The organism is Caballeronia sp. ATUFL_F2_KS9A (assembly GCF_023630765.1).
Lineage (GTDB): Bacteria > Pseudomonadota > Gammaproteobacteria > Burkholderiales > Burkholderiaceae > Caballeronia > Caballeronia zhejiangensis.
Genome location: NZ_JALQEK010000029.1, coordinates 1 through 227950 on the forward strand (window position 1 = coordinate 1; position 227950 = coordinate 227950).

At 64.2% G+C, this 227950-nt stretch carries 212 protein-coding genes and 2 pseudogenes (1 of these 214 cut by a window edge); 106 read left to right on the forward strand and 108 right to left on the reverse strand.

What is annotated here, in order from left to right:
• Positions 1 to 135: 135 nt before the first annotated feature.
• From NCS67_RS15680 to cobA, 9 genes are all read right to left on the reverse strand, one after another.
• Complete coding sequence (locus NCS67_RS15680) at positions 136 to 2151, reverse strand: hybrid sensor histidine kinase/response regulator (RefSeq protein ID WP_250435655.1); 2016 nt, start codon at positions 2149 to 2151, stop codon at positions 136 to 138.
• A gap of 250 nt (positions 2152 to 2401) precedes the next feature.
• Positions 2402 to 2560, reverse strand: a complete 159-nt coding sequence (locus NCS67_RS15685; RefSeq protein WP_160172890.1) for a hypothetical protein — start codon at positions 2558 to 2560, stop codon at positions 2402 to 2404.
• A gap of 163 nt (positions 2561 to 2723) precedes the next feature.
• Positions 2724 to 5519 (reverse strand): Hsp70 family protein, encoded by a 2796-nt coding sequence (locus NCS67_RS15690; protein WP_250435656.1) that lies wholly within the window; start codon positions 5517 to 5519, stop codon positions 2724 to 2726.
• Positions 5520 to 7412 carry an Hsp70 family protein gene (locus NCS67_RS15695; protein WP_250435657.1) on the reverse strand — a complete coding sequence of 631 codons (1893 nt, stop codon included), beginning with the start codon at positions 7410 to 7412 and terminating at the stop codon, positions 5520 to 5522.
• Positions 7409 to 8005, reverse strand: coding sequence for a DUF2760 domain-containing protein (locus NCS67_RS15700; RefSeq protein ID WP_250435658.1), 597 nt, complete (start codon positions 8003 to 8005; stop codon positions 7409 to 7411). The genes NCS67_RS15695 and NCS67_RS15700 overlap by 4 nt, the downstream gene beginning before the upstream one ends.
• Positions 8006 to 8284: 279 nt before the next feature.
• Positions 8285 to 8770: an adenosine-specific kinase gene (locus NCS67_RS15705; protein ID WP_008353603.1), complete on the reverse strand. Its 486-nt coding sequence runs from the start codon at positions 8768 to 8770 to the stop codon at positions 8285 to 8287.
• Positions 8771 to 8815: 45 nt separating this feature from the next.
• Complete coding sequence (locus tag NCS67_RS15710) at positions 8816 to 9937, reverse strand: CmpA/NrtA family ABC transporter substrate-binding protein (protein WP_008353602.1); 1122 nt, start codon at positions 9935 to 9937, stop codon at positions 8816 to 8818.
• A gap of 15 nt (positions 9938 to 9952) precedes the next feature.
• Positions 9953 to 10525, reverse strand: a complete 573-nt coding sequence (locus tag NCS67_RS15715; RefSeq protein ID WP_034471835.1) for an ANTAR domain-containing response regulator — start codon at positions 10523 to 10525, stop codon at positions 9953 to 9955.
• 72 nt (positions 10526 to 10597) lie between these two features.
• The gene (gene cobA, locus NCS67_RS15720; RefSeq protein WP_250435659.1) at positions 10598 to 11365 is read right to left on the reverse strand and encodes a uroporphyrinogen-III C-methyltransferase; all 768 of its coding nucleotides are present in this window, start codon (positions 11363 to 11365) and stop codon (positions 10598 to 10600) included.
• A gap of 618 nt (positions 11366 to 11983) precedes the next feature.
• Between cobA and NCS67_RS15725 the strand changes: the two genes are divergently transcribed.
• From NCS67_RS15725 to NCS67_RS15765, 9 genes are all read left to right on the forward strand, one after another.
• The gene (locus tag NCS67_RS15725) at positions 11984 to 13309 is read left to right on the forward strand and encodes an MFS transporter (RefSeq protein WP_008353599.1); all 1326 of its coding nucleotides are present in this window, start codon (positions 11984 to 11986) and stop codon (positions 13307 to 13309) included.
• Positions 13310 to 13321: 12 nt separating this feature from the next.
• A complete protein-coding gene (gene nirB, locus NCS67_RS15730; RefSeq protein WP_250435661.1) occupies positions 13322 to 15844 on the forward strand; it encodes a nitrite reductase large subunit NirB in 2523 nt (840 codons plus the stop codon).
• Between the two features lie 18 nt (positions 15845 to 15862).
• Positions 15863 to 16207, forward strand: a complete 345-nt coding sequence (nirD, locus tag NCS67_RS15735; RefSeq protein ID WP_008353596.1) for a nitrite reductase small subunit NirD — start codon at positions 15863 to 15865, stop codon at positions 16205 to 16207.
• On the forward strand, positions 16204 to 17463 hold the full coding sequence (locus NCS67_RS15740) for an NAD(P)/FAD-dependent oxidoreductase (RefSeq protein ID WP_175979215.1): 1260 nt from the start codon (positions 16204 to 16206) through the stop codon (positions 17461 to 17463). The genes nirD and NCS67_RS15740 overlap by 4 nt, the downstream gene beginning before the upstream one ends.
• A gap of 28 nt (positions 17464 to 17491) precedes the next feature.
• Positions 17492 to 20221, forward strand: coding sequence for a nitrate reductase (locus NCS67_RS15745; protein WP_250435662.1), 2730 nt, complete (start codon positions 17492 to 17494; stop codon positions 20219 to 20221).
• Between the two features lie 603 nt (positions 20222 to 20824).
• Positions 20825 to 21175: a hypothetical protein gene (locus tag NCS67_RS15750; RefSeq protein WP_175979217.1), complete on the forward strand. Its 351-nt coding sequence runs from the start codon at positions 20825 to 20827 to the stop codon at positions 21173 to 21175.
• 123 nt (positions 21176 to 21298) lie between these two features.
• Positions 21299 to 21646: a hypothetical protein gene (locus NCS67_RS15755; RefSeq protein ID WP_175979218.1), complete on the forward strand. Its 348-nt coding sequence runs from the start codon at positions 21299 to 21301 to the stop codon at positions 21644 to 21646.
• A 144-nt stretch (positions 21647 to 21790) separates the two neighbouring features.
• Positions 21791 to 22762, forward strand: coding sequence for a hypothetical protein (locus NCS67_RS15760; protein WP_008353590.1), 972 nt, complete (start codon positions 21791 to 21793; stop codon positions 22760 to 22762).
• 144 nt (positions 22763 to 22906) lie between these two features.
• Positions 22907 to 23533 (forward strand): hypothetical protein, encoded by a 627-nt coding sequence (locus NCS67_RS15765; RefSeq protein WP_175979219.1) that lies wholly within the window; start codon positions 22907 to 22909, stop codon positions 23531 to 23533.
• A gap of 10 nt (positions 23534 to 23543) precedes the next feature.
• Here the strand turns inward: NCS67_RS15765 and NCS67_RS15770 are convergent, their stop codons facing one another.
• From NCS67_RS15770 to NCS67_RS15795, 6 genes are all read right to left on the reverse strand, one after another.
• Positions 23544 to 25040, reverse strand: a complete 1497-nt coding sequence (locus NCS67_RS15770) for a heavy metal sensor histidine kinase (protein ID WP_250435665.1) — start codon at positions 25038 to 25040, stop codon at positions 23544 to 23546.
• Positions 25037 to 25750: a heavy metal response regulator transcription factor gene (locus tag NCS67_RS15775; protein WP_008353587.1), complete on the reverse strand. Its 714-nt coding sequence runs from the start codon at positions 25748 to 25750 to the stop codon at positions 25037 to 25039. Before NCS67_RS15775 ends, NCS67_RS15770 begins: the two co-directional genes overlap by 4 nt.
• Before the next feature lie 92 nt (positions 25751 to 25842).
• Positions 25843 to 27297, reverse strand: coding sequence for an efflux transporter outer membrane subunit (locus tag NCS67_RS15780; RefSeq protein ID WP_250435667.1), 1455 nt, complete (start codon positions 27295 to 27297; stop codon positions 25843 to 25845).
• Positions 27294 to 28535, reverse strand: coding sequence for an efflux RND transporter periplasmic adaptor subunit (locus NCS67_RS15785; RefSeq protein WP_250435668.1), 1242 nt, complete (start codon positions 28533 to 28535; stop codon positions 27294 to 27296). Before NCS67_RS15785 ends, NCS67_RS15780 begins: the two co-directional genes overlap by 4 nt.
• A 21-nt stretch (positions 28536 to 28556) precedes the next feature.
• Positions 28557 to 31742 (reverse strand): efflux RND transporter permease subunit, encoded by a 3186-nt coding sequence (locus NCS67_RS15790; RefSeq protein WP_175979222.1) that lies wholly within the window; start codon positions 31740 to 31742, stop codon positions 28557 to 28559.
• Between the two features lie 320 nt (positions 31743 to 32062).
• Complete coding sequence (locus NCS67_RS15795) at positions 32063 to 32344, reverse strand: DUF4148 domain-containing protein (protein WP_008353580.1); 282 nt, start codon at positions 32342 to 32344, stop codon at positions 32063 to 32065.
• Positions 32345 to 32608: 264 nt separating this feature from the next.
• On the opposite strand from NCS67_RS15795, the gene NCS67_RS15800 reads away from it, so the two are divergent.
• On the forward strand, positions 32609 to 33940 hold the full coding sequence (locus NCS67_RS15800; RefSeq protein ID WP_250435669.1) for an Nramp family divalent metal transporter: 1332 nt from the start codon (positions 32609 to 32611) through the stop codon (positions 33938 to 33940).
• A 60-nt stretch (positions 33941 to 34000) separates the two neighbouring features.
• Here the strand turns inward: NCS67_RS15800 and motB are convergent, their stop codons facing one another.
• Together motB and motA are read right to left on the reverse strand one after the other, a co-directional pair.
• Positions 34001 to 34981, reverse strand: coding sequence for a flagellar motor protein MotB (motB, locus tag NCS67_RS15805; protein ID WP_008353578.1), 981 nt, complete (start codon positions 34979 to 34981; stop codon positions 34001 to 34003).
• A gap of 30 nt (positions 34982 to 35011) precedes the next feature.
• Positions 35012 to 35884, reverse strand: coding sequence for a flagellar motor stator protein MotA (motA, locus tag NCS67_RS15810; protein ID WP_008353577.1), 873 nt, complete (start codon positions 35882 to 35884; stop codon positions 35012 to 35014).
• A gap of 239 nt (positions 35885 to 36123) precedes the next feature.
• On the opposite strand from motA, the gene NCS67_RS15815 reads away from it, so the two are divergent.
• Together NCS67_RS15815 and NCS67_RS15820 are read left to right on the forward strand one after the other, a co-directional pair.
• The gene (locus NCS67_RS15815; RefSeq protein WP_175979224.1) at positions 36124 to 36942 is read left to right on the forward strand and encodes a helix-turn-helix domain-containing protein; all 819 of its coding nucleotides are present in this window, start codon (positions 36124 to 36126) and stop codon (positions 36940 to 36942) included.
• A gap of 131 nt (positions 36943 to 37073) precedes the next feature.
• Positions 37074 to 37346, forward strand: a complete 273-nt coding sequence (locus NCS67_RS15820; protein ID WP_008353575.1) for a hypothetical protein — start codon at positions 37074 to 37076, stop codon at positions 37344 to 37346.
• A gap of 92 nt (positions 37347 to 37438) precedes the next feature.
• Here the strand turns inward: NCS67_RS15820 and NCS67_RS15825 are convergent, their stop codons facing one another.
• The 3 genes from NCS67_RS15825 to NCS67_RS15835 form a co-directional block, all read right to left on the reverse strand.
• A complete protein-coding gene (locus NCS67_RS15825; RefSeq protein WP_008353574.1) occupies positions 37439 to 37606 on the reverse strand; it encodes a hypothetical protein in 168 nt (55 codons plus the stop codon).
• 66 nt (positions 37607 to 37672) lie between these two features.
• Entirely contained in the window at positions 37673 to 39115 is a 1443-nt protein-coding gene (locus NCS67_RS15830) for an MFS transporter (RefSeq protein WP_250435670.1), read from the reverse strand.
• Positions 39116 to 39230: 115 nt separating this feature from the next.
• Positions 39231 to 40523, reverse strand: a complete 1293-nt coding sequence (locus tag NCS67_RS15835; RefSeq protein ID WP_250435671.1) for an MFS transporter — start codon at positions 40521 to 40523, stop codon at positions 39231 to 39233.
• A gap of 527 nt (positions 40524 to 41050) precedes the next feature.
• On the opposite strand from NCS67_RS15835, the gene NCS67_RS15840 reads away from it, so the two are divergent.
• Complete coding sequence (locus NCS67_RS15840) at positions 41051 to 41794, forward strand: response regulator transcription factor (protein WP_008353569.1); 744 nt, start codon at positions 41051 to 41053, stop codon at positions 41792 to 41794.
• A gap of 64 nt (positions 41795 to 41858) precedes the next feature.
• Here the strand turns inward: NCS67_RS15840 and NCS67_RS15845 are convergent, their stop codons facing one another.
• The gene (locus NCS67_RS15845; protein WP_008353567.1) at positions 41859 to 42764 is read right to left on the reverse strand and encodes a dihydrodipicolinate synthase family protein; all 906 of its coding nucleotides are present in this window, start codon (positions 42762 to 42764) and stop codon (positions 41859 to 41861) included.
• Between the two features lie 212 nt (positions 42765 to 42976).
• Here NCS67_RS15845 and NCS67_RS15850 point away from each other — a divergent pair, with 212 nt between their 5' ends.
• The 6 genes from NCS67_RS15850 (at position 42977) to NCS67_RS15875 (ending at position 48194) form a co-directional block, all read left to right on the forward strand.
• On the forward strand, positions 42977 to 43909 hold the full coding sequence (locus NCS67_RS15850) for a 4-hydroxyproline epimerase (protein WP_250435672.1): 933 nt from the start codon (positions 42977 to 42979) through the stop codon (positions 43907 to 43909).
• The gene (locus tag NCS67_RS15855; protein WP_250435673.1) at positions 43906 to 45045 is read left to right on the forward strand and encodes an NAD(P)/FAD-dependent oxidoreductase; all 1140 of its coding nucleotides are present in this window, start codon (positions 43906 to 43908) and stop codon (positions 45043 to 45045) included. The genes NCS67_RS15850 and NCS67_RS15855 overlap by 4 nt, the downstream gene beginning before the upstream one ends.
• Positions 45038 to 45286, forward strand: coding sequence for a 2Fe-2S iron-sulfur cluster-binding protein (locus NCS67_RS15860; RefSeq protein WP_008353563.1), 249 nt, complete (start codon positions 45038 to 45040; stop codon positions 45284 to 45286). Before NCS67_RS15855 ends, NCS67_RS15860 begins: the two co-directional genes overlap by 8 nt.
• Positions 45283 to 46554, forward strand: a complete 1272-nt coding sequence (locus NCS67_RS15865) for an NAD(P)/FAD-dependent oxidoreductase (RefSeq protein ID WP_250435674.1) — start codon at positions 45283 to 45285, stop codon at positions 46552 to 46554. The genes NCS67_RS15860 and NCS67_RS15865 overlap by 4 nt, the downstream gene beginning before the upstream one ends.
• Positions 46555 to 46639: 85 nt before the next feature.
• Positions 46640 to 47434 carry an AraC family transcriptional regulator gene (locus tag NCS67_RS15870; protein WP_008353561.1) on the forward strand — a complete coding sequence of 265 codons (795 nt, stop codon included), beginning with the start codon at positions 46640 to 46642 and terminating at the stop codon, positions 47432 to 47434.
• A 349-nt stretch (positions 47435 to 47783) separates the two neighbouring features.
• Entirely contained in the window at positions 47784 to 48194 is a 411-nt protein-coding gene (locus NCS67_RS15875) for a response regulator (RefSeq protein WP_051079069.1), read from the forward strand.
• Between the two features lie 46 nt (positions 48195 to 48240).
• On the opposite strand, the gene NCS67_RS15880 is transcribed toward NCS67_RS15875, so the two are convergent.
• The gene (locus NCS67_RS15880; protein ID WP_008353559.1) at positions 48241 to 48411 is read right to left on the reverse strand and encodes a hypothetical protein; all 171 of its coding nucleotides are present in this window, start codon (positions 48409 to 48411) and stop codon (positions 48241 to 48243) included.
• Positions 48412 to 48560: 149 nt separating this feature from the next.
• Between NCS67_RS15880 and NCS67_RS15885 the strand changes: the two genes are divergently transcribed.
• The 3 genes from NCS67_RS15885 to NCS67_RS15895 all read left to right on the forward strand — a co-directional run bounded on the left by NCS67_RS15885 (position 48561) and on the right by NCS67_RS15895 (position 52790).
• Positions 48561 to 49232, forward strand: coding sequence for a glutathione S-transferase family protein (locus tag NCS67_RS15885; protein ID WP_250435675.1), 672 nt, complete (start codon positions 48561 to 48563; stop codon positions 49230 to 49232).
• 78 nt (positions 49233 to 49310) lie between these two features.
• Positions 49311 to 50948 carry an ATP-binding domain-containing protein gene (locus tag NCS67_RS15890; protein WP_250435676.1) on the forward strand — a complete coding sequence of 546 codons (1638 nt, stop codon included), beginning with the start codon at positions 49311 to 49313 and terminating at the stop codon, positions 50946 to 50948.
• A gap of 3 nt (positions 50949 to 50951) precedes the next feature.
• Entirely contained in the window at positions 50952 to 52790 is a 1839-nt protein-coding gene (locus NCS67_RS15895; RefSeq protein ID WP_250435678.1) for an ATP-binding response regulator, read from the forward strand.
• Here NCS67_RS15895 and NCS67_RS15900 read toward each other — a convergent pair.
• Entirely contained in the window at positions 52787 to 53641 is an 855-nt protein-coding gene (locus NCS67_RS15900) for a helix-turn-helix domain-containing protein (RefSeq protein WP_250435680.1), read from the reverse strand. The two genes, NCS67_RS15895 and NCS67_RS15900, sit on opposite strands and share 4 nt — an antisense overlap.
• Before the next feature lie 158 nt (positions 53642 to 53799).
• Entirely contained in the window at positions 53800 to 54069 is a 270-nt protein-coding gene (locus tag NCS67_RS15905) for a hypothetical protein (RefSeq protein WP_033536125.1), read from the reverse strand.
• A 196-nt stretch (positions 54070 to 54265) separates the two neighbouring features.
• Here NCS67_RS15905 and NCS67_RS15910 point away from each other — a divergent pair, with 196 nt between their 5' ends.
• Entirely contained in the window at positions 54266 to 54430 is a 165-nt protein-coding gene (locus NCS67_RS15910; protein ID WP_160172889.1) for a hypothetical protein, read from the forward strand.
• Positions 54431 to 54512: 82 nt separating this feature from the next.
• On the opposite strand, the gene NCS67_RS15915 is transcribed toward NCS67_RS15910, so the two are convergent.
• Positions 54513 to 55997: a Fic family protein gene (locus NCS67_RS15915; RefSeq protein ID WP_250435682.1), complete on the reverse strand. Its 1485-nt coding sequence runs from the start codon at positions 55995 to 55997 to the stop codon at positions 54513 to 54515.
• A 217-nt stretch (positions 55998 to 56214) separates the two neighbouring features.
• Here NCS67_RS15915 and NCS67_RS15920 point away from each other — a divergent pair, with 217 nt between their 5' ends.
• The 4 genes from NCS67_RS15920 to lra1 are packed head-to-tail and all read left to right on the forward strand — an operon-like array spanning position 56215 to position 60319.
• The gene (locus NCS67_RS15920) at positions 56215 to 56976 is read left to right on the forward strand and encodes an SDR family oxidoreductase (protein ID WP_250435683.1); all 762 of its coding nucleotides are present in this window, start codon (positions 56215 to 56217) and stop codon (positions 56974 to 56976) included.
• Between the two features lie 22 nt (positions 56977 to 56998).
• Positions 56999 to 58318, forward strand: a complete 1320-nt coding sequence (locus NCS67_RS15925) for an MFS transporter (RefSeq protein ID WP_250435684.1) — start codon at positions 56999 to 57001, stop codon at positions 58316 to 58318.
• Positions 58319 to 58347: 29 nt separating this feature from the next.
• Entirely contained in the window at positions 58348 to 59526 is a 1179-nt protein-coding gene (gene rhmD / locus NCS67_RS15930; protein ID WP_008353545.1) for an L-rhamnonate dehydratase, read from the forward strand.
• Positions 59527 to 59536: 10 nt separating this feature from the next.
• The gene (gene lra1 / locus NCS67_RS15935; protein WP_008353544.1) at positions 59537 to 60319 is read left to right on the forward strand and encodes an L-rhamnose 1-dehydrogenase Lra1; all 783 of its coding nucleotides are present in this window, start codon (positions 59537 to 59539) and stop codon (positions 60317 to 60319) included.
• Here lra1 and NCS67_RS15940 read toward each other — a convergent pair.
• The gene (locus NCS67_RS15940; RefSeq protein ID WP_008353543.1) at positions 60313 to 61281 is read right to left on the reverse strand and encodes a LysR family transcriptional regulator; all 969 of its coding nucleotides are present in this window, start codon (positions 61279 to 61281) and stop codon (positions 60313 to 60315) included. The genes lra1 and NCS67_RS15940 overlap by 7 nt on opposite strands.
• Before the next feature lie 163 nt (positions 61282 to 61444).
• Here NCS67_RS15940 and NCS67_RS15945 point away from each other — a divergent pair, with 163 nt between their 5' ends.
• From NCS67_RS15945 to rhaS, 6 genes are read left to right on the forward strand one after another with little or no spacing between them, the layout of a single operon-like run.
• A complete protein-coding gene (locus NCS67_RS15945; RefSeq protein ID WP_250435685.1) occupies positions 61445 to 61759 on the forward strand; it encodes an L-rhamnose mutarotase in 315 nt (104 codons plus the stop codon).
• A 31-nt stretch (positions 61760 to 61790) separates the two neighbouring features.
• Positions 61791 to 62675, forward strand: coding sequence for an amidohydrolase family protein (locus tag NCS67_RS15950; protein ID WP_250435686.1), 885 nt, complete (start codon positions 61791 to 61793; stop codon positions 62673 to 62675).
• 10 nt (positions 62676 to 62685) lie between these two features.
• On the forward strand, positions 62686 to 64200 hold the full coding sequence (locus NCS67_RS15955; RefSeq protein WP_008353538.1) for a sugar ABC transporter ATP-binding protein: 1515 nt from the start codon (positions 62686 to 62688) through the stop codon (positions 64198 to 64200).
• Positions 64200 to 65240: an ABC transporter permease gene (locus NCS67_RS15960; protein WP_502801861.1), complete on the forward strand. Its 1041-nt coding sequence runs from the start codon at positions 64200 to 64202 to the stop codon at positions 65238 to 65240. Before NCS67_RS15955 ends, NCS67_RS15960 begins: the two co-directional genes overlap by 1 nt.
• A complete protein-coding gene (locus NCS67_RS15965; RefSeq protein WP_175979240.1) occupies positions 65233 to 66237 on the forward strand; it encodes an ABC transporter permease in 1005 nt (334 codons plus the stop codon). The genes NCS67_RS15960 and NCS67_RS15965 overlap by 8 nt, the downstream gene beginning before the upstream one ends.
• A gap of 52 nt (positions 66238 to 66289) precedes the next feature.
• Positions 66290 to 67303: a rhamnose ABC transporter substrate-binding protein gene (gene rhaS / locus NCS67_RS15970; protein ID WP_250435687.1), complete on the forward strand. Its 1014-nt coding sequence runs from the start codon at positions 66290 to 66292 to the stop codon at positions 67301 to 67303.
• A gap of 180 nt (positions 67304 to 67483) precedes the next feature.
• Here the strand turns inward: rhaS and NCS67_RS15975 are convergent, their stop codons facing one another.
• From NCS67_RS15975 to NCS67_RS16005, 7 genes are all read right to left on the reverse strand, one after another.
• A complete protein-coding gene (locus NCS67_RS15975) occupies positions 67484 to 68089 on the reverse strand; it encodes a copper-binding protein (RefSeq protein WP_250435688.1) in 606 nt (201 codons plus the stop codon).
• Positions 68090 to 68138: 49 nt separating this feature from the next.
• On the reverse strand, positions 68139 to 68543 hold the full coding sequence (locus NCS67_RS15980) for a helix-turn-helix domain-containing protein (RefSeq protein WP_008353526.1): 405 nt from the start codon (positions 68541 to 68543) through the stop codon (positions 68139 to 68141).
• A 463-nt stretch (positions 68544 to 69006) separates the two neighbouring features.
• The gene (locus NCS67_RS15985; protein ID WP_008353524.1) at positions 69007 to 69339 is read right to left on the reverse strand and encodes an H-NS family nucleoid-associated regulatory protein; all 333 of its coding nucleotides are present in this window, start codon (positions 69337 to 69339) and stop codon (positions 69007 to 69009) included.
• Positions 69340 to 69703: 364 nt separating this feature from the next.
• Complete coding sequence (locus NCS67_RS15990) at positions 69704 to 69949, reverse strand: hypothetical protein (RefSeq protein ID WP_008353523.1); 246 nt, start codon at positions 69947 to 69949, stop codon at positions 69704 to 69706.
• 241 nt (positions 69950 to 70190) lie between these two features.
• Positions 70191 to 71186, reverse strand: a complete 996-nt coding sequence (locus NCS67_RS15995; RefSeq protein ID WP_008353522.1) for an LLM class flavin-dependent oxidoreductase — start codon at positions 71184 to 71186, stop codon at positions 70191 to 70193.
• 123 nt (positions 71187 to 71309) lie between these two features.
• A complete protein-coding gene (locus NCS67_RS16000) occupies positions 71310 to 72122 on the reverse strand; it encodes a phosphate/phosphite/phosphonate ABC transporter substrate-binding protein (RefSeq protein ID WP_250435691.1) in 813 nt (270 codons plus the stop codon).
• A gap of 25 nt (positions 72123 to 72147) precedes the next feature.
• On the reverse strand, positions 72148 to 73152 hold the full coding sequence (locus NCS67_RS16005) for a fatty acid desaturase (protein ID WP_250435693.1): 1005 nt from the start codon (positions 73150 to 73152) through the stop codon (positions 72148 to 72150).
• Positions 73153 to 73317: 165 nt separating this feature from the next.
• On the opposite strand from NCS67_RS16005, the gene NCS67_RS16010 reads away from it, so the two are divergent.
• Together NCS67_RS16010 and NCS67_RS16015 are read left to right on the forward strand one after the other, a co-directional pair.
• A complete protein-coding gene (locus NCS67_RS16010; protein WP_008353519.1) occupies positions 73318 to 74385 on the forward strand; it encodes a HoxN/HupN/NixA family nickel/cobalt transporter in 1068 nt (355 codons plus the stop codon).
• Positions 74386 to 74467: 82 nt separating this feature from the next.
• On the forward strand, positions 74468 to 75325 hold the full coding sequence (locus tag NCS67_RS16015) for a formate/nitrite transporter family protein (protein WP_008353518.1): 858 nt from the start codon (positions 74468 to 74470) through the stop codon (positions 75323 to 75325).
• Positions 75326 to 75332: 7 nt separating this feature from the next.
• Here NCS67_RS16015 and NCS67_RS16020 read toward each other — a convergent pair whose 3' ends face one another.
• The 6 genes from NCS67_RS16020 to NCS67_RS16045 form a co-directional block, all read right to left on the reverse strand.
• Positions 75333 to 75665: a hypothetical protein gene (locus tag NCS67_RS16020; RefSeq protein ID WP_008353516.1), complete on the reverse strand. Its 333-nt coding sequence runs from the start codon at positions 75663 to 75665 to the stop codon at positions 75333 to 75335.
• Positions 75666 to 75854: 189 nt separating this feature from the next.
• The gene (locus tag NCS67_RS16025; protein ID WP_008353512.1) at positions 75855 to 76160 is read right to left on the reverse strand and encodes a hypothetical protein; all 306 of its coding nucleotides are present in this window, start codon (positions 76158 to 76160) and stop codon (positions 75855 to 75857) included.
• 273 nt (positions 76161 to 76433) lie between these two features.
• A complete protein-coding gene (locus NCS67_RS16030) occupies positions 76434 to 76724 on the reverse strand; it encodes a hypothetical protein (protein ID WP_034471787.1) in 291 nt (96 codons plus the stop codon).
• A gap of 12 nt (positions 76725 to 76736) precedes the next feature.
• Complete coding sequence (locus tag NCS67_RS16035; protein ID WP_008353509.1) at positions 76737 to 77102, reverse strand: hypothetical protein; 366 nt, start codon at positions 77100 to 77102, stop codon at positions 76737 to 76739.
• 104 nt (positions 77103 to 77206) lie between these two features.
• Positions 77207 to 78910 (reverse strand): peptidoglycan D,D-transpeptidase FtsI family protein, encoded by a 1704-nt coding sequence (locus tag NCS67_RS16040; protein ID WP_008353508.1) that lies wholly within the window; start codon positions 78908 to 78910, stop codon positions 77207 to 77209.
• 13 nt (positions 78911 to 78923) lie between these two features.
• Positions 78924 to 79766, reverse strand: a complete 843-nt coding sequence (locus NCS67_RS16045) for an arylamine N-acetyltransferase family protein (protein WP_250435695.1) — start codon at positions 79764 to 79766, stop codon at positions 78924 to 78926.
• 208 nt (positions 79767 to 79974) lie between these two features.
• Between NCS67_RS16045 and zwf the strand changes: the two genes are divergently transcribed.
• Genes zwf through NCS67_RS16060 form a run of 3 tightly spaced genes read left to right on the forward strand, consistent with a single transcriptional unit; the run spans position 79975 to position 83271 of the window.
• Positions 79975 to 81531, forward strand: a complete 1557-nt coding sequence (gene zwf / locus NCS67_RS16050; protein WP_250435697.1) for a glucose-6-phosphate dehydrogenase — start codon at positions 79975 to 79977, stop codon at positions 81529 to 81531.
• Positions 81532 to 81571: 40 nt separating this feature from the next.
• Positions 81572 to 82393 (forward strand): ROK family protein, encoded by an 822-nt coding sequence (locus NCS67_RS16055; protein WP_372492552.1) that lies wholly within the window; start codon positions 81572 to 81574, stop codon positions 82391 to 82393.
• Positions 82393 to 83271: an HAD family hydrolase gene (locus tag NCS67_RS16060; RefSeq protein WP_250435698.1), complete on the forward strand. Its 879-nt coding sequence runs from the start codon at positions 82393 to 82395 to the stop codon at positions 83269 to 83271. Before NCS67_RS16055 ends, NCS67_RS16060 begins: the two co-directional genes overlap by 1 nt.
• 137 nt (positions 83272 to 83408) lie before the next feature.
• Here the strand turns inward: NCS67_RS16060 and infA are convergent, their stop codons facing one another.
• The 6 genes from infA to NCS67_RS16090 all read right to left on the reverse strand — a co-directional run bounded on the left by infA (position 83409) and on the right by NCS67_RS16090 (position 88347).
• Positions 83409 to 83675: a translation initiation factor IF-1 gene (gene infA / locus NCS67_RS16065; protein WP_006999277.1), complete on the reverse strand. Its 267-nt coding sequence runs from the start codon at positions 83673 to 83675 to the stop codon at positions 83409 to 83411.
• 475 nt (positions 83676 to 84150) lie between these two features.
• A complete protein-coding gene (gene corA / locus NCS67_RS16070; RefSeq protein WP_008353501.1) occupies positions 84151 to 85128 on the reverse strand; it encodes a magnesium/cobalt transporter CorA in 978 nt (325 codons plus the stop codon).
• 165 nt (positions 85129 to 85293) lie between these two features.
• Positions 85294 to 85728: a bactofilin family protein gene (locus tag NCS67_RS16075; RefSeq protein ID WP_250435699.1), complete on the reverse strand. Its 435-nt coding sequence runs from the start codon at positions 85726 to 85728 to the stop codon at positions 85294 to 85296.
• A 60-nt stretch (positions 85729 to 85788) separates the two neighbouring features.
• Positions 85789 to 86154 (reverse strand): hypothetical protein, encoded by a 366-nt coding sequence (locus NCS67_RS16080; protein ID WP_175979248.1) that lies wholly within the window; start codon positions 86152 to 86154, stop codon positions 85789 to 85791.
• The gene (locus NCS67_RS16085; protein WP_008353496.1) at positions 86141 to 87091 is read right to left on the reverse strand and encodes a M23 family metallopeptidase; all 951 of its coding nucleotides are present in this window, start codon (positions 87089 to 87091) and stop codon (positions 86141 to 86143) included. Before NCS67_RS16085 ends, NCS67_RS16080 begins: the two co-directional genes overlap by 14 nt.
• Before the next feature lie 290 nt (positions 87092 to 87381).
• Positions 87382 to 88347, reverse strand: coding sequence for a LysR family transcriptional regulator (locus NCS67_RS16090; RefSeq protein WP_239295020.1), 966 nt, complete (start codon positions 88345 to 88347; stop codon positions 87382 to 87384).
• A 205-nt stretch (positions 88348 to 88552) separates the two neighbouring features.
• Between NCS67_RS16090 and NCS67_RS16095 the strand changes: the two genes are divergently transcribed.
• The 3 genes from NCS67_RS16095 to NCS67_RS16105 all read left to right on the forward strand — a co-directional run bounded on the left by NCS67_RS16095 (position 88553) and on the right by NCS67_RS16105 (position 91616).
• Positions 88553 to 90085 (forward strand): CoA-acylating methylmalonate-semialdehyde dehydrogenase, encoded by a 1533-nt coding sequence (locus NCS67_RS16095; RefSeq protein WP_250435700.1) that lies wholly within the window; start codon positions 88553 to 88555, stop codon positions 90083 to 90085.
• A 12-nt stretch (positions 90086 to 90097) separates the two neighbouring features.
• Entirely contained in the window at positions 90098 to 90991 is an 894-nt protein-coding gene (mmsB, locus tag NCS67_RS16100; RefSeq protein WP_250435701.1) for a 3-hydroxyisobutyrate dehydrogenase, read from the forward strand.
• Positions 90992 to 91259: 268 nt separating this feature from the next.
• Entirely contained in the window at positions 91260 to 91616 is a 357-nt protein-coding gene (locus tag NCS67_RS16105) for a hypothetical protein (protein WP_033536128.1), read from the forward strand.
• Between the two features lie 60 nt (positions 91617 to 91676).
• Here the strand turns inward: NCS67_RS16105 and NCS67_RS16110 are convergent, their stop codons facing one another.
• A complete protein-coding gene (locus tag NCS67_RS16110; protein ID WP_250435702.1) occupies positions 91677 to 93113 on the reverse strand; it encodes a dihydrolipoyl dehydrogenase in 1437 nt (478 codons plus the stop codon).
• A 14-nt stretch (positions 93114 to 93127) separates the two neighbouring features.
• Entirely contained in the window at positions 93128 to 93928 is an 801-nt protein-coding gene (locus NCS67_RS16115) for an SDR family oxidoreductase (RefSeq protein ID WP_250435704.1), read from the reverse strand.
• Positions 93929 to 94076: 148 nt separating this feature from the next.
• Between NCS67_RS16115 and NCS67_RS16120 the strand changes: the two genes are divergently transcribed.
• Positions 94077 to 95462, forward strand: coding sequence for a dienelactone hydrolase family protein (locus tag NCS67_RS16120; RefSeq protein WP_250435705.1), 1386 nt, complete (start codon positions 94077 to 94079; stop codon positions 95460 to 95462).
• Here NCS67_RS16120 and glgA read toward each other — a convergent pair.
• Positions 95438 to 96901, reverse strand: coding sequence for a glycogen synthase GlgA (gene glgA / locus NCS67_RS16125; RefSeq protein ID WP_250435706.1), 1464 nt, complete (start codon positions 96899 to 96901; stop codon positions 95438 to 95440). The two genes, NCS67_RS16120 and glgA, sit on opposite strands and share 25 nt — an antisense overlap.
• 43 nt (positions 96902 to 96944) lie before the next feature.
• On the reverse strand, positions 96945 to 98219 hold the full coding sequence (gene glgC, locus NCS67_RS16130; protein ID WP_008353483.1) for a glucose-1-phosphate adenylyltransferase: 1275 nt from the start codon (positions 98217 to 98219) through the stop codon (positions 96945 to 96947).
• A 479-nt stretch (positions 98220 to 98698) separates the two neighbouring features.
• Between glgC and pdxY the strand changes: the two genes are divergently transcribed.
• On the forward strand, positions 98699 to 99580 hold the full coding sequence (gene pdxY / locus NCS67_RS16135) for a pyridoxal kinase PdxY (protein ID WP_033536161.1): 882 nt from the start codon (positions 98699 to 98701) through the stop codon (positions 99578 to 99580).
• Here the strand turns inward: pdxY and NCS67_RS16140 are convergent.
• Positions 99577 to 101186, reverse strand: a pseudogene (locus NCS67_RS16140) (IclR family transcriptional regulator). The gene pdxY and the pseudogene NCS67_RS16140 sit on opposite strands and share 4 nt — an antisense overlap.
• Before the next feature lie 122 nt (positions 101187 to 101308).
• On the opposite strand from NCS67_RS16140, the gene NCS67_RS16145 reads away from it, so the two are divergent.
• On the forward strand, positions 101309 to 102268 hold the full coding sequence (locus NCS67_RS16145; RefSeq protein WP_008353481.1) for an MBL fold metallo-hydrolase: 960 nt from the start codon (positions 101309 to 101311) through the stop codon (positions 102266 to 102268).
• Between the two features lie 102 nt (positions 102269 to 102370).
• Positions 102371 to 103693 carry an MFS transporter gene (locus tag NCS67_RS16150; protein WP_250435707.1) on the forward strand — a complete coding sequence of 441 codons (1323 nt, stop codon included), beginning with the start codon at positions 102371 to 102373 and terminating at the stop codon, positions 103691 to 103693.
• A 3-nt stretch (positions 103694 to 103696) separates the two neighbouring features.
• On the opposite strand, the gene NCS67_RS16155 is transcribed toward NCS67_RS16150, so the two are convergent.
• Both NCS67_RS16155 and NCS67_RS16160 read right to left on the reverse strand, forming a co-directional pair.
• Complete coding sequence (locus tag NCS67_RS16155) at positions 103697 to 104173, reverse strand: hypothetical protein (RefSeq protein ID WP_175979286.1); 477 nt, start codon at positions 104171 to 104173, stop codon at positions 103697 to 103699.
• A gap of 200 nt (positions 104174 to 104373) precedes the next feature.
• Positions 104374 to 105219: an alpha/beta fold hydrolase gene (locus NCS67_RS16160; RefSeq protein WP_250435708.1), complete on the reverse strand. Its 846-nt coding sequence runs from the start codon at positions 105217 to 105219 to the stop codon at positions 104374 to 104376.
• Between the two features lie 382 nt (positions 105220 to 105601).
• Between NCS67_RS16160 and NCS67_RS16165 the strand changes: the two genes are divergently transcribed.
• Positions 105602 to 106951, forward strand: a complete 1350-nt coding sequence (locus NCS67_RS16165; protein ID WP_250435709.1) for a hypothetical protein — start codon at positions 105602 to 105604, stop codon at positions 106949 to 106951.
• Here the strand turns inward: NCS67_RS16165 and NCS67_RS16170 are convergent.
• The 4 genes from NCS67_RS16170 to NCS67_RS16185 form a co-directional block, all read right to left on the reverse strand.
• Entirely contained in the window at positions 106918 to 107382 is a 465-nt protein-coding gene (locus NCS67_RS16170; RefSeq protein WP_175979289.1) for a hypothetical protein, read from the reverse strand. The genes NCS67_RS16165 and NCS67_RS16170 overlap by 34 nt on opposite strands.
• A 254-nt stretch (positions 107383 to 107636) precedes the next feature.
• Positions 107637 to 108464: a shikimate dehydrogenase family protein gene (locus NCS67_RS16175; protein ID WP_008353472.1), complete on the reverse strand. Its 828-nt coding sequence runs from the start codon at positions 108462 to 108464 to the stop codon at positions 107637 to 107639.
• Between the two features lie 174 nt (positions 108465 to 108638).
• Positions 108639 to 110333 (reverse strand): SulP family inorganic anion transporter, encoded by a 1695-nt coding sequence (locus NCS67_RS16180; protein WP_250435710.1) that lies wholly within the window; start codon positions 110331 to 110333, stop codon positions 108639 to 108641.
• Positions 110334 to 110400: 67 nt separating this feature from the next.
• Positions 110401 to 111288: an NAD-dependent epimerase/dehydratase family protein gene (locus NCS67_RS16185; protein WP_250435712.1), complete on the reverse strand. Its 888-nt coding sequence runs from the start codon at positions 111286 to 111288 to the stop codon at positions 110401 to 110403.
• Positions 111289 to 111382: 94 nt separating this feature from the next.
• On the opposite strand from NCS67_RS16185, the gene NCS67_RS16190 reads away from it, so the two are divergent.
• The 6 genes from NCS67_RS16190 to NCS67_RS31895 all read left to right on the forward strand — a co-directional run bounded on the left by NCS67_RS16190 (position 111383) and on the right by NCS67_RS31895 (position 117494).
• Complete coding sequence (locus NCS67_RS16190) at positions 111383 to 113161, forward strand: FAD-dependent oxidoreductase (protein ID WP_250435714.1); 1779 nt, start codon at positions 111383 to 111385, stop codon at positions 113159 to 113161.
• Complete coding sequence (locus tag NCS67_RS16195; RefSeq protein WP_250435716.1) at positions 113158 to 114897, forward strand: FAD-dependent oxidoreductase; 1740 nt, start codon at positions 113158 to 113160, stop codon at positions 114895 to 114897. Before NCS67_RS16190 ends, NCS67_RS16195 begins: the two co-directional genes overlap by 4 nt.
• Positions 114894 to 115505 carry an NIPSNAP family protein gene (locus NCS67_RS16200; RefSeq protein ID WP_250435717.1) on the forward strand — a complete coding sequence of 204 codons (612 nt, stop codon included), beginning with the start codon at positions 114894 to 114896 and terminating at the stop codon, positions 115503 to 115505. The genes NCS67_RS16195 and NCS67_RS16200 overlap by 4 nt, the downstream gene beginning before the upstream one ends.
• Positions 115506 to 115518: 13 nt before the next feature.
• Complete coding sequence (locus NCS67_RS16205) at positions 115519 to 116340, forward strand: sugar phosphate isomerase/epimerase family protein (protein ID WP_008353465.1); 822 nt, start codon at positions 115519 to 115521, stop codon at positions 116338 to 116340.
• 58 nt (positions 116341 to 116398) lie between these two features.
• A complete protein-coding gene (locus NCS67_RS16210; protein WP_175979296.1) occupies positions 116399 to 117220 on the forward strand; it encodes an IclR family transcriptional regulator in 822 nt (273 codons plus the stop codon).
• Between the two features lie 142 nt (positions 117221 to 117362).
• Positions 117363 to 117494 carry a hypothetical protein gene (locus tag NCS67_RS31895; protein WP_284504103.1) on the forward strand — a complete coding sequence of 44 codons (132 nt, stop codon included), beginning with the start codon at positions 117363 to 117365 and terminating at the stop codon, positions 117492 to 117494.
• 5 nt (positions 117495 to 117499) lie between these two features.
• Here the strand turns inward: NCS67_RS31895 and NCS67_RS16215 are convergent, their stop codons facing one another.
• Positions 117500 to 118135: a helix-turn-helix domain-containing protein gene (locus tag NCS67_RS16215; protein ID WP_250435718.1), complete on the reverse strand. Its 636-nt coding sequence runs from the start codon at positions 118133 to 118135 to the stop codon at positions 117500 to 117502.
• A 198-nt stretch (positions 118136 to 118333) separates the two neighbouring features.
• On the opposite strand from NCS67_RS16215, the gene amaB reads away from it, so the two are divergent.
• The 8 genes from amaB (at position 118334) to NCS67_RS16255 (ending at position 126693) form a co-directional block, all read left to right on the forward strand.
• On the forward strand, positions 118334 to 119833 hold the full coding sequence (amaB, locus tag NCS67_RS16220; protein ID WP_033536131.1) for an L-piperidine-6-carboxylate dehydrogenase: 1500 nt from the start codon (positions 118334 to 118336) through the stop codon (positions 119831 to 119833).
• 7 nt (positions 119834 to 119840) lie between these two features.
• Positions 119841 to 121013, forward strand: a complete 1173-nt coding sequence (locus tag NCS67_RS16225; RefSeq protein WP_250435719.1) for an NAD(P)/FAD-dependent oxidoreductase — start codon at positions 119841 to 119843, stop codon at positions 121011 to 121013.
• A gap of 263 nt (positions 121014 to 121276) precedes the next feature.
• Positions 121277 to 121468 carry a hypothetical protein gene (locus tag NCS67_RS16230; protein ID WP_175979298.1) on the forward strand — a complete coding sequence of 64 codons (192 nt, stop codon included), beginning with the start codon at positions 121277 to 121279 and terminating at the stop codon, positions 121466 to 121468.
• Between the two features lie 296 nt (positions 121469 to 121764).
• A complete protein-coding gene (locus NCS67_RS16235) occupies positions 121765 to 122151 on the forward strand; it encodes a PaaI family thioesterase (RefSeq protein ID WP_008353455.1) in 387 nt (128 codons plus the stop codon).
• The gene (locus tag NCS67_RS16240) at positions 122151 to 123068 is read left to right on the forward strand and encodes a LysR family transcriptional regulator (RefSeq protein ID WP_008353454.1); all 918 of its coding nucleotides are present in this window, start codon (positions 122151 to 122153) and stop codon (positions 123066 to 123068) included. The genes NCS67_RS16235 and NCS67_RS16240 overlap by 1 nt, the downstream gene beginning before the upstream one ends.
• Positions 123069 to 123193: 125 nt before the next feature.
• Positions 123194 to 124387: a CaiB/BaiF CoA transferase family protein gene (locus NCS67_RS16245; protein WP_175979299.1), complete on the forward strand. Its 1194-nt coding sequence runs from the start codon at positions 123194 to 123196 to the stop codon at positions 124385 to 124387.
• Entirely contained in the window at positions 124384 to 125322 is a 939-nt protein-coding gene (locus tag NCS67_RS16250; protein ID WP_250435720.1) for a hydroxymethylglutaryl-CoA lyase, read from the forward strand. Before NCS67_RS16245 ends, NCS67_RS16250 begins: the two co-directional genes overlap by 4 nt.
• A 33-nt stretch (positions 125323 to 125355) precedes the next feature.
• Entirely contained in the window at positions 125356 to 126693 is a 1338-nt protein-coding gene (locus NCS67_RS16255) for an MFS transporter (protein WP_250435721.1), read from the forward strand.
• A gap of 129 nt (positions 126694 to 126822) precedes the next feature.
• Here the strand turns inward: NCS67_RS16255 and NCS67_RS16260 are convergent, their stop codons facing one another.
• Positions 126823 to 129222: a phosphoketolase family protein gene (locus tag NCS67_RS16260; protein WP_175979301.1), complete on the reverse strand. Its 2400-nt coding sequence runs from the start codon at positions 129220 to 129222 to the stop codon at positions 126823 to 126825.
• Between the two features lie 175 nt (positions 129223 to 129397).
• Positions 129398 to 130696: a glycosyltransferase family protein gene (locus NCS67_RS16265; RefSeq protein WP_008353448.1), complete on the reverse strand. Its 1299-nt coding sequence runs from the start codon at positions 130694 to 130696 to the stop codon at positions 129398 to 129400.
• Between the two features lie 134 nt (positions 130697 to 130830).
• On the opposite strand from NCS67_RS16265, the gene NCS67_RS16270 reads away from it, so the two are divergent.
• The gene (locus NCS67_RS16270; RefSeq protein ID WP_250435722.1) at positions 130831 to 135198 is read left to right on the forward strand and encodes a DEAD/DEAH box helicase; all 4368 of its coding nucleotides are present in this window, start codon (positions 130831 to 130833) and stop codon (positions 135196 to 135198) included.
• A gap of 36 nt (positions 135199 to 135234) precedes the next feature.
• Here NCS67_RS16270 and NCS67_RS16275 read toward each other — a convergent pair whose 3' ends face one another.
• Positions 135235 to 135456: a hypothetical protein gene (locus NCS67_RS16275; protein WP_250435723.1), complete on the reverse strand. Its 222-nt coding sequence runs from the start codon at positions 135454 to 135456 to the stop codon at positions 135235 to 135237.
• Between the two features lie 441 nt (positions 135457 to 135897).
• On the opposite strand from NCS67_RS16275, the gene NCS67_RS16280 reads away from it, so the two are divergent.
• A complete protein-coding gene (locus NCS67_RS16280; protein ID WP_033536133.1) occupies positions 135898 to 138042 on the forward strand; it encodes a serine/threonine-protein kinase in 2145 nt (714 codons plus the stop codon).
• Positions 138043 to 138049: 7 nt separating this feature from the next.
• On the opposite strand, the gene NCS67_RS16285 is transcribed toward NCS67_RS16280, so the two are convergent.
• Entirely contained in the window at positions 138050 to 138862 is an 813-nt protein-coding gene (locus NCS67_RS16285; RefSeq protein WP_250435724.1) for a class I SAM-dependent methyltransferase, read from the reverse strand.
• A gap of 71 nt (positions 138863 to 138933) precedes the next feature.
• The gene (gene phaP, locus NCS67_RS16290; protein ID WP_008353443.1) at positions 138934 to 139356 is read right to left on the reverse strand and encodes a phasin family protein; all 423 of its coding nucleotides are present in this window, start codon (positions 139354 to 139356) and stop codon (positions 138934 to 138936) included.
• Between the two features lie 297 nt (positions 139357 to 139653).
• Between phaP and NCS67_RS16295 the strand changes: the two genes are divergently transcribed.
• Positions 139654 to 139845, forward strand: coding sequence for a DUF2964 family protein (locus NCS67_RS16295; RefSeq protein ID WP_033536164.1), 192 nt, complete (start codon positions 139654 to 139656; stop codon positions 139843 to 139845).
• 18 nt (positions 139846 to 139863) lie between these two features.
• Here the strand turns inward: NCS67_RS16295 and NCS67_RS16300 are convergent, their stop codons facing one another.
• Complete coding sequence (locus NCS67_RS16300; RefSeq protein ID WP_033536165.1) at positions 139864 to 140238, reverse strand: DUF3564 family protein; 375 nt, start codon at positions 140236 to 140238, stop codon at positions 139864 to 139866.
• 576 nt (positions 140239 to 140814) lie between these two features.
• Between NCS67_RS16300 and NCS67_RS16305 the strand changes: the two genes are divergently transcribed.
• Positions 140815 to 141804 (forward strand): zinc-dependent alcohol dehydrogenase family protein, encoded by a 990-nt coding sequence (locus NCS67_RS16305; RefSeq protein ID WP_250435726.1) that lies wholly within the window; start codon positions 140815 to 140817, stop codon positions 141802 to 141804.
• Position 141805: 1 nt separating this feature from the next.
• Here NCS67_RS16305 and NCS67_RS16310 read toward each other — a convergent pair whose 3' ends face one another.
• A complete protein-coding gene (locus tag NCS67_RS16310) occupies positions 141806 to 142510 on the reverse strand; it encodes a Crp/Fnr family transcriptional regulator (RefSeq protein WP_008353439.1) in 705 nt (234 codons plus the stop codon).
• Positions 142511 to 142585: 75 nt separating this feature from the next.
• Positions 142586 to 143239, reverse strand: coding sequence for a glutathione S-transferase family protein (locus NCS67_RS16315; RefSeq protein WP_250435728.1), 654 nt, complete (start codon positions 143237 to 143239; stop codon positions 142586 to 142588).
• A 174-nt stretch (positions 143240 to 143413) separates the two neighbouring features.
• Between NCS67_RS16315 and NCS67_RS16320 the strand changes: the two genes are divergently transcribed.
• Positions 143414 to 144787, forward strand: a complete 1374-nt coding sequence (locus NCS67_RS16320; protein ID WP_250435729.1) for a polyhydroxyalkanoate depolymerase — start codon at positions 143414 to 143416, stop codon at positions 144785 to 144787.
• A gap of 2 nt (positions 144788 to 144789) precedes the next feature.
• On the opposite strand, the gene NCS67_RS16325 is transcribed toward NCS67_RS16320, so the two are convergent.
• From NCS67_RS16325 to NCS67_RS16335, 3 genes are read right to left on the reverse strand one after another with little or no spacing between them, the layout of a single operon-like run.
• Positions 144790 to 146124 (reverse strand): ATP-binding protein, encoded by a 1335-nt coding sequence (locus NCS67_RS16325; protein WP_250435731.1) that lies wholly within the window; start codon positions 146122 to 146124, stop codon positions 144790 to 144792.
• Positions 146121 to 146834, reverse strand: a complete 714-nt coding sequence (locus NCS67_RS16330; protein ID WP_008353432.1) for a response regulator — start codon at positions 146832 to 146834, stop codon at positions 146121 to 146123. The genes NCS67_RS16325 and NCS67_RS16330 overlap by 4 nt, the downstream gene beginning before the upstream one ends.
• A gap of 12 nt (positions 146835 to 146846) precedes the next feature.
• Entirely contained in the window at positions 146847 to 147149 is a 303-nt protein-coding gene (locus tag NCS67_RS16335) for an EF-hand domain-containing protein (protein ID WP_250435732.1), read from the reverse strand.
• Positions 147150 to 147408: 259 nt separating this feature from the next.
• Between NCS67_RS16335 and NCS67_RS16340 the strand changes: the two genes are divergently transcribed.
• From NCS67_RS16340 to NCS67_RS16385, 10 genes are all read left to right on the forward strand, one after another.
• A complete protein-coding gene (locus tag NCS67_RS16340) occupies positions 147409 to 147759 on the forward strand; it encodes a hypothetical protein (protein WP_250435733.1) in 351 nt (116 codons plus the stop codon).
• Positions 147760 to 147877: 118 nt separating this feature from the next.
• The gene (locus NCS67_RS16345) at positions 147878 to 148159 is read left to right on the forward strand and encodes a DUF3303 domain-containing protein (protein ID WP_250435734.1); all 282 of its coding nucleotides are present in this window, start codon (positions 147878 to 147880) and stop codon (positions 148157 to 148159) included.
• Positions 148160 to 148335: 176 nt separating this feature from the next.
• The gene (locus tag NCS67_RS16350; RefSeq protein WP_008353428.1) at positions 148336 to 149172 is read left to right on the forward strand and encodes a 3-oxoadipate:acetyl-CoA acetyltransferase; all 837 of its coding nucleotides are present in this window, start codon (positions 148336 to 148338) and stop codon (positions 149170 to 149172) included.
• A gap of 229 nt (positions 149173 to 149401) precedes the next feature.
• Positions 149402 to 150094, forward strand: a complete 693-nt coding sequence (locus tag NCS67_RS16355; RefSeq protein ID WP_250435735.1) for a FadR/GntR family transcriptional regulator — start codon at positions 149402 to 149404, stop codon at positions 150092 to 150094.
• Between the two features lie 133 nt (positions 150095 to 150227).
• Positions 150228 to 151178 carry a dihydrodipicolinate synthase family protein gene (locus tag NCS67_RS16360; protein ID WP_250435736.1) on the forward strand — a complete coding sequence of 317 codons (951 nt, stop codon included), beginning with the start codon at positions 150228 to 150230 and terminating at the stop codon, positions 151176 to 151178.
• Positions 151179 to 151491: 313 nt separating this feature from the next.
• A complete protein-coding gene (locus NCS67_RS16365) occupies positions 151492 to 152664 on the forward strand; it encodes an ABC transporter substrate-binding protein (protein ID WP_250435737.1) in 1173 nt (390 codons plus the stop codon).
• An 80-nt stretch (positions 152665 to 152744) separates the two neighbouring features.
• Positions 152745 to 153821 (forward strand): ABC transporter ATP-binding protein, encoded by a 1077-nt coding sequence (locus NCS67_RS16370; protein WP_008353423.1) that lies wholly within the window; start codon positions 152745 to 152747, stop codon positions 153819 to 153821.
• On the forward strand, positions 153818 to 154681 hold the full coding sequence (locus NCS67_RS16375; protein WP_250435738.1) for an ABC transporter permease: 864 nt from the start codon (positions 153818 to 153820) through the stop codon (positions 154679 to 154681). The genes NCS67_RS16370 and NCS67_RS16375 overlap by 4 nt, the downstream gene beginning before the upstream one ends.
• A complete protein-coding gene (locus NCS67_RS16380; RefSeq protein WP_033536134.1) occupies positions 154681 to 155589 on the forward strand; it encodes an ABC transporter permease in 909 nt (302 codons plus the stop codon). Before NCS67_RS16375 ends, NCS67_RS16380 begins: the two co-directional genes overlap by 1 nt.
• Positions 155586 to 156521: an aldose epimerase family protein gene (locus NCS67_RS16385; protein ID WP_250435740.1), complete on the forward strand. Its 936-nt coding sequence runs from the start codon at positions 155586 to 155588 to the stop codon at positions 156519 to 156521. The genes NCS67_RS16380 and NCS67_RS16385 overlap by 4 nt, the downstream gene beginning before the upstream one ends.
• 111 nt (positions 156522 to 156632) lie before the next feature.
• On the opposite strand, the gene NCS67_RS16390 is transcribed toward NCS67_RS16385, so the two are convergent.
• On the reverse strand, positions 156633 to 157085 hold the full coding sequence (locus NCS67_RS16390) for a response regulator (protein ID WP_008353416.1): 453 nt from the start codon (positions 157083 to 157085) through the stop codon (positions 156633 to 156635).
• Positions 157086 to 157280: 195 nt separating this feature from the next.
• Here NCS67_RS16390 and NCS67_RS16395 point away from each other — a divergent pair, with 195 nt between their 5' ends.
• Both NCS67_RS16395 and NCS67_RS16400 read left to right on the forward strand, forming a co-directional pair.
• Positions 157281 to 157976 carry a response regulator transcription factor gene (locus NCS67_RS16395; protein ID WP_033536135.1) on the forward strand — a complete coding sequence of 232 codons (696 nt, stop codon included), beginning with the start codon at positions 157281 to 157283 and terminating at the stop codon, positions 157974 to 157976.
• Between the two features lie 145 nt (positions 157977 to 158121).
• On the forward strand, positions 158122 to 158643 hold the full coding sequence (locus tag NCS67_RS16400; protein WP_008353414.1) for a hypothetical protein: 522 nt from the start codon (positions 158122 to 158124) through the stop codon (positions 158641 to 158643).
• A 16-nt stretch (positions 158644 to 158659) separates the two neighbouring features.
• Here NCS67_RS16400 and NCS67_RS16405 read toward each other — a convergent pair whose 3' ends face one another.
• Positions 158660 to 159016: a hypothetical protein gene (locus NCS67_RS16405; protein ID WP_008353413.1), complete on the reverse strand. Its 357-nt coding sequence runs from the start codon at positions 159014 to 159016 to the stop codon at positions 158660 to 158662.
• A 411-nt stretch (positions 159017 to 159427) separates the two neighbouring features.
• Here NCS67_RS16405 and mprF point away from each other — a divergent pair, with 411 nt between their 5' ends.
• Positions 159428 to 162022 (forward strand): bifunctional lysylphosphatidylglycerol flippase/synthetase MprF, encoded by a 2595-nt coding sequence (mprF, locus tag NCS67_RS16410; RefSeq protein ID WP_250435741.1) that lies wholly within the window; start codon positions 159428 to 159430, stop codon positions 162020 to 162022.
• Positions 162019 to 163314 carry a virulence factor family protein gene (locus NCS67_RS16415; protein WP_250435742.1) on the forward strand — a complete coding sequence of 432 codons (1296 nt, stop codon included), beginning with the start codon at positions 162019 to 162021 and terminating at the stop codon, positions 163312 to 163314. Before mprF ends, NCS67_RS16415 begins: the two co-directional genes overlap by 4 nt.
• An 18-nt stretch (positions 163315 to 163332) precedes the next feature.
• Here the strand turns inward: NCS67_RS16415 and NCS67_RS16420 are convergent, their stop codons facing one another.
• Together NCS67_RS16420 and NCS67_RS16425 are read right to left on the reverse strand one after the other, a co-directional pair.
• Positions 163333 to 163842, reverse strand: a complete 510-nt coding sequence (locus NCS67_RS16420) for a DUF1993 domain-containing protein (RefSeq protein WP_008353409.1) — start codon at positions 163840 to 163842, stop codon at positions 163333 to 163335.
• A gap of 92 nt (positions 163843 to 163934) precedes the next feature.
• Positions 163935 to 164120 carry an oxidoreductase-like domain-containing protein gene (locus NCS67_RS16425; RefSeq protein ID WP_235366212.1) on the reverse strand — a complete coding sequence of 62 codons (186 nt, stop codon included), beginning with the start codon at positions 164118 to 164120 and terminating at the stop codon, positions 163935 to 163937.
• Positions 164121 to 164262: 142 nt separating this feature from the next.
• On the opposite strand from NCS67_RS16425, the gene NCS67_RS16430 reads away from it, so the two are divergent.
• The 3 genes from NCS67_RS16430 to NCS67_RS16440 all read left to right on the forward strand — a co-directional run bounded on the left by NCS67_RS16430 (position 164263) and on the right by NCS67_RS16440 (position 169570).
• Positions 164263 to 166713, forward strand: a complete 2451-nt coding sequence (locus NCS67_RS16430; RefSeq protein WP_250435743.1) for a penicillin acylase family protein — start codon at positions 164263 to 164265, stop codon at positions 166711 to 166713.
• A 98-nt stretch (positions 166714 to 166811) separates the two neighbouring features.
• Positions 166812 to 168281 (forward strand): M20 family metallopeptidase, encoded by a 1470-nt coding sequence (locus tag NCS67_RS16435; protein WP_034471776.1) that lies wholly within the window; start codon positions 166812 to 166814, stop codon positions 168279 to 168281.
• Between the two features lie 179 nt (positions 168282 to 168460).
• Positions 168461 to 169570 (forward strand): malate/lactate/ureidoglycolate dehydrogenase, encoded by a 1110-nt coding sequence (locus tag NCS67_RS16440; RefSeq protein WP_008353401.1) that lies wholly within the window; start codon positions 168461 to 168463, stop codon positions 169568 to 169570.
• Between the two features lie 58 nt (positions 169571 to 169628).
• Here NCS67_RS16440 and NCS67_RS16445 read toward each other — a convergent pair whose 3' ends face one another.
• Entirely contained in the window at positions 169629 to 170525 is an 897-nt protein-coding gene (locus NCS67_RS16445) for an NAD-dependent epimerase/dehydratase family protein (RefSeq protein ID WP_250435744.1), read from the reverse strand.
• Positions 170526 to 170661: 136 nt separating this feature from the next.
• Here NCS67_RS16445 and NCS67_RS16450 point away from each other — a divergent pair, with 136 nt between their 5' ends.
• Positions 170662 to 171054, forward strand: coding sequence for a RidA family protein (locus NCS67_RS16450; protein ID WP_008353398.1), 393 nt, complete (start codon positions 170662 to 170664; stop codon positions 171052 to 171054).
• A gap of 3 nt (positions 171055 to 171057) precedes the next feature.
• Here the strand turns inward: NCS67_RS16450 and NCS67_RS16455 are convergent, their stop codons facing one another.
• From NCS67_RS16455 to NCS67_RS16465, 3 genes are all read right to left on the reverse strand, one after another.
• The gene (locus NCS67_RS16455) at positions 171058 to 172755 is read right to left on the reverse strand and encodes an acid phosphatase (protein WP_008353396.1); all 1698 of its coding nucleotides are present in this window, start codon (positions 172753 to 172755) and stop codon (positions 171058 to 171060) included.
• A 252-nt stretch (positions 172756 to 173007) separates the two neighbouring features.
• Positions 173008 to 173802 carry a sulfite exporter TauE/SafE family protein gene (locus NCS67_RS16460; RefSeq protein WP_175979322.1) on the reverse strand — a complete coding sequence of 265 codons (795 nt, stop codon included), beginning with the start codon at positions 173800 to 173802 and terminating at the stop codon, positions 173008 to 173010.
• Positions 173803 to 174215: 413 nt separating this feature from the next.
• A complete protein-coding gene (locus tag NCS67_RS16465; RefSeq protein ID WP_008353393.1) occupies positions 174216 to 175199 on the reverse strand; it encodes an acyltransferase family protein in 984 nt (327 codons plus the stop codon).
• Positions 175200 to 175441: 242 nt separating this feature from the next.
• Here NCS67_RS16465 and NCS67_RS16470 point away from each other — a divergent pair, with 242 nt between their 5' ends.
• A complete protein-coding gene (locus NCS67_RS16470; RefSeq protein ID WP_235366214.1) occupies positions 175442 to 177649 on the forward strand; it encodes an amylo-alpha-1,6-glucosidase in 2208 nt (735 codons plus the stop codon).
• Positions 177650 to 177697: 48 nt separating this feature from the next.
• Here the strand turns inward: NCS67_RS16470 and NCS67_RS16475 are convergent, their stop codons facing one another.
• Together NCS67_RS16475 and NCS67_RS16480 are read right to left on the reverse strand one after the other, a co-directional pair.
• Positions 177698 to 178879 (reverse strand): 4-hydroxybenzoate 3-monooxygenase, encoded by a 1182-nt coding sequence (locus NCS67_RS16475; protein WP_175979325.1) that lies wholly within the window; start codon positions 178877 to 178879, stop codon positions 177698 to 177700.
• A 186-nt stretch (positions 178880 to 179065) separates the two neighbouring features.
• Positions 179066 to 180118, reverse strand: a complete 1053-nt coding sequence (locus tag NCS67_RS16480; protein WP_250435745.1) for an aldo/keto reductase — start codon at positions 180116 to 180118, stop codon at positions 179066 to 179068.
• 219 nt (positions 180119 to 180337) lie between these two features.
• Between NCS67_RS16480 and NCS67_RS16485 the strand changes: the two genes are divergently transcribed.
• The 5 genes from NCS67_RS16485 to NCS67_RS16505 all read left to right on the forward strand — a co-directional run bounded on the left by NCS67_RS16485 (position 180338) and on the right by NCS67_RS16505 (position 183444).
• Positions 180338 to 181324, forward strand: coding sequence for an AraC family transcriptional regulator (locus NCS67_RS16485; RefSeq protein ID WP_008353388.1), 987 nt, complete (start codon positions 180338 to 180340; stop codon positions 181322 to 181324).
• A 165-nt stretch (positions 181325 to 181489) separates the two neighbouring features.
• Positions 181490 to 181870, forward strand: coding sequence for a COG4315 family predicted lipoprotein (locus tag NCS67_RS16490; protein ID WP_250435746.1), 381 nt, complete (start codon positions 181490 to 181492; stop codon positions 181868 to 181870).
• 74 nt (positions 181871 to 181944) lie between these two features.
• Positions 181945 to 182085 (forward strand): hypothetical protein, encoded by a 141-nt coding sequence (locus NCS67_RS16495; protein ID WP_160172887.1) that lies wholly within the window; start codon positions 181945 to 181947, stop codon positions 182083 to 182085.
• Positions 182086 to 182131: 46 nt separating this feature from the next.
• On the forward strand, positions 182132 to 182656 hold the full coding sequence (locus NCS67_RS16500; RefSeq protein ID WP_008353386.1) for an RNA polymerase sigma factor: 525 nt from the start codon (positions 182132 to 182134) through the stop codon (positions 182654 to 182656).
• Complete coding sequence (locus tag NCS67_RS16505; protein WP_081851847.1) at positions 182653 to 183444, forward strand: anti-sigma factor family protein; 792 nt, start codon at positions 182653 to 182655, stop codon at positions 183442 to 183444. Before NCS67_RS16500 ends, NCS67_RS16505 begins: the two co-directional genes overlap by 4 nt.
• A 67-nt stretch (positions 183445 to 183511) precedes the next feature.
• On the opposite strand, the gene NCS67_RS16510 is transcribed toward NCS67_RS16505, so the two are convergent.
• A complete protein-coding gene (locus NCS67_RS16510; protein WP_008353384.1) occupies positions 183512 to 183736 on the reverse strand; it encodes a hypothetical protein in 225 nt (74 codons plus the stop codon).
• A gap of 399 nt (positions 183737 to 184135) precedes the next feature.
• Between NCS67_RS16510 and NCS67_RS16515 the strand changes: the two genes are divergently transcribed.
• On the forward strand, positions 184136 to 184660 hold the full coding sequence (locus tag NCS67_RS16515) for an RrF2 family transcriptional regulator (protein WP_250435748.1): 525 nt from the start codon (positions 184136 to 184138) through the stop codon (positions 184658 to 184660).
• Positions 184661 to 184666: 6 nt separating this feature from the next.
• Here the strand turns inward: NCS67_RS16515 and NCS67_RS16520 are convergent, their stop codons facing one another.
• Entirely contained in the window at positions 184667 to 185089 is a 423-nt protein-coding gene (locus tag NCS67_RS16520) for a BspC domain-containing protein (protein WP_008353380.1), read from the reverse strand.
• A gap of 236 nt (positions 185090 to 185325) precedes the next feature.
• Between NCS67_RS16520 and NCS67_RS16525 the strand changes: the two genes are divergently transcribed.
• The 8 genes from NCS67_RS16525 to NCS67_RS16560 all read left to right on the forward strand — a co-directional run bounded on the left by NCS67_RS16525 (position 185326) and on the right by NCS67_RS16560 (position 195899).
• Positions 185326 to 185889, forward strand: a complete 564-nt coding sequence (locus NCS67_RS16525; RefSeq protein ID WP_250435749.1) for a putative glycolipid-binding domain-containing protein — start codon at positions 185326 to 185328, stop codon at positions 185887 to 185889.
• A 32-nt stretch (positions 185890 to 185921) separates the two neighbouring features.
• A complete protein-coding gene (gene selD / locus NCS67_RS16530) occupies positions 185922 to 186977 on the forward strand; it encodes a selenide, water dikinase SelD (protein ID WP_250435750.1) in 1056 nt (351 codons plus the stop codon).
• A gap of 15 nt (positions 186978 to 186992) precedes the next feature.
• Positions 186993 to 187919: a cation diffusion facilitator family transporter gene (locus NCS67_RS16535; protein WP_175979332.1), complete on the forward strand. Its 927-nt coding sequence runs from the start codon at positions 186993 to 186995 to the stop codon at positions 187917 to 187919.
• A gap of 145 nt (positions 187920 to 188064) precedes the next feature.
• Positions 188065 to 190620: a mechanosensitive ion channel domain-containing protein gene (locus NCS67_RS16540; protein ID WP_175979333.1), complete on the forward strand. Its 2556-nt coding sequence runs from the start codon at positions 188065 to 188067 to the stop codon at positions 190618 to 190620.
• Between the two features lie 98 nt (positions 190621 to 190718).
• Positions 190719 to 191801 carry a purine-nucleoside phosphorylase gene (locus NCS67_RS16545; protein WP_250435751.1) on the forward strand — a complete coding sequence of 361 codons (1083 nt, stop codon included), beginning with the start codon at positions 190719 to 190721 and terminating at the stop codon, positions 191799 to 191801.
• A gap of 538 nt (positions 191802 to 192339) precedes the next feature.
• The gene (flhD, locus tag NCS67_RS16550; protein ID WP_008353371.1) at positions 192340 to 192657 is read left to right on the forward strand and encodes a flagellar transcriptional regulator FlhD; all 318 of its coding nucleotides are present in this window, start codon (positions 192340 to 192342) and stop codon (positions 192655 to 192657) included.
• A gap of 18 nt (positions 192658 to 192675) precedes the next feature.
• Entirely contained in the window at positions 192676 to 193347 is a 672-nt protein-coding gene (flhC, locus tag NCS67_RS16555; RefSeq protein WP_008353370.1) for a flagellar transcriptional regulator FlhC, read from the forward strand.
• 164 nt (positions 193348 to 193511) lie between these two features.
• A complete protein-coding gene (locus NCS67_RS16560) occupies positions 193512 to 195899 on the forward strand; it encodes a DNA polymerase II (protein ID WP_250435753.1) in 2388 nt (795 codons plus the stop codon).
• Positions 195900 to 195908: 9 nt separating this feature from the next.
• On the opposite strand, the gene NCS67_RS16565 is transcribed toward NCS67_RS16560, so the two are convergent.
• Positions 195909 to 196913 (reverse strand): hypothetical protein, encoded by a 1005-nt coding sequence (locus NCS67_RS16565; RefSeq protein ID WP_250435756.1) that lies wholly within the window; start codon positions 196911 to 196913, stop codon positions 195909 to 195911.
• A gap of 244 nt (positions 196914 to 197157) precedes the next feature.
• Between NCS67_RS16565 and NCS67_RS16570 the strand changes: the two genes are divergently transcribed.
• Positions 197158 to 197397: a hypothetical protein gene (locus NCS67_RS16570; RefSeq protein ID WP_008353367.1), complete on the forward strand. Its 240-nt coding sequence runs from the start codon at positions 197158 to 197160 to the stop codon at positions 197395 to 197397.
• A 9-nt stretch (positions 197398 to 197406) separates the two neighbouring features.
• Here the strand turns inward: NCS67_RS16570 and NCS67_RS16575 are convergent, their stop codons facing one another.
• Positions 197407 to 197688 carry a hypothetical protein gene (locus tag NCS67_RS16575; RefSeq protein WP_250435758.1) on the reverse strand — a complete coding sequence of 94 codons (282 nt, stop codon included), beginning with the start codon at positions 197686 to 197688 and terminating at the stop codon, positions 197407 to 197409.
• Between the two features lie 234 nt (positions 197689 to 197922).
• Here NCS67_RS16575 and NCS67_RS16580 point away from each other — a divergent pair, with 234 nt between their 5' ends.
• Complete coding sequence (locus NCS67_RS16580; protein WP_250435760.1) at positions 197923 to 199308, forward strand: glycosyltransferase family protein; 1386 nt, start codon at positions 197923 to 197925, stop codon at positions 199306 to 199308.
• A gap of 7 nt (positions 199309 to 199315) precedes the next feature.
• Here the strand turns inward: NCS67_RS16580 and NCS67_RS16585 are convergent, their stop codons facing one another.
• Together NCS67_RS16585 and NCS67_RS16590 are read right to left on the reverse strand one after the other, a co-directional pair.
• A complete protein-coding gene (locus NCS67_RS16585; protein ID WP_008353363.1) occupies positions 199316 to 199726 on the reverse strand; it encodes an HPF/RaiA family ribosome-associated protein in 411 nt (136 codons plus the stop codon).
• Positions 199727 to 199820: 94 nt separating this feature from the next.
• Positions 199821 to 200702, reverse strand: coding sequence for a LysR family transcriptional regulator (locus tag NCS67_RS16590; RefSeq protein ID WP_250435762.1), 882 nt, complete (start codon positions 200700 to 200702; stop codon positions 199821 to 199823).
• A gap of 123 nt (positions 200703 to 200825) precedes the next feature.
• Here NCS67_RS16590 and NCS67_RS16595 point away from each other — a divergent pair, with 123 nt between their 5' ends.
• On the forward strand, positions 200826 to 201611 hold the full coding sequence (locus NCS67_RS16595) for a TerC family protein (RefSeq protein WP_008353360.1): 786 nt from the start codon (positions 200826 to 200828) through the stop codon (positions 201609 to 201611).
• A gap of 122 nt (positions 201612 to 201733) precedes the next feature.
• Positions 201734 to 203140, forward strand: coding sequence for a S8/S53 family peptidase (locus NCS67_RS16600; protein WP_250435763.1), 1407 nt, complete (start codon positions 201734 to 201736; stop codon positions 203138 to 203140).
• On the opposite strand, the gene NCS67_RS16605 is transcribed toward NCS67_RS16600, so the two are convergent.
• The gene (locus NCS67_RS16605) at positions 203125 to 204723 is read right to left on the reverse strand and encodes a Na+/H+ antiporter (protein ID WP_175979337.1); all 1599 of its coding nucleotides are present in this window, start codon (positions 204721 to 204723) and stop codon (positions 203125 to 203127) included. The genes NCS67_RS16600 and NCS67_RS16605 overlap by 16 nt on opposite strands.
• 135 nt (positions 204724 to 204858) lie before the next feature.
• Between NCS67_RS16605 and NCS67_RS16610 the strand changes: the two genes are divergently transcribed.
• Together NCS67_RS16610 and NCS67_RS16615 are read left to right on the forward strand one after the other, a co-directional pair.
• Positions 204859 to 205083 (forward strand): hypothetical protein, encoded by a 225-nt coding sequence (locus NCS67_RS16610; protein WP_008353357.1) that lies wholly within the window; start codon positions 204859 to 204861, stop codon positions 205081 to 205083.
• Positions 205084 to 205193: 110 nt separating this feature from the next.
• Positions 205194 to 207032 carry a glycoside hydrolase family 15 protein gene (locus tag NCS67_RS16615; RefSeq protein ID WP_250435764.1) on the forward strand — a complete coding sequence of 613 codons (1839 nt, stop codon included), beginning with the start codon at positions 205194 to 205196 and terminating at the stop codon, positions 207030 to 207032.
• 44 nt (positions 207033 to 207076) lie between these two features.
• Here the strand turns inward: NCS67_RS16615 and NCS67_RS16620 are convergent, their stop codons facing one another.
• The 4 genes from NCS67_RS16620 to NCS67_RS16635 all read right to left on the reverse strand — a co-directional run bounded on the left by NCS67_RS16620 (position 207077) and on the right by NCS67_RS16635 (position 211440).
• Positions 207077 to 208018, reverse strand: coding sequence for an ABC transporter substrate-binding protein (locus NCS67_RS16620; RefSeq protein WP_008353355.1), 942 nt, complete (start codon positions 208016 to 208018; stop codon positions 207077 to 207079).
• Between the two features lie 65 nt (positions 208019 to 208083).
• The gene (locus NCS67_RS16625) at positions 208084 to 209115 is read right to left on the reverse strand and encodes an ABC transporter permease (protein WP_008353353.1); all 1032 of its coding nucleotides are present in this window, start codon (positions 209113 to 209115) and stop codon (positions 208084 to 208086) included.
• Between the two features lie 30 nt (positions 209116 to 209145).
• A complete protein-coding gene (locus tag NCS67_RS16630; RefSeq protein ID WP_008353351.1) occupies positions 209146 to 210657 on the reverse strand; it encodes a sugar ABC transporter ATP-binding protein in 1512 nt (503 codons plus the stop codon).
• A gap of 54 nt (positions 210658 to 210711) precedes the next feature.
• Positions 210712 to 211440 (reverse strand): GntR family transcriptional regulator, encoded by a 729-nt coding sequence (locus NCS67_RS16635; RefSeq protein WP_175979340.1) that lies wholly within the window; start codon positions 211438 to 211440, stop codon positions 210712 to 210714.
• A gap of 159 nt (positions 211441 to 211599) precedes the next feature.
• On the opposite strand from NCS67_RS16635, the gene NCS67_RS16640 reads away from it, so the two are divergent.
• Together NCS67_RS16640 and NCS67_RS16645 are read left to right on the forward strand one after the other, a co-directional pair.
• Positions 211600 to 212913, forward strand: a complete 1314-nt coding sequence (locus NCS67_RS16640; RefSeq protein WP_250435765.1) for an L-fuconate dehydratase — start codon at positions 211600 to 211602, stop codon at positions 212911 to 212913.
• A gap of 272 nt (positions 212914 to 213185) precedes the next feature.
• Positions 213186 to 213449 carry a hypothetical protein gene (locus NCS67_RS16645; RefSeq protein ID WP_250435766.1) on the forward strand — a complete coding sequence of 88 codons (264 nt, stop codon included), beginning with the start codon at positions 213186 to 213188 and terminating at the stop codon, positions 213447 to 213449.
• 989 nt (positions 213450 to 214438) lie between these two features.
• On the opposite strand, the gene NCS67_RS16650 is transcribed toward NCS67_RS16645, so the two are convergent.
• From NCS67_RS16650 to NCS67_RS16740, 19 genes and pseudogenes are all read right to left on the reverse strand, one after another.
• On the reverse strand, positions 214439 to 215494 hold the full coding sequence (locus NCS67_RS16650) for a phage late control D family protein (RefSeq protein ID WP_250435767.1): 1056 nt from the start codon (positions 215492 to 215494) through the stop codon (positions 214439 to 214441).
• A 305-nt stretch (positions 215495 to 215799) separates the two neighbouring features.
• Positions 215800 to 216219 (reverse strand): annotated as a pseudogene (locus NCS67_RS16655) (phage tail protein); the annotation flags it as partial.
• A 12-nt stretch (positions 216220 to 216231) separates the two neighbouring features.
• Positions 216232 to 218808: a phage tail tape measure protein gene (locus tag NCS67_RS16660; RefSeq protein ID WP_250435768.1), complete on the reverse strand. Its 2577-nt coding sequence runs from the start codon at positions 218806 to 218808 to the stop codon at positions 216232 to 216234.
• Positions 218808 to 218924, reverse strand: a complete 117-nt coding sequence (locus NCS67_RS16665) for a GpE family phage tail protein (RefSeq protein WP_250435769.1) — start codon at positions 218922 to 218924, stop codon at positions 218808 to 218810. The genes NCS67_RS16660 and NCS67_RS16665 overlap by 1 nt, the downstream gene beginning before the upstream one ends.
• 8 nt (positions 218925 to 218932) lie before the next feature.
• Complete coding sequence (locus NCS67_RS16670) at positions 218933 to 219289, reverse strand: phage tail assembly protein (RefSeq protein ID WP_250435771.1); 357 nt, start codon at positions 219287 to 219289, stop codon at positions 218933 to 218935.
• A 65-nt stretch (positions 219290 to 219354) separates the two neighbouring features.
• Entirely contained in the window at positions 219355 to 219864 is a 510-nt protein-coding gene (locus NCS67_RS16675) for a phage major tail tube protein (RefSeq protein ID WP_250435772.1), read from the reverse strand.
• Between the two features lie 39 nt (positions 219865 to 219903).
• Complete coding sequence (locus NCS67_RS16680; protein WP_250435773.1) at positions 219904 to 221076, reverse strand: phage tail sheath protein; 1173 nt, start codon at positions 221074 to 221076, stop codon at positions 219904 to 219906.
• Between the two features lie 6 nt (positions 221077 to 221082).
• Positions 221083 to 221373: a hypothetical protein gene (locus NCS67_RS16685; RefSeq protein ID WP_250435774.1), complete on the reverse strand. Its 291-nt coding sequence runs from the start codon at positions 221371 to 221373 to the stop codon at positions 221083 to 221085.
• 2 nt (positions 221374 to 221375) lie between these two features.
• Positions 221376 to 221966: a DUF4376 domain-containing protein gene (locus tag NCS67_RS16690; protein WP_250435775.1), complete on the reverse strand. Its 591-nt coding sequence runs from the start codon at positions 221964 to 221966 to the stop codon at positions 221376 to 221378.
• 6 nt (positions 221967 to 221972) lie between these two features.
• Positions 221973 to 223136, reverse strand: a complete 1164-nt coding sequence (locus tag NCS67_RS16695) for a gp53-like domain-containing protein (RefSeq protein WP_250435776.1) — start codon at positions 223134 to 223136, stop codon at positions 221973 to 221975.
• Positions 223133 to 223699 carry a phage tail protein I gene (locus NCS67_RS16700; RefSeq protein WP_250435777.1) on the reverse strand — a complete coding sequence of 189 codons (567 nt, stop codon included), beginning with the start codon at positions 223697 to 223699 and terminating at the stop codon, positions 223133 to 223135. Before NCS67_RS16700 ends, NCS67_RS16695 begins: the two co-directional genes overlap by 4 nt.
• Positions 223692 to 224603, reverse strand: coding sequence for a baseplate J/gp47 family protein (locus NCS67_RS16705; RefSeq protein ID WP_250435779.1), 912 nt, complete (start codon positions 224601 to 224603; stop codon positions 223692 to 223694). Before NCS67_RS16705 ends, NCS67_RS16700 begins: the two co-directional genes overlap by 8 nt.
• Positions 224600 to 224959: a GPW/gp25 family protein gene (locus NCS67_RS16710; RefSeq protein WP_250435781.1), complete on the reverse strand. Its 360-nt coding sequence runs from the start codon at positions 224957 to 224959 to the stop codon at positions 224600 to 224602. Before NCS67_RS16710 ends, NCS67_RS16705 begins: the two co-directional genes overlap by 4 nt.
• On the reverse strand, positions 224956 to 225639 hold the full coding sequence (locus NCS67_RS16715) for a phage baseplate assembly protein V (protein WP_250435977.1): 684 nt from the start codon (positions 225637 to 225639) through the stop codon (positions 224956 to 224958). Before NCS67_RS16715 ends, NCS67_RS16710 begins: the two co-directional genes overlap by 4 nt.
• A 95-nt stretch (positions 225640 to 225734) precedes the next feature.
• Positions 225735 to 226208: a phage virion morphogenesis protein gene (locus NCS67_RS16720; protein ID WP_250435782.1), complete on the reverse strand. Its 474-nt coding sequence runs from the start codon at positions 226206 to 226208 to the stop codon at positions 225735 to 225737.
• Positions 226193 to 226642 carry a phage tail protein gene (locus NCS67_RS16725; protein WP_250435784.1) on the reverse strand — a complete coding sequence of 150 codons (450 nt, stop codon included), beginning with the start codon at positions 226640 to 226642 and terminating at the stop codon, positions 226193 to 226195. The genes NCS67_RS16720 and NCS67_RS16725 overlap by 16 nt, the downstream gene beginning before the upstream one ends.
• The gene (gene lysC, locus NCS67_RS16730; protein ID WP_250435785.1) at positions 226635 to 226880 is read right to left on the reverse strand and encodes an Rz1-like lysis system protein LysC; all 246 of its coding nucleotides are present in this window, start codon (positions 226878 to 226880) and stop codon (positions 226635 to 226637) included. The genes NCS67_RS16725 and lysC overlap by 8 nt, the downstream gene beginning before the upstream one ends.
• On the reverse strand, positions 226774 to 227208 hold the full coding sequence (gene lysB / locus NCS67_RS16735) for an Rz-like lysis system protein LysB (protein ID WP_250435786.1): 435 nt from the start codon (positions 227206 to 227208) through the stop codon (positions 226774 to 226776). The genes lysC and lysB overlap by 107 nt, the downstream gene beginning before the upstream one ends.
• Positions 227205 to 227950 carry the 3' portion of an N-acetylmuramidase domain-containing protein gene (locus tag NCS67_RS16740; RefSeq protein ID WP_250435787.1) on the reverse strand. It continues 61 nt past the right edge of the window, so the window shows 746 of its 807 coding nt (coding positions 62–807); the start codon falls outside the window, past its right edge; the stop codon is at positions 227205 to 227207. Before NCS67_RS16740 ends, lysB begins: the two co-directional genes overlap by 4 nt.

Consider the following 227950-nt stretch of genomic DNA (forward strand, 5'->3'; position numbering starts at 1 on the left):
CCCCCCCCCCCCCCCCCCCCCCCGCCGCACCGCCCCCGCCCCCCCCCGGGCGCCCCCCCCCCACGCCGCCCCCCCCCGCGCCCCCCCCCCCCCCCCCCCCCCCCCCCCCCCCCCGCCCCCCCCCCAAAAAAAGACTCACGCACCCGAGTCACAAAAACCAGCAATCAAGGCAAGCATCCCACGCCGCAATTCCACAGGACTAACGGGCTTGGAAAGCACGTCCTGCTCACACGCGAGCGGCACGATACACGCGGCCGGTTCACCGGTAACGACGAGACAAGGACAAGGCCGCCCAAGCCGCGTCGCACCGAGCATCGCCACTTCCCGCGCGGTCTTGGCATCACGAAGTCGAAAGTCGGTAATGATGAGATCCGGAAACCGCTCGATATCGCCGAGAATCGTCTCGAACTCCTCGAAGCTCGCCGCCGAGTCATAAAGCACGCCCCATTGCGACAGCAGCGCTTCGGTCGACGCCCGCACGAGCCCATCGTCCTCGACGAGCAACACATAACGCCCCTTGAGCTGCGCCATTTCCGCCGCCTCGGAACGCGCCGGCGCACGCGCCGACGGCGTGTCGGGCGACGGTCCGCACAGCGGCATTTCGAGCGAAAAGCGCGAGCCGCGCCCTTCGGTGGACTTCAGTTCGATGCGATGCTGATCGAGCATCGACATCACCGCATTGACGATCGACAGCCCGAGCCCCAGCCCCTTGTCGCGATCTTGCTCGGGATTGTCGACCTGAAAGAACGGCTGAAAAATCGCATCGAAATAATCGGCCGGAATGCCGATGCCGTTATCCAGCACGTCGATACGCGCGCGCGTCGGCGAACGCACCACGCCGACGATCACGGTCGGCTTCGAAGTCTTGCTCTGATCTGCATACTTGATCCCGTTGGACACCAGATTGGCCACGGCGCGCCCGAGCCAGTGCGCGTCGCTGCGCACGCAGACGACATCGTCCTTCGGCAGCCGCAGGCGCAATTCGACGCCGCGGCTCATCGCGAACGGACGCAACTGCTCGGCGGCTTCCTCGACGATCTGTCGCACGTCGAATACGTGATAGCGCGGCACGACGCGCCCCGATTCCAGCCGCGAGAGATCGAGCACCGCGTTCAGCAGCCGCGCGAGGATCACGGACGAACGCCCGCACTCGTTGATGAGCCGTTCGGCCTGATCGAATTCGCCATTGCGGATGGCCTCGGCCGCCGCCTGCAGGAACAGATTGAGCGCGTGCATCGGCTGACGCAGATCGTGCGTCGCCGCGGCGAGAAAGTTGGATTTCTCGCGGCTCGCGGTCTGCGCGGCGATCATCTGCTGTTCGCGCAGCGCGAGCAGCGCGTTGGTCTTGTTCTCCTGATCCTTCTTGGAGACTTCGAGCTCGCGATTCTTGCGGCCGAGCGAAACATTCGCGGTGCGCAATTCGTCGTTGAGGGAAGCCAGCGCGCGCTCCGAACTATAGCGCTCGCGCGAGACGCGCTCGGCGTGCGTGCAGACGCCGTGCCCCACGACCACGACGTTGAACATATAGAAGAGCCCCGCGAAGAAATCCTCGGGGTTGAGCAGATGAATCGTCACCTGCAGCACCACGATCGACGCCAGCGTGATGATGCCCGCTGTCAGCGCGACGCGAGAGCGCAGATAAAAGAAACTGAACTGGAAGAACAGCGCAAGGCACAGCCCGATGAAATGCTGCGTGTAGTTATAGGGCGCGGGCGTGATCGCGACCATTGCGAGGATCAGGCACAAGAGCCCGTAAATGCCCGTCAGAATGATGCGTTGCGCGGTGGCGTGCGAGCGGAACGACGGCCGCAGCACCAGCACGCCGACAAAAAACAGCAGCGCGATGCCCGCGGAGCGCAGCGCGAGGATGTCGGGCAGGCGCGAATCGAGCGCGCGGTTGCCCCGCGCGAAGCTGAAGTCCCACCAGAGGAAGCACGTCCAGATGGCAAGCGCGAGCAGCGTCGACGCGCGCCGGAATGCGCAGAAGCGCTGGCTGTGGTCTTCGAGAAACTGCGCTTCGAGGACGGGATCGGAAAACGGCGCCGGAATCGAGAGATTGCGCACCAGGCTTGCGCCGGCCTCGCGGGCCGCCGAGAGAAGAATGCCTGGATTGCGCACGCCGGCGGCGCGTTGCGGTACGGCCATCTTCATGCTCGCTCAGGGAATCGGGATATCTACTTTATGCCAACGCGGTCAGACAAATACGCCTTTTTTTAGCAATCGGCCATTATCTCCGGCAATTATTGCGCTTTTTTGGCGAGTTGCGAGGGCACGCGGCGAGACGGAAGGAAGGAGGAAGCGAGCCGATCGGCGGGCGTTTGATCGTTTGCCCGCCGATTCGAAGGACAGCCACAACGAATGCCCCCCGCACGATGACGAGGGCGGTCTCGAGGAGAACCGTTCAGCTTTTCGGTTTGGCCTTGGTGGTGCGCTTCGTGACCTGCGTTTCCTTCGCGCCTGCGGCCTTCGCGGGCGATGCCTTGCTGCCGGCCGTTTTCTTGCGGCTCGACATTTCCGTTTCTGCGGGTTGGCTCGCTTGAGCCTTGCGTGGGGATGGCATGTTGACCTCCTTCAGTATGTGTCCATATCGACACATTGATAACCATAGGATGCGGTCAGCCGGTATTCAAGACTCGGCGGGCTTCTCGCGCGGCGCATCGGCCAAAAAACTTCTGAGAGCGAAGCATTTCGCCCGATGCCCGCAACGAGCGCGACGAGCGCGATCAGTGGATGAGCTTCAGCCCCGCCGGCAGCGTTTCGCCGAACACGCGTCCGACGTCGGCGCGATCGAGCTCGACGGTCTCGCGGACCATCGCGATCCACGCCTGCGCCGCGCCCATCGTTTCGAGACGCTGCACGACAGCCGCGCGCGCATCGTCGGGCAGATCGCGCGAGCGGTCGCCGGTCATGCGCGCGATCTGCGCGGCGGCGAACGCGGCGGGATCGACCTTCTTCCAGTCGAGCGCGAGGATCGCATCGAGCCAGACGACGGCGACCTCGGGCGGCACGACACCGTGCGCGCTGCCGTAAAAGGGCGCGCGGGCGCCGATGCGGCCCAGCGCCCACCAGCTTTGCACGCTCTCCGAAGGCTTTTTCAGGCGCGTGAGCAGCCATTCGCCGACCTCGATCTTGCGCTCGACCGGCACGCGTTCCAGCGACGCCGCGAGCCGCACCATGTCCTCATAGCCCGCGCGCGCAGCGCCCGCCGCCTTGCGATAGCGGCTCGTGCCGGGCGGTTGCAGCACGAAGGCCATGTCGTCGAGCAGCTTGAGTTGCGCCGCTTCGGGCAGGCCACCGGCCGCGCGGCGCCAGAGCGTCCACCATTCGGACCAGATCTGGCTTTCGTTGCTGTACTGAATGCCCTGATCGAAAAGCGTCCAGAGTTGCTCGACACGCCATTCGTCGAGCGGATGCCCGAAGCCCGGACGCATGCAGTAGCCCGCGAGGTTGAGCCACAGACGCTCGTGATCGGCGGTGCGGCGGCGCTTTTTCGCGCGCTCGAACAGCGCGCCGAAGACCTCGCGCAAGAGTGCGATGTCCCAGGTGTCGCGCGGGCCGAGCGTCTGTTCGAGCTGCGCGCGCAGGCGTTTGACTTCCTTCGGCCCGACATCGTGCGACTTCGCGCCGAACGTGCGGTCTATCAGTTCGATGGCTTTCGGCAGCGCCGGATGCGATTCGCTCACGGTCTCGTCGGTCTGCGACGCCTCGCGGCGCAACTGGAATTCGAGCAGCCAGCGTTGCGCGGGATCGTCGACGGCGATGCAGTGCATCTCCAGCGTGCCGACTTCGGTGAGCGAGGTCGTCAGCTGAACCGCCGTTTCGCGCGCTCGGCCCTTGCCGGCGGCATGCGGATCGACGACGGTCGCGATCGGCGGCAGACGGATGAAATCGCCCGATGCGGCCGCGAGGTCTGCGAGCGCGCCCGCTTCGTAAGCCGTCTCCGACACCGACGACGCCAGGTGAAAGCGCACCGGCGCGCCGAGCGTGAGCGCGAAGGTGCGATCGGCGAGATGGATCGCCTGGCCTTCTTCGGTGCCGCGCGGCAGGACGCAGACGCCACGCATCGCGTTGGCATCGTCTTCGAGCAGCAGGAAGAAGCTGCGCGCCGAGCCACCGCCGATCTTCGGCGCATTGCCCGCGCGCGCGAGCGCGTAGGCGACCGCGCCGCGCGCGACCGCGACATCGGGATTGCCGTTCGCGAGCACGTTGACGGCTTCGCCGCGCCAGCCGGAAAGCGTATCGGCGATGCGGCGCGCGAGCGGAGCGGCGCGAAACACGCCGCCGTTCAACAGCAAGGTGTCCGGAATGGCGAGCGTTTCGGCGGGCGCATCGACGAGGCCGAGCGCCTTCTTCGCCTCTCCGGCATGCTGGCCGAGAAACGCCGCGATATGCCGCGTGATGGCCGCGTCGCTCGCATACGGCAGCCCGAATTCGACGATGCCGCCGCGCGAACGGCCGGGGCGATCGCTCGGGGCGACCATCGGAAAGAATCCTTCGACGATGATCCGCTCGATCTCGTCACGCGTGACATCGGCCGAACGCGCGCCGCCGATCAGCTTCGAGCCCGCGCCGAGCAGCGTGATCGACGTGGATGCGGGCGCGTTGTCGCCTAGCAATTGCTCTTTCGCCGCGCGGCAGCGCTCGACGAGTTGCGACAGGCGTCCGGCGGAAAGACGCGCATCGCTGCCCGCGAGACGCTTCTCGACGAGATGCGCGAGCGCGAGATCCATGTTGTCGCCGCCGAGCATCAGATGGTTGCCCACGCCGATGCGCGTCAACACCGGCTCGCCGTTCTCCATCGCGACCTGGATGAGCGTGAGGTCGGTCGTGCCGCCGCCGACGTCGACGATCATCACGAGCCGCGTCGCCTTCAGATCATCCGCGAGCGTCGCGCGATGATGAAACAGCCAGTCGTAAAACGCGGCCTGCGGCTCTTCCAGCAGCCGCAGTTTTTCGAGTCCCGCCATGCGCGCGGCTTCGAGCGTCAGCGCGCGGGCGCCTTCATCGAACGAGGCGGGCACGGTCAGCACGACGTCCTGCGTGTCGAGCGGTGCATCCGGAAAGCGCTCGTTCCACGCCGCGTGGACGTGCGCGAGATAGCTCGCGCTCGCCATCACCGGCGAGATTTTTTCGACGTCGTCGCCCGCGCCCCACGGCAAGATGGCCGCGAGGCGATCGACCGCCGCGTGCGACAGCCAGCTTTTCGCGCTCGACACGAGCCGTCCCGGCACCTGCGCGCCGAGCATCCGAGCGAATCTGCCGATGACGGCGGGCGCTTCCATCTCGCCCCACGGCAATTGCAGATCCTCGGACTTGAGTTCGCCTGGCGCGAAGTGATAGCGCAGCGACGGCAGAAGCGGCAGCGCCGCGACTTCGCCCGCGCCGACGAGCTGGTCGATGTCGAACACGCGGATATCGTTCGAGCCGATTTCCGCGTACGCGACGACCGTATTGCTCGTCCCGAGATCGATGCCGACGCTGTACCGCGCGCCGGACACCTTTTTCTTGCGCCCGGACACTTACAGGCCCATGCCCTGATCCGCGCCCGCGTTCGCGCCGCCGCGCACGTCGAACTCGACCTTCCAGCGCTCGGACGAGCCGCGCGGAATCGCTTCGAGTTCGAGCGTGCCCGCTTCGGTCACGCGTGCGTGCAGCTTGACGGGCACGACCTCGCCCGGCGTGCGGCCTTCGGGCGGCAGCGACGCTTCGATCTCTTCGAGTTCCTGCAATTCGTCCGGTTGCCAGTAATCGAGCAGCGTGCCGACCTGATCCTGACGACGCACCGAGGAGCCGAAGAAGCGGAAATGCACCGGCTCGCCGACGACGAGCCCGAATTCCTGCGCGGGCAATTCGGCGTCCGTGCCTTCCTCCATGCCGAACGGCGCGACGCACAGCGCCTGCACGGGCGGCTCCAGTCCGGGAACGGCCGGCATCGCCGATTCGACCGCGACGTAGTACGCGCGCGCCGTGCCGCCACGGATGCGCACGCCCTTGCCGCGCCGCACATAGCCGTAATAGGCCGCGCCGCGCGCCACCGCGAGATCGAGGTCCGCGCCTTCGAGCAGACGCGCGGCGGGCGCGTTTTCGGAGGCGAGCCATGAATTCAGCGTCGTCATCACGCGCTCGACGAGCAGCGGCGACTTGAACACGCCGCCGTTGAACAGCACGACGGTCGGATGCAGCAGCGTCGCGCCCTGCGGCGCCTGATGCTGCAAGCCTTCGACTTCCGCGAGCGCGTTGACCTGACGGCCGAGGAACGCGGCGAGATGGCGCGTGACGGCGGCGTCCTGCGCGTACGGCAGACCGAGTTGCGTGAGACCGACGCGCGCGCGCGAAACGGGGCGAGCCGCGGCATCGACTTGCGGGAAAAAGCCTTCGAGCAGGATCTGCGTGAGTTCGGCGCGCGTGAGTTCGGTGCGCAGCGACCCGCCGATCAGCTTCGAGCCGCGGCTCGGGACGACGAGCGGCACCGCATCGACGGACGGATCGGAAAGCAGCGTTTCCTTCGCCGAGCGGCACGCGTAGGTGAGGGCGCGCAACTGCCACGGATCGGGCTGCGTGCCCGATTGCGCGAGCTTGCGCGCGACGGTATGCGCGAGCCCGAGGTCCATGTTGTCGCCGCCGAGCAGGATGTGCTCGCCAACGGCCACGCGATGCAGTTCCAGATTGCCTTCGCGCTCGACGACCGCGATCAGCGACAAGTCGGTCGTGCCGCCGCCGACATCGACGACGAGAATCACATCGCCCACTTTGACCTGCTTGCGCCAGCCGCCCGACGATTTTTGAATCCAGCTATAGAGCGCGGCCTGCGGCTCTTCGAGCAGCGTCATGCGCGTGTAGCCGGCTGCGGCGGCGGCTTCGGCGGTGAGTTCGCGCGCGGCGGGATCGAAGGACGCGGGAATCGTCACGGTGACGTCCTGCTGATCGAAAGGCGCATCGGGATGCGCGTGGTTCCACGCTTCGCGCAAATGCATCAGATAGCGCACCGAGCTTTCCAGCGGCGACACGCGCTCGACTTCCTCGGGCGCATCGGACGGCAGGATTGACGCGCGGCGATCGACGCCCGGATGGCACAACCAGCTTTTCGCGCTGGAAACGAGGCGGATCGGCGTGCCCGCGCCCCGGCTGCGCGCGAGTTCGCCGACGATGAACCTGCGCTCCTGCGTCCACGGCAGCGTGAGATCGCCGGGCGCGAGCTCGTTCTCGTGCGGCAGATAGAGAAACGAGGGCAAAAGATCGCGTTCTTCGGCGGCGCCGGGCGCGGTCAGTTGCGAGATGGGCAGCACGCCTTGCGCGGTCTTTTCGCCGTCGCTCGCGCCCATGTCGACGTAGGAGAGCGCGCAATGCGTCGTGCCGAGATCGACGCCGATCGAGTAGCGCGCCGGGTTATCGTTCGCTTGAATGTCGCTCACAGTTCCACCTCCGCGGGCGCGACGATGCTCGCATCATGGGACGGCGCGAGCTTCGGCAGGCGCGTGTCCTCGACCTTCCATCCACGATGGCTGATGCTGCCCGAAAAGGGCGGCTTGCCGACTACGTTGCCCGTCAGCCGGATGGCGGCGGCATCGAAACCCTCCTGCAGCGTGATGCGCGTGCCTTCCGCTTCGGTGCGCACGGGCTTGACCGTGAAATGCTCGCGCAGCACGTTACGGCAGCCGTCGTGCACGAGGCGGGCGGCCGCGCCGATATCGGCGTCGCTGTAATTGACGATGTCTTCTTCCACGAAATCGATGAAACGCGCGTCGCGCTGCAAAAGGCCGAGCAGTTGCAACGCGGCGACCGGGCTCGCCTCCTTCAGCGCGGACGGCGCGGGTTGAACCGGCGCGGCGGCAGGCTTCGGCGCTTCGGCTTTGAAATCGGGCGCGGCTGCGGGGGCTTCAGGCGCTTCGGGCGCTTCGCGCAGGCGCTGCACGCGGCCCGCGAACGATGCATTGCCGAGAATGCCGAAGAAGGCGCCGAAGGCAATGCCTATCCTGCCGAAAAAGCCTGGATTCATGTCGGTCATGTGATGCTCCTGTAGGCCGCGCGAGGACGACCCTATCCTCGGGCGGCGCGGGTGGCCGGTGTTCGGTGCCGTATCGGCGGGGTGATGCCGGGAATGTCTGCCCGTGCGGCTTTTCAGAAAAGGCACGAAAAACGCCAACGGCCTTTATACCGTATCCCGATATTTTCCATGATGTCGCGCCCCGGCCGGGAAAATCGCTCCGGATGGGCGCGCGGCGGCGGGCCTCATTCTCGCGATTTGCGCCGTCAAGTCAAGGCGCGGCAGGCTTCGCGGCGCGCTTCAGGCCTTGTAGCCGATCTTGCGCAGCAGGTCGTGGCGCCACTTCACGTCGTCTTCGCTTTCGACGCCAAGCGGCGGGAACCCGTCCACCACGCCGACGATCCCGCGTCCCTGATCCGTCTGCGCGACAAGCACCTGCGTCGGATTGGCGGTCGCGCAAAAGATACGGCACACCTCCGGCACGGCCTTCACGGTATTGAGCACGTTGACGGGAAAGAAGCCGTCGCCGAGCACGATGATGAAGCTGTGTCCCGCGCCGATGTTCTGCGCGTTGCGCGCGGCCAGCTCGACGCCATGCTCGTCCGTGCCCGACGTGCGTACGAGCCGCTTGCCCGACGCCTCGCAGAACGCGAGTCCGAAGCGGATGCCGGGCACCGCGCCGACGAGCGCCTCGTGCAGATCCTCGACCGTCTTGATGAAATGCGACTGACCGAGGATGAAGTTGGTGTCCTCGGGCTTGTCGATGGCGATGGCGAGCAGTTCCATGGCGGATCTCCGGTGCGCGCTGGAAATTCCATGGTAGGCGCTTTTCTACGCGCGTATTTCGAACCCCGCGAGATACGCAGCCGCATCGCCGCCGTCCCAGACGCGGCCATCGCAGAACGTCGCCGCGCGCCGTTCGCCGGGAATCGCAATGCCCGCCGCCTGCGCCGCCTCGCGATAAAGCGCGGTCTGATTCACGCTCGCCGCGATGGCCGCATCGTCGATATCGGCGCCGAGCATGCCCCAGCGCCGGTATTGCGTAATGAACCAGACGCCGTCCGATACGCGCGGATAGTTCACCGCGCCTTCATCGAAGAAACGCACGGGCAGCGCGCGCGCATCGCCGCCATCGGATGTGGCGAGGCGCGGCTCGATCAGCGCGCGCGGCACGCCGAGCAGCGCGGACGACGACAGCGCCTCGGCGATCTCCTCGCGATGCGCCCGCGTATCGAGCCAGGCGCACGCATCGAGCATCGTGCGAACGAGCGCGCGCGCCGTCGCGGGATAGAGCGCCGCGAAATCGCGCCGGCACGCGAGCACCTTCTCCGGATGATCCGGCCAGATCTCGCTCGTGTACGCGACCGTCCTGCCCGCGTCGCGCGCCTCGGCGACGGCGTGCCACGGCTCGCCCGCGCAGAAGCCGTCGAGCGCGCCCTCGACGAGCGCATCGGCCATGCGCGGCGGCGGAATCACGATGCTCTGCACATCGCGCAACGGATGCACGCCGTGCGCCGCGAGCCAGTAATACAGCCACATCGCGTGCGTGCCGGTCGGAAAAGTCTGCGCGATGACCGGCGGCCGCCCGAGCGAATGCAACGCTTCCTTCACGCTGGCGCCGTTTCGGATCGCATCGGCCAACGGACGCGACAGCGTGATCGCCTGACCGTTGCGATTGAGGACCATCAGCACGGCCATGTCCGCCTGCGGCCCGCCGATACCCAGTTGCACGCCGTACACGAGGCCATAGAGCGCGTGCGCCGCGTCGATCTCGCCGGACAGCAGCTTGTCGCGCACGGCCGCCCACGACGGCTGACGGCACAGCTCGATCGAGATGCCATGACGCGCGCCGAGATCGCGCAACGCGGCGACGGCGAGCGGCGCGGCATCGGAAAGGGCGACGAAGCCGAGCCGCAGATGCGTGCGTTCGGGTTGGGAGGAAGTGATGTTCATGAGATGTCGATAAAGCTAGAGCAGATCGGCCATCGAAAGCAATTGGCGCGCGATCTCGGCGACCTTCACGCCCTGATCCATCGCGCGCTTGCGAAGCGCCGCATAGGCTTCGTTTTCGGACATGCCGCGCCTGTCCATCAGAAGACGTTTCGCGCGGTCGATGACCTTGCGCTGCTCCAGTTCGTCCTCGACCTTCGCGAGCCGCTGACGCAACTGCGCTTCATGCGCGAAACGCGCGAGCGCGACTTCGATGATCGGCGCGAGACGCTCGGGCGCGAGTCCTTCGACGGAATACGCGGTGACGCCCGCGCCCACTGCCGCGCGAATGAACTGCTGATCCGCGTCGTTGCTGAACATCAGCACGGGACGCGGCGCGGCCTTGTTCATCACCGCGAGCTGTTCGAGCGTGTCGCGCGAGGGCGACTCGGTATCGATGATGACGACATCGGGCTTCTGGCTCTCGACGGCCTTGTGCAGCGCCGAAGGCGCGGCCGCTTCGGCGAGCATGTCATAGCCCATGCGCGCGAGTTGCTCGCGCAAATCGCCTATGGGCTTGTCGGTGTCGGTGACGAGAAGAACGCGAAGCATGCGGGAAGCGGAAGCGGTCATGCGAGGGACGCTTGAGACTTTAACGCGCCGTCCGCGCTTTGAGAACCCGCTTTACGCGGCATGAGCGAAGCCTTTGGCGCTCTGCATATGCGCCGCGAATTCCGCCGCTTCGCCGATCGCACCGCCGATCAGAATCACCGCCGGACTGCCGAGGCCGGCAGCGTTGGCATCATCGGCAAGACGATCGAGCGTCGTCACGAGCCGCTTTTCCTGCGACGATCCCGCGTGCTGCACGACGGCCGCAGGGGTGCTCGCGGGCAACGCATCGAGCAACGATGCCGTCAGACTCGCGATGCGGCTCATGCCCATATAGATCGCGAGCGTGGTGCCCGTTGCGGCGAGCGCGGCCCAATCCGGCTGACTGTGATCCTGCATGTGCGCGGTGACGAACGTCACGCCCTGACAATGATCGCGATGCGTGAGCGAGATGCCGAGTCCAGCCGCCGCCGCGAATCCCGATGACACGCCATTGACGATATCGACCCGAATATCCGCCTCGCGCAATGCGGCGATCTCTTCGCCCGCGCGTCCGAAGAGCAACGCGTCGCCGCCTTTCACGCGCACCACATGCAGTCCTTTCTTCGTGTATCGCTGCATGAGGCGCTGAATGAAGGCTTGCGGCGTGGACTTGCATCCGCCGCGCTTGCCGACGCGAATCACGCGCGCGTTCGGCGCAAGCGTGACGATGTCGGCGTTGGCGAGATCGTCGACGAGAAGGACGTCGGCGGCGGCGAGCGCCTTCGCGGCGCGCAAGGTCAGCAAGTCCAGATCGCCGGGGCCCGCGCTCAACAGAGTGACTTTGCCTTTGATGGTGCTCATCGTTGCTTCCTGAGTCTGCGTGCTTCGTGTGTGAGGCATCGGCGCGGCAAACGCAGATAGCGTCCGCTCGTGTCGCTGCACGATGGGGACGCCTTTGTCCTTGCTTTCATGTATCGGGGCGCCGCGAACGCCGTTGCTCGCAGCGCTTTCGACAATGCAATAAGCGGGCCATTGGTCGAATAAGGCTTCGAGCACGTTATCCGCACTGTCGTTGTGCGCGGGCGGCACCGCGAGGGCGCATGGGCGCTTGCTCGATGTGAATGCGTGCGTTAACCGTGCAGTACAAAGTGAGGAGCGTACGAAGCGATCGCTTGCACGTTCGCACGGCATCAGTGCTGCGTCGCACCATCCCTGTGCCCGCCTGCATCGAAACATGACGTGAAGCTGATGCGCGCAGTCCGTGCATATAACGCGCAAAGCCTTGCGCGACAAGCGTCTGAAGTCGATGCGGCCCGCATGGCATAGGCCTTGCCTTATGTCTCGCCATCGGATCAACGGCGATCCGTCCTGAATACAGCGCCCGGCAAGTGAAGAACATGCGGGCATCGGACAACGGCGTCCCCCGCATCGGCTTCCCGGCCCATGCGCGGGACGCCTTTCTTTTTTTGCGGAAAGACGATGGACAAAGCCACCCGGATCGATCTCTTCAGCATGCGCAGCGCGCCGATGCGCGCCTTCCATCTCACGTGGATGGCCTTCTTCGTATGCTTCTTCGCGTGGTTCGCCTGCGCGCCGCTGATGCCGCTCATCAAGCGCGAATACGGACTCACGGCGGATCAAGTTGCGAACATCAATATCGCGGCCGTCGCCGTGACGATTCTGGTGCGCCTCGTCGTCGGACCGATGTGCGATCGCTTCGGCCCGCGCCGCGTGTATGGCGCGCTGCTGCTCGCGGGTTCGGTGCCTGTCATCGGCGCGGCGCTCTCTACGGGCTACGACAGCTTCCTGTGGTGCCGTCTCGCGATCGGCGCGATCGGCGCGAGCTTCGTCATCACGCAGTACCACACGTCGGTGATGTTCGCGCCGAACGTCGTCGGCACCGCGAACGCAACGACTGCCGGCTGGGGCAACGCGGGCGCGGGCGCGGCGCAGGCGATCATTCCGCTTCTCGTCGCGGCAGCGATCGCGCTCGGCGTGGGCGAAGCATCGGCATGGCGGGTCGCTTTGATCGTGCCGGGCATCGCGATGCCGGTGATGGCCTTCTTCTACTGGCGCTATACGCAGGATTGCCCGCAAGGCGACTTCGTCGCGCTGCGCCGTGCCGGCGTCGCGATCGACGGCGGCAAGAAGGGCGGCTGGCAGAGCTTCCTGACCGCGTGCTCGAACTATCGCGTGTGGATGCTCTTCGTCACGTACGGCGCGTGCTTCGGCGTCGAAGTGTTCATCCACAACATGGCGGCGATCTATTACGTCGATCACTTCGGCCTCTCGCTCGCGCAAGCCGGCATGGCGGCGGGCAGCTTCGGTCTGCTCGCGCTCTTCGCCCGCGCGCTCGGCGGCTGGCTCTCCGATAAAGCCGCCGCGAAGAAAGGCCTCGATATCCGCGCGACCTTGTTGTTCGCGCTGATCGCGGGCGAAGGCATCGGCCTCTATGCGTTCGCGCATGCGCCGAGCGTCGTGCTCGCCATCGTCGCGATGCTTGCGTTCGGCCTCTTCACGCACATGGCATGCGGCGCGACTTACGCGCTCGTGCCGTTCATCGATCGCAAGGCGCTCGGCGGCGTGGCTGGCGTGATCGGCGCCGGCGGCAACGTCGGCGCGGTCGCAGCGGGCTTCCTGATGAAAGGCCTCGGCAACGCGCAAGCCACGCTCTCGATGCTCGGCGTGATCGTCGCGACGACGGCGCTCTGCGCGCTCGCCGTGCGCTTCTCCCCCGAACACAAGGCACGCGAAGCGGCACTGCGCGAAAGCGCGCTCGCAGCCAATAACGTCATTGCAAACTGAGAAGGCCCCGTCATGAAAATCGTCGTCATCGGCCACGGCATGGTCGGCCACAAGTTCCTCGAATGTCTCGCCGAGAGCGGCAACGAAGCGCTCGACGTGACGGTCCTGTGCGAAGAACCGCGCGCCGCGTACGACCGCGTGCATCTGACCGAATTCTTCACGGGCAAGAGCGCGGATGATCTCTCGCTCGTCGAAGAGGGCTTCTTCGAACGTTCGGGTTATGCGCTGAAACTGAATGCGCGCGCGGTGTCGATCGATCGCGCGGCGCGCACGGTGACGGCTTCGACGGGCGAAGTGCTCGCGTACGACAAGCTCGTGCTCGCGACCGGCTCCTATCCGTTCGTGCCGCCCATCGAAGGCCGTGATCGCGACGGCTGCTTCGTGTATCGCACGATCGAAGATCTCGAAGCGATGCAGGCATGCGGCGCGCGCTCGAAGACGGGCACGGTCGTCGGCGGCGGTCTGCTCGGTCTCGAAGCAGCGAAGGCGCTGCGCGACATGGGACTCGAAACGCATGTGATCGAATTCGCGCCGCGCCTGATGGCCGTGCAGGTCGATGACGGCGGCGGACGCGTGCTGCGCGCGAAGATCGAGGAGCTCGGCGTCACGGTTCATACGGGTAAGAACACGCTTGCGATCGTCGATGGCGAAGGCGCGGCCAACCGCATGAATTTCGCCGATGAGACGCATCTCGACACCGACATGATCGTGTTCTCGGCAGGCATTCGTCCGCGCGACGACATCGCGCGTGCAGCGGGTCTCGACATCGGCGCGCGCGGCGGCATCGTGATCGACGACGCCTGCCGCACGAGCGACGAAGCGATCTATGCCATCGGCGAATGTGCGTTGTGGAAGGGCCAGTTGTTCGGCCTCGTCGCGCCGGGTTACGACATGGCGCGCATCGTCGCGAAGCAGATCATCGGCGAGGAAGCGGCGTTCGCGGGCGCGGACATGAGCACCAAACTCAAGCTGATGGGCGTCGATGTGGCGAGCATCGGCGATGCACACGGCAAGACGCCCGGCAGCCGGACGTATCAGTACAGCGACGAGCGCAAGCAGGTCTACAAGAAGATCGTCGTGTCCGACTGCGGCAAGTTTCTTCTCGGCGGCGTGATGGTCGGCGATGCAGCGGAATACGGCACGCTGCTGCAGATGATGTTGAACAAGATCGAGTTGCCCGAAGCGCCCGAATTCCTGATCCTGCCGTCGAGCGATGGAAAAGCGAAGCCCGCGCTCGGCGTCGAAGCCTTGCCCGATGCGGCGCAGATCTGTTCGTGCAACAACGTAAGCAAGGCTGAAATCTGCGCGGCTGTCTGCGCGGGCGCAACGAGCATTGGCGCGATCAAGTCGTCGTGCAAGGCGGGCGCATCGTGCGGCGGCTGCGTGCCGCTCGTCACGCAAGTGATGAAGTCGGAGATGAAGCGGCAGGGTCTCGCGGTGAACAATCATCTGTGCGAGCACTTCCCGCATTCGCGTCAGGAGCTTTATCACATCGCGCGCGTGGAAGGACATCGCACGTTCGGCACGCTGCTCGCGAAGCACGGCAAGGGACGCGGCTGCGATATCTGCAAGCCTGCCGTCGCGAGCATTCTTGCTTCGTGCTGGAACGAGTTCGTGCTGAAGAAAGAGCACGCGAGCCTGCAGGATTCGAACGATTACTACCTCGCGAACATCCAGCGCGATGGCACGTACAGCGTCGTGCCGCGCATGCCGGGCGGCGAAGTGACGCCCGATGGCTTGATCGCGGTCGGCCAGGTCGCGAAGAAGTACGGCCTCTATACGAAGATTACGGGCGGCCAGCGTGTCGACATGTTCGGCGCGCGCGTAGAGCAATTGCCGTTCATCTGGGAAGAGCTCATCGCGGCGGGCTTCGAATCGGGTCATGCGTATGGCAAGGCCCTGCGCACCGTGAAGTCGTGCGTCGGCTCGACGTGGTGCCGTTATGGCGTCGGCGATTCGGTCGGACTCGCGATCGAACTGGAGAATCGCTACAAGGGTCTGCGCACGCCGCACAAGATCAAGTTCGGCGTGTCGGGCTGCACGCGCGAGTGCGCCGAAGCGCAAGGCAAGGACGTCGGCGTGATCGCGACGGAGAAGGGCTGGAATCTCTACGTATGCGGCAACGGCGGCATGAAGCCGCGTCACGCCGAGCTTATTGCGTCCGATCTCGATCACGACACGCTCGTGCGGTACATCGACCGCTTCCTGATGTTCTACGTGCGTACGGCGGATCGCCTGCAACGCACGAGCGTATGGCGCGACAACCTCGAAGGCGGACTCGAGTATCTGATCGACGTCGTCATCAACGACAAGCTCGACATCGCCGCCGAGCTCGAAGCGGAGATGCAACTCGTCGTCGATACCTACGAGGACGAATGGAAGAAGGCCGTCACCGATCCGCATACGCGCAAGCGCTTCCGTCACTTCGTCAACAGCGAACAGGGCGATGCGAACGTGACCTTCGTGGAAGAGCGCGGCCAGATTCGCCCCGCCACGCTCGAAGAGCGCAAGTCGAAGCTTGCCGAAACCGTTTAACGCGTGAGGAAAAACATCATGAACGACCGTATCGAACAGGACTGGACCGCCGTTTGTGAACTCGACGACATCGTGCCGGATACGGGCGTGTGCGCGCTCGTGAAGGGCACGCAAGTCGCGGTGTTTCATGTCGCGGGCGAAGAGGCAGCCGTGTACGCGATCGACAACTACGACCCCCATTCGCAAGCCGCGGTGCTCTCGCGCGGCATCGTGGGAAGTCTGGGCGAGCGCATCGTCGTTGCATCGCCGATCTACAAGCAGCACTTCGATCTGCGCACGGGCGAATGCCTGGAAGCGCCGGAGCTTTCGGTGAGCGCGTATCGCGTGAAGGTCGCGGGCGGCAAGGTGTGGGTCGCGGCATGAAGACCGAATATGCGGTTGCGGGCATGGCGGCGTTGAAGCACGCCGCATCGCGCCAGCGGCTCGTGGTGATCGGCAACGGCATGGCCGGTATGCGTACGGTCGAAGAACTGCTGAAGATTGCGCCCGAGCTGTACGACATCACCGTATTCGGCGCCGAGCCGTACGGCAACTACAACCGCATTCTGTTGTCGCCGGTGCTCGCGGGCGAGAAGAGCGTCGACGACATCATTCTCAACACGCGCGAATGGTACGACGCGAACGGCATCACGCTGCATGCGGGCGATGCCGTGATCGAAATCGATCGTGCGCGGCGCGTCGTGCGTTCGGAGAAGGGCGTGGAAGCGCACTACGACCGTCTGCTGATCGCGACCGGCTCGAAGCCATTCATCATTCCGGTGCCGGGTTGCGAGCTTTCCGGTGTGATCGCATTTCGCGACATTCAGGATGTCGAAACGATGATCGAAGCGGCACGCGATCATCGGCACGCGGTGATCATCGGCGGCGGTCTGCTCGGGCTCGAAGCGGCCAACGGCTTGCAGCGGCAGGGCATGTCGGTAACGGTCGTGCATGCGAGCGGCAGCCTGATGGATCGTCAGCTCGATGCCACCGCGTCCGCGTTGCTCAAGCGTTCGCTCGAAGCGAAAGGCCTCAACTTCGCGATGGCCGCGCAGACCACGGAGATCGTCGGCGACGACCGCGTGCGCGCCGTGCGTTTCGCGGACGGCACGCAGATCGACGCTGATCTCGTCGTGATGACGGCGGGCGTGCGGCCCAACATTGCGCTCGCGAAAGAGGCGGGGCTGCACTGCGAGCGCGCCATCGTCGTCGACGACACGCTGCAGACTTTCGATCCGCGCGTGTATGCGGTGGGCGAATGCGTGCAGCATCGCTCGGCGACCTTCGGTCTCGTCGCACCGATCTGGGATCAGGCGCGCGTGGCGGGCGCGCATCTCGCGGGCGCGGGGCATCGCCGTTACGTGCAGCGCGCGACGGCGACGAAGCTCAAGGTGACGGGCGTCGATCTGTATTCGGCGGGCGATTTCATCGGCGGCGAGGACAGCGAGGATCTCGTGCTGCGCGATCCGCGCCGCGGCGTGTACAAGCGTGTCGTGCTGCAGGCGGGACGCGTGATCGGCGCGGTGCTGTACGGCGACGTGAAGGACGGCGGCTGGTATTTCGATCTGATTCAGAGCCGCGCGGACGTATCGCATCTGCGCGGCAAGCTTCTTTTCGGCAAGACGCTTTGTGAAGCCTGAATACGGCCAAGGATAGAGAAACGTGAGCATGTCCATCATCCCCATTCAAACGGCTTCTGTTAAAACGACTTGCCCGTATTGCGGCGTCGGCTGCGGTGTGAACGCATCGCCGAAGAGCGCGACCGAAGTGTCGATCGCCGGCGATGAAACGCATCCATCGAACTTCGGCCGTCTGTGCGTGAAGGGCTCGGCGCTCGGCGAAACGATTGGACTCGAAGGGCGTCTGCTCAATCCGAAACTGCGCGACCGCCGCAGCGGCGCGCTTACCGATGCATCGTGGGCCGATGCCATCGGCACGGTTGCGAGCGGCTTTTCGCGCATCATCGCGGAGCATGGTCCCGACGCGGTCGCGTTCTATGTATCGGGTCAGTTGCTCACCGAGGACTACTACGTCGCCAACAAGCTGATGAAGGGCTACATCGGCAGCGCAAACATCGATACGAACTCGCGGCTGTGCATGTCGTCGTCGGTGGCGGGACACAAGCGCGCGTTCGGCGAAGACCTCGTGCCGATGAGTTATGAGGACCTCGAACTCGCGGACCTCGTCGTGCTCGTGGGATCGAACACGGCATGGTGTCATCCGATTCTCTTTCAGCGCATCGTGAAGATGAAGGAGAAGCGGCCGGAGATGAAGATCGTCGTCATCGATCCGCGCTATACCGCGACTTGCGAAATGGCCGATCTGCATCTGCCGCTCAAGCCTGGCAGCGATGTGGCGCTGTTCAACGGACTGCTCGCGTTCCTCGCGGAGCACGGCGCAATCGATGCGGCTTTCGTCGATGCACATACCAGCGGTTCCGGCGACGCGCTCGCAGCGGCGGGTTCTTCGGATCTCGCGCAAACCGCGAAAGACTGCAAGCTGGATCACCACGATCTGATGGAGTTTTATCGTCTTTTCGCACGCACGGAGCGCGTGGTGACGGTCTATTCGCAAGGCGTGAATCAGTCGAGCGCCGGCACGGACAAGGTCAACTGCATCATCAATTGCCATCTGCTGACGGGGCGAATCGGCAAGCCTGGCATGGGACCGTTCTCGTTCACCGGCCAGCCCAACGCGATGGGCGGACGCGAAGTCGGCGGCCTCGCGAATACGCTTGCCGCGCATCTCGAGTTCGGCGATCCGCTGCATGGCGAGATGGTGCGGACGTTCTGGAATTCGCCTGCGATTGCAGAGCGCGCCGGATTGAAGGCCGTCGAGTTGTTCGATGCAATCGAAGCGGGCCGCGTGAAAGCCGTATGGGTGATGGGCACCAATCCTGTCGTCAGCCTGCCCGATGGCGATCGCGTGAAGCGCGCGCTCGAGAAGTGCGAGCTCGTGGTTGCATCGGACATCATCGAAAAGACGGATACGAACGCGTTCGCCGATGTGCTGCTGCCCGCGCTCGGCTGGGGCGAGAAGGATGGCACCGTGACGAACTCGGAGCGGCGCATCTCGCGTCAACGCGTGTTCATTCCGGCGCCGGGCAAGGCGCGCGCGGACTGGCGCATCATCTGCGATGTCGCGCGGCGCATGGGCTTCGAAGGCTTCGATTTTGCGGGTCCGCATGAGATTTTCGACGAGCACGCACGGTTGAGCGCGTATCGCAACGATGCGTCGGCGGGCGTGCATCGCGCGTTTCATATCGGTGGGCTGGCCGGGCTCGATCGCGCGCAATACGATGCGCTGCAGCCGACACAATGGCCGTTGCGCGAATCGGCAGAGGGAGGAACGGAGCGGCTCTTCGAAGATCACCGCTTCAGTCATGCAGATGGCCGTGCGCGCTTCGTAGCAACCGTTGCACGCGCGCCCGTGAATGCGCCCGATGACGACTATCCGCTCGTGCTCAACACCGGGCGCGTGCGCGACCAATGGCACACGATGACGCGAACGGGCCGCTCCTCGAAACTCGCGGGCCATATCAGCGAATCGTTCATCGACATGCATCCGCAAGACGCGCTCGCATGCGGCGTGCGCGAAGGCGAACTCGCGCGCGTGTCGAGTCGCTGGGGCTCGATGATCGCGCGCGTGCAGCATGGCGGTGGCATGCCGCGCGGCAGCGTGTTCGTGCCGATCCACTGGAACGATCAGACCGCCTCCGACGCGCGCGTCGGTGCGGTGGTGAATCCCGTCGTCGATCCGGTTTCGGGCGAACCGGAGTTCAAGCACACGCCTGTCGCAATCGAGAAGTTTCACGTTACATGGCACGGCTTTTCGCTCTCTCGCGCCGCGCCGGACCTCGACATGGTCACGCACTGGACGCGCGTGCATGGCACGGGCTTCGTCCGCTACGAAATGGCGGGCCGTAATCGTTTCGATGCATCCCATGGCGATCATCACGATTGGGCGCGTGCACTCTTTCATATCGACGATGAGCACGCTGACTGGATCGAATACGAGGACAAAAGCGCGGGCGTGTATCGCGCGGCGCATGTGGTCAATGAGCGTATCGAGAGTTGCGTGTTCATCTCCGAGCGGCCCGATCTGCCCGCGCGTGCGTGGCTCGCGACGCTGTTCGAAAAGGGACGCCTCGACGACGAGGACCGCGCGAGCCTCCTGCTCGGTCAGCCGATAGGCAAGGGCGAGGACACCGGGCCGACCGTGTGCTCGTGCTTCGGCGTCGGACGCAATACGATCTGCAACGCGATCCGCGAGAAGGGATTGAAGACAGCCGCCGAAATCACCTCGTGCGTGAAGGCGGGCGGCAACTGCGGATCGTGCGTGCCGGAGTTGAAGAAGCTCATCGTTGAGACGGAAATGGCGCGTCTCTCCACGGTCTGATTCGTCCGTGGTCTAACGAACGAACGCGGGCGCATGTCGCCCGCGTTTCGCGTTTTCAAGCCTTCCGATTCCTGCGGAGATCTCCGGAAAAACCCTCGAAAACAGGGCGTTTCCGGGCTATTGGTATGCTCGAATGAGCGCTCGCCAACCAAACTCCTTACGATTTATTACGACGTGAAATGGTGTGTTGGATTGCCAACGCATTCGCCGGTTCATCTTCCGTACAGTCACCTCAAAACACAGGCACTAAACAAACGGATGCCTGAAAACAACACCAAAAGGTAATACGGGGATTGCGATGAAGAACGCAAAACTATTCGAACAAGCGGAAGGCCAGCGCGCCACGATCCGCTCATCCCAGGCCAGCATCGACCTGTTGCACGAACGACGACTTCTGATCGACGTGCGAGCCTCATTCCCAGTCTGATTCGTCAAGCCGCCCCAAAGGGGCGTCCTTTCTCAAACGCTCGCTGATCCATCGAAGCCAGATTCGATCAGACGTCGGAGATAGGAATACTAACGAAACGATATTTGCTGTATCCGCTACATACCGGCGTCGATGTAGCTGGAATTGACTGTGCGCCTACACTTGGAGACCTCACCATGCAACGCAAACTGATCGCAGCAGCCGCCGTCCTCTCGCTCGTTTCCGCCGCTGCCTTCGCAACGGGCACGAACTCCAGCTCGAGCTCGACCTCGGGCGGCACGACCAGCGCAGCCGTGTTCGGCTTCGGCTCGTTCACCGCAACCAACGCGGGCGCCGCCAACGGCCACGCTTCGTCGATCGCCGGCCAGGGCTACGGCGTGACGGGCAACGCGACCAACGCGACGACGAGCCACATCAACACGTCGTCGGTGGGCGGCAAGGGTTTTGGCGGCTCGACGGCGACGGGCGTCTCGGGCGCCGACGCTGCCGCGAATGCCTGGAGCAAGCTGGGCGGCGGCTGGCGCTAAGCACACGGCGACGGACGGCGAACTTCGCCGCAACGGGGTTCGCTTTCCCGCAACCGATGTGATCCCGGTTCGAACAACAAAAAACGAAATCCAATCTTACCGATTCGATAAGGAATGCAAATCATGAAACGCACTCTGATCGCTGCTGCACTGCTCTCGTTCGTCTCCGTCGCCGCGATGGCCACGACCACGAACTCCAGCTCGTCCTCGACCTCGGGCGGCACGACGTCCGCTTCGGTCTCGGGCTTCGGCCGCTTCACGGCGACGAACTCGGGCACGGCCAACGGCAATGCGCAATCGATCGCCGGCAACAAGTTCGGCGTGACGGGCAACGCCACCAACGCAACGACGAGCCACACGAATACGTCGACGGTGAGCGGCTTCGGCCACGGCAACGCACAAGCGGGCGGCACCTCGGGCGCGGACGCAGCGGCCAATGCATGGAGCAAGCTGGGCGGCGGCTGGCGCTAAGCTGGTCGGCGACTCAAGGCAGGGGCGGCGTCATGACGAGCGTGCGCTTGCGGGATACCGCCTTTGCCGAACTCATAAAAAAACTCTAAGTCGTCCGGGACCGTCATGCGCTGTGGCGTTCCCCTTTTCTTCCGGAGAACCAAAATGAACAAGACCACTCTGCAATTGGCATGCGCGGTGCTGTTTTGCGCCGCGCAACTCGCCCACGCCGACACCACCGCCAATTCCTCGTCGGGCTCGGTTTCGGGTTCGACGTCGACGGGCATCGGCCAGGGCGGCGGATCGAGCCTCAACAACATCGGCACGTCGGCGAATTCGACGGCCAACACCAGTTCCAATTCGTCGTCGGTCGGCGGCCTCGGCGTCGCGACGGCGAGCGGCGGCCGTTCGACCGCGCAGGGCGGCTCATCGAATGTGAACATCTCGCTGACGATGCCGCAACTGACGACATCCGGCACGGATGCAAGCGGCGCCGATGCGACCGGCAAGGCGGCCACGAGCGGCCCCGGCACGAGCGCCTTCGACACGCGCACGACGGTCGACTACAACCAGAGCTCGTACTCGGTCCGCACGACGCCGTCGATCGCCGCACCCTCGCTCACCACGACGCTCTCCGACACCTGCATGGGCTCGGCCAGCTTCGGCCTGTCGATCACCGGCTTCGGCGCGACCGGCGGCACGACGCTCGTCGATCAGGCTTGCGTACGCCGCCTCGATGCACGCGAATTCCGCGCAATGGGCCTGACCGATGTCGCGCTCGCGCTCCTCTGCCAGAGCGAAGCGAACCGCCGCGCCGTCGAGGCGACGGGTCATCTGTGCCCGGGCACGACCACGCCGCTCGCGAAATCGGGCGAGGACGCGGTGCTGTCGGATGACGAGAAGTATCGCGATCCGCTGGTGCGCGCGCGCCTCGGCCTGCCGGTGACCGCCGCCAACAATCCGGAAGTCAGCATGAAGACGCAGAACGAGGCCAAGCAGGCTCAGCCGGCTCCCGCGAAGCAGGTCGCGCAGCCGACGCCGGTCGCCGCTCGCGTGTACGATCAGGCTGATACGAATGGCGTCGAAGTGGCGAGCACGCCCATCGGCGAAAAGATCGAAGTCTCGCTGGTGAAGTGAGGAAGCAACAGGTCCAATGGCAGGGTGACGCCATGGAGCGAGAGAGACGCGCCTGAGCAATCGGGCCGTCTCTACCTTTGAAGGGTTGGCTTTTGAAAGACTGGTCCCGGAGAGTCAACCCTCGTTTTCCCGCTGAGGCATGCGATGAAGAGTCACAAGAAAATGGCGGCCATCGCGCTCGCGGCGAGTGCGACGGTCTCGATGATGCCGATGAGCGCGCGCGCCGATGCAAGCGCCGGCGTGATCTGGGCCGCGAACCCGGTCGGCGTGCAGTCGATGCCCGATGCGCAGGCGCTCGCGCTCTTGCCTTCGAGCGGCTACGTGCCCTTGCAGACGTCGGGCGGCAAGTGCCTGCTCGTCGCGCGGCGCGGAACGCAGATCGTCGCAGTGGAGTTGTCGCCGCTCGCGATCGGCGCGAAGGTGATCGGCTGGAAGCCGCAGCAGATCGACATGAGCACGGTCACGTCGAAGTGGGGCTACGTGCCGCCGCAATCGTCGATCGATACGAAGAGCTTCGGCAATCCCGTCACGAGCACGATCTCGGAAGCGAACAAGACGGATACGTCGAAAGGCGGATCGTATGCGCGCGCGAGCAGTTGGGGCAATGGCAACGTCGAAGCGCATAGCAGCGCGATCGCGTCGGCAACGGGCGAGACCGAAGCCGCCGAATCGGTGACGGTGAACGGCAAGACGTATCGCAAGTACAGCCACTTCAGGCCGGCGACAGCCGAAGCGCCGATGGCCGCATCGGATGAATACTTCTGTCAGTGATGCACGTGCTTCATGTCGTGGCGGACTTCCGTTCCACGACCGGCGGCACGGGCAAGGCGACGTCTTCGACGGGTCGCGATTCAGTGCCGAAACGCGCGACCGAGAACGAGAACGTGTTGACGCCGTTCTCGCTCGTCGCCGACACGGTGCCGCGATGCATCTCGGCCACCGCCTTCACGATGGCAAGCCCGAGGCCGTGATTCTCGCGGCTATTCGTGCGCGAACTTTCCGCGCGATAGAAGCGGTCGAAGAGATGCGCCATCACATGCGGCTGGATCGATTCGCCGGGATTGGCCACGGCGATGCGAATGCGCCCATGTTCCCGCGTGATGGCCACGGAAATCGTCGCGCCGGGCGCGCAATGCTGAATTGCGTTCATCACGAGATTGGACAGCGCACGGCCGAATAGCGACGTATTGACGAACGCGCGCGCATCGCCGTTCGCGACGGCGCGCACTCGCGCTTCTTCCAGCGGAATCTCGAGAAACTCCAGTGTGCGATTGACCTCCGCCGCGAGCGACACTTCGACGAGTCCCGTCGCGCGTTCGCCCTGATCGGCGCGCGCGAGAAACAGCATGTCGTTGATGATCGCGCGCACGCGTTCGAACTCCTCGAGATTCGATTGCAGCGTGTGACGCAGCTCGTCGATCGAACGATCGCGCGTCAAGGCGACTTCCGTCTGACCGATGAGAATCGTGACCGGCGTGCGCAATTCGTGCGCGACATCGGCGTTGAAGGATTCGAGACGGCCATATGCGTGATCGAGCCGTTCGAGCGCGCCATTGAAGGACTTCGCGAGATCTTCGAGTTCCATCGGCAGCGCGCGCGTGTTCAGGCGTTGCGATCGATTGGTCGGACTCAGCTTCGATGCATCGCGCGTGAGGCGCGTGAGCGGTGCGAGGCCGAGCCGCGCGACCGAATAACTCAGCAGCAGGACCGCGACCGTGGCGAGCGCCATCAGCGCGGCGAGCGCGAGACCGAACGCGCGCATCGTATGAACGTTCGGCGAGCAATCGATCGCGACGAAGAGCTGCAACGGCGGACGATCCCCGTTGGGCGGAATCGTGAGCGTGGTCATCAGCATGTCGTAGGCGCGATCTTCCGGACGGAAGTGAACGTAACCGCCCATCACGCGCTTGACGACGCGGCCCGCGGGCGGCGAGCCGTATTCATAGCGCGGATCGTTGCTGGACACGGCAAAGAGCGTGGAGCCGTCGCGCGGGGTGATGTCGGCGAGCTTCTCCTTCGCGATCTTCCATTTCTCCGGCGTCGATACATGCGTGACGATGAGCCGCGCAATCTCCGCGCGATTGTCGAGCGAGTCGCGCAAATGCTGCTCCAGTTGCACGCGCAGCACGAGAAAGAGTCCCGAGCCGACGAGCGCAAACACGAGCAGCGCGACGAGCGCGAACATGACGGCGAGCCGCCGCGAAATGGAGCGTTGCGTGCGCGGCTCGCGCGCGTCGCGTGCCTCGCGTGGCGTCGACGATATCCACTGCGTGTTCATGATGGTCTCGCGTCTTCCCTTGCTTCGCGCGTGTCGCGAACTTCGCGCACTTCGAGCACATAGCCCATGCCACGCACGGTATGAAGCAGTTTGGTGCGGAACGGTCCGTCCAGTTTCGCGCGCAGCCGCTTGATCGCCGTTTCGACGACGTTCGTGTGACTTTCGAAATCGACTTCCCAGACGAGCTCGGTGATCGCGGTCTTCGAGAGAATGTCGCCGTGACGGCGCGCGAGCACCGAGAGCAACTGAAATTCCTTCGCGGTGAGGTCGAGCCGCACGCCGTCGCGTGTTGCGCGGCGGCCGATCAGATCGACATACAGATCGCCGACCGATATCAATGTCGATTCCTGCGCGCGCGTGCGGCGGGCGAGCGCATGCAGACGCTCGACGAGTTCGAGAAACGAGAATGGCTTCGTGAGGTAATCGTCCGCGCCTTCGCGCAGGCCGCGCACACGATCGTTGATGTGATCGCGCGCGGTCAGCATGATGACCGGCGTCGACTTCTGGAGGCGCAGCGCCTTCAATACCGCGAAGCCGTCGCGTCTTGGCAGCATCACGTCGAGCACGATCACGTCGTAGTCGTATTCGATGGCGAGATGCGTGCCTTCCTCGCCGTCCATCGCGACATCGACGACCCAGCCTTGCTCGGTCAACCCCGAGCGCAGGTAATCCACCACTTTGTGTTCGTCTTCGACTATCAGGACTTTCATGCCTGGCACCTGTGCGCGTTCAGTGTGTGTTTACCGCATTGTTCAACTGCTAACTATACGAGCCTCGCGGACATCGTGCTTACGTTTTCTTTCTACTCGCCCGAAGTAGTTGCGTTCGCAAGCTTCTGATCGTCGTTCGATGCAGTGTCCCATCCGCCGCCCAATGCCTTCACGAGCGTCACCGATACGGTGCGCTGCTGTCCGCGAATCTGCACGTCCTGTCGTTCGCTCGTGAGCAATTGCTGCTGTGCGGTGATGACGTCGAGATAGGCGACGAGCCCGCCCGAATAACGATCGTTCGCGAGCGACAGCAAGCGTTGCGCATCGACGACCGCGGCGTGCGACTGTTTCGCCGCGCCGTCCAGCACCGACAATCCGACGATGCCGTCCTGCACTTGCTGAAACGCGCCGAGCACCGTCTGCCGATAATTCGCGACGGCCGCGACATAGCCTTCGTTCGCGAAATCGACGGCTGCGGAGCGCCGTCCGCCATCGAAGATGACCTGGCTTGCCATCGTCCCGATGGTCCACAAAAGGCTCGGCGCGGAAATCAGACTTGAGAACGCCGTGCTTTCCCAGCCGACCGTGCCGTTCAACGTGAGGCTCGGAAAGAACGCCGCTTTCGCGACGCCGATCTGCGCATTGGCCGCGGCCATCGCACGCTCGGCGGATGCGACATCGGGCCGGCGTTGCAGTACATCGCTCGGCACGCCGAGTGGAATCGGCGGAAGCGGGCGTTCGTTCAATTCAGGCGCGATCGAGAATTGCGGCGCGGGCGTCCCGACGAGCGCGGCGATCGCATGTTCGAATTGCGCGCGCTGATTGAGCAGCAGTTGCGCCTGCACGCGCGTCTGATCGAGTTGCGCTTGCTGCTGCAATACATCGAGGCCTGACACCGCGCCGAGATCGTGTTGCGCCTGCACGTAATCGAGCGCTTTCTTTTGCAGCACGACAGAACGATTCAGCACGTCGATCTCCGCATCGAGCTCGCGCATCGAGAAGTAGTCGCTGGCGAGATCGGTGGTCAGCACGAGACGCGCATTCGCGAGATCGTCGCGCGACTGATCCGCCGATGCATGCGCGGCCTCCTCTTCGCGACGGATGCGGCCGAACAGATCGACGTCGTAGTTGACCGTCGGCGCGAGCTTCAGATCGCTTTGAACGGTAGCGTTGCTCGGCGTCGCGTAGTTGGTGACGGGCCGGTTCTTCGAAATGCGCGAGCGCGACGCGTTTGCACCGAGATCGACTTCAGGCAGCGCCAGCGCGGATGTTTGCGCGAGCGTCGCGCGAGCCTGTGCGTAGTGCGCGCTCGCCGCGGCGAGCGTCTGATTCTGTGCGAGCGCCTGCGTTTCGAGACCGTTCAACGTCACATCGCCGAAGCCTTGCCACCAGTCGAGCGCGAGCGGCGCATGCGACGGCTCGCCCACGCGCCAGTACGAATCCGTCTTCCACGTAGGCGGCGTTGCGGCGACGGGCCGATGATAGTCGGGCCCGACCGTACACGCGGCAAGCAGCGAGACGAGCGTGATGCCAAGCGCGGTCTTCATGATGCGGCCTTGCTGCCCGACGCGGGCTGTCGTTGCGTTTGCTGCGGCGCGATCACGACGTGATCGCCATCGGCGATCGAATCGCTCGGGTTGATGATGAGCTTGTCGGTCGCGTCGATTCCGCTCTCGATTTCGAGCGATTGTCCGAGATCCTGCGCGATCACGATCTTGCGCAAGCTCACATGACCGTTGCCATCGACGACCGCGAGACGTGGACCTTCGGAACGGAAGAGCAGCGCGTTGCCTGGCACGAGCAGACGCGCGTGCGCGGTCGCGGGCACGGCGACCTGCACATACGCGCCGGGCCGTAGCCGCCCATCGGGATTCGGCAGCGTCACTTCGACTTGCAACGAGCGCGTGGGCACGTCGATCGCGCCGGAGATGTGCGTGATCTTGCCGTGGAACTGTTCGCCGGGCAGCTCCGCCTGCGTGACCGTCACGTCCTGTCCGACCGATACGTTCTGCGCGTAAGCCTGCGGCAACTGCACGAACACGCGCAACGGGTCCGACTGGGCGAGCGCGAAGAGCGCGCGGCTCGTGCCGCTGCCCGCATCGATCAGATCGCCGACATCCACATTGCGCTGCGTGACGACGCCCGCAAAAGGCGCGACGATGCGCTTGAACGATTCGAGCTGACGCAGACGCTTCACGTTGGCATCGGCGGCCGCGAGATTCGCGACGTCCTGGTTGTACGTGCTCTGACGCTCGTCGAGTTCCTGTTGCGACACGGCATCGCGCTGACGCAATTGCTGCCAGCGTTCGAGCGAGCTCTTCGCGAGTCCGAGGCTCGATGCAGTCTGATCGCGTTGCGCGACCGCTTGCGCAAGCTCCTGATCGATCTCGGGCGTGTCGAGATCGGCGAGCAACTGGCCTTGCTTCACGCGCGATCCGATATCGACATACCAGTGCAGCAGATAACCCGTCGCACGCGCATAGATCGGCGATTCGACGAAGCCGCGCAAGGTCCCCGGCAACGTCGTTTCGCCGCCGCCATCGGTCTCTTGAGGCATGACGACGTTCACGTATTGCTGCGCGTTCTGCTGCGTGCGCGCGGCGATGGAATGGCTATGCAGCACATCGGTGACGACCGTGCGCGCCGCGCCTATCGCGAGCAACGCGAGCACGATCACGAGCGCGATCTTCGCGCGTTTCCATTCGACGTTGCGCGGCGGCAGCGCGGGCCCTTCGTTCGGGTCGCGAGCGGGAATCGCAAGCGATGCGTGGTTCTTTTCAGTCATGTTCGTCGGGATGCTTTGATGTCAGTGTTGGCCGCTGCCGTCTTCATGTTGCGTGTTACCTCTTCGCGCGGCGCGCCGTGCAAGACGTGCGTGAATGCCTGCGAAGACGAGCGGCACGAAAAAAAGCGTGGAAACCGTTGCGAACAGCAGGCCACCGATCACCGCGCGGCCGAGCGGCGCGTTTTGCTCGGCGCCTTCGCCGAGGCCGAGCGCCATCGGAATCATGCCGATGATCATCGCGAACGCGGTCATCAACACGGGGCGTATGCGGCTCGCGCCCGCCTCGAGCGCGGCGGTGAGCGGCGGCATGCCCGCGTTCAGACGCTGTCGCGCGAACGAGACCATCAGGATGCTGTTCGCGGTGGCGACGCCCATCGTCATGATCGCGCCGGTCAGCGCGGGCACGCTCAGGTGCGTGCCGGTGAGAAAGAGCATCCAGATGATGCCCGCGAGCGCGGCGGGCAATGCGCTTACGATGATGAGCGGATCGATCCACGACTGGAAGTTCACGACGATCAGCAGATACACGAGCACGATCGCCATCGCGACGCCCAGTCCGAGGCCGACGAACGACGTCCGCATCGTCTCGACCTGACCGCGCACGACGATCTGGCTGCCGCGCGGAAGCGTCTTCTGCGCTTCATCGACGAGTTGATTAACCTGGCGCGCGACGCTGCCGAGATCGCGGCCTTCGACGCTCACGAAGAGATCGATCACGGGCCGGATGTTGTAGTGCGTGACCACCGCGAACTGATTCTTCGGCGAGAGGCGCACGAGATTGCCGAGCAGTTGCGTGGGACCGTTGAGCGATGCGGACACGGGCGTTCGCAGCAGTTCGTCGATCGATGAAATCTGATACTGCGGCGTCTGCACCGCGAGGTTGTATTCGACGCCGTTGCGCGGGTTGAACCAGAATCCCGGCGCGGTTTGCGAGCTTCCCGAAAGCGAAACCAGCACGTTCTGCGCGACGTTGCTTGCGGACAGATTGAGTTGCTGCAGGCGCGTGCGATCCATCTGCAAATCGATGGCCGGTTCGTCTAGCTTCTGCTGGATGTGCGTATCGACATTGCCGGGAATCATGCGGATCTGCTTCATCAGCTTGCTCGCGACTTCGAAATTCGCCTGGCCGTTCTGCCCTTGAATCTGCACGTCGATGGCGGCGGGCAAGCCGAAGTTGAGAATCTGCGTGACGATGTCCGCGGGTTGAAAGAAGAATTCGACGCCGGGAAAGCGGCGCGGCAGGAGCGCACGCAATTCGTCGATGTACTTTTGCGTCGGCGAATGATCCGCGTTGAGCGCGACCTGAATTTCGCCGTCGAGCGTGCCGATCGTTCCGGCATTGCTGTACGACAGGTTGATGCCGCTATAAGGCAGACCGAGGTTATCCAGTATCGTCGCGAGTTCGTCTTGCGGCACGATCTGGCGCACGACCTTTTCGACTTCATCCGCGAGTCGCGCGGTCTCCTCGATGCGCGTGCCGGTCGGCGCGCGCATGTGCAGGCGAATATCGCCCGCATCGACGCTCGGGAAGAAGTCTTCGCCGAGCACGAACACGAGGCCCGCCGACAACAGGCAGAAGCCGAGAAAGAGCGTCGCGAACAGACGCCGCTTCACGAGCAGGCTCGACAGAATCACGATATACGCGCCGCGCATGCGCTCGAAGCCGCGATCGAAGCGCTGATGCAGACGCACGAAGAGATTCGGCTTTGCCTTCGCATCGGGTGCGTGCGCGTGGCCCATCAACAGCATCGCGAGCGTCGGCACGAGCGTGCGCGAAAGGATGTACGACGCGAGCATTGCGAACACGACGGCTTCCGCAAGCGGCACGAACAGGAACTTGGCGACGCCGGTGAGAAAGAACATCGGCACGAACACGATGCAGATGCACAGCGTCGAGACGAGCGCGGGCACCGCGATTTCACCTGCGCCTTCGAGGATCGCGTCGTGCAGATTCGTGCCCATGTGCAGATGACGCTCGATGTTCTCGATCGTGACGGTGGCATCGTCGACGAGAATGCCGACTGCGAGCGCGAGGCCGCCGAGCGTCATGATGTTGATCGTCTGCCCGAGCGCATGCAGCACGATCAGCGACGAGAGAATCGAGAGCGGTATCGAGATCGCGATAATGCAGGTGCTGCGCCAGTTGCCGAGAAAGAGCAGGATCATCGCGGCGGTGAGCGCGGCGGCGATGAGCGCTTCGCGCACGACGCCTTGCACGGCGGCCTTCACGAACACCGACTGATCGAAGAGCGCGCTGATCTTCAGATCGGAAGGCAGCGACGCCCGCGCTTGCGGCAAGAGATCATGCAACGTATTGACGATGGACAGCGTCGACGCGTTGCCGTTCTTCAGCACCGAGATCAGCACGCCGCGATGCCCGTCCTGACGCACGATGTTGGTCTGCGGCGAGAAGCCGTCGCGGACGTGCGCGACTTCGCGCAGATAGGTCGTCGCGCCGTTGATCGTGCGAACCGGAATGTCGTTCAGGCCCGCGACGGTCGCGGGCGAACCGTTCATGTCGACCGTATATTCGCGCGGGCCGATCTTTGCGGTGCCGGTCGGAAGGATCAGGTTTTGCGCGTTGACGGCCTGGACGACATCGGTCGGCGTGAGTCCTTTTGCGAGCAGCGCGCGCGTGTCGAGATCGACGGAGATGAGGCGCGTCTTGCCGCCATACGGATAAGGCACGGCCGCGCCCGGAATCGTCACGAGTTGAGGGCGCAAGAAATTGAGCGCGGTATCGTTCAGGTCCTGCTCGGATTGCTTCGGACTCGAAAGCCCGAGCTGAATCACCGGAATGCTCGACGCCGAATAGCTGATGACGAGAGGCGGCGTCGCGCCCGGCGGCATCTGCTTCACTTGCGCCTGTTCGACGGCCACTGTTTGCGCGATCGCGGTCTGGATGTTCGCGGTGGGCTGCAGAAAGAGCTTGATGATCGCGATGCCTTGCAGCGATTGCGACTCGATGTGCTCGATATTGTTCACCGTGGTCGTGAGGCTGCGCTCGTTGACCGACGTGATGCGATTGGCCATGTCCTGCGCGGAAAGGCCTGTGTAGTTCCAGATGATGCTGACAACCGGAATGTCGATTTCGGGAAGCACGTCCACAGGCGTCGTCATGAGGACGAACGGCGTCGCCAGCAGGATCATGATGGCCATCACGATGAACGTGTATGGCCGCTTAAGCGCAACGTTGACTATCCACATTGAGTCGTTCGGAAGAAGCTGGGAGAGGGCGCTGCGAATGAGGCGAATGCAACGCGCGGGACGCAATGACGGAGCGGGGCGTGCGGTTCGCCATCAGTGTCGTTATGGTAGTGGCCGGGTGCCAACGACAATATGACGTGAATATGGCGCCGATGTCAGATAAGGCGGTTTGAAAGCAAGCTTGCGAAAGCCCATGGTAGGGCGGAGCATTCGCATCGGACAGCGGGGAATAGCGAAGCGCGAGCGCGGGTTACGCGCTTCGAAGGGACGCGAGCGAGACGGCGCGGAAGGCCGCGCGTGTCTCGTTCGATGAGCGTGCGTTACTGCGGGGTTTGACCGAGCGGCGTCGTCGACATCGTGCGTCCCGAAGACGACGAACCGTCGCTGGACGAGCCATATGCGCTTTGCGCGCTGACCTTGGCTTCGGCTGCCTGGATGTCGTTCGGATAGAACGCATCGCGCTCGGACGGGTTATAGCCGGCTTGTTCGACGCGTTGCAGATCCGCTTTCACCTGCGCGCGCGTGAGACCTTCGGATTGTGCGAGCGCGGCGAGCGGCGCGGCAGCAAGGGCGATTACAGCGATGCGTGTGACTAGTTTCATGGCGCACTCCTCATGCGGGTAAAAATGAACGGGACGTGCGGTTGCGCGATATGCAGCGTCGGCACGCTCGCTACAGCCACCACTGAATTTTATTTGTCGTACCGTGACGAGATGCTGGCGATGAGATGACGCTTTGGTCAGATTGGGGCTGTCTGTGAATGCGCGCAGCCGGTGATAGACTCGCCCGCGAGACGCGCCTTGTAAGCTACCTGCACAACATCGTTCGCGGATGTTGTCCCCGATATCCCATCAGGACTCGATAAATTGCCGTTCAATCTGCCGACCACGGCCACCGCGCCGTTTTGCCCATCGGAAGTCAAAGGCTCCGTCGCCGTTTCGCCGGGCGCGCCGCTATGGAAGAAGCTCCTGCAATTCGCGGGGCCGGGCCTGCTCATTTCCATCGGCTATATGGACCCGGGCAACTGGGCGACGGATATCGAAGCCGGCTCACGCTATGGCTATAGCCTGCTCTTTGTCGTCGTGTTGTCGAGTCTTGCGGCGATGGTGCTGCAATGTCTTTCGATGCGCCTTGGCATCGTCACGGGAAAGGATCTCGCGCAGCTATCGCGTGAGCGTTACGCGAAACCGGTCGCGAACGTGCAATGGATGCTCGCGGAGTTATCGATCATCGCGTGCGATCTCGCGGAAGTGCTCGGCGGCGCGCTCGCGTTTCATTTGCTGTTCGGCGTTTCGCTGATGTGGGGCGTGGTGCTCACCGCATTCGATACGCTCATCGTGCTGGGCCTGAAAGGCAAGAACTTTCGCGATCTCGAAGCCATCATGCTCGGGCTCATCGCGACGATCGGCGTCGGTTATATCGTCGAGCTCGTGCTCGTCAAACCGCATTGGCCTTCGGTTGCTGCCGGGCTCGTGCCATCGATTCACGCGTTGAGCGATCGCGAGCCGCTTTATCTCGCGATAGGCATTCTCGGCGCGACCGTGATGCCGCATAACCTGTATCTGCATTCCTCGATCGTGCAGACGCGCGTGGTGAATCGCGATGCGAAGAGCCTTGCATCGGCGATCAATCTTTCGCGGCTCGATACGATCGTGTCGCTCGTTCTCGCGCTGCTGATCAATGCGGCGATCCTGATTCTCGCGGCATCGGCATTTCACGCGACGGGACACACGCAAGTGACCGAGATCGAAGATGCGTACAAGCTGCTTGCGCCTATCGTGGGAACCGGGCTTGCGGCGATTCTCTTCGCGGTGACGCTCTTTGCATCGGGCCAGAGTTCGACGTTCACCGGGACCATTGCAGGGCAGGTCATCATGGAAGGGTTCCTGCAACTGAAAATCCCGTGCTATCAGCGCCGATTCATCACGCGGGCGCTTGCGCTCGTGCCAGCGTTGATCGGCGTGTACGTGATGGGCAACGGCGCGGTCGGCAAGCTGCTCGTCGCGAGTCAGGTCGTGCTGAGCCTGCAACTGCCGTTCGCGCTTTATCCGCTGATCCGGATGACGAGCGATCGCGGCCTCATGGGAGCGTTCTCGAACAAACCGTTCATGAAGCTCGTCGCGTGGGCGCTGTTCGTGGTCATCAGCGCGGCGAACGTCTGGCTCGTGGTGCAGACGGTCGCGGAGTGGCCCGGCTGAAATGAAAAGCGCCATGCACGATTCGATGTGCATGGCGCTTCGTCAAGCCGCGAGCGTTGTCTACTTCACCACCGCCGCCGGCGCATCCGACTTGACCGAGACCGGCGCGGGAAGCGCCGCTTCGACAGGCCGCGTTTCATCGACCGTGGTTCTGCCGCCATCGCGGAAGAACGCCTGTTCCGCGGCCTTGTTCAGCACGAGAATACTGATCCGCCGATTCGTCGGCTCGTCGACGACATCCTTGTTGAGCGGCAGCACGTCGGACAGTCCGCGCACTTGCAGCACCTTGCTTTCCTTCATGCCGCCCGCGACGAGCGCGCGCCGCGCGGCATTCGCCCGCTCGCTCGAAAGCTCCCAGTTCGAATAGCCCGCCTGACCGCCGGAATAGGGCACTGCATCCGTATGCCCCGCGATCGACACGCGGTTATCGACATCGTTCAGCGATGCGCCGATGTTCGTCAGAATCGTCGTCACATAGCTTTCGAGTCTCGAACTGCCCGATGCGAACATCGGCCGCTTGAGCGAATCGACGATCTCGATACGCAAGCCTTCACTCGTGATCGCGATGCGAATCTGATCCTTGTACGCGCGCAGCGCAGGCGTCTGCTCGATGAGCGCCATCAGCTTCTGCTTGAGTTGCTGCAGCTTGCGCAAGTCGTCCATCGCAACGGCAGCGCGCGCGATCGATTGCGGCACCGGTTGCGTCTGGGTCTTGTTGCCTTCACCCGGACGCGTGCTCGACAGATCCCTGCCGCCGCCCGCGATGACGCTCGTATGCGCCGACGCGCCGCCATCGTTGCCGAACAATGCGGAAAGCGGCGTATTGAAGTATTGCTCGATGCCTTCCTTGTCGTACTTCGATGTCGATCCGAGCAGCCACATCAACAGAAAGAACGCCATCATCGCGGTGACGAAGTCGGCGTAGGCGATCTTCCATGCGCCGCCATGATGGCCGTGTCCGTGCGCCTTCTTCTTGCGCTTGACGACGACAGTCGGCGCAAGCACGGACTGCAGCGGATCGCGTGACGGTTTCTCAGCCATGTGCGTTGGTCCTTTGCGTACCCGATGTCATCACGAAGCCGCCTTCGGCATCTTGGTGGCACGAACCGCGTCGTCGAGTTCCTTGAAGCTCGGACGATCGGCGGTAAAGAGCACCTTGCGGCCGAACTCGACCGCGATCGTCGGCGCATAACCGTTCATCGATGCGAGCAGCACGGACTTCACGCACTGGAACGGCTTCGCTTCGGCCGCGCCCTTCGCGTTGAGCAGGTCCGCGAGCGGGCCGATGAAGCCGTACGCCAGCAGAATGCCGAGGAACGTGCCGACGAGCGCACCCGCGATCATCTCGCCGAGCACGGCGGGCGCGGCGCCGACCGAGCCCATCGTGTGCACGACGCCCATCACCGCGGCGACGATACCGAATGCAGGCAGGCCATCGGCCATTTTCTGAATGGCGTTCGCGGCGATCGAGCTTTCGGTGTGGTGCGTGTCGAGCTCTTCGTCCATCAGATCCTGCATTTCGAGCGCGTTGACATTGCCCGCCGACATCATGCGCAGATAGTCGACGATGAAGTCGAGCAGATGATGATCGGCCATGACGTGCTCGTACTTCTGAAAGACCGGGCTGGACTCGGGCGCATCGACATCGGCTTCGAGCGCCATCATGCCTTCCTTGCGCGCCTTCTGAAGCAGTTCGTAGAGCAATGCGATCAGCGCGAGATATTTCTCTTTCGTGTAGCCGCCGCCCTTGAACGCCTTCGGAATCGATTGCAACGTTTTCTTGAGCGTCGCGGTCGGATTCGACACGACGAACGCGCCGATCGCCGCGCCGAAAATACACAGCAGCTCGAACGGTTGCACGAGGGCCGCGAGGTGGCCGCCGACGCCGACGAAGCTTCCGATCACCGAGCCGATGACCAACAACCATCCGATGATGACAAACATGATTTCTCCGCAAAAGTCCGGGCGCCGCGGGCCGTGCGTGCTCGGGATTGAGACGCGCACGGCTCGCGACGCATTGTTCGCTTGTTGTTGGACTTATCGGCGCGAAAGTGCCGGAGATTTAGGGTGTCGCGCGCAAGTTTTTCTTCGCAAATGTTTGCGGCGTAAATGTTACGTTCGTTCGCGCCGCTTACTTTGCAGGCAATGGATCGCGTGATCATGTTTCGTCTAACATCGGTTGCATGAACTCGACCCTCGTACATCCGGCCGTTCGATCGGACGTCGGCGCGCTATTGCGCGAATGGCGTCAGCGCAGGCGCATGAGCCAGCTCGATCTCGCAGGCGTTGCGGACGTGTCCACGCGTCACCTGAGCTTCGTCGAATCGGGCCGCTCGCTGCCGAGCCGGGACATGCTGATGCGCCTCGCCGAGCAACTGGACGTGCCGCTGCGCGAGCGCAACACGCTGCTCGTCGCGGCCGGTTATGCGCCGCTTTATCGCGAGCGCGCGCTGGCCGATCCGCAACTTTCCGCTGCCAGGCGTGCTGTCGATCTCGTGCTCAAAGGGCATGAGCCGTATCCCGCGCTCGCGGTCGATCGTCACTGGACGATGATCGCGGCCAACGCGGCTTTCGCGCCGCTCGTCGCATCGGCGGATGCGCAATTGCTCGTGCCGCCCGTCAACGTGCTGCGGCTGTCGATGCATCCGCAAGGTCTCGCCGATGCCATCGACAACTGGCACGAGTGGCGCGCGCATCTGCTCGCGCGCCTGCGCCGGCAAATCGACGTGTCCGGCGATGCGACGCTCGTCGCGCTCTTGGCCGAACTGGAGGCGTATCCCGCGCCGCGTCACGCGACCCACGAGCCGCGCGGCGAGACCGATCCCGTCGTCGTGCCCTTGCGTTTGCGCACGCAGCACGGCGTGCTGTCGTTCTTGAGCACGACGACGGTTTTCGGCACGCCCGTCGACATCACGTTGTCGGAGCTTGCGATCGAAGCCTTCTTTCCCGCCGACGATTCGACCGCCGCCATCCTTCGCGAACTCGCCGACGCAAGACGTTGAGCTTGCGTCGCGCCGCGCATGCTTACAGAATTGAACCTAGTCGACATGCGCGGATCAATGAGAAAGCAGGCTGCGCGTCGCATGGCGCGCGGCCTGTGTCAGCTTTTGTCCAACCAACGCGGAAGGCAGCGATGATTCAAACATTCGAACAAGTGATCGGCGGGCAAACGATGCAGTTTTGCGCCAGCATCGCGGAGGGCGGCGGGCCGCTGCGCGTCATCATCAGCCGTGCGGATTCGGCGGAATCGCTCGTGATCGTCGAAGCGGACGGCATCATCGGCGCGATCAAGGCCGAAGTGGAAGCGCCCGATACGCTCGTCGCCGATGCCGTTCGCAAGGCGCAGCAGGAAGCGCTCATCGAGCGTGCGCTGGAAACCGGCGCGGTGCAGACCACTAGCCTGTAACGCTCTTCGTCCACGAGCATCAGTAAGAATGCCCGCGCCGCTTTCAAGGCCGCGCGGGCATTGCTTTATGCGCGCGATGGCCGCCCGGCGTTCTACATGCGCGGTTCGCCGTTTTTCGGATCGGCGGGCACCATTGGCGTCGCGGAATCCGGGCCGTCAGGCATGTCCGGATCTTCGGGGTTCGGCGCGGCGTCGGGATCGAGCAGCTTGTCCGGGTCCGGTTCGAGCGGCTCCTCGGGGGAGCGGGGCATTGTCGACATGGTGTTGTCCTCAAAAGATTCGCGGCTTTACCTGGGCGTTGCAACGGCCGTTCCCGACGTCCGTCTCTAGGTAACACGTTCTTCGGCGTTCGCGCTCGCCGGATTGTTAACATGACGCGCGATCGACGCGGCGCACAACAGAAGCGCGACGGAGATCGCCGCCGACCAGCGCACCGCATCGACGATCTGGTGCGCGCTCGCCGCGCCGTCGCCATAAGCCGCGAGCGCGCCGAACGCCGCGACGCCGATCGCGCCCGCCGCCTGCCGCGCCGTGTTGAGCACCGCCGACGCCGTGCCCGCACGCGGCTGGCCGACGGTGCCGAGCAGCGCGGTCGTCATCGCCGGGACCGCGAGTCCCATCCCCGATGGAATCAGCAGGAACGGCACGAGCAGCGCGGCCGTGGGCGTCGTCGCATCGACGAAGGCGAGCGCGGCGAAACCGGCGGCGTCGAGCAGCGCGCCGAAGATCATCGGGCCGCGCGAGCCGAAGCGCGCGACGACAGGGCCGCTCGCCAGGTTCGAGATCAGGAATCCGCCCGTCAGCGGCAGGAACGCGAGGCCGGTCTGCAAGGGCGTGTGACCGAGCACGCGCTGCAAATACAGGCTCAGCACGAAGACCATTCCATAGTAGGTGAGATTCACGCCGATACCGAAGGCCACGGCCGCGCTGAACGTGCGCTCGGCGAAGAGCGACAGCGGCAGCATCGGCGTGCGGCTTTCGCGCTCGATCGCGATGAACGCGCCGCCCGCCGCCAGCGCGAGCAGCAAAGCGCCGATGACGAGCGGATGCATCGGTCCGAGCGGGCGCAGTTCGATCACAGCGCCGACGAACGAGGCGAGCGCGACGATCCCCAGCGCCTGGCCGGGCAGGTCGATGCCGCGCGCACGACCGGCATCTTTGGGTCGCGCGTTTTCTATCCACGCTAGCGTCGCGACGATGCCCGCCGCGCAGATCGGCAGATTGACCCAGAAAATGCTGCGCCAGCCGAACGCCGCGATCAGCACGCCGCCGACGATCGGCCCCGCCGCGATCGACACCGCGCCCGCCGCCGTCCACAAGCCGACCGCTCGCGCGCGCAGACGCCGGTCGTGGCCGCACGCCGCATTCAGCAGCGCGAGCGAGTTCGGCAGCATCGCCGCCGCGCCGACGCCCTGCAAGGCCCGCGCGGCGATGAGTTGCGCCGCGTCGCCGGAAAAGGCGCACGCGAGCGACGCCAGCGCGAAAAGCGCGAGTCCGCCGACGAACATGCGCCGCGCGCGGAAGCGGTCGCCGAGCGAACCGGCCGAGAGCATGAGCGCGGCGAAGGCGAGCGCGTAGCTGTCGATGGTCCATTGCAGGCTCGCGACGCTCGCACCCAGATCGTGGCCGATGCGCGCGAGCGCGACATTCACGATCGAGACATCGAGTTGCGAGACGACGAAGCCGACGCTGGTCGCCGTCACGGTGAGCGTCTGCCGTGCGGACAGACGCGTTTCGGATGAAGAAAGATTCGAGTTCATGCCGGCCATCGTAGGCGCGCGGCGCGGCCGATGTTTCGGCATGGGCCGAAACGTGAAAGCGCAATGAAAAATGGCGCACCGCGTGAACGGTGCGCCACTTCGCGTGTGGAACGCTAACGCCGGATCAGCGCGCCTGCTTGATGAACAACGTCGTCAGCGCGCCGACCGCGCACAGTGCGCCGACGTAGATCGCGGGCGCCATCGGGCTCGATTTCATCATCAGCGAGACGACGATCGGCGTGAGTCCGCCGAACACCGCATACGCGACGTTGTACGAAAACGAGATGCCGGAGAAACGCACGGCCGCGGGGAACGACTTGACCATCACGAACGGAATCGCGCCGATCACGCCGACGAAAAAGCCCGCGAGCGCGTACCACGGCAAAAGCGCGGAGGCATCGGCCGCGACCTGCTGGAACATCATCCAGTACGTGACGGCGAGCGCCACGCCGCCGACGAAGATCGTCTTGCCCGCGCCGATGCGGCCCGCGATCGCGCCCGCCAGCACGCAGCCGATCGTGAGACACAGCGTCGCCGCGCAGTTCGCGACGAGCACCGTCGCCGGCGCGATGTGGAACTGCTTCTGCAGCAGCGTCGGCGTCATCAGGATCACGACGACGATCGCGGCGGAAAGCATCCACGTCAGCAGCATCGACACGATGACGGCGCGGCCGTGATCGCGCAGCACGGCCTTGAGCGGAAGTTCCGCGGCGAGCGACTTGCGCTTCTGCAACTCGGCGAACACCGGCGTTTCATGCAGCCAGCGACGCAGATACACCGAGCACAGACCGAAGATGCCGCCGAGCAGGAACGGCAGGCGCCACGCGAAATCGGCGACTTCGGCCGGCGCGAACGCCTTGTTGATGCCCGTGGCGATCAGCGAGCCGAGCAGAATGCCCGCCGTCAGGCCGGCCGTGAGCGTGCCGCACGCATAGCCGATATGACGCCCCGGCACATGCTCCGACACGAACACCCACGCGCCCGGCACTTCGCCGCCGACCGCCGCGCCCTGCATCACGCGGAACACGAGCAGCAGGACGGGCGCCATCAGGCCGATCGACGCGTACGTGGGCAGGAGGCCCATCAGGAGCGTCGGCACGGACATCAGCAGCACGGAAAGCGTGAACATGCGCTTGCGTCCGAGCAGATCGCCGAAGTGCGCCATGATGATCCCGCCGAGCGGGCGCGCGAGATAACCCGCCGCGAAGATGCCGAAAGTCTGCAATTGACGCAGCCAGTCAGGAATCGACGGCGGAAAGAACAATTGGCCGATGACCGGCGCGAAGAACACGAAGATGATGAAGTCGTAGAACTCGAGCGCGCCGCCGAGCGCGGCGAGCGTGAGCGTCTTGTAATCGCCGCGCGTGAGCGCACGGCTGGCCGCGCGCGGGGCGTCGGACAGAGGTGTTGCCTGCATCGGAAAAGAACCCGTAAGTGGAAAAGCCACGCATGACGCGCGGTAGAACGAGGCTTTGCCCTGCGGGAGTGACTAAACGCGCCGGGTGGACGCGAAGCGAAGGCCCGGGCGCGGAACGCGAACGATCCGGGCCGGAAGCCAGCGGGCGCGGATTCGAAAGCCGCTGCCCGTCATCCGCGCTGCGCGATGCGACGGACAGTCGCGGCGCAGCTTGCTACGCGACGTCTCGGTAAAACGGCGGAAGCGGGAACTTTTGAGCCAAACACGGCATGTTACAGGATGAAAGCGCGCGCAAAAGCGAAAAGCCGTTCTAATTTCGAGATGGTTGCGCGCATCAGACGCCGCCCGTTCCGGGCGCTACGCAGTCACATGCGTTGACAATTCGGATGAGTCCGATGGGAAAGGGTCGCATCGCTGCCCAGAATTCGCAGCTTGTAAATCCCCGTCTCATCCCGCGACGAGACGCCCGGCGGGCGCCGCAAAACGGCCTCCGCTTCATGTCCCTTGGACTCATCAGGTAAGACACTATGCGCGTCGCCGTTTTGCAAACCGACCCCAGTTATCGAAATCTCATCAGCGATGTCGTCAAACGACTCGGCCACACTTGCGTGACTTTCGGCGATGGCCTCGTGCTGTCGAAGGCGCTGTCCCGCTCCACGGTCGATCTGCTGATTCTCGACTGGAATTCCACGGGCCTCTGCGGCCTCGATCTGCTGAAATCCGTGCGCTCGAGCTTCGGCGAACGCGTGCCGGTCATGTTCGCGACGCCGGACGGCGCCGAACACAACGTCGTCTGCGCGCTCACCGCCGGCGCGGACGATTTCGTCGTGTATCCGATCCGCCCGGGCGAGTTCGGCGCGCGCGTCGAAGCGCTCTTGCGCCGCGCGTATCCCGCGACGTCGAGCGCATGCCTCGAAGTCGGGCCGTATCGTTTCGACGCACGCCAGCAAACCGTCACCGTGCGCGGCAAGCCGGTGCAGTTGAGCGGCACGCAATTCCGTCTCGCGCAGCTTTTCTTCTCGAACATCGGCCGCGTGCTGTCGCGCGATCATATTTTCGCGATGGTCTGGGGACGCGAGTTCCGCGAAACGACCCGCACGATCGACAGCCACGTTTCGCGCCTGCGTCTCGCGCTGGAAATCGAGCCGGTCAACAACTTCCGCCTGCAGCCGGTGTACAAGAGCGGTTACCGTCTGCTGCATCTCTACGATGAAGGCGCGGATTCGGATGGCGGTCTCACCGATCCCGCGCCTGCGCAGATCGCGGCCTGAAGCCGATCAAAAAGCAAATGCCGCCGGTTGACAAACCGGCGGCATTTTTCATTTCGCGCGCGTCTTAAAGCGCCGGCAATGCGGGGCGCGTCTCGATGCTCCGGCGAATCAGCGTTTCGACTTCCTTGCGCTCATCGCCGGCGAGCGGCAGGCGCGGCGGACGCACCGGCTCCGTGCCCAGACCGACGATCGCCTCGGCGAGCTTGATGTTCTGCACGAGCTTGTGCGACACGTCGAGCGCGAGCAGCGGCGCGAACCAGCGATAGATCGCGCGCGCTTCCTCGACACGCCCCGCGCGAATCAGCTTGCTGATCGCGACCGTTTCGCGCGGGAACGCGCACACGAGACCCGCGACCCAGCCGTGCGCGCCCATCAGCATCGCTTCCATCGCGAGATTGTCGACGCCGCAAAAGATCGCATAGCGGTCGCCCGTTTCGTTGATGAGATCGGTGATGCGGCGCACGTCGCCGCTCGATTCCTTGATCGCCGCGAACTTCTTGTCTTCGGCAAGTTCGGCGAACATCTTCGGCGTGACATCGACGCCATAAGCGAGCGGATTGTTGTAGACCATCAGCGGCAGCGGACTGGCATCGGCGACCATGCGGAAATGATTGAGCGTCTCGCGCCGGTCGGACAGATAACGCAAACCCGGCAGCACCATATAGCCCGCCGCACCGTGGCGCGCGGCGCGCTCGGCCTGGCGGCAGCCGTCGAGCGTGCTGTTCTCGGCGATCGTCAGGAGCACCGGCACGCGGCCGCGTGCGGCGTCCACGGCGATGTCGAGCACGTCGAGCTTTTCGTCCAGCGATAACGTCGATGCTTCGCCGAGCGAGCCGCACACGATGATGCCGTCCACGCCCGCTTCGATCTGCGCGTCGATGTTCTTCGCGGTCCACGCACGGTCTATGCTGAAATCGGCGTTGAACTTGGTGGTCACGGCGGGCATCACGCCTTCCCAGATATGCGTCACGGCGGCTCTCCGAAATTGATTGGACGGTACGCAGTGTAAGCACCGAAAAATCAGGCGTCTTGCGTGATTCGCGCGCGCCGCGTGCCGATTTCGGCATAACCGTTTCGCAGCGCGAAAGGCCCCTCCGGACGACCTTCGATTATGCCGATTTCGTCATCCAAACCGTCCAGCCGCGTCAAGACGCCCGGCGTACGCGTTTCTACGATAGCGGCATGAAAACCATCGACATCATCGACTCGCATACGGGCGGCGAACCGACGCGCCTCGTGATCGCGGGCGGCCCCGATCTGGGCAACGGCACACTCGTGCAACGGCTCGACGCGTTTCGCACGCGCTTCGATGACTGGCGCCGCGCCATCGTCACGGAGCCACGCGGCTCGGACGTGATGGTCGGCGCGTTGCTCTGCGAACCCGACGATCCCGCAGCCGCGGCGGGCGTCATCTTCTTCAACAACGTCGGCTATCTCGGCATGTGCGGGCACGGCACGATCGGGCTCGTCGCGTCGCTCGCCCATGCGGGCAGGATCGCGCCGGGGCGGCATCGGATCGATACGCCCGTCGGGCCCGTCGATGCGACGCTGCACGAGAACGGCAGCGTCAGCGTGCGCAACGTGCCGGCGTATCGGCATCGGCGGGCGGTATCGGTCGATGTGCCCGGCCACGGCACGCTCACCGGCGACGTCGCGTGGGGCGGCAACTGGTTCTTTCTCGTCGCGGATCACGGTCGCGAACTGGTGCCCGCGCGCATCGCCGAGCTGACCGCGTTCACCGAGGCGATCCGCGATGCCTTGCATGCGCAGGGCATCACCGGCGCGGACGGCGCGTTCATCGACCATATCGAACTGTTCGCGGATTCGCCCGTCGCCGGCGTCGACAGCCGCAATTTCGTGCTGTGTCCGGGCAGCGCCTACGACCGTTCGCCGTGCGGCACCGGAACGAGCGCCAAGCTCGCGTGCCTCGCGGCGGACGACGCGCTCGCGCCGGGCGACATCTGGCGCCAGGAGAGCATCATCGGCAGCGTGTTCGAGGGCAGTTACGCGCTCGACGGCGACGCGCTGATCCCGACGATCACCGGTTACGCGCACGTCATGTGCGAAGGACGGCTCGTGTTCGACGCGCGCGATCCGTTCATCAAAGGCATATGACGGCGGACGTGATCGTCGTCGGCGGCGGGATTGTCGGGGCGGCGTGCGCAGCCGAGCTTGCCGCGCGCGGCATGACGGTCGATGTGCTCGACGCGGGCGGCATCGGCGGCGGCGCGACGGCGGCGGGCATGGGCCATATCGTCGTGATGAACGATTCGCCCGCCGAATTCGCGCTGGCGCGGGCTTCGCGCGAACTGTGGCTCGCGCTCGGCCCGCAACTGCGCGAGCGCGATGCGTTCTCGCGCTGCGGCACGCTCTGGATCGCGGAAGACGACGAGGAACTCGACGCCGCGCGCGCGATGCGCGACGCATTCGCCGCGGCGGGCGTGCGCGCGCATATGGTCGACCGCGCCGCGCTGCGCGAATCCGAGCCGTCGGTGAGCCACGCGATGCAAGGCGGCCTGCTCATCGACGACGACGCGATCGTCTACGCGCCCGCCGCCGCGCAATGGCTGCTGGCGAGTTCGACGCGCATTCGCGTATCGACCGGCTGCGCGGTGCATTCCGTCGACGCCGCCGGCGCGCACGCGCGCGTCACGCTCGCGAATGGTGAACGACGAACGGCTGCGCACGTGGTCGTCGCCAACGGGCTCGCCGCGCCGGATCTGATCGCGGGCCTGCCGCTCGAAACGAAGAAGGGGCATCTGCTCATCACCGATCGTTATCCGGGCACGGTTCGTCATCAGGTGCTGGAGCTCGGCTATATCAAGAGCGCGCATCACGCGCGCGGCACGTCGGTCGCGTTCAATGCGCAGCCGCGTCCGACCGGGCAAGTGCTGATCGGGTCGTCGCGTCAATTCGGCACGCTCGATCCCGCCGTCGAAATGAACGTGCTCGCGATGATGCTCGCGCGCGCGACGCGCTATCTGCCGGGAATCGGCGGGCTCGATGCGATTCGCGCGTGGACCGGTTTTCGCGCCGCCACGCCCGACGGCTTGCCGCTGATCGGACCGGCGCGTTTCCCCGGCGACCGGCTGTGGCTCGCGGCGGGTCACGAAGGGCTCGGCGTGACGACGTCGCTCGGCACCGCGAAACTCCTCGTCGCGCAGATGCTCGGCGAGCCGCTTGCATTCGATATGCCCGACACGAACGCTTTCTCCCCGCAACGATTCGCGCCGGAGCACGCCGATGGCTGAGCGCGTGCGCGTCATCATCGACGGCGAATCGCTCGACGTGCCCGCGTTCGCGACCGTCGCGGCCGCGATCGCGATGCGGGGCATTCGTGGCACGCGGCGCTCTGTCACCGGCGAGCCGCGCGCCGCGCTGTGCGGCATGGGCGTGTGTCACGAATGCCGCGTGACGGTCGATGGCCGCGCGCATGTGCTCGGCTGTCAGACGCTTTGCCGCGACGGCCTGTCGATCGAGACGACGCGATGAACATCGAACGAGTGGACATCGCGATCGTCGGCGCGGGACCGGCGGGCTTGAGCGCGGCGCGAATGGCGGCGCGAGCGGGCGGGCGCGTCACGCTCATCGACGACAATCCGCGCGCTGGCGGCCAGATCTGGCGGCAAGGTCCGACGCAAGCGCCCGCCGCGCCATTGCGCCAATGGCTCGACGAAACGCGCTCGCACGCGAAGCTGATCGTGATGAACTCGACGAAGGTCGCGGCAGCGCCCGGCGACAAACGGCTGCTGCTCGAACGCGACGGCGCGCCGCTCGTGCTCGCGTATTCGAAGCTCATCCTCGCGACCGGCGCGCGCGAGCGGCTGCTTCCTTTCGACGGCTGGACCTTGCCCGGCGTGACCGGTGCAGGCGGCTTGCAGGCGCTCGTCAAAGGCGGCATGCCGGTGCGTGGCGAGCGCATCGTCGTGGCGGGCAGCGGGCCGCTGTTGCTCGCCGCCGCCGATACCGCGCGTCGTCACGGTGCGCGCGTCGTCGCGGTCGTCGAACAGGCGCCGTTCGCGCGGGTCGCACGATTCGTCGCGTCGCTGGCGCTGACGCCGGGAAAGCTGGCGCAGGCCGTCGCGCTCGGCGTCGCGTGTTACCGCACGGGCAGCGTCGTCGTGAAGGCGCATGGAAGCGCGCGCGTGGAGGCGGTCACGATCCGCACGCGCGGGCGCGATGAAACGCTCGAAGCGGATCGCATCGCGTGCGGTTTCGGACTCGTGCCGAACACGACGCTCGCGCTTGCACTCGGCTGCTCGACGGACGAACGCGACGGCGCGATCCACGTCGACGGCGCCCAGCGAACCTCTCAGCGAGACGTATTCGCGGCGGGCGAATGCGCGGGCATCGGCGGGATGGAACTCGCGCGCGTCGAAGGCGCGATCGCGGCGCAGGCGGCGCTCGGCGTCGCCATCGATGCGCGTTTGGTGCGCGAACGCGATCGCTGGCGTGCCTTCGCGCGACGCGTCGCACGTACGTTCGAACTCGGCGCCGACGCCCGCGCGATGCCATCGCCGGACACGTTGCTGTGCCGCTGCGAGGATGTTTCAATCGGCGAAGTCGCCGCGCACGCGAGCTGGCGCGATGCCAAATTGCAGACGCGTTGCGGCATGGGGCCGTGTCAGGGGCGCATCTGCGGCGAGGCGGCGTCGCTCCTGTTCGGATGGCCGCGCGCGGTGGCGCGTCCACCGTTCGCGCCGGTTTGCATCGACACGCTGATCGCTGCGGGCGAACTGACCGAAACGCGTCATTTCTAGTGGGGCCAGCGCCAATTTTGTCCGCGTATTGGCGCTCCTATAATCGGTCGCCAGCATCCACCGAGCGCAACCGACACCCGCACGCATGACGATCGCACCACCTCCGGCATCGACGCTCGCCGACATGCTCGCGCATTTCGCGCTGCTCGCGCCGGTTTTCGACGCGATGCCCGACATCGTGTTCTTCGTGAAGGATCGCGAGGCGCGCTACGCGATGGTCAATCGCACGCTCGCGCGCCGCTGCGGTCACAAGGACGACAAATCCGCGCTGCTGGGCAAGACCGCCGAGGACGTATTCCCGCGTCGCTTCGGGCGCATCTACACGGCGCAGGATCAGGCGATCATCGCGCAGGGACATCAGTTGATCGATCAGCTCGAACTGCATCTGTATCCGGGGCGCGAGCCCGGCTGGTGCATGACGTGCAAGCAGCCGCTGCACGATACGCAGGGACATATCGTCGGGCTCGCGGGCATTTCGCGGGATCTGCAAGCGGCCGAAGGCACGCATCCCGCGTACAGCCGGCTCGCGGCGGTCGTGCAGCACATTCAGGAAAATTACGTGCAGCCGCTCAACATGCGGCAGCTCGCGCAGATGGCGAACATGTCCATCGCGCAACTGGAGCGCTACTTTCACAAGGTCTTTCATCTGACGCCGCGCCAGGTGCTGTTGAAAACGCGGCTCGACGCGGCCACTGCGCTCCTCGTCTCGCAGGAGAAAGTCACCGATGTTGCCGCGCTGTGCGGGTACACCGATCACAGCGCCTTCACGCGCCAGTTCAAGGCGACGGTCGGCCTCACGCCGAGCGAATATCGCGCGCTGCTGCAGGCGGGCACGTCGAGCGCCTCGCGCCCCGATTCCATCCGCGAGACAAACGTCTGATGGGAAAACAGGGCACGGCCGATGCCGGAATTACACGATCGTGCGCGTGTGACGAGCGTTTGGGCGAGGCGGATCGGCCGGGAGGCCCGCGCGACGCGGCGCTTGCGGCGAAAGATGCAAACCGGTCCGGTTTTTGCTCCTTTAGGCACGCTGCAACCGGGCGATTTTTCGCGTCGGCGCAGTCACAAACCGCGAGGCGTTCCGCACCGGCGTACGCGCGGCATAAAAAACGGTGCGTTCGGAATTCCCGCCGCGTTCTCGTGTCAATCAGTGCGCGCTACCGCGCGCGCGGCGGAAAGAGCTGGAGACCGACGCGAGAATTCCGTTTTTGGCAGTAGAAAAGAACATCATGAACGAAGTGGCAAGACTGGGGCATATGCGGATCGTCCTCATCGAAGACGATCCCGAGAGCAGAGCGTCGCTGCAGACGTTGCTGGAAGAAGAGGGTGCCGAAGTCATCGCCGTAGCCGACGCCGAAGACGGCGCGCAAGCGGCGATCGAGCATCTTCCGGATGCGGTGATCTGCGATCTCGACCTTCCCGAGATGGACGGTTTCTACCTCGTCCAACGTTTGCGGGATCACGAAATACGCGGAAATCTGCCGCCGTCCGTGGCGATCGCGCTAACGGGGCACGGCGGCGAGGAATACCGATTACGCAGCATCGGCGAAGGCTTTCAGCATTTCATGACGAAGCCGGTGCATCCCGACGAACTCGTCACGCTGATCCAGGACGCGGCTCGGGCCCGTGTGGTGATGTGATGTGATGTGAGTCGCGCGGGCCGCCATCGACGGCGGCCCGGAACGCCTAGGACCGGTCGCGGTTGCGCGCCCGCGTCGCGCCCGTGATGACGGCGATGCCCAGCATGATGACGGCCACGATCATGATCGTGTGCTGCGAGACGTGCATCGCCACGAGCGCCCACGACACGCCGCCAATGAAAATCAGCCAGCCTACGAGATAAATGATCAGCGTCATCGACTTCTCCTTTTTCGTTGTGTGTTAGAAATCGTTGCGCGGCCTTCATCGAAGGGCCGTATGCTTTCGACGCCCGGCCGCGCATCAGTTCGCTGGATGCAAGTGGCGTACCGCGAGCGGCATCGTCGAATATGAAGAAGAGTCCAGGCATGCTGACCGTTCATCATCTCAACAATTCCCGCTCGCAGCGCGTGCTGTGGATGCTCGAAGAACTCGGCGTCGAATACGAGCTGAAGCGCTATCAGCGCGACCCGCGCACGATGCTCGCGCCGGCCGAGTTGCGCGCGGTGCATCCGCTCGGCAAATCGCCCGTCGTGACCGTCGATGGCCTCACGCTCGCCGAGTCGGGCGCGGTCATCGAATATCTCGTCGAACGGTACGGCGAAGGCCGTTTCGCGCCGCCGTCCGGCACGACGCCCGAACGCGTGCGCTACAACTACTGGATGCATTACGCCGAAGGCTCCGCGATGCCGCCGCTCCTGCTCAAGCTCGTCGCGCGGCGGCTGGAGAGCGCGAAAATGCCGTTCTTCGCTAAGCCGATCGCAAGGCGCATCGCGCAGACGATGCAGAGCAGTTTCATCGATCCGCAACTGCGTCTGCATTTCGGCTATATCGATGCCGAACTGGCAAAGTCGCCGTGGTTCGCCGGCGATTCGTTCACCGCCGCCGACGTTCAAATGAGCTTTCCCCTCGAAGCCGGCAGCGCCCGCGCGGGCGCGAAGTCGATGCCGCATATCCGCGCCTTTCTCGAACGCATTCACGCGCGTCCGGCATATCAGCGCGCGCTCGAAAAAGGCGGCCGATACGATTACGCAAGCTAGCCATCCGGCCTATTGCGGGAACCGTAAGCGCGTTGCGTACAATGACTCGGACGCAATCACTCAGCCCAAAGGCGACGCATGGCCCGAATCGTTCCCGACGACTGGAAGAACCTCGAAGCGACCGGCGCGGCGGCGCGCGAACTCGAAACGCTCGCGCGCCTCGAAAAGCTGCCCGACGACTACACGGTCTATCACGGCGTGCACTGGACTCGCGTCAACGAAGGATTTTCGGTCTTCGGCGAAGCGGATTTCGTAGTCGTCGCGCCGTCCGGCCGCGTGCTGATGATCGAGCAGAAGGCCGGTTTTCTGCGCGAGACGGGGCAAGGTCTCGTCAAGGTCTATTTGCAGAAAGAGCGCAACGTCGCCATTCAGCTCGCGCGCACGCTGGAGAACCTGCATCGGCGGTTCACGGCGGCGTTCGGCGCGGGCACGTACCGGATCGAGGAACTGCTTTACTGCCCCGATTACACCGTCAAGAACACGGCGATCGCGGGCGTGTCGCCGGCGCGCATCGTCGATGCGAGCCGCAAGTCGCAGCTTGCGCGCGTCGTGCTCGAAATCCTGCCGCCGGACGAGCCGCGCTTCGAATCGGCGGCGCGCATCCATCATTTTCTCGCCGACGAACTTTCGCTCACGCCCGATACCAACGCGCTCGTCGGTGTGGCGAACACGCTCGTCACGCGTCTGTCGGGCGGGCTCGCGACGTGGGCGCGGCGGCTCGAATTCGAACCGTTCCGTCTGCGCGTGATCGCGACCGCGGGCGCGGGCAAGACGCAACTCGCCGTGCGCGTGATGCGCGACGCGCTCGCGCAGGGCAAGAGCGTGCTCTACGTGTGCTTCAACCGGCCGCTCGCCGACCATATTCGTGCGATCGCACCGAAAGAGGCGAAGATCGCGAATTACCATCAGTTGAGCGCGGCCGTCGCGCGCGATGCGGGCAGTCCGCCGGACTTCAGTCAGCCGAATGTCTTCGCGACGCTCGAAGATCGCTTCGCCGCCGTGCCCGTGCCCGAGCAATGGAAGACAGATGTGCTCATCGTCGATGAAGGCCAGGATTTTCAGGCGGCGTGGGTCGAGGCGCTCGAACGTCTGCTGAATCCTGAAGGCGCGTGGTGGTGGCTCGAAGATCCGATGCAGAACCTTTATTTGCGCGAGCCGGTGCCGCTGCCGGGCTGGACGATCCTGCGCGAAACGACGAACTATCGCAGCCCGCGCGATCTGCTCGGTTTCATCCGCAAGGTCGTCGGGCCAGATGTGCGGCTCGATGCGGGCAGTCCCTTCGACGGCTCCGACGTGAGCGTTTCGACCTACGCCGACGGGCATCCCGAGGAAATCATCGAGGCGACCAAGCGCGCGATCACGCACGCGTTGTCGCTCGGCTTTCGCAAGCAGGACATCGCGGTGCTGTCGTTCCGGGGCCGCGAGGGTTCGGCGCTCACTGCCGTCGATCACCTCGGCCCGCATCGGCTGCGCGCCTTCACCGGAACGTACGATCTGTTCGGCAACCCGGAGTATCGCGAGGGCGACGTGCTGCTCGAATCGATCTATCGCTTCAAGGGGCAATCGGCGCCCTGCGTGATTCTCACCGAAGTCGATTTCGACGCGCTCGACGAGCAGGCCGCGCGCAAGATCTTCGTCGGCGCGACGCGGGCGACGATGAAGCTGATCGTCGTCGCGTCCGAGCGCGCGGCCCGGGCGATCGAAGCCTTGCAATAGCGGATGGCCGTCATCCGCACCGAATCCCCGTTGCGCGCACACGCCGCGCGACCCTGGTTTCGCCGGCTCTGGTATGCGGCGCTGATCGCGCTCGCGGTCGCGCCGCCGATCGGCGCGGTCGGCTACATGCTGTATTCGGGTCTGGTCGCGCGCGAGACGCATCGGCTCGTTCTGCCTTACGACGTGTACTGGGACGCGGCGCAGTTTCAGATCGCGTACGCGCGCTTCGAAAATCACGTTCTGCTGTATCGCAATGGCATCGACGAGGACGCGGGGGGCGTGCGCGCGAGCTATCGGCTGCTGCGGGCGCGGCTCAGGCAGGTGTCGGAATCGGTGGGGGTGTCGGACGATCATCAGGCGCTGCTGAACCGGCAGCGCGAGATTCTGCGTCAGTTGCAAACGGCGCTCGATTCCATTCAAGGCGATATCGACGGATTGCAGAGCGAGCACCAGCGCACCCTGCGCGTGATCGGCGTATTGCGGCAGAACGCGCCCGTCGTCGCGGAACTGGCGGGCGGGCGTCGGCTGATGGATGTCGCGGAGCGCGAGGCGATCGTGCGCGATTTCGAGGCGAAGCGCCGCTATCTGATTTACGGCGGCGTGCTGCTCGGCCTGCTCTCGGCGGCGGCGACGATCCTGCTGCTCTTGAACGGCTATCGGCGCACGCGCCTTATCGAACAGCAGCGCGCGGCGCTGGCGGCGGAGCATCAGGCGACGCGCGCGGCGCGCGAGGCGGGCGTCGCGAAAGACACGTTCCTCGGCATGATCAGCCACGAGCTGCGCACGCCGCTGCATGCGATCGTCTCGTCGGTCGAATTGCTCGGGCTGAACGCGCGCGGCGACGCCGACCGCAAGATCATGCAGCGTCTGGAAGCGGGCGCGCGTCATCTCGAAGCGCAGATGCGCGATCTGACCGATTACGCGCGTCTCGGCGCGGGCAAGCTCGAACTGCGCATGGCCGTGTTCGATCCGGTCGAATTGCTCGAATCCATCGTCGATGCGAACACACCCGCCGCGAGCGCGAAGGGCCTGGCGTTGCGCGGCGATTATGCGGGCGAGCGCGGCCCGATCGAATCCGATCCGCATCGGGTGCGGCAGATCGTGACGAATCTCGTGACCAACGCGATCAAGTACACCGAAGCGGGTTCCATCGACGTGCATTTCGCGCGCACGGAGAAGCGCCTCGACATCTCCGTGATCGATACGGGGCCGGGCATTTCCCGCGAGCAGTTGCCGCTCATCTTCCAGGAATTCACGCAGCTCGATTCATCGAGCACGCGGCGCTTCGACGGCGCGGGAATGGGCCTCGCGGTCGTGCGCGGACTTGTCGAGCTGCTCGGCGGGAAGATCGAGGTTTCGAGCGAAGTCGGGCAGGGCGCGGCGTTTCGCGTGAGCCTGCCGGCGGTCGCGGCGCGTCATGTGCCCCGGCGTGAGCCGGAAGCCGATGCGCCCGAGTTGCGCAAGTCGCGCGTGCTCGTGATCGACGACCACGAGTCGATCCGCGATTCTCTGATCGAAATGCTCACGCATCTCGGCTATTACGCGGTCGCGCTGCCGGATGTCGACAGCGCGCTCGCGTGGCTGCGCGCGAACGACGCCGACGTGATCCTCGCGGACCTGCATATGCCGGGCAAGGACGGCTATTCGTTCGCGAACGAGTATCGTGCGCGCAGTGCGCCGGGCGCGAGCGTGCCGATCATCGCGGTGAGCGCGTACGCGCCCGAACTGGTGGATCCGAGCGCGGCCGTGCTGTTCTTCGACTATCTGCTGAAGCCGGTGCGCTACGAGGTGCTGAAGGGCGCGGTGCATCGCGCGGTGACGGTGCGCCGGCGCGTCAGCTAATTGCGCATCAGCCGCTTGGAGAGATCGGCGACGAGAATGCCGAGCCTCGCGGGCTTCTCGAAACACGTCGCGTTGTAGTCGCGGATGACCTGGCTGATTTCCGATTCGCTCGCCTTGCCCGTGGTGAGCTCGCCCGTCAGCACGAAAACCGGCGCGTCCGGATTGTCCGACTCGCGCACCGCGCGGATCGCATCCGCCGACGTATGCACGCCGAACAGCCAGTCGATCACGACGGCATCGAACACTTGCGTCTGCAGCGCTTCGAGGAACGCGTCGAGGCCGTAGAAGGCCATCGCCGCGAATCCGGTGGCTTCGAGATAGTCGTGCAGATTGTCGGCCGAGGCGTGATCGTCGTCGACCACGGCGATGATGGGTTTGTCGGTATCCGGCCGGCGCGGCTGGATTTCGATCTTGTGGACGTCGCTGGCTTCGTGCAGCAGCACGCCTTCGTGCTTGGTGACGATCCAGCGATTGTTGAGTTTCCGCGCGATGAAATCCGGACGGCTGCCCGCATCGAGCGCGTTGCCGACCCACGCCATGCAGGGAATTTCCACCGAACCGAGCTTGAGCACGGCGTCGTGCGCGGTGCCTTCGGTTTCGTCGGGGCGCGTGTTGATCGAATCGAAGAGCTTGAGCGCGGGTTCGTCGAAGGCATCGGCGACGCGGCGAATCTGCGCGAGCGTCCACGGACTGTTCCCGCGCAGTTTCCGGTGGCCCTGCGAGAAGCTCAGGTCGAGAATGCGGCACAGCTCCGCTGTCTGCTGACGCTTTCCGATGCCGTGACGGCCCATGAGTTCGCGCACGCGTTCAGCGACGGCGAGGGATTCCGATGAAGACGTTTCAGTGACCATACAGCCAGTCGGATGCGTGAGAGTGGGACCGCGAGGGGCGTGAATCGGCGCGGGCCGGGCAGCCCATGCGCGGCCGATCCGACATTGTAAATGGCGCAGGTCCGCGCGCTCAAAATTGTCTCGATGGAACTCATTGATTCTAGTGATGAAACATTCCGCTACGCGAGCGCCGATGCCAGCTCGCGCGTCGGCTTCGACATGGCGGGAATCTCGTCGAGCAAGGTCGAAAGCTGGCTTTCGGCATCGCGTCCGCTGAATTCGCGCAAGGTCGCGAGCAACGTCCGCCACGGCGCGGGCCAGCGGGTTTCGCGCACGCAGCGGCCATTCGCGTCGGTGATCCGCAGCAGCGTGGTGTCGGGGAAGTAGGTCAGCGTGACGGGCATTCCGTCCAGTACGCAGGTAGCGGTGCAGGCTTTCGGTGTGAACATGCTTTTCCAGGTTGATTCGGTGTCGGGATCGACGGCTGGTGCATTTAGCAACGGCCGTGCCTGGCACCACGATCCGGTGCGAATACGCACGCTCATCAAATCAAACAGGGTGAAAGTTCGCGAACATTGAACGGAGTATTGTCGATTTTCACGACAATTGGCGGCTTTACGCGGGATACACTGCGAGCATCATCGAATGGAGGTTGCCGTGCTCGTTGCTGCTTTCGTCATTTGCCCGCTCGGCGTGGCCGCGCTTTTCGGATTCGCGCTTTTTGCCGATAAGCATTTCAAGGATTCGGTCGCCATGCCGCGCGGCCACGTTTCCGGGATGGAAAGGCCCGAGCGCCGGCAAACGCACTGAGGGGCGAGGGAATCGAGATTTCTTCACGCCCAACGAGATATTTTGATTTTTGATGGATTTTTGGCGTTTGACTCGAGAAATCTTAACTTTCCGAGTCTGCCGCCCTGCTTGCGAACGCACCGTGCACCACTTCCTCGATTCGGTCGAGTACGGGGCGAGGAAGGTGCTGATACTGCTTCCTGCGATGCGCCGACAGGACCCCCTTGTTCGACTGAACCATCCGAATGAGCGCTGAAAGATCCTTTCGCGGCAAGTCGAACTCGTCGTTCAGTTGCGCAAAAGCGGCGTCGTAGCCCTGAAGCCACGCGATCTCGCGCGGAATTTCCTCGCGCACGGCCTCCTTGATCATCGCGTGCAGAAACGCGACTTCACGATCCGCGTTGAAGAACCGATACGCGCGGCTCGAAGGCGCACTCAGTACGAGCGGCTCCGTCTCTACGCGACGGTAATTCCACAGTCGCGTGACCGGGCGCGAGAACGCCGTCAGCACGGCGTGGTAAGCCGGAATGTTTCGCTCCATCACAGCCGACACCGGAATCACGGTATCCGCGCCTAGCACGCCCGAGCGCGCAAGCACGTGCTGGATGAGAAATCGATGCAGCCGGCCGTTGCCATCGAAGAACGGATGCAGATAAACGAAGCCGAAGGCCGCGCAGGCGGCCTTCACGAGCACATCGGGGCACCGTTTCCGATCGTTGACGAAGGCTTCCCAATCGGTCATCACGCGTCGAAGATCGTCAACCGGCGCGGGAAAGAAGTCGATCCGGCCCGCAGCGTCCTCCAGCCAGTTTTGTCTCGTCCGATACGACGCTTCCTGGCTATACACGTCCCGCACGATCACGTTTTGCAACTGCACCAGCCATTCTTCGTCGATCTTCGCAGGCTCGCCCGCGCGCTTCAGAAGCTGCACAAAACGCTCTTGCTTGTCGGAGCTGGGGGTTTCGGATTCGATCGCGTAGCTGCCGCGCGTCTCCGATAAATACAGAAAAGCGAGCGCGCGCTTGTACAGATCGGGGTCCTGCATCGCGTCGAGCGCGCTTTGCGCTTCCTGAAGCAGGTCTCTCAAGGGCGGATCGTCCGGAATCGCGGCGCGGTGCACGACCGGACAAAACCACGGCGTGCCCGGCGCGTTATTGCGCACGCGGTAGCGAGGCGAATTCACGGGCTGCGGCGCCGTGTAATAGACATCGGGCGCAAAGAGATCGACGTAACCGCCGCGGACGCTCACGCCCGCATCCAGTGCCTTGCCGGTCAGCCATTCCCACAGGAAACAGGCGCGGCGAATCTGCTCGCCGGAAGGCGTCGCGCGCAGACGGGCGATGAGTTCTTCCGGCTCGATATGCTCGAACGCGGCATCGATAATCTCGAGATTCACGCCTTCGTGGCGTAGCGCGAATTCCAAGTGACCGACGGGCGTATCGTCGAACGCCACGCTGTTTGGAAACAGAATATGGCTCTCGCTGTCGACGCGCCGGTTTACCGACGAACTGGCGTACGCCAGCCTCCGCGGCGGCGTTACGCGCAGTTCGCCGATGGCGATGAGTCGGGAATAACCGATCGGTGTCATCGAGATTTCTTAACGTTTATCGAGAAATTATAACTTTAGGCGCGTTTCCGCGATTTGTATCGAGAAATCTTAACCCCCGCCCGGTTCGACTCCGCCACCGATCCGCTTTTGCTATCGAACGATCGCCCTTTCGAATTGTTGCGCTATTGCCGCCGGACTATAGTGCCTCTCACGGCATGACCATCCAAAGCAACGAACAACGAAAGGAGACACATCCATGAACCGTATCGACCTGGCGAACCGCGTCGTGATCGTCACGGGCGGCGCGCGCGGCATCGGCCTCGCTGTGGCGGAACGCGCGCTGCAGTCCGGCGCCGAGGTATCGCTCTGGGATGTCGACGGCGAGCGCCTCGCCCGCACGAGCGCCGAGCTCGCGGCAAAGTACAGGGAGCGCAAAGTCAGCGACGCGGTCGTCGAACTGACAGAAGAATCCTCCGTCGATGCAGCCGTGAACAAGGCGCTGGCGGCGCACGGCAAGATCGACGTGCTCGTCAACAACGCGGGCATCACCGGTGGCAACGGCACGACCTGGGAACTCGCGCCCGACGTATGGCGGCGCGTGATCGATGTCAATCTGATCGGGCCGTACCTGACGTGCCGCGCCGTCGTGCCTCACATGCTGAAGTCGGGCTACGGGCGCATCGTCAATGTCGCGTCGATCGCGGGCAAGGAGGGCAATCCGAACGCGTCGCACTACAGCGCGTCGAAGGCCGGGTTGATCGGGCTCACGAAATCGCTCGGCAAGGAACTCGCGGGCAAGAACATCCTCGTGAACGCCGTCACGCCCGCCGCTGCCAAGACCGAAATCTTCGATTCGATGTCGCAGCAGCACATCGACTACATGCTCTCCAAAATTCCGATGAACCGCTTCCTGATGCCGGAAGAAGCTGCGTCGCTGATTCTGTGGCTCGCGTCCGAGGACTGCGCGTTCAGCACCGGCGCGGTGTTCGATCTGTCGGGCGGACGCGCGACGTACTGAAACGCATCATCGGGAGACTCACATGAACCATTCCGCACAGGCGGAAGGCGCGGTCACGTCGCGTGTCATGCGCCGGCTGCTGCCGTTTCTGCTGCTCATGTACGTGCTCGCGTTTCTGGACCGCGCGAATATCGGCTTTGCTCAAAAGGCGCTGCAGCAGGACACCGGCCTCACGAACGCCGCGTTCGCCTTCGGCGCGGGCGTGTTTTTCGTCGGCTATGCGATTTTCGAAGTGCCGAGCAATCTGCTGTTGCATCGCGTCGGCGCAAAGCTGTGGATGTGCCGGATCATGGTGACGTGGGGCCTCGTCTCCGCGGCGATGGCCTTCGCGCATAACGCCACGACGTTCTATACCCTGCGCTTCCTGCTCGGCGTGGCGGAGGCGGGCTTCTTTCCCGGCATCGTCTATTACCTCACGCGCTGGTTTCCGCAATCGTCGCGCGCGCGTGCGCTCGGCGTGTTCTATTTCGGCGCGCCGCTCGCGTTCATCTTCGGCGCGCCGCTGTCCGGTCTGCTGCTCGATCTGCACGGCGCGTTCGGCCTGAAAGGGTGGCAATGGCTCTTTCTGGTCGAAGGACTGCTCGCGTCGATCGTCGGCGTGTGGGCGTTCTGGTATCTCGACGACGATCCCGCGAAAGCCCGCTGGCTTACGCCCGATCAGCGCGCGCTGCTCGCCAGCCGCCTCGACGACGATGCGCGCGCGGCGTCGTCGCACGGACCGCGCAGTGTGCTCGCGTCGCTCGTCGATCCGCGCGTGCTCGTACTCTGTTGCGTGTACTTCCTGATTCAGGCGGCGGTGTACGGCGTCGTGTTCTATCTGCCGCAACAGGTGTCGGCGCTGCTCGGCACGAAAGTCGGATTTCGCGTGGGACTGGTGACGGCGCTGCCGTGGATGGCCGCCGTGATCGTGACGTGGATCGTGCCGCGCTACGCCGATCGCACCGGCCGGCATCGCGTGTGCGCGGTCGCGCTACTCGCGATGTCGGGCGTCTCGATCGCCGTGTCGGGCATCGCGGGATCGCCGGTCGTGTCGCTGATCGCGCTGTGCTGCGCGGCGAGCGGCTTCATCGCCGCGCAACCGCTCTTCTGGACCTTTCCGACGCGTTATCTCACGGGCGCGGCCGCCGCGGCGGGCATCGCGCTCATCAATTCGCTGGGCGGACTCGGCGGCTTCTTCGCGCCGATGGCCCGCACCGCCGCCGAAGCCGCGTTCCATTCGGCGAGCGCGGGGCTGATGGTGCTGGCGGGCGCGAGCGTGCTCGCGGCGCTTGTCATCGTCGTGCTGGTGCGCGTGCCCGAACGTCATTCGATTACGCGCGGCGAAACCGCCAGCGCATCCTGAACAGAAAGAACAGAGAAGGAGACGAACACATGTCCATGCCGACGATCAAGCAAGTACGCGCTTTCACCGTTCGCGGCGGCGGCGCCGATTACCACGATCAGGGCGCCGATCACTGGATCGACGATCACATCGCCACGCCGATGGCCCGCTATCCCGAATATCGCGCGAGCCGCCAGTCGTTCGGGCTGAACGTGCTCGGCTCGCTCGTCGTCGAGATCGAAGCGAGCGACGGCACCGTCGGCTTCGCGGTGACGACGGGCGGCGAGATCGGCGCGTTCATCGTCGAGAAGCATCTGGCGCGCTTTCTCGAAGGCCAGCGCGTGACCGACATCGAAAAGATGTGGGATCAGATGTACAACGCGACGCTGTATTACGGGCGCAAGGGCATCGTGCTCAACGCGATTTCGGGCGTCGATCTTGCGCTGTGGGATTTGCTCGCGAAGGTGCGCCGTGAGCCGGTGTTCCATCTGCTCGGCGGACCGGTGCGCGACGAGCTGCAGTTCTATGCGACGGGCGCGCGTCCGGATCTCGCGAAGGAGATGGGTTTCATCGGCGGCAAGATGCCCTTGCAGCACGGCCCGGCGGAAGGCGAGGAAGGGCTGCACAAGAACATTGCGAAGCTCGCGGACATGCGCGCGAAAGTCGGCGACGATTTCTGGCTGATGTTCGATTGCTGGATGAGCCTCGATCTCAACTACGCGAAGCGCCTCGCGAACGCGGCGCGCGAGCACGGCCTGAAGTGGATCGAAGAAGCGCTGCCGCCCGACGACTACTGGGGCTATGCCGAACTGCGCCGTTCCGTGCCGGGCGGCATGATGGTGACGACCGGCGAGCACGAAGCGACGCGCTGGGGCTTTCGCATGCTGTTCGAAATGGGTTGCGCGGATCTCGTGCAGCCGGATGTCGGCTGGTGCGGCGGCATCACGGAGCTCATCAAGATTTCGGCGCTCGCGGACGCGCACAACGTGCTCGTCGTGCCGCACGGTTCGTCGGTGTACAGCTATCACTTCGTCGTGACGCGTCATAACTCGCCGTTCGCCGAGTTTCTGATGATGGCGCCCAAGGCCGATCAGGTCGTGCCGATGTTCACGCCCTTGCTGCTCGACGAACCCGTGCCGGTCAACGGCCGCATGAAGGTGCCGGAGACGCCGGGCTTCGGCGTGCGGCTGAATCCGGAATGCGCGTTGACGCGGCCTTACACACACTGAGGGGCATCGCATGTTGCTGGAGAACAAGGTCGTCGTAGTGACGGGCGGCTCGCGCGGCATCGGCCGTGCGATCGCGCTCGCGAGCGCGCGCGAAGGCGCGGACGTCGCGATCAACTACTGGCGCGACAACGACACGTCTTACGGGAAGGCGTCGGCGGTGGAATCGATCGTCGGCGAGATCGAGGCGCTCGGGCGGCGCGCGATCGCGGTCGAAGGCAACGTCGCCGAGCGCGAAACCGGCATCGAACTGATCCGGCGCACGGTGGAAGCGTTCGGGCGCGTCGATGTGCTGTCGAGCAACGCGGGCATCTGTCCGTTTCACGCGTTCCTCGACATGCCGGCTTCTGTCTATGAAACCACGGTCGCCGTGAATCTGAACGGCGCGTTCTACGTCACCCAGGCCGCCGCGAACCAGATGAAAGCGCAGGGCACGGGCGGTGCGATCGTCGCGACGAGTTCGATCAGCGCGCTCGTCGGCGGCGGCATGCAGACGCATTACACGCCGACCAAGGCGGGCGTGCATTCGCTGATGCAATCCTGCGCGATCGCGTTGGGACCGTACGGCATCCGCTGCAATTCGGTGATGCCCGGCACGATCGCGACGGACCTCAACGCCGACGATCTCTCGAACGAGGACAAGCGCGCCTACATGGAAAAACGCATCCCGCTCGGACGTCTCGGCGCACCGGACGATGTCGCGCAGTGCGTCGTGTTTCTGGCTTCGGATCGGGCGCGCTATGTGACGGGCGCGTCCTTGCTCGTCGATGGCGGGCTGTTCGTGAACCTTCAGTGACGCGACGACGCCGAGTACTTGCGCAACAACGCGATGAAGTACTCGGCCGGTTCGCTCAAGGTTTCGAACTTGCGCCGCAACAAGCCGAATCCGGACAGGCTCTTGCCGATCTCGATCGGCAGTTCGATCAGCAATTGCGCGCGCAGATAGTCGCGCACGACTGATTCCGGCAGCATCGCGACGGCTTCGCTGTTTTGCAGCAGTTGCAGCGTCGCGAAGATCGACGCGCATTCGACGATATCGGCGGGCGTCGTCAGCCCGGCGCGCGCGAGTTCGTCTTCGAAGAGGCCGCGCGCGGGACTCGTGATCGGTTGCAGAATCCAGGGCCAGCCGACGAGCGTTTGCAGCTCAAGCGAAGCCTTGTCCGCCAACGGATGCCCCGCGCGCACGACAAGCCGCATCGCTTCGCGCGCGAGCGGCTCGAAGTCGAAATCGTTGTGCTGCAACGGCGTGGTGAGGCGTCCGAGCGCGAGGTCGACTTCGCGGCGATGCAGCAATTGCACAACCTGATCGCTCGTCTCGCCGAGAATGCGCACGTTCAGTAGCGGACGTTCGGATTTCAATTCGGTGACGGCCATCGCGAGCACGTCGGGCGCTGCGCCCATGATCGCGCCGACCGTCAGTTGACCGTGACCGCCGCGGCGCTTGGCGTCGAGATCGTCGGCGAAGCGCGTCAGGTCCGCGAGCGAGCGGCGCGCGTAAGCGAGCGCGGCGGTGCCGAGCGGCGTCGGCTGCATGCCGCGTGCATTGCGCTCGAAGAGCAGAAAGCCGAATGCTTCCTCGATGTCGGCGAGCATACGGCTCGCGCTCGGCTGCGCGACGTTGATCGCGTCGGCGGCCTGATGCAGATTGCGCGCGTCGTCGAGCGCGACGAGAAGGGCGAGATGCTTGAACTTCAGCCGATTGACGAGCGCGATCGGTGAAAGGCTGGACGACACACTTTGGGACACGTTCTGGTTCATTCGACAGTCCGCTCGGAACCGCGCGATGATACGGCGCAGCGATACGTTTTTGCGATCGGCCAATCCTGCAATCGGATTGTCGTGTTATCGGTCGGCGAATTATAGTCGCAGCACAACGAGTCCCGAACACAGGGATTCACCAAACATAAAAAGGCGGTCCGCCATGGAGACAGTGGCATTTCGCATGACCCTCAAGCCGGGCATGCGCGAGGAATACGAGAAGCGTCATCGCGAGATATGGCCGGAACCGGCCGATGCGTTGCGCGCCGCCGGAATCCGCGATTACCGGATCTTTCTGGACGACTCGAACGGGCATCTCTTCGCCATTTATCAGCGCACCGACACGCACACGACCGATGCGTTGCCGACGCTGCCCATCATGCGCAAGTGGTGGAACCTCATGGCCGAGTTGATGGACACGCACGCGGACAATTCGCCCGTGACGACGCCGCTCGTGCCGGTCTTTCATCTTCCCTGAAACGTTCGCCTCTTTCGCGAGGAACGCCATCATGCAGGTCGTCGATCCGCACATTCATTTGTGGGACTTGAAGACGCATCATTACCCGTGGCTTGCGAATCCGCAGACGTCGTTCGTCGGCGATGCGCGCGACTTGCAGCACGACTATCTGCTCACCGATCTGCTGCGCGATGCCGAAGACATCGAAGTGCTGAAGCTCGTGCACGTCGATGCAAATCACGATCCCGCCGATCCCGTCGAGGAAACGCGCTGGCTTCAATCGATCGCGGATATCGAAGGCATGCCGAACGGCATCGTCGCGGGCGCGGATCTGTCGGCGGATAACGCGCAGCAAGTGCTCGAAGCGCATGCGGCGTTCGCCAATACGCGCGGCATCCGCCAGATTCTCAACGTGCATGACAGCAAGCTCTACGACTACGTCGGGCGTCATTACATGCGCGAGCCGCAATGGCGCAGGCACTTCGGCTCGCTCAAGCGCTTCGGCATGTCGTTCGATCTGCAACTTTATCCATCGCAGATGGAAGAGGCGGCGCAACTCGCGCGCGAGCATGCGGATACGCAATTCATTGTCAATCATGCGGGCATGTTCGTGGATCGCGCATCGACGCAAGGTTATCGCGCGTGGCGCGACGGCATGCGCTTGCTGGCCGCTTGCCCGAACGTCGCGGTGAAGCTGAGCGGCTTTGCGATGTTCGATCACGGCTGGACTATCGAAAGCCTGCGTCCTTACGTGCACGAGACGATCGATACGTTCGGCGTCGAGCGCGCGATGTTCGCATCGAACTTTCCGGTGGATCGGCTGTTCGGCACGTACACGGCGTTGTGGAACGCGTATGCGCGCATCGTCGCCGACGCGAGCGACAGCGAGAAAGCAGCGCTCTTCGTGCGCAACGCGGAACGCATCTACCGCATCTGAGGAAAACGACATGACGACGCCACGTCTTGAACTGAGACACGCCAGCAAATCGTTCGGCCGCGTGCGCGCGCTCGGCGACGGCAGCCTGCAACTCTTTCCCGGCGAAGTGCACGCGCTGCTCGGCGAAAACGGCGCGGGCAAATCGACGCTCGTGAAGTTGCTCGCGGGCGTCTATCAGCCGGATGCGGGTGAGTTGCTCGTCGAAGGCGAGGCGCGCCGCTTCGCGAATCCGGCGCAAGCGCGCGATGCGGGCATCGCCGTGATCTATCAGGAGCCGACGCTTTTCGCCGATCTTTCCATCGCCGAGAACATTTACATGGGCCGCCAGCCGCGCGATCGCTTCGGGCGCATTCGCTACGACGAGATGCATCGCGAAGTCGATGCGTTGCTCGCGTCGCTCGGCGTGAATCTGCGCGCGCAACGGCTCGTGCGCGGATTGTCGATCGCGGATCAGCAAGTCGTGGAAATCGCGAAGGCGCTGTCGCTCGACGCGAACGTGCTCATCATGGACGAGCCGACGGCCGCGCTTTCGCTGCCCGAAGTCGAGCGGCTCTTCGCGATCGTGCGTGCGTTGCGCGAGCGCGATGCCGCGATTCTCTTCATCACGCATCGTCTCGATGAAGTGTTCGCGCTGACGCAGCGCATGACGATCATGCGCGACGGCATGAAGGTCCACGACGCGCTCACCGAGAACATGAACATCGATGCGATCGTGAGCAAAATGGTCGGCCGCGATCTCGACACGTTCTATCCGAAAGCCGATGTCGCGCCCGGCGACGTGCGTCTTTCGGTGCGCAATCTCACGCGCGAAGGCGTGTTCAAGAACGTGTCCTTCGATGTGCGCGCGGGCGAGATCGTCGCGCTCGCGGGACTCGTCGGCGCGGGACGAAGCGAAGTGGCGCGCGCGATCTTCGGCATCGATCCGGTCGATGGCGGCGAGGTGAAGATCGCCGGCAAGAAGCTCGCGCTCGGGCATCCGGCGGCGGCGGTGCGCGCCGGGCTCGCGCTGGTGCCGGAAGATCGTCGCGCGCAAGGGCTCGCGCTGGAGTTGAGCATCGCGCGCAACGCATCGCTGACGGTGCTCGGCCGATTGATGCGCCACGGGCTCATCACGGCGAGAAGCGAATCGACGCTCGCCGCCGACTGGGGCAAGCGCCTGCGTCTGAAGGCCAGCGATCTCGATGCGCCCGTCGGCACGCTGTCGGGCGGCAATCAGCAGAAGGTCGTGCTCGGCAAATGGCTCGCGACGAATCCGAAGGTGCTCATCATCGACGAACCGACGCGTGGCATCGACGTGGGCGCGAAAGCGGAGGTGTATCGCACGCTCGCCGAACTCGTCAGAGAAGGCATGGCCGTGCTGATGATTTCCAGCGAGCTGCCCGAAGTGCTCGGCATGGCCGATCGCGTGCTCGTGATGCACGAAGGCCGCATCAGCGCCGATATCGCGCGCGCCGAGGCGAACGAAGAACGCGTAATGAGCGCTGCGCTGGGCGCATCGCCTGCCGTTTTGGGGCACGCAGCATGATGACTCGACATACATCTTCACTTCCCGCGATGCACGCCGCCGATACGAAGCGCGAAAGCCTCGCGGTCACGATCGCGAAGAGCCGCGAGCTGACGCTCTTCATCGTGCTGCTCGTGCTGATCGGCGCGACCGGCGCGGTGAAGCCCGATTTCCTGAACCTGCAGAACCTGCGCGACGTGCTGCTCAACGTGTCGATCATCGGCCTGCTGACGGCGGGCATGACGATCGTGATGCTGATGCGGCATATCGATCTGTCGGTGGCGTCGGTCGTCGGCGTGAGCGCGTATGGCGTCGGCAGCCTCTTCGTCATGTTCCCGCACATGCCGGTGATCGTGGCGATGTTCGCGGGAATCGGCATCGGCTTCGTGATCGGCGCGGTGAACGGCGCGCTCGTCACGTTCGGGCGCGTGCCGTCGCTCGTCGCGACGCTCTCGACGCTCTATATCGTGCGCGGCGCGGATTACGCGTGGGTCCACGGCGGCCAGATCAACGCGACGAGCCTGCCCGACGCATTCGCGTCCATCGCGACGGGCTCGCTTATCGGCGTGCCGAATCTCGTGCTGATCGCGCTCGTCGTGCTGATCGCGCTGTCGGTGTATCTGAAGCAGTATCGCGGCGGGCGCGAGCATTATGCGATCGGCTCGAATCCCGAGGCCGCGCGTCTTGCGGGCATACGCGTGGATCGCCGCGTGATGATCAGCTTCCTGCTTTCCGGCGCGATCGCGGGGCTCGCGGGCGTGCTGTGGCTCGCGCGTTTCGGCACCGTCGATGCCAGCACGGCGAAGGGCATAGAACTGCAAGTGGTGGCGGCGGCGGTCGTGGGCAGCGTCGCGATCACGGGTGGCGTCGGGACCATCGCCGGCGCGACGCTCGGTGCGCTCGTGCTCGGCGTCATCAACATCGCACTGGTGGTGCTGCGCGTGTCGCCGTTCTGGCAGCAGGCGATTCAAGGCGCGCTGATCGTCGCGGCGATCGCGCTCGATACCTTGCTCGCGCGTTCCGTCGCGCGCCGCATGATGAGGAAACGCGATCATGGCTAAACCGGATTCCGCTCTGTCCACGACGAAACGCCGCCCTCTGCAATGGGAAGCGATGCTCGCGATCGTGCTCGTCGTATCGCTCGTCGCCGGGCGCGTGCTGTCGCCGTTGTTCCTGTCGACGGCGAACATCTCGAACATGCTCGCCGACTTCACCGAGATCGCATTGATCGCGCTGCCAATGACGCTCATCATCGTCGCGGCGGAGATCGATTTGTCGGTGGCGTCGGTGCTCGGCGCATCGAGCGCGCTGATGGGTGTGCTGTGGCACATGGGCTTGCCGATGCCGCTCGTGATCGTCCTCGTGCTCGCGTTCGGCACGCTTGCTGGCCTGCTCAACGGCCTCGTGATCGTGCGCTTCAGTCTGCCATCGCTCGCGGTGACGATCGGCACGCTCGCGCTTTTTCGCGGCCTTGCGTACGTGCTGCTCGGCGATCAGGCGATCGCGGATTTTCCCGCGTCGTACACGGCGTTCGGCATCGATACGGTCGGCGACACCTTCCTGCCGATGCCGTTCGTCCTCGTCATTGCAGGCGCGATCATCTTCACGGTCTTGCTGCAAGCGACGCCTTTCGGCCGCAGCCTCTTCGCGATCGGCGCGAATCCGACGGCCGCGCAATTTTCCGGCATCGATGTGGCGAAGACGAAGCTGAAGCTCTTCATGATGTCGGGCGCGATGGCGGCGCTCGCGGGCATCGTCTACACGCTGCGCTTCACGAGCGCGCGCGGCGACAACGGCGAGGGCTTCGAGCTTTCGGTGATCGCGGCGGTGCTGTTCGGCGGCGTGAGCATCTTCGGCGGACGCGGCTCGATGATCGGCGTTCTGCTGTCGCTCGTCATCATCGGCGTGCTGCGCAATGCGCTGACGCTCGCGGACGTATCGAGCGAAACGCTCACCATCGTGACGGGCGCGCTGCTGCTTTCGTCGGTGCTGATCCCGAATCTCGTCGCGCGCTGGCGGGCCGCGCGCGAGAAGCGTCTGATGGCGCAGGCGCTTTGAACGTCGTAATCAACCAGCGCAGCCAATGCGCAATGACAGGAGACATGCCAACATGAATAAACCTCATCGATTCCTGCGCGGGCCGGCGCTGGCGGCGGCCTTTCTCGCGGCGACCGTGGCGCTTTCGGCGAGCGCCGCCGATATCAAGAGCGGCCTGAAGATCGCTTTCCTGCCGAAGCAGATCAACAACCCGTACGAAGTGATCGCCGACGACGGCGGCATGGCCGCGATCAAGGAGCTCAAGGGCGATGGCAAGGTCGTGGGTCCGTCGGATGCGGGCGCGTCGTCGCAGGTGAGCTACATCAACACGCTCATCACGCAGCGGCAGAACGCGATCGTGATCGCGGCGAACGATGCCAACGCGGTCGTGCCGTATCTCAAGAAGGCGATGTCGCAAGGGATCAAGGTCGTGACCTTCGACTCGGACACGGCGCCCGATGGCCGGCAGATCTTCGTCAATCAGGCCGATTCGGAAGCGATCGGACGCGGACAGATCCAGTTGCTGTCGAAGCTGATCGGCGGCGAGGGCGAATTCGCGATTCTCTCGGCGACGCCCAATGCGACGAATCAGAACACCTGGATCAAGTGGATGCAGGAGGAACTGAAGAAGCCCGAATATTTGAAGATGAAGCTCGTGAAGATCGCGTACGGCAACGACGACGATCAGAAGTCCTTCGTCGAGACGCAGGGCTTGTTGCAGGCTTATCCGAACCTGAAGGGTATCGTCGCGCCGACATCGGTCGGGATCGCGGCGGCGGCGCGTTATATCTCCAGTTCGCCGGCGAAGGGCAAGGTCGTCGTGACGGGCCTCGGCACGCCGAATCAGATGCGCGCGTTCGTGAAGAACGGCACGGTCAAGGCGTTCCAGTTGTGGGATCCGGGTCAACTGGGTTATCTCGCGGCGTTCGCGGCGGCCAATCTCGCATCGGGGACGATCACCGGCAAGGAAGGCGATTCGTTCGAGGCGGGCAAGCTGGGCAAGCGCACGGTGGGCAAGAGCGGGGAAGTGATTCTCGGCCCGCCGACGACCTTCGATGCCGCGAATATCGACAACTTCAATTTCTGACGCGAAGGGCGCGCTTCGAGCCTGAGAGGATGACGAAACGCCCTGCGGGGCGTTTCGTTTTTCAGCGGCTGCCGCGTTGTCGATGCACGAAGGAAAAGCCTTTGCGATCAAAGCGTTGAGGCGATGCTCCCACGGCTATCCACAAGGCTCTCCACAAAAACTGTGGACAACCGCACACATTCATTTGATCCCCTGGCCGCCGCGCATCACCTGCACGGCGGTCGCCGATTCGAACCGCGCGTGCACCATATCCCCGGATTTCAACCCGGCGAGCGGCACATCCGGCGCGGCTTGCAGCGTCACCGTCTTGTTCGGCCCGCGCAGCGTGATGCGCCGGTTCTTCGCATCGACGCGCTCGATCGTCCCGATCACCTCGACGACGCGCGCCTCCGCCGCCACGCCCCCCGACGCGGGAATCAACGCGTCCGTGTCGATGCGCTCGCGGATGCCGTTCGACTTCACCTTCGTCGCGCTCACGAGCACCGCGCTGCGATATTCGATGTTCACGATATCGCCGAGCTGAAGTTTCTTCACATCGCCGACTTCGGGATTCACCGCCACTTCGACGACGCGCCCGCCCGGACCCTGCAGCGACACGCTGTTCGTCGTCGGATCGATGCCGACCACGCGCGCCTGCACCTGCGCGATGGCCGCCGCGCCGCGCGCCGTCGGGGCGGACGCGGCATCGTCGGCGGATGCGCTTCCGATCGCGCCGAAAGCGAGCGCCACGCAGGCGGCGAGAATCCTGACCGAACGATGCGAAGCTTGAGATGACGAGCGGAACATGCCGTGCCTCCTTATGTTCGTGTTGCTTCAGTCAACTTGCGGAACGCGCTCAGCGGCGCGACTTCGACAGCAAATGTCCGAGCCCGAGGTTCGTCGCGATCTGCCAGATATAGACGCGCGAGTAACGCACGCCGTAGCGCCGCTCGATCAGTTCGCGCAGACGCGCATTGGTCCACGTATCGCTCTCGAAACCATGCGCGCGCGCGGGCCCACGCAGCGCGGCGGCGATCCAGTCGAGCGCCTCGCGATCCAGCACCGACGCGCGCCCGCCGACGCCCATCTTGCCGAGCGCGTCGAGGCCGCCTTCGTCGACGATCGCCTTGTAACGCCGCACCGTTTGCAAGGAAAGATGCAGCGCCTCGGCCACCGCCTCGACCGACGCGCCACCGAGCAGCATGCGTCCGGCCGTCATGCGCCGCACGACGCTCGGCAGTGTGTCGGGACGGGAGAGCATGGCGCGCGCCGCTCGATCGTTAGGATTACTTCGGTTGACCGGGACGTCAGGCGCCACTGTGCGAACCCGAGCCGGTGCCTCGCGCGCGTTCCTGTGTCGGTCGATGCCGGCGAGCGGCGGGTGCAACGTTGCGGCGTCCGTATGCGTTCATGCGTGCCCCCTGGTCGAATGGAGACGGCGGGACTTGATCGGGCGTGCTTGACGTCAGGCCGATGCGTGGCTCGAATAGGAGCCGACTTACAGAGAAGTATCAATAAACGTTTTCAGGCTCGATGGGCAACCATCGGCGAAAATTTTTTGGGCTTGATAAATCCCTGTGAATTGCCTATGAACGCTGCCTATGAGCAGCGAAAACGCGACCGGCGAGCGCGCTGGGCGCAATGTACCGGGTCTGCGTTTCAAAGGACGCGCGCGAACCGCCGCGAGCGAGGCGCGGCCTGCCTCGGCAATGTGCCGACGACGCTCAAACGCGATAAAACTCGATGTCCTGCCCGGCGTGCACCGCACGCTTGAGCCACTCGGGCATATCGCCGATGCCGTCCCACGTATCGCCGCTCGCGTTTCGGAATATCGGCGCCCCGGCATCCGACGAATGCGGTATCAGGGGCAATTGCGGCATCGGCCGCTTTGCCTTGGGTGCGCCATGAGTCCCGTTGGTCTTGGTGAAGGAGGGCGGCGGCGGATTCTCCGCCGGCGCTTCGGCCAATGCTTCGGCCAACGCTCTTTCCGAAATGCCGAACTCAGCCATTCGGCTGCGCAAATACGCAATGATGCTGTCTCGCTTTCTTTCGTCCACGGCTTTCCTGATTCAGCTTTTTGATTTTCAGAGGACGAACCGAAACCCCGCGCGGACCGGGGCGGTTCGATGACTTGAATATATGTGTTTTATGAAGCGTGACGCAGTGCATGGCACGCGTCAATTAGTGTATTACCGCACGCCTATTAATTCGCGCGATGACTTTGCCTTTAATGTGTGCATTGCCACCAATGCGAACGTTCGCCCGCCCGAGCATCGCCGTGACGGACGCGCGAACGGGAAGCGCGCGGAACGTCACGTGGGGAGCCACGAACCGATGGCGAAGCCGCTCCGCCAATTCCGCATGGCGGCCGAAACCTCGCTAACTCTATTGTATGCTGCCGATGGCAACTATTAAAACGTTTTAACGACTGTGTTGTTCCCCAGGTAATTCGGCACCGTGCGCGCGAATGGCGGCAATCAGCTCCGCGGGCGTAATCTCATAACGCACTTCGCGGTGAATGCCGGGTTTGCGCTCATCGATTTCAATCAGCAGTACGGCTTTGCCGTCCGCTGCCGGTTCGAGGCGCAGCGAACGCACTTCCTGTCCGCTGGCATCGTCGTATTCCGTCAGGAGCGTCATGGCGCCAGTGGCGGCGCTTCTCGGCATCGACATTCTTCCTCCCGTCTTGCGACGTCGTTGTTGTTGTGTCGCCGCGCCGAACACCGGCGTGCACGAATATCGGGCGCGCCATGCGGAGTTTCAACTTGGCAAGTGAAGCGGACGCGAAGGATGGCGCGGCCCGCGCCGTCCTCCGGTATCTCATTATTGCCTGTCAAAAGCGCGCGCGTAAAGCGGGAGACCCGTCGAAGCCTTGCGACCCCTAATTTTCTCTGCTCAGGCCGATGGTTCAGGCGCTCGCGCCGATCGCGTCGCGCGCCTGGCTCGTGAGCTCGAACGACCGCAGACGCGCCTTGTGATCGAAGATCTGCGCGGTGACGATCAGCTCGTCGGCCTGCGTCTGATCGATGACCGAGCGCAGCCCGGCTTCGACATCGGCGGGCGCGCCGACGACCGAACACGCGAGCGAATGCTCGACGCCCGCGCGCTCGGCGTCGCTCCACGCGATCGACTCGACCGGCGGCGGCAATTGTCCGGGCGTGCCGCGCCGCAGATTGATGAACTGCTGCTGCAGCGACGTGAAGTGAAAGCGTGCTTCATCGGCGGTATCGGCGGCGAACACGTTCACGCCGACCATCGCGTAGGGCTTTTGCAGCGTCGCGGAAGGGCGGAATTGCTTGCGATAGACCTCGAGCGCGGTCAGCAGATAATCCGGCGCGAAATGCGACGCGAACGCGAACGGCAGCCCGAGCGCGGCCGCGAGTTGCGCCGAGAACAGCGACGAGCCGAGCAGCCAGATCGGCACGTTCAGGCCGGCGCCGGGCACCGCGCGCACGCGCTGGCCTTCGACCGGATCGGCGAAGTAGCGCTGCAATTCGACGACGTCATCGGGAAACGATTCGGCGCTGCCGTGCAGGTCGCGGCGCAGCGCTCGCGCCGTGGTCTGGTCGGTGCCGGGTGCGCGTCCGAGTCCGAGATCGATGCGTCCCGGAAACAGCGAAGCCAGCGTGCCGAACTGCTCGGCGATCACGAGCGGCGCGTGATTCGGCAGCATGATGCCGCCCGAGCCGACGCGAATCGTCTTCGTGCCCGCCGCGATATGGCCGATCACGACGGCGGTCGCCGCGCTGGCGATGCCCGTCATGTTGTGGTGCTCGGCGAGCCAGTAGCGCAGATAACCCCAGCGCTCGGCGTGCTGGGCGAGATCGAGCGAATGGGCGAAGGCGTCGGCCGGCGTCGAGCCGAGCGGAACCGGGGAAAGGTCGAGTAGCGAGAAGGGGATCATTGCGGCTTTCCGAAAGCGTGACGGATCGCGATGCATCCGGCATCGCGCTGGTTTCACGCGCTGAAAAGACCGATTGTGCCGAAAGTCCGCGGAATCTGCCGGAATGCACCGTGGGGCGAAGTGTCAGGCGAGGCGAGGATAGCCGCGCTCGATGGCCTCGCGCTCGTAGTCGAGAATGGCCGCGTAGTCCGTCTGTGTGCGTCTGACGATGCCTTTGAGCCTCAGCCGTGCGGCGAGCGCGGGGTCGTCCGCGAGTGCACCGGCGAGGGCGTCGAGGATTGCGTCGATGGAATCCGGCGGCACGCGCAGCGACGCGATGAACGGCAGCGCGCTCGCGCCGGCGGTCACGTCGAGCACGCGCACGCCCGCCGTCAATTCGGGCAGATGCGCCTGCGCGAACGCGAACGTGACGCAGTCGATCGCGGCGATGTCAGCGCGCGCTTCGGCGATTGCGGCGAGCGACGCGAGATGCGCGCCGGTTTTCGTCACCGACGCGAAAAAGCGCCCGTCGTGCGCGTAAGGAGCGACGGCGTGTCGGAAAAGGTTCATGCCGCTGTTGGAATCGTCGTCGTTGTAGGCTGCGCGCAGGTTCCGGCAGTCTTCGACCGATTGCGCGCCGACACGCGCCCCGACGACGATCACGCTGCGATAAGCGCCGGTTTCGCAGCCGGGCGCGTTGAAATCGGGCGCGCCTACGACTTGCACGCGATTCGCGAGCGCATGCACGAGCGGATAGCCGCAGGTTTGCGACAACAACACGTCGTCGCGCAGCCAGAACGCGGTGAGATCCGCACCGGGATGGACGATCTCGAGCGTATCGCCGCGTGCGCGTAGCCAGTCCGCGAGCTGCTCGCGGACACGTTCGAGCAGCGTGCGCCAATCCGCGGCGAGCGCGGGCGCGACGTTGTACATCGGCAGGGCGGCGATCCAGTGCATGACGCGAATCGTACCGTGGGAGGCGTCAGCTCGCGAGACGCGCGGGTTCGCGGCGCGCGTCGCGGCGTCGATCGGCAGATGCGTCCGGCGCGGCGAACGGATGCACCGGTTCAGCAGCCTGCGCGAACGCGTGACGGCTCGCCCATTCGCCGTATCCGCGCACGACGAAACCGCCGTTGCTCGCGCGATAGGCATCGCGCCGCCGCGCATAGATCCGCCCGAGCGCGAACCACGGCACGCCCGGCAGATCGTGATGCACGGCGTGAAAGTTATTGTTGAGAAAGAGCAGTCGCCACGGCCACGCAGCCTCGTTGACGACCGTGCGTTCGCTATGGCTCTCCGCCGCGCGATGCTCCTGAAACGAGCGAATCGACGCCAGCGCGAGCGACGCATAGCCGACACCGAACACGAAGGCGCGCCACGGAATGCCGCATCGCGTGTCGAGCCAGCTCGCGAGCAGCACGAGCGACGCGAGATGCACGATCCAGCTCGCGACGATTTTCCAGCGCCGCTCGACGACGGCCTGCGCCGCCTCGCGCCACGATGCCGCGATCGAGAACCACGGCCCGACGAGCATCCGGCCCGCGAAGGTATTGCGCGCGGCGAGCGCGGCGCGCAGGACGGGGCCCGCGCTCGCCCACTGTTCGGGCGTCACGTAATAGCTCTCGGGATCGCGTCCCGGCTCGGTCAGATGCGCGTCGTCGTGATGCCGCAGATGCGACTCGCGATACACCTCATACGGAAACCACACCGCGAGCGGGGCGATGCCGATGAGCATGTTGACGAGCGGCCAGCGCGTCGGATGACCGTGCATCAGCTCGTGCTGCAGGGACATATACCAGCACGACAGCACCGCGAGCAGCGCGACGGCCGGAACCAGCCCGATCGCGCGCGCGTTGAGCGCGACGCCGAACCATCCGCCGTAGATCGCGACGGCGACCGCCCACGTCGGCCATTCGCTGCGCCAGCGCCAGGTTTCGCGCTGGCGTTGGAGTTCCTGGCGTTGGGCGTCGTCGAGATAGCGGGGCATGGCGGACGTCGAAAATGGCGAAGGGCCATGGTAGCGGCGCGTCGCACGCCTCCCAACCAAGGAATCCGGCTAAGGATTTCGCATTCGACGCAATATGCATCCGATTTTTGACCATGCATCGGCGCACGTTATGCTTTGTCCCTTCATCCTCGCAAGCGCGCGCATATGTCCGAACCGATCGAGCCCGCTTCCGCGCCGCATCAGGCGCATCGCAATCTGCCGCGCAAATCCGCGCGGCTCATCGGCGGGCTGATCGCGTTCAACGTGCTCGCATGGCTCTGGGCGTTGGTCGCGTTCCGTCACTATCCGCTGCTGCTCGGCACGTCGTTGCTCGCGTATTCGCTCGGGCTGCGCCATGCGGTCGATGCCGACCATATCGCCGCCATCGACAACGTCACGCGCAAGCTGATGCACGAAGGCAAGCGGCCGCACTTCGCCGGCTTCTTCTTTTCGCTCGGACATTCGACGATCGTCATCGCCGCCACCGCGCTCATCGCCGCGACGGCGATGGCCGTGCACGGCCGGTTCGCCGAGTACCGCGAGATCGGCGGAATCATCGGCACGTCGGTGTCGTCGCTCTTTTTGTTCGCGATCGCGGCGATGAACCTGTTCGTGCTGCGCGGCGTATGGCGCGCGTTCCGTCGCGTGCGGCGCGGCGAAACCTGCCGCGACGACGACATAGACATGCTCACGGTCGGCGGCGGTCCGCTCGCGCGCATCGCCCGTCCGCTTTTCAGGCTGATCGGCAAGAGCTGGCACATGTATCCGCTCGGCTTTCTGTTCGGCCTCGGCTTCGACACGGCGACCGAAATCGGGCTGATGGGCATCGCGGCGGCCGAAGCGGCGCGCGGCATGCCGGTGTGGTCGATTCTCGTGTTCCCGATGCTGTTCACGGCGGGCATGTCGCTCATCGACACCGCCGACAGCCTGCTGATGACCGGGGCCTACGGCTGGGCCTTCATGAAGCCGATCCGCAAGCTCTACTACAACCTCACCGTGACGCTCGTCTCGGTGCTGATTGCCGTGCTGATCGGCGGCATCGAGGCGCTCGGGCTGATCGCGGACCGGCTGCGGCTGAAGGGCGGACTGTGGGACGTGGCAGCGTCGCTCTCCGAGCACTTCGGGATGCTCGGCTACGGCATCGTCGCGCTGTTCGCGGCGTGCTGGATCGTCTCCGCGCTCATCTACAAGTGGCGCGGTTACGAATCGCTCGACGGCGGGGTCGCCAGATAATCAACGGGCATTCTTCCTGCTTCGTGGATGCGCCAGCCGCTCATCCACATTTCGCATCGAGCGGCGTTCAGGGAGAAAGAACATGAACGACCCGCAAGCGGGGGCCGACTCGCCGCATCTCGACAGCGCCGAGCAGGAGCAAGCCGCCGAGCATTCCGCACCGCATCCGCTCGTCATCCACGAGATCGTGCGCGAGGAAGGCGAAGTCGCGATGGAGCGCACCTTCGCCGCGCTGATGTGGTCGGCGCTCGCCGCCGGCCTGTCGATGGGATTCTCCTTTCTCGTCCAGTCGATTCTCGAAAGCGCGCTGCCGGAGGCCCGCTGGACGGGACTCGTATCGAGCTTCGGCTACACGATCGGCTTCGTCTTCGTGATCCTCGGACGTCAGCAGCTCTTCACCGAAAGCACGCTGACGGCGGTGCTGCCGGTCCTTACGCGGCGCGATTTGTCGACGTTGTTCAAGGCGCTGCGCCTTTGGGCGATCGTGCTTTTCTTCAACCTGGTCGGCACGACGATCTTCGCCGCGATCCTGCAGATTCGCGGCGTCTTTTCGCCGGAAGTGAGCGAGGCGCTCGCCAAGGTCGCGATGACGCCGCTTTCCGCCGATTTCGGCGTGACCGTCGTTCGCGGCGTGTTTTCCGGCTGGTTGATCGCGCTGATGGTATGGCTGCTGCCGAGCGCGCGCTCGGGGCGGCTCCTCACGATCCTGCTCGTGACCTACACCGTCGCTGTGAGCAAGCTCACGCACGTCATCGCCGGATCGGTCGAAGCGGCCTACGCGGTGATGATCGGCGCGGCGGACATCTCCGACTACTTCTTCGTGTTCCTCGTGCCGACGTTCATCGGCAATGTGATTGGCGGCGTGTCGCTCGTCGCGATCGTCAATCACGCGGCGATCGCGCCGGAGATCACGAGCGCGCCGCAGCGGCATCGCGACTAAGCGCGCATCATTTGTTGTTGCCCGCGCCCGTGCCGTAAAGGCCGTTGTTGAAGCCGGTGCTGCCCTCGGCCTTGTGCTTCTTGTCGGCGGTCGCGGCGCGGCCCTGCGCGGCATCCTTCGATTGCGGTTTCTGCGATTCGACCAGCGGCGAGCCCGATGGATTCGCGCGCGAGCTCGAATCCGACTGACGGCTTTCCTGTCGCTCCGAGCCGCCGCCGTTCGTGATCTGCGCGACGCCGACCGTGCTGAACGTCGCGATGAGACTGGCGACGATCGCGTTCGCGAGCATCGGCGAGGGCCGGCGCGATGCGCCCGCGCGGTCGTGAAAGAAAGTGGACATGGCGATTCCCGGCATGATCGAAAGACTAGCTTTCGAGCATGAACGGTGCCTGACGCGGCAAAGCGGCGCGTTGAAACGCACGTGCCGTGAATCGTCGGAAGTTCAAAGGACCGTTGCACGCCCGCTTCGTCGCGAGACGCGGGCGCGAACGAGGGATTCGCGCCGCAGCGCGAGCGGCGAAAGCGGTTCTTAGGCCGCTTTCGCCCAAAGCCTGTTGGTCGATCTTTTACGGCTGCCGGAGCCGTCGCGCGGACCGCTGTCGACTGTGTCGAGCGCGACGCGCAACGCTTCGATGCGTTGCTTCTGCGCCGGCACGAGCGCGTAACCCTTGACCACGGCGGCGAGCCGCTCCCGCCAGTATTCGACGTTGAGCGTGCCGGAAGACTGCTTGTGCATCGTGCGAAGTTGCGCGAGTGCGCGCTCGATGTGCTGAAGCTCGACGTCAGCCAACGCCGAGGGCAAGAGACTGCCCTTGGTCTCGTTTTTCTTCTTCATTATTTGGTCTTCCTCTCGGCCATACGACGGCTTGTCCCGACATCGGACACGCGCGCCGTTGAGGCACCCCGTTCACCCGCGCATATTTTTGTGGCTAAGCGGGTGGCCCTTGCTCTTTTCTTCGGATGACCGATCGTTGCCTGTCTCGGCGATTTCGATCGTTAACAAAAATGTACGCAACGCGGACCTGATGGCTCCGTCTGTCATCGCACATTGGTGTGAGAGCAACGCGGGGATTTCGATGTTGCGTCGCGCAAGGGCGACGCAGGCCGATCATTCGTCGTTCGCGGACGGCGTTTTTGCCGTGCGTTTGCCGCTGCGGCCGATCTGTTCTTCCATCGCGAGATCGAGCTTGCTGGCCTTGCGCGGCTTGGCCGGATCGCGGGCGTTGACGAACGCGACGAAGTCGTCCATCGGCATCGGCTCGGAGATTTTCTTCGTGCCTTCGGGCGCGCGCTCGGCGAGATAGAAGTAGCCGCCCGGCATCGAGATGGCCGCGTAATTCGCGTTGCCGCTGCGCGTCTTGAGCCGTTCGACGGCGCTGATGGCTTTGGTCGAGCGCATGGTCCTGTCTGCTTATTTCTGAGGTTCGTCGTGAGCGGTGGCGTCCGCCGGCGCGCATTTCTTGCCCGCGCCTTCGATCCACATGTTCGACGGATGACGCTGCCCCGGATAGTACCGGTACGTGGTCTCGCCGTTGTCGTAGCGGACCTTGATGACGTTGGAGTCGCCGAATTCGAGCATCACGCCTTGCGGGATGGACGTCTGCTTGTATTGGGCGTCGTGCTTTTTCGCTTCGGCGGCGATGCATTGCACGATGCCGTTCACCTTGTTTTCCGTCGACGATTTCTCGACTTCGGGTTGTCCTGCATCTTCGTTATGAAACTGGGCGCAGGCGGCGAAAAGCACAGGCAACGCGAGCGCCGCGGCGAGTTTTTTCATGGTCTTTCCCGTTTGATCTTCTGGTGCCGAACACGACATTAGAGCACAAGCCCTTGACAGTCCGGTCACGCTGCAGCAAGGCCCGCGCCCGCGTGCGCCGCGCTTCATGCGTCGGGCGGCACGCCGAGCAGCGGCAGCGTCGCGCCGACGATGCCCGAGAACACCGGCCCCGCGACCGTTCCGCCGTAATAGGTGCCCCCCGTGGGCTCGTCGATCATCACGGCGACGATCACGCGCGGATCGCTCATCGGCGCGATGCCGACGAACGACGCGCGGTACTTGTTCGCCGCATACGAGCGTCCGACCTGCTTGCGCGCCGTGCCCGTCTTGCCGCCGACGCGATAGCCTTCCACCGCCGCCGCGCGGCCCGTGCCGTGGTCGCCGGTCGCGTTTTCGAGCATGTTGCGCACGGCCTTCGCGGTCGCGGGCTTCGTCACCTGCACGGCGTCGCGGCGCGTTTCGCCGTGAATCAGCGTGGCGGGATAAAAGCGTCCGTCGCCGGCGTACGCCGTGTAGATCTGTGCGATCTGCACGAGCGACAGCGATAAACCGTAGCCATACGCCATCGTCGCCTGTTCGATCGGCTTCCAGCGCTCGGGCGCGCGCAGGCGGCCGGTCGCGGCGCCCGGAAACGTCAGCTCGGGCGCGCGGCCGATGCCGTATTCGCGGTACTTGTCCCAGATCGTCTGCGCGGGAATCTGCAGCGCGAGCTTCGTGAGCGCGACGTTGCTCGACATCTGCACCGCCTCGGACACGGTGATGACGCCGTGATTCGACGTGTCGTGAATCACGTTCGGGCCGAGCTTGAACGTGCCCGGCGATGTGTCGATGCGCGTTTCGGGCCGCACGCGGCCGAGATCGATCGATAGCGCGGCGACGAGCGGCTTGATGGTCGAGCCGGGCTCGAAGGTGTCCGTGAGCGCGCGGTTGCGCAACTGCTCGCCGGTGAGGCGCGAGCGATCGTTCGGATCGAAGCTCGGATAGTTGGCGAGCGCGAGCACTTCGCCGTTCTTCGCATCCAGCACGACGACGCTGCCCGCGCGCGCCTTGTGCTTCGCGATCGCCGCCTTGAGTTGCGAATGCGCGAGTTGCTGGATGCGCCGGTCGATCGTCAACTGAATGGTTTCGCCGTTCTGCGGCATGGCCGGCTCGCCGATCTGCGAGACCACGCGCCCGAGCCGGTCGCGGATCACTTCGCGCTGGCCGGCCGCGCCCGTCAGACGCGCGTCGGCGGCCAGCTCGACGCCTTCCTGCCCGTGATCCTCGTTATTCGTGAAGCCGACGACGTGCGCCGCCGATTCGCCTTCGGGATAGAAGCGCTTGGTGTCCGGCACGAGCGTGATGCCCGCGCGCCCGATCGTCGCGATGCGCTCGGCGGTTTCCGCTTCCACCTGACGTTTGAGCAGGACGAACGCGCGAGTCCCGTCGATGCGGCGCTGCAGATCCTTCGGCGGCATGTCGAGCAGGCGCGCGATCTCGCCACCGTGATCGCCGTCGAAGAGCTTGGGCGTCGCCCAGACTTCGTAGGTCGCGAGGCTGACGGCGAGCATCGCGCCATTGCGATCGACGATGCGTCCGCGCGTCGCCGAGAGCGCCAGCGTGCGCTGATAGCGCTTCTGGCCTTCGCCGATATAGAACTTGTGGTCGATGACCTGGACCCACAGCGCGCGTCCGGCTAGCGTCAAAAACGCCGCCGTCACCCCGATGACGACGAGCCGCGAGCGCCAGGCCGGCAGCCGGTTTGCGAGCACCGCGCTGCGGTGATGCGTCTGGAAATCGCTGCCGCCGCGCGTCTTCTTCTTGAACATCGTGGTCTTCTGATTAAGCTTGGTTGGGCAGACGGGCGAGGGCGGCGTCGAGTTCGGCGCCATCCGGCAGACGAATGCCGAGTTCGCCTTCGAGCACGCGGCGCAGACTGGCCGTGCCGTCGAGTTCGCGATGATCGCTGCCTTCGCGTTCGTCGTGGATCGAGAAACGCCGGTTGAACAGGGCGAGGCGCTTGCCCGGCGCGAGACGCGCGGCGAGCAGGTTGTGCAGGAAGATCGACTGCGGATACATCGACACGAAATGATTGGCCATCTCGTAGTCGGCGTCATACTGCGGATCGAGGTCGAAGCGATAGACGTTCGTCCACGCGCCGTTCACGAGCGCCTGCAGGACGTAGCCGGGCGCTTCGCCGGCCCCTTCGAGGCGGAAAGCGCCGTGCGGCGTGATCTGTTCGAGGCCCGTCTGGAGCGCGAGCGGCGCGGAAAGCGTCATGCCGCCGAAGCCGACGTCGGCGAGGAACGCGCCTTCGTCGAGATCGACGAGCAGCAGCATATGCGTGCGCGCAGGCATGTCAGACCGCTCGCGGCCCCACAGGACGCGTCCTGCGAAGCTGCGCACGCGAAAACCGAGCGTCTGAAGTACGCTGCGAAACAGCAGGTTGTGCTCGTAGCAGTAGCCGCCGCGCCGTCCGGCGACGAGCTTGCGCTGGATCGATTCGAGATCGAGCCGGATCGGGCGGCCGATCAGCACGTCGAGATTTTCGAAGGGAATGGCCTGAGGATGCAGCAGATGCAGCGCGCGCAGTGTGTCGAGCGTCGGCGCGGGCCGCACGGATTCCGCGTACCCGATGCGCTCGAAGTAGGCGGCGAGGTCGATGGAAGTGTCATGTGCGTTCATATGGAGTTCAGGCTTCGTCAAGCTTCGATGTCGCAATGTCCGCGAGTGCTGTCGTCAGGCGCGCATATTTTACGACACGAAAGGTTAAAAATTACAAAATGCATACGTTATTCGTCGCGCGAGCTTGCAACGCGTCGTTCGAATGAACTGTGCCGCATCGATGCAGGTCTTTCCAGGTTCCAGCGCAACTGACAAGGGGCGATACGCCATGCCGAAAGAATCGAACGAAGCGAATCAATCGAAGGAAAACAACCCGGCCAGCGCGACGTGCGCCGGCAAGCATCCCGCGCCGCCATGCACGCTCGTGATTTTCGGAGCGGGCGGCGATCTCACCAAGCGCTTGCTGATGCCGTCGCTCTACAACCTGTCCGCCGACAAGCTGCTCGACGACGGCATGGAGATCATCGGCGTGAATCACGGCGAGCGCGAGACGTCCGAATGGCGCGACGAGCTCACGCAATCGCTGCGCACGTTCGCCGCCGACAAGGCCGCGACGTTTCACACGTCGCAGTTGAACGAGGACGCGTGGAACTGGGTCGTCGGGCGGCTCGAATATTTCCCCGGTGAATTCGAAGAGGACGAAACCTTTGCCCGGCTCAAGGCGCGGCTCGCGCAGGCGAAGTCGGACAACGTCGTGTTCTATCTCGCGGTGGGCGCGCGGTTCTTTCAGCCGATCATCGAGCATCTCGGCGCGGCGGGCATGCTCGAAGAGAAGGACGGCAATTTCAGACGGCTTGTCATCGAGAAGCCGTTCGGCAGCGATCTGGCGTCGGCGCAGGAACTGAACCGCTGCATCCTCAAGTATGCGGACGAGTCGCAGGTGTACCGCATAGACCATTTTCTCGGCAAGGACACGGTGCAGAGCATTCTCGCCGTGCGCTTCGCCAACGCGATGTTCGAACCGATCTGGCGGCGCGAGTACATCGACAACGTGCAGATCACGGCGGCGGAGACGATCGGCGTGGAAGGGCGCGGCAAGTTCTACGAGCAGACGGGCGCGTTTCGCGACATGCTGCCGAACCATCTGTTCCAGTTGCTCGGCATGGTCGCGATGGAGCCGCCGAATTCCTTCGATGCCGAATCCGTGCGCGACAGAAAAGCCGAAGTCTTCGATGCGATCCGTCCGCTCACCGCCGACGACGTCGTGCTCGGCCAGTACGAAGCCGGACCCGCCGGGCCGGGCTACAAGGAAGAACCGGGCGTGGCCAAAGATAGCCGGACCGAAACCTACGCGGCGGCGCGCGTGTACGTGGAGAACTGGCGCTGGGCCGGCGTGCCGTTTTATCTGCGCACGGGCAAGCGGCTCACCGAGCGTCGCACGGAGATCGCGGTGCAACTGAAGGCGGTGCCGTTTTTGCTGTTTCGCGATACGCCCGTCGATGCGCTGACGCCGAATGTGTTCACGCTGCGCATCGATCCGGCGCACGGCACGAGCTTCGATTTCAACGTGAAAGTGCCGGGACCGGTAATGCAGATCGGCAAGGTGCGTTCGAGGTTCGACTATGCCGACTTCTTCGCGGAGCGCGCGAACGTCGGCTATGAGACGCTGCTCTACGACTGCATGCTCGGCGACGCGACGCTCTTTCAGCGCGCGGACAGCATCGAGACGGCTTGGGCGGCGGTGGATCGCGTGCTGCATCGGGACAGTCCGCTGCCCGTGCGCGGTTACGCGGCGGGCAGCGCGGGGCCGGCCGAAGCGGACGAGCTGCTTGCCGACGACGGCCGCGCGTGGCGACCGCTGACCGACGCGCACAGGAAGAACTGAACTCATCTCATCGCAACGCAAACTCAAAAGGACAACGAGCGTGAGCACAGAATCAAGAGCCAAGCAGAAGACCCACGTCACGGCGGACAAACTCGCGATCAAGGCGGAACGCATTCTCGCGATCGATATCGGCGGGACCGGGTTGAAGGCGGCCATCATCTCGGAGGACGGCGAGATGAAGAGCGACCGCGTGCGCGTGGCGACGCCGCATCCGGCGAAGCCCGACGTGGTCGTGGAGACGCTCATCGAACTGATCGCGCCGATCGTCGCCGAGCCGCCGACGCACATTTCCATCGGCTTTCCGGGCGTCGTGCGCGATAACGTCGTGCTGACCGCGCCGAATCTCGGCACGCCCGCCTGGCGCGGCGTGCCGCTCGCGCAACTGATCGCCGAGCGCCTCGGCAACGTGCCCGCGCGCATGATCAACGACGCCGAGATGCAAGGGCTCGCGGCGATCGAAGGGCGCGGCATCGAAATGGTGCTGACGCTCGGTACGGGCGCGGGCACCGCGCTCTTTCGCGACGGCGAACTGATGCCGCATCTGGAGCTCGCGCATCATCCGGTCGCGAAGGACAAGACTTACGACGAGTACATCGGCAACGCGGCGCGCGAGAAGGCGGGCAAGAAGCGCTGGAGCCGGCGCGTGGAGAAGATCATCGGCATCCTGGCGACGCTGACGAACTACGACAAGCTGTGGATCGGCGGCGGCAACGCGGCGCATATCAAGTTCAAGCTGCCGGATAACGTCGCGGTCGTGTCGAATGCGGCGGGCATCGAAGGCGGCGCGCGGCTGTGGCATCCGCGCTCGGTGCGCGAGACGCGCCAGTTGCCGCATTTCAATCAGCGTGAAGGGGCGCACTGATGAACGCCAACAGCAAATACGGACTTCACAGCGTGAACGGCGACGCCGATGCGGCGTTCGCCGCGCTCGCCAAAGCGGAACTCGTCGTCACCGATTGCGACGGCACGCTGCTCTATACCGACAAGGCATTGGGCCAACCGGCGATCGACGCCGTGCGCCGCCTGAAGGAAGCGGGCGTGCGCTTTACCGTGGCGAGCAGCCGGCCGGGCAAGGGCATGCGGCATATCGTTGAGGCGCTCGACGTCGACATGCCTTACGCGTCGTACAACGGCGGCAGTCTCGTCAGACCGGGCACGTGGGATTTGCTGTCGTCGCACAAGCTGCCGCGCGATGTCGTGCAGACATCGCTCGAAGCGCTCGCGTCGGCGAACGTCGACGCGTGGGTGTTCATCGACGACGCCTGGTATCTGACGAATCCCGAAGGCACCTACGTGCCGCTCGAGACGCGCACGGTCGGCTACGAAGGCGTGCTCGTCACGCGTTTCGACGATGTCGATCTCGGCGAGGTCGACAAGATCGTCGGCTCGACCGCCGATACGGCGCTGCTCGCGCGCGTCGAAAGCAGCGTGCAAAAGCAACTGGAAGGCCGCGGACACGCCGCGCGCTCGCAGACCTATTACCTCGATATCACGAGCCTGGAAGCGAACAAGGGCACTGCGGTACGCGAACTGGCGCAACTCGCGAACGTGCCGCTCGAACGCGTGGCCGTGCTCGGCGACATGGGCAACGATGTGGCGATGTTCGAGATCGCGGGCGTATCGATCGCGATGGGGCAGGCATCCGACAGCGTGCAGCGTCGCGCGAGCCTGGTCTCGAAGAGCAACGACGAGGACGGCTTCGCGGTCGGCATCGACGCGCTCTTGGCGGCGCGCGGCTGAAGGAAGAAGGGACATCGACGCGCTGCGCAGCCTTGACGGATGAGCGGCCGCGTCGAAGTTCAGAATGATCCGCGTGTTTGGTTCAAAAGCGCGCGCTGCGGATCAGGCTCACGCTCGTTACGGATGATGCAGGGAAATCAACGACGGCGCATCGGTGCGCGCGGGGCACCGCCACCGGCACGCTCGTCCTTGTGACGGAAGTTGATGCGGCCCTTCGTCAGGTCGTACACCGACAGTTCCAGCGTTACGCGGTCGCCGGCCAGAATACGGATGTGATTCTTGCGCATGCGGCCCGAGGCGTAAGCGCCCACGACGACGCCGTTGTCCAGCGTCACGCGATAGCGGCTGTCGGGAAGCACTTCGTCAACGATACCGTCGAGTTCGATGAGTTCTTCTTTCGCCATATGGGGGCTCCTGTAATGAGTTGTAGTGGGTGCTGCCGCGCATCGCGCGAAAAACGCGCATTCGACGCCAACGAACCGTTCTGCGCCGCTGCCCGAAAGCGTCGTCGCTACGAATCGTAAGTGGCGATGCAAAGCGTGGCCTGGCGCGTCCATGCACGATAAACGTGCATGCGGGGCGCGCCGCGTCTCTATCTCAGGCTCGTCGTGAGCTTGACGGCATAGGCCGGACGACAGGGCGAACCGCGGATGCGGCGCGCCGTGGCCGGCATGACCGGGACGGCGACATCGGCAAAGCAGAGCCGATGTGCGGTTGAAACGGAAAAGCAACGTGTGCTGCGGAAGTGAGCGCTTCTGCCGTGCGCTTACGTCATGTGCGGTCGATAGGCCGATTTTGCAAGGCCAGATGACATTCTCTCGCAAATCGCTTGATTAGACAACGAATTTCGCCCGAAGGTTCCGAAAAGGAACATTCTTGCTACAGCCAGCCGGCCTTCTTGAAGCGCCAGTAGAGCACGACATCGACCACCAGCATGACCGCGAGACACGTCGGGTAGCCGTAGACCCAGTCCAGTTCGGGAATCGACTTGAAGTTCATGCCGTAGATGCCGGCGATCATCGTCGGCACGGCGAAGAGCGCGGCGAACGAGCCGAGGCGCTTGGTCACTTCGCTTTCCGCGAGCGCGATCAGACCGAGATTCACCTGGATCGCCGTGACGATCATTTCGCGCCGTCCTTCGATGGTCTTCACGATGCGCAGCAGGTGATCGTACACGTCGCGGAAATATTCCTGCATGCCGGAGCACACGCCGGGCGAGCGCCCGCCATACAGCTTGCTGACGGCTTCGAGCAGCGGCGCGGTGTGATGCTGCAGGATCGTCATGCGCCGCTTGAGCGAGTACAGATCCTCGATGATCTCGCGCGATTCCACCGAGCCTTTTTGCTCGAAGATGCGCTCTTCCACTTCGTCGACTTCCGCGCCGAGCGTCTCGAGCACGGGAAAGTATCGATCGACGACCGCATCGAGCAGCGCGTACATCACGAACGCGGGGCCGTGCTTGAGCAGATGCGGCTCGCGCTCGCAGCGCTTGCGCACTTCCTGAAAACCTTGCGTCGTGCGGTTGCGGACCGAAAGCACGTAGTTCGTGCCGACGAACACGTTCATTTCGCCGACGAGCACTTCGCCTTCTTCGTCGAATTCGACCGTATGAAAGACCGCGAACAGCGAGTCGCCGTATTCCTCGATCTTCGGCCGCTGATGACCGTGCTGCGCGTCTTCGACCGCCAGCTCGTGCAAGCCGAACTGCTGCGTCATGTGCGCGAGTTCGCCAGGACCGGGCTCTTTCAATGCAACCCAAATGAAAGAGTCGGGCAGATCGCGATAGGCGTTGATGTCGTCGATCTCGACGTCCGCGAGCTTTCGGCCATTCTGATAAGCCGCGCAATTGACCAGCATGGGACGCCCTTTATCGTTATCTGGATATAACCGGCCACGTGTCGATGGACGCTCGAAGTCGCGTGATTTCGCCAGGGGCGCGCGTGGCCTTGATCCATCGAATCTTAGCCGGACACGCGCCCGGCTGCCAGCACGCGCGGATTCTCCGGCGCTCGTTGTCTGCCGTCAGTTCGAGATGAGGTCGATGTTGTATTCGGGCGGCGCCGGCAGACTCGGGACGTGCGCCGCCTGCGAATCGAACTTGGTGAGCTTGCCTTCGACCGTCGCGCCGATATCCATGCGCAACTGCTGATAGTAGATGTTGCCCAGCACGCGCGCGTTCGACTGAAGTTCGACGAAATGCGCGACGGTGACATCGCCCGTCACGCAGCCGTTGATGATGACGTTATAAGCGCTCACGTTGCCGCGAATCGCGCCCTGATCGCTCACGACGAGCAGCGTTTCTTCGCCCGGACGGCCGGCCACGTTGCCCGTGACCTGGCCGTCCATGCGCAGGCCTTCGCTGAACTCGAGATCGCCCGAGATATGCACGTTATGCGCGACGAGCGTCGCGAGCTTGGCCATCTTGATGCCGTTGGAATCCTTCTTCGATGAAAACATGTCGAGTCCTTGCGATGCGGTAAAGGGTTGCTGCACGAAGCCCGCGCTGACGCGTGCCGCTCAATTGGGTTTTTGTTGCTTCCTGAGGAAAGCGAGATCGGTCTGCAGACGCTGGATTTCGGCCGCGCTGTCCTTTGCGCGTTCTTCCAGCGAGGTACGGCTCGCCATCTCCTGTTCGAGCGCGAGCTGCGCATGCGCGAGCTGCTCGCGCAGCTTCTGCTCGGAGACGGGCGGCGCGCAGAGCGTGTCGAGCTTGCGCACGTCTTCATGCGAGCGTTTGAGTGCGAAGCCTGCGGCGGCGAGCGCCGCGATCGCACACACGGCCGCGATCAGTCCGAGCCAGATGCCCGCGCCGCGCCTCGGCGTCAGCGAATAGGACTGGCGGGAGAGTTGCAGCGACAGCCGCTTCGAATCAACTTTGCGCATGCGACAAACGCCTGAAGAGCGCGAGATAGGGAGAAGGATTGATCTGAGCGCCGTCGACGATCACTTCGAAATGCAGATGCGGCCCCGTCGAGCGGCCGGTCGAGCCGACTTCCGCGATCACCTGTCCCGGCATCACGAATTCGCCGGTTTTCACGAAGATGCGCGACGCGTGTCCATAGCGCGTCACCATGCCGTCGCTGTGGCGGATGTCGACCGAAATGCCGTAGCCGTTGCGCTCGCCCGCCGCGATGACGCGTCCGCCCGCGCTGGCGAGAATCGGCGTGCCCGCCGGTCCGGCGAAGTCGATGCCGGGATGAAAGCTCAGACGCCCCGTGAACGGGTCCAGACGGTTGCCGTAAGGCGAGCCGCTGCGCAGGCCGGGTGCCGGATTGCGGCCGGGAAAGGCCATGTACGCGGCGTAGTGGGCGAGCGTTTGCGTCTGCAATTGCGAGACTTCGTCGTTCAGGCAATCGATGATCCGATGCGCGCTCTTCAAACGCTGCCGCGGCGCGCCCGCCGCCGCGCGGCCGATATCGCACAGGCGCGGCGGCAAGGCGGGGCCGCCCGCGCCGTCGAGCGACGTGGCTGGCTCTTCGCTGTCGGGCAGCGGCGGCACGTCATGCACGCCGGACGTGCCGCCCGCGCCGTGCGCGGCCTTCAGATGCGTGTCGAATTCGTGCAGCTCGCTGACTTGCGCGGACAGGCCTTCGACGCGCGGCGTCAGCTCGATCAGCGCGGCATTGATGCGGCCGAGCTCTTCGATCTCGTACGAGCGGCGCGACATCAGCGTCTGCTCCTCGCCGAGATGGCTGCGCGCGAACATGGTGCCGATCGCGATGCCGAGCGCGAGCGCGGCCACGAGAAGCGTAATGGCGCCGATGACCGCGATGGCGCGCGCCGTGCGGGCCTCGACGAAACGGATGCGCTGGCGGGACATGGACCGCCGTGACCAGATGACGAAAGCCATTAGCGCACGGCGCGGCCCGTCGGGGCAGCGGGAAAGAAACTAGAGGAAATCACGGGAATGGAGCGCCGCGCTCTCCACGGCAATGCAATGAAACTGGCCGGCAATTATGCCCGAGCTCGCGTGGGCGAGTGACGTTTCGGCAGGACATCGAAGCAAAATTCCACGAATTTATCGAGTCAAATTTTGTGATGTTCGTGGTGGCGTCACGCCTACCACGTTCGGTCTCGAGTCGCTGTCAAAAAGCGTGTCGCCGGTCAGGATCACTTGACATCGACCCAGGCCATCTGCGCGCCGTCTCCCATCAGGAAGCCGCGGTTCGCTTCGGCCGCCGCGCGCAGGTAGTCCCATACAGCCGTGATGCGCTTCAGCTTGCGCAAATCCTCGCGGCAGGACAGATAGAAGGCGCGCGTCACGACGATATCGTCGGGCAAGACCGGCACGAAGCGCGGATCGGGCGAAGTCATGAAGCACGGCAGGATCGCGAGCGCGCGGCCCTGCAGCGCGGCGAAGTACTGCGCAATCGCGCTCGTACTGCGCCAGCGCGACACCGCGCCCGGCACCGCGCGTTCGAGATACAGCAATTCGTAGCTGAACGCGAGATCGTCGATATAGCTTGCGAAACGATGATGACGCAGATCGTCGCTCGTGCGGATCGGTTCGTGCGCGTCGAGATAGTCGGCGGTCGCGTAGAGCTTGAGCCGGTAATCGCACAGCTTCGTATAAACGTATTGGCCCTGCTCGGGTCGTTCGAGCGTGACGGCGATATCCGCCTCGCGCTTCGACAGACTCACGAAATGCGGTACCGGCAGCAGATCGATGGAGATGTTCGGATGCGCGTCCTGAAAGCGCGCGAGTTGCGGCGCGAGAAAGAAGCAGCCGAAGCCTTCCGTCGAACCGACGCGAACGTGTCCGGACAGCGCGTGCCCCGTATTGGCGATCTGCTCGGTCGCGGACTGCACCGTCGTCTCGATCGAATCGACGTAACCGAGCAGGCGCTGGCCTTCGGCCGTCAGAATGAATCCGCCGCTGCGCGATTTGTCGAACAGAAGCGTGCCGAGCGCGTCCTCCAGCGCGCGAACGCGCCGCGCGACCGTCGTGTAATCGACGCCCAGACGCTTCGCCGCGCCGCTCGCGCGCTGCGTGCGCGCGACTTCCAGGAAGAAGCGCAGGTCGTCCCAGTTGAGGCGCCCGATATCGAGCTTGGCGCTTGGAATAACGTTTGGCATGGCGTTTTTTTGCATATCGATCGGGTGTTTTTCTAGTGCCATGATGGACTTTTGCATAACTATACTCAAGGAAACGAGCGTGCTGCACTGCGCGCCGATTTCTTATAAACGGAGACGACATGCCTTTTCCCTTCGGCGCCGCACCGGCGCTCCGTCCGCGCGTCTTCGTTCCCCTTCGTGACAACTCATCCAAAAGGAGTGACTCGTGAATATCGCTGCTGAACATCCGGCGCAGAGCGCGTCCGTCCGTACGGCCAAACTGCTGATCGACGGCCAGTTCGTCGATTCGAAGACGACGGATTGGCGCGACATCGTCAATCCTGCGACGCAGGAAGTCGTCGGTCGCGTGCCGTTTGCGACGGTCGATGAAGTCAACGCCGCCGTTGCCGCCGCGCACAAGGCGTTTCAGACGTGGCGCACGACGCCGCTCGGCACGCGCATGCGTCTGATGCTCAAGTTTCAGGACCTCGTGCGCCAGAACCAGAAGCGCATCGCGCGGACGCTGACGGCGGAGCAGGGCAAGACGCTCGCCGATGCCGAAGGCGACATCTTTCGCGGTCTCGAAGTGGTCGAGCACGCGTGTTCGATTTCGACGCTGCAGCAGGGCGAATTCTCCGAAAACGTCGCGGGCGGCGTCGACACGTACACGCTACGGCAGCCGCTCGGCGTGTGCGCCGGCATCACGCCGTTCAATTTCCCCGCCATGATCCCGCTGTGGATGTTCCCGATGGCGATCGTCTGCGGTAACACGTTCGTACTGAAGCCGTCCGAACAGGATCCGCTCTCAACGATGGAACTCGTCGAACTCGCGCTCGAAGCGGGCGTGCCGGCGGGCGTGCTGAACGTCGTGCATGGCGGCAAGGAAGTCGTCGATGCGATCTGCACGCATCCCGATATCAAGGCGATTTCGTTCGTCGGGTCGACGGCCGTCGGCACGCACGTCTACAACCTCGCGAGCCAGCACGGCAAGCGCGTGCAGTCGATGATGGGCGCGAAGAATCACGCCGTCGTCCTGCCCGACGCCAACAAGGAGCAGACGCTCAACGCGCTCGCGGGCGCGGGCTTCGGCGCGGCGGGTCAGCGTTGCATGGCGACGTCGGTGGCCGTGTTCGTCGGGGCGTCGAAGGACTGGGTGCCGGAACTCGTCGAGAAGGCCAGGACGCTCAAAGTCAACGGCGGCACGGAGCCGAATACGGACGTCGGCCCGGTCGTGTCGAAAGCGGCAAAGGAGCGCATTCTGGGGCTCATCAGCAAGGGCGTGGAAGAGGGCGCGACGCTCGCGCTCGATGGCCGCGATATCGACGTGAAGGGCTACGAGAAGGGCAACTTCATCGGACCGACGATCTTCACGAACGTCGATACCGACATGTCGATCTACAAGACGGAAATCTTCGGCCCGGTGCTGTGCGTGCTGGAAGCCGATACGCTCGACGACGCCATCGCGCTCGTCAATCGCAATCCGATGGGCAACGGCGTCGGTCTCTTCACGCAAAGCGGCGCGGCGGCGCGCAAGTTCCAGAGCGAGATCGATATCGGTCAGGTCGGCATCAACATTCCGATTCCGGTGCCGGTGCCCGCGTTCAGCTTCACTGGCTCGCGCGGCTCGAAGCTCGGCGACCTCGGCCCGTACGGCAAGCAGGTCGTGCAGTTCTACACGCAGACGAAAACCGTCACCGCGCGCTGGTTCGACGACGCCACCGTGAACGACGGCGTCAACACGACCATCGCGCTTCGCTAAAGGGAGATGTCCATGCGAATCGGCTTCATTGGTTTGGGTCACATGGGCGGTCCGATGGCCGCCAATCTCCTGAAGGCCGGCCACGCGGTGACGGCGTTCGATCTCGTCTCCGCCGCGCTCGATGCGGCGAAGGCGGCGGGCGCGACGCTCGCCGCATCGCCGCGCGCGGCGGCGCAAGGCGCGGAAGTCGTCATCACGATGCTGCCCGCCGCGCAGCATGTGAAGAAGGTCTATCTGGGCGACGACGGCGTGCTCGCGGGCGTTGCGAAAGGCGTGCCGCTCGTCGACAGCAGCACGATCGATCCGGCGACCGCGAAGCTCATCGGCGAGGCGGCGGCGAAGCAGGGCAACCCGTTCGCCGATGCCCCCGTTTCCGGCGGCGTCGTCGGCGCGCAGGCGGGTACGCTGACGTTCATGGTCGGCGCCGATGAAACGCTCTTCGAAACATTGCGTCCCGTCTTGTCCGGCATGGGCAAAAACATGGTGCGATGCGGCGAAACCGGCACGGGCCAGATCGCGAAGATCTGCAATAACTTGCTGCTAGGGATTTCCATGATCGGCGTCGCCGAAGCGATGAAACTCGGCGAAACGCTCGGCATCGATCCGACGAAACTCGCGAGTATCGTCAATACATCGACTGGGCGTTGCTGGAGCTCGGATACGTGTAATCCCTATCCGGGCATCATCGAAACGGCGCCGGCGTCGCGTGGTTATTCGGGCGGATTTGGCGCTGATTTAATGCTCAAGGATCTCGGACTTGCCGTCGATGCAGCGCGCGCTGCGAAGCAGCCGGTATTCATGGGTGCGCTGGCACAACAGTTGTATCAGTCGATGAGCCAGCAAGGATTCGGCGGGCTCGATTTTTCGGGCATTATCAAGTTGTACGCGAAGAACTCTGGCGTTTAATACGGCTCGAACACTTTAGAAAATCGGCACGTACGCGCCTGCCGAATTTAGGGCCGGGAAATAACTGCTTTATTCAGCTGCACTGCACAACGAAGCGCGTAAAGCCTTATTGGATACGATCATCGGGAATACGATGATTCGCTTTCCAAAAAATTGTCCTATTCTGAAAGCACGACGCCCGTCTGCCGTTCGATCAGAACGCTCCGGTTTGCGCCACGGTGCAGGTAGAACGCCCGTCGTTTTCGGGCAATCAGATGAGGAGTACGCGATGCAAGTAACACGTCACTTAAATATGGAACTGCGGCACGCCACGGTGCCGACTTATGTAGCCAGCTATTTCTTCCCGTTGCTGCTATTGGCATACGAAGCTTGGCGAGTGGGGTCTTGGGTGGCGGTGAACGGCTTTAACTTCCTGAACTTCAACTCGATGGGTTACGAGTTCGCGCTGATGATTGCCGTGTTTTGCATGCAGGTCATCGTGGAAATCGCGTTCCTCGCGGGCGCCGTGCTGACGAAGCACAAGGACGTCGGACATAGACTGGCGAATTTGTCCTTGGGGCTTTTCTGTTCGCTCGTCGTGCTCGGGTTCGATCTCGCACTGCAATATGGTTTGAGCGGAAGCTGATCCTTGCTCTTTCCGACGATAAACGCCGGTTGCGTGCAACCGGCGTTCGTTTTTTTTGGATCAGCAACCCGCGGCGCTTGGTAATGCCGGCGGTGTTTCCGATCTTTCCTCGTAGCATTTTCTATCTGCATCTTTTAGCGCGGTGCGCAAGCCTTCTTCCACGACCGGATGATAGAAAGGCAGTTTGAGCGCTTCATCGAGCGTCAATTCCAGTTGCAGCGCCCACGCCAGCAGATGCCCGAGATGCTCCATCGCCGGGCCGCAGCCTTGCGCGCCGCGCAGCTTGCCGGTTTTCGCGTCGGCATAGACGTGCAGCAGGCCGCGATTCTGACGCATGACGCGGCTTCGTCCCTGATTCTCGAACGATGCTTCTCCTGTGACCGTCATCGGCTTGTCGAGATCGTCATACGATGCGCCGACGATCGCCACCTGCGGCTCGCAGAACACGATCGAGAACGGCACCTTGCGCTCGATCCGCTGCACGTCCGGAAAGCGCGCGGCGTTGTCGCCGGCGAGCTTGCCTTCGTCGGCGGCGTCGTGGAGCCACGGGCGCGCGCCGTCGCAATCGCCTGCGATGAAAATCGCGCTGTCGCCGCATTGCATCGTTGTTTCGTCGAAAAGCGGCGCGCCTTTTTCGTTCAGTTCGATGCCCGCGTTTTCCAGCGCGAGCGGCTTCAGATTCGGCGCGCGTCCGGTCGCGGCGAGCACGAGATCGAAGCGTTCGACGCGCGCCTCGCCGTCCGGCGACGTGAAGCGCAGCGTCGGCTGGCCGCCCTCTAGCGACATGCCGTCGATTTTCGCGTCGGGATCGAAATAGAACTCGTCGGCGAGCGCGGCGATAAGCGCATCGCGCACCGGTTTGTCCGTAATCGCTCCCGCGCTGCCGCCTTTGCCGAACATGAAAATTTCGATGCCGAGCCGCGCGAGCGCTTGCCCCAGCTCGAGCGCGATCGGTCCCGCGCCGAACACGGCGATGCGCTTCGGCAACGTGCGCAGTTCGAAGAGATCGTCGCTCGTGATGAGTTTGTCGCCGAACACCCTCAGCTCGTCGGGCACGCTCGGCGCGGCGCCCGTCGCGATGACGACGCTTTTGGCCTCGACGCGCGTGTCGTCGCCCATCCGCAATCGCGTCGGCGCTTCGAAGCGCGCCTTGCCGCGCAGCAGCATGCCATCCGGCAGCGCTTTGATCTCGTCGAGTACGCCCTTGACGAAATGATCGCGTTCGCGCCGCACGTAATCGAGCACGCGCGCGCGATCGGCTTCGAGCGCGTGCGTGCCTTCGATGCCGCGCGCGGCGAGCGAATGCGCGTCGTGCAAGCCGTTGGCCGCCGCGAGCAGCAGCTTCGACGGCATGCAGCCGACGCGCGCGCAGGTCGTGCCCGGTTCGCCGCCCTCGATCAGCACCGCGTTCGCGCCCGCGAGCCGCGCCGCGCGAAACGCGGCCATGCCGGCCGTGCCCGCGCCGATCACGGCGACGTCCACCTTGATTGGGTTCATTCCGTTGTCCGCCATCAGCCGTTATCCGCGAATCCCGGATAGAGCGTCATGCCGCCATCGACGAAAAGCGTCGTGCCGACGACGTAATCGCTATCGTCAGACGCAAGCCACACCGCCGCGCGCCCGATATCCTCGACCTCGCCGACGCGCCCGTACGGAATCAGCGTCAGCAACTTGTCGAGCTTGTCCTGCGTATCCCAAGCGTCCTTGTTGATCGGGGTGCGGATTGCGCCGGGCGCGATGCCGTTCACGCGAATGCGCTGCGGCGCGACTTCCTGCGCGATCGTTTTCATCATCATTTGAATGCCGCCCTTGGACGCAGCGTAGTTCACGTGTCCCGCCCACGGAATGACCTCGTGCACGGAACTCATGCAGATGATCTTCCCGAGCGCCTTCGACACGTCGCGCATGCCGCGCCGCTCGAATTCGCGCACGGCGCGCTGCGCGGTGAGGAACTGGCCGGTGAGATTCGTTTCGATGACCGTCTTCCAGTCGTCGAGCGTGAGCGCGGTGAACTTCGCGTCCTTCTGCAAGCCCGAATTCGCGACGACGATATCGACCGTGCCGTAGCGCTTCACGACGGCATCGAACATCGCGTCGATCTGGGTTTCGTCGGAGACGTCCGCGCCGACCGCGAACGCTTCGCCGCCTTTCGCCGTGATCGCGGCGGCGAGCTTTTCGGCGGGTTCCGCGTGCGAGTGATAGTTGATGGCGACGTGCGCGCCCGCATCGGCGAGCGCGGTCGCGACGCCCGCGCCGATGCCCGAACTCGCGCCCGTCACGAGCGCAATCTGGCCTGCGAGGGGTTTATGCATATGCGCTCCTGCATTTGTATTAATTTGTGCCTTACGCAAATTGCGCGCCCGCCGGCGCAAGGTCGCGAACAGGAAACGCCGATAATGCGGCCTTTAGGCTACGCGCGCGGGAACCATGTTTCGACTGCAGCTATTTTTCGTCTTTCTGATGGCATTCCATCTATCGGACAGTCATGCAACCAGCGCCTACGACGCGTTGCGTGCGCCGGTTCCCGCATTGCCCGGCGAACGCGTCGTGCAAGTGCCGGTCGGCGAGCGCGGCGATACCGCGCAATTGCAGGTGACGATCGCGATGCCGGAGGGCGCGGGACCGTTTCCGCTCGCCGTCATCAATCATGGCGGTTACGGCAAGAAAACGAAGGCGACGATGCCACGCTTTCATCTCACCTATCTGGCGAACTACTTCATGTCGCGCGGCTACGCGGTTGCGCTGCCGATGATGCGCGGCTACGCGGGATCGACGGGCGAACTGCGCGCGCACGGGTGCGATCTGGCGGGGCTCGGGAACAAGGCGGCGGACGATATCGGCAAGGTCATCGCGTACATGCGTCAGCAGCCTTACGTCGACGGTTCGCGCGTCGTTGTCGCAGGAGAGAGCGCGGGCGGTTGGTACAGCCTCGCGTTCGGGGCGCGAAACGCGCCGGAAGTGAAGGGCGTCGTGAACTTCTACGGCGGCGTGCGCGTCGACGTATGCGCGTCGGACGACGCTGCGCTCATCCGCGACAGCGCGGCGCTCGGCGCGCGTGCGCACGTTCCGTCGCTGTGGCTGTACGGCGAGAACGATTCGTTCTTTCCGGCCGGCACCTGGCGGGACATGTTCGCGCGCTACACGTCGGCGGGCGCGAACGCGGAACTGGCGAACTACGGCGCCTTCATGACCGATTCCCACAAGCTGCTGGGTTCATGGGAAGGCTTGCGCGTGTGGACGCCGAAACTCGATGCGTTCCTGAAGAAAATCGGCATGCCGTTCGCGTCGATTTACCCGGAGAACATGCCGATGGCGACGCCGCCCTCGAGCGGATACGCCGCCGTCGACGACATCGCCGCCGTGCCGTATCTCGGCAGCGAGGGCATGCGCGCGCTGTATCGGAAGTTCCTCTCGAAGCCGATTCCGCGCGCGTTTGCAATCGGACCGAACGGCGGCGCGGCGGCGCACGGCGGCTTCGATCCGTTGACGCAGGCCCTGCGCGACTGTGCGGCGCTCACGGCCGATTGCCGTCTCTATGCGTACGACGACCAGGTGGTCTGGACGCGCTCGGGCCCGCCCGCGACCGGTTTCGCCGCGCTTGCCGATGCGAGCGCCGTGCCGTTCATCGACGCCGCCGGTCGCAAGGGCTACGACGCGTTTCTGAAGTTGCCGCGTCCGCGCGCTTTCGTGATCGCGTCGGATGGCGCGTGGTCGATCGCGGCACTCGGGCCGGACCCGATCGCATCGGCGATGGCGCATTGCAGTCGCAAGCATCGCGGCTGCGCGCCCTACGCGGTGGATGGCGACGTCGTCTGGACGGCTCAGCCGCCCGTCAAATCCCGATAAACCTCCGCGTACTTGAGCGCGGCGTCTTCCCAGCCGAAGCTCTGGCCCATCGCGCGCTTGACGACGGCCTTCCACTCCGTGCGACGCGCCTTGAGCGCGAACGCGCGCCGGATCGCGCCGACGATGCCCGCGCGATCGAAAGTATCGAAGACGAAGCCGGTCGCGAGATCCTCGGCGAGATTTTCGAGCGATGAATCGACGACGGTATCCGCGAGCCCGCCCACGCGATGCACGAGCGGCAGCGAGCCGTACGCGAGCGCGTAGAGCTGCGTGAGCCCGCACGGCTCGAAGCGCGACGGCACCATCACGACGTCGCTGCCCGCGATGATCGAATGCGAAAGCGTCTCGTCGAAGCCGAGTTCGACCGCGACCGCGCCCGGATGCGCCGCCGCCGCGTTCTTCATGCCGGTTTCGAGCGCCGGGTCGCCGGTGCCGAGCACGACGAGCTGGCCGCCGCGCTGGACGATATCGGGCACGGCCGAAAGCAGCAGGTCGAGTCCTTTCTGCTCCGTCAGACGGCTGACGACGCCGAAGAGCAGGGCGTCGTCGTCCTTCGCGAGACCCATGCGCTCCTGCAGCGCCGTCTTGCATTTCGACTTGCCGCCGATCTTCGCCTGCGTGTATTTCGACGCGATGGATTCATCGGCGGTCGGGCTCCAGATCGAATAATCGACGCCGTTCAGAATCCCGGTGATGTCGTGCGTGCGCGTCTGCAGGAGACCGTGCAGTCCGGCGCCTTGCGCCTGCGTCTGGATTTCGCGCGCGTAGGTCGGGCTGACGGTAGTGATGCGATCGGCGAAATAAAGCCCCGCCTTGAGAAACGAGACGTGGCCGTAGAATTCGACGCCTTCCACCGCGTAGAAATCGCCGGGCAATTGCAGCGCGCCGAATTCCGAAGCCGGAAACGTGCCTTGATACGCCAGGTTGTGCACCGTCATCACAGTGCCGACCCGCGCCGCGCCGCCGCGCTCGAACGCGCGCAGATACGCCGGCGCAAGTCCCGCATGCCAGTCGTGGGCGTGGACGATATGCGGCTTCCATGCCGGGTCCACGCCCGTCGCGATGCGCGCCGCCGCCCAGCCGAGCAGCGCGAAGCGGCGATCGTTATCGGCATAGGGACGATTCGTCGCATCCATATACGGATTGCCCGGACGATCGTAGAACTGATCCGCGCGCACCACATACACGACGATGCCGTGCGGCTGCAGCACGCCGCGCTCGAGGCGGATATTGCCCGCGCCGAACGCGCTGCCGAGATCGGCCACGGGCTGAAGATCGTCGAGACCCGCGAGCACGGCGGGAAAGCCCGGCAGCACGACGCGCGCGTTCGTGCCCAGTTGCGATTGCGCGGGCGGCAACGCGCCGACCACATCGGCGAGGCCGCCGGTTTTCAACAGCGGAAACATTTCTGCTGCGGCATGCAGCACGCATACGGTCATCGGCACTCCCGTCGATTGGTTTTTATTGGCCGGCGCGCGGCGTCTAACGCTGTCCGAGCCGCGCCAGCGCGTCGCGTGTAATGAGCGTGACGCCGGACTCCGTGCGGAAGAAACGCGCGGCATCGTCGTCCGGATCCTCGCCGACCACGAGACCTTCGGGCACCGTGCAGCCGCGGTCGATCACGACCTTCTGCAAACGGCAACTCGGCCCGATGGTCACTTGCGGCAACAAGACTGCCTCATTGATGTTACAGAACGAGTGGACCCGCACCGCCGACGAAAACACCGACTTCGACACCTGCGATCCCGAGATCACGCAGCCGCCGCACACGAGCAGATTGGTGATCGCGCCTTGCTGCCCGTTCAGGTCGCGTACGAACTTGCCGGGCGGCAACTGCTCCTGATTCGTCCAGATCGGCCATTTGCGGTCGTACAAATCGAGCTCCGGAATCGTCGATGCGAGATCGAGATTCGCGGACCAGTACGCATCGACGGTGCCGACATCGCGCCAGTACGCGGGCGCTTCCGGATCGCTGCTCGACGTCACGCACGACATGCTGAACGGATGCGCGATCGCCTTGCCGGTCGTCACGACGCGCGGAATGATGTCCTTGCCGAAATCGTGATCCGTGTTCGACGTCTCGATGTTTTCCTGCAGCAGGTCATACAAATACTTCGCGCTGAACACGTAGATGCCCATGCTCGCGAGCGCGATGTCGGGCTTGCCGGGCATCGCGGGCGGATCGGCGGGCTTTTCCAGGAAATCGGTGACGCGGCGGTTTTCATCGACGTGCATCACGCCGAACGCGACCGCATCCATGCGCGGCACCTCGATGCAGCCGACCGTGCAGTCCGCGCCGCTTTCCACATGGTCGAGCACCATGCGCGTGTAATCCATCTTGTAGATGTGATCGCCCGCCAGCACGATGACGAACTCCGGCCCGATCGAGCGGACGATATCGAGGTTCTGATAGACCGCGTCGGCGGTGCCGCGATACCAGCTCGAATCCACGCGCTGCTGCGCCGGCCAGATATCGATGAACTCGTTGAACTCGCCGCGCAGGAAACCCCAGCCGCGCTGCAGATGGCGGATGAGCGAATGCGCCTTGTATTGCGTGACGACCGCGATGCGGCGGATGCCGGAATTGAGGCAGTTGGACAGCGCGAAGTCGATGATGCGGTACTTGCCGCCGAAGTGGACGGCCGGCTTCACGCGCTTGTCGGTGAGCGGACCGAGCCGGGTGCCGCGCCCGCCGGCGAGGACGATTGCGAGGGTCGACTTCTGCAAATCGGTGCGATTCTTAGCCAGCATCTCCATGTCAGCCTCCTGATTTGACCTGCGACGATTGATGTTCGATGTCTTGCCGTGTGTGCGTCCTCGTATGCTTTTGTTGGTATCTGTCGATGGAGCATTATCCGGCGCGCATTCGAATTCGTGTGCTGAAGTCGCCCGTTTTTTTCGCCGGGCGATGCGGACCGTTTCGCCGTCCGCATCGAGCAATGCGTGTGCCGAACGCGCACGAGCGTGCTGCGGTGTTGCAGACGCGCGACCTTTGGACTTCCTGTCGATCGCATCGCTCGACAAAACGCGTCCGCGCAATTTATAACGGGCACGCCATGCCGCAGTGCGTCGAGGCACGGCACAATATGAAGGTTGCACTGCCCGCGCACGGCGTCCGCGGGCGTGCTTTCCGAAACCATCGTCGCGTTGCGTTGCGTTGCGCTGCACGGCGCTGGCGCGCGACGAGCGTTTCGACGTTTCATCCGACCGGACACGATCAATCGGGAAAGCAGAACATGAACAACGTCCTGAGCATTCAATCGCATGTGGTGTTCGGCCATGCGGGCAACAGCGCGGCGGTTTTTCCCATGCGGCGACTCGGCGTGAACGTCTGGCCGCTCAACACCGTGCAGTTTTCCAATCACACGCAGTACGGCCGCTGGACAGGCAGCGCCTTCGATGCCGACGAATTGCAGAACGTCATCGAAGGCATCGGCGCGATCGGTGTGCTCGGGCGCTGCAACGCGGTGCTCTCCGGTTATCTCGGCGCGCCGGAGCAGGGCCGCGCGGTCGTCGAAATCGTGAAGATGGTGAAGGCGGTGAATCCGCGCGCGCTTTATTTTTGCGATCCGGTCATGGGTCAGACGGGCGGCTGCACGGTCGCGGCCGGCATCGAGGATTTCCTCGTTACGACGATGCCCGGAATCGCCGATGCGATCATGCCCAATCACGTCGAGCTGGAAAAGCTCGTCGGGCGTCCGATCGAGACGGTCGAGGAAGCCGTCGACGCATGCCGCGAAGTGATCGCGCGCGGGCCGCGCATCGTGCTGGTGAAGCATCTGCTCGATCGCAACAGCCGCGCCGACACCTTCAATATGCTCGCCGTCACGCCCGGCGAGGCGTGGTTCGCGCAGCGCCCGCTGTATCCGTTCGCGCGCCAGCCGGTGGGCGTCGGCGATCTGACGAGCGCGGTCTTCGTCGCGCGCACCTTGCAGGGCGACTCGCTGCGCACCGCGCTCGAGCACACGCTCGCGGCGGTCAATGCCGTCGTCAAGGCAACGTACGATGCCGGGCGTTACGAACTGGAGATCGTCGCATCGCAGGACGAGATCGCGAAGCCGACCGACCGTTTCCCCGCGATCCGCGTGACCGGCACGGAGATGGTCAAGGGCGGCTAGCTCGCGTCCATCAGACCGAAACGCCACGAAAGGCGCCGCGTCGCGGAAAGCAGCGCGCGGGCGAGCGGGCCGTCCGCGGCGCTGTCGAAGCCCCCCGACGAACCGATCAACGCGATCACGAGGCACACGCTGCCGGTGTGATCGAACACGGGCGCGGCCAGCGTATGGATGCCGGGCACCGGCGCGCCGAGCGCCGTATCGAGGCCGCGTTCGCGGATGTCGTCGAGCCGTGCGCGATACGCGGCGTCGCTTCCCGCAGCCGCTTGCGCGCCCGCGAGGCGGATGGCGTCCTGCGTCATCAGGCTCGCGAGCATGTCGGCGGGAAGGTGCGCGGCGTACACCCGCCCGATCGCGGTGTTGACGAGCGACATCACCGTGCCGACGCGCAAGCTCACATGCTGCGGCCGCGCCGATTCCTCCAGCCGGATCACGGTCGGGCCGAGCGGTCCGAGCGCGGCGGCGGCGACCGTCATCGACGTGCTCGCGGCGAGCGCGACGATCTCGGCTTCGGCATCGCGGATCGGCGAAAGGCGCTGCAGCGCGATCAGCCCGAGCTCGCGGCTCAGCGGGCCGGCGTGGAATAACCCGGCGTCGTCGCGCGCGAGCAGGCCGACCTTCACCAGACTCACCAGATGCGCGAACGCCTTCGCGGGCGGCATGCCGGCCGCGGCCGCGAGGTCGCGCAGCGTGAGCGGCTCGCCGGCGGCGACCAGCGCGCGCAGCAGATCGCCGGTCGCGTCGAGCGCGTTGATGCCGCGCTGCGGCTTCGTGTCCTCGTCGAAGATCGTCATGAAAGCAGTCCGGAAATGTCGCGCGCGGCATCCTTCAGCGCGTGCGCGAGCGGGCCGTCCCACGCGACGTCGACGAGGCCGGTCGGTCCGATCGCCGTCAGTGCGAGCTGCATCCGATGCGCGCCGTCGAACACCGGCACGCTCATGCTGCTCACGCCGGGACTCGGCGCATCGACGCTGCGTTCGATGCCGCGCGCGCGAATCGCTTCGATGCACGCGGCCATCTCCGGCGCATCGGCTTCGCCCTGATGCGCGAGCATCGCGGCGACGCGGGTGTCGTCGTCGAACGCGCGGAACACGCGGCCCGTGGACGTCGCCGAGAGCGACATCACCGTGCCCACGTGCAGATTCACATGCAGCGGATAGCCGCCGCGCTCATAGCGCACGATCGTCGGCCCTTGCGGCCCGGCGACGCTCACCGCGACGCTCATGCCGGTCGCGAGCGCCAGCGCCGACACGCGCGGCGCGGCGGCCCGATACGCCGGCTGATGCTCGAGATTCAACAGGCCGAGCCTGAGCGAGAGCGGCCCCGGCTCGTAATTGCCGGTGAGCGCGTCGCGCTTGACGAGGCCGAGCCGCGTCAAGCTCACGAGGTACGTGTGGGCCTGCGCGGTCGACAGTTCGGCCGCTTCGGCCAGCGCGCTCAACGCAAGCGGCTCGCGGCGCGCGGCGAGCGCATCGAGCAGACGCGCGCCGACTTCGACGCTCTGGATGCCGCGCTGTTTCTTTTCTTCGCCGATTTCGGAACGAGCCAAAAGCACTCCGCGATCTATAAAGGATGAACGAACCGCAGATGTTAGCCGAGCAGGAATCATCCGATGAAGCGATTCGGTACTTACCCGTAATTTGCAAATAGCAAGTATGCTTGCTGTTGACAAACAACGGCATCACGCCGATCATCCACCCATCCCCACGAGAATGGAAGCGAGACACGACCATGGCAAAAGCATTCGCATCGCAGGCCGATCTGGAAGAGAAGAAGATCACGTTCACGCAACTCTCCGAGAACGCGTACGCGTACACGGCGGAAGGCGATCCCAACTCGGGCGTGATCATCGGCGACGACGGCGTGCTCATCGTCGATACGACCGCCACGCCCGCAATGGCGCAGGATCTCATCGCGAAAATCCGCAGCGTCACCGACAAGCCGATCAAGTACATCGTGCTGTCGCACTATCACGCGGTGCGCGTGCTCGGCGCGTCGGCGTATTTCGCGGAAGGCGCGCAGCAGGTCATCGCGAGCCGCGGCACGTATGAAATGATCGTCGAGCGCGGCGAGCAGGACATGAAATCGGAGATCGAGCGCTTTCCGCGCCTTTTCGCCGGTGTCGAGACGGTGCCGGGCCTGACGTGGCCGACGCTCGTCTTCGAGAAGGAAATCACGCTGTATCTCGGCAAGCTCGAAGTGAAGATCGCGCATCTCGGCGCGGGTCACACGAAGGGCGATACGGTCGTCTGGCTGCCGTCGCAGAAAGTGCTGTTTTCGGGCGATCTCGTCGAGTACGACGCCGCCTGCTATTGCGGCGATGCCCAACTCGAAGAATGGCCCGCGACGCTCGAAGCGCTGCGCGCGCTGAAGGCCGACAAACTCGTGCCGGGACGCGGCCCGGCGCTGCTCTCGCCGGCGGAAGTCGACAAGGGCCTCGATTACACGAAGGACTTCGTCACGACGCTCTTGCAGGCGGGCCGCGAGGCCGTCGCCGAGAAACTCGACCTGAAGGGATCGATGGCGCTGACGCGCAAGGCGATGGATCCGAAATTCGGTCACGTCTTCATCTACGAGCACTGCCTGCCGTTCGACGTCTCGCGCGCTTACGACGAAGCGAGCGGCATCAAGCATCCGCGTATCTGGACGGCCCAGCGCGACCAGGAAATGTGGGCCGCATTGCAGGACTGACCGCCGTTTCTTGCGGCGCGCACTGACGCGCCGCTTCTCCCTCTCTCAAGGCAAAAGGCGCGCGCAAGACGCCGGCCTCATTACGCCCATCTGGAGCGAGACATGTCGAAGTCGATCAGCACGGCGGCGCTTGAGCCCAGCGCCGTCGCGGATGCGCACGCCCAATCGGACGACGCGCTGTTCCGCAAAATCGCGTGGCGCATCATTCCGTTTCTGTTCCTGTGCTACGTCGTGTCGTTTCTGGACCGCATCAACATCGGCTTCGCGCAATTGCAGATGAAGCACGATCTCGGCTTCTCCGATGCAATGTACGGCCTCGGCGCCGCCGTGTTTTATGTCGGCTACGTGCTTTTCGAAGTGCCGAGCAATCTGCTGCTCGCGAAGTTCGGCGCGCGCCGCACGTTCACGCGGATCATGCTGCTGTGGGGCGCGGCGTCGGTCGGAATGATGTTCGTATCGACGCCCGGCCATTTCTATCTGCTGCGCTTTCTGCTCGGCGTGTTCGAAGCGGGTTTCTTTCCGGGCATCGTGCTTTATCTGACGTACTGGTTTCCGGCGAAACGGCGGGCGGGCGTGATGTCGGTGTTCTTCGCGGGCGTGGCCGTCGCGGGCGTGTTCGGCGGACTCGTGTCCGGCTGGATCATGCGCGACATGGCCGGCGTGATGGGCCTGCACGGCTGGCAGTGGATGTTCGCGATCGAGGGCGCGCCCGCGGTGCTGCTCGGTCTTGTCGCGTTGCGCCTGCTGGTGGACACGCCGCGCGATGCGCAATGGCTCACGCAAACGGAGCAGGATCGGCTCACGGCACTCTGCGCGACCGGCCATCACGAGAAGCACGATAACAGCGGCATGCTCGATGCGCTGCGCAATCCGCGCGTCTATCTCTTCGCGTTCATCTATTTCTCGCTGACGTGCGCGTCGCTGACGCTGAGCTTCTGGATGCCGCTGATGATCCGCGACTTCGGCATCACCGATGTCATGTCGGTCAGCCTCTACACCGTCGTGCCGAACGCGATCGGCGCGGTGGGTCTGATTCTGATCGCGCGCCATTCGGATCGCGTCGCCGAGCGGCGCAAGCACTTCGCGTGCTGCACGATCGGCGGCGGCATCGCGCTCGCGGCCCTCACGCTGCATTTTCCGAGCTTCCCGCTGATGCTCGCGATTCTCTCGCTCGCCGCGACGCTGATTTTCGCCGCGCTGCCGATCTTCTGGGCCGTGCCCGCCAGCCATCTGCCGGGCAGGAGCGCGGCGGCGGGCATCGCTTTCATCAGCAGTATCGGCATCACGAGCGGGATCGTGAGTCCGTGGGTGATCGGCCAGATCCGCACCTCGACGGGCAGCATGGATCTCGCCGTGCATCTGCTTTCGTTGCTGCTCTTCGCGAGCGGCGCCGCGCTGTTTTTCGGGCTGCGGCGCGGCAATTGAGCGTCAGGCCGCAGCCGCGGCCATCGCCTTGAAGTTTTCCGGCGTCGCGAAGGCGAGATATTCGGCCTGCATGTCGGGTGTGAGGAATTCGAGCATCGTCGAGTTCTCGATCCAGAATTCGATGACGTGGAAGAAGTTGTCGCCGCGCGTGCAGCGCACCGCACGCCAGCCTTCGCGTTCGCCGATCGCGATGACTTCCTCTGCGTTCAGCTTCGTCGCGATGGCCATGTGGAACGCGCTGTACTGCGGGCGCTTCACCGTGTCCGCGCCATAGCTGACGCTTTCCTCGTGACCGCCGCCCGGCGTGATGACCTGATCGCTCGGATAGACCTCGATGATGCTGCCGCGATCGTCGCCGGCGACCGCCATCCACGCGCCGGGAAAGGGCGAGAAGGGCGCGGCGAAGCCATCCCACAGTTCGGCGAGCACTTGCGCGACGTGTTTCGGATCGTGGGCGGGAATGGAGGCGTGGAAGATCATTGCGATGGACTCCGGTGGACGTGGGGCGGATTGCGCGGCGATTGCAGAGCCGCGCGGTGGAATGTCGGTTCGCAGTGCTATGGTGTGCCGGGATTCTTCCAGAGTCTATTGTTATGAGTGTTTTCAAACGCGTCAGGACTCAGCGCTTATCCGACAAACGCCGAGCCTGTTATTAAGCCGCCGCAACAGAGCGGCAATCGCTACGCCGACGCAAACGCGCCGATATCCGCCGTCAGCCGCGCCGCGTCGCTCAGAAAGATGCCGTGCGGCGCGCCTTCATAGACGACGAGCCGCGCGTTCGGAATCAGGCGCGCCGTGCGCTGCGAAGTCAGTTCGAGCGGATTCGATTCGTCGCGATCGCCTTGCACGATGAGCGTCGGGACGTCGATGTCGCGCAACTCGTTGCGGAAATCGCCGCGATTGACGGTTTCGTTGCACGCGAAAAGCGCCTGATGCGACGTGCGCAATGCCATTTCCCGAATCCAGTCGATCATGGCCTGGGACGCGCCCGGCCCGGCGAAGGGACGCGCGTTGTCGGCCAGCCATTGCGGATAGTCCGTCGTCAAGTCGTGCAGGAAGGCATCGTTGTAGTCGCGGTCGATGCCGTCGGGATTGTCCGGCGTCTTCGCGAGCATCGGCAAGGTCGAAGCGATCAACGCGAGGCGCGCAACGCGCGTGCTGCCGTGACGCGTCAGATAGCGCACGGCTTCGGCGCCGCCCATCGAATAGCCGACGAGCGTCACGTCCGACAGATCGAGCGCATCGATGAGTGCGGCGAGATCGTCCGCAAGCGTGTCGTAGTCGTAGCCGCCGCCCGGATCGCTCGATCGTCCGTGGCCGCGCCGGTCGTAGGTGACGCAGCGAAAGCCCTGTCGCGTGAGCGACAGCATTTGATAGGCCCACATGTCGCCTGGCAGCGAATAGCTCGGAACGAAGACGATCGTCCTGCCGTTGCCCGGCGTGCCTTGCGGATGCCAGTCGCGATAGAACAATTCGACGCCGTCTGCGGTCGCGATGAAACCTGGGCGTGAGTGCTTTGCAGGCATTTCCGTCTCCTCGTCGATGAACAGTGTGAGTGCATCGTCGCAGGAGAAAGTGAGCCGGACAATTACGCCAGAGGTAATAGGCCGCATGCAAAAAAACGCCGCCCGGGGAGGCGGCGAGAGCGTCCGCTTGTGGGCTCGTTAGTCGAGTGCGGACGCTTGAGGAGACAGGGCGAATGAACTCAGTATGGCAAAGCGCCGCGCCGCACACAATCGCCGATTCGAATCACTGCATTTCAGCATGACCTGAAGATAGTTCGATATGCAGATTAAACGATCCGGCATTGCTATTTTCGGATTTATCTCGTGCTTTTCGGTATTCCTATGAACCTCGATTCATATAAACTCAGCACGCGTTTCAAACACCGTTCTATTGCAGTCATTCATGTATTCCGATTCATTCGCACCTCCGCTCTCTTTGTCCGATGCGGCCCACGCGCTGGCCGTCGCGCTCGACATCCGCCGCTCGGGCGACTGGCTCGCGCTCGAACGTTTCTGCGTCGAAGCACTGGAACGATTCCCGAGAGACTACGAGCTTCGCTGGCAACTGAGTCATTGCTATTGGCTGCGTCACGACAGCGTATCGGCGGAAGCGATCATGCGCGAGGCCGCGCGGCATCATCCGGACAATGGTCACGTGACCGGCGCAATCGCCATGTACCTCAACGAGCAGTCGCGCTACGGCGAAGCGGAAGCGATGTACCGTCTGGCGCTCTCGCAGACGCCCGATGCGGCCTGGCTCGCCGTCGATCTCGCCGACCTCGAATTGCGGCGCGGCGCGTGGCGCAGCGGCTGGATGCGCTTCGATCGCCGCACATCGGAACAGGGCGACAACGGCGTCGTCGCGCGCATGGAGCGGCTCGCGCCGGGCTGGCGCGGGCAGCCGCTCGACGGCAAGCGCGTCGTGGTTTACAGCGAACTCGGCCTGGGCGACGACATTCAATTCGTGCGGTACTTTCCGCAATTCGCGGAGGGCGTGCGAAGAAACGGCGGCGCGGCGCTATTGGCGGTGCGTTCGGCGCTGTATCCGCTGGTGCGGCGGTTCGTGCCGGACTGCGTGCAGATCGAAGCGCACGACTTCGGCACGGTCGATTACACCGTCGGCATGATGAGCCTGCCTGTCTGGATCGGTCTGTTGCCGCATCACGTCGAGGGCCGCGCGTATCTTCACGCCGCGCCTGAGCGCATCGACGCGTGGCGGCGCGAACTCGCATCGGACGGCACCCATGCGTTGCGCGTCGGTCTCGTGTGGGCGGGCAGCCCGACGCATCGTCGCGACGCCCAGCGCAGCATTCCCGTCGAAGCGCTCGCGCCGCTCTGGAGCCTGCCGAACGTCACGTTCCATCCCGTTGCGCCGGGCCGCGAAGACGATATTGCCGCAATGCGTTCGGCGGGCGCGCGTATCGCCGGCGTGCCCGACTATCGCGAGCAGTTTCATGATTCCGCCGCGTTCGTCAGCGCGCTGGATGTGCTCGTGACCATCGACAGTTCGCCGCTGCATCTCGCCGGCGCGCTCGGCAAGCCGGTGCTGGCGATGATCGATCGCGCGTCGCATTGGTGTTGGGGTGAAGACGAGACGCAGCCGTGGTACGACTCGGTGCGGCTCATTCGTCAGCGCGAACCGGGCGATTGGGCCCCGGTTATCAGGCGCGTCGCCGCGGCGGTGTCGGGGCGGCTCATCGGACGAGCGGCGCCGGAAGATCAGCAGGCGTCCGCGCCCGTCAGTCTCGGGTAGCCGGGCTGGCTGGAGTCGATCGTCGTCACGCAGGCACCCTCGTTGAGATCGAGCGGGCTGTCGATATCGCGCTTCGAGCCGTCCTTCATCTGCACACTGTAGCGGTAGATTTTCGCGGTCTGTTCCGGGGCCTTCTGGAACAGGTTCGTCAGGTCGAAGCTCAGGCCTGCGCCGCCGCCCACGCCGTTCCATCCATTGCCGCCGATGCCGCCGCCGCCCACGCCGACGGTCGGTCCGGAAGAAGAAGCCGTGTTCGTCGACACAGTCGTCAAATACTGTTTGCCGACAATGCGGCCGGTCGCGAGCGTGCCGTCAGCCGGCAGCGGCGCCGATGCGCCCGGTCCCGATGCGCACGCCGCGAGAACGGCACATGCGATGGCCGCGAAGCCAGCTCGCGCAACGCGTTGAATTGTTTTTCGATCCGAGTTCATTCCAGCCTCTTGCTTCCATTGCCCTCGATGCGAGCGCACGAGTCTTGTGGAATCGGCCGCTAGCGCCGGCGTGGCGGGAACGTGGCGCAGAAAAACGCCGCCTTCTAAAGGGCGGCGCTCGCCGATTCGTTCCGGAGCTTGCAAGCCGGCGCGCTTCGCGAGGGACGCGAATGCGCGGCGGGAATGTTGACTGATCGTGTTTCGCGATTGAACCAGATTGCTCCGATTCCTCGCACGGCAAACGGTCCCGCGATTCACCCCTTCAATAGATACGCGACGATCGCATCGCACACGCGCCCGAACATCTGCGTGCCGGTGACGGTCGTGCAGCCTCGCGCGCGGGCGGCCTCGATGAAAGGCGTGACCGGCGGCTTGGTCACGACATCGCCGACGAAGGTCGTCGGTGGCAGGCGCGAGACGTCGATCGGCAGCGGGTCGCCCGGACGCATGCCCGCCGGCGACGCATTCACGATGAGATCGTAGGTTTCGGCAGCCGAATCGTCGGCGACGCTCACCGCGCCGCGCCCCAGCGCAGCGAGGCGCGAGGCGAGGGCGCCGGTGCGCGCGGCGTCGAAATCGCGGATCGCGAGCGAGGCCACGCCCGCATCGACGAGCGCGTGGCCGATCGCCGAACCCGCGCCGCCCGCACCGATCAGCAGCGCGCGTTTGCCCTTCGGGTCGCAGCCCGCATCTCTCAACGCCGCCACCATGCCGATGCCGTCCGACGCGCCGCCGTGCCAGGTGCCGTCGGCATTGCGCTTCAGCATGTTGACCGCGCCGAGGAACGCGCCTTCATCGGTCAGCGAACGGCAGTATTCGGTCGCGCTGAACTTGTGCGGGACGGTGACGATCACGCCGTCGCAATTGCGCAGCGGCGCGATGCCCGCGAAAAACGCGCCGAGATCTTCGGGCGCGACGTGCGCCGGAATCACGATTGCATCGCGTCCCGCCGCACGCAGCGCCGCTGTTACGCCGGAAGGCGAGCGTACCTGCGCGATCGGATCGCCGACGATGAAATAGACGCGCGTCGCGCCGCTCAAGCCCGCATCGAGCGATGCGGAAAAAGAAGTGTCCTGCGCCATGCCTCGATTGCCTCCTGATCCGTGATCGGAAAATAGTGTGACCGCACTCGCTGAATGCTAGTTGAAAATGGAATGCTATTCAACAAAATTGCTACTTGAAGGAAGGCAACTAACGGTCTTCCCGAGTCGCGACCACCAAAAAACGCCGGCAGACAGACGGATGCCAACGCGCATTCAGAGAACGTTCGGCTCGTGCGCGCCCGGACTTGCGCCAGCCGCTGCCAGCGCTTCGTGAAGTGTGTCGTACACGTTCGATGCGCCGAGCGCGGGCGTCAGTCCGTGCCGGTCCATGTCGCTGCGCAGGAAGCGGTTCACGCGTCCGAATATCACGACGACGCCGCGTGCGCGCAGCGTTTCGACCAGTTCGCCGATGGTGCGGGCCGCCGAATAATCGAGGTCCGTGATCGCGCCGGCATCGACGACAAAATGGCGCAACTCGTCCGGCGCCGTATCGACGAGATTCGTCACTTCGGACGCGAAGAAGTGATCGTTCGCATAGAACAGATCTGCGCCGAAGCGATAGACGATCAGGTGCGGCGCGGTCATCGCGGCGGGCTTCGTCGGCTCGTACTGCCACGGTTTGCCGGGCGCGACGGGCGTGAGCACCATCGTGTGCGGATGATAGCTGTGGCGCACGTGCCGCAGCAGCGATAACGCCACCGCGAGCAGAATGCCGTGCTCGACGCCCACCATGACCACCGCAGCCGCCGTGATGAGCGCGAGCGCGAACTCGCCGGGGCTTTCCGCGCGAATGTCCTTCAGGCTTTGCACGTTGATGAGCCCGATCGCGATCGTGAACACGATGCCCGCCAGCACGCAATGCGGCAGATAGCGCAGATAGCCGCTCAAGAAGAGCAGCACGACGGCGACGACTGCCGCGAACACGAGCTGTCCGAACTGGCTGCGCGTGCCGGCGCGGTCGGCCATTGCGGTCTGTGTCGGACTGCCGTTGACGACGAACGTGCCGCTCACGGCCGCCGCCGCGTTCGCCGCGGCCAGACCGAGGATGTCGCTGTTGGTATCGACGTCCTCGCGATACTGCTGCGCGAAGACCCGCGCCGCGGCGGCGCTCTGCGCGATGATCATCACGAAGCACGACAGCGCGACCGGCACGAGGTCGAGCGATTGCTGCCAGGTGATGTCGGGAAAACGGATCGCGGGCAGGCCGCCATCGACCGGACCGAGCACCGAGATGCCGTGCGCGGCGAAATCGAACGCCTTGCTCGCGGCGATGCTGCCGATTACCGCGATGAGCGGCATCGGCAGGCGCGGCGCGAAACGCTTGCAGCCGAGAATCGCGACGACCACGGCCAGCGCGAGCACGAGCGTCGGTCCGTGCGCGTGCACGAGATGACCGAGCACGTAAGCAAGCTGGGCGAGACTGCGCGAGGACGGATACGGCACCGTCATGCCGAAGAGATCGCCGAGCATCGCGATCGACACCTGTACGCCGACGCCCGCGAGAAAACCGGTGAGCACCGTGCGCGACAGGAAATCGGCGAGAAAGCCGAGTTTGAAAAGCCGCGCGACGAGGAGCAGCGCGGCCGTCTGCAACGCGACCATGCCCGCCAGCGCGACGTATTGCGGGCTGCCCATCGCGGCCATCGACGAAACCTTGCTCGCGAAGATCGTCGCGGTCGCCGAATCGGCCGCGACGACCAGATGCCGCGACGCCCCGAACAGCGCAAACGCGATGAGCGGCAGGAACGCGGTGTAGAGGCCCGTCACCGCGGGCATGCCGGCGATGCGCGCATAGCCGAGCACTTGCGGAATGTCCATCGATGCGAGCGAGATGCCCGCGAGCGCGTCGCGCCACGCGGCGGCGCGGCTGATCGGCAGGATGCCTTTGAGCAGTGTCGTTTTTTGCATGCTGGCACCGTGTTCCTGAAGAGGCGATCGTGCCCCAAGGAACAGGCGGTGCCAAGACCCGCTTCATCTATCGATAGAACGCCACGGTTTGCCGCAATCCGTCGATCAGCGGCGTTTTCGGAAGGCCGGGCAGCGATCGGGAGAGCGCGGGATCGTCGGGAAAGGATGTCGCGATGGGCAACGGCGCGCCTTCTGCGTCGATGCGCGCGCCGGGCGCGATGCGCTCGAGCGTCGAGATCACGCTTTGCATCGGCGTGATGTCGCCTGCGAGCGTGAACGCGTGCGCGCCGTCGAACGCGGTCACGAGCGCGAGTTCGTAGGCGGCGGCGACGTCATCGGCGTAGACGAGGCCGGTCGCGCCCGTGAAGGGAATCGTGTACGGCTCGCCGCGCGCGGCCGCACGGCACGCGAGACTCGGACCCGCGCTCGAACCGGTCTCGCGTCCGGCGCCGTACACGACGAGCGGCCGGAATCCGATGCTCGCGATTCCATGATCGTGCCAGTACGCCCGCGCCGAGCCTTCGCACGCGAGTTTGAACGCGCCGTAGTGCGTCAGCGGAAAGGGCGTCGCGCCATCGTCGGGGCCGAAGACGCCCGCGCTGCTCGCGTAAAGCACCGAGCGCAAATTGCACGCGATGGCCGCATCGAACACGTTCAGCGTGCCGATCAGATCGATGCGCGCGCCGCGCACAGGATCGGCGGCGCACGCGGGCGTAAGCACGCCCGCGAGATGTACGACGGCATCGCAGCCGTCGAGCGCGTTCGCCACATCGCGCGCCTCGCCGATATCCCCGATCCGCCATTGCACGTCACCGGCGCGTTCGGGCGCGAGCGCGTACAGAAGGCGCGCGTCCTCGCGGACATCGAATGCGCGCACATCCATGCCGCGCGCGAGCAGCCGCCGCATGACCCACGCTGCCAGAAAGCCGCTTCCGCCTGTAACCAGCACTCGCATACCGTTTCTCCATCGTCTCAAAAAGAACTTGGCTTACGTCGCGTTTGTGGAATAGTATTCCAATATCAAAGAGAGTTCTACAGGAAGCGCGCACATGGCGGAGACACTGGACAAACTGGAACAGAACGAGACCTTCGATGTAATCGTGGTCGGCGCGGGCGGCGCGGGCATGTCGGCGGCGCTGGTGGCGGCGGTCGATGGCGCGCGGGTGCTGCTCGTCGAGAGCACCGAATACGTCGGCGGAACGACCGCGTACTCGGCGGGCACGACGTGGATTCCCGCGTCGAAGCACGCGGCGAGCGTCAATCGCGACGATTCGTCCGCGAATGCCGAAGGCTTTCTGAATCGCGCGGTCGGCGAGCGCAGCAGCGCCGCGATGCGCCGCGCGTTCCTCGACGCCGGCCCGAAGGCCGTCGCGCACATCGAAGCGAACTCCGATGTCAAATATCGCGCGCGGCCGTTCCATCCGGACTATCTGTCGGAAATCGAAGGCTCGACCTTGCGAGGCCGCGCGCTGGAGCCGCTGCCGTTCGACGGCCGCAAGCTCGGCCGCGCGTTCTCGCTGATTCGTCCGCCGATTCCCGAATTCACCGTGCTCGGCGGCATGATGGTCGACCGCGACGACGTCGGGCATCTTTTGAACATGACGAAGTCGTTGGCATCGTTCAGGCACGCGGCGAAACTGCTCGCGCGTCATGCACGCGACCGCATGAGCTCGCCGCGCGGCACGCGTCTCGTGATGGGCAACGCGCTGATCGGGCGTCTGCTTTACTCGCTGCTTCAGCGCGGCGTGACCGTGCTGACGAGCACGAAGGTGGAGGCTTTGCACGCGGGCGCGAATGGCATCGAAGCCGTGACGCTGAGCCAGATCAACGAGCGTCGGCGCGTCAACGTGAAGGGCGGCGTGATTCTCGCGAGCGGCGGATTCAATCGTCATCCGATGCGGCGCGCCGAGATGCTGCCGGGCGCCGATGCGGCGTGGTGTCCCGGCGCGCCCGGCCACAGCGGGAACGCGCAGGATCTCGCGCTCGCGGCGGGCGCGCGCTTCGGCGTTGGCGCGCTGTCGAACGCGTTCTGGGCGCCGGTCTCCGTGCGCAAGCGCGCCGACGGTACGACCGCCGTGTTTCCGCACTTCATCATGGATCGCGGCAAGCCCGGCATGATGACCGTCGACAAGTCCGGCAGGCGGTTTCTCAACGAAAACACGTCGTATCACCTGTTCGGGATTGCGATGCAGACGGCGAACAAGACGACGCCCGCCGTGCCCGCCTATCTCGTCACGGACTCCGAAGGATTGCGCAAGTACGGCCTTGGCATGGTGCGTCCGGGCGGCAAGGGACTCGCGCCGTTTCTCGCCGATGGCTATCTCGTCGAAGGCAAGACGCTCGACGAACTGGCGGACAAGCTCGATATCGACAAGGCCGGTCTCGCCGATAGCGTCGCGCGCATGAATCGCTACGCGCAAACCGGCGTCGACGCGGATTTCCAGCGCGGCACGACCGATTATCAGAACGCCAACGGCGACGCCAACTGGACCGGCCCGAACAAGTGCCTCGGTCCGATCGGCCAGGCGCCGTTCTATGCGGTGCGGCTCTATCCGGGCGATATCGGCGCGGCGACCGGCCTCGTTATCGATACCGACGCGCGCGTGCTCGACCGCGACGACCGGCCGATCGTCGGCCTCTATGCCTGCGGCAACGATGCGCAATCGGTGATGGGCGGCGTGTATCCCGGCCCCGGCATCACGCTCGGACCCGGTCTCGCGTTCGGCTATCTCGCGGCGCGCCACGCGACGTCGCGCGCGAAGCAACCGAAGCAGGACGAAGCGCTCGATTTTCCGGTCGATCTTTCAATGCACGCGCACGCCAAATGAAGCTCGAACCGATTCTCGAATGCGACGTCCTCGTGCTCGGCTCCGGCGCGGGCGGCTTGTCGACCGCGGTCACGGCGGCCACGCGCGGCCAGTCCGTGCTCGTCTGCGAGAAGGAAGACGTGTTCGGCGGCACGACCGCGTGGTCGGGCGGCTGGATGTGGATTCCGCGCAATCCGCTCGCGACGCGCGCGGGCATCGTCGAGGATGAAAGCGCGCCGCGCACGTATCTGAAGAGCGAACTCGGCGCGCATTTCGATGCCGCGAAAGCCGATGCGCTCATCGAGCACGGTCCGCGCATGATCGAATTCTTCGAGCGCAATACGTCGATGCGTTTCATCGACGGCAACCGCATCCCCGATTTCCACACGACGCAAGGCGCGGCGACGGGCGGCCGCTCGGTCTGCGCGATGCCGTTCGACGGACGCGAGCTCGGCCCGCTCATCGACAAGCTGCGTCCGCCGCTCGCCGAAGTAACGATCAAGGGCATGGCGATCGCGTCGGGACAAGACCTCGCGCACTTCCTGAACGCGACGCGCAGCGCGAAGTCGGCGTGGCACGTCGCGAAGCGTTTCGCCGCGTTTGCGTGGCACATGCTGCGTTATCGGCGCTCGATGCATCTGGTGAACGGCAATGCGCTCGTCGCGCGGCTGCTCAAGTCGGCGGCGGATCGCGGCGTCGATCTGCGCACGCGGGCGAAGGCGGTATCGCTGACGCGCGAGGCGAATCGCGTGACGGGGGCGCGCGTCGAGATCGATGGCGTCATGCACGACGTGCGCGCGCGGCGCGGCGTCGTGCTCGCGTGCGGCGGTTATCCGCACGACGCGAAGCGGCAGACCGAAACGTTTCCCGTGATGCCGCACTGGTCCGCCGCGCCCAAGAGCAATACCGGCGATGGCATTCGCCTGGGCGAAGCGGCGGGCGCGCATTTCGACGCGTCGCTCGAAGCGCCCGCCGCGTGGGCGCCGGTGTCGCTCGTGCCGAAATCCACGGGACGCGAAGTCGCGTTTCCGCATCTGATCGAGCGCGCGAAGCCGGGTCTGATCGCCGTCACGCGCGCGGGCAGGCGCTTCACGAACGAGGCGTCGTCGTATTACGACTTCATCTCCGCGCTCATCGGCACGACGTCGCCGGGCGAAGAGACGTGCGCGTGGCTCGTCTGCGATCACCGGTTTCAGCGCCGATACGGCCTCGGTTTCGCGAAGCCGTTTCCGTTTCCGCTGCGGCCTTACGAACGCTCGGGATATCTCAAGTCCGCGCCGACGCTCGAAGCGCTGGCGCAGCAATGCGGCATCGATGCGCGCGGCCTCGCCGATACCGTGGCCACGTACAACGGCTACGCGAAAGACGGCTTCGATCCGCAGTTCCACAAAGGCTCGACGCCGTATAACCGCGTTCAGGGCGATGCATCGCACAAGCCGAATCCGTGTCTCGCGCCGATCGTCGATGGGCCTTTTCACGCGGTGAAGATCGTGCCGGGCAGCCTCGGCACGTTCGCGGGTTTATCGACGGATGCGCGCTCGCGTGTTCTCGACGACATGCGCGCGCCGATTCCCGGCCTCTACGCGGTCGGCAACGACGCCGCGAGCATGATGGGCGGCCACTATCCCGCAGGCGGCATCACGCTCGGCCCAGCGATGACCTTCGGCTATCTCGCGGGCCTCGAACTGGCCGAACCGGCGCGCGAGGACAGCATCACGAATCTCTCCAACTTCCATCAGGCAAGGACTCTGCAATGACTCTGTACGACACGGTCACGTTGACGGTGAAGATCGGCGCGAACGCGCAGGTCTTCGAAAACATCAAGGCAAGCGGCGATGCGTCCGGCTCGAAGCTGCTCGGCTGCTGGTATTCGGATATCGGCGCGCTCGGCAAGGTCATGGTGCTGCGCGGCTTCGAATCCGAAGCGGCGCTGATCGGGGAACGCCGGCGCTTGCTGCTCGAAGGCAATCCGTTCGGCTGCGGCGAGTTCATCACCGATGTCGAAGTGAACAGCTACGCGCTCTTTCCCTTCCTGCCGCCGATCGAGCCGGCCGTGCACGGCGGCATCTACGAGATGCGCGTCTACGGCACGAAGCTCGCGAGCCTGCAACACACGATCGACGCATGGCAGAACGCCGTGCCTGAGCGCACGAAACGCTCGCCGCTCATCGGCGCGATGTACGCGCTCGACGGCACCGTGCCGCGCTTTCTCAACATCTGGCCGTACAAGAGCGTGGACGAGCGCTCGCGGATTCGCGCGGAAGCCGTGAAGGACGGCATCTGGCCGCCGAAGGGCGGACCGGCGCATCTGACGACGATGGAATCGACCATCTACGTGCCCGCGCCGTTCTCGCCGCTGCGCTAACCGGAGATTGTCGATGTCACGACGCAAGCTATCTCTGTCCGCGCTGACGATCCTCGAACTGACGCCGCCGCAGATGGTCGAGTGCGCCGCGCAGGCGGGCTACGACTTCGTCGGCCTGCGCCTCGTGCCCGCGACCGATACGGAAGTGCGCCACGAGATCGTCGGCGCGACGCCGCTGAAACGCGAGACGCTCGCGGCTTTGCGCGATACCGGCATCGGCGTGCTGGATGCCGAAATCCTGCGCCTCAAGCCCGACACGAACGTCGCCGATTACGAACCGATGCTCGCAACCGCCGCCGAGCTGGGCGCGCGCTACGTGCTCGTCGCGGGCAACGATCCCGACGAGGCCCGCACGGCCGAGCGGCTCGCCGCGCTGTGCGATCTCGCGAAGCCGTATGGCCTGTCGCCGTCGCTCGAACCGATGCCCTGGACCGACGCGAAAGACATCGTGCAGGGCGCGCGCATTGTGAAAGCGGCGCAGCGCGCGAATACGGGCCTCATCGTGGATCCGATCCATTTCGACCGCACGGGATCGTCGACGCGAACGCTGCGCGAATTGCCGCGCGAATGGTTCGGTTACGTGCAGTTCTGCGACGCGCCCGCCGAGCGCCCGAGCGATCTCGAAACGTTGCTGTATCAGGCGCGCGCCGAGCGGATGATTCCGGGCGAGGGCGGCCTCGATCTCGCGGGCATTCTGCGCGCGTTGCCCGACGATCTTCCGCTCTCGCTCGAAGTGCCGATGAACGAATGGGCGAAATCGGCGAGCGCGCTCACGCGTGCAAAACGTCTGCGCGAGGCGACGATTGCATGGCTGGAGGAAACATACGCCGGTTGAATTCCGAGGTGGAATCGTGTTCTCATTCCGAATCATCGGAACTTCGAGAGACTGAAAGATGGCGGGAAATCTGGAGCGGGCGTTGTCGATCATCGAATTGCTGGCGAAAAACGGCGGGCGGATGCAACTCGCCGCCATCGCCGACACGCTCAATATTCCTCGCAGCGGCACGCATCGCCTGCTCGCGATGCTGATCGACGAAGGGTACGTGCGGCAGGACGAGGATCACGGCGAATACATGCTCGCGCTCAAGCTCGTGTCGCTCGCGCTCATCTATCTGTCGACGGGCGGCGTACTCGACGTGTCGCAGCCCGTGCTCGACCGGCTCGCGGCGCAATCCGGCGAACTGGCGCGGCTGGGCGTCGTCGAGGACGATCACATTACGTTCGTCGGCAAGGCGCAGGGCGCGAAGTCGGGGCTGCGCTACGACCCGGACATGGGCAGCCAGCCGCCCTTGCATTGCACGGCGAGCGGACAGGCGTGGCTGTCGTCGCTTTCCGATGAGGAGGCGCTCGAACTCGTGTCGAAGCAGGGCGGGCTCGGCAAGCCCGGCTCGGGCGGACCGAAGGCGCCGAAGACGATCCAGCAGTTTCTCGCCGATCTGCAGGCGGCGCGCAAACGCGGCTACGGCATCGCGAGCGAGACGTACGAGGCCGGCATGACGTCGATGGCCGCGCCGATTCATCATCCGGTGACGGGCGTCGTCGTGGGCGTCGTGAGCCTCGCCGGGCCGACGAGCCGTTTGCCGGAGGCGCGTCTGAAGGAGCTCGCGCCCGCGCTGCTGGAAGCGGCGTCGGACATGGGCGCGGCGACGTTGAGTTCGCCCTATTTCAAGCGGTCGGCGGCGAAGGTGGAGGGGAAGGCTGTCAGTGCAGGCTGATGCTGGATTAGCCCGAATGGACGAGGGGACGCGGGGAAAACGCCTGCATTATCATCGTTTTCATCATGAAACGAGAATTTGAAATGCCTACTCCACTCGATCCGATCGTGTCCGAATTTGCCACTGTCTGGCGGCGGTGGAAATGCGTCTCGTCGTGTCGATGCTGACGGCGAACTTCACCGCGCAACTCGTGACGAATCCCGCCGATATCCACGAGGTCTGCACCTTCACCGTCGGCCCGAACGAAATGCCGATGCCTCTTTTCCTGCGATGAACGCGTCAGCCAGCGTCCACGGCATCGCGCGCGGATGAGGGCGCCGGCACGCCGCCTGTGGCCATCCACAGCACTTCGGCGTCTTCGTCGCTCGTCGAAATCGCCGCGTGGCCGGTGCGGCTGTCGAAGTAGATGCTGTCGCCGGCATGCAGATGCGTCGGCGCGTAGAGTTCGGAATAGAGGCACACGCTGCCGCTGATCACGTAAAGAAACTCCTCGCCTTCGTGACGGCCCCAGTCGTCGAACGCATCGAGCGTGTGCGCCGAAATGCGGATGCGAAACGGCAGCATCGCCTTGTGCGCGAGTTCGGTGGCGAGCAATTCCATCTGATAGCCGCGATACGCGTGGCGCTGTCCTTCGTTGCGGCGCGTGAGCGCGCGCCGGCCGCTCGCATTCGACGCGGGCGCGGTGCCGAAGAGTTCGGCGAGATCGATCTGCAGGCCGCGCACGATTTTCTGAAGCACGTCGAAGGTCGGCGACATCAGCCCGTTCTCGATTTTCGACAGCGCCGAGCGCGACACGCCGCACATGCGGCTTGCGGTTTCGAGCGTCAGGTCGTGCGCGAGCCGCGCGCGTTTCACGCGGGCACCGAGATCGGACGCGGATTGTTCGGGCGAATTCTTGGTGCCGGGGCTGGACATGGGAACGTGTGGGAGCGCTTTGTTTCCGATAATAACATCGCGCAAAACGGCGGCGAACGGCCCGCATCTGGTGACAACCCTAATATTGACGGCTGTTGTGAGCGCCATCGGCAGCGCGTATAGTCTCCTGACTTCCGAAAGTTTCTTATCAGAAACTTTTGCTCCGACGAACGAACCCGCTTCGCAAGGACTTTCATCGTGAATGCACAATCGATTCTTTCCGACCTCGGCATCGCGAGCCTCGTCACCGATGGCGATATCGCCGTCACTTCCCCGATCACGGGCGAAGTCATCGGCCGCGTGAAGCAGAACACCACCGCCGACGTCGACGCCGCGCTCGCCGCCGCCCGCACCGCGTTCGCCTCGTGGCGCAACGTGCCCGCGCCGCGCCGCGGCGAACTCGTGCGCCTGCTCGGCAATCGGCTGCGCGAGAAGAAGGAGGCGCTCGGCCGGCTCGTGTCGCTCGAAGCGGGCAAGATTCTCCAGGAAGGCTTGGGCGAAGTTCAGGAAATGATCGACATCTGCGATTTCGCCGTCGGTCTCTCGCGCCAGTTGTACGGCCTGACGATCGCGTCGGAGCGGCCGGGTCATCGCATGGCGGAGACGTGGCATCCGTTCGGCGTGTGCACGATCATCTCGGCGTTCAATTTCCCGGTCGCGGTGTGGTCGTGGAACGCGGCGCTCGCCCTCGTGTGCGGCAACGCGGTCGTGTGGAAGCCATCGGAGAAAACGCCGCTCACCGCGCTCGCCGTCGACCGCATCCTGCGCGATGCCATCGATGAATTCGGCGCGGCGCCTGCGGGCCTCGCGTCGGTCGTCATCGGCGGGCGCGAGGTCGGCGCGGCGCTCGTCGCGGACAAGCGCTCGGACATCGTCAGCGCGACGGGCAGCACGGAAATGGGCCGCAAGGTCGGCGTCGCGGTCGCGGAACGCTTCGGCCGCTCGATCCTCGAACTCGGCGGCAATAACGCGGGCATCGTGTCGCAGACGGCCAATCGCGATCTCGCGCTGCGCGGCATCCTGTTCTCGGCGGTCGGCACGGCAGGGCAGCGCTGTACGTCGCTGCGGCGTCTTTTCGTGCACGAAAGCATTTACGACGAAACCGTCGCGCGTCTGAAAGATCTCTACGCCAAAGTGCCCGTCGGCAATCCGTTGGAGCAGGGCGTGCTGATGGGCCCGCTCATCGACGTGCAGGCGTTCGCGCGCATGCAGGACGCGCTCGAACAGGCGAAGGGCGAAGGCGGCAAGGTGACGGGCGGCGAGCGCGTGACCGTGAAGGGCCACGAAAACGGCTACTACGTGCGCCCGGCGCTGGTCGAAATGCCGTCGCAGACGGAGGTCGTGCTGAAGGAGACCTTCGCGCCGATTCTCTACGTGATGCGCTACACGGATTTCGACGAAGCCATCGCCGCGAACAACGCCGCCGCGCACGGATTGTCGTCGTGCGCGTTCACCACCGATCTGCGCGAGGCCGAGCGCTTTCTGTCCGCATCGGGCAGCGACTGCGGCATCGCGAACGTGAACATCGGGCCGAGCGGCGCGGAAATCGGCGGTGCATTCGGCGGCGAGAAGGAAACCGGCGGCGGCCGCGAATCGGGCTCGGATGCTTGGAAAGCCTACATGCGCCGCGCGACCAACACGATCAACTACTCGTCGGAATTGCCGCTCGCGCAGGGCATCGACTTCAATCTGAGCTGAGGCCAACGTGAGTTCGAGCGTTGTCATCGTAGGTGGCGGCGTGATCGGCAGCTCGGTCGCGTACTTTCTGCGCGCATCGGACCCGACCGTGCACGTCACCGTGATCGAGCGCGACCCGACTTACGCGCGTTCGTCGTCGGCGCTGTCGGCGGCCTCGATCCGGCAGCAGTTCTCGACGCCGCTTTCGGTACGCATGTCGCTCTTCGGCATCGACTTCCTGCGTTCGATCGGCGAGCGGCTCGAAGTGAACGGCGAGCGCCCGTCGATCGATCTGCACGAAGGCGGTTATCTCTTTCTGGCGACGGCGGCGGGCGCGTCGACGCTGCGCCAAAACCACGCGTTGCAGCGAGCGCTCGGCGCGGACATCAGCCTGCTCGACGCCGCGCAACTGCGCGCGCGTTTTCCGTGGCTCAACACGGACGATCTCGCGGCGGGCGCGTTCGGCGAGAGCGGCGAAGGCTGGTTCGACGGCTACGGTCTCGTGCAGGCGCTGCGTCGCAAGGCGCAGGCGCTCGGCGCGCGTTACGTGACCACGGAAGTCGTCGGCATCGAACGCGAAGGACGGCGTGCGAACGCCGTGCGCGCGGCCAACGGCGAAACGTATCCATGCGATGTCGTCGTGAACGCGGCGGGTGCGTGGTCGCGTCCGGTCGCGGCGATGCTCGGCATCGACATTCCGGTGTTCGCGCGTCGGCGCAGCATCTTCAATGTGTCGTCGCCGGCGACGCTCGAACGCGCGCCGTTGCTGATCGATCCCACGGGCGTCTATTTCCGTCCTGAAGGGCGCACGTATATTTGCGGCACGTCGCCCTCGGCGGACAACGATCCCGACGACCTGCCGCTCGACGAAGTCGATCACGCGCTCTTCGACGACGTGATCTGGCCGACGCTCGCGCATCGCGTGCCGGCGTTCGAGGCGCTGCGCGTCGAGCGTTGCTGGTCCGGCTATTACGAATACAACGTGCTCGATCAGAACGCGATCATCGGCCATCATCCGGATGTCGATAATTGCATCTTCGCGAACGGGTTCAGCGGACACGGCCTGCAACAAGGCCCGGCAACAGGGCGCGGCGTCAGCGAACTGATTTTGCGCGGGCGTTACGAAACGCTCGATTTATCGCCGCTCGACTGGACTCGCGTGCTGGAAGGCCGGCCGATCGTCGAAAAGAATGTCGTATAACTGATAGAAGACTGCCAACGCCGCTTTCCATAATCGATGATTCAAGTCTGCCCGGTCATGCACCGGGCATTTTTTTCGCTACGAAACAGACAGGCGGATTGGAACCGGTTCGGATTTGCGTTGCGAACGGGCATTCTTATCATCATCGTCAGGCTGGCGGGCTTCGTCCATTAATGAAATCCACTAGGGCCAGCCGCTTTCGATGAGTGCATTCTGAATCTGTCAAAACGCTTTTTTCGCGCTTCATAGATAGGAGACAAAACATGGAAGCCAATACGAGCGCGCATTTCTACGCCTGGATCGACGACGGCGAGCTGCCGCACGACACGAGCGTTCCGGTGTCGCATCGTTCGAGTCAGGTATCGGCGGAACCCGAATATATCGCAGAGATTTGCGGACGTTTCGGCAAGACCGATGAGGAAAAAAACTCCTGCGTCATTCGCGGATATAACTGACGCCCTTTAATGCAGTGTGTTGCGTTCGTGAGACGCTTTGTCACGACGCATATTTACGCGCACAAAGATGCGCCATGCGATTCATGACGGAACCTCATGAAACGCATATAGCGAATTTTTGTGTGCGTTGCCAAACAGAACGCGGTCCGGTCGGTTTGTAAATCGGAACTGCGTAAATCGAACCCGCCGCGTGCGGGTTTTTCCATTCTGGATGTCCGGAAAACAGGTTCGTGCCGCCCGGCAGCGCCTGGCCGCCGATGGCACAATCGCCGCAACGCAGGCAATCAGGAGCAAAGGTGGCGAACCTGGATCTGGACAATCCGTTTCTCGAAGCGCTCGGCGCGACGCTCACGGAATGGCGCGCGGGCTACGCCGAATTCACGATGCCGATACACGCCGGGCATCTGAACCGGCAGCGCATCCTGCAAGGCGGCGCGATCGCCACGCTGCTCGACGCCGCTTGCGGCTACGCCGGTCTCTTTCCGACCGGCGCCGCGCCTGTGCACGGCTTCACTCTTTCGCTGACCGTGAACTATCTCGATCGCGGCATCGGCGACAAGGTCGTCGCAAAAGGCTTTCTCGAACGTCAGGGACGCTCCGTCTATTTTGCACGCGGCGAAGCGTGGGTCGACGATCGCGTGATGATCGCGAGCGCGCAAGGCACCTTCAAATACGCGCGCTGATGGCTACCCGCAATCTCCTTCGGCGTCTCGATCTCACGACGCTGCAACTCTTTCTCGCGGTGTTCGAGGAAGGCACGCTCACGCGCGCGGCGGAACGCGAGGCGATCGCGGTGTCGGCGGCGAGCAAGCGTCTGCTCGAACTGGAGCAGGCCGTCGGCGCCGCGCTGTTCGAACGCAAGGCGCGCGGCATGGCGCTGACGCCGGCGGGCGAAACGCTGCTTCATCACGCGCGGCGCGTGCTGCGCGATGTCGAGAACATCGGCATCGAACTCGCGGAACATGCGAGCGGCGTCCGCGGCTACGTGCGGATGATGGCGAATCTCTCGGCGATCGTCGAATTCCTGCCGGAAGACTTGCGCGCGTTTTCGTCCGTGCACGAGCAGATCAAGATCGATCTCGAGGAGCGCCCGAGCGGCGGCATCGTGGAAGGCGTCGCGGACAGTCTCGTCGACCTGGGCATCTGTTCCGGCGACGCCGACACGCGCGGCCTCGAAACCGCGCATTACCGGCACGACCGGCTCGCGCTCGTCATGCCCGGCGATCATCCGCTGGCGAAGCGCGCGAGCATCGCATTCGCGCAGACGCTCGACTTCGATCACATCGGGCTGCATTCGGCGAGTTCGATCAACCAGCGCACGCATCTCGCGGCGCGTCAGGCGGGGCGCGCACTGCGGTTGCGCATCCACGTTCCCGGTTTCGACGCCGTGTGCCGCATGGTGCAGGCGGGCATGGGCGTCGGCGTGCTGCCGATGCAGGTCTTCGAAGCGATGGGTCGTCAGCTCGGACTCGCGGCCGTCGCGCTCGACGACGACTGGGCAGCGCGCAGCCTCGTGATCGTCGTGCGCGATTCGGATGCGCTATCGCCCGTGAGCCGGCTGCTGTTCGATCATCTGCGGACCGTCGAAGCAGGCATTTAGCATTCAAAAAACCGGCGAGCGTTCGCGTTTGACGAACGATGCTTGCCGAAATGCGGTTGGACGCCCCCGAGCGTTCGCCAATAAGCTTGTCTCCATCGAAAAGCACATCATCAGGAGACAGCGGCATGAGCGGACCTCTTCAGGGCATTCGCGTCATCGAAATCGGCACGCTGATCGCCGCGCCGTTCGCGGCGCGCATGCTGGCCGAATTCGGCGCGGAAGTCATCAAGATCGAAGCGCCGAATACCGGCGATCCCCTGCGCAAATGGCGCAAGCTGCACGAGGGCACTTCGCTCTGGTGGTATCTGCAATCGCGCAACAAGAAGTCGGTGTGCGTGAATCTCAAGTCGCCCGAAGGCGCGGACGTGATCAAGCGTCTCGCCGCCGATGCCGACATCGTCATCGAAAACATGCGGCCCGGCGCGCTCGAAAAACTCGGTCTCGGCTGGGACGTTTTGCATGCAATAAACCCGAAGCTCACGATGGTCCGCATCTCCGGCTACGGCCAGACGGGTCCGTACCGCGACCGGCCGGGCTTCGGCGCGATCGGCGAGGCGATGGGCGGCATCCGTTACACGACGGGCGACGCAGAAGGGCTGCCGGCGCGCGTCGGCGTGAGTCTCGGCGATTCGCTCGCTTCGCTGCACGGCGTGATCGGCGCGCTGATGTCGGTGCTGCGCGTGAAGACCGGCAAGGGCGACGGCCAGGTGGTCGATGTCTCGCTCGTCGAAAGCGTGTTCAATCTGATGGAAAGCCTCGTGCCCGAATACGATCTGCTCGGCCATGTGCGCGAGCGCAGCGGCGGGGCGCTGCCGGGCATTGCGCCGTCGAACACGTATCGCACGGAGGATGGCGGCTTCGTTGTGATCGCGGGCAACAGCGACCCGATCTACAGGCGGCTCATGAACGTGATCGGCCGTCCCGATCTCGCGGACGATCCCGCGCTTGCCCGCAACGACGGCCGCGTGCGTCACAGCGCAATGCTCGACGAAGCGATCACCGCGTGGACCTCGCATCACTCGATGGACGATGTCCTGGCGACGCTCGAACGCGAGGAAGTGCCGTCGGGTCGCATCTACTCCGTCGCGGACATCGTCAACGACGCGCATTACCAAGCGCGCGACATGCTGCTGAAGGCAGAACTGCCGGGCGGCGCATCGGTGAAGATGCCGGGCATCGTGCCGAAGCTCTCCGATACGCCGGGCGAAGTGCACTGGCAAGGCCCGGCGCTCGGCGAGCATACGCAATCGGTGCTCGAATCGCTCGGCTTCGCCGCGGATGAAGTGGAACGGCTGCGTGCCGAAGGAGCGGTGCAATGAATTACGAATACAAAGAACCGTTGGTCGTGCAGGAGGTCGCGCCGCGCGACGGTCTGCAGATCGAAAAGCAGTGGGTCGGGACCGAAGACAAGATCGCGCTGATCGACGCATTGTCGGCGTGCGGCTTCACGCGCATCGAGGCGGGCTCGTTCGTGTCGCCGAAAGCGATTCCCGCGCTGCGCGATGGCGACGCGGTCTTCAACGGCATCCGGCGCGGGCGAGGCGTGATCTACGTCGCGCTCGTGCCGAACGTGAAGGGCGCCGAGCGCGCGCTCGCCGCGGGCGCCGATGAACTGAACCTCGTGATGTCCGCGAGCGAGACGCACAATCGCGCGAACATGCGTATGAGTTGCGAGTCGTCGCTGGCCGGTTTCGGCGATGTCGTTCGGCTCGCCTCCGGCAAGGCTTCGCTGAACGCGACCGTCGCGACCGCGTTCGGCTGCCCGTTCGAGGGGCGCATCGACGAAGAGCGCGTCGTGTCGATCGCGCGGACGTATCGCGAAATGGGCATCGACGGCATCACGCTCGCGGATACCACCGGCATGGCGAATCCGCGTCAGGTCGCGCGGCTGGTCGCACGCGTGCTCGAACACGTCCCCGCCGCCGATCTGACGCTGCACTTTCACAATACGCGCGGCCTCGGCCTCGCCAACGTCCTCGCTGCCTACGACACCGGCGCGCGCCGTTTCGACGCCGCGCTCGGCGGTCTCGGCGGCTGTCCGTTCGCGCCGGGCGCTTCGGGAAACATCTGCACCGAAGACCTCGTGAACATGTGCGATGAGATGAGCATTCCGACGGGCATCGATCTGCCAAGGCTGATTGCGCTGTCGCGCACGTTGCCCGCGCTCGTCGGACACGAAGTGTCGGGACAAGTCGCGAAGGCGGGACGCAATTGCGATCGGCATCCGGCGCCCGATTACGTGCAAGCGATCTAATTCAAAAGACCAAAACAACACTGGAGACAAAACATGAGCGATCTAAGCGTCCACGCGGCCGATGAGCCGCACATTGTCGGCAACACCTCGCACATCATCCGCAAGGTGGCATTGCGGCTCATGCCGCTCATCATGCTGTGCTATTTCTTCGCGTTTTTCGACCGCATCAATATCAGCTTCGCGAAGTTTCAGATGCAGAGTTCGCTCGGCCTGTCGGACACCGCATACGGTCTCGGCGCGAGTCTTTTCGTGATCGGCTATGTGCTCTTCGAAGTGCCGAGCAACATGCTGCTCTACAAGGTCGGCGCGCGCCGCTGGATCGCGCGCATCATGATTTCGTGGGGCATCGCGACCGCGCTCATGGTCTTCGTGCAGACGGAATGGCAGTTCTACGGACTGCGCTTCATCATCGGCGCGATGGAAGCGGGCTTCGCGCCGGGCGTGCTGTATTACCTGACGCTGTGGTTTCCGGCGAGCTATCGCGGGCGCATCACGTCGATGCTGTTTCTCGCGTCGGCCTTCTCGGGGCTTTTCGGTGCGCCGCTGTCGGGGCTCGTGCTCGGGCATCTGAATGGCGTCGCGGGCATCGCGGGATGGCACTGGCTGTTCCTGCTCGGCGGCCTGCCGTGCGTGCTGCTCGGCATTCTCGTGCTGAAGGTGCTGAAAGATCGCGTCGATGACGCCGCGTGGCTCACGAGCGACGAGAAGACGTATCTGAAGAGCCAGATCTCGACGCAAAGTCAGCATACCGACACCGGCCATTCGCTGTTCGGCGCGATCAGGACGCCCGGCTTCCTGATGCTCGGCCTGATCTACTTCCTGATTCAGATCGCGTCGTACGGTCTCAACTTCTGGGCGCCGCATCTGATCCGCGCGGCGGGCACGCAGAATCCGACGATCATCGGCTTGCTCACGGCCGTGCCCTATATCTGCGGCGCGATCTGCATGGTCGTGGTCGGCCGCATGTCGGACCGGTCGGGCGAGCGCCGCAAGTTCGTCGCGACGCTGCTCGTGATGGCGGCTGCCGGCTTCTTCGCGGCGGGCATCTTCGACAAGCAGACGACGCTGCTCATCGCCGCGCTCGGCGTGATGGGCGCGGGTGTGATCGCCTCGATTCCGGCGTTCTGGGCGCTGCCGCCGAAGCTCTTGACCGGCGCTGGCGCGGCGGGCGGGATTGCGCTGATCAACACGCTGGGGCAACTGGGCGGCATCGTGAGCCCGGTGATGGTCGGCCGCATCCGCGACACGATGGGCAGCACGACGCCCGCGCTGTATGCGATCGGCGCGATGAGCGTGCTGTGCGCGCTGTTGCTGCTCTTCGGCTTGCCGCAGACGCTCAGGCAGAAGGATCATTCGGAGGGCAAAGCCTGACGCCAAGGCTTCTCCGAACGGGAAAGCGCCCGGCGGACTGAATGTCCCCGGGCGCTTTTTGCATTTTGCATCTGGCGTTTTGCATTCATCAGGCCAGATGGCATCTTGCATGCCGCATTCAGTCTCGCATCAATCCTTCCACGTCCACTCGCGGATCTCGTCGCGATCGATGCCTTCCTCATGCGCGTACCGCACGCTCTCGATGATCTGGTTCTTGAGCCATTCCTTCGTATGCGCGCTGCTGCCCGCGATGCGCGGCACGCGGTCGATCACGTCGATCGCGAGCGTATAGCGATCCACGCCGTTGATGATCGCGAGTTCGAACGGCGTGTTGATGTTGCCGCGCTCGCGATAGCCGTGAACGTGCATGTTCGCGTGATTCGTGCGGTTGTACGTGAGCTTGTGCACGAGCGACGCGTACGAGTGGAAGTTGAAGATCACGGGTTTGTCGCGCGTGAAGATCGAATCGAAATCGCGATGCGACAAGCCGTGCGGATGCTCGGTGTCCGGCAGCAGCCTGAAGAGATCGACGACGTTGACGAAGCGAATCTTCAGATCGGTGCAATGCGCCTTCAGGATTTCGACGGCGGCGAGCGCTTCCATCGTCGCGATATCGCCCGCGCACGCGATCACGACATCCGGCTCCGCGCCCTGATCCGTCGACGCCCAGTCCCAGATGCCGATGCCCTTCGCGCAATGCACGATGGCGTCCTGCATGTTCAGATATTGCAGATGCGGCTGCTTGTCCGCGACGATCACATTCACGTAGTCGTGCGTGCGCAGACAGTGATCCGCGACGCTCAACAGGCAGTTCGCATCGGGCGGCAGATAGATACGCACGACGTTCGGGCTCTTGTTCGTGACGACATCGAGAAAGCCGGGATCCTGATGCGTGAAGCCGTTGTGATCCTGCCGCCACACGAGCGACGTGATGAGCAGGTTGATCGACGGCACCGGCGCGCGCCAGCCGACTTCGGTTTTTGCTTTTTCGAGCCACTTCGCGTGTTGGTTGAACATCGAATCGATGACGTGCACGAACGCTTCGTAGGTCGCGAAAAGACCGTGACGCCCGGTGAGCACGTAACCTTCGAACCAGCCTTCGAGCGTGTGCTCCGACAGCATCTCCATGACGCGTCCGTCGACGGACAGCGCGCCGCCGTCTTCGTCTTCGGGCAGCGTCTGTGCGATCCAGCGCTTGCCCGATACTTCGTACACGCCGTCGAGCTTGTTGCTCGCGGTCTCGTCCGGGCCAAAGAGACGGAAGCTCGTCATGTTGCGGCGGATCACTTCGCGCAGGAACGTGGCGAGCACGGCCGTCGGCGACGTGTAGACGCTTGCGGCGCGTTTGAACTCGAACGCGTAGTCGCGGATATCGGGCATGTCGAGCGATTGCCGCAGCGCGCCGCCGTTCGCGTGCGGATTCGCGCTGATGCGGCGCGTGCCTTCGGGCGCGAGCGCGCGCAGCGGTTCGATCAGACGGCCGTCTTCATCGAACAGTTCCTCGGGCTTGTAGCTGCGCAGCCACGCTTCCAGTTGCGCGAGACTGCGGGGATTGCTTACGGCATCCGCGATCGGCACCTGATGCGAGCGCCAGTAATCCTCGACCTTCCGGCCGTCGACTTCCTTCGGTCCGGTCCAGCCTTTGGGCGTGCGCAACACGATCATCGGCCAGCGCGGGCGCGTCACGTTCTCAGGATTGGCGCGCGCGTTCGCCTGAATCGCGCGGATATCGGCGATGCAGCGTTCCAAGGTCGCGGCCATGCGCTGATGCATCGTTTCCGGATCGTCGCCTTCGACGAAATGCGGCGCGTAGCCGTAGCCCCTGAACAGGTCTTCGAGCTCGTCGTGCGGAATGCGCGCGAGGATCGTCGGATTGGCGATCTTGTAGCCGTTCAGGTGGAGAATCGGCAGCACGGCGCCGTCGGTCGCGGGATTGAGAAACTTGTTCGAATGCCACGATGTGGCGAGCGGGCCGGTTTCCGCTTCGCCGTCGCCCACGACCGCCGCGACGATCAGATCGGGATTGTCGAACGCCGCGCCGAACGAATGCGACAGGCTGTAACCGAGCTCGCCGCCTTCGTGAATCGATCCCGGCGTTTCCGGCGTGCAATGCGAGCCGATGCCGCCCGGCGAGGAAAACGCGCGAAAGAGCTTGAGCATGCCGCGCTCGTCGAAACTGCGATCGGGGTAAATCTCCGAGTAATGGCCTTCGAGCCACGAGTTCGCGAGCGTCGCGGGCGCGCCATGGCCGGGACCGGAGACGAACAGGACGTTCAGATCATCGCGCTTGATGAGCCGGTTCAGATGCACCCAGACGAACGACTGGCCGGGATCGGAGCCCCAGTGTCCGAGCAGACGCCGCTTGATGTGTTCGCGCTCGAGCGGCTCGCGCAGCAGCGGATTCGCGCGCAGGTAAATCATGCCGACCGAAAGATAATTGCAGGCCCGCCAGTAGGCGTCGATCTTCGCGAGAAGATCGGGATCGAGAGGCGTCTCGAGGGCGGTCGTGCCAGTGACGTCGTCGTTCAATTGGTTCTCCTGATGAGTGAGAGGATTGGTCGAGCGTCGTGCGTGCGGCTTGCGCAGATCGAATCCTGCGCGCTGGTTAATGATCGGCTGTGATTGTGGCGGTTTGGTTGCAGGGCACGCGCGGCGCCGTCCGGTACATCTTACCGGCGGCGCGGCAACGATGGTGGCGAGCGCGTCATTCCATCGCGGCGTGGCGGAGGTCGTAGTCCATGATAAGCGCGCGGTTATCTTCCCACATGCCGATGTAATGAACCATGAAGCTGTCCGGGCGGCGATAGACCCAGGGCGTGTTCAGTTCGATGAAATCGTAAATGCGCGTCGCATCGAAGTCCGGCAGCGAGTGGAAGACATCGATGAAGTAATACTGATCGCCCTGGTTCGCATAGATGTGGGATCTGTCGTCCAGGTTCCGGCACCTTTCGATCACGCGCGCGAGAGCGTCGTAGTTCTGCTGATTGCGCTGAAAGCCCATGATGCCGGAGTTGAACGCCCACGTTCCGATATCGCGTGCCAACACGGTGTCGCGTTCGCGCGTGAGCGGTTCGAGACGGCGGTTCATGTCGTTGATGAGCACATCGGCATCGAGCCAGAACACCCATTGATGATGCGGCAAGTACGCGTGCAGCAACGCGGCCTTGTGCCAGTTCGCCGACGTCTTTCCGTCGTTCAATCGCGGCGGAACATCGCGATGCACGTAAAGCGTGTAACCGTGGCGTTTGCAATATTGCCTGATGTTGGCCTCGGCGATGCGCCCGTACTGCGCGATATTCGGCGTATAGAGCATGACGATCGCGATCGCGTGGTTCGGTTGATAGACGCTTTGCGTTTCGGTTTCATGCACGCCCGGATTGGCGAGCGAGAGAAACGGCGTTGCGCGCGTCCTGCATTCGTTGATGTGTTCAAACGCTGCCGCACGAAGCCGCCGATGATGTTTCTCGTCGCGAAAGCAGGTGGAGAAGCTGTTCCACGTCGCCCAGACGCATTCGAGATTGACCGCGGCCGGAAGCACAACGTACACGTCGCCGACACGGAACTGTTGCGGGCAAATCGTGAAGTCATGCAGCATTTCGCCTTCGTTTTCCGGCAACGCGACGCCGAGCCGGCAGCGGCCGACGAGATCCGCGAGCTTGCGGCGCACCGGTTCTGTATTGCGGAAGATGAGGATATCCGTCTGCGGGATATGGCCTTCGGCGCAAGTCAGGAGCCAGTCGCGCCCGGCCATGAGATCGGGCAATGCGACGGGCCGCAGTATCGCGGCGTTCTCGCTCAGCAGCATGAGGATTTCGTTCGGCGCGGCGCGGCTCAAATGACGCAGCAACGCTTCGTACTTGTAGACCCATTGCAGGTGCTTGTTGCTTCCCGACAAATCGGACAAGTCGATCTCGATGTGGCGATAGCCGAATTCCCGTGCGTAGTGGCGATGGTTGGCGAGCGCGCCGGGCGCGTGGTCGGACAGAAGGCTTAGGACGATCATGAGAGGCGGAAAGCGTTTGAACGGATTGCTTGGGCGAACCGCCTAGCATCGCTGTAAAGCGTTCCGGGTCGCATGGGAACTGTCCGAAAAGCGCCAGTAATACGCCGTTTCTCAAGCGCCCATAGAATGTCCGAATGATCCGAAAATCCGCTTCCATCGCCGACGCGCTGCACGGCTTTCATCCCGCCGTCGCCGCGTGGTTCGGCGCCCGCTTTCCCGCGCCGACCGCGGCGCAGGCGCGCGCGTGGCCGCTCGTCCACGCGCGCCGCTCGACGCTCGTCGCCGCGCCGACCGGCTCCGGCAAGACGCTTACCGCGTTTCTCGCCGCCATCGACGAACTGGTGCGTGACGGCGTCGCGCGCGGCGGGACGCTGCCGGACGAGACGCGCGTCGTATACGTGTCGCCGCTGAAGGCGCTGTCGAACGACATCCACGTCAATCTGGAGGAGCCGCTCGCGGGCATCGCCCAGACCTTGCGCGAATCCGGCGTGGCGGCGCCCGAGATTCGCGCGGCCGTCCGTACCGGCGACACGACGCAGCAAGAGCGCAACGCCGTCAGGAAGCGCCCGCCGCATATCCTCGTTACGACGCCGGAATCGCTCTACGTGCTGCTGTCGTCCGATTCCGGCCGCGCGATGCTTTCGACCACGCGCACGGTGATCGTCGATGAGATTCATGCGGTCGCGGGCAGCAAGCGCGGTTCGCACCTGAGCCTGTCGCTCGCGCGCCTCGACGCGCTGTGCGAGGAAGCGGGCGGGCAGCGGCCCGTGCGCGTCGGCTTGTCGGCGACGCAAAAGCCGATCGAACTCGTCGCGAAGTTTCTCGTCGGTGATAACCAGCCCTGCGAGATCGTCGATGCCGGACATGTTCGAGCGCGCGATCTCGCGCTCGACCTCCCGCCGATGCCGCTCGAAGCGATCATGTCCAACGACATGTGGGAGCGCGTCTACGACCGACTCGCGGAGCTTGCCGGGCTGCATCGGACGACGCTCGTCTTCGTCAACACGCGGCGCATGGCCGAGCGCGCGGCACGGCATCTGACCGAGCGCCTCGGCAAGGAAGCCGTCGCCGCACATCACGGCAGTCTTGCGCGCGAGCATCGGCTGGACGCGGAGCAGCGTCTGAAGCGCGGCGAACTGCGCGTGCTGATCGCGACGGCGTCGTTGGAACTGGGCATCGATATCGGCGATGTCGATCTCGTCTGCCAGATCGGCTCGCCCGGCTCGATCGGCGCATTCTTGCAGCGTGTCGGGCGCTCCGGGCATCACGTCGGCGGCGTGCCGAAAGGACGGCTTTTCCCGATCTCGCGCGACGATCTGATCGAATGCGCGGCGCTCCTCGATTGCGTGCGGCGCGGCGAACTCGATGCCCTGACGATCCCGCACGCGCCGCTCGACGTGCTCGCGCAGCAGATCACCGCCGAAGTCGCGTGCCGCGAGTGGGGCGAGGACGCACTGTTCGAGCGCATCACGCGCGCGTATCCGTACGCGACGCTCGATCGCGCGCATTACGAGGCCGTGCTGCGCACGCTCGCGGAAGGCTATACCGGACGGCAGGGCGTGCGCGCGGCGTACGTGCATCGCGATGCGGTCTCGCGCACGCTGCGCGGCCGTCGCGGCGGCAAGCTGACCGCCGTGACCTCGGGCGGCGCGATACCGGACAACGCCGATTTCGCCGTGATCCTCGAACCGCAAGGCTTGCAGATCGGCACGGTGAACGAGGATTTCGCCGTCGAGAGTCTCGCGGGCGACATCTTTCAGCTCGGCAATACGTCGTACCGGATCGTGCGCGTGGAAGGCGGGCGCGTGCGCGTCGAAAACGCGAACGGCCAGCCGCCGAACATCCCGTTTTGGCTCGGCGAAGCGCCGGGCCGCAGCGACGAGCTTTCTCATGCGATTTCGCGTCTGCGCGCCGATGTCGACGCATGGCTCGATGGCGGCGTCGAAGCGACGGTCGCGCGGCTTGCACAAGAAAGTGGCATCGACATCGAAGCCGCGCGGCAGATCGTCGATTATCTGGCGCGTTCGCGCGCCGCGCTGACCGTGCTGCCGACGCAGGACACGCTCGTCATGGAGCGCTTCTTCGACGAATCCGGCGGCACGCAGCTCGTCATCCACGCGCCGTTCGGCAGCCGCGTGAATCGTGCGTGGGGACTCGCGCTGAGAAAGCGCTTCTGCCGCACGTTCAACTTCGAGCTGCAGGCGGCCGCGACCGAGGACGCGATCGTGCTGTCGCTGACGGGCAGCCACAGCTTTGCGCTCGATGACGTCTGGCGCTATCTGAAATCGGCGACTGCGGAGCACGTGCTGATCCAGGCGCTGCTCGACGCGCCGCTCTTTGGCGTGCGCTGGCGCTGGAACGCGACCAACTCGCTTGCGCTGCCGCGCTATACCGGCGGGCGCAAGGTCGCGCCGCAGTTGCAGCGCATGAAAAGCGAGGATCTGCTCGCGGCGGTGTTCCCGGATCAGGTCGCGTGCGCGGAAAACATCTCGGGCGAGCGCGACGTGCCGACGCATCCGCTCGTCGAGCAGACGATCGACGATTGCCTCCACGACGCGATGGATGCCGACGCGTGGCTCGCGCTCCTGCGGCGCATCGAAGCAGGCGATGTGCGGCTCGTCACGCGCGAATTGCCCGCGCCGTCGCCGCTCGCGGCCGAGATTCTGTCGGCGCGGCCGTATGCGTTTCTCGACGATGCGCCGCTCGAGGAACGCCGCACGCAGGCCGTGCTCGCGCGCCGATGGAGCGATCCGCAATCGGCGGACGATCTCGGCGCGCTCGATCCCGACGCCATCGCGAGCGTGCGCGACGAAGCCTGGCCCGAAGTCACGAGCGCCGATGAAATGCACGAGGCGCTTTCGACGCTCGCCTGCATCGCCGAATCCGAAGCGCAACGCGACCCGCAATGGATCGCGTGGCTGGATGCGCTCGCGCGCTCCGGCCGAGCGACGCGTCTGCAGATCGCGGAGCACGACGCGCTGTGGACGCCCGTCGAACGTCTCGCGTGTGTGCGCGCCGTCTACGAGCATGCGCCGATGCATCCGTCGCTGCAGCCGCCGCCCGGTTTCGACGATGCGTGGACAACCGACGACGCGCTCGTCGAAATCGTGCGCGCGCGTCTGTCGGGATTCGGGCCGCTGACGGTGCCGGAGATCGCGCGTCCGCTCGCGCTGCCCGCGTCGGCGATCGCGCTCGCCCTGACGCGGCTCGAAGCGCAGGGCTACGTGATGCGCGGACGGTTCGCGCCGGGCGCGCAGGTCGAAGAGTGGTGCGAGCGGCATTTGCTCGCGCGGATTCATCGCTATACGGTGCGGCGGCTGCGTCGCGAAATCGAGCCGGTCGAGCGGCAGGATTTCATGCGCTTTCTGCTCGAATGGCAGCGCGTCGCGCCCGATTCGCGCGGCGAGGGCCGCGACGCGCTCGGCGCCGTGCTCGAACAGCTCGAAGGTTTCGAGGCGCCCGCCGTCGCGTGGGAGGAAGAAATACTGCCGGCGCGCATCGCCGATTATTCGGGCATGTGGCTCGACGATCTGTGCCGCGCGGGCAAACTCGTGTGGACGCGTCCGGCAGGACGCTCGCGCGCATCGGGCGGTCCGGTGCGCGGCACGCCGATCGTGCTGCTGCCGCGCCGTCACCTCGATGCATGGAACGCGCTCATGCGTCCCGACGAAGCGCCGCAACTGTCATCGCGCGCCGAACGCGTGTTCGACGCGCTCAAAGCGCACGGCGCGATGTTCTTCGACGAACTGCTCTCCGACGTGCGCCTTCTGCGCACCGAACTCGAAGACGCGCTCGGCGAACTGGTCGCGCTCGGACTCGTCAATGCCGACAGTTTCGCGGGCCTGCGCGCGCTGCTCGCTCCGGCGGCGAAGCGCAACGCGTTCGCGCGGCGTCCGAGGCGCGGTGGCCTCTTCATCGGCGGAATGGACGACGCGGGCCGCTGGGCGCTCCTGCGCCGCGCGAAACCGGACGACGCGCGCGAAGACGGCGATCTCGAACACATCGCGCTGACGCTTTTGCGGCGCTACGGCGTCGTGTTCTGGCGTCTTCTGGAGCGCGAGGCGCAATGGCTGCCGCCGTGGCGCGATCTGCTGCGCGTCTATCACCGGCTGGAAGCGCGCGGCGAGATTCGCGGCGGGCGCTTCGTCGCCGGGCTCGCGGGCGAGCAATTCGCGCTGCCCGAAGCCGTGCCGCTGCTGCGCGACATGCGCAAGCGGCCGAAGGACGGCGTGTTCGTGGTGCTGTCGGCGGTCGATCCGCTCAATCTCGTCGGCACCTTGCTGCCGGGAGAAAAAGTGCCGGCGCTCGCGGCCAATCGCGTGCTGTATCTCGACGGCGTGCCGGTCGGCGCGGTGGTCGCGGGCAAGACGCGCTATTTCGGCGATTTCGATGGAGAAGGGCGCGAGCGCATGCGTCTCGCGCTCGTCAAGCGCACGGCCCGTTCGCTCGGCAGTTCCATCGGCAGCGGAGTGACGGGCGCGAGCATGCCGACGCGCCATTGAAGCGGCGAAGGACGCGATCCCTCGCCGCTATCGACGTTATTTCTTCGAGACGAATCTCGTGGTGAACGGACCGGCCTGCGTAGCGGGCACGTCCTTCACCGGCACGCCCGGATAATCGACGACGCGATTCGTCGCCGATGCCGGCCGGATGCGAAACAATGGACGCACGCCATCGCGCGCGCCGCCGACGATCGTATGCATCGCCTGCCTGTCGAGTTCGACGCTGTCGGCGAGATCCCTGATTTTGATGACGGCCATGGATGCTTCCTCCAGAGTGGGGAGTCGCAATCGAGTATAGACAATCGTCTTCGATGTGCCGGAGCGACTCCGTAATCCGCAACACCGATCGCGCGTGAACGCCAATGGCGGCACAAGGCGCGTGCCTTCTGCCGCAAAGACGTTCGTGAAGACCGATGCGAATCGCGTGCCAACGCCGCGTGCGAGCGGCATGAACTGTCCAGTGCGTTGATTTTTCGATCCTTTTTGCCACGCGGCGAGTTCGTGCCAAGCGTATTTCGATGGCGTGACGCCAACACTCGTCATCGATGTGTCGGTCTCCGAACGACATGTGCGCGATGCCGCTCATGATCGAAAACGCCATTTGCGAAAGCTCCATGTGAAGGCTAGTATCGAACGATCACCGGGGTTTTGTTACGACAAGTAGTTGTCGATCGATTGGAGCCGCGTCGCGTCGCACAGATGACAAGTTTTGCGCAAGCGATTCGTACTTATCGGGGCGACGGCGGGTCGCGCGACGAGTTCTTTGCGGGAGTGGACGGCGCACTGGCGACCGAACAGACTCCGGCAAGGCGGCTCATGGAGATCCTCGACGAGGAGCACGCGGCGCGGCCGTTGCCCCCCGACATCTATGCGGCCATCCGCCGCCGCATCGAGCATGCGGCGCGCATGCGTCCCGAAGCCGATTCCCCTACCGGGCCCGCGAGCCGCGACGAGACGCGTCTGCAAACGTCGCCGGGTTTCGCGCCGCCGCCTTCGCGCGATCCGAGCGGCGGCACCGGGAGTCAGGCGACGCAAGTGATGGTCGATCACGATCAGCAGATGAAAGGCGTCGGCGACACGCTCAACAGCCGCTTCGTGCTGGAAGAATGTCTCGGCATCGGCGGAATGGGGACCGTGTACAAGGCGCTCGATCTGCGCAAGCTCGAAGCGTCGGACCGGCGGCCGTATGTCGCGATCAAGGTGCTCAATCTCCAGTTCCGCGGCAATCCGAAATCGCTGATCGCGTTGCAGCGCGAGGCGCGCAAGGCGCAGCAGCTCGCGCATCGGAATATCGTCACCGTGTACGACTTCGACCGCGACGGTCAGGTCGTCTATCTGACGATGGAATATCTGTCCGGCCAGCCTCTCTCGCGTCTGCTTCGGAACCCGAACTTCAAGGGCATGCCGTTCTCCGAGGTCTTTCCGATCTTCAAGGGCATGGCCAACGCGCTCGCCTACGCGCACGAACGCGGCTTCGTGCACTGCGATTTCAAACCGGCCAACGTGTTTCTCACGGACACGTCGGAAGTGAAGGTGATCGACTTCGGCATTTCGCGCGTGATCCAGCGGCCCGAGGAGGAAACCGAGGCGACCGTGTTCGATCCCGGCAGCCTCGGCGCGCTCACGCCCGCGTACGCGAGCCCGGAGATGCTGGAGCATCGCGAGCCCGATCCGCGCGACGACATTTACGCGCTCGGCTGCATCACCTACGAATTGCTGACGGGCAAGCATCCGTTCGATCGCGTGCCCGCGTTGCAGGCGAGAAGCGCGGGCATGAAGCCGCAGCGTCCCGAGCATCTCGGCAACAAGCAGTGGAAAGCGCTGAAGGCCGCGCTCGCATTCGAACGCGAAGCGAGGACGCCGAGCGTCACGCAATTTCTCGAAGATATCGCCGACGAAAATGCCGCGTCGCCCGCGGGCCGCAAGGGAAAAAAAGGCGGCGTGCCGAAGTTTGCGATCGGCGCGGCGGCGCTCGTGGCCCTGCTGGCGGCGGGCGCGGGATATTACTTCTACGATCAGTCGAGGGGCGGCGAGGAAGTTGCGCACGAAGCGCCGCCCGCGCCGGCAGAAGGCAGCGCCGCGGGCACGGTGACACCGCATTCGCCCGGCGCGCCCCCCGCTTCGGCGGCGGTGGCGGTCACGCCCGCCGTGCCCGCGACGCCCGTTCCCGAACTCACTATGGCCGCCGTCACGCCCGTGCTCGGGAGCGTGCCGTGCTCGGCGCTGGTGGCGTCGGTGCACGATCAGACCGTCGACGTGCAGGGCTTCGTATCGCAGAAATACGGTCTCGCGCGACTGAAGGAAGCGCTCGGCCGCGTGCCAGGCGTGAAAACGACGAACTTCGGCGTGCAGCCGGTCGCCGACGACAAATGCGATCTGCTCAAGGTGTACGGCCCGTTCTGGACGGCCAACCGCCAGTCGGGGCGACCGGCATCGGTGCACACGCGCTCGCGCGCGACGAGCCTCACCGAAGGCGACCCGCTCATCGTCGATCTGATGACGCCCGCGTTCGAGTCCTACGTCAACGTCGACTATTTCATGCTCGATGGCAGCGTCGTGCATCTGTTGCCGAACGCGCGCTCGCGCGACAACCAGGCGCCCGCGAACTACACGGCGACCATCGGCACAATGGGCGATTGGGTCGTCGGCAAGCCGTTCGGTTCGGAGATGATCGTGCTGACAGTCACGCCCGCGCCGCTCTTCGACTCGCCGCGCCCCGACAGCGAAGCGAAGTCCGAATATCTGCGCGCCGTCGACAAGCGGCTCTCGGCGCTCGCGGGCAAATACGGCCGCGAGCGCGTCGCCGTCGATATCTTTCAGATCACGACGCAAGCCAAAAAGTAGCGCCGGCTCAGGGTTTCGTGGCGGACGCCAGCACACAGGGCATCGGCACGAGCAGCTCGCCGTGCCGCGCGTACGCCGTCACGCGGGCGTGCACTTCCTGCGCGATTGCGGCAAGCGCGCTTTTCGATTGCGCGCGCAGCAGCGCCGCCATTCGCACGCCGCCGTGCATCAAGGCGTCGAGCGGCGTTTCGGGCAGCACGAGATGCCACGTTTGCTCGACTTCGACGGCGCGCGCGTCGGCAAAGCCGGCTTCGGTGAGCACGCGCACACATTCGTCGGGATCGCTGAAGCGAAAGAAGGGCGGCGAGGGCGGCAGTCCGACATCGAGCGTCCCATGCAGCCGCACCGCGTCGAGCACCATGCCGAAGCCGACCGCGCGTTCGGGTGCAGCCCACGTGGTGAACGCAATGCGTCCGCCCTGGCGGAGCACGCGCGCCGCTTCGTCGAGCGCGCGCTCGGGCTCGGGAAAATGCAGCATGCCGAAGTTGATGCCGACGGCGTCGAAGCTTTCGTCGCCGAACGGCAACTGCTCCGCGCCCGCGAGATGAAACTCGATCTCGGGATGAAACTGCCGCGCGTGCGCGATCATCGACGCGGAAAAATCCACGGCCGCCGCAGTCGCGCCACGCTCGATCGCCGCCGCGGCGAGATTGCCCGGCCCGGCGGCGACATCGAGCATGCGGATGCCCGGCGCGACCGAAAGCGCATCGAGCAGCGCGGGATGCGCCTGAACGGTCAGCCTTCCAAAATAGTCCTCGTACGACGGGACCACATGCTCCCAGCCGTCCTTCTCGAACGCTGCGAATTCGTCGAATTGCATGACGCACCTCCGCTCGCCGCACGCGCGGCTCGTCGTTGCCGGAGGCCGGGCCTCGTCAGGACCGCGCGAGGCTAGGTCTTGGGCTTCTCGATAGAAGCTTTGAGTTCGTTCAGGGCGTCTTCCATGCGTTTGCTGACGAGCGCATAGGCTTCGGCCTGAGTCTGCTGGGTCGTGCGCGCGATGTCCTGCATGTCCGCGAGCGCGTTGTGCAGCGCGCGTTGCACGACTTCGTTGGCGTTGAACGGCGGTTGCGTCGAGGTCGTGGCGAATTGTTTTGCGATGCCTTCGAGATCGCTCAAGGTCCGGCGCAGGATTTCGAGTTGTTTGTCGCGCAGCGCCTCCATGCCGCCGAACGCGACGCGATTGGTCGCCGCGAGCGCTTCGACGTCCTTGCGGCGCGATTCCATGATCGCGGTGACGTCGAACCCAGGAAGCTGGTACTGCTGGAACATGGCTGCAAACTGGCTGAACGGATCGCTGAAATTTTGGTTCATCGTGCCTCCCCAGGGTTTTGTCGGTCGAATGCGAGCCATTCTTGCGGGCAAAAGCGAGGATGGCCCGGGCAGCATGCGCCGTGTGCGCGAAGCCATGCCAACGCGCAGCCAGCACCTGATACTACCAATATAAGCCGTGGAAATGGGGCAAGGGAAAACACCAGAACGAGCGGTCGCCTCCCCGGCGCGCGCGACGTTCGATTGAGGTTGATGCAGGTCAATTCGTGCCGCGCCGAGCAAGCGACCATTGAATTATCGCGGCGCGGTATCGGTGCGCCCGACGGTCGGGAGAACATCATGATCAGGGGTGAAGGGCGCATCGTCGCGGCTTTGGGCGCGGTGTTCGTGACGCTGGGCGGCATCAATGCGGCGCTGCGCGGCCTGCTCTTCGACGAGACGTCGGTGATGTACTACGGCGTGCTCGCGATACTCATCGGGGCTGCGTCGTTCGTCGTGATGCTGACACCGTTCCCGAGCGACGAGCCTTGACGATTGAGCGCGTGCCGATCAGATTCTCTCCTCGTCGGCGAATACGCCGTGCTCCGCCTTGATCTGCTCGCGATCGATGCACTGGACGTGCCAGCGTCCGGTGCTCTTCATGCCCGCGCCGTCGGCATACCAGAGGACGCGTCCCGCGAGACCCTCGCATGGGCCATCCGGCGCGTCGACATCGAGGCGCTCCAGAACGCAGATGGGATCGCCCACTTGCTGGCCGCAAATCATCGTGCCGTTCGAACCTGTGCGCAAGCCGCCCCAGTCCGGCACATCGACGGACTGATGACCCTCGCGCGACCATCGGCGGGTTTCCTTGTCGAGCCACAGGATGGCGTAGGCCGCCGATTGAGCGCCTTCGAAGCCATCCAGCTTGACCGTGATACGCATGTCATCCTCCATGAAGCAAATTCGATGGACGAAGACGCTCGGCGCTTTCGCCGGCCATGAGCGTCCTCGGTTGAATGGCGGCTTGCGCCGCGCGTATTGTTGAGGCGTTGCGACGCGATCTTCTCAGACCGCGATGAGAGGTTCGAACTGGACGCCGCAGATAAGTTTAATCGCGCCGCATGTAATGGGTTCCATCGCCGATGCGTTCGTAAGGCACGCTTCGGATCGCGAACTTGCCGCGCCGCAACAGCGATGATGTCCGAACCACACAAGCAAGTCCGATGCCGAAATGTGTCGCCGACACATGTTCGCTTCGTGACTGCATGAGTCAAGTTTAGTACGACAATCTGACCGTTCAGCGACAGTCATCAGAGGCAAATCGCCGCACGCGCGAGCAACCGATGCGCGATGCGTGCGCCGCATCATCGCGTGATGTGGCGTAACCAGAATGCCCGGCGAGCGTGCATCGGTGCACCAAGGCGGCTTCGCGCGCCCCAGCGCATCGCGCGTGCGTGCCGTTCGTTTGCTGCTGCGACGGACAACACGCTGCGCTGCAATATCGATGGAGATGAATTCATGCGCGCAATGGTCTTCGACGGCAACGGTCCTTTCCTGCAGTTGCGCGATCTGCCCGATCCGGTGCCGCGCGCAGGTGAACTGCTCATCGACGTCCATGCGTGCGGCGTGTGCCGCACCGATCTGCATGTAGTCGACGGCGAGCTCGCGCATCCGAAGCGGCCCGTGATACCGGGCCACGAGATCGTGGGAACGGTCGCGCGGCTCGGCGCGGGCGTGACGAACTTCGCGCCCGGCGATCGCGTGGGCGTGCCGTGGCTGGGCCATACCTGCGGCCGTTGCCGCTACTGCATCGCCGGCCGCGAGAATCTCTGCGATGCGCCGGGTTTCACCGGCTATACGATCGACGGCGGTTATGCGCAACGCGTCGTCGCCGATGCGCGCTACTGCCTGCATCTGCCGCAACGGTATTCGGACGTGGAAGCCGCGCCGCTGCTGTGCGCGGGACTGATCGGCTATCGCACGCTCGCGATGGCCGGCGACGCGCAGCGCATCGGCATCTATGGCTTCGGCGCGGCCGCGCATATCGTCGCGCAGGTGGCGAAGCATCAGGGGCGCGCGGTCTATGCGTTCACGCGTCCGGGCGATATCGCGGCGCAACGTCTCGCGCTCGCCCTGAAGGCGCATTGGGCGGGCGGCAGCGACGAGACGCCGCCCGATGAACTCGACGCCGCGCTGATCTTCGCGCCCGCCGGCGCGCTCGTGCCCGCGGCGCTCAAGGCGGTCGCGAAGGGCGGCGCCGTGGTGTGCGGCGGCATCCACATGAGCGACATTCCTTCGTTTCCGTATGCGCTGCTCTGGGGCGAGCGGCGCGTCATGTCGGTGGCGAATCTCACGCGCGAGGACGGCCGCGCGTTCATGGGGATCGCCGCGCAGTTTCATTTGGATCTGCACACGACGCCTTATCCGCTCGACGAAGCGAACCGCGCACTCGCCGATCTGCGCGACGGCAAGCTGACGGGCGCGGCGGTGCTGACGGTCCGCGCGTGAATCAGTGATGTTCGAGCATCGCGCGATCGACGATGCGGACTTGACGCCCGTTGAGCCCGATCGCGCCTTCGCGCTGCAGCTTCGAGAGCGTGCGGCTCACGGTTTCGAGTTCGAGCCCGAGATAGCTGCCGATATCCGCGCGCGTCATCGGCAAGAGAAGATCGACCGGATGTCCGCCGGATGACGTTGCCCCCGCGTCGAGGCGTTCGGCGAAATCGAGCAGGAACGCCGCGACGCGTTCGCGCGCGGGCATGGTGCCGAGCATCAGCGCGAGACGCGATGCGCGCACGATTTCCGCGCTCATGATCGCGAGCAGTTCGTGCTGCATCCCCGCGTATTCGCGACACAGCGGTTCCAGAATGCCGACCGGCATGATCCGCACGACGCTCGCTTCGAGCGCGACGGCGTCGCTTTCGTGCCGGTTCGTGCATATGCCGTCGAGACCGAGCGTTTCGTTTTCGAAGTGAAAGCCCGTGACCTGCGTGTGCGGCGCGCTGTCATCGTCGCTGCTGGGGAATGTCGCAACGGTCTTGAAGCAACCGCTTTGCACCGTATACAGGCTGCGCAACGGCTCCCCCGCGCAATACAACGCATCGCCACGCTCGACGGTGCGCGTCGGAAACGGGATCGCGTCGGTGTCCGAAAAGCGGACGTGCAACGTCGGCGCGCGCCGGGTCGAAGCGCCTGCATCGATTGAAGGTTCCATTGCGACTTCCTCCTTCAAGACCAGTATGGTTCACGAATGGAGGAAAAGAAAATCGGCCTGACTCGCGCGACCGTTTCAGAACTCGATATCGAGTTCGTCGATTTCCTCGGCTTCCTGTTGCGCATCGGCGATCCAGCGGCGCATCTCCGGCATCGCGAGAATGCGCTCGCCGTACGCGACGATATCGGCGTCGAGCTTGACATCGTAGGTGACGAAGCGCGTGACGACCGGCGCGAACATCGCGTCCGCGCACGTCCGTTCGCCGAACAGATACGGACCACCATACCGCGCGAGACATTCATGCCAGATCGTCACGATCCGCTCGATGTCGGTCTGCGCGCGCGCCCATACCTTGAAGCCCGGAAAGTGCGCCTTCAGGTTCATCGGCAGGGCGGAGCGCAGTGCGGCAAAACCCGAGTGCATCTCGCCGCAAATCGCGCGGCAATGCGCGCGTTCGGCGCGCTCCTTCGGCAACAGGCCGGCATCGGGGCATACTTCATTCAGATATTCCGCGATGGCGAGCGTGTCCCAGACCTTGATGCCATCGTGAAAGAGACACGGCACGAGTATCGATGGCGACAGCAAAAGCAGTTCGGCGCGCGCGCCGGGATCGTCGGCGGGCATCACGACTTCCTCGAACGGCAGTCCGCTGAACTTCGTGAGCAGCCAGCCGCGCAGCGACCAGGACGAATAGTTCTTGCTGCTGATGGTGAGCGTGGCGTTCGCCATGAGTCGTTCCTCGCGCGTCGTGCACCAAGACGGATCGAGCGCGGTGCGCCCAAGCACCGAAGCGCGGCAAAACGCGCTCGTGAATGGCATCTGTGCAAAGCCTATGCCAATCGCGTGACATATGAAGGCCCATGTAGCCATCGATTGGCATGGCTATTGCCTCCTTTCGTCGCCATGAATCCGTTCACCTATGCGGGCTATCAGGCCTGGTCCGATTCGATGCTGCCGATCCGCCACGCCGCTATGCTCGTCGAAGGCGCGCTGCGTGTCTGGAAGGATATCGGCGAGACGCCGCAGGCCCGCGGTATGGCGGCGCTCTGCGAACAGGTCGCGCTCACGGGCCTGACGCACGCGCGGCCGCCATTCGATATCGCGCCGGTGCAAGCCGAAGGCAAAACGATGCGCGTCGTGGAAGAAGTCGCGGCATCGACGCCGTTCTGCGATCTGCTGCATTTTTGCAAGGACGATGCGTCCATCGTGCAGCCGCGCGTGCTCGTCATCGCGCCGATGTCCGGCCACTTCGCGACCCTCTTGCGCGGCACCGTGCAGACGATGCTCGCCGATCACGACGTCTATATCACCGACTGGCGCAATCCGCGCGACGTCTCGCTGATGCACGGCCGCTTCGGCTTCGACGAATACGTGCAGCACATCATCGATTTCATCGAGACGATCGGGCCGGGCGCGCATCTGCTCGCCGTCTGCCAGCCGACCGTCGCGGCGCTCTCGGCGGTTGCGCTGATGGCCGAGGACCGGCATCCCGCCGAGCCGGCGAGCATGACGCTGATGGCCGGTCCCATCGATACGCGCGTGAACCCGACGCGCGTGAACGAACTCGCGAAAAGCAAGCCGATCGACTGGTTCGAGCGCAATCTCATCAGCATGGTGCCGTTTGGTTTCGCGGGCGCGATGCGGCGCGTTTATCCGGGCTTCGTACAGCTGGGCGCGTTCATGTCGATGAATCTCGCGCGTCACATCGAATCGTTCGAGGAGATGCATCATCAACGCGCGAAGGGCGACGTCGCGAAGGCCGATGCGATCCGCGTTTTCTACGAGGAATACTTCGCGACGATGGACCTCACCGCGGAGTTCTATCTGGAAACCGTCGACACCGTGTTTCAGCGGCACGCACTGCCGCTGAAGCAGCTCGAAGTGCGCGGCCGCAAGGTCGATCCGTCGGCGATCCGGCGCACCGCGCTTTTCACCGTCGAGGGCGAGCGCGACGATATCTGCGCCGTCGGCCAGACGCTCGCGGCGCAGGATCTGTGCGACAAGCTGCGGCCGTATCTGAAGGCGCATCATGTTCAGACGGGCGTCGGCCACTACGGCGTGTTCAACGGCAAGCGCTGGGAGCAGCAGATTTATCCGCGCATCCGCGCATTGATCCACGACAACGAGCCCAGTCCCGCCGGTGTGAATGCGCGCACGCAGCCGATGGTGCCCTTGCACGCAATCGCGCCGCTCGCACGCGAATCCACGGTCGCCGAGGATCAGGCGCAGACGGCGAACGAGGGCGATGACAAACAGGCGATCGCCGATCCCGAATAACGCTAGCTCGAGAGCGGCAGAACGATGCGCGACTCCGCGCCGCCGCCGTCGCGCGCGCTCAGTTCGAGCGTTCCGCCGTGCAGCCGCGCGATGCGCTCGACGATTGCAAGTCCGAGGCCCGTGCCCTTCGGCTGGCCTTCGCCGCCGCCGCGCTTGAACGGCTGCTTCAGCGCTTCCGGATCCTGACCGCCGAGGCCTTTTCCGCGATCCGCGATCACGACGCAGGCCGTGTTCGCCTCGCGATCTGTCCACGTCCGCACTTCCAGGCCGACTACGCCGTAGAGCACTGCGTTCTGCATCAGGTTCATGAGCATCCGCATCATGCTGATCGGCCGGAACGGGAACGGTTCGATCTCGCCGAGATCGAGCGCGAACTCGTGCCCCAGTCCGGCGAAATCGGCGGCCAGATTGGCGATCAGCGCGTTGAGATCGCCGACGACGGGCGTTTCCTTCGCGCCGCTGCCCGCGTAGTCCATGAACTGCTGAAGAATCGTATCGATGGTGTCGAGATAGCCTTCCGCCGATGCCGCGAAAGCCGCGTCCGTCGATGGCACGGCGGACATCGCCATGGCGAGGCGCAGCTTGGTCATCGGCGTGCGAATGTCGTGCGAGATGCCCGCGAGCATCAGCGCGCGCGTGGCGTCGGCTTCCTTCAGCGCGGCCGTCATGCGATTGAAGGCGCCGCTGACCTGGGCGATTTCCGTCGGACCGTCGGTCGGCAGGACGCCCGGCTCGCCGCCCGCGGACACGAGCCGCGCGGCATCGGCGAGATGCGCGAGCGGACGGTTCAGATGGCGCTGGATCAAGTACGCCGTCGCGAACGCGAGCGCGCCGAGTCCGAGCGAAAGGAAAAGGGCGGTCGCGAGGCCGTCGTCGTGCGCCGCTTCGGGCACCGGCAGCGCCAGCCAGCGCGGCTCGCCCGCCAGATGCGCGCGGATCCACAAGCGCTGCTGACCGTCGTCGGACGCTTCTGCGCCTTGCCAGCGCACGAGCATGTCGGCGGGCAGATGCGCGCGCAGGCTCTCGATGAACGTCCGGCGCTGATACGTTTGATAGAAGCGCAAGCGCGATCCCGGCGCCATGTCGCGCGCGCCGGCGGGCAGTTCGGCGCGAAGGTCGAGGTTCACGGCGACGCCTTGCGCGGCTTCGGGCGGCGAAGTTTTCAGGAGCGTATCGAGCGTGACGATATAGCTCGCGAAGGTCGCCGCCGCGCGCTCGATGCGCGGCGTCTGGATGAAATGGAGCAGCACGGCGATCGCGCACACCTGGCTCACCGCGACCAGCGCGACCAGCAGCAGGATGTTGCGCGCGAAGAGCGAGCGCGGCGCCCACTTCACGATTCGATTTCCGCGAGCAGCATGTAGCCGACGCCCCACACGGTCTTGATGAACCGAGGCTTGCCCGGATCTTCCTCGACGATCTGACGCAGCCGCAACACCTGCACGTCGATGCTGCGATCGAGCGCGTCGTGATCGCGGCCGCGCGTGCGGGCGATGAGGTTGTCGCGGCTGACCGCGCGGTTCGGCGACGAGCCGAGCGCCGTGAGCAACTGCATCTGCGCGGAATGAATCTCGAACGGCTCGCCGCCGCGATACAGCTTTTGCTTCGCGAGATCGAGGCGGAAATCGCCGAAACGGATGCGCTGCTGCGTATGCGTCGGGTCGCCCGCCGCAATCTTCTGGCGGCGCAGCAACGCACGCACGCGAGCGACGAGTTCCTGCGGCAGAAAGGGCTTGGCAAGGTAATCGTCGGCGCCGGTTTCGAGGCCGACGACCTTGTCGACCGGATCGCCTTTCGCGGTGAGCATCAGGATCGGCAGCGTCTGGCCTTCGGCGCGCAGGCGCTTGCAGACCGAAAGGCCGTCTTCGGGCTCCATCATCCAGTCGAGCACCAGCAGGTCGTAAGGCTCGCGCTGCAAATAGCGGTCGAGCCGCTTGCCATTTTCGACGACGCGTACCTCGAAACCCTGCGAACTCAGAAATCGCTGCAGCATGTTGCGCAACTCGGCTTCGTCGTCAAGCACGATGATCTTCGGCAGGGTTTCCATGGAGGCTCCGGGTCAGCGTTGCGCGGCGTGCTCGTGCATGAAGGCTTCGATTTGCGGCAGCGTGACGTAGCCGTTCTTCTGCGTGTCGATTTCGTCGAAGTGCTTGGCGACCATCGGCATGCCCGTGGATGCCTGCTCGCGCGTGAGCTTGCCGTCGTGCGTGGTGTTGGCGCTCGAAAAGCGCGTCTGCAACTGGCCGAGCACGTGTTCGAGGCGCGGGCTCGCGCCCATCGGCTGCGTAGCGGTCTGCGCGAACGCCGCGCTCGACGTGGCGCACGCCGCGCATGCCGCAAGGATGACAAGAATCTTTCGCATGGCTCTCTCCCCTGATTCGCTACGGATGAACGTCGACGGTGATGCCATTCTATTGAGCCGCGCCGCGAACGCAATCTTGGGGATGCTACGAATCATGTCGCCGTATTTCGCGTTCGATGCCGCGCATTCGCGCCGACATCCCGCGACATAAGTTACGACTCACGCATCGGGCAGGGCTTCGCTATCGTTCTCATCGCCGGCAGTTGCATTTCTTTGTTGCTGCCGTATTCAACGTCTCACGATGCATGAGGACTTCAACATGAATTGCCGTTTGCTCAGCGTTTCCGCCGTTGCCGCCATCAGCCTGACCTGCGCGAAGACCGCATCGGCTGGAACGAGCGTGCAGGTTTCCTACGTCGCGCCCGCCGTCGTTTACGCGCCGCCGCCGCGTCCCGTGTACTACTACGCGCCGCCGCCGAGGCCGCCGTATTACTACGTGCCCGCGCGCACGATCGTCGTCGAGCCGGCGTTCGCGCCGGTGGTGGTCGCCGCGCCGCCGCCTCTGCCGCCGCAGCCTGCGGTCATCGTGACGCCGTATGGAGTTGCGCCTGCCGTCAGAGTGACTTACGCGCAGCCGGTGCTCGCGACGCCCGTCGTCGTCATGCATTGATCAATGCGATCCACGGCCGCCTCCTATACTGGATGAACCGCATCGGCGCAACTGCCGATGCGGCGGCGAGCCCGGCGCGTCGCGCCGTTTCATGGCGTTCCAACAGGAGGATCGAGCCATGCTATTCATCGTCAACTGGACTGCGCAACCCGACGCCGAACGACTCGCGGCCGAGCGATTCCTGCAAACTCGCGGCGCGCCGCCCGACGGCATTCATCTGCTGGGCCGCTGGCATGCGATCGGTTCGATCTGGGGTATCGCCGTGTGCGAATGCGACAACGTCGAGCCGCTCGCGCAATGGGCGCACGAATGGGCCGATTTGTTCATGTTCGACATCAAGCCGGCGATCACGGACGAGCAGGTCGGAAAAATGCTCGCCGAGTATGCGCAGCGACAGTAGCGGGGCAAGCGGCCCGATTCGTCGTACGAACGCGCGTCGGGAGCTTAGGGTTTGCGTGGCTTGCAGCGGCACGGAGAATGCCTCAACATCACAAATGTACTAGTTAGTTCAAATTTGAGCGCCATATTCGATCTCCGCGAAGTTGTTTCAAGCATGGCGCCGTCAAGGAGCGAAGCGTGACCCAATCCCCTACGAAAGAACCTTGCGTCATATCGGTTGCGATCACCGGCTCGGTGCCGCGCAAGAAAGACAATCCTGCCGTGCCGATCACGATTGCCGAGCAGATCGAAAGCACGCACGAGGCGTATGAAGCGGGCGCGACGCTCGTGCATCTGCATGTGCGCGACGAGGATGAACGATCGAGCTCGGACCGGCACAGGTTCGCGGAATTGCAGGAAGGCATCCGCAAGCATTGCCCGGACATCATCATCCAGTTCTCGACGGGCGGGCGCGGGCGTTCGTTCGAGCAGCGCGGCGCGATGCTGGACTTGAAGCCTGACATGGCGTCGCTCGCGACGGGATCGGTCAACTTTCCGACGATCGTCTACGAGAATCCGCCCGATTTCGTGCGCTCGCTCGCGCAGACGATGCTCGATCACAACGTGAAGCCCGAGATCGAGATCTTCGATCTGGCGATGCTCTATAGCACCGTCGATCTCGTGAATCAGGGTTTGTTGAAATCGCCTGTGCACGTTCAGTTCGTGCTCGGCGTGAAGAACGCATTGCCCGCGCGACGCGAGATTCTCGAGTTCGAGGTCGAGCAGTTGAAGAAGAATCTGCCGGATGCCACGTGGACGGCTGCGGGCATCGGGCGCCATCAGCTCGAAGTGAATCATTGGACGTTGCAATTGGGCGGACATTGCCGAACGGGACTCGAAGACAACGTGCGCTGGGACAAGGACACGCTCGCGAAGAGCAATGCGCAACTCGTGAGCCGGGTGGCGTCGTTATGCGCGGAGTACGGTCGGCCGGTGGCGACGGCGAAGGAAGCGAGGAAGCTGTTGTCGATCTGAATTTCGATGGCGATGGCCGAAGCGCGCTTGCGGGAGACCGCGGGCGCGTTTTTGTTTACGCTGCGCAATATCGCTTCGCATGCCGAAATGTCATTCAACGCTCGCACTTCGCGTGCGGTGAAATACTGAGCATGGGACAGGCGGCTTGCGGTGCCTCGCGCGAAAAATCTGCCTGACAAAATCTGCCTTACAATCGGTCTCCACCCTGACAAGCACGTCACGCGCGAACATGAACGAGCGTAAGTCATCCGGCCTCGCCGACCGAATTTATAGCGACATCCTCAACAGCATCATCGAAGGCGAGTTCAAGGAGGGCGACCGGCTCCTCACCGAACACGCGCTCGCGGAACGATTCGCCACCTCGCGTCCGACCGTGCGCGAGGCGCTCGCGCGGTTGCGCGCAGACGGCATCATCGTGACGCGGCGCGGATCGGGAACGATCGTGGGTCGCCGCCCCGATCCCGACGTGCGCCGCTTCGCTCCGCTGGAAACGCTATCCGACATTCGTCGCTGCTACGAATTTCGCGTGGTGACGGAGTCGGGCGCGGCGGAACTGGCCGCCGTCAAGGCCGAGGAGCAAGACGTCCGCGCGATTCAGGACGCGTGGGATCAGCTCGAACGCGTCGTCGAAACGCAGGAGGGCATCGGCGCGAAAGACGATTTCGCGTTTCATCTCGCGGTCGCGCGAGCGTCTAAAAATCAGTTCTTCATCACCGTGCTGTCGTTCATCGAAGAACAGGTCGAAGTCAGCATGAACCTGTCACGCAACCTGTCGTACGTGAAGACGCTCGAACGCCAGCGTCTCGTTCAGAGAGAGCATCGCGAAATCCTTGAAGCGATCCGCGCGCGCGATTCCGCCCGAGCCGGGCAAGCGATGAAGGCGCACCTCGAGAACGCGGTCGAGCGCATGTTCGGTGAATAATTTCGACCCGACAGTTGTCACACAACCTTAGCCAACTTGCGATAAACCGGCTCCCTCACGGCAAAGTTGTTTGACAACTTTTACCCGCCTTGCTACCTTCTGCGGACCTTTTCCGTCGATTCAGCGAGGCGTCATGTATACCGATCCCATCGTCGTCAGCGAGTTTTCCGCATCCGTCATGGCGGTGCCGCCCCTGGCGCGTCGCCCGGATTATTCGCTCGATCCCAAAGCCAACCGCAGGCTGATCGCTCATATCGAGGCCGGCGGCGTCTCCACGCTGCTTTACGGCGGCAACGCGAATCTGTACCACGTCGCCGTCAGCGAGTTCCGGGAGTTGCTTGACATGCTGGCCGAGTCGGCTGGTCCGCGGACTCGCGTCATTCCGGCCATCGGCCCTGACTACGGGAAGATGCTCGATCAGGCGCGCATCCTCGCGCAGACGGGCTACCGCACCGCGATGATCCTGCCGCTCGCGGGTTTCACCACGCCGGAGGGCGTCGCGCACGGCCTCAGACGTCTTGCCGATGTGGCCGGCATGCCGTTCACGCTCTATATCAAGAGCGAGAGTTACATCGACGTGGACAGGCTTGCCGGCCTCGTCGATGACGGCACGCTGCTCGCGGTGAAATACGCGATTCGGCGGGCCAATCCAGCGGACGACGGCTATCTGCGGCGCTTGCTCGAAAACGTGCCGGCGTCGAAGGTCGTGTCGGGCATGGGCGAGCGCCCCGCGCTGGTTCACACGCGCGACTTCGGTCTCGCGTCATGGACGACCGGCTCGGGATGCATCGCGCCGCACGCAGTGATGGCGCTGCTGCGCGCCGCGAAAGCAGGCGGCACCGGGGCCGATTCCATCTACGAGCACTTTATGCCGCTCGAAACCCTTCGCGACGAAGTCTCGCTGATCCGCGTTCTGCACGACGCCGTGACCTTATCGGGCATCGCCGACATGGGCCCGATACTGCCGTTGCTGAGCGCGTCGCCCGAAGCTGCGTTGCCGGCCATCGAACGTGCAGCGCGCGCGCTGCTCGCATTCGATGAAACCCTCCGCGTTTCCGGGAAACGTGCAGGAAACCCCAGTTAAATACAGGTTAAAGCGGGAGGTAACAAGCGCTCGGGGTATATCCCGAGACGGCTTGCAAAGCGCTATCGGCAGAGGAAAAAAGCCGGTTCGGCTGTTTCGGTAACAGCATCGGCGGGTTGCGATTTGCTTGACATCCTATAACCTCGTTAGCTATTTTTCAGCATCCAAGCCGCAACGAGGACGCACGCGCACGATAGACACGCAAGAATCAGAACGAAGTACAAACAGGCCGGCGATCAACACAATCGACAACATCGACGATCCGACCGGACCTCTTCCCGACCAGCGGTTGCGAGAGAAGTGAGGAGACAACATGGCTTTCAAGGCAGGACTGTCAGTGAAACTGGCGGCGATTTGCGTCGCCGTGAGCGCGGCTTTCGGCACGAGCGCGGCCCACGCGGCCGATCCCGTGTCGATCAACATCGTCGACGTTGCAGGCAATCTGCAACTGACGCAAAAGGGCTTCGAGGCGTTCAAGGCCAAGTATCCGGACCTCGTGTCCAGCATCACGTTCACGAATGCGCCGGCGCCGCAACTGCCGGGCAAGATCAAGGCGATGCAGGCGGCGGGGCGCTCGGACATCGACCTCGTCGTGACGGGCACCGACGCGCTCGCGGCCGGCATTCAGCAAGGTCTGTGGGAGAAGCTTCTGCCCGACAACGCCAAGGCATTCCCCGGCGTGCTCGACAAGTACGCGCCCGGTCCGCGCAAGATGCAGGACATCGCGCAGGGCTACGGTCTGGAAGTGACGTACATGCCAGCGGGTCCGCTGCTCGAATACAACCCGGCCAAAGTCACCGATGTCCCCAAGACGCCGGATCAACTGCTCGCGTGGTGCAAGGCGCATCCGAACAAGCTGATCTACGCGCGTCCGGCCAACTCCGGTCCGGGCCGCACCTTCCTGATGGGCCTGCCGTACGTGCTCGGCGACAAGGACCCGATAAACCCGATCAACGGCTGGGACAAGACCTGGGCGTTCCTCAAGCAACTGAACGACTGCATTCCGTACTACCCGGGCGGCACGTCGGCGGTGATGAAGGAGCTGGGTGAAGGCACGCGCGACATGACCGTCACCGTGACGGGCTGGGACATCAATCCGCGCGCGCTCGGCATCGTGCCGGCGGAATTCAAGGTCGGCGCATTCGACAACATGACGTGGGTCAACGACGCCCATTACATGGTGATTCCGAAAGGCGTGCCGAAGGAAAAGCTCGACGTGCTCTACAAGCTGATGAACTTCATGCTCGAGCCGGCGCAGCAGGCGCTGACATATGACGATGGCTATTTCTATCCTGGCCCGGCGGTGAAGGACGTGCCGCTCTCGATGGCGCCCGCGAAGAGCCAGGAAGTCATCCAGAAGTTCGGCCGTCCGGAATACGCGAAGCTCCTCGCCGACCGTCCGCACGTACTGCCGCTGAACGCGCAGGCGATGGTCGCCGCGTTCCAGAAATGGGACCGCGAAATCGGCGCGGCGAAGACGAAGTAAGTCGACGTATCGGTGTGATGAGACGGCGACGTTCCTCGCGAGGAGCGTCGCCGCTTGTACAAAAAAGCGCAGGAAATGTCATGAAGCACACTTTTGAGCAGTTGCGCCTCGACTCGGTCTCGCGCAGCTTCACCAACGCCGAAGGTCAGCAACTCGCGGCGTTGAAGGGACTCGATCTGAACATCCAGCGCGGCGAGTTCATCGCGCTGCTCGGACCGTCGGGCTGCGGCAAGTCGACCGCGCTGAACTGCATCGCCGGATTGCAGCCGTTGACCGGCGGCGGCATCTGGCTCGACGACAAACGTATCGACGTGCTGCCGCCCGAAAAGCGCGGCTTCGGCATGGTCTTTCAGAACTACGCGCTCTTTCCGCATATGTCGGTGCTGGACAACGTCGGTTTCGGATTGAAGATGCGCGGGGTATCCAAGGCCGAAGCGACGAAGCGGGCGAAAGCCGCGTTGCAACTCGTGCAGCTGATCGGCCACGACGCCAAGCTGCCCGGTCAGCTTTCCGGCGGCCAGCAACAGCGCGTGGCGATCGCGCGCGCGATCGTCATCGAACCGCCGCTCGTTTTGATGGACGAGCCGCTCTCTAACCTCGACACCAAGTTGCGCATCGAAATGCGCGCCGAGATTCGCCGCATCCACGGCAAGCTGGAGCGCGCGACGATCTACGTCACGCACGATCAGGACGAAGCGCTCTCGATGGCCGATCGCATCGTCGTGATGAAAGAGGGCGTCGTGCAGCAGGTCGCGTCGCCGAAGGAAGTCTATTCGCGTCCGAAGAACCTGCACGTCGCGCGGTTCATGGGCTTTCGCAATGTCGTGCAGGCGACGCTCGAAGGCACGCAGGGCGATTGCGTCGCGGTGAACGCGAACGGCGTCAGGCTGCTCGGCACGCCGATGGAAGGCTTCGACAGCAAGCGCGTTGCGGTCGCGCTGCGTCCGGAAGACATGGAGCGCGTCGCGCCCGGCACGGAAAACGCGTTCGACGCGCACGTCGAAGTCGTCGAGTACGGCGGACGCGATTCGCTCATCATCATCGATACGGCGTTCGGCAAGCTCTGGGCGCGCATCGCGGGCGAATGCAGCGAAGGCGAGCGCATCACGCTGCGCGTCGCGCCTTCGAAGACGCTCGTGTACGGAGAAGAAAAATGATCGCGCTTCCCGCGCAGCGCGATCCGAAGGGCTGGCTCGTAGCGCCCGCGCTCATCTTCATTCTCGCGCTGTTCATCTATCCGTTCGCCTACGGGCTGATGCTGTCGTTCAATCCGATGAACGGCGGCGGCATATGGGCGAACTACGTCACGTTCTTCACCGATTCGTCGATGTGGCCGACGATCATCGTCACGCTCAGGCTCGCCGTGCCCGCGACGATCATCAACGTCGGCGTATCGGTGCCCGTCGCGTTCGCGCTGCGCCGCACGTCGCCGTGGCAGAAGTTCGCGACGACGCTGCTCGTCGTGCCGGTGACGCTCGGCACCGTGCTGATCGCCGACGGCATGCTCACGTACTTCAGTCCGAACGGCTGGTTCCCGCAGGCGTTGCAGGCGCTGCATCTCTACGGCGATGAAGTGCGTCTCACGCACAACTACTGGGGCGTGCTGATTTCGCTGATCGTGTCGGGATTTCCGTTCGCGTTTCTGCTGACGCTTTCGTACGTGACCGGCATCGATCCGACGCTCGCGCGCGCGGCGGCCACGCTCGGCGCGAATCCGTGGCAGCAGTTCCGTCAGATCTATCTGCCCTTGCTGTTGCCCGGCCTCACGATGACCGCGTGTCTCTCGTTCGTGCAGGCGTTCTCGGTGTTTCCGTCGGCGGTGCTGCTCGGCGCGCCGGCCGGCCCGACGCGCGTGATCTCGATCGCCGCATCGGAGGCTGCGTTCGAAAACTACGACTACGCGCTCGCATCGACCATCGCGATCGTGATGGGCTTCGTGCAGTTGCTCGTGGTCGGCGGCATGCTCGGCGCGCGCCGCTTCTTCTATACGGGTCCGGTGACGGGAGGCAAGGGATAATGACGACCGATAACCGCGCGGCGTCCGGCTGGCAGGCCGGCGCCCCGACTCGAAGCACGGGCAAACAGATGAAACAGCAAGCGAGCCTGCGCGCCAGGCTATGGAAGTTCTTCGTCTGGACGACGATGGCCTTCTTCCTCGTCAACGTGCTGCTGCTGATCGCGACGGTCGCCGTGAATTCGGTGGCGACGCGCTGGTTCGGCACGCTGCTGCCGCAAGGCTTCACGCTGCACTGGTACGCGCAGGCGTGGAGCGACTTCCAGCTTTCGAGCGTGCTGCTCGTGACGCTCGAAGTGGTCGGCGCGGTCGTGCTGCTGTCGATCGCGCTCGGCGTGCCCGCCGCGTATGCGCTCGCCCGCGTGCAATTCCCCGGCAAGCGTTTCGCGATGCTCGTCTTCCTGCTGCCGCTGATGGTGCCGCCCGTGACCTACGGCATCCCGATGGCGACGGTCATGTACAAGTTCCATCTCGCGGGCACGCTGACCGGCGTGATCCTCGCGAACCTGGTGCCTGCGCTGCCGTTCGTCATTCTCGTGATGACGCCGTTCATCGAGCAGATCGATCCGAATCTGGAATCGGCCGCGCGCATCTTCGGCGCGAACACGGCGAAGTATTTCCGCTACGTGCTGCTGCCGCTGCTCGTGCCGGGCATGCTGGCTGCCGGCTTGCTGGTGCTGGTGCGGACCATCGGCATGTTCGAGCTGACGTTCTTCACCGCCGGCCCGACGACGCAGACGCTCGTCGTCGCGCTGTACTACGCGGTGTTCTCGACGGGCGTGCGCGCGCCGCAGTCCATCGACGCGATGGCGATGATCTACATGGCCATCACGATGATCTGGGTGCTGATCGCGTTGCAGTTCGTGAGCCCGACGCAGCTCGTGTCGCGCGTGAAGGAACAGAAGCAGTGACGAAATTTCGTGCAGTTGGAGAGCTGAACGCGGAACCGCGCCTGAGTATCGCGAGCGGGCCGCATGTGATCGAAATCGCGCCGATGGCGGGCGGGCGCATCACGCGCTTCGCCACGCGGGATGCGCGCGGATTGCATGACTGGCTCGCGCCGGTGACAGTCGCGAGCTGGTCTTGCGATGCGTGGCCCAAGGGCGGCAGCTATCCGCTCATGCCGTTTTCGAATCGCGTGCGCGATGCGCGTTTTCCCGCGCCGGACGGTTCCGTCGTCGAACTGGCGACGTTTCCAGGCATGACGCACGCATTGCATGGATTCGGCCAGTACGCGGCGTGGAGCGTCGAGTTGCACGAGGCGGATTGCGTCGTGATGCGTTACACGCATGGCGAGGGCGAGCACGGCTGGCCGTGGGCGTTCGAGGCCGTGCAACTGATCGAGGCCAATGCGGATGGCGCGCGGCTGTCGATGCGTGTCGCGAACCGGTCGTCGAGCCCGATGCCGGTCGGCCTCGGTTTTCATCCGTATTTCGGCGCGCTGGAAGCCGACCTCCATACGACGACGCATTGGCGTCACGAAGCCGAGATCGCGATCGAGCCGACGGACGAACGTCCCGCGCTTCTCCACCAACGCGAGACGGAAGGGTACACGCGCTATCTGAGCGGCTGGGACGGCCGTGCGACGCTGCATTACGCTGACGGCCGCACGCTCGGATTGATCGCCGACGACGCGCTCGGTCACGTCGTCGTGCATTGTCCGGCCGGGGCGGGTTATCTGTGCGTCGAACCGGTGTCGCACGTGAGCGACGGCTTCAATCTCGCGGCGCAGGGCTTGCGCGGGACGGGCATCGCCGTCATCGAGCCAGGTAGTGAAATACAGGCGTCGCTCTCGATGGCAGCCGGCGCGAACCCGGCCCGGCACGACGGCGCCGCCGCCTGACGCGCGCTTCGACACAGGCGCGCTCGCGGACCGCGCGGCAGCGCGATGCGTTCGCGGGCAGCACGCCCCCGACGATGCAAATATCCGTGTTCATGGCGCACCTCCATCGACTCAGCGCGTGAGCGGCATCGAAAAGAACGATTCGACGAGATCGACGATGCGCCACGTCGCGCAAGGCCGGCGGCAATGGGCGTCGAAACCGGCGTCCTTGAGCGTCTGCACCGGATCGGCGGGCCACACGTTGCTCATCGCGACGAGCAGGCGGCCGGTGACATCGCCGTCCGTACTCAACGTGCGCAGAAAGACGTAGCCGGATTCGTTGTCGAGGCTCGTGTCGAGAAGCAGCGCGTGCGGATGCCAGCTATTGACCAGCGCGCGCACCGACTTCAGATCCTGCGAAAGGATGACCTGCAAGCCTTTGAGCCGAAGTTGCACGGCGAGCGAATCGCCGATCGACTTGTCCTTGTGGGCGATCAGCACACGGCGCGATGCGTCTCCGGTACGCGCCCGCTTGATGCGCCACAATGCGAATTCGCTTTCGCTGGCGGCCAGACGGCTTGACATCTCATCCTCCATTCTCGTTTTGGGTTACGTGGTGATTCGACTGCGTTCAGTTTCGGCCGAACGTGGCGGTCGCTAAACCCGGCGCGGGAGGGGAACGCGGGAGATTTTGGGAGACTGCCGAATGTATCCCTGCGAAAGGAGGGTGGAAGTCGGGCAAGGCGCGCGTAATATCGGAACCGTTCTCGGAGCGTCGCAATGGAAAATGGCTATTTCAAAACTGTGTTGCTAGTAGAGGACGAAGGGCTCACCAGGAGCGCGATGAAAAGCCTGATCCTGGCGAACGAGCCTTTGCTCGAAATCGACGAAGCCGATGGAGTCGAGCAGGCGAAAGCCAAGCTTTCCGCCAATACCTACGATCTGATGTTTCTCGACTACCACTTGCGCGGCCAGGCGACCGGCATGGATCTGCTCAACTGGATCCGCGAAGAAGAACGCGAGGTCCAGACGATCATGCTGTCGGCGCAGGATGACCGCGACACGGTGCTCGAATGCATCAAGAACGGCGCGTGCGGATTCATCTCGAAGGGCAGTGAGCAGGGCGCGGGCGTGTTTCGCGAGGCGCTGAAAACGATTCTGAACGGGCGCGTGTATTTGCCGAATACGGTGCTGGGCAAGGGCGGTCACAGCCCGAAGCCGGTTTCGCCGCACGCGGGCGTGACGATCGAATCGCTCGAACTGCCGCCGCGCCTCACCGAGACGCTGCGCTATCTGCTGCAAGGGCTGTCGAACAAGGCGATCGCGCGAAAGATGAACATCAGCGAAAACACCGCGAAGGAATATTCGAGCGATCTGCTCGCGCGCTTTCACGTCACGCGGCGAACGTTTCTAATCGTCGAAATGGCGCGGCGCGGGATCGAAATGCCGATGAGCAATACGTCGTCGGCCTCCTGAGCCTCCCGTTTCTCTTCCTCGACGCGGGCGCACCGAAAGGGCGTCCGCGTCGTCTTTTTTTCATCGGTCCGATGAATCATCCCGGGGATGGTAAGGTAGAGCCCGGACTAAATTTGAGATGGGGTCAGCGTAGGTGATTCGCAGGATGACGTTCACGAAAATGCAAGGCGCCGGCACGGCATTCACGGTGACAGCGGCGCTGCTTCTTGGCGCATGTGCGCCGCTTCCGCAGCAGAACGACACGGACGCGGCCGCGGCGGCATCGGCGGCATCGGCCGCGCAAGCGGCTCAGGCGGCGGTCAAGGCGCCCGTCGCGCCGGCGCCGCCGGGGGAAAGGCGCATCATGGTCGGCACCGCGAACGGCTATCACCTGATGCTCAAGACGACGCCGCCATCGCAAGTCTGCGACGACAACGCGTTCGCCGACGGCGTGCGCTACGGCTATGCGCTGACATGGAACCGGCTCGTCAGCGAAGACGTGCGCAACGGCGGCAAGGCGAAGCGCAAGTTCGACGCATCGGCCGTTCATTCCCAGGACGATCAATACAAGATCCAGTGGGAAGGAAAGGAGCGCGTCAACGCGTGCGCGTCGGATGGTTATCTGATCGGGCGTGTCGTCGGGACGCATCTCGCCGGCGTCGACATGCGCAACGGCAAGCCCTCCTGAAGCGCGGAAACCGGGGTTAATCGCAGGTGTGCGTCGCGGTGACGTAGCGGCCGGCCGCCGCGATGTCGCCGTAGATCGTGTAGCCCGTGCCGTTCGCCGACGCCTGCGCGATGACGAGCACCAGCGACTGGCTCGTCAGGCCGCCGCTGGGCACGGAGACGGCCAGCGTGTCGGAGCTCGGCGAGTATTCGCGCACGCGCGGCGCGATCGGCGTCCATTTTTCCTTCACGCAGCGGATGAACTCGTACGGCTTGTACTGCGACGTGCCCGACCCGAACGGGACGGTCTTGAGCAGGGCGTCGTCGGTCGAAACGCAGGCGCTCAGGGCGCACGCGCCGATGGCGGCGAACAAGATCGATGTGGTTTTTCTCATGATTCCGATGCCTTTTTCTGTAGTATCCGCTTAAGCTACCGACCCGCGTCTATTCGATGCCCGACAAGCTTCACGGCCGTCGATCCTAACCGTTTCCCTGACAAACCGTAAAGCATGGGCGACCGCTCGTTCGTGCCGGTCGCGCTGTCCGGAACTCCGCGCCAGATCTGAAAGCAAGCTTTCGATCCGTAGTTTTCCCAATATTGGTCAAGTCGGGTCAACCATGGCCGTTATATAGGCGTTTCACACGTTGAAGCCTTTTGTATGGCGCGAGCGCGGGCGGCGGGAGCCGAAATGGCGCTCTCCGTCCGCGCGAAGTCCCGGCAATGCGTGGACCCCGATAACCTTGACGTACCGTTGCCGTCGTCGATTCGCTGACGAAACGCAGCGTGAGCCAGTTTCATAGAACGCATGTCTCGCACAAAGTTGCTCGCCCGGCTTCGCGCCATTTCCCCGATCGGACGTTTGTCCGGCGGCGTCGATCTTCAGCGGCTCGCCGCGCCCGTGCTCACGGTCGTCATCTGCGTGCTGCTGCTCGTCGTCTTCCAGCATCTTTCGCGCTCGGTCGATTACAAGTCGGTCATGCACTCGCTGCGCATGATGACGGCGCAAGCGTGGTTCGCCGCGCTGTTCGCCACCGCGCTCAGCTTCGCCGCGCTCGTCGGGCGTGACGCCGTGGGGCTGCGTCACATCGGCGTCGCGGTGCCGCGGTCTTTGTTGTGGGTCGGCGCGACGGTCGGTTCGGCGCTCGGCAACGTGACCGGTTTCGGCGCGCTGACGGGCGGCGCCGTGCGTTGCCGCGTGTACGGCGCGGCCGATGTCACGCCCGCGCAAGTCGGCCGTCTGACGATTTTCACGAGCATCACGCTCGCGCTGTCCCTCGCGTTCATGGCCGCCGCCGGCATGGTGTTCGGCGCGGAGACGCTCTCCGGCATGATGCACCTGCCGCCGGCCGCGTTGCGCGCGACCGGCGCGGCGCTGCTCGCCGTTTTCGCCGCGATGGTCATCGTCTGCGGCCGCGAGCCGCGCACTTTGCACTCGCGCTGGAAGTGGCTGTCGTTCACCGTGCCGGCGCGCCGCGATTTCGTCGCGCAGGCCGCGCTCGCCGTCGTCGACGTGTTCGGCGCCGGACTCGCGCTCTGGGCGCTCCTGCCGAATCCCCAGGTCGGCTTCGGCGAATTCATGACGGTCTTCTCGGCGGCGATGCTGCTCGGCATGATCGGCCATACGCCGGGCGGCGTCGGCGTGTTCGAGGCGGCGATGGTCTTCGCGCTCGGCGGCAGCGCACAGACGCCGGACGTCGTCGCCGCGCTGCTCGCGTATCGCGCGATCTACTTCGGCTTGCCGCTGATCCTGTCGGCCGGCGTCATGGCGGCCTTCGAAGGCCGCGCGCTGAAAGGCCGCTTCAATTTTCTGAGCCCGCATCACGTTTCGCAGCTTGCGCCGTTGTTCCTGTCGATCGTCACGTTCGCGGCAGGCTCGATGCTCGTCATCTCGGGCGCGACGCCCGCGTTCAAGATGCGTATCGCGCTGTTGCAGACCATCGTGCCGCTTTGGGTGCTGGAAAGCTCGCAACTGCTCGGCTCGGTGCTCGGCGTGCTACTGCTGTTCGTCGCGCGCGGTCTCATGCGCCGCCTCGACGCCGCCTGGTGGCTCGCGCTGATTCTCGCGGTGGCCAACCTCGCGCTGTCGCTCGCGAAAGGTCTCGCGTTCGTCGAAGTGGGCGTGCTCGCGTTTCTCGTCGTGCTGCTCGTCCTGACGCGCGAGCGCTTCAATCGCCGTTCATCGCTCTTCGCCGAGCGTTTCACCGCGACGTGGCTCATTTCGATCGGCGTCGTGATGGCGCTCGCCGTGTGGATCATGTTCTTCGCCTTCCGCGACGTGCCTTATAGCCGCGATCTCTGGTGGCAGTTCGCATTCGACGAGCGCGCCCCGCGTGCGCTGCGCGCGACGCTCGCGGCGGCGCTGTTCGCGTCCGCGTTCGCGGTGTGGCAACTGCTGCGCCCGGCGGCGGGCCGCTTCGTGAAGCCCGCGCCGCAGGATCTCGCCGATGCCGCACGCATCCTGCGCGCGCAGGAACGCAGCGACGCCGGCCTCGCGATGATGGGTGACAAGAGCTTCCTCTTCTCCGAGTCGCGCGAAGCCTTTCTGATGTACGCGAAACACGGCCGCACGTGGGCCGCGCTGCACGATCCGGTCGGTCCGCGCCGCGAGTGGGCCGAACTGATCCGCAAGTTCGTCGAGCTCGCGCACGCGCACAACGGCCGCGCGGCGTTCTATCAGGTGCGCGCCGATGCGCTGCCGCTCTATCTCGACGCCGGCCTCACGCTGATGAAGCTCGGCGAGGAAGCGCATGTCGCTCTGTCCGACTTCGATCTGAAGGGCTCGCATCGCTCGCATTTGCGCTATGCGATCAAACGCGGCGAGCGCGACGGTCTGGACACGGAAGTCATCGGACCGGAGCGCATCGGAGCAAGCATGCCGATGTTGCGCGCCATCTCCGACGACTGGCTCGGCAGCCGCTCGGCGCGCGAGAAGAGCTTCTCGGTCGCGGCGTTCAACGAGGAATACCTCGCGGCGCAGTCGGTGCTGCTCGTGCGCCAGCAGGGCGAGCCGGTCGCGTTCGTCACTTTCATGACGACCGACATGAACACCGAAGCGACCGTCGGCGTGATGCGCCATGTTTCGGCCGCGTCACCCTATGCGATGGAATATCTCTTCACCAAGCTCGCGCTGCATCTGAAGGAAGCGGGTTTCAAGTCGCTGTCGCTCGGCATTGCGCCGCTGTCGGGCATGGAGCCGACGCCGCTCGCATCGCCGTGGCATCGGATGGCCGGACTGGTGTGGCGCTTCGGCGGCCGTTTCTACAACTTCCGCGGTCTGCGCGGATTCAAAAGCAAGTTCCAGCCGCGCTGGGAGCCGCGCTATCTGGCGGCGTCCGGCTCGGTCGGCGTATTTTTCACTTTGGCGGATCTTTCGCTCCTCGCGGGCGGCTGGCGTTCATGAAATTCCTTTGCAAGAAAGCGGCGGCGCTCGTGGTGGCCGCCGTCTGTGGTGTGTCCGTGACGGGTATGGCGCATGCCGCCGAGTCGATCTCCGGCGGACGTTACGGTCAAGTCCAACTCACGAAGCCTGCGGGCGACATGACCGGCTTCGTCGTGCTGTTTTCCGAGAAGAGCGGCTGGACGCCGGCCGATCAGCAGGCCGCCGATGCGCTCGCCGCCAAGGGCGCGATGGTCATCGGCGTCGACACGCCGCGCTATGCCGCGCGCCTCGCCGCCGACAAGACCGAGAAGTCCTGCCACAACCTCGTCGGCGATGCGGAAAACATGAGCCATCAGCTCGAACGCACCGTTCAGTCGAATCGATATTTTTCGCCGATTCTCGTCGGCACCGGGCAGGGCGCGATGGTCGCGGAAAGCGCGCTGAAGCAGGCGCCGGACAACACCGTCGCGGGCGCGGTCTCGCTTGCGGCCGACCCGATGCTCGACCCGCGTTTCAATCCGTGCGCGCCGGATGCGACCATCATCCACGCAAAGGGTTTGCCGGGCTTCTTCGAATACACGGCCGTGCTGGAAGCGAACCGCTCGAAGGCCGACGCGCTCGTCGCGATGACGGCGCCGCGTCTGAAAAAAGCCGGGCGTCCGACCGAGAACGATGTCTCCGATCTCCCGCTGATCGAACTGCGCGCCGCGCAACCGACCGACTTGCTGGCGATCGTGATTTCCGGCGACGGCGGCTGGCGCGATCTCGACAAAACGATGGCGCTGGCGCTGCAACGCGATGGCGTGTCGGTGATCGGCGTCGACTCGCTGCGTTACTTCTGGAGCGAGAAGTCGCCGCAGCAAACCGCCGACGATTTGGCGCGAATCATCCGCACGTACAACGCGCGCTGGCATACGAGCCATGTCGCGCTCGTCGGCTATTCGTTCGGCGCGGACGTGATGCCGTTCGCGTACAACCGTCTGCCGGACGCAGTCCGCGCGCAGGTGTCGTATATCTCGCTGATGGGCTTCGCGCCCGACGCCGACTTCCAGATCCGCGTGACGGGCTGGCTCGGCATGAAGGCGAGCGACAAGGCGCTGAAGGTGCGGCCGGAATTCGACAAACTGCCGCCATCGATGGTGCAGTGCATCTACGGCGCGAACGAAGAAGACACGCTGTGTCCCGCGCTGACGAAGACGGGCATCGAAGTGGTGAAGCTGCCGGGCGATCATCACTTCGGCGGCGACTACGATGTGCTCGCGCGGCGGATTCTCGCGGGCTGGCGCAAGCAGATCGCGGCGCGGCAGCAATAGCGCAGCGCCGCGACCGGCTTACTTGAGCGGGCCGAGATAATCCCGCTTGCCGATCGGCGCGCCGAGATGGCGCAGGATGTCGTGGGTCGTGACGACGTGGAAATAGAAGTTCGGCAAGCCGAAGCCGAACAGATAATCGTCGCCTGAGAACGACGGCGAGAAATCCGGGAATTTCAGCGTGACGGTGCGCGTTTCGCAGCCGGCGAGCGAAGCCTTGTCGATGCTCTTCAGGAACGCGATCGTCTTCTCGATGCGCGCCTGCAGCGCCGGAAAGCTGTCCTCGTTGTCCTCGAAGCGCGGCGCCTCGATGCCCGCGAGACGCGCCGCCGAGAGCTTCGCCGTGTCGCTCGCGCGCTGGATCTGCGCGGCGAGCGGCAGCATGTCGGGCGCGAGGCGCGCGTTGATCACATCGGCGTGAGCGAGGCCTTTTTCATCGGCGAAGGCGGCGCCTTTCTTCAGCAGATCCGCGCAGACTTCGAGTCCGCGAATGAAGACCGGAATCGATGCGCGATACATCGTGAGGGACATGGGTTGCGCTCCTTGAGGTTCGGATTCGACAGCGACAGGGGTCACAAGCATAGCGCCGCGCCCGGTTGCCTGCTCGAATCGGCCGGAGTCACTCACGAACGGGAAGCCTGCGCATGCCGCGCTTCCCACGCGCGCACGTCCGCCTCGTAGCGCTCCAGCGCTTCCCTGTACAACTCGAACACGCACTGATTGCAGCCGCTGCGGCAGCAGTCTTCCGGCAGCGGACGCTCGGGCGGCGTCGGGCGAGGATCGTCGGCGGGGTGGGATGGATCGTTCATCGCTTCATTGTGCATCGGCTTCGCTGAGCGGACGCGGGCGGCTAGACTTTGGCTGCGGCGCGCGTCATGCGCAATGCGATACTGCGCGCGGGGCGGCGATTGCGCCCCGTCATCACGTCGATCGGATCGAGGAACTCACGCGATGAATCAGATCGTCAGCCTTGCGATCTCCGCTGCGCTCGCGAGCGCTTTGCTTGGCGGCTGCGCGGCGCCCGGCCAGCAGCCGGAGTCCGGCGCTCAAACAGCCTGGCACGCCGAAATCCGCCGCACGCAGGACGGCATTCCGCATATCCGAGCGGCCGATTGGGGCAGCCTCGGCTTCGGTTTCGGCTACGCGCAGGCGCAGGACAATCTCTGCACGCTCGCCGATGGCTTCGTCACGTATCGCGGCGAGCGCTCGGCGTATTTCGGCGCGGATGCACGCCCGACGTCGGCGGCGACGTTCGGTCAGCCGCGCAATATCGACGCCGATTTCTTCTTTCGTCTGGTCGGCGATCAGGCGGCCGTCGAGCGTTACCGCGCGGCGCAATCGCCCGAATTGCGCGATCTCATCGACGGCTTCGCGAACGGCTACGACCGCTATCTCGACGGCCTCAACGCCGGCAAATTTCCCGAGGCACATGCGGCGTGCCGGGGCAAGCCGTGGGTCGACAAGATCAGCGCCGACGATATCTACCTGCGTCTGATCGCGGCGAATCTCGCGGGCGGCTCGGCGCGTTTCGTGACGCCGATCGCGCTGGCGCATCCGCCGAAACCGGGCGCGGCGGCCCCGCGCGGCGACAACGCCGACGCCGACACCGCGCGTACCGCGCTCGAGTCGCTGCGGTTTCCGATCGGCGAAAATCCGGGCGTCGGCAGCAATGCGCTCGCGTTCGGCGCGCAGATCACGCGCGACCGGCGCAGCATCCTGTTCGGCAATCCGCACTGGTTCTGGCGCGGCCCGGACCGTTTCTATCAGGCGCAACTGACGATTCCCGGCCAGATGAACGTCGCGGGCGTGTCCTTTCTCGGCGTGCCGCTGATCGTCCTCGGCTTCAACGAAAACATCGCGTGGACGCATACGGTGTCGAGCGCGCGGCGTTTCGGCATCTTTCAGTTGACGCTCGATCCCGCCGATCCGACGCGCTATCTCGTCGATGGCCAGAGCGAAGCGATGACGCCCGTGCCGCTCACCGTGCGCGCGCGCCGCGCCGACGGCACGTATGAGTCCGTGTCGCGCACGCTGTACAGGACGCGCTTCGGGCCGGTCGTCGATCTGTCCGCGATGGCGCAAGGCCTCGGCTGGACCGCGCAAACCGCCTTCGCGATCGCGGACGTGAACGCCGACAACACGCGCGCCTTTCAGAACTTCTTCGCGTGGAATCAGGCGCGCTCGCTCGCCGATTTCATGACGATCCAGAAGCGCTACGCCGGCATGCCGTGGGTCAACACGTTCGCGATCGGTCGCGACGACGTGCGCGTCTGGTTCGCGGACATCGGCCCGATCCCGAACGTGCCTGACGCGCTCGCGCAATCGTGCACGCCGCCCGCCGGACGCGCGTTCGCGGCCCGCGCGCCGGGCGTGCCGTTCCTCGACGGCTCGAAAAGCGCGTGCGCGTGGCGCGTCGATGCGACGAGCGCGCAGCCGGGCGCGTTGCCGCTGGAGCAACTGCCGAGCGCCGTGCGCGGCGACTACGTCGGCAACTTCAACGACAGCTACTGGCTCACCAATGCGAATGCGCCGATGTCTGGCTATCCGCGTATTGCGGGCGCGGCGCGCGTCGAACAATCGCTGCGCACGCGCTACGGCCATCTGCTCGCGGCGCGTCTGCAGCGCGAACGCGGCGGCGTGACGCGCGAGGCGCTCGAATCGGCGGTGCTCGAGACGCACTCGATGTCCGAGCGGCTGTTCCGCCGGCCGCTGCTCGACGCCGTGTGCACGGTGAATGAAGCGGGCGGGCCGCTGCACGAAGCCTGCGAGGTGTTGCGCAAGTGGAACGGCACGGCGGATATCGACGCGCGCGGCGCGAACCTGTGGGACGAGTTCTGGCAGCGCGCGATGCAGATCGCGCCCGAGCGCCTGTACGAATCCGGCTTCGATCCGAACAAGCCGCTCGCGACGCCGGGCGGCTTCAACATCGACAATCCTGCCGTCGTGCAGGACTTGCGTCAGGCGCTGGGCGGCGCGGCGCTCGCGCTGAAGCTGAACGGCTTCGCGCTCGATTCGCGGCGCGGCGACATCCTCTACACGACGCGCAACGGCGCGCGCGTGCCGCTTTACGGCGGCTGCGACGAAGCGGGCTATTTCACGATCGTCTGCGCGCGGCGTCCGCTCGATCCGAAGGGCTATCCGATGGACTCAAGCGGCCAGGGCGACAGCTACGTGCAAGTCGTCACCTTCGGCGAAAACGGCGTCGAAGCCGACACGATGCTGTCGCACTCCGAATCGGACGATCCGGCATCGCCCCATTCGGGCGACGCGACGCGCGCGTTCGCGGCGAAACGCTGGGCGCGCTTTCCCTTCACCGAACAGTCGATCGACTCCGATCCGGCGGTGACGCGCGTCGTCGTTTCGGGAACGCGCGACGGAGGGCCGGGCGCGCCGAAACGTTGAAAAAAGTCGCGGAAAACGTGCGCGCGCGGCGCGGCGGCGGTCGAACCGCGGGCAAATCCCGTCTATGATGGAAGTTTGCCTCGAAGGGAAACACGGTCATGACTATCGGCGACAGCACGCATCACGACGAAGCAGTACGGCTCGATTCCGTCGCGCTGCGGGATTTCGTGGATCGCAAATGGAATGACGAAATCGTGCCCGCGCTGACGGACTACATCGCCGTGCCCGCGAAAAGCCCGATGTTCGACAGCGACTGGGCGCGTCACGGCTTCATCGAACGCGTGGTCACGGACGCCGTCGACTGGATCAGGACGCAGCCGGTCAAAGGCCTGAAGGTCGAAATCGTCCGCTTGCCGGAGCGCACGCCGGTCATTTTCTTCGAAGCCCCCGCCACGCGCTCGGGCAGCACCGAAACAGTCGTGCTGTATGGCCATTTGGACAAGCAGCCGGAATTCGAAGGCTGGCGCAGCGATCTCGGTCCGTGGACGCCCAAGCTCGAAGACGACAAACTGTACGGCCGCGGCGGCGCCGACGACGGCTACGCGACCTACGCGAGCATCACCGCGCTGGCGGCGCTGGATGCGCAGGGCGTCGAGCGTCCGCGTTGCGTGGGCATCATCGAGACGTGCGAGGAATCGGGCAGCTACGATCTTTTGCCGTATATCGATGCCTTGCGCGACCGGCTCGGCGATGTCGGCCTCGTGATCTGTCTCGATTCGGGCGCGGGCAATTACGATCAGCTCTGGCTCACGACGTCCCTGCGCGGCCTCGTCGCCGGCGATCTCGAAGTGCAGGTGCTGGACGAGGGCATTCACTCGGGCGGCTATGGCGGCATCGCGCCGTCGGCATTTCGAATCTTGCGGCAACTGTTCGAGCGCCTCGAAGATTCGAGCACCGGCAATCTGCTGCCGGAAAGTTTTCATTGCCCGATTCCGATGCTGCGCCGGCGCGAAGCCGAAATGACCGCGCGCATTCTCGGCGACGATGTCTGGAAGAAGCTGCCGTGGGCGTGCGGCGCCGATGGCGGCAGCGTTCTGCCCACGACGACCGATCCGCGCGAGGCACTGCTCAATTCGACCTGGCGGCCGTCGCTCACGGTGACGGGCGCGTCGGGCCTGCCGCCGCTGGCCGATGCCGGCAACGTGCTTGCGCCGCGCACGGCGTTCAAGCTGTCGCTGCGCTTGCCGCCGCTCGTCGACGCTGCCAGTGCGATCGTCCGCCTGCAGCGGCTGCTCGAAATGGATCCGCCGTACAACGCCAAGGTGACGTTCAAGCCCGAAGCGGGCGCGGCGACGGGCTGGAATGCGCCGGATCTCGCGCCGTGGCTGCGCTCGTCGCTGAATGAGGCGTCGAAACGGCACTTCGGCGCGGATGTCGCATACATCGGGCAGGGCGGCACGATTCCGCTGATGAATACGCTCAAGGAAGGCTTCCCGCGCTCGCAATTCATGGTGTGCGGCGTGCTCGGTCCGAAATCGAACGCGCACGGTCCGAACGAATTCCTGCACGTGCCGTACGCGAAGAAGCTGACGGCGTCGGTGGCCGAGGTCATCGCGGCAGCGCCCTGAGGCCGGACGGCCGAACTTCTGTCTGGAGAAAGCCCGGTTCGTCCGGGCTTTTTTTCGGCCGATTTCAGCGATTTCGTAAAAACAAAGTGGTAAGGCCAGTTGATCGTCTGTAAAGTGATAATCCGCGCGCATCTCGAAAAGCAGAGCGCGAGCCATCAACTATGGAGACGAGTGTCGCAATGAATGCATCCCCCACGTCCACCCCATCCGCCACTGAACGGCGCATCGCCGCCGACACGCTGCACGCGTACGTCCGCGCCATCTGGGAGTCGGCCGGCAGCGCGCCGCGCGAGGCGGAACTGGTCGCGGATCACCTCGTGATGTCGAACCTTTCGGGCCACGATTCCCACGGCGTCGGCATGATCCCGCGCTATGTCGCGTCGCTCTCCGAAGGTCAGTTGCAGCTCAACACGCACGCCGAAATCGTGCGCGATGCGGGCGCGGTGCTGACCGTCGACGGCCGCAAGGGCTTCGGTCAGGTCGTCGCCTACGAGGCGATGGAGCACGGCATCGAGCGCGCGAAGAAGCTCGGCGTATGCGCGGTCGGCTTGCGCAACGCGCACCACATCGGGCGTATCGGCCACTGGGCGGAACAGTGCGCGAAGGCCGGACTCGTATCGTTCCACTTCGTGAACGTGGCGGGCGATCCGCTCGTCGCGCCCTTCGGCGGCATCGACCGGCGCTTCGGCACGAATCCGTTCTGCGCGGCCTATCCGCGCGACGGCAAGAGCCCGCTCGTGCTCGATTTCGCGACGGCGGGCATCGCGTACGGCAAGACGCGCGTCGCCTACAACAAGGGCGTAAAGGTCGCGCCGGGCATGTTGCTCGATCATGAGGGCAAGCCGACGATCGAGCCGAAGGTGATGCACGAGGAGCCGTTCGGCTCGCTCACCGCGTTCGGCCTGCACAAGGGTTCGGGCCTGGCCGCGCTGTGCGAGATCTTCGGCGGCGCGCTCTCGGGCGGCTACACGACGCACGAAGAGACGCTGGAGAAATCGAGTGCGATCATCAACTGCATGACTTCGGTGATCGTCGATCCGAACGCGTTCGATGCGCCCGCCGCGCAAGCAGAGGCCGAAGCGTTCCTCGAATGGATGAAGGCGTCGCCGCGCGCGGAAGGCGTCGATGCGATCTACGCGCCGGGCGAGCCGGAAGAGGCGCGTCGTGCGGACCGCGGCGCGAACGGCATCGCAATCGATCCGACGACGTGGCAGCAAATCCGCGATTCGGCGACGAAATCGGGCATGCCGGAAGCGGAAATCGAAAAGTTCGCGGCCGCGCTGCAGTAATTGCGCGAAGCGGTAGCCGCGGCAAATTGGTCAAGCCAATTTGCCGCGCGAACTTCACTCAAGCAGTCAATTCCGTTTCGATCCATTCGACCACCGACGTGCGCGACGGCTGCCAGCCCAGAATCTCGCGGGTGCGCTTGCTGCGCACGCGGCTGTTCGAGCCGAGGCCGTACGAGGCCATCTCGTAGCCCCATTCCTTGATCGCTTCTTCGAGCGGCCAGTCTTCCGGCCCGCGCAGATCGAGCGCCTTCGCCATCGCGACGGTCATGTCGCGGAATTGCGCGTCGCCGCTTTCGACGAAGTAGAACGTGCCCGCAGGCGACTTTTCGAGCGCGAGCCGATAGATGGTCACCACATCGTCGATATGCACGTTCGACCAGATGTTGAGGCCACGCCCCACATGGCGCACGATGCCGCTCTTGCGCGCCTGTCGTTCCAGACGCGGCAACTGCACGCTCGCGGTATCGCGCACCGCGCCGTGGCCGTAGATCAGCGTGTTGCAGAGCACCGTCGAGCGCACGCCACGCTTGGCGGCGTCGAGCACGAGATTGTCGATCGCTACGCGCGGCGCCTTGTCGGGCGTCGGCTCCGGCAGGTCGTCCTCGGTATAGATCTTCTCCGATGCCTCGCCGCCCGATGCGTCACCGACGATGCTCGATCCGCTCGTATGCAGGAACGGCTTGTTCGTGCCTTCGAGCGCGCCGATCAGCGTTTCGACCGCGCCGCGATGATCGCTGCTCGCCGCGTTGATGACGGCATCGGCCGCGTGCGCTTCGGCGGCGAGCAAGGCCGCGTCGTCGAGACTGCCGATCACCGGTTCGATGTTCAGGCGTTTCAGTTCGTCGGCCTGTTCCGCGCGACGGATGAGGCCGCGCACGCGATGTCCGTCCCGCGCGAGTCCCGCCGCGATCGAGCCGCCGATGAAACCGCCCGCGCCCGTGATGAAAACGTCCATGTTCTTGCTCCGTTGAAGTTCAAACTGCGATGAACACAGTATGAGCCGCTTCGACTTTCGCAAAAACGGTGATAGTCTCAAATGAAACTTGACTCGGAATCAATAATCCGAGGCCATCCACCCAACGCGACCGACGATGCCACCGATCGAACTCATCAACGCTCCGGGCCTGCCGATTCCCGCCGGACACTACAGCCACGCGACGCGCGCCGGCAATCTCGTCTGCGTTTCGGGTCAATTGCCGATGCGCGCGGACGGCACGCATACCGGCGATCTCCCGTTCGACGAGCAGGCCGAACAGACGCTTTCGAATCTGCGCACCGTGCTCGAAGCCGCGGGTGCGAGCCTCGCGGATTGCATCGAGGTGACGGTGTATCTCGTCGGCGTCGAACACTGGAAAGCGTTCAACGAGATCTACGCGCGTCACTTCGGCGCCTGGAAACCGGCACGCGCCGTCGTGCCGGTCGGCGCGCTGCACTACGGCTATCTGCTGGAAATTTCCGCGCGAGCGTGGGTCGAACGCGTCTAGCCGTTACGCGAGATCGAGCGATTTTGTCAGGTCGCCGAGCGGCGCCTGACCGCTTGCGGCGAACGCGCGATCCCGCGCGGCCACGCCGTCCAGCGGCGCGAGATCGTGCACGCGCGAGATGAAGCGCAGGATCGAGTTCGTGTCATACACGGTGTGATCGACGTAGCCCTTCTTCGCGAACGGCGAAATCACGAGCGCCGGGATGCGCGAACCGGGCCCCCAGCGATCGCCCTTCGGCGGCGAGACGTGGTCCCACCAGCCGCCGTTTTCGTCGACGGTGACGATCACCACGGTGTTCTCCCATTGCGGCCCGCGCCGCAGACGCTCGATCACGTTCGAAATATGCCGATCGCCCGAAGCGACATCCGCATAGCCTGCGTGCATGTTGAGATTGCCCTGGGGCTTGTAGAACGTGACGGCAGGAAGGCGGCCCGCGTCGATGTCCGCGAGCAGCTTGTTCGTCGACGGATCGTCGCCAAGTCCCGCGTCGCGCAAATGCTGCGCCCGTGCGGCCGTGCCCGGCGCAAAGTTGGCGAAGTAATTGAACGGTTGATGGTGGTACTGGAAGTCCGGCACCGCGCCGGTGTCCCGATGTTCCAGTGCGTACTGCCACGCGCCGCTGTACCACGCCCAATCGACGTTCTTGTCCGACAGGCGGTCGCCGATCGTCGCGTACGTCTGCGGCGGCAATACCAGCGCGTTCGAGCGGTCCGCATAGCGCGAGTCGCCGCCTTGCGGAGGCGGCACGTTGCTCGGCTGATACGGCGGAAACATGGTGTTGACGGCGTATCCGTCCGCCGTGAGCGCGCCGTCGCGCACGTACTTCGGCGGGCCCTCGAGCGCGGATTTGGGCGAATCCGGGGCGAGCTTCAGGCGCGAACCGGCAGGATCGTCGCCTTCGACGACCGCGAGCAGCTTCGCAGCCGGGCTGCCTTTGACATCGGGATAGAAGGGCGCCTGCGCGGAAATGAGGAAGATGTGGTTCAGCCAGGAGCCGCCGAACGCCGACATGAAGAAGTTGTCGCAGAGCGTGTATTGCTGCGCGAGCCCCCAAAGTTTCAGCGTTTCGGGTGAGTTTTGGTAGTGCCCCATGACGAGGCCGCCCGAATCGCCCCACGCCGCGAACTGGTTGTTGCGCCCTGCGTTGATCTGCATCTGATTCTGATAGAACCGATGCACGAGATCGCGCGTGATGACGGAATTGGGCAGCGGCGCACCGTGCGCGTCTGCGATCTGGAAGGGCGCGTTGCGCAGATCGATGATCTGCTGCTCGGTGATCGCGTAGCGCTTGCCGTCGACTTCCTGCGCCTGCGGCACAAGCCCGCCCCAGATTTTCGGCAGCGTGGGCATGGGCGTGACGCCATCGCGATCGAGTTGCGTGTAGTGCGATGCCGGCACCGCCGACAGCGGATATTGCACGCCCGGATAGTTGCCGTAGAGATTCGTGAAGCTGCGGTTTTCCGCGTAAATCACGACGATGTGCTGCACTTTCGCGGCGAGCGTGCGGTCGAGTGCGATATCGGCGGCAGTTTTCGGGGTGGTCGGCTTGTTTTCGAACAGATTGCACCCGCCGAGCGACAGCCCCGCCAGGCCCACGCCCGCGGCGAGCAGCCGCCGCCGCGCGGGGTCGGCGGGTGCGTCGCCTGCTGGCGTATCGTTGCCGGAAGGAAGCTCGTGCTGCGGATGATCGTTTTCATTCATCGCCTGACTCCTCGTGAATATGCGGCCCACGCCCGTTGACGCACGCTGCATGATCGACGCCGAAAGATGACGCGCCCGTTACCGGCGCCCCGACTTGAACCGCTCTGCGTGCGGCTCAACTGAGTGGGGATGATGCCGCATCGTCCCGCCGCGGGAAACCCGGCCGAACGACATAGGCAAAAAACAGGAATATCGTACGAATCGGCCTATGTCTTTTGGCCGACTGGAAAGCGCGAACGACCGTGACTAACATCAACTGAACACGAGCTTTGCTCCGACGAGAACGAGCGTCGCGGCGAGAACGTGACGGAGTAACGCTTCCGGCGCCTTGGTCGACAGCATGCTGCCAAGGGCGATGCCGGGAATCGAGCCCACGAGGAGCGAGGCGAGCAAGGACCAATCGACTGAGCCGAGCATCCAATGGCCGGTGCCGGCAATCAGCGTGAGCGGCACCGCGTGAGCCACGTCCGAGCCGACGATGCGCGCCGTCGCGAGACGCGGATACAGCAGCAGAAGTACAGTCACGCCGATTGCGCCTGCGCCCACGGAAGTGATCGAGACCAGCAGGCCGAGAATCGCGCCGGTGAAGACGGTCCACGCGGCGGTTCGCGTCGGGTGTTCGGGGCGGCCATGTCCCTTTTTGTAGGCAAGGCGCGCGAGTTGCGGCCGGAAGATCAGCGAAACCGCCGTGATGAGGAGCGCGGTGCCGAGTATCAGCTGGATGAGCCGCGCGGTGCCCGGCGCTGTCAAACCGTGTTCGTGCAGAAAGTAGAGTGTGATGGCCGCAGCGGGCACGCTGCCCGCCGCGAGACGGCCGGTGATGCGCCAGTCGACCGAACCCTTGATGCCGTGCACGAGCGTGCCGGCCGTCTTGGTCGCCGTGGCGTACAGCAGATCGGTGCCGACGGCGGTCGCCGGATGTATGCCGAACAGCAGGACGAGCAGCGGGGTCATCAGGGAGCCGCCGCCGACGCCCGTCAGGCCGACCAGGAAACCCACTGCGAGACCTGAGGCAGAATAAAGTAAGTCGATATGCGGAAATGACATGCCGGACGCCCGCAACCCTTGCTGGGCGGGGCTGTTTAACGTTCATCCAAAATTTGTCCGAATCGCGACTCTTGGCTTCGGACATCCTTGTACGACTCGGTCATCGCGGCCGACCGACGCCCGAAAATTGCCCGGGCAAAATCCTTTCCTTTTTCCTGCAAACGGAGGCGCGCCGAGAGCGGTCGGATTTCGTGAGAACCTTTCGGCGTCGCGGCTTAGGGTGTCCCGATTTCGCGCGCGTCCGCGAAGTACTCTTTCAGCGATCGGAGCCCAAACGCTGCGCCGGCCTTCTAATGAAACCGTGCGCCTCCCGGCAGACGCCTTTTCGCGCTGGCCGGACAAAAGGGCTAAGAGCATAGCACTCTTCAGCTATGGCTCGCGGAGCCTATGCCGAACTGACCAGCCTGGCCGGCCTAGACCGCAGTTGGGCTTGCGCGTTGTCCCGATTCGATCGAGAACACGCGCGCGATTGCCGGAATGCGTCGAAGCAGGAAAACGAACCCGACGGCTAACGCCATTTCCGAAGCAGCGAAGACGAACCACGGCGTGGTCGGCGCGAACAGCCACTGAGCAAAAAGATTGAGGGGATAGTTGAACGCGAATATGGGCAGCGTGTTCTTACCGAGAAAACTGAGTGCGCGCGACGTCGCGGTGAGCCGGGCTAACCTGGCCAATGCCCATATCCCACATATTGATGCGAGGAGGAACAGCGCTGGATTACCGATAGTCTCGCCGGCGAGGTTCGCTGCTTTGGGATTCCACAGCGAAGCGATGATCCATCCGAGCGCGCAAAGTGGCAGCGTCCAAGCGGGAAAACGCCTGCCGTCCAGCATTTTGGATTCGGCTGCAACGAAACCCAGGTGGAAATAAAAGAGCGCGACAAAAGCGATCTTGATGTTCCAAGGTGAGAAGCCTTTCACGAAGGCCATTAACGTGCAGCCGACGACCAATGATGCGGCGATCACGACATGCACAACGTGTCGCGCGTACCGGGTCAACGCCGCGTACATGGCTTCGGTGCAGAACAGGCAAGTTAGAAACCAGAGCGGCGTGCAATAGAAAGTAAGATTCGATCGAGGTATGGAATACGCCGTACCCCCGAGTTGCACGAAGAATTGGGAGAGACTGGTTGTATTCCCAAATAGAATCGACGGGAAGATCGCGATTGCGGCGGCGACTGCGTACGGCATCAGAAGGCGTCGGGAATTCCTGCGCATGACCTCTAGCGGACCTCTCTTGCCGTTGAAAAGGTATCCAGACAGGAAAAAGAACAGAGGCATATGACACGAGTAAATGACTCGGAAGAGCCACTCTGGCAAACCAATGGCGTGTCCAAGGACAACAAGAACGATCCCGATCCCTCGGGCTGCGTCGATTGTTCTGTTGCGCAAATCCACCTCTGAGTTCGCTCAAAAAGCGCAATTTTAGCCCAAGCCATTGCCACATAAGGCCGAGAGGCTTATGGTCCGACATATCGAGATGACATTGCGCGCGGAGAACGCGTCAGGCGTGGGCGGGTCGAAAGGCTGTCGATGACAGCGGGTAAGCGCCCCCGAACGCCTCACGAAACCCTTCAGATTACTTTCAGGAAGGTGCAATGAACACACAGGACCAGCAGCAACAGCAGCAACAACAGCAGATGCAGGTGTCGCAATCGAAGCTGCCGGACGAAGCGTTCATCCCGACGGAGCACCCGAACATACCGAGCGAACGCCAGTTCGTGCTGAAGTCGGGCAACACGTTCGCCGTCTACGATGCGAACGGCGATATCCGCGGCGACGACGACGGCCTCTTCGTCAACGACACGCGCGTGCTGTCGGAGCTCGTGCTGACGTTCGGCGGACGCGCGCCGTCGCTGCTTTCGGGCAGCGTATCGAGCGACAACGCCGTCTTTACCGCGCACCTGACCAACCGCCCGCTGCCGCCCATCGGCGGAGCACGCACGCCGGAAGGCGTAATCCACGTCGAACGCAAGCGCGTGCTGTCGGGGCATGTGCTGCACGAGAGCATCGTGCTGACGAACTACGGCACGGAGCCGTCCACCGTGCCGCTGTCGATCTCCTTCAAGGCCGACTTCCTCGACATGTTCGAGGTTCGCGGCGCGATACGTGGCAAGCGCGGGGCTTTGCGTCCGCCGGTCGTCGAGAACGGCGAGGTCGTGTTGCGCTATGTCGGCCTCGACGAGGTGGAGCGCACGGCGCGCATCCAGTTCACGCCCGCGCCGGACGTGCTTTCGCCCACCCGCGCCGACTACGCGCTGCATATCCAGTCGGAAACGGCCATTTCCGTGTACCTCTCGGTGACGGCCGTGACGCACGCGCTCTCGGACGCCAGCGAGCAAAGCAAGCGCAACGCCGCGGAAGCGGCCGAATGCGCGCCCGAATCGGGCCGTCCCGCGATCCGCGACGCGCTCGTGGAGGCGCATCGCCGCATGCGCGACCGGCGCCGCGCGAGCGCGCGCGTGCGTTCCAGCAATCCGCTCTTCAGCGAATGGATCGACCGTTCGCTCGCCGATCTCGGGCTGCTCACCACCGATCTCGAAACCGGCCCTTATCCGTACGCTGGCATTCCGTGGTTCTCGACGGCGTTCGGCCGCGACGCGATCATCACGTCGCTGCAAATGCTCTGGCTGCATCCGACGCTCGCGCGCGGCGTGCTGCGCTTCCTCGCCGCGAATCAGGCGCGTGAAGACTCCGCTTTCCGCGATGCCGAAATCGGCAAGATCATGCACGAGACGCGCAAGAGCGAGATGGCGGCAACCGGCGAAGTGCCGTTCGCGCTCTATTACGGCGGCGTCGACAGCACGCCGCTCTTCATCGTGCTGGCGGGCGCATACGCGGAACGCACCGGTGACACCGCCCTGATCGATGAAATCTGGCCGGCGCTGCAGCTCGCAGCGCAATGGGTCGCGCGCCATTGCGACAAGAATCCGCACGGTCTGCTCGACTACCAGCGCGCATCCGAGCACGGTCTGGCGAATCAGGGGTGGAAGGACAGCCAGGATTCGGTCTTCCACGCGGACGGCAAGTTTCCGATCGGCCCGATCTCGCTCGTCGAAGTCCAGGGTTACGCATCGACCGCGTTTTCCACGATGGCGCGTCTCGCCCGCGAGCGCGGGCAAGGCGAGAACGCAAGCGAGTTCGAGCGGCGTGCGCGTCACATTCGCGAGCGTGTCGAAGAGATGTACTGGATGCCGGAGATGGATTTTTACGGCATTGCGCTCGATGGCAAGGGCGAGCTATGCCGCGTGCTGTCGTCGAATGCGGGGCATCTGCTCGCGTTCGATCTCGTCGAACGCGAACGCGGCGAGGCTGTCGCCAAGCAACTCGAATCGGCGCTCTTTCACACGGGCTGGGGCGTGCGGACGCTTGCGGCGGGGCAGCCGCGCTTCAATCCGATGTCGTATCACAACGGCTCGGTATGGCCGCACGACACCGCGCTCTGCGCACGCGGCCTCGCGCGCTACGGCGATCGCGGCGCGGCCGTGGGACTGCTGCAGTCGCTGTTCGAAGCCGCCGTCACGTTCGACATGCGTCTGCCGGAGCTTTTCTGCGGATTCACGCGCCAACGCGGCGAACGGCCGATCGCCTATCCGGTCGCGTGTCTGCCGCAGGCGTGGGCGGCGGGCGCGCCTTTCATGATTCTGGAAGCGTGTCTCGGCGTGACCGTCGACGCCGTCAAGGAAGAAGTGCGTATCGACCGGCCGGAGTTGCCCGAAGGCATCGACTGGCTCGAAATCGGCGATCTGCGGCTCGGCGACAAGACCGCGACGATCACGTTCCGGCGCGTCGGCGGGCAGGTCATTCCGTCCGTCGAAGGCGACGTCAGGGTCGTGGCCGTTCTGTAACGTCGACGACGCACGGCGCCGACCAAGCGCCGTGCGACCGGTCCGCGCTTATACCGCGACGCTGCCCACGTAATTTTCGGCGAGCGCAGTGGCGGCCGCGCGCGATGTCGTCACATGTTCGAGTTCGGCCACCTGCAGGCGCTGCTCGAACGGCGACGTATCGTCCAGCTTGTGCAGCATGCGCGTCATCCACCACGAGAAATGCTCGGCGCGCCAGACGCGCTTCAATGCCGTTTCCGTATAGTGGCTGAGCTTCTCGCCGTTGCCTTCCTGATAGAAATCGAGAAGCGCGGCGTTCAGTACGCGCACGTCCGACACGGCGAGGTTCAGGCCCTTCGCGCCGGTCGGCGGCACGATATGCGCTGCGTCGCCCGCGAGGAACAGCTTGCCCGACTGCATCGGCGTGGACACGAAGCTGCGCATCCCGACGATGTTCTTCTGGAAGATCTTGCCTTCGGTGATCTGCCAGCCATCGGCGGTATCGACGCGTGCGTGCAGTTCGGCCCAGATGCGGTCGTCGGACCAGGCATCGACCGTATCTTTCGGATCGCACTGGAAGTACATGCGCTGCACGCCCGGCGAGCGCGTGCTGATGAGCGCGAATCCGCGATCGTGCCGCGCGTAGATGAGTTCATCGGAGGAGGGCGGCGCTTCGACCAAAATGCCGAACCAGCCAAACGGATAGATGCGCTGATAATCCTGCCGCACCGCTTCGGGAATCGACTGTCGCGAAACGCCCTGCGAACCGTCGCAGCCGATGATGAAGTCGCATTCGAGTTCTTCGTCGCGGCCTTCGTGCTGATACTTGATGCGCGGCTTGCGATCGCTGCCATCCTGAAAGTCGTGCAGCGACACATTCGACACGTTGAACTTCAGCTCGCCGTTCGCCGCGAGCCGCGCCGCGACCAGATCCTTGATGACTTCGTGCTGCGCGTAGACCGTGATCGAGTGACCTGTGAGCTCGGTCAGCGCGATACGGCGGCGCTGGCCTTCGAACGCGAGCTCGAAACCGTGGTGCAGCGCGCCTTCGGCCTGCATGCGCGCGCCGAGACCGGCCTGAGTGAGCGTGTCCATCGTGCCTTGTTCGAGCACGCCGGCGCGAATCGTCGATTCGATGTCGTTCTGGCTGCGCGCTTCGAGCACGACCGATTCGATGCCGCGCAAATGAAGCAGGTGCGAGAGAAGAAGCCCGGCCGGGCCCGCGCCGACGATGCCGACTTGAGTACGCATGATTGTCTCCGTGAGGCAGTGGTGATGTTGTGCGTACAGTGTCGGCAGAGCGGCCTTATGCCGCAACGCGATAGGGAGGATAAGAACTATCTGATTCGGAGATAAAGCCCCTAAAACGCGGGAAAATCGCCTGAAATACGGGTAAATCCCTAGCCGGCGCGGGCCGGTCGCCCGCGCCGGACGGCCTTACTCCGCCGCTTCCTCCTTCAACTGATTACGCCGATATTCGCCCTGGCGCGTGAGCATCCAGCCGGGATATTCCGACGGCAACTGGCTCACCTCATCGAGCGCGGCGAGTTCGTCTCCGTTGAGACGCACGTTGGTCGCCGCGATGTTGTCGTCGAGCTGCTCGACCCGTTTCGCGCCGACGATCACGCTCGACACGACCTTCTGATGCAGCAGCCAGGCAAGGGCGATCTGCGCGACCGATACACCCTTGGATTCCGCGATGCGGCGCATCACGTCGACGCAGTCGTACGCGCGTTCGACATTGACCGGCGGGAAGTCGAACTTGGTGCGCCGGCTGCCTTCTTCCTTGCCGCCTTCGCGCGTGAACTTGCCCGAAAGCAGGCCGCCCGCGAGCGGACTCCAGACCATCAGCCCGACGTTCTCGCTTTGCAGCAGCGGCACGATTTCGCGTTCCAGATCGCGGCCAGCGACCGTGTAATACGCCTGAAGCGACTCGAAACGCGCAAGACCGAGACGCTCGGAAATACCGAGCGCCTTCATGATCTGCCACGCCGCCCAGTTCGAAACGCCGATGTAACGCACGTGTCCATGCTGCACGAGATTATCGAGCGCGCGCAGCGTTTCCTCGATCGGCGTCGCCGGATCGAAACCGTGAATCTGGTACAGATCGACGTGATCGAGCTGCAGCCGCTTCAGACTCGCCTTCACGCCATCGATGATGTGATAGCGCGACGCGCCGCGCGAATTCACGCCCTTGGTGCCGGTCTCGCCAAGGATTTTCGTCGCGACGACCACGTTTTCGCGCGGCACGTTGAGGTTCTTCAGGGCCTGGCCGGTGATGATTTCGGATCGGCCGTCGGCGTAGACGTCGGCGGTGTCGATGAAATTGATGCCCGCATCGAGCGAACGGCCGATCAGCTTGTCGGCTTCCGCCTGCTGCAACTGACCGATGTTGTCCCAGATTCCGCCCGTTCCGCCGCCGAAGGTCATCGTGCCCAAGCACAGCTCCGAGACGAAAAGACCGGTGTTGCCGAATTTCCTGTAACGCATGGTTGCTCCCGAGTGACTGGAATGGCGCGGCATCGCACGACCTTCACGACAGGGTCCGCGCCGGCAATGCAGTATCGTCCCGGCGCGCGGCGGGTTCATAGCCTGATCCTGTTCAATCCTTGCCTGTTCCTGCAAACGCTGGGGGCGCGCGCGAGCAATCACGCGCTCGCGCGAGTAAGCTAACCAGACTTCTCCCATCTTGAAAATGGTCCGCAAACCATGGCTCTGAACGACACGCCCGGCTTCGCCGGAAAAGAAAGTCATGACCAGCCGAAAGAAACGCGTCATGACGCCGCGCTGGATCAGGCGCGCCTCGATCTCGTCGCGCTGCTCGACCGTTTCACCATCGGTTGCGAAGGCTCGGTCGAGACGCCGGTGCCGGGGCTGTTCCTGCATCGGATCATGAATCCGGGCGGGCCGAAGCACGGCATCCAGACGCCCGCGCTCGCGCTCATCGCGCAGGGCAGCAAGCGCCTCATGGTCGGCGACGAGGTCTATATCTACGATCCGATGCACTATCTGGTGTCGTCGGTGGATCTGCCGGTGTGCGGGCAGGTGTCGGTGGCGAGCGAGTCCGAGCCGTATCTCGGCATGCGGCTCGATCTCGATGTCGACGAAATCACGTCGCTGATCCAGGACGAAAGCCTGCCGCCCGCGACGCAGACCGACGCCTCGCGCGGTCTCTACGTGAACCGCCTCGGCAACTCGATGCTCGATGCCGTGTTGCGCCTTTTGCGGCTCGTCGACACGCCCGAGGACGTGCCGATCCTCGCGCCGCTCGTGAAGCGCGAAATCCTGTATCGCCTGCTGATGAACGGCTCCGGCGCGCGTCTGCGGCAGATCGCGCTGCAGGACAGCCAGACGCAGCGCATCGCGAAGGCGATCCAGTTGCTGCGCCAGCATTTCGACCAGCCGCTACGCGTGGAGGACATCGCGCGGGACGTGCACATGAGCGTGTCTTCGCTGCATCATCATTTCAAGGCGGTGACGGCGATGAGCCCGCTGCAATACCAGAAGCAGCTGCGGCTTCAGGAGGCGCGCCGCCTGATGATGCTCGATATCGTCGATGCCGCCACCGCCGCGCATCGCGTGGGCTATGAAAGCGCATCGCAGTTCAGCCGCGAGTACAGCCGGCTTTTCGGTGCGCCGCCGTTGCGCGACACCCGCCGCTGGCGCGACGCGACGGCCGCCGCCGCGGGGGCCTGAGCACCGAAATTTCAACGAAGCACTGGCCGAGCGCGCGCGAATGGTCTTGAATGGATTGCCAACAGGCGATGCGACGGCGCTGCCGCATCGATTTATTTCATCGTCCGCGGAATAGTGCAGCGCTTCCGAACGTTCTACGGAGACTTCTACAACAAGGAAGATGAAATGAAGAAGCGTATCCAGATGTTCGTCGCTGCCGCAACCGTCGCTGCCGCTTTTGCTTCGCTCGCGTCGTCCGCGCATGCTGCGGCGCCGAAAGAATCGAACGGCATGTTCGTCGATGAAAACGGCATGACGCTCTACACCTTCGACAAGGACACGAAAGGCGGCCCGAGCGCGTGCAGCGGCGGCTGTGCGCAGGCCTGGCCCGCCGCGATGGCGAGCGACTCCGACAAGCCGAGCGGGAAATGGACCATGGAATCCGCCGACGGCGGCAAACAGTGGGCCTATGACGGCAAGCGCGTCTATCGCTTCGCGAAGGACACGAAGCCCGGCGACAAGAACGGGGACAATTTCCGCGATGTCTGGCACGTCGTGAAGCCCTGAGCGCCTTCGCATCGATGCGGGCTCGCGGAATAAATCGGCGAGGCCGCCAGTCTTTCAATCAACAGGTAACGGCCATGAAACGATCGATCGGCGTGACGGCGCTCCTGATCGCGCTCGGGCTCGCGCTCGGCACAGCGGGCTGCGCGAGCGGTACGCAAAGTGCGCCGCCTTCTTCGGGTGCGCCGAGCGGACCTGCCGGCGGAGGCAGCTACTGATGGCGAACGCCTCCGGCTCGCCCCGCACGCAAGAGGACGCACGGTTTTGAGCTTCGAGAGCGATCTTCTCGCGCATCTGCCGCAGTTGCGCCGCTACGCGCGCGCGCTGACGGGCGATCGCGCCTGGGCCGACGATCTCGTGCAGGACGCGACCGAGCGCGCGCTCAATCGCGCCCGGTCGTTTCATGCGGGCACGAATTTGCGCGCGTGGCTGTTCACGATCATGCGCAATCTGTATATCGACCAGTTGCGCGGTCGCCGCGATATCGCCGTCGATGACGAAAGCGCGCCCTGGCGGCAGATGGCCGCGCCGCGCGGGGAAGTCGACGGCCTCGTGCTGCGCGACGTGCAGCGCGCGCTGTACTGTCTGCCGGTCGAGCAGCGCGAAGTGATGCTGCTCGTGTGTGTCGAGGAAATGAGTTATCAGGAGGCGTCCGTGGTGTTGAATGTGCCGACCGGAACCGTGATGTCGCGCTTGTCGAGAGCGCGGGAGCACATGCGCGTTCTGCTCGGCGAGGAATCGGGCCGCAAGGCGTCGCCTTCGTCGCTGAAAGTGGTGAGCCGCTCATGACCAATCAAGACCGTCCATCCGAAGGCGGCGACCGTATGGGGCCGCCCAAGCCCGATCGCGATCTGCAGGCGCTGTCCGCCTTTATCGACGACGAACTTCCCGGCAATGAGCGCGATGCCGTGGCCGAACGCGTCGCGGGCGATCCCGCGAGCGAGGCGACCGTCGCCGCGTATCGTGCGCAGGACAATGCGTTGCGCGCGCTCTTCGCCGATCAGAGCGAGCCGCAGATCGTGCGTCTGCGGCCGCGCTCGCGCGAGCGTTATCTGATCGCGGCAGGCTTCATGGCCGTCGGGCTCGCGTGCGGATTCCTGTTACAGATGCTCCTTCCCGCGCTCGGCGACAAGCCGCGCTTCGCGGAACGCGCGGATATCGCGTATGCCGTGTACGCGCCCGAGCAGCGGCACGCGGTGGAAGTGGCGGCGTCGCAGCAAGATCATCTCGTCACCTGGCTCTCGAAACGGCTGAATCGCGCGGTGACGATTCCGTCGCTGGCCGAGTACGGATTTCAGCTCGTCGGCGGACGCCTGTTGCCGGACGAAGAGGGTCCGGCCGCGCAGTTCATGTATCAGAACGCGGCGGGCGAGCGCCTCACGCTCTACATGACGACCGCCACGATCAGGCGCAACGACAGCAAGATCCGCACGCTGAAGGACGGACAACGCACCACGTTCTATTGGGCGTGGAATCGCGTCGGCTATGCGCTTTCGGGGCAGATCGGCGAGGAAAAGCTGCAGGCAATCGCCTATGACACCTGCAAGGAGCTGGGCGGCGATCCGAAGAACTGGTGAGCCGGGAATCCATAAAAAGGCCGCAACGATGCGTGATCGTTGCGGCCTTTCTCATGCGCGATCGTGCTTATCGATAGCGATGCGGCGGAGGCGGCGCGACATGGTGATGATGGCGTTCCCATTCCTGACGCTGCCAGTAACGATGACCGTCCCAGTAGCGCTCGCCATGCCAGCCGACCGTCACGCGATGCGTGGGACCGTGGTGAACGTCCGCCGACGCCGCGTTTGCGAGACCCATGCCCAGCGCGGCGGCAAGGGAAGCGATCAACAGGCTTTTCTTCGTCTTGTTCATGATGTGTGCTCCTTGGTCGTTTGCCTGGCGGTGAAACCGCGAGTCGATTGGTCGCAGTTCGGCCAAACTTTGGCGTGTGGTTCAGGACCGGCTTATCAACGGTAGTAATCGTGATGATGGTGATAACCGCCACCGTCCGGCACGACGATGCAGCCCGATAGCGCGCTACCCAACAACACGCTCAACGCTGCAAGGATCGCTAGTTTCTTCATGGGTTTCTCCGTGTGAATCCATGGAGACCAATTTAGCGGTTCGCAAAATGACAAGCCGTGTTCGTTTGTAAGCAAACGTGTAATCTGAAATATTCGCGACGGGCGTCTACAAGCTCCGTCGTGCGCCGTTGTACGGCGGATGCAGGACGCGCTATTCTGAACTCCGATTCGAAATGTCGGAGTGAACATGTCTCACATCAGCACGGGCGTCGAGTACGCGCTGCACTGCATGCTGTATCTCGCGGAGCCGCCACACGGCGTGCGCGAGGCGAGCGTGCGCGATCTGGCGGAATTGCAGGGCGTGCCTGCGGAATACGTCGCGAAGCTCTTCACGAAGCTGCACAAGGCGGGACTCGTCGTCGCGACGGAAGGGGCGCGCGGAGGTTTCGCGCTCGCGCGTCCGTCGAAGGAAATCAGCGTGCTCGATGTCGTCGACGCAATCGACGGCGACAAGCCTCTCTTCGAATGCAGGGAGATTCGCGCGCGCTGCGCCGTGTTCGGCGACGACGCGCCGCCTTGGGCGACGAGCGGCGTATGCGCGGTTCACGCGGTGATGAAGAACGCCGAAAAGCGCATGCGTGAAGCGCTCGCGGCGGATCGGCTGGCGGATATCGCCGGGCGCATGCATGCGAAAGCGCCGCGCACGTTCGGGCCGCAGGTCGTCAAATGGCTCGGCGGGCGCACGGACCAGCGCCGCGCGGCCAAGCGCTGAAAGACTTTAGCGGACGATCTTCGGCTTCATGTTCGGCGTGAGCGATACGCCGACCACATGTCCGGCGCGCACGCCACAGCGGCTATCGACGCGCGTCCATTGCTCCTTGCCGCGCGCCTTCGCGAACGCGCGCATCACGATGACCTGATCGACCGGAATCGGGTTGCCGACACTGAAGATCGTAGTATCGTCGTCGATCTTCGCGGAGAGCACGCGGCGGTCGGGCACGATGAGCGTGTCGTACTTCGGCGCGTTCTCCACCCAGCGATCGAATGCGGCGACACATTGCGCGACGGCATCCGGTACGTGAAGCCTCGTCAGATACGAATAATCCTCGGGCACGTCCGGCGTTTCCTGCGCCTGGACGAGCTGAAACATCGACGCCGACAAAGCGAGCGCGGCCAGGGCGGGAGCAAGAATGTTCTTCATGCGATGGGCGATGAAAAGGGCGTTCGGAGATGTTCGGGCAGAGCGCGGATCGCCGGAGCACGGATCGCGTGAATGGCGCTGAACGTGCGGTGCGCGCGCCTGCGCAGGAATGGCGCGAAGTATACCGTGTGACGTTTTGTGACGTCGAGCGATTCGCGCAGGTCGAATGCCGATCGAAAGCCTCGCCCGCAGCGATGTATCCTTTGATGCCGATAAACACGCGAACGAGGTGCCCAATGAAAGCGGTGCGATGGTCGCAACAAGACGGCTCAGGGCTCGAGCATCTCGTTCTCGATGAGACGCGCGATGGCATCGTGATCGAAAGCGCGGTCGTGGGCGAAGACGAAGCGCGTGCCTTCGGTCTCGTGTATCGCATCGAATGCGATGCGCGCTGGCAAGTGACGCGGCTCGCGGTGAAGCTCGCGGGCGGCGCATCGCTCGATCTGCATCGCAGGGACGGCGACAACGGCGACGCGCACGCATGGACCGATGCGAACGGCGAGCCGCTCGAGGCGCTGCGCGGCTGTATCGACGTGGACATCACCGCGACGCCTTTCACCAACACGCTGCCCATCCGCCGCCTGAAACTCGAACGCGGCGAACGGCGCGTGATTCGCGTCGCCTATGTGCGCGTGCCCGAGCTCGGCGTGAGCGCGGTGGAGCAGGCTTATACGTGCATCGAGCCGGATTGTCGCTATCGTTACGAAGGGCTCGACACGGGCTTCACGGCGGATATCACCGTCGACGAAGACGGCCTCGTGATCGACTATCCCGGCCTCTTCACGCGCATCCGGCGATAATACGCAGACATTCGCCTCAACCGATTTCCACTATGACCGACACGACTTCCCCCCGGCTCACGAGCCTGTCCCACGGCGGCGGCTGCGGCTGCAAGATCGCGCCCGGCGTGCTCGCCGACCTGCTCAAGCGCGCGACGCCGCTGCCCGCGTTCCCGAATCTTCTGGTCGGCAACGACACCGCCGACGATGCCGCCGTCTACAAGCTCAACGACGAGCAGGCGATCGTCGCGACGACGGACTTCTTCATGCCGATCGTCGACGATCCATTCGACTTCGGCCGCATCGCCGCGACCAACGCGCTCTCCGACGTCTACGCGATGGGCGGCAAGCCGATTCTCGCGCTCGCGCTCGTCGGCATGCCGATCAACGTGCTGCCGCATGAAGTCATCGCGCAAGTGCTGAAGGGCGGCGAAGCGGTGTGCGCGGAAGCGGGCATTCCGGTGGCGGGCGGCCATTCGATCGATTCCGTCGAGCCGATCTACGGGCTTGCGGCGCTCGGCATCGTGCATCCGTCGCGCGTGAAGCGCAACGCGGCCGCGCGCTCGGGCGACGTGCTCGTGCTCGGCAAGCCGCTCGGCGTCGGCGTGCTGTCGGCGGCGCTGAAGAAGGACAAGCTCGACGCGGCGGGCTACAGGGCGATGATCGACGCGACCACCAAGCTCAATCGTCCCGGCGCGGAACTGGCGCAGCTCGAGGGCGTGCACGCGCTCACCGATGTCACCGGTTTCGGCCTGCTCGGTCACACGCTCGAACTCGCGCGCGGCGCGCAACTGACGGCGCGCATCCGTTACGCCGATCTGCCGTGGCTGCCGCAGGTGCGCGAATTCGTGCGCGCGGGCATCTACACGGGCGCGTCGGGACGCAACTGGAGCGCGTATGGCGACGACATCTCGTTGAACGTCGAAGGCAAGGAAGGTGAGGAGGCCCGCGCCTTGCTGACCGATCCGCAGACCTCGGGCGGCCTGCTCGTGTCGTGCGCGCCGCATGCCGTGAACGACGTGCTCGCGATCTTCCGCGCGGACGGCTTTCACGACGCGACGATCATCGGCGAAATGGTGGACGGCCGGGGCCACGTCGACGTCAGCTAAACAAACTCGAAACGCATGAAGGAAGAATCCCCGAAAGCCATTTTCTACGCGCTCGCCGCGAATTTCGGCATCGCCGTCTGCAAGTTCGGGGCGGCTGCCTTCACCGGCTCGGGCGCGATGTTCGCCGAAGCCATCCATTCCACGGCCGATTGCGGCAACCAACTGTTGCTGCTCTTTGGCCTGAAGCGCGCGCAGGCGCCCGCGAACGCGCTGCATCCGCTCGGCTCGGGGCGCGAAATCTATTTCTACGCGCTCATCGTCGCGCTGCTGCTGTTCTTCGTCGGCGGAGCGTTCTCGGTGTACGAGGGCGCGCATCGGTTGATGCATCACGAGCCGTTGTCGAACCCGATCGTCGCGCTCGTGATTCTCGGCATCTCCGTCGTGCTCGAAGCCTTTTCGCTCGCGGGCGCGATCCGCGAAATCCGCAAGGGCGCGCCGAACAAAACCTTATGGCGATGGTTTCGCGAAACGCGCGAATCGGAATTGCTCGTCGTCGCCGGCGAGGACGTCGCGGCGCTGCTCGGCCTTGCGATCGCGTTCGCCGCCGTGCTCATGACGATGCTCACCGGCAACCCGGCCTACGACGCCGCCGGCTCGATCGGCGTCGGCGTGCTGCTGATGATCATCGCGTTTCTCGTTGCGCGTGAAGTGAAGTCGATGATCGTCGGCGAATCGGCGAGCCCGGAAGTACGCAAGGCGATCGACGCGCACTTGCGCACGCGCCCGGAAATCACGCGCATCATCAGCCTCATTACGCTGCAATGGGGCAAGCACGTCGTGGTGGCAGTGCAGGCCGAAATGATCGATTACGCCAGCGGCCGCGCGATGATCGATGCGATCAACATCATCGAAGACGATCTGCAGCGCGCCTTTCCGCAAGTGCGCTGGGTGTTCTTCGAACCCGACGTAGCACGCGATCGCGGCGAGCCGACGGCCGCCTGAGGCGAGGGCAGGCCAGGAGCGCGGCGTGCTACGGCTTTCAGGGTCGTCCGGGACCGCTCCTGCCGCGCGGACGTCATCGCGCTAGCATATGGCGTGCGCGTCGTCCGCATCGAGTCCCTGAAATTCTGTGATCTTCATCCGACCCATGCGCAAATTGCTCCTTGCAGTGCTGCTCGTCGCCGTGGCGAGCGTTCTCCCGATCTTTTCCCAGTCCTCCTTCGCCGCAGCCGCTTCCCCGCAGCACGCGTCGCAGCCGGCGGTCGCGCTGACGCCGCAGCAGGCGCGCGATGCGCTTGCCGTGCTCAACGATCCCGCGCGCCGTTCGCAAGTCGCGGATACGTTGCGCGCGATCGCCGCGGCCGGCGCGCTGGCCGCGCCCGCGAGCGCGCCGCAGGCGGCATCGTCCGCGGCGCCGGCATCGGGCGCATCGGGCGTGCTCGCGCATTCGTTGACCGCGAATGGGCTCGCGTCGCAATTGTCGCGGCAGGCGGGGCACTGGCTCGTCGAGATCGGCGCGGGGCTGCGGCATTCGACCGTCGCGCTGCTCGATTTCGGCTCCGTGATTTCGTGGTGGCGCGACCGTACGTCGAGCGACGCGGGGCGCGCGCTCATCGGCCATGTCATGTGGACCGTGCTGGCCTCGCTGATTCCCGCGTTGCTGCTCGAATTCTTATGCTTGCGCCTGCTGAAGCGCCCGCGCGCCCGGATCGCGGCACGCGGCGTCGCCGATGCTGAGGAGCAAGATCCCGACCTCGTGCGCGAACAGCACGCCGCCGAGCGCGCGGAAGACGCCGCCGCGCAAACCGGCGACGCCACCGCGATGCATCTTGCCGAGCGCAAGGCGGACACCGCGCGCGGCCAGCGTCACGCCGCGCGTCACTGGACGCTGTTGCAGCGCCTGCCGAGCGCGCTCCTGTACGGCTTGCTGTCGCTGGTTCCGCTGATCGTGTTCATCGGCGTGGTGACGTTGCTGATGTCGATCTTCATCGACGACAACACGGCCGAGGCGCGCGTCGCGGGCTCGCTCATCGACGTCTATCTGGCGTGCCGCGCCGTCGTGATCGTGAGCGGCTTTTTCGTCGCGCCGCGTGCGCCCGGACTGCGCCTCATCCAGATGCGCGATGCCGCCGCCGCGTACACGCATCGTTGGGTGCGGCGCATCGTGTGCACCGCGGGCGCGGGCATCGCGCTCGCCAATGCCGGCGAACCGATCGGCCTGTCGGGCGATGCGCGCATCGCGGTGCTGAAGGTCACGCTGCTGATCGTGCATCTGATGATCGCATTCGTGATCTTCCAGAGCCGCAATTCGGTGGCGGAGCGCATCCGGCAGCGCGCGCGTTCGAACCGCTCGGTGAGATTGGTCGGCGCGTGGTTCGCCGATATCTGGGCGGGCGTCGCGATCTTCTTCGTGATCGCGCTGTGGTTCGTGTGGGCGCTCGACGTGCAGAACGGCTACCGCACGCTGTTTCATCTCGGCGGCGTGTCCTTGCTCGTGCTGGTCGGCGCGCGCGTGCTCGCGATCGTCGCGTTCGGCGCGCTCGGCCGCGTTTTCCATCAGAACGACGAAGAGGATCTCGCCGGCGAGTCGATCGCGCGGCGTCGCGCGTATCGCTATTACCCGGCGCTGCGGCGCATCGTGCAGGCGCTGATTTCCGTCATCACCGTGGTCGCGCTGCTGCAGGTGTGGCACGTCGATATCGTGCATTTCTTCACGTCGGGCGGCGTCGGCAACCGGCTCGCGTCGGCGCTCGTCACCATCGTGATCGCGGCCGTGTTCGCCGTGCTCGTGTGGGAAGCGGCGAACATCGTCGTCGAACGGCGGCTCGAACAATGGACCGCAAGCGGCGAGCGTCTGCGCGCCGCGCGCCTGCGCACGCTGCTGCCGATGATGCGTACCGGCCTTTTCATCGTGATCGCGATGGTCGTCGTGCTGACGGGCCTTTCGGAACTCGGCGTGAACACCGCGCCCTTGCTCGCGAGTGCGAGCATCTTCGGCGTGGCGCTCGGCTTCGGCTCGCAGAAGCTCGTGCAGGATCTCATCACAGGCATCTTCCTGCTGATGGAAAACGCGATGCAGGTCGGCGACTGGGTGACGCTCGCGGGCGTGTCGGGCACGGTCGAATATCTGTCGATTCGCACGGTGCGCTTGCGCGGCGGCGACGGCTCGCTCTACACGGTGCCGTTCAGTTCGGTCTCGACGGTGAACAACACGAATCGCGGCATCGGCAATGCAGCGGTGCGCGTCTCGATCGCACTCGGTCAGGACGTCGATCTCGCCATTTCGACGCTGAAGGAAATCGGCGCCGCCTTGCGTGACGACGAAGCGTTCCGCGACGGCATTCTCTCCGACTTCAGTTTCTGGGGCGTCGATGCCGTCGACGGCTCGACCGTCACGCTCGCCGGCCAGATCCAGTGCCGCGACAGCGCCCGCTGGCCGGTGCAGCGCGAGTTCAACCGGCGCATCCTCAACGAGTTCACGGCGCGCGGCATCGAGATCGCGAATCCGCAGCGCAACTTCGTGATCGTGAACGGCGGCAATCAGGAAGGCGGCCCGGAAGGCGTTCAGGACGCGGACGAGGCGGGCGCGGATCAGCGCGGCGAGCCGTCGAAGGCCGCGCAGCATCCGACGGGCGAGGCGGCGGGTTCGGCGAACGTCGCGTCGAACGCGCCGCCGCCGCGCTCATCGCAAAGCGGCACCTGAGTTTTCGGTTAGCGCTCCTATAATCGTGCGGGTTGACCGCGCCCTGGCCGGGCGCGGTCTTCTTTCGAAGGTCGAACCCTTACGAGGATCCGCTCGCCATGAGAAAACTCCGCGCGTCACGATCGATAAAGCTCAGAAAAACCGCCTGTGCGTCACTGTTCGCCGCCGGCCTCGCGACCCTGACAGGTTGCGCGTTCGCCCAGCCATCCGATGACAGCGGCCCCGAAGGCGGCCGCCACGTCAAAGTGATGATCGTCACGATGTTCGGCCCCGAGGGCCAGGTCTGGCTCGACAAGCTCGGTCCGTGGCAGGCGATCAAGGTGCCGGGACTGTCGCCGGATTATCCCGAGGTCAATTGCAATCGCGACGATGTCTGCGTCATCACGACGGGCATGGGTCACACCAACGCGGCCGCGTCGATGATGGCGCTGGCATTCTCCGACCGCTTCAATCTGCGGCACACGTATTTTCTCGTCGCGGGCATCGCCGGTATCGATCCGAAGCAGGGCACGGTCGGCTCGGCAGCCTGGGCGAAGTATCTCGTCGATTTCGGCATTCAATGGGAACTCGACGCGCGCGAGAAGCCCGCCGACTGGCCTTCGGGTTTCCTCGGCATCAACACGAAAAGTCCGTACGAGAAACCGCCGCTCGACTATCGGACGGAGGCGTTCGCGCTCAATGCGTCGCTTGCGGATGCGGCCTTCGCGATCTCGCGCAACGTCACGCTCTCGGACAGCGATCAGGCGAAAGTCGCGCGCGCGAAATTCAACTACGCGCCGGCCAACCAGCCGCCGCGCGTGATCCAATGCGACACGCTCGCCGGCGATACGTGGTGGTCCGGCAAATATATCGGCGAGCGGGCGAGGGAGTGGACGCGCCTCCTGACCGACGGGCGCGGTGTCTATTGCACGACGCAACAGGAAGACAACGCGACGTACGAGGCGCTCAAGCGCGCGGCGAGAGTGAAACGGGTGGATCTGTCGCGCGTGGCGGTGCTGCGCGCCGGATCGGACTTCGACCGGCCGTACGAAGGGCAAGCCGCTTCGGACAATCTGCTCAATTACGCCGATCAGGGCGGCTTTGCGCCGGCCATCGAAAACCTGTATCGAACGGGCAATCCATTCATACAGGAGGTTGTTACACATTGGGGCGCCTGGCGCAAAGGCATCCCGCAAAAGTAACGCCACAGCGTTACAAAGCCGGTAACAAGGCCAGGTTTCTGGCAGTAACAACTCTGTTACTGCGACCAAGTAACTATTACCCAACCTGCCGCGGATCGGTAATCGCCGATTTCGCGGCATTTTTTTGCTCTTTCACGTCCGATGAATGGCGAATAAAAGCTGGGTCCTGGCGTCAACGGAATCCCGTAAATGCCCGTTATATGGCGCGGAAGGCGATTATTAGGATAAAAACGAAGCCGCGCCGGGCGGACCTCGCAAACGTTAGACAAATACGCACCGGATCAAAGAATCGGTCAAATTCTCCAGACCGAAAGAATTACCGACCTAAAGTGTTGTTTGCAACAAAATATTATTGAGACACTCTTGCGTTAGGTTCAGACAGTTCTTAGAATCCGTCTCACAGTGGTTGTTACAAGATGTAACGCACTGAAACAAAGATTGCGCAGTACGTAGCCGGGCAGAACGAGTCCGGTGAGGCACAAAAAAGACATCGGCAAAAAGCCGGCGGGAAATCGGGGATTTACTGGAAGTTGCAACCATGAACGGTCGCGAAACGCTGGAATCGATCCGGGAAATCAATTTGTCGTACATCATGCTCGCGCAGCGTCTGCTGCGCGAAGACCGCGCCATCGGCATGTTCCGGCTCGGTCTGTCGGCGGAACTCGCCGATCTGCTGTCGGGCCTCACGCTCGCACAGGTCGTCAAGCTCGCGTCGTCGGATAACCTGCTTTGCGCATTCCGCTTCAACGATCACACGATGCTGTCGGCCTTGGTGCAGCCCGCGAAGAACGCGGACATCGCGCCGACGCACGCGGCAATCCTGCTGGCTGGCCAGCCGGCCGAACAGTTCGCTTAAGTGATGACGGAGCGAGCCATGCTGAAGAAGAGCCTCACTGAAGACGCCCAGGAAGTGTTCCGCGCCATCGCGCTGATCGAGCTCGGCGCGCGCATGCAAGTGCTGGAGAGCGAACTCACGCTCTCGCGCGATCGCATGATCCGCCTGTATCGCGAAGTGAAGGGCGTGTCGCCGCCGAAGGGCATGCTGCCGTTCTCGGCCGACTGGTACATGACGTGGCTCGCCAATATCCACGCATCGCTTTTCTATAACACCTATACGTTCCTGAAGAACGAAGCCGGCTGTTCGCATCTCGATGCGTTGACCAAGGGGTATCGGCTGTATCTCGAGCACTGCAACCATAGCGGCGCCGAGGCGGTACTCGATCTTACGCGGGCCTGGACTCTTGTGCGCTTCTTCGACGCGGGCATGCTGCAGATGACGGCTTGCTGCCGCTGCACCGGGAAGTTTGTCGCACACAAACATGATTTGCAGAACAACGTGGTGTGCGGGGCCTGCCAGCCGCCGTCACGCGCGGGGAAGACCAAGAAAGCGGCGGCCGCGAAACAGGCCAGCAAAGAAGCCGCGCTGGAGGTAGTGATGTCGAAGAACGAAGTGCCGGAGCATGCGGAGCACACGGTACTCGCTAACGTAGCGGCAGTAGCGGCGTTACAGCCGCAACGAGCTAGCCTGGTCGCACAGGCTGCTTAGGCGGTAGCGGCCGCCGGCTTTCCTTCCGGGGACTGTCCGCGAGGATGGTGGATGTCCGGCTCGCCGCTACCGCGTTTTACTTCCCGCCCGTTTTCCCGAATCCATAGCCCGGCGCCGATTGGCGTGCCGGGCTTTTTTGTTTTGCCGCCCAGTAAAATGCTTCGATGGCACGCGCTCTCGAAGATAACGGCTTGGCTACCGCACAACAGGGTTTTCTGCTGACTCGTCACTGGCGCGACACCGCGGCAGGGACGGAAGTCGATTTCTGGCTCGCGACCGACGACGGCCCGAGAAAGATCCGCATCGCGACGCAGACGAGCGTCGCGTTCATTCGCGCCGAAGATCGCGCGAAGGCGGAGCCTGTCGTCGCCGGCGTGCGCGACACGTATCTGCGCGAGCTGCCGCTCAAGGACTTCCGTCAAAAGCCGGTGCTCGGGCTTTACTGCCCGCAGTATCGTCAGTTACTCGCGCTCGAAAAGAACCTGAGAAGCGCCGGCGTCAATGTCTTCGAGGCCGATATCCGTCCGCACGAGCGCTATCTGATGGAGCGCTTTATCACGGCGCCGGTGTCGTTCGAAGGCGCGCCGCGCGACGGTTACATTTGCAGCGAACTGAAGCCCGCGCCGGATTACCGGCCGTCGCTGAGCGTCGTGTCGCTCGATATCGAAACGAGCGTGAAGGGCGATCTCTATTCGATCGCGCTCGAAGGCTGCGGCGCGCGTCAGGTGTACATGCTCGGACCGCCGACCGGCGCCGCCGAGCCAGCGGATTTCGCGCTCGACTATTGCGACACCCGCGCCGACATGTTGCGCCGCTTCAACGCGTGGATCGCGCATCACGATCCGGACGCGATCATCGGCTGGAATGTCGTGCAGTTCGACTTGCGCATCCTCCAGCGGCACGCCGACGACTACGGCGTGCCGCTTACGCTCGGCCGCGACGGCGGCACGGTCGAATGGCGCGAGCACGGCATGAAGCGCAATCACTGGTTCGTGTCGATCGCGGGCAGGCTCGTCATCGACGGCATCGAGGCGCTGCGTTCGGCGACGTGGAATTTTCCGTCGTTCAGCCTGGAGTACGTCGCGCAATCGCTGTTAGGCGAGGGCAAGGCCATCGACAGTCCGTACGCGCGCATGGACGAAATCGAGCGGCGCTTTCAGGAAGACAAGCTCGCGCTCGCGCGTTACAACCTGAGCGACTGCGAGCTCGTCACGAAAGTTTTCGACAAGACCGAACTGCTGCCGTTTTTGCTGGAGCGCGCGACCGTCACCGGTTTGCAGGCGGATCGCAGCGGCGGATCGGTCGCGGCGTTCACGCATCTGTATATGCCGCGGATGCATCGGCTCGGCTATGTCGCGCCGAATCTCGGCGACGTGCCCGAGGAAGCCAGTCCCGGCGGCTTCGTCATGGATTCGCGTCCCGGTCTCTACGATTCCGTGCTCGTGCTCGATTACAAGAGCCTGTATCCGTCGATCATCCGCACGTTTCTGATCGATCCGGCCGGGCTCGCGCAAGGCATGGCGGCTTCCGACGAGACCGCCACGGTTCCCGGCTTTCGCGGCGCGCGATTTTCACGCGACACGCACTGTCTGCCCGCGATCGTCGCGCAAGTGTGGGAAGCGCGCGAAGCGGCGAAGCGTCAGCGCAACAAGCCGCTGTCGCAGGCGCTGAAGATCATCATGAATTCGTTCTACGGCGTGCTCGGATCGAGCGGCTGCCGCTTTTTCGATCCGCGTCTCGCGTCGTCGATCACCATGCGCGGTCACGAAATCATGCATCGCACGCGCGAGCTGATCGAGGCGCGCGGCTACGGCGTCATCTACGGCGATACGGATTCCACTTTCGTCTGGCTGAGGCGCGCGCGCAGCGAGGAAGACGCGGGGCGCATCGGCCGCGCGCTCGTCGCGCATGTCAACGAATACTGGCGCGAGCATTTGCGCGAGACCTTCGGGCTCGACAGCGCGCTCGAATTGCAGTTCGAAACGCATTTCACGCGTTTTCTGATGCCGACGATCCGCGGCACGGAAGAGGGCAGCAAGAAGCGCTACGCCGGCCTCACGACGCGCGCCGACGGCAGCGAGGAAATCATCTACAAAGGGCTCGAAACGGTGCGCACCGACTGGACGCCGCTCGCGCAACGCTTCCAGCAGGAGCTTTACATGCGCGTCTTCAAGGGTGAGGCATACGCGGACTACGTGCGCGATTACGTCGGACGCACGCGGCGCGGCGAGCTGGACGAACTGCTCGTCTATCGCAAGCGCCTGCGCCGCACGCTCGGCGACTATCAGCGCAATGTGCCGCCGCATGTGCGCGCCGCGCGCATCGCCGATGAGTACAACGCGCGTGCCGGACGCCCGCTGCAATATCAGAACGGCGGCTGGATCAGCTATGTGATGACGGCGGCCGGTCCCGAACCGGTGGAAGCGCGCCACGCGCCGATCGACTACGAGCACTACGTCAGCAAGCAGCTTCAGCCGGTCGCGGACGGCATTCTGCCTTTCCTGCGCGACGATTTCACCGCGCTGATGTCCGGTCAGAAAGAGCTGTTCTGAGTTCCGAGTCTAGAAACGCACGCCGAAACCCGCTTCGATGATGTCCGCATCGCGGTCGTAACGCGTGACCATGCGATTCCACGTCACGCGCGCGAGCCATCGATCCGAGAAGCGGTAACTCGCCGACACCGATACGAGACCGGAGAAGCGTCCGTCGCCGGTGCGGTTCTGCGCCAGATCGTCGTTCTGCGTGATCGACAGATACGGCCCCGCGCCGACGCCGAGCGTCAGCTTGTCATTCAAGAACGCGCGCGTCGCCCAGAGTTGCGCGGCAACGCCGTCGCGGCGCGACTGGACGTGGCCGCCTTCGTGCAGATACGACGCGGTGAAGTCGAAGTAACGCCACAATCCGCGCCGATATTCGATGCTCTCCGCCAGATTCGTTTCCGAGTCGGGACTGTTGAGGATCGTCGTGCCGAGCATCACCGTGACTTCGTTGTTGGTGACGTTGGTCATGCGCGACACGGGGCGCGCGCGCGGTCCGCGTCCTTCGGGCGCGTCGAGCTGATAGCCGATGCCGAAGAGCAGCGCGGTCGTGTCGGGACCGCCGAATGCCTGCACGCGATTGAGCTTCATCTCCGCGATCCAGCGGTTGTCGAAGTAATACGCCGCGCGCAGCGTGAACATCGCGCCCCAGCCGTGCGTGTTCGAGTATTCGCCGCCCGACTGCGCCTCGCTCGTATCGAAATAGCGATACGGCCCGGCGCCCGCCGACAATTCCAGCCGCTCGTTCCAGAGCGGCAGGCGTCCCCATAACTGCAGCGCCTGCCCGTCACGGTGATGATCGGGAATATGGCCCTCGTTGAGCCAGGAAAAGCTCCAGGCGGCGTAAGGCCCGAGCCCTTCACGATAATTCGCTTCCCACGAATACGTGTTCTGGCTGCTGCTCTGGAGTGCGCCAGCCAGAAACGAAAATTCCTGCGAGTGAGCCGCGCTGCTCGCAATGCCGAGTAGCGCGAAAGCGATCGCGCGAAGGGCTGTTCTGCAATGTCGTTCGTTCTGGGTTCTTGTCATCGGCGAGGTCGGATTCGGAAGGTTCCGGCAACTTTCGTGCGGTCTGTTCCGATGCAGGATACAGACTTAGGAAAACTCCCGCAAAATTCTGACTAATTCCTATTTCCACCGACGGCAAGGTGAAACGTTTGCGCGGAACAATCGCTCGGCATGCGTTCGCAGCCACTCACACGCGGGGTTACGCGTTTCGCGGACCTTGCGTAGATTGAGTTCTCCCAGTGCATTCAGGCAAACGAGGTCAGCGATGGACTCCACCCCAATCGAATATCGAGGCTGTGAGCTTTCGGTCATCGTCCAGCATCGGGCTGGAGAATTCGTCGCGACGCTTCTGATCGAGCGGCCGGGCGGCGTGCGGCGCGCGATCGGGCCGATGCGCGCGTTTGCGACGGCGCAGGCCGCCGCGAACTTCGCGTTCGAATGCGGCAAGGCGGAACTCGACGGCGCATCCGCGATGCGCGCGCCGCGCGTCGCGGTGTCGGGCTGATGCCGTCGCTCAGGCGCCGCTCGTGCGCGGCTCGCCCGAAGTCGCCGCCGCGGCGCCGTCCGGCGTCGCCGGATGCCGCGCGCGATACGCCGCGAGCGCGCACACGCTGACCGCAGCGATCGCGACCGGCACGGCTACCGCTTCGAAAATGCGCGGCGGCAACCAGGGCGCGCCGAGCATCGCGCCGCCCGTGCCGGTGCCCGTCACAAAGAGCGCACTCAGCGACAGCCACGCGAGCGCCGGTTTCCCCGCGAGATGTCCGAACGACGCGAGACTCGACGTCGCGCACACGAACGCCGCCGCGAGCACCTACTGCGGATTGACAAGAACACACGCAATAGCATCGCTGACCGCGCCGTCGACCCGTCTCAAGAAATGCTGAGAATCTGCCTATTCCTAAGGGCAATCCGCTGATTTGACGCAATAATTTACAAATCCACGAGACGGGCCGGATAAGCTCGGATGCTCCATCCGGGCGGGTCGCCCGTATCTGCTCGCTTTCCGTCTTCCGACTGTTGAACCGCCATGGTGACTCTGGTTAGCTGTTTCTCCGATCGCAACGCGACATCATCGCTCGACAATCACATCGAATATTGCCGGCGCGCGAACGCGAAGCATCGTTTCGAGCCGATATCCGGCTGCGTCGATTCGCTCGAATTGCGCACGCTCTACAAATACCAGTTGCTGAACGACGTACTGCGGGAGGCCGAAGAGGGCGAACTCGTCATTTTCGCCACGGAAAACGCGTTGTTCCTCCGCTTTCACGACTTCGAGCCGATCATGGCGGACCGCGACGTCCTGGTCACGAAAGGGCATTTCGGCATCAACACCGAGATGTTCGTGCTGCGAAACAATGAAGAGAACCGGCGCATGATTCGTGGCTTCGCCGCGCAATGCCGCAAATACTTCGAATACGGCAAGTTCGTCACGGAAGAGGAACTGCTCGAAGCCCTGCCGACCATGCCCGACTGGGACGACCTGAACGGCGTGGTGCCGATCGCGTCGATGTGGGCGAGCCAGCATCCGGATATTCGTGGCCGCGAAGTCGTCGCGGTGTCGATCGTCTACACGCCGCGCCTTTACAGCAAGTACGGGCCGCTGTGGCGCGCGGTGTTCGCGCGGCATGTGAGCGCGTGTCACGCGTCAGGCGATCTTCGCTTTTTCGACGATGCAGCGCCGATGTCGAGCGATTCGAACGAGCCGCTTTCGGTGTATCAGCCGGGACGTCCGATCGCGGTCGTGATGCTCTATACGCCCAACATCGCGAGCTATGCGCGCTTCGGCGAAGCGAGTCTGCGTGCGTACTGCGAGCAGCACGGTTATACGCTTTACGTGCATCGCGAAGTGCCGGCCGATTTCGGCCGCGATGCGTGCGGCAACTGGGCCAAGCCTTTTCTTCTCAGCAAGTACCTGCCGCAGCACGAATGGGTTTTCTGGATGGACGCGGACATCATCGCGATGAACCGGAGCGTGAAACTGGAGAAGTTCACCGAAGGGCGCGAACGCGTGCTGACCGCGGACATCTGCGGCTGGCGTTTCAATTCGGGCGTAATGGGCTTTCGCAACACCGAGGCGAATACGAACGTGCTCGACGCCGTGCTGGCGAAGGTGCGCGAGATCGAGGACATCCAGTACACGTTTTCGAGTCAGGGCGACCAGTATGTGTTCATGGAGCAACTGATCGCGCACGGTCTGTGTCCCGAGATGGATTCGCCCGAACTCGTGAGCTTTCGCGAACTGAACACGCCCTGGTATTACGCGGACCGGAACACGTTCCTCTGTCACTTTCACGGCCTGAGCACCGAGATGCGGGCGCTGTTCATGTCGATGGATTCGGTGCCGGAAGGCGGCTTCGAAGCCATCGAACATGCGGCGCCGCGCACGCCGCTCCTGATCCGCAAACCCGCGTGATCGCGGCTTACGCGCCGGCCATCTTTCTCATCAGGCGCACGCGGGGATCGACTGCTTCCTGCAGCGCCGGCTCCTCCGCGAAATGCCACGCGAGGCTGCGCGCACGCACGCGGCGCGTCGGCTTGACGTGCTGACGCCGGCGCACCAGCGAGCGCACGGCGCGCCCCAGCGCCAGATCGATGGCTCCGCGCCAGTCGCGCGCAATCGACGTCGCGACGACCTTGTTTTCCCGATTCAACTGCACTTCCACCTGACAGCGCTTGTCGACGCCGCCGCGCGGCCCGTTGATGTCCGACAAGCTGACGGTCGCCTTCGAGATCAGCCACGCGAGACGGCGAAAGACGAATTCGCTGCGCGCTTTCGCAAGCTCGTGCATCGCAATGGCTTCGGGGTCGCGGGACTTGAACAGGACTTTCATTGACGCCTCCTCGTTGAACATGGATTCAGCGTAAAGGCCGGTCGTGATCCGAAAAAGCAGACTGAACGGAACCTAAGCTTCGAAAAAACCGAAGTTAGCTCGTGGCTCCCGCAAGCACCTGCTGAGTCAACGGATGATGCCGTCCGCGCCGCGACACGATCGCGTGCACTTCCTCTTTCACGTCCGGCGAGCGGCCGAGCCAGCGCAGTCCGCGCAACAGCGGCGCATCGCCCGCGCCGAATTCCGCGAGCGGAAACACCCCGAGGCCGCGCGCGCCGAACACGGCCATCAGCGCACTGTCCTCGAATTCGCCGACGATGCGCGGCGCGATGCCTTGCGCCTCCAGCCATCGATCGAGCCTTGCCCGCAGCGACGAATGGCCGGTCGGCAAAAGAATGGGCAGCGACGCGAGACTTTCAGGGAAACGATCGATCGCGCTCTTGCGCACGATCGAAGCCGGCCCGTACCAGTCGACCGGCGAGGCGATCAGCCGCTCGCTCGTGAGACGCAGATTGTGATTGTGCGGCGCGGGGTGGCTCGCGAGCACGAGATCGAGCCGATGCAGCGCCAGTTCGCCGAGCAGTTCGTCGGTCTCGCCTTCGTGACACAGAAGACGCAGCGACGGATTGCCGAGCACTGGCGCGAGCAGCGCGTGCGCAGCAAGCTTCGAAATGCCATCCGACAGGCCGACCGCGAGACGCGCGAGCGCGCCGCTCGCCGCCTCGCGCACTTCGTCCTGAATCGACTGCCCAATATGAAAGATTTCCTCCGCACGCGCGAAGGCCACCTGTCCCGCTTCGGTCATCGTGACGCCGCGGCCTTCCGGCTTGAGCAGTTGATGCCCGAGCGATTTTTCCAGCTCACGCACTTGCGCGCTGATGGTTTGAACCGCCATGTCGAGCCGTTCCGCTGCGCGCGCGAACCCGCCTTCCTTCACGACAACCCAGAAATAATGCAGATGACGATAGTTGAGCATGTGCCGCGCGTCCTTTTCGATACATCGAAAAAACCGAAGTAGGGCTTCGATTATCGCTGATTTTTTCGAGTACGAGTTCAGCCGATCATGGCGCGATACGTTCAATCAAAAACCCTGTTACTCATGGAATATCTCCTTTCGCTCGCCGCCGATCCCGCCGTCTGGGCCGCGCTCGTCACGCTGATCGTGATGGAAGTCGTGCTCGGCATCGACAATCTCGTCTTCATTTCCATTCTCAGCAACAAGCTGCCCGTGGCGCAACGCGCGCGCACGCAGCGCATCGGCATCATGCTCGCGCTCGTCATGCGGCTCGCGCTGCTCGGCACGGTCGCGTGGATCGCGCAACTGACCACGCCGGTGTTCTCCATGTTCGATCATGCGTTCTCGTGGCGCGACATCATCCTGCTCGCGGGCGGCCTGTTCCTCGTCTGGAAGGCGACCACGGAGATGCGTCATCACGTCGGACGCGAGCACGATGTCGTGCCCGGCGTCGCGTCGAGCGTCGGCGGCATGACGGCGTGGGCTGCGATCGGCCAGATCCTGCTGCTCGATCTCGTGTTTTCCGTCGACAGCATCATTACGGCGGTCGGCATGACCGAGCATCTGCCGATCATGTTTATCGCCGTCATCTTCGCCGTCGCGACAATGCTGTTCGCCGCGCAACCGCTGTCGCGTTTCATCGAACGCAATCCGACGGTCGTGACGCTCGCGCTCTCGTTCCTGCTCGTGATCGCGATGACGCTGATCGCCGAGGGTTTCGGCACGCACGTGCCGAAGGGCTACATCTACGCGGCGATGGGCTTCGCGGGATTCGTCGAAGGTTTGAACCTGCTTGCAAGGCGCGCGAAGGGCAAGCGCGAGGCGAGCGTTCCCGCGCGTAATTCCGCTTGCTTCTCGTCGTCCGAGTGACTACGTTATTCGTTAGCGAACGTCTAAATTCTTTCGGGTCCCGAAATAATCAACCGACAAATTCGCGCGCGTCGCGGCCATGGCGACCAATCGTCGGCGGAATGCAGGCGACAGGAGCGAAGATGAGCCCGCATTGGGAGATCGGCACGGTGAGCGAAGCGTTCGAGCCCATCGCGCGGATCGATCCATACATCGTGTGGGCGCACGCGACGCGCTATCGCGATCTCGGCGGCATGCCGCGCGGCCAAATTCCCATCGCCATCGAGATGAAGCAGGGCGGCGAGACCGCGCAGCAGTTCGCGCAGACGATCGAGCGTAACGGCTGGCAACGCTGGATCTGGATGTCGGCGCTCTATCGCGATCCGCCCGCGGGGCTCGAAGCGACGCGCTTCTGCACGGCTCACGTGACGCGCGAATTCTTCGCGCATCTGAACACCGATCTCGCGGGCAAGTTCGAGCGCTTCACGGAGGCGCTAGCGATTCCAACGCACGTCGATGCGCGTACGGAACGCGTGCCTGCCGATCATGCACCGATGCGCGAAGGGCTGGGCAATGCGATCGTCGGCGTGTGCGATGAAGATATCGCGTTCACGCATCCGCGATTCTCCGAGGATGCAAACGGAACGCGCACGCGCTTTCAATGCTTCTGGAATCAGAACGATCCCGCCGACTCCGCAGCCGGGCTCGGTTACGGAAGCGAGCTGCTCAAACATCAGATGGACGCGCTTCTGGGCGACGCGCGCCTTCATGCGGAAGCGGCGGGCGCATGCATGTACGATCCGTCGCGCACGCAATCGACAGCCGATTGCGACGCGCCCTTGCCGATGATCGGCGTGCAACTCAAACGACGCTATCGCACGATGCGCGACGCGTTCGGCCCTTGCCCCGATGCGGAAGTACTCGACGCCGTCCGCTATGTCGTGCAGCGCGCGCAGGACATCGGCAGTGCGGCGTGTCATGCGCTCGTCAGTCTGAATATCGGCAATGTCGCGTGGCAGCAGGACGGCAGCTCGCTCATCGAATGCGCGCTCGACGAACTGATGGACAGCGGCGCATGCTCGGTCGTGCTTCCGTCCGGCAATGTCGACTTGTCGCGCTGTCGCGGTGCATCGACGCTCGCGGAGCGCGCGGAATCGGAGTGGCGCTGGCGCGTGCGCGCGCATTCCGAATCGCCGAGTCTCGCGGAAATCTGGCTGTCGACCGGTGATGGAACGCCTGGCGTCGACGTGCAGATCGTGCCGCCCGACGACGTCGCGAGTGCATGGATCGGGCTCGGCAACGTCGGCACGTTTACGCGCGGCGGCGATCCCGTGTGCACCGTCGTGCATCTCGGGCGCGGCGCGCGCGGCGAAGGGCACATGATCCTCGTCGCGCTCGCGCCGACCGCCACGCGCAGCGGCGTGCGCCGCGCGACCGCGGGCGAGTGGCTCATCCGCCTGAGGAACAACGCGCGCGCGACCGTCACGGCCTATGCGTGGATGCAGCGCGACGAAACATGGGCGCGCGATCCTGCTCAACCGCGCGCATGAAGCGCGATGATCTCCTGAAGATCGAGGTCGTGCTCCAGCGAATGCAGAAGCTCGTCGTGGATTTCCCCCGCGCGATGCATCCGCAGCAACTCCGTGCGCCCGGCGGCAATCGCGGCGAGCACGACGTCGTAGTGCGCGTGGCGGGCATCCGTCGGGAACTCCTCCATGTCCTCGAAGCGCTTCGTGAGTCCCGCGCGATACGTGTATTGCTCGAGCAGTCGCGGATGGATCACATTGCCATCGGCGTCGTGCACCAGTGGCTGGATCGCCGCCAGTTGCGCGGTCTCCATGCGCGCCCACGCCTGCGGCTCGCTGAGATGGCGTGACGAGCGCTCGTGACCGCGCGTGAGCGACAACAGCGCGATGAGCGGGCCGATTGTCGCGCCCTGCAGGAGCACGGTGACGAGAATCACCGCGAAGCCGGCAAACACAATCAGATCGCGGCCGGGCATCGTCTCGGGCAACGAAAGTGCGACGGCAAGCGTCACCACGCCGCGCATGCCGGCCCAACTGACGACCGTGGCCGCGCGCCAGTCGGGAACGCCTGCGGCGTCCGCGCGCTTGCGTCCGGTGACGGTCCACGCGAGCCACTTCATCGCCTCGACGCCGAACACCCAGACAAAGCGCGATAGGATCACGACCGCGATCACCGCCGCCGTCGCGGGTCCGAGGAGAGAGAATGCATCGCCGACGCCGCCGAGCCGCACCGCGATGCCGCGCAGCGACAGTCCGATCAGCACGAACACGAGCGCTTCCAGCACGAACACGACAACCTGCCAGAACGCCGTGCCGCGCATGCGCTGCGCCGCCGTGAACACTTCGTGCTGATGCCAGCCGACGACCATGCCGCACGTGACCGTCGCGATGACGCTCGATACGCCGAGCTCCTCGCCCGCGATATAGCTGACCCACGACGTCAGCATCGACGTGGTGATGACGAGGTAATCGTCCTCGAGCGCGCGCATGAGCTTCACCGCGATGAAGCCCGCGACGATCCCGACGACGATGCCGCCGATCGCCAGCCCCGCGAAGCTCGCGACGGCGCGTGGCGCGCTGAACACGCCGCTCATCGCGGCCACGAGCGCGAAGCGGAAGAGCACGAGGCCGGCGGCGTCGTTGAGCAGGCTTTCGCCTTCGAGCAGCACCATCAGCCGACGCGGCAGCGCGACGCGCTCGAGCACGGCCTTGGCGGCGACCGCGTCGGGCGGCGAGACGACCGCGCCGAGCGCGAAGCACGCGGCCCAGGGAAGTTGCGGCACGACGAGATGTACCGCGACGCCGACGACGAGCGTCGTGAACGCGACCGCGCCGATCGCGAGCAGCAGAATGCCGCTCAGGTTCCGCTTGAAGTCGTCCCACACGAAGAAGTACGCGCCGTACATCAGGAGCGGCGGTAGGAACACGACGAGCACGAGCTCAGGGTCGAGCTCGAATTGCGGCAGGCCCGGCACGAACGCCATCGCGACGCCGCCGACGAGCAGTGCGGCCGCGGGTGGCAGGCGCACGCGCTTGGCGAGCACTTCGAGCGCGATGATGGCGATCAAGGAGACGAGCACCAGATTGAATGCCGTAGCGGCGTGCATGGAATGTCCTCGGATTGTTTGGGATTTTTTTGCGGCAGTGCGCGGCGGCCCACGCAGATGACACGCCTCGCGCTGCTACCATCGACGCGGGACCGGGCCGCGAGCCGGGGTCATCGTATCCGAAAGGGAGGAGTAATGAGACGAAAGTCGTCGGGCGTGGCTGTGGCGGCCGTTCTGGTGGGCGTCGCCGTGGCGGCTGTGGTCTATATCGCGAGCTTCGGCCGTTCGCGTCATGCGGATGCCCCCGTGCCGACGCCTTCCGTGCTCGCCGCGCAAGACGGCGCCGCGAGCGCGGCCGCTTTCGGCGACGCGCCGAAGCATCCGGAGACCGCACCGGGCGACCGGACCGCCGCGCGCTGATTCGCACTGTCTAGCGTTTGTCGCACGCATCGTAGCGGTCGCGTTCGACAGGAATATGACTTGCTCGATTTCCGACGATGTCATTCCACGCTCGTCGGGAGCACTTCGCGATGGGACACCATCCTGAGCAGATTCCACCGGCCGCGCTGCCCGTCGACGGGCGCGGCATGATCGGCAACATGAAGACGGCGGCGCTCGTGTCGCTTTGCGGCGCGATCGACTTCATGTGTTTCCCGCGCATCGACTCGCCCACGGTCTTCGCCGCGCTGCTCGATGGCGATCGCGGCGGCGCTTTCGCCATCACGCCGCGCGCGCCCAACGCGAACGTCAAGCAGATGTATCTGCCCGAAACGAACGTGCTCCTCACGCGTTTCATGACCGGCGACGGCGTGTGCGAGCTGCTCGATCTGATGCCGGTCGCATCGAACGGGACGCGCGCCGATGCGTTGCCGAACTGCGTGCTGCGCATCGTGCGACTCGTCTTCGGACGCATGACGCTCGACGTGCGCTGCGATCCGCGCTTCGATTACGCGCGCGCGAAGCACACGGCCCATGCGGTGGAGAAGGGCGTCGAATTCATGCGCGACGACGGTGCGCCGTCGTTGCGGCTGCGCTCGAATGTGCCGCTTACGATCGACGGCCAGAGCGCATGCGCGACGCTGAATTTGGAAGAAGGCGCTTGCGCCTGCTTCGTGCTCGGCGAGGCCGAAGGGCTCGCCGACATCGACGCGAATCACGACTCGATCCTCACCGAGACCATCGATTACTGGAAGGAATGGTCGTCGCGTTCGACGTATCGCGGGCGCTATCGCGAAGTCGTGCTGCGCTCGGCGTTGACCTTGAAGATGTTGAGTTCGGAAGAATTCGGCGCGATCGTCGCCGCGCCGACCTTCGGCTTGCCCGAGGCGCAGGACGGTTCGCGCCGCTGGGATTATCGCTTCACGTGGATACGCGACGCCGCGTTCTCCGTCTACGCGCTGCTGCGCCTCGGCTACACCGGCGAGGCGGAACGCTTCATGAAGTGGATCGCCGAGCGCAGCCGCGATTGCAGCGCGCACGGCCAGTTGCGTGTGATGTATTCCGTCGATGGCGCCGACGCGCCCGAAGAAAGCGAGCTGAAGAGTCTCGTCGGCGAAGTTCCGGGACGGATCGTGATCGGCAACGGAGCGCGCGAACAGGTTCAGCTCGATGTCTACGGCGCGCTGCTCGATTCCGTCTATCTCTACAACAAGTACGGCGCGGCCATCTCCTACGATGGCTGGCGTCACGTGACGCGCACAGTCGATTACGTCGTCGAACACTGGCGCGAGCCGGACAACGGCATCTGGGAGTTTCGCAACGGCACGCGCGCATTGCTGCATTCGCGTCTAATGTGCTGGGTGACGGTGGATCGCGCGCTGCGGCTTGCAGAAAAGCGCTCGTTGCCCGCGCCGCTTGCGCGCTGGTTCGAAACGCGCGATGAAATCCATCGCGACATTCACGAACAGTTCTGGAACGACGACATCGAGAGTTTCGTGCAGACGCCCGGCTCCGACACGCTCGACGCCTCTGCATTGATGATGCCGCTCGTGCGCTTCATCGGCCCGAAAGATCCGCGCTGGATCGGCACGCTCGATGCAATCGGCCGCGAGTTGCGCGTCGATCCGCTGATCTTCCGCTATACGCGCGGCTCGACGCTCGATGGCTTGCCCGGCACCGAGGGCGGCTTCTCCGCGTGCTCGTTCTGGTATGCGGAGGCGCTCGCGCGCGCCGGACGTGTCGACGAAGGCCGGCTCGTGTTCGAGAAGATGCTCGCCTACGCGAATCATCTCGGGCTCTTCTCGGAGGAAGTGGCGACGAGCGGCGAGGCGCTCGGCAATTTTCCGCAGGCGCTGACGCATCTCGCGCTCATCAGCGCGGCGTATCAGCTCGACAGGAACCTCGATCGCGTGCACGTTCCCTGGACGTGATCGCATGAAGAGAAGAGGACGGGCGCGACCCCGTCCTTTGCCGATCAGTCGTACAGCACGGCGGCGATCTTCGGATCGTTCATGTTGGACTTGTCGTACCAGTAGAAGCCGGTATCGACCTTCTTCGGCAGCTTTTCGCCCTTGAGCGCCTTCATCGCCGAATCGACGACGCACCTGCCGATGCCGACCGGATTCTGCGTGATCGCACCCGCCATGAGGCCCGACATGATGTCTTCCTTCTGCTCCTTGCCCGAGTCGTAGCCAATCAGCACGAGCTTCTTGCCCGATTCCTTGATGCCGATAGCCGCGCCCGCGGCCGAACCTTCATTGGCGCCGAAGATGCCCTTGATGTTCGGATTGGCCTGAATCATCGCCTTCGCGATCTCCGCCGACTTCAGATGATCGCCGCCGCCATACTGCACCGATACGATCTTGATGTTCGGATGCTTGGACTTCATCTGATTGAGGAAGCCGTCGCGCCGGTCGATGCCGGTGCGGCTCGTCTGATCGTGAACGATGACGCCCACTTCGCCCGCATTGCCGATGGCTTCGGCCATCTTGTCGGCGGCGAGCGCGGCGGCGGCGAGATTGTCGGTGGCGCAGGTGGTGAGCGGAATGTCGCTATCCACGCCCGAGTCGAATGCGATCACCGGAATCTTCTGGTTCTGCGCCCGCTTGAGCAGCGGAACGGCGGCCTTGCTGTCGAGCGCGGCGATGCCGATCGCCTGCGGCTTCTTCGCGAGCGCTGCGGAGAGCATGTCGATTTGCTTGTCGACCATCGCTTCGGTTTCGGGGCCTTCGAACGTGATGCGCGCTTTCTGCTCTTTCGCGGCCTGTTCCGCGCCCGATTTCACGGCTTGCCAGAACTGATGCTGGAAGCCTTTCGATATCAGCGGAATATACGGCTCGTCCGCATACGCGGCGCTCGTTGCGCCGACGAGCGCGCCCGCTCCGATCAGTGCGCCGATGATTCTTCTTTTCAGCATGATGGATCTCCTCCAAAGGTCAGGTTATCGATTTGTGCTCGCCGTGCGAGCTTTGATGCTCCCTGTCACGCTCCGCCTTTCTTGCGCCGCAGAATGTCCGCATACACCGCGAGAATGATGATGAGGCCGGTCACGACGATCTGCCATTCCTGAGCGACCGACATGATGCGCAAGCCGTTGGTCAGCACGCTCATGATGAACGCGCCGATGATCGTGCCGAGTATCGTTCCCGATCCGCCCGATAGCGACGTGCCGCCGATGACGACCGCCGCGATCGCATCGAGTTCGTAGCCTTGTCCGAGCGCGGGCTGCGCCGAATTCAGCCGCGAGGCGATAAGCAGTCCGGCGATGCCGCAAATCGCGCCGCCCAGACCGTAGATGGCGATCTTCCATCGGTCCACGTTCACGCCCGAAAGACGCACCGCTTCCTCGTTGCTGCCGAGCGCGAACGTATAGCGCCCGAGCGCGGTGCGATTGAGCGTGATGGCGCTCGCGATCGCGAGAAAGAACAGGATCAGCACCGCGTTCGGAATCGGCACGCTCGGCAGGAAATAACCGATCAGCGAGTCCTGCGAGATCATGTAGAAGTTTTCGGTGTCGGTGAAGTAGATCGGCTTGTCGGACGCGACGACGAGCGACAAGCCCTTCAGCAGCATCATCATGCCGAGCGTCGCGATGAAGGGCGGGATCTTCATCTTCGCGGTCAGCGTGCCCGAGATGGTTCCGCATATCGCGCCGGTGACAATCGCGGCGATCACGCCGATCCACATCGGCAAATGCCAGTAGGTGAGGAACACGCCGCATATCACGGCGGTGAAGGTCATCAACGTGCCGACGGACAAGTCGATGCCGCCCGTGATGATGACGAACGTGGCCGCGATCGCGAGCACGCCGTTGACCGCCGTCGCCTGCAGGATGCCGAGGATGTTGTCCATCTGCATGAACGCGGGCGACGCGAAGCTGAAGAACGCCAGCAGCAAGATGAGGCTCGCGAACGCCAGCAGCTTCTGCAATGCAGTAGGCGAAAACACGCGCGCGCGCAGGCCGCCAATGCGTCGTTCGTTGGTGAGCGGCGCGGTATCCGTGGGTTGTGTCATGAGTTGACCTCGTGTGTTCGAAAGTCCGGCTTATGCCGCTTGCAAAGATTCGCGCCGCGTCGCGAGCTGCATGATGCGCTCTTGCGTCGCTTCGCCCGATGACAGCTCTCCGGTGATGCGCCCCTCGCACATCACGACGATGCGATCGCTCATGCGCAGCACTTCCGGAAGCTCCGACGAAATCATCACGATGGCCTTTCCTTCCTGCGCCAGCGCGCGCAACAGCTTGTAGATCTCGCTCTTCGCGCCGACATCGATGCCGCGCGTCGGCTCGTCGAAGAACAGCACGTCGCAATCGCGCTCGAGCCACTTCGCGATGACGATCTTCTGCTGATTGCCGCCCGAAAGCAGGCGCGCGGGCTGAGTAGGCGAGGGCGTGCGGATCGCGAGCAGCTTGATGAAATGCGCGGCCGTCTTGCGAATCTTCGCGCGGCGCAGGAACATGCGGCCCGCGAGAAACTTGCCGAGGTTCGACATCACGATGTTCGATTCGACGTCCATGCCCGTTGCGAGACCGAAGCGCTTGCGGTCTTCCGACAGGTAGCCGATGCCGCGCCTCACCGCATCGCTCGGCTTTCTGATCGCGGCCTTCGCGCCTTTGACGAAAATCTCTCCTGATTCCACCGGGTCCGCGCCGAACACCGCGCGCGCGACTTCGGTGCGACCCGCGCCCATCAGGCCGGCGAAGCCGAGGATTTCACCGCGATGCAACTTGAAACTGACGTCCCGTACCAGCGGCCCGGCGTTCAGATGACGCACCTCGAGCGCCACTTCGCCCTGATGCGCGCCGCCGAGAAACGACGTGAGGTCGGTGAGCGTTCTGCCGACCATCATGCCGATGATCGTCTCGACGCTCGTCTCATGCGTGTTCACGGTCGCGACATATTCGCCGTCGCGCATCACGGTCACGCGATCGGAAATCTGCTTCAACTCGTCCATCTTGTGGGAGATATAGACGATGCCGACACCGCGCTCCTTCAACTGCCGGATGATGCGAAACAGCTCGGCGATTTCTGCATCGTTGAGCGCGGAAGTCGGCTCGTCCATGATGAGCACGCGCGATTCGAAGGACAGCGCCTTGGCGATCTCGACCATCTGCTGGCTCGCGACCGTGAGCGTGCCGACGACGGTGCGCGGATCGAGATTCACATGCATGCGAGCGAGAATCGCGCGGGCGTCGTCGTTGAGCTTGTCTTCGTCGAGCAACAAGCCCATGAGCTTGCGAGGCTCGCGGCCGATGAAGATGTTCTGCGCGATCGTCAGATGATTCATCAGTTGCAGTTCCTGATGAATGATGCCGATGCCCGATGCCTGCGCCTCGCGTGGACTCGTGAAGTCGACCGGCTTGCCGTCGACGAACATGTCGCCGGAATCGCGCGTGTACACGCCCGCGAGAATCTTCATGAGCGTGGACTTGCCCGCGCCGTTTTCGCCCATCAACGCATGGACCTCGCCCGGCATGACGTCGAAGCGCACTTCATGCAGCGCGCGCACGCCCGGAAAGCGCTTGCTCAACTGATTGACGGAGATGAGGGGTGTCATGGATGTGGCATGAATGCTCGGTTTCGTTGGACCTGTCATACGTGCGTCGAACGGCTATGGCGCGAACTGGTCGGGCCGTTCCTGCGCCGAACGGCGCAATTCCGCGACGACCTGATCGAGATGATCGTGCATCGCCTTCGCGGCAGTGTCGGCGTCGCCGCTGCGAATGGCGTCGAAGATGCGTTCGTGTTCATCGAGCGTATGGACGAGGCGCTCCGGACTCGCGAGAAGCTGTCTCGCGCGATCGAGCGCGCTGCGCGACACGGCGACGATCTCCTTCACGCGCGGCAGGTTGATCGCGTCGAGCAGGATTTCGTGGAAGGCGAGATCGAGCGTATGGAAGGCGAGACGCTGATCGGTCTTCAGCATCATCCGTTGCTGTTCGAGATTGAGCGCGAGCGCGTCGAGCGTCGCGGCCTCGCGAATGCGGGCGACGCCGCGCACCGTCTCGACTTCGAGCGCGCTGCGAATGAACAGATGCTGATGAATGTCTTCGAGCGCGATGGGCTTCACGCGCGTGCCGCGCTGCGGCAACACTTCGACAAGACCTGCGTGCTCGAGCCGGGCCAGCGCGGCGGAAACCGGAAATCGCGAGACGCCCATGCGCTCGCAGACGGCCAGTTTGTCGATCATCATCCCAGGCTCCAGCGCCAGCGTGACGATAGCTTCCCGCAACGCTGCCTCGACTGCATCGGTCAGGCTGCCGCGTTCGCCGCTGCCGATCTTGTGCAGTGCATCATAGGGAGTGCTGACGGTCGTCGCTGTATCGAGAGACGTGTTCACCGGCGCTTGATTTTCGAGATGGATGCTAGCATGCTAGAAAGCATCGACGGCGTTGTCAACGCGTGCATATGCCTAGTTCGAAGATTGGGACGTAGCGACTTTTTCATCGGTTAAATCGCAGACTCGACTTGGTCGACGACGCTTTCGGAGGGCGTTCATATGACAACGATCACCAGGCTGTCCGTGAGGGACATTCGCTTTCCCACATCGCGTTCGCTCGATGGCTCGGATGCGATGAACGCGGCGCCGGACTATTCCGCTACCTACGTCACGCTCGAAACCGATTCACCGGAAGGGCACACGGGCCACGGCCTGACGTTCACGATCGGCCGTGGCAACGAGATCTGCGTGGCGGCCGTGAATGCGCTGGCGCCGCAAATCGTAGGGAAGAAGCTCGCGGACATCACCGCGAACATGGGTGCGTTCTGGCGTGAATTCACGTCGGATAGCCAGTTGCGGTGGATCGGCCCGGACAAGGGCGCGATCCATCTCGCGACGGCCGCGGTCGTCAACGCGGCATGGGACCTGTGGGCGAAGTCGGAGGGCAAGCCGGTGTGGAAGCTGCTCGTCGACATGACGCCGGAAGAGCTCGTGCGTTGCCTCGACTTCCGTTACGTGACCGACGCCATCACGCCGTATGAGGCTATCGCGATTCTGAAGCGTCATGAAAAGACGCGCGGCGAACGTGTGAAGGAAATGCTCGAACAAGGTTATCCGGGCTATACGACGTCGGCGGGCTGGCTTGGCTACGACGACGACAAGATCCGCCGGCTCGCGCGTGAAGGCGTCGCGCAAGGATGGACGCATTTCAAGCAGAAGGTCGGCGGAAACATCGAGGAAGACGTGCGGCGCGCGCGCATCTTGCGTGAAGAGATCGGCGAAAAATCGAAGCTGATGATGGACGCCAATCAGGTATGGGACGTCGACGAAGCCGTGACCAACATGCGACGTCTCGCGGAGTTCAATCCATGGTGGATCGAAGAGCCGACGAGTCCCGACGATGTGCTCGGGCACGCGGCCATCCGCCAGCGCCTGAGTCCGCTGATCGGCGTCGCGACGGGCGAGCACTGCCAGAACCGCGTGATGTTCAAGCAGCTATTGCAGGCCGAGGCGATCGACTTCTGTCAGATCGACAGTTGCCGTCTTGGCGGGCTGAACGAGGTGATCGTCGTGCTGCTGATGGCGGCGAAGTTCGGCGTGCCGGTGTGTCCGCATGCGGGCGGCGTCGGGCTGTGTGAGTACGTGCAGCACATTTCGATCTTCGACTATGTTTGCGTGTCGGCGTCGCTGGAGAATCGCGTGCTCGAATATGTCGATCATCTGCACGAGCATTTTGTCGATCCGGTCGTGATTCGCAATGGGCGATACATGCCGCCGCAGAAACCGGGCTACAGCATCGAGATGAAAGCGGCGTCGCTCGACAGGCATCGCTTTCCGGACGGTGAAGCGTGGCAGGGTTTGAAAAGGAGTTGATGATCGTTTGGGCTACGGGCCGTGCGGGTGATACCGGCGGCTCGTGGCGGCTGACACGCGGTATGGCTGCGGTGTTTCTCACTTGGGACCTACAAACAAAACGCTGATAATTTGTGTTATGTCAACTTATCGCGACCGCAAGAAACGTCGCGAATCCGCAACAACTTCCACCCTTGCACTTGCTGCCTAACTGATTTATCGATCGATTTCCGCGTCGGGGTACGCGTTTAGCTTCTGCACACAACACGACTATAAAAAGTCAGGAGATCCCGATGCGCGATCTGTTCGGCGAGGTCGTCGTGACATACGACGACCTTTTCTCATGGGTAGAGGCCGTCGCACCCGCATTCACATCCAGCACGCGCGCCTTCGAGCATTATGTCCATGCGTGGAGCGTCGCCGACAAGGTGCGCGACGCCAAACTGCGCGGCACCTTCGAGAGCACCATCGAGAAAGCCCGCGAGCGACAGCAGTCGATCACGTCGCGACTCGGACTCTGGCAGTTCATGCCGCGTCTGCGGCACCCCGGGCGCTGACACGCGCGGCGCGCGCGGCCTTACCGAATCGCGCCGCTCAGCGAGCGTTCTTCCGAAAATGCGACCGAAGCTTATCTGTCGTCGGGTGGAGTTTCCCGCTGCTGCTTCCCCGCAGTTGGAGCGAGCGCTCCATCAGTTGCCGAGCTTCGAGGAAGTTTTCAAGGACTTGACGCATCACGCTCAATAGTTGTTCTGCAGAGACTGCATCGAGCCCTTTTGCGCGTAAATTCCGAACCCGCTCAGCCTGAGCGAGGACCCTCCGACGCCCATCGTTTATACGTTTATCGGCCAGAGCAAGGCAAGACACTTCGTGGTCAATATCGTCCATATGCCCCCCTTTTCGGATCGCCCTTCGATGGGCATAACTCATTCGCTAGTTGCTAAGCTTATGTCACGCGCCCGGATGTCGACCATCGCTGCGCGATCATGCGGCTGATTCAAAGGCCTTCGTAACATTCCTCAGTTCACAGGACCGTCAGAGGTGAGAATGCGGGACACATGGTTGAATTTTCCATACACAGGATATCTCATGGCGGCCGATCGTCTTCGATCCTTGATCGTCGTAGGAGACGTGTCGGACCGCTTTAAGATTCGTGATGAGATCCTGTTCCTGATTGACTTGGTCGATGCACGAAAGTCGTCCTCGCCTATTATCCAGTCAGCGCTGAACGTTGCCCGGTCACATGCAGTGTTAGGTCAACCTTTGCGAGCGTTGGGCCGTCTAGAAACGCTGCTGACGGAGAACCGATAACGTTCCGGACAGGACACGCCCAACGCTCCACCGATATCAGCTCCGTCAACTGCTTGTCTGGAACTGATCGCGACGATCCACTGGCGAGTTCGTGGATGCAGTGGGGGTAATTGCGTCACCGCGCTCCGCGAATTCTCCATTCCGACTCGACAACATCGCCCGGGCCAGTCACGCGCATGTTGGTGGACCAGATTTCGACTGTTACGAGTGAAGCCCCAAACTCGCCAGAAAGCTGCTATCACTTGCCGCTCTTTCGAAAATGCGACCGATGCTTGTCGGTCGTCGGATCGTCGCGCACTTCGAGCTCCAGCGCCGTGATAAATCCTGCATCGCCAGTGACCGTGTGCGTGACTTTCTTCACGAGCCACGGCGTGTCGTCGATGTCGGGCTTGAAACCGCTCACCGTCACGGGCAGCTCTGGAAAGAGCTCGGCGCGACCGCGCGCAAGCGTGTAATCGAGCGTGGCCTGCGAGCGCTGCACGCGCGCGAATTCGGCCTGCGCGGCCGCGCTCGCTTCCGCCTCGCTTGGATAGTCTTCAGGCAGCACCTTTACGTTGTGATTGTTCTCGCCACCGATGACGACCGACTGGCGCTTGCCCTTCCCGTTCGAATGCCAGTGCGCGCGTACGGCCGCATAGCTCTCGCGCTGCGCAATGTGGTAACGATGCTGATCGCCATCGCGACGCGTGAGCGCGATCTCAGAGAGCGTGCGCCCGCTTGCCGTCTTGCCGGTGCCGATTGGCATGAAAAGCAGGTTCAAGTCTTTGACGTTCATCACCGCGTCATAGCGCTTGGCGAGGCGCGTGAGAAACGACATATCGCTTTCGTGTGTCTGATCGATGTGCGCAATCGCGACTTTCGCGAGCGCCTCGGCGACGGCCGCTTTCAGCGAATGACGCGATGCGACGGTGCGCACGATCGAGCCGAGTGTTTGACCGTGCCAGCTCTGTTCGCGCCGCTCGTGCATGGCGTTGGTCATCGAGGCTGATCGTGCGCGAATCGTGATGATATCCGGTGTTCCGCTGTGCTCGACTTCGTCAACCGTGAATGTTCCCTTGTCGACGAGCGGCTCGCCGACCCATCCGATCATCACCCTGATATTCGCGCCTCGCTTCGGAATGGCGAATGTGTCTTTGGTGTCGTCAATGACGAGGTCGAGCATGTCGGATTCATCGGCGCGCGACTCCGACAGCGTGAGGCTGATCAGGTTAGGCGCGATCAGGCGCGACAGATCGCGGCCATCGAGCGTGATGCGATAGTCCGCCTGCGGCTGTTTGCGCGTGCTGTCCATCATGCTGCGGCCGCCGCTTTGGTCAGCACGAGCGCGATCGCGCTGCTCGCGGTCTGACCGTTGAGCTGCGAAATTTCCTTCGCCGCAGACACCACATTTGCGAGCGAAAGTCCGTTAGCAGTGCTCAGCCCCTTCGATACCGCACTCGCCGTGCTCGCGTCGACACCGTCCGTCACACTGACGACCGCAGAACTCAGGTTCGAGACGGTCGAGCTCTTTGCCGCAGTGATAACGGCCGCCGCAACGTTGGCGACTTTCTTCGCGTCCGATAGTACCGTCGACGCTTCGCTCGCCGTGGCCTTGCCAGCGTCGGTCGTCGATTTCACATCGGACGAGAGCGACAGCACATCATCGTCGACGCGCTTAATCGACAGATTGAATTCGATCTTGCGCGCGATACCTTCGGCCGTGTGATACGTCGCCGTCTCGCTGAGCGATTCGATGATGAATGCGCCGTACACGTTGCCCGATCCGTCGACGAGCACATACGCGTCGCCGGTGTCGCCCATTTTTGCTAGCTCGTCGAGCGACGCGATCGTGCCTATTGCGTTGTCTTGCGCGACCATGCCATTAAGCGTGATCGTGTCATCGCCCGCGCCGGTGTACTGGCTTGCATCGCGCGCGCCCACGCGCGAGCTGGTGCGGTGTTTCCAGTTGCGCTGACGTTGCAGCTCTTTGAATGGTGCAGTCGTGAGACTGAAAACGAACTGTCCGAGTGAGAGCATCATGATCTGCTTTCCTTATCCCCTGTCCGAGAGGCTCGACGAGAGGCGCGACTGCTTCGCGCGGTCGCGCCGATCGAGCTCGACGGCGACGGCGCGCGCGATCGCCTGCGCGTCCATGCCCGGTTGCGGGTAGATGTTGATGATTGCTGGCGACGATGCGGCGGCCGCCGAGCCGGCCGCCGCCGGCGCGCTCGATAGCGGCCCGCGTCCATCGATCGCCACAGTCGGACGCACGAGTGCACCGGCACCGAATGAATTCACCGCGACGCCAGCGAGGCCCACGGCCGCACGCGCGACGCGGCCCTGCTCGTCTTCCATGCCGAGCGCAGCGCCCTGGCTGATGAATCCGCCGAGCTCACCGAACACGCGGCTCGGACTATGTATACCGAGCTTTTCCTTGAACCATCCTACCGTCGAGCTCGCGACGTTCACGATCGCATCTTTGACCGTGCCGAGCCCGCTCGTGATGCCGTTCACGAGCCCGCTGATGATGTTCGAGCCAATCTCCGAGAACTGAGCCGGCATCGAGCTAAACCACCCGGTGAACTCTGCGAACTTGGCACGGATGAAATCCCATGCATTCGCCGCGCCGGCTTTGATCGTGTCCCAGTGCGTGTAGATGACGTACGCCGCGACGGCGATTGCAGCGACGACAGCCGCGATCGCGAGCCCGATCGGATTCATCAACATCGCGCGCCCGGCGAACATGGCGGCCGTGCCGAACATGCGAAACGCGCTCGCGCCGATCCCTAGCACGCGTACAAGTAGCTCGCCCTGCATGCCGAGCATGGTCATGCTGAATCGCAGCACCGCGAGCGGCCCAAGCACGCCGGCGAGTGCGATCGTCAGCGTGCCGACCGTGACGAGCAGCGCGGCGAGCACGGTGAGCGCAGTAATGATCGCGATCGCGGCCGTGCTGTGCTCTTTCATGAATCCGACGACCTTCGCCGTGAGTGTTGCCTGCATCTGCAGACCGGCGTTATAGAGCGGCGACACCTTCTCGCCAATCTCCTGCTTGAGATTCTTGAGCTGCGCGAGCGACTCGGTTTCACGACCGGTCGTCATCTGCTCGCCTTTCGCCTTCAGCTCTTCGATGCCGTCAGCGCCCGCGTTGAGCTTCTCGTTCTTGTGAATCTGCCCGCTCTGCATGTACATCGTTGTGAATAGATTCGCCGCCGTACGATTCGTGAAAATCGTCGAGATCATGTCTTTGACCTTATCCGGGTCAGTGATCCCTTTCGCGGCGAGCTTCGGCAGCAGCACCTTTTCGAGCCATTCGAGCGGCGACGCCTTCAGCATGTCGCCGCCGGTGAGCGCGCCCGGCTTCACTTGCTTGAGCGTGCCGATCTTCGTGTATTCGACCATCTTCGGATCGAGCAGACCGAGCGACATCATTTGCTTGGCAGCGCGAACCGTTGTCTTGCCTTGGTAGACGTTACTGTATGCCGACATCAATCCAGTTCCGACCGCGTGCCCGCCCATTTCCTGAATGAGCGGCTCCATCTGATAATAGAACGCGTCTTTGCGCAGTTGCTTCGCCGCGACGCCACCGGTCTGAATGAAATTGCGCCATTCATCGCCGCCCACGCGGCCGCCGGTTGCGGTGAGCACCTTCTGCACCATGTTCGCTTCGTCTTTGAACGTCGCTTCGTCTTTGGTGCCGCCGCGCAGCTCGATCACCTTCAACATGTTCATGAACTTCTCTTCGTTCGCGTGCGCATCTTCCGCACCAAACATCGATTCGTTCGCAAACTTCATCTTGGCGAGCGTCGGCATGACCATTTGCGCATGATGCTCGTCGGCAAAGATGGTGAGCGCGTCTCGCATCATCGTGAGATTGTCGGTCGTCGACACGCCATACATTTTCATGGCGCGCGCGTATTTGATCGCGTCTTCCGCCGCATGATCGCCGAGGCCGAGCGCCTTAATGCGCATGCCCTCGTTCTCCGCTTTCTTCGACTCGTCGAGCGTTTCGCGCAAGTCGCCGAGCACATGCGCGCCGGTGCTGCGCGTGGCGTAGCCGGCCACAGCCATATTCGCCGCGAAGCCCTGCACGCCCTGCATGCTCTTGCGCGCCGTGGCGACGCGCTTCTCACGATCGCTGATTTGCTGCAGCTTGGCGGCCTGCTCATTCATGGCCGCGTTGGTCGCCGCGATGTTGGTGCGCAGCTCGCGCTCATGTTGCGCGAGGTTGCGCGTATTGATGCCTGCGCCTTCGAGGCGCGTGCGCAGATCGTTGACCGTCTGCGCCTGTTGCTTTTGCTGTTGCGAGAGCGCGCGTGCGGCCTCGCGTGCGCTCTGCAAGTCCGCGATCATCTTCTGCGACGGCGGCCCCATGGTGCGCAGCGAGCCCGCCAATTCCTTCACGCGGGCGCGCGCGGTCGCGAGCTGCGCGCCGGTTGCTTCGAGGCCGGTGCGCATTTCACGAAACGAGGCGACGGCCTTTTGCGTCTTAACCATTTCGGCGAGCTCGCGCCGCGTTTCCTTCAATGACGCGGCGAGCCCCTTGTTTCCCGCGAGCATGGTTTTAAGGGGCTTGGTGATGTTGTCGACCATGTCGAACATCACGCGGAGTTTCAGCGCGTTATCCATCAGTCTTTTCGCTCGTATCGTTCACGCGCCCGCTCGCGCCAGTCCATCAGCTCCGACAGGCTGAATTCATTCATCGTCGCCGGCGTCCATCCGAACACGAGCGCGATATCGGCCATGGGGTCTTCTACCCGTTCAGGGATTCCAGCTTCGACTTCACGGCCTTCGGCGTCAAAAAACCTGCAAAGATGCCTCCCAGCATCACGAGGTCAGCCGGATCGATGTTCGCGACATCCTGCTCGGTCAGCGTCGGCGTGCTGATGCGCGGCAGCACCTTCGAGAGCGCAACCACGTCGAGATTCACGAGATCGGAGAGCGACGCGCCGCGCAGCTCGCCCGACTTCGGTTTGCGCAACGTGACCTTATCGATGGTCTGATTGCCGCGCACGAGCGGCGTGTCGAGCGTGTGCGTGTTCGGGTCTTCGACGAGCTCGGCGACAACGTCGACGGCGTCTTGCGTATTGGTCTGCTTGTTCGTTTTCATGCTGTCCCTTGTGGCGTGATGTGAATGATCGCGAGCCGGTCATGGCCGGCCCGCGTGTGGTTCGGTTACAGGCCGATCGCGGTGCGCAGCGCCGCGAGCAGATCAGTGCCGCCGACCTTTTCGATCATGTTGACGAAATCGAGCTCGATGATGTCTTCGCCGTTGATGCTCAGCTTGTAGTAGCTGGCGACGGTCGTCACCTTGAAAGACGTGTCTTCCTTCGCCTTCGCTGTGCCCGGATCGATTTCCATGTGACGACCCTTCACGACGATCTCGACGGAGTCGTACGAGGTCGAGTCTTCCGCCTGATAGCCGCCTGCGAATCGCAGCAGCACGCCGTCATGCTTCGTGATGCCGTATTGTGTGAGCACCGATTTCATGAGGCCGCCGGCGGTCCATTCCATCTGAATGCCTTCCTGACCGAAATCGACCTTGATCGGGCCGCTCATGCCGCCGCCCTGCCAGTCTTCCATCTTTCGCGTCAGCTTCGGCAGCGTGATTTCGCCGACTTGCCCGACGAAATTCTCGCCGTTGTGGAAGAGGTTGAACCCCTTCAGCTTACGAGGCATACCCATGTTGTGAGGCTCCTATACGTGCCGATATGGCGTGTGTGGTTACGCGTTCACGCGCGAGGCGAAGTCGGCGAGGTAACGATCGGTGATGCGTTGCTGCAGCACCAAGTTTTCGAGCGGCGGCACCGGCGTGTAGTCATAGTCGATGTACGCCTTGCCCGACTTCAGCACATCGGTCGTGTTCGGCTCCGGGTCAAACCACGACGAACCGCCGATCATGTAACCCTGCGACACCCACTCGCGGAACTTGCCGTTGATCGCTTCGATGATGTCGCGCGGCAGCGACGGATTGAGCGGGCCGTCGATGACAGGCATCTGCGCTTCTGCGATCGAATCCGCGATGACCTGCGCCGTGCGCGTGTAGTTCTCGAACTGAAAGAGCGGATCGTCGGAACAGGTACGCGAGCCCCAAAACCGATAGCCGTCTTTGTTGATGAGCGTCGTCACGTCGAGCTCGTTGAGATAGCCCGCGTCGGTCGCCGGGTCTTGCAAGTCCCACGACACATCAGCCGAGATTCCCACGACGCCATTCACGCCGACATTCGACAGGGTCTTATGCCAGCCGGTGTCGTTGTCGATCTTGGCGCGCAGGCCCATCGCATACGCGACGGCCGGCACTTCGACATTCGCGTTCGCCGTCGAATCCCAAGCGAGGAAATTCGGCCACATGATCATGACTTCGCGCTGGCTGAATTGAGCGCGATAGGTCGTGACTTCCTCTTTCGTCTTGCATCCGCTCGCATAGGCGTACACGAACCCGCGCAGCGATTGCGCGATCGCGGCGAGCGCGGCCGTGACCGGCTGCGTGTCGAGGTCCGGCGCGCCGAGAATCCGCGGCTTGACGCCGAGCTGCGCCTGCGCGGCGAGCAGCGCTTTCATGCCGGTGTATTTGCCATCTGCCGTCACCGAGCCGATGACGTTCGTCGTCGTCGCGGCCGCGTCCGCACCTTCAGCAACGCGCACGACAACCGTCACCGGCTTGGTTTGCTGACCGATCGCATTGAGCGTCTTGTACAGCGTGCCTTTGGTGCCGGCTTTGCCGAGCGCGGCGACAACGTTCGTGATCAATACGGGTGTATCGAGCGGGAACATCGTCGCGTCGGCGTCTTCTGCCGTGCACACGACGCCCACGACAGCAGTCGATACCGTGCGAATCGGGCGCGTGCCCGAATTAATTTCAACGACGCGTACGCCGTGGTGATAGTCCTGCGCCATGTTGTTTCACTCCGAGGGTGAGGTGATACGGGAAAGTGTCGCGGTCGAATCGTTCGATGCGCCGCTCTGGTTTTCGGGAAAGAGCGCGCGCGCACCTTCATCCGATTCGATCGACTTCAGGCAATGGTCTTTCTGCAGCAGATCGAGGCAACGACAGAGCACGCAGCCCCATCGCTTGCCCTCTTGCATGGCCTTGCCCGCGCGGCTCGATATCGTCTCGTCGGGATCGCCTAATGCGATCGTGTTCGCGAGCTGATCGAGCGCCACGAGCACGTTTCGAATCCAGCACGAGAACACGCTCAGCTCCACGCGATTGCATTTACTGCGTCGACTGATTCGGCGGCCGCAACTTGCGCAGCGAGCTGCGCATTGCGCGCCATCGCGTCGAGGATTGCGGCTTTGCCGTCCTGGCCTACGCGCTGAATCTGCGCGGCCGTGTGCGCACGAAACTCCCATTGGCCGGATGCATCGGCGCACCAAAACGGCGTCGACCAATCGGCCGCATTGCCGGGCATGAGCGAGGCGAGCACGCTCGATGCGAGGTTTTGCTGATCGGTGTCTTTCGCCGGATAGCTGAAGAGCTCGCCGAGCGCGCTCGACGAAAAGCCTGCGTAGATCGTTGCTTTGCATGCGGCCGACAGCTCGGCAACTTTTGCGGCTTGCGCCGCCGCGAGCAGCTCGGCGTTAGACGGCGGCGGCATGTCGGCGAGCCCGCCATCTTTCACGCCGCGTGTGCCCTGGTTGCTAATGCAGAAAATCCATTCGTCATCCGTTATATCGATGACGCTCGCGCCATCTGGCGCGGGGCTATCAACGGTGTCATAGAAAGCGATGATCGGCTTGACGAGCTCGTTGCTCGATGCGTCGTATGCGGCTTGTTTTTGGCTCATGATTTTTTAGTATCCGATCGAAATAAGCTGCACGCCACCGGACATTCGCGACGGAGTACTCCCGGATGTTGTCCAGTTATTCAAAAGGCAACCTGTCTTTGATTGGTTGTACTGTGTAGCGAACGAAAATCCGTTGTTATTCGGTGTGACAACAACGTTTAAGCATGCCGTAGGAAAAGCGATAGGCCATGTGACAGGAGTGTCCGCCGATGCGCTGCTTGTGAGATTCATCCACTGGATAATCAAGCCGCTTGGTAGCTTTTGATAGCCGGAACCGACCAGCGATGCAGTAAATTGCGACGAATAGCGGTTCATCAGATTGCCGCCAAACGCATACCAGCCGTTTGTCCCGTTGCTAATCAGAGTGACAGCCTCGCCCGGCTGCAACGTCAGAGTTGTGAGCGCCGAGCCATTCACAGAAATGGTGTCGGTGCCTTGACGATTTATCGTCATGTTGACGTTTGTCTGATTGACGAAATCGATAGCCGCGCCGCGAGCAATGGATGAACACAACGGCAACACTTGCGTTGATGCCGCGCTAGCAATCTGGATATTCGCCGATCCAACGCTTGCCGGCGTTAGCGTCTGGCTAACGGCTCCGACAAGTCCTGCATAATTGCCGAGCGCTTGCTGCAGAGCCGCCATCGTGGCAATTGACGTGTCGCTTACGAACTGCGCGGGCGTGACGCCCTTTCTGATACCCGCACTGTTCTCGATCAGTACCCATGCACCGTTGCCGCTGTTCAAAGCGGAATTCCACTGCACGGCACACAGCCCGTTCACGACAATCTCACCACCGGTCAATGGCGCGTGATCGAGCCCATAGATCGGGCTCGGTGCGATGATCGGCGCATCTGTCGCGTTTGGCGTGAAAGTCGTCGCGCCGGTGTTCGCCGACGCGGCTTTGAAACGCAGCACCATGCCGTCGACGCGAGCGGTCACGACCGGCGCATACGATGCAGTGATCGCGTTCGCGGTGCCGCCGGCGAGCGAATATGCCTTTGCGACGTTAAAGATTTCCGCGATTCGATTGAATAGATACTTCGTTCGGTTCGCGAGCTGCTTAAGCGGCTTGTTATCGATGCCGTCCGGTCCACCTTCGACCGGGTCAGACGTCTCGTACTGGTAAATCCCCGCTTCCCACTGATCCTGATCGACGATATTCGTCATGCTTGGACGCTCCCTCTTGTGTATTGGCCGTTGCGCAGCGCGACGCCGTTATGCCGAATTTCGGCTTGCTGATAATCGAGCGACACGAGCTGCGAGCGCTGCGGCGCATACCGTTCGAGCACGGCGCGCAGGTTCATCGCTTGGTCAACCGTGATCGGCTGCGAGAGACGCACGATGTATTGCGCCCACGCCGACGCATCGCCGTGCAAGTAATCGCCATTGCGCGTCGTGCTGCCGTCGCGCCGGCGAATGCGCCGCCCTTCGACGATCGTCACTTCGCCGAAACCAAGCCGGCGAATCACTTCGCGCACGGCCCATGGCGTGCCGCGCTTCTGATGCAGTTGAATCGCGCCCTTGATCAGCGCGCGCCGTGCGGCGTCTGACTCGGCGAGCTCCCATCCATCAACGGACACTTCGGCCGCGAGATACGGCAGCAGCGCCGCCGGGCACGTGTCGGGATTCCAATAGTCGCGAATCGGGATCGGCAGATCGTCGATCGCGCCGATCGCGGTCGCGGTGCGCTTTTCGAGCGTGGTCGCATTCGGCGGCAGCAGATTAGGCATAGATACCGCCGTTCTCGATCACAACTTCGAGGCAAAAGGACGCCTGCGTGTCGTCGATTACAAGGTCTGCGGCCGGCTCGATCAGTTCCGTCTTGGTGAGGCCGGCGGCCTGCAACACACCGGTGATTGCCGACACTGCCACGCCGACGCCGATGCGGTGCACCTTGTCCGCATACGCCTGCGCATTTTTCGCGGCCTGCGCGAGCAGCACATCAGCGCCCACGGCCGATTTCGTGTAGCCCTTCGCGTGAATGCGATACGCAACGATTTCCGCCGAGGCGACAAAGACGGTGTCATTGAGCGGCCGCTGATCTTCCGCGCTCAGTGCGTCATCGACCGCGTCGATGATCGACTGCGGCACCGTGCCGTCGCCGTCGCGCGCGAGCAGCGTCACAAGCACGTCGCCCGGTTGTGGGCGCGAGGTCTTCGCATCGAGCAGTTGCCCGTCGACGGCGAGCGCCTTCGAGACATACGCGGCCGCCGGCCCGGCGACGCTAAATCCTTGCGGCGCGAGCTGAATGCGCCGGCGCAGATCGTCGTCGTCTTCGTCGACTTCGTCGATGTTGTTCTCCGGATCGGCCGGCGTCACGACGAGACGCAGCAGCCCGAAAAGCGCCGCGCGCTGCGCGAGGTCGTTTCCGGTCGCGAAAGCGAGCATCACGGCGCGCGTCGCATCGTTGATCCGCTGACGCAGCACGAGCTCGCGATAACTGTTCTCCTGCAGCAGACGCGCGAGCGGCTCGGATTCGAGCTCGACGGTCGCCGCGATATCGGCCTGCTCGTCTTCCGGCCACAGCGCAATGAGCGCGGCCTTACGCGTCGCGAGAATGCTCTCAAAGTCGAGCACTTCGAGCACATCAGGAAGCGGCAGGCTAGCGAGGTCGATTAATGCTGACGTGCTCATAGCGTTTGTCCGGTTGTCAGGTCGACTTTGGTCTGAACCGTGTCGCCGGTTTCGGTCGTATAGCCTTCGATGTCTAATACCTGCGCACCGCCGAAAGTCGAATCGTCGGTGCTCAGTTGCACGCGCGTGATCGTCAGACGCGGCTCATATCGCATGAGCGCCGTCGCGACGGCCGCGTAGAGACGCGTGCGCGCCGCGCCGTTGTTCGGTTGGTCGACGAGATCGAAGAGCTCGGAGCCGAACGCGCGACGCTTGACGCACGACGCGAGCGGCGTCGTCAGAATCTTTGCGATCGACTGATACAGGTGCGAAAGGCCGCCGAGCGAGCGGCCGGTGCTAGCGTTCATCCCTTTCATATCGGCTCACCCACGGTCCCGCCTTGCGGATCGGCGTGCGAGTGGTGCGGCACGCTGACGCCTCCCGACTTCACTTCGCCGCTGAAATCAGCCGCGCCGTCGATCGTCATCGTCTTGCCTTCGCCTCCACTGCCCGTCATGCCCGATTCGAAAGCGAACTGGCCTTTCACCGTGAGTGACTTGGTGACGATCGTATCGCCATCGAGCGTGATCGAATCGGCTTTGACGTTCGCCGTCTGCGTCGTCACATTCACCGCGCCCGGCGCAATTACCTTCACCGTCGCGCCGGCCGGCAACGTCGCCGACAGCTCGTGCGCAGCATGGTCGTACTGCATAACTGCGCCATCTGGATAGACGGTCGTGTGCACGTCCGCGCTATGCGCCGGTGCCGGCGCGGCGTCGGAAAAGATGCCGGGCAGCGCGACGCCTTGCGCCGGATCGCCCATCGGACAAAAGAGCACGACCTGCTCGCCGACAGTCGGCGGATTCCATTCGCGCGTCGCGCCTGCGCGCGCAGCGAAAAACGGAATCCAGTTCGTCGTCAGGCCGGGATTGTTCGTGTCTTCGGGGTCGCCCACCGATACGCGCACGGTCGGCGGGTTCGTCGAGAGGTCGACCGCGAACACTGACCCTTTGCGGATCAGGTTGACAATCAAGCGGCGGAATTCGTTAGCGTCCATATCGGCCATGTTGCCGGCCATGCGCGCGCGAGGCGAGCGACGCGCTATGTGTTTCGTCTGGACACAAAAAAGCCCTGCGAACAGGGCTCGAATCGTTACTTGGTGATGTGCTTCAAGATCATGTCGCGGATCAGTTCGCGGTCTTCTGTCGTGAAGCCGAGCAGCACGCGCGCCGGGTATTTGTAGTCTTTCCCGCCGGGCGCGACGCGATCCGTCTCGCCGAACTGATGCACGCGCGCCACGCGCGACACGCGGCCAGAAAAGCCAATCGCGAGCCCGGTCGCGTCGACTTCTGTCTGCAGGTAACGCGCGGTGCGCAGCTTCATAAACATCGCCGTGCGCTTGATGCGGCCGCGCTTGTCGCGCAGCGCTTTGCCGCCGGGCTTGAGTCGCGGCTTTCGTGCATCGTAGCCGCTCCCGTCTGGATTGCGTTGCGCCGCGATGCGCGCCTGTTGACTGCGGCGCAGCTCACGCGCGATGTCGCGCATCGCCGCACGTCGCGCCGGCGCGTCGAGCTTCGTGAGCAGGCCGCCGAGCCAGTTTTCGAAGAGGTTCAGCTCTTCGGCCACGGTTCACCGGTCCATGTGATCGAGTCGGCAAGCGCTTGCGAATCGTCGATGTGCGTCACGGTGCGCTCGCCTGTCGGGCCGGTGCCGACGACGACGCTTTCTGTCATCTGCAGCTTGATCGACACATCGGCGGTCGCGTTGTCGAGAATGTCGATCTCGAACGTGATGCCGTTCGAGCGTTGATCGAAATTGCTCACGAGGTCCGACTGATACTTTCGCACCCAATCGACGATCGCAATAAAGAGGTCGTCGGCGTCGCCGGCGAAATCCAGCACGATCACGTTGAGCACGTAGCGATACTCGAACGAGCTCGATATCGTGCCGGTCGCTGCGAGCGATCCCTGATCGATGAATACCGTCAGCTTGTCGGGATTTTCCGCAAGCGTCGGGATAGCAGCGACGAGCGCCGCGCGCAGGCTCGCCGGCTTAATCATGCTTCGCCGGCGCGGCCTGCGCGTCGATTTCTGCCTGCGCGGCCGTCTGGCACGAAACGATCATGTCGACTTTGGCCGCACATGCACCCCATGCGCCTTTGGCGGTCGTGAGCGCCGCACGCAGCTCGCCATTAGTTGTCGGAGCCATCGCCGGCAGCGTGCACGGAGTGATCGTCTGACACTGCAGCACCGAAATCCGCGGTGCCGGTGTAAGCGGGGCTTGCTGACAGGCGCACAACGTCAGCAGGCAAAGGAGTATCGGCCCACGTGCGAACGGTCGGATTTTCATTGATCACCTTCTTGATTGCTTGGCGTTCGCTCGTGACGGCCGCATGAACGGCGGTCGTCGACTTGTCGAGCTGCGCTTGCTGCTTCGCTTTTTCGCTCGCGTTGCGCTGCAGGTCGGCGATCGTCTTGTTTCGGTCGACAATTCCCTGCTTCGCGGTTTCGAGCTGATGATTTGCATCGTCTAGCTCGGCGTGCAGCTCGCGCACGTAGAGCACGCCACCCACGAGCGCCGCGATCACGATCGCGCCGGCGACGAGTTTCGCGATGATCGGATTCATGCGGCCGCCTTTTCCGCCGGCGCATAGCGCTCGTACGCGCGCGCCAGCTTCACGTCATAGAGATTTTGCGCATAGGCCGCGCCGTTGTATCCCTTCGCGAACTGAACCCACTTGCGCGCCTTCAGCGCCGCGAGCAGATTCGCATCGGCCGCAACGAACCGCACGAAGGCGTCGAGCTGGTCGCCCTCGCCGTTTTCCATGCGCGACACGAACTCGTCGACGCTTGCATAGCCGAGCCGCTTCCAGTGCTCGCCCATCACCTGAAACGCGCCCCAACTCGCCGACTCGTACGCTGCGCCGGCGTCGATCAATTCGGCCGATGCGAGGCGCATGTATTCCGCCGGTCCGCCCTTATAGCCGCCGCGATCCTGCGCGACGATGTTCGGATAGCGCGCCGCGAGCGGTGCCGGATCGATGCCGCGCGCCTGCAGGCGTTGCCAGAAAATGTGACGCTCGAAGAGAATCACCGGCCGGCCATCAGAGAGGAAGCCCGAACCGCTCGACTCGACTTCATTCACCGCGCGCACGCATGCGACCTGCACGCCGAGCGCGGCGGCCGCCTGGACAATGTCCGCGTCGCCGAGGTGCTTCGGATCGCGCCGGCCGGTCGCGATCGCCGCGAGCGTCTTCGGTCCTGCGATGCCGTCGACGACGAGCCCGGTTTTCGTCTGGATCGCCTTGACGGCGGTTTCCGTTTCGTCGTCATAGACATGCGTCACGGCAAGCGTGTAGCCGGCCCGAA

Coding starts and splice junctions, on each gene's coding strand:
- NCS67_RS15770 (WP_250435665.1), bottom strand. CDS start 25,040: ATGAACACGCAGTGGATATCGTCGACGCCACGCGAGGCACGCGACGCG.
- NCS67_RS16110 (WP_250435702.1), bottom strand. CDS start 93,113: ATGAACCCAATCAAGGTGGACGTCGCCGTGATCGGCGCGGGCACGGCC.
- NCS67_RS15885 (WP_250435675.1), top strand. CDS start 48,561: ATGCTGACCGTTCATCATCTCAACAATTCCCGCTCGCAGCGCGTGCTG.
- NCS67_RS15895 (WP_250435678.1), top strand. CDS start 50,952: ATGGCCGTCATCCGCACCGAATCCCCGTTGCGCGCACACGCCGCGCGA.
- NCS67_RS15740 (WP_175979215.1), top strand. CDS start 16,204: ATGAAGACCGAATATGCGGTTGCGGGCATGGCGGCGTTGAAGCACGCC.
- NCS67_RS16300 (WP_033536165.1), bottom strand. CDS start 140,238: ATGCGTATCACGGTCAAGCTGGATGGCTTCGAAGGCGCTCAATCGGCG.
- NCS67_RS16405 (WP_008353413.1), bottom strand. CDS start 159,016: ATGAGAAAAACCACATCGATCTTGTTCGCCGCCATCGGCGCGTGCGCC.
- NCS67_RS16080 (WP_175979248.1), bottom strand. CDS start 86,154: ATGCGCAAAGTTGATTCGAAGCGGCTGTCGCTGCAACTCTCCCGCCAG.
- NCS67_RS16085 (WP_008353496.1), bottom strand. CDS start 87,091: ATGTCCCGCCAGCGCATCCGTTTCGTCGAGGCCCGCACGGCGCGCGCC.
- NCS67_RS15780 (WP_250435667.1), bottom strand. CDS start 27,297: ATGAAGACCGCGCTTGGCATCACGCTCGTCTCGCTGCTTGCCGCGTGT.
- NCS67_RS16250 (WP_250435720.1), top strand. CDS start 124,384: ATGAATTACGAATACAAAGAACCGTTGGTCGTGCAGGAGGTCGCGCCG.
- NCS67_RS15880 (WP_008353559.1), bottom strand. CDS start 48,411: ATGACGCTGATCATTTATCTCGTAGGCTGGCTGATTTTCATTGGCGGC.
- NCS67_RS16680 (WP_250435773.1), bottom strand. CDS start 221,076: ATGGCGCAGGACTATCACCACGGCGTACGCGTCGTTGAAATTAATTCG.
- NCS67_RS16205 (WP_008353465.1), top strand. CDS start 115,519: ATGTCACGACGCAAGCTATCTCTGTCCGCGCTGACGATCCTCGAACTG.
- NCS67_RS16620 (WP_008353355.1), bottom strand. CDS start 208,018: ATGCTGAAAAGAAGAATCATCGGCGCACTGATCGGAGCGGGCGCGCTC.
- motB (WP_008353578.1), bottom strand. CDS start 34,981: ATGGCTGAGAAACCGTCACGCGATCCGCTGCAGTCCGTGCTTGCGCCG.
- NCS67_RS16040 (WP_008353508.1), bottom strand. CDS start 78,910: ATGTTCAAGAAGAAGACGCGCGGCGGCAGCGATTTCCAGACGCATCAC.
- NCS67_RS16645 (WP_250435766.1), top strand. CDS start 213,186: ATGCGCGATCTGTTCGGCGAGGTCGTCGTGACATACGACGACCTTTTC.
- NCS67_RS16285 (WP_250435724.1), bottom strand. CDS start 138,862: ATGCAATTCGACGAATTCGCAGCGTTCGAGAAGGACGGCTGGGAGCAT.
- NCS67_RS15910 (WP_160172889.1), top strand. CDS start 54,266: ATGGAGGTTGCCGTGCTCGTTGCTGCTTTCGTCATTTGCCCGCTCGGC.
- NCS67_RS16230 (WP_175979298.1), top strand. CDS start 121,277: ATGGAAGCCAATACGAGCGCGCATTTCTACGCCTGGATCGACGACGGC.
- NCS67_RS16690 (WP_250435775.1), bottom strand. CDS start 221,966: ATGAGCCAAAAACAAGCCGCATACGACGCATCGAGCAACGAGCTCGTC.
- NCS67_RS16280 (WP_033536133.1), top strand. CDS start 135,898: ATGACAAGTTTTGCGCAAGCGATTCGTACTTATCGGGGCGACGGCGGG.
- NCS67_RS16520 (WP_008353380.1), bottom strand. CDS start 185,089: ATGAAGAACATTCTTGCTCCCGCCCTGGCCGCGCTCGCTTTGTCGGCG.
- NCS67_RS16340 (WP_250435733.1), top strand. CDS start 147,409: ATGAATTGCCGTTTGCTCAGCGTTTCCGCCGTTGCCGCCATCAGCCTG.
- NCS67_RS16560 (WP_250435753.1), top strand. CDS start 193,512: ATGGCACGCGCTCTCGAAGATAACGGCTTGGCTACCGCACAACAGGGT.
- glgC (WP_008353483.1), bottom strand. CDS start 98,219: ATGGAGATGCTGGCTAAGAATCGCACCGATTTGCAGAAGTCGACCCTC.
- NCS67_RS16420 (WP_008353409.1), bottom strand. CDS start 163,842: ATGTCCCTCACGATGTATCGCGCATCGATTCCGGTCTTCATTCGCGGA.
- NCS67_RS16715 (WP_250435977.1), bottom strand. CDS start 225,639: ATGGACGCTAACGAATTCCGCCGCTTGATTGTCAACCTGATCCGCAAA.
- NCS67_RS16395 (WP_033536135.1), top strand. CDS start 157,281: ATGGAAAATGGCTATTTCAAAACTGTGTTGCTAGTAGAGGACGAAGGG.
- NCS67_RS16485 (WP_008353388.1), top strand. CDS start 180,338: ATGGCTCTGAACGACACGCCCGGCTTCGCCGGAAAAGAAAGTCATGAC.
- NCS67_RS16120 (WP_250435705.1), top strand. CDS start 94,077: ATGGCATTCCATCTATCGGACAGTCATGCAACCAGCGCCTACGACGCG.
- lra1 (WP_008353544.1), top strand. CDS start 59,537: ATGTTGCTGGAGAACAAGGTCGTCGTAGTGACGGGCGGCTCGCGCGGC.
- NCS67_RS15820 (WP_008353575.1), top strand. CDS start 37,074: ATGATTCAAACATTCGAACAAGTGATCGGCGGGCAAACGATGCAGTTT.
- NCS67_RS15765 (WP_175979219.1), top strand. CDS start 22,907: ATGAAGAGTCACAAGAAAATGGCGGCCATCGCGCTCGCGGCGAGTGCG.
- phaP (WP_008353443.1), bottom strand. CDS start 139,356: ATGAACCAAAATTTCAGCGATCCGTTCAGCCAGTTTGCAGCCATGTTC.
- NCS67_RS15890 (WP_250435676.1), top strand. CDS start 49,311: ATGGCCCGAATCGTTCCCGACGACTGGAAGAACCTCGAAGCGACCGGC.
- NCS67_RS16490 (WP_250435746.1), top strand. CDS start 181,490: ATGAAGAAGCGTATCCAGATGTTCGTCGCTGCCGCAACCGTCGCTGCC.
- NCS67_RS15825 (WP_008353574.1), bottom strand. CDS start 37,606: ATGTCGACAATGCCCCGCTCCCCCGAGGAGCCGCTCGAACCGGACCCG.
- NCS67_RS16255 (WP_250435721.1), top strand. CDS start 125,356: ATGAGCGATCTAAGCGTCCACGCGGCCGATGAGCCGCACATTGTCGGC.
- NCS67_RS16660 (WP_250435768.1), bottom strand. CDS start 218,808: ATGGATAACGCGCTGAAACTCCGCGTGATGTTCGACATGGTCGACAAC.
- NCS67_RS15755 (WP_175979218.1), top strand. CDS start 21,299: ATGAAACGCACTCTGATCGCTGCTGCACTGCTCTCGTTCGTCTCCGTC.
- NCS67_RS16105 (WP_033536128.1), top strand. CDS start 91,260: ATGCAAGTAACACGTCACTTAAATATGGAACTGCGGCACGCCACGGTG.
- NCS67_RS16535 (WP_175979332.1), top strand. CDS start 186,993: ATGAAGGAAGAATCCCCGAAAGCCATTTTCTACGCGCTCGCCGCGAAT.
- NCS67_RS16170 (WP_175979289.1), bottom strand. CDS start 107,382: ATGAACTCGGATCGAAAAACAATTCAACGCGTTGCGCGAGCTGGCTTC.
- NCS67_RS16445 (WP_250435744.1), bottom strand. CDS start 170,525: ATGGACGTTTTCATCACGGGCGCGGGCGGTTTCATCGGCGGCTCGATC.
- nirD (WP_008353596.1), top strand. CDS start 15,863: ATGAACGACCGTATCGAACAGGACTGGACCGCCGTTTGTGAACTCGAC.
- NCS67_RS16360 (WP_250435736.1), top strand. CDS start 150,228: ATGTATACCGATCCCATCGTCGTCAGCGAGTTTTCCGCATCCGTCATG.
- NCS67_RS16015 (WP_008353518.1), top strand. CDS start 74,468: ATGAACGACCCGCAAGCGGGGGCCGACTCGCCGCATCTCGACAGCGCC.
- NCS67_RS15790 (WP_175979222.1), bottom strand. CDS start 31,742: ATGTGGATAGTCAACGTTGCGCTTAAGCGGCCATACACGTTCATCGTG.
- NCS67_RS16060 (WP_250435698.1), top strand. CDS start 82,393: ATGAACGCCAACAGCAAATACGGACTTCACAGCGTGAACGGCGACGCC.
- NCS67_RS16185 (WP_250435712.1), bottom strand. CDS start 111,288: ATGCGAGTGCTGGTTACAGGCGGAAGCGGCTTTCTGGCAGCGTGGGTC.
- NCS67_RS16600 (WP_250435763.1), top strand. CDS start 201,734: ATGAGCCCGCATTGGGAGATCGGCACGGTGAGCGAAGCGTTCGAGCCC.
- NCS67_RS16450 (WP_008353398.1), top strand. CDS start 170,662: ATGCCACCGATCGAACTCATCAACGCTCCGGGCCTGCCGATTCCCGCC.
- mprF (WP_250435741.1), top strand. CDS start 159,428: ATGTCTCGCACAAAGTTGCTCGCCCGGCTTCGCGCCATTTCCCCGATC.
- NCS67_RS15950 (WP_250435686.1), top strand. CDS start 61,791: ATGCAGGTCGTCGATCCGCACATTCATTTGTGGGACTTGAAGACGCAT.
- zwf (WP_250435697.1), top strand. CDS start 79,975: ATGCCGAAAGAATCGAACGAAGCGAATCAATCGAAGGAAAACAACCCG.
- NCS67_RS16295 (WP_033536164.1), top strand. CDS start 139,654: ATGATCAGGGGTGAAGGGCGCATCGTCGCGGCTTTGGGCGCGGTGTTC.
- NCS67_RS16505 (WP_081851847.1), top strand. CDS start 182,653: ATGACCAATCAAGACCGTCCATCCGAAGGCGGCGACCGTATGGGGCCG.
- NCS67_RS16670 (WP_250435771.1), bottom strand. CDS start 219,289: ATGAAAACGAACAAGCAGACCAATACGCAAGACGCCGTCGACGTTGTC.
- NCS67_RS15865 (WP_250435674.1), top strand. CDS start 45,283: ATGAACATCGAACGAGTGGACATCGCGATCGTCGGCGCGGGACCGGCG.
- NCS67_RS16610 (WP_008353357.1), top strand. CDS start 204,859: ATGAGACGAAAGTCGTCGGGCGTGGCTGTGGCGGCCGTTCTGGTGGGC.
- NCS67_RS16045 (WP_250435695.1), bottom strand. CDS start 79,766: ATGAACGCACATGACACTTCCATCGACCTCGCCGCCTACTTCGAGCGC.
- NCS67_RS16000 (WP_250435691.1), bottom strand. CDS start 72,122: ATGCACTGGATCGCCGCCCTGCCGATGTACAACGTCGCGCCCGCGCTC.
- NCS67_RS16480 (WP_250435745.1), bottom strand. CDS start 180,118: ATGCGTTACAGGAAATTCGGCAACACCGGTCTTTTCGTCTCGGAGCTG.
- NCS67_RS16695 (WP_250435776.1), bottom strand. CDS start 223,136: ATGACGAATATCGTCGATCAGGATCAGTGGGAAGCGGGGATTTACCAG.
- NCS67_RS15945 (WP_250435685.1), top strand. CDS start 61,445: ATGGAGACAGTGGCATTTCGCATGACCCTCAAGCCGGGCATGCGCGAG.
- NCS67_RS15905 (WP_033536125.1), bottom strand. CDS start 54,069: ATGTTCACACCGAAAGCCTGCACCGCTACCTGCGTACTGGACGGAATG.
- NCS67_RS15835 (WP_250435671.1), bottom strand. CDS start 40,523: ATGCAGGCAACACCTCTGTCCGACGCCCCGCGCGCGGCCAGCCGTGCG.
- NCS67_RS16355 (WP_250435735.1), top strand. CDS start 149,402: ATGAACGAGCGTAAGTCATCCGGCCTCGCCGACCGAATTTATAGCGAC.
- NCS67_RS16345 (WP_250435734.1), top strand. CDS start 147,878: ATGCTATTCATCGTCAACTGGACTGCGCAACCCGACGCCGAACGACTC.
- NCS67_RS15990 (WP_008353523.1), bottom strand. CDS start 69,949: ATGCCGAGAAGCGCCGCCACTGGCGCCATGACGCTCCTGACGGAATAC.
- NCS67_RS16605 (WP_175979337.1), bottom strand. CDS start 204,723: ATGCACGCCGCTACGGCATTCAATCTGGTGCTCGTCTCCTTGATCGCC.
- NCS67_RS16435 (WP_034471776.1), top strand. CDS start 166,812: ATGACTATCGGCGACAGCACGCATCACGACGAAGCAGTACGGCTCGAT.
- NCS67_RS15870 (WP_008353561.1), top strand. CDS start 46,640: ATGACGATCGCACCACCTCCGGCATCGACGCTCGCCGACATGCTCGCG.
- NCS67_RS16155 (WP_175979286.1), bottom strand. CDS start 104,173: ATGATCTTCCACGCCTCCATTCCCGCCCACGATCCGAAACACGTCGCG.
- NCS67_RS16615 (WP_250435764.1), top strand. CDS start 205,194: ATGGGACACCATCCTGAGCAGATTCCACCGGCCGCGCTGCCCGTCGAC.
- NCS67_RS16365 (WP_250435737.1), top strand. CDS start 151,492: ATGGCTTTCAAGGCAGGACTGTCAGTGAAACTGGCGGCGATTTGCGTC.
- NCS67_RS16150 (WP_250435707.1), top strand. CDS start 102,371: ATGTCGAAGTCGATCAGCACGGCGGCGCTTGAGCCCAGCGCCGTCGCG.
- NCS67_RS16010 (WP_008353519.1), top strand. CDS start 73,318: ATGTCCGAACCGATCGAGCCCGCTTCCGCGCCGCATCAGGCGCATCGC.
- lysB (WP_250435786.1), bottom strand. CDS start 227,208: ATGAATCCGATCATCGCGAAACTCGTCGCCGGCGCGATCGTGATCGCG.
- NCS67_RS15750 (WP_175979217.1), top strand. CDS start 20,825: ATGCAACGCAAACTGATCGCAGCAGCCGCCGTCCTCTCGCTCGTTTCC.
- NCS67_RS16625 (WP_008353353.1), bottom strand. CDS start 209,115: ATGACACAACCCACGGATACCGCGCCGCTCACCAACGAACGACGCATT.
- NCS67_RS15995 (WP_008353522.1), bottom strand. CDS start 71,186: ATGATCCCCTTCTCGCTACTCGACCTTTCCCCGGTTCCGCTCGGCTCG.
- NCS67_RS16400 (WP_008353414.1), top strand. CDS start 158,122: ATGACGTTCACGAAAATGCAAGGCGCCGGCACGGCATTCACGGTGACA.
- NCS67_RS16380 (WP_033536134.1), top strand. CDS start 154,681: ATGACGACCGATAACCGCGCGGCGTCCGGCTGGCAGGCCGGCGCCCCG.
- NCS67_RS15850 (WP_250435672.1), top strand. CDS start 42,977: ATGAAAACCATCGACATCATCGACTCGCATACGGGCGGCGAACCGACG.
- NCS67_RS15975 (WP_250435688.1), bottom strand. CDS start 68,089: ATGTTCCGCTCGTCATCTCAAGCTTCGCATCGTTCGGTCAGGATTCTC.
- NCS67_RS15685 (WP_160172890.1), bottom strand. CDS start 2,560: ATGCCATCCCCACGCAAGGCTCAAGCGAGCCAACCCGCAGAAACGGAA.
- NCS67_RS16275 (WP_250435723.1), bottom strand. CDS start 135,456: ATGGCCGTCATCAAAATCAGGGATCTCGCCGACAGCGTCGAACTCGAC.
- NCS67_RS16075 (WP_250435699.1), bottom strand. CDS start 85,728: ATGTTTTCATCGAAGAAGGATTCCAACGGCATCAAGATGGCCAAGCTC.
- NCS67_RS16700 (WP_250435777.1), bottom strand. CDS start 223,699: ATGCCTAATCTGCTGCCGCCGAATGCGACCACGCTCGAAAAGCGCACC.
- NCS67_RS15795 (WP_008353580.1), bottom strand. CDS start 32,344: ATGAAACTAGTCACACGCATCGCTGTAATCGCCCTTGCTGCCGCGCCG.
- NCS67_RS16200 (WP_250435717.1), top strand. CDS start 114,894: ATGACTCTGTACGACACGGTCACGTTGACGGTGAAGATCGGCGCGAAC.
- NCS67_RS16580 (WP_250435760.1), top strand. CDS start 197,923: ATGGTGACTCTGGTTAGCTGTTTCTCCGATCGCAACGCGACATCATCG.
- NCS67_RS15875 (WP_051079069.1), top strand. CDS start 47,784: ATGAACGAAGTGGCAAGACTGGGGCATATGCGGATCGTCCTCATCGAA.
- NCS67_RS15725 (WP_008353599.1), top strand. CDS start 11,984: ATGGACAAAGCCACCCGGATCGATCTCTTCAGCATGCGCAGCGCGCCG.
- NCS67_RS16330 (WP_008353432.1), bottom strand. CDS start 146,834: ATGGAAACCCTGCCGAAGATCATCGTGCTTGACGACGAAGCCGAGTTG.
- NCS67_RS16390 (WP_008353416.1), bottom strand. CDS start 157,085: ATGTCAAGCCGTCTGGCCGCCAGCGAAAGCGAATTCGCATTGTGGCGC.
- NCS67_RS16455 (WP_008353396.1), bottom strand. CDS start 172,755: ATGAATGAAAACGATCATCCGCAGCACGAGCTTCCTTCCGGCAACGAT.
- flhC (WP_008353370.1), top strand. CDS start 192,676: ATGCTGAAGAAGAGCCTCACTGAAGACGCCCAGGAAGTGTTCCGCGCC.
- glgA (WP_250435706.1), bottom strand. CDS start 96,901: ATGACCGTATGCGTGCTGCATGCCGCAGCAGAAATGTTTCCGCTGTTG.
- NCS67_RS15760 (WP_008353590.1), top strand. CDS start 21,791: ATGAACAAGACCACTCTGCAATTGGCATGCGCGGTGCTGTTTTGCGCC.
- NCS67_RS15705 (WP_008353603.1), bottom strand. CDS start 8,770: ATGGAACTGCTCGCCATCGCCATCGACAAGCCCGAGGACACCAACTTC.
- NCS67_RS16180 (WP_250435710.1), bottom strand. CDS start 110,333: ATGCAAAAAACGACACTGCTCAAAGGCATCCTGCCGATCAGCCGCGCC.
- NCS67_RS16640 (WP_250435765.1), top strand. CDS start 211,600: ATGACAACGATCACCAGGCTGTCCGTGAGGGACATTCGCTTTCCCACA.
- NCS67_RS16090 (WP_239295020.1), bottom strand. CDS start 88,347: ATGCCAAACGTTATTCCAAGCGCCAAGCTCGATATCGGGCGCCTCAAC.
- NCS67_RS16240 (WP_008353454.1), top strand. CDS start 122,151: ATGGCTACCCGCAATCTCCTTCGGCGTCTCGATCTCACGACGCTGCAA.
- NCS67_RS16160 (WP_250435708.1), bottom strand. CDS start 105,219: ATGCCTGCAAAGCACTCACGCCCAGGTTTCATCGCGACCGCAGACGGC.
- NCS67_RS16515 (WP_250435748.1), top strand. CDS start 184,136: ATGTCTCACATCAGCACGGGCGTCGAGTACGCGCTGCACTGCATGCTG.
- NCS67_RS16650 (WP_250435767.1), bottom strand. CDS start 215,494: ATGATGGACAGCACGCGCAAACAGCCGCAGGCGGACTATCGCATCACG.
- NCS67_RS15855 (WP_250435673.1), top strand. CDS start 43,906: ATGACGGCGGACGTGATCGTCGTCGGCGGCGGGATTGTCGGGGCGGCG.
- NCS67_RS16165 (WP_250435709.1), top strand. CDS start 105,602: ATGTATTCCGATTCATTCGCACCTCCGCTCTCTTTGTCCGATGCGGCC.
- NCS67_RS16005 (WP_250435693.1), bottom strand. CDS start 73,152: ATGCCCCGCTATCTCGACGACGCCCAACGCCAGGAACTCCAACGCCAG.
- rhaS (WP_250435687.1), top strand. CDS start 66,290: ATGAATAAACCTCATCGATTCCTGCGCGGGCCGGCGCTGGCGGCGGCC.
- NCS67_RS16320 (WP_250435729.1), top strand. CDS start 143,414: ATGAATCCGTTCACCTATGCGGGCTATCAGGCCTGGTCCGATTCGATG.
- NCS67_RS15860 (WP_008353563.1), top strand. CDS start 45,038: ATGGCTGAGCGCGTGCGCGTCATCATCGACGGCGAATCGCTCGACGTG.
- NCS67_RS15920 (WP_250435683.1), top strand. CDS start 56,215: ATGAACCGTATCGACCTGGCGAACCGCGTCGTGATCGTCACGGGCGGC.
- NCS67_RS16175 (WP_008353472.1), bottom strand. CDS start 108,464: ATGGCGCAGGACACTTCTTTTTCCGCATCGCTCGATGCGGGCTTGAGC.
- NCS67_RS16195 (WP_250435716.1), top strand. CDS start 113,158: ATGAAGCTCGAACCGATTCTCGAATGCGACGTCCTCGTGCTCGGCTCC.
- NCS67_RS16245 (WP_175979299.1), top strand. CDS start 123,194: ATGAGCGGACCTCTTCAGGGCATTCGCGTCATCGAAATCGGCACGCTG.
- infA (WP_006999277.1), bottom strand. CDS start 83,675: ATGGCGAAAGAAGAACTCATCGAACTCGACGGTATCGTTGACGAAGTG.
- NCS67_RS15745 (WP_250435662.1), top strand. CDS start 17,492: ATGTCCATCATCCCCATTCAAACGGCTTCTGTTAAAACGACTTGCCCG.
- NCS67_RS16475 (WP_175979325.1), bottom strand. CDS start 178,879: ATGCGTACTCAAGTCGGCATCGTCGGCGCGGGCCCGGCCGGGCTTCTT.
- NCS67_RS15915 (WP_250435682.1), bottom strand. CDS start 55,997: ATGACACCGATCGGTTATTCCCGACTCATCGCCATCGGCGAACTGCGC.
- NCS67_RS15840 (WP_008353569.1), top strand. CDS start 41,051: ATGCGCGTCGCCGTTTTGCAAACCGACCCCAGTTATCGAAATCTCATC.
- NCS67_RS16030 (WP_034471787.1), bottom strand. CDS start 76,724: ATGCGCTCGACCAAAGCCATCAGCGCCGTCGAACGGCTCAAGACGCGC.
- NCS67_RS16370 (WP_008353423.1), top strand. CDS start 152,745: ATGAAGCACACTTTTGAGCAGTTGCGCCTCGACTCGGTCTCGCGCAGC.
- NCS67_RS16375 (WP_250435738.1), top strand. CDS start 153,818: ATGATCGCGCTTCCCGCGCAGCGCGATCCGAAGGGCTGGCTCGTAGCG.
- NCS67_RS16585 (WP_008353363.1), bottom strand. CDS start 199,726: ATGAAAGTCCTGTTCAAGTCCCGCGACCCCGAAGCCATTGCGATGCAC.
- NCS67_RS16415 (WP_250435742.1), top strand. CDS start 162,019: ATGAAATTCCTTTGCAAGAAAGCGGCGGCGCTCGTGGTGGCCGCCGTC.
- NCS67_RS15955 (WP_008353538.1), top strand. CDS start 62,686: ATGACGACGCCACGTCTTGAACTGAGACACGCCAGCAAATCGTTCGGC.
- NCS67_RS16215 (WP_250435718.1), bottom strand. CDS start 118,135: ATGTCCAGCCCCGGCACCAAGAATTCGCCCGAACAATCCGCGTCCGAT.
- NCS67_RS16265 (WP_008353448.1), bottom strand. CDS start 130,696: ATGATCGTCCTAAGCCTTCTGTCCGACCACGCGCCCGGCGCGCTCGCC.
- selD (WP_250435750.1), top strand. CDS start 185,922: ATGACCGACACGACTTCCCCCCGGCTCACGAGCCTGTCCCACGGCGGC.
- NCS67_RS15960 (WP_502801861.1), top strand. CDS start 64,200: ATGACTCGACATACATCTTCACTTCCCGCGATGCACGCCGCCGATACG.
- NCS67_RS16590 (WP_250435762.1), bottom strand. CDS start 200,702: ATGCTCAACTATCGTCATCTGCATTATTTCTGGGTTGTCGTGAAGGAA.
- NCS67_RS16630 (WP_008353351.1), bottom strand. CDS start 210,657: ATGACACCCCTCATCTCCGTCAATCAGTTGAGCAAGCGCTTTCCGGGC.
- NCS67_RS15940 (WP_008353543.1), bottom strand. CDS start 61,281: ATGAACCAGAACGTGTCCCAAAGTGTGTCGTCCAGCCTTTCACCGATC.
- NCS67_RS16510 (WP_008353384.1), bottom strand. CDS start 183,736: ATGAACAAGACGAAGAAAAGCCTGTTGATCGCTTCCCTTGCCGCCGCG.
- NCS67_RS16525 (WP_250435749.1), top strand. CDS start 185,326: ATGAAAGCGGTGCGATGGTCGCAACAAGACGGCTCAGGGCTCGAGCAT.
- NCS67_RS16545 (WP_250435751.1), top strand. CDS start 190,719: ATGAGAAAACTCCGCGCGTCACGATCGATAAAGCTCAGAAAAACCGCC.
- NCS67_RS16725 (WP_250435784.1), bottom strand. CDS start 226,642: ATGATTAAGCCGGCGAGCCTGCGCGCGGCGCTCGTCGCTGCTATCCCG.
- NCS67_RS15925 (WP_250435684.1), top strand. CDS start 56,999: ATGAACCATTCCGCACAGGCGGAAGGCGCGGTCACGTCGCGTGTCATG.
- cobA (WP_250435659.1), bottom strand. CDS start 11,365: ATGAGCACCATCAAAGGCAAAGTCACTCTGTTGAGCGCGGGCCCCGGC.
- NCS67_RS16595 (WP_008353360.1), top strand. CDS start 200,826: ATGGAATATCTCCTTTCGCTCGCCGCCGATCCCGCCGTCTGGGCCGCG.
- corA (WP_008353501.1), bottom strand. CDS start 85,128: ATGCTGGTCAATTGCGCGGCTTATCAGAATGGCCGAAAGCTCGCGGAC.
- NCS67_RS16425 (WP_235366212.1), bottom strand. CDS start 164,120: ATGAACGATCCATCCCACCCCGCCGACGATCCTCGCCCGACGCCGCCC.
- NCS67_RS16315 (WP_250435728.1), bottom strand. CDS start 143,239: ATGGCGAACGCCACGCTCACCATCAGCAGCAAGAACTATTCGTCCTGG.
- NCS67_RS16705 (WP_250435779.1), bottom strand. CDS start 224,603: ATGAGCACGTCAGCATTAATCGACCTCGCTAGCCTGCCGCTTCCTGAT.
- NCS67_RS15680 (WP_250435655.1), bottom strand. CDS start 2,151: ATGAAGATGGCCGTACCGCAACGCGCCGCCGGCGTGCGCAATCCAGGC.
- NCS67_RS16495 (WP_160172887.1), top strand. CDS start 181,945: ATGAAACGATCGATCGGCGTGACGGCGCTCCTGATCGCGCTCGGGCTC.
- nirB (WP_250435661.1), top strand. CDS start 13,322: ATGAAAATCGTCGTCATCGGCCACGGCATGGTCGGCCACAAGTTCCTC.
- NCS67_RS15700 (WP_250435658.1), bottom strand. CDS start 8,005: ATGACCGACATGAATCCAGGCTTTTTCGGCAGGATAGGCATTGCCTTC.
- pdxY (WP_033536161.1), top strand. CDS start 98,699: ATGAACAACGTCCTGAGCATTCAATCGCATGTGGTGTTCGGCCATGCG.
- NCS67_RS16270 (WP_250435722.1), top strand. CDS start 130,831: ATGATCCGAAAATCCGCTTCCATCGCCGACGCGCTGCACGGCTTTCAT.
- motA (WP_008353577.1), bottom strand. CDS start 35,884: ATGTTTGTCATCATCGGATGGTTGTTGGTCATCGGCTCGGTGATCGGA.
- NCS67_RS16665 (WP_250435769.1), bottom strand. CDS start 218,924: ATGGCCGATATCGCGCTCGTGTTCGGATGGACGCCGGCGACGATGAAT.
- NCS67_RS31895 (WP_284504103.1), top strand. CDS start 117,363: ATGCGTCTCGTCGTGTCGATGCTGACGGCGAACTTCACCGCGCAACTC.
- rhmD (WP_008353545.1), top strand. CDS start 58,348: ATGTCCATGCCGACGATCAAGCAAGTACGCGCTTTCACCGTTCGCGGC.
- NCS67_RS16565 (WP_250435756.1), bottom strand. CDS start 196,913: ATGACAAGAACCCAGAACGAACGACATTGCAGAACAGCCCTTCGCGCG.
- NCS67_RS15715 (WP_034471835.1), bottom strand. CDS start 10,525: ATGCTTCGCGTTCTTCTCGTCACCGACACCGACAAGCCCATAGGCGAT.
- NCS67_RS16025 (WP_008353512.1), bottom strand. CDS start 76,160: ATGAAGAAGAAAAACGAGACCAAGGGCAGTCTCTTGCCCTCGGCGTTG.
- NCS67_RS16145 (WP_008353481.1), top strand. CDS start 101,309: ATGGCAAAAGCATTCGCATCGCAGGCCGATCTGGAAGAGAAGAAGATC.
- NCS67_RS16430 (WP_250435743.1), top strand. CDS start 164,263: ATGAATCAGATCGTCAGCCTTGCGATCTCCGCTGCGCTCGCGAGCGCT.
- NCS67_RS16310 (WP_008353439.1), bottom strand. CDS start 142,510: ATGGAACCTTCAATCGATGCAGGCGCTTCGACCCGGCGCGCGCCGACG.
- NCS67_RS16440 (WP_008353401.1), top strand. CDS start 168,461: ATGAATGCATCCCCCACGTCCACCCCATCCGCCACTGAACGGCGCATC.
- NCS67_RS16460 (WP_175979322.1), bottom strand. CDS start 173,802: ATGTCATTTCCGCATATCGACTTACTTTATTCTGCCTCAGGTCTCGCA.
- NCS67_RS16210 (WP_175979296.1), top strand. CDS start 116,399: ATGGCGGGAAATCTGGAGCGGGCGTTGTCGATCATCGAATTGCTGGCG.
- NCS67_RS15785 (WP_250435668.1), bottom strand. CDS start 28,535: ATGACTGAAAAGAACCACGCATCGCTTGCGATTCCCGCTCGCGACCCG.
- NCS67_RS16540 (WP_175979333.1), top strand. CDS start 188,065: ATGCGCAAATTGCTCCTTGCAGTGCTGCTCGTCGCCGTGGCGAGCGTT.
- NCS67_RS16035 (WP_008353509.1), bottom strand. CDS start 77,102: ATGAAAAAACTCGCCGCGGCGCTCGCGTTGCCTGTGCTTTTCGCCGCC.
- NCS67_RS16020 (WP_008353516.1), bottom strand. CDS start 75,665: ATGTCCACTTTCTTTCACGACCGCGCGGGCGCATCGCGCCGGCCCTCG.
- NCS67_RS16335 (WP_250435732.1), bottom strand. CDS start 147,149: ATGCGAAAGATTCTTGTCATCCTTGCGGCATGCGCGGCGTGCGCCACG.
- NCS67_RS16115 (WP_250435704.1), bottom strand. CDS start 93,928: ATGCATAAACCCCTCGCAGGCCAGATTGCGCTCGTGACGGGCGCGAGT.
- NCS67_RS16470 (WP_235366214.1), top strand. CDS start 175,442: ATGCAGGTGTCGCAATCGAAGCTGCCGGACGAAGCGTTCATCCCGACG.
- NCS67_RS16675 (WP_250435772.1), bottom strand. CDS start 219,864: ATGGGTATGCCTCGTAAGCTGAAGGGGTTCAACCTCTTCCACAACGGC.
- NCS67_RS15965 (WP_175979240.1), top strand. CDS start 65,233: ATGGCTAAACCGGATTCCGCTCTGTCCACGACGAAACGCCGCCCTCTG.
- NCS67_RS15815 (WP_175979224.1), top strand. CDS start 36,124: ATGAACTCGACCCTCGTACATCCGGCCGTTCGATCGGACGTCGGCGCG.
- NCS67_RS15775 (WP_008353587.1), bottom strand. CDS start 25,750: ATGAAAGTCCTGATAGTCGAAGACGAACACAAAGTGGTGGATTACCTG.
- NCS67_RS15900 (WP_250435680.1), bottom strand. CDS start 53,641: ATGGTCACTGAAACGTCTTCATCGGAATCCCTCGCCGTCGCTGAACGC.
- NCS67_RS16570 (WP_008353367.1), top strand. CDS start 197,158: ATGGACTCCACCCCAATCGAATATCGAGGCTGTGAGCTTTCGGTCATC.
- NCS67_RS15710 (WP_008353602.1), bottom strand. CDS start 9,937: ATGAACATCACTTCCTCCCAACCCGAACGCACGCATCTGCGGCTCGGC.
- mmsB (WP_250435701.1), top strand. CDS start 90,098: ATGCGAATCGGCTTCATTGGTTTGGGTCACATGGGCGGTCCGATGGCC.
- NCS67_RS16710 (WP_250435781.1), bottom strand. CDS start 224,959: ATGAAAGGGATGAACGCTAGCACCGGCCGCTCGCTCGGCGGCCTTTCG.
- NCS67_RS16305 (WP_250435726.1), top strand. CDS start 140,815: ATGCGCGCAATGGTCTTCGACGGCAACGGTCCTTTCCTGCAGTTGCGC.
- NCS67_RS15830 (WP_250435670.1), bottom strand. CDS start 39,115: ATGGCCGGCATGAACTCGAATCTTTCTTCATCCGAAACGCGTCTGTCC.
- flhD (WP_008353371.1), top strand. CDS start 192,340: ATGAACGGTCGCGAAACGCTGGAATCGATCCGGGAAATCAATTTGTCG.
- NCS67_RS16190 (WP_250435714.1), top strand. CDS start 111,383: ATGGCGGAGACACTGGACAAACTGGAACAGAACGAGACCTTCGATGTA.
- NCS67_RS15980 (WP_008353526.1), bottom strand. CDS start 68,543: ATGCTCTCCCGTCCCGACACACTGCCGAGCGTCGTGCGGCGCATGACG.